Annotated in this window: 198 protein-coding genes, 6 pseudogenes and 1 riboswitch (2 of these 205 running past the window's edge); of the genes and pseudogenes, 67 read left to right on the top strand and 137 right to left on the bottom strand. The window is 54.0% G+C overall.

Features of this window, described 5'->3' with window-relative positions:
- The 8 genes and pseudogenes from MYS68_RS01915 to MYS68_RS01880 all read right to left on the bottom strand — a co-directional run.
- A protein-coding gene (locus tag MYS68_RS01915; RefSeq protein WP_248924200.1) for a LysR family transcriptional regulator crosses the window boundary here: on the bottom strand, window positions 1-377 show its 5' portion. The gene continues 487 nt to the left of window position 1, outside the view; 377 of the gene's 864 nt are visible here — the first part of the coding sequence; the start codon lies at window positions 375-377; the stop codon falls past the left edge of the window.
- Window positions 378-566: 189 nt separating this feature from the next.
- Window positions 567-1,625: an isocitrate/isopropylmalate dehydrogenase family protein gene (locus MYS68_RS01910; protein WP_248924199.1), complete on the bottom strand. Its 1,059-nt coding sequence runs from the start codon at window positions 1,623-1,625 to the stop codon at window positions 567-569.
- Window positions 1,626-1,741: 116 nt separating this feature from the next.
- Window positions 1,742-3,046, bottom strand: a complete 1,305-nt coding sequence (locus tag MYS68_RS01905) for a CitMHS family transporter (RefSeq protein WP_248924198.1) — start codon at window positions 3,044-3,046, stop codon at window positions 1,742-1,744.
- Between the two features lie 257 nt (window positions 3,047-3,303).
- Window positions 3,304-4,122, bottom strand: a pseudogene (ku, locus tag MYS68_RS01900) (non-homologous end joining protein Ku); the annotation flags it as partial.
- A gap of 181 nt (window positions 4,123-4,303) precedes the next feature.
- Complete coding sequence (fur, locus tag MYS68_RS01895) at window positions 4,304-4,780, bottom strand: ferric iron uptake transcriptional regulator (RefSeq protein WP_248924196.1); 477 nt, start codon at window positions 4,778-4,780, stop codon at window positions 4,304-4,306.
- Window positions 4,781-5,016: 236 nt separating this feature from the next.
- Window positions 5,017-5,895: an SDR family oxidoreductase gene (locus MYS68_RS01890; protein ID WP_248924195.1), complete on the bottom strand. Its 879-nt coding sequence runs from the start codon at window positions 5,893-5,895 to the stop codon at window positions 5,017-5,019.
- A gap of 38 nt (window positions 5,896-5,933) precedes the next feature.
- Window positions 5,934-6,914: an aldo/keto reductase gene (locus tag MYS68_RS01885; RefSeq protein ID WP_248924194.1), complete on the bottom strand. Its 981-nt coding sequence runs from the start codon at window positions 6,912-6,914 to the stop codon at window positions 5,934-5,936.
- Between the two features lie 84 nt (window positions 6,915-6,998).
- Window positions 6,999-7,457 carry a MarR family winged helix-turn-helix transcriptional regulator gene (locus tag MYS68_RS01880; RefSeq protein ID WP_248924193.1) on the bottom strand — a complete coding sequence of 153 codons (459 nt, stop codon included), beginning with the start codon at window positions 7,455-7,457 and terminating at the stop codon, window positions 6,999-7,001.
- Between the two features lie 204 nt (window positions 7,458-7,661).
- Here MYS68_RS01880 and MYS68_RS01875 point away from each other — a divergent pair, with 204 nt between their 5' ends.
- Window positions 7,662-8,108, top strand: coding sequence for a MarR family winged helix-turn-helix transcriptional regulator (locus MYS68_RS01875; protein WP_248924192.1), 447 nt, complete (start codon window positions 7,662-7,664; stop codon window positions 8,106-8,108).
- Window positions 8,109-8,207: 99 nt separating this feature from the next.
- Window positions 8,208-9,434, top strand: a complete 1,227-nt coding sequence (locus MYS68_RS01870) for an epoxide hydrolase family protein (protein ID WP_248924191.1) — start codon at window positions 8,208-8,210, stop codon at window positions 9,432-9,434.
- 357 nt (window positions 9,435-9,791) lie between these two features.
- Here MYS68_RS01870 and MYS68_RS39020 read toward each other — a convergent pair whose 3' ends face one another.
- Complete coding sequence (locus tag MYS68_RS39020; protein ID WP_420852198.1) at window positions 9,792-9,983, bottom strand: hypothetical protein; 192 nt, start codon at window positions 9,981-9,983, stop codon at window positions 9,792-9,794.
- A 234-nt stretch (window positions 9,984-10,217) separates the two neighbouring features.
- On the opposite strand from MYS68_RS39020, the gene MYS68_RS01865 reads away from it, so the two are divergent.
- Together MYS68_RS01865 and MYS68_RS01860 are read left to right on the top strand one after the other, a co-directional pair.
- Window positions 10,218-11,195 (top strand): alcohol dehydrogenase, encoded by a 978-nt coding sequence (locus tag MYS68_RS01865; RefSeq protein WP_248924190.1) that lies wholly within the window; start codon window positions 10,218-10,220, stop codon window positions 11,193-11,195.
- A gap of 42 nt (window positions 11,196-11,237) precedes the next feature.
- Window positions 11,238-11,873, top strand: a complete 636-nt coding sequence (locus tag MYS68_RS01860; protein ID WP_248924189.1) for an FMN-dependent NADH-azoreductase — start codon at window positions 11,238-11,240, stop codon at window positions 11,871-11,873.
- Between the two features lie 78 nt (window positions 11,874-11,951).
- Here MYS68_RS01860 and MYS68_RS01855 read toward each other — a convergent pair whose 3' ends face one another.
- Entirely contained in the window at window positions 11,952-12,188 is a 237-nt protein-coding gene (locus MYS68_RS01855) for an NUDIX hydrolase (protein WP_248924188.1), read from the bottom strand.
- Between the two features lie 274 nt (window positions 12,189-12,462).
- On the opposite strand from MYS68_RS01855, the gene MYS68_RS01850 reads away from it, so the two are divergent.
- From MYS68_RS01850 to clpP, 3 genes are read left to right on the top strand one after another with little or no spacing between them, the layout of a single operon-like run.
- Entirely contained in the window at window positions 12,463-13,083 is a 621-nt protein-coding gene (locus MYS68_RS01850) for an ArsR/SmtB family transcription factor (RefSeq protein WP_248930782.1), read from the top strand.
- Entirely contained in the window at window positions 13,083-13,415 is a 333-nt protein-coding gene (locus MYS68_RS01845) for a hypothetical protein (protein WP_248924187.1), read from the top strand. The genes MYS68_RS01850 and MYS68_RS01845 overlap by 1 nt, the downstream gene beginning before the upstream one ends.
- Window positions 13,416-13,455: 40 nt before the next feature.
- Window positions 13,456-14,040 carry an ATP-dependent Clp endopeptidase proteolytic subunit ClpP gene (gene clpP / locus MYS68_RS01840; protein ID WP_248924186.1) on the top strand — a complete coding sequence of 195 codons (585 nt, stop codon included), beginning with the start codon at window positions 13,456-13,458 and terminating at the stop codon, window positions 14,038-14,040.
- 366 nt (window positions 14,041-14,406) lie between these two features.
- Here clpP and MYS68_RS01835 read toward each other — a convergent pair whose 3' ends face one another.
- The 5 genes from MYS68_RS01835 to MYS68_RS01815 form a co-directional block, all read right to left on the bottom strand.
- Window positions 14,407-15,933, bottom strand: a complete 1,527-nt coding sequence (locus tag MYS68_RS01835; RefSeq protein WP_248924185.1) for an NAD(P)H-hydrate dehydratase — start codon at window positions 15,931-15,933, stop codon at window positions 14,407-14,409.
- Window positions 15,934-15,967: 34 nt separating this feature from the next.
- Window positions 15,968-17,026 (bottom strand): HAMP domain-containing sensor histidine kinase, encoded by a 1,059-nt coding sequence (locus MYS68_RS01830; RefSeq protein ID WP_248924184.1) that lies wholly within the window; start codon window positions 17,024-17,026, stop codon window positions 15,968-15,970.
- Window positions 17,019-17,651, bottom strand: coding sequence for a response regulator transcription factor (locus MYS68_RS01825; protein ID WP_248930781.1), 633 nt, complete (start codon window positions 17,649-17,651; stop codon window positions 17,019-17,021). Before MYS68_RS01825 ends, MYS68_RS01830 begins: the two co-directional genes overlap by 8 nt.
- Before the next feature lie 66 nt (window positions 17,652-17,717).
- Entirely contained in the window at window positions 17,718-18,287 is a 570-nt protein-coding gene (locus tag MYS68_RS01820) for a class I SAM-dependent methyltransferase (RefSeq protein WP_248924183.1), read from the bottom strand.
- A gap of 307 nt (window positions 18,288-18,594) precedes the next feature.
- Window positions 18,595-24,846, bottom strand: coding sequence for a DUF8202 domain-containing protein (locus MYS68_RS01815; RefSeq protein ID WP_248924182.1), 6,252 nt, complete (start codon window positions 24,844-24,846; stop codon window positions 18,595-18,597).
- A gap of 537 nt (window positions 24,847-25,383) precedes the next feature.
- Between MYS68_RS01815 and MYS68_RS01810 the strand changes: the two genes are divergently transcribed.
- A complete protein-coding gene (locus MYS68_RS01810; protein WP_248924181.1) occupies window positions 25,384-26,550 on the top strand; it encodes a response regulator in 1,167 nt (388 codons plus the stop codon).
- An 86-nt stretch (window positions 26,551-26,636) separates the two neighbouring features.
- Here the strand turns inward: MYS68_RS01810 and MYS68_RS01805 are convergent, their stop codons facing one another.
- The gene (locus tag MYS68_RS01805; protein WP_248924180.1) at window positions 26,637-26,870 is read right to left on the bottom strand and encodes a hypothetical protein; all 234 of its coding nucleotides are present in this window, start codon (window positions 26,868-26,870) and stop codon (window positions 26,637-26,639) included.
- A 133-nt stretch (window positions 26,871-27,003) separates the two neighbouring features.
- Here MYS68_RS01805 and MYS68_RS01800 point away from each other — a divergent pair, with 133 nt between their 5' ends.
- From MYS68_RS01800 to MYS68_RS01790, 3 genes are read left to right on the top strand one after another with little or no spacing between them, the layout of a single operon-like run.
- Window positions 27,004-28,341: a spore germination protein gene (locus MYS68_RS01800; protein ID WP_248924179.1), complete on the top strand. Its 1,338-nt coding sequence runs from the start codon at window positions 27,004-27,006 to the stop codon at window positions 28,339-28,341.
- A 29-nt stretch (window positions 28,342-28,370) separates the two neighbouring features.
- The gene (locus MYS68_RS01795) at window positions 28,371-29,465 is read left to right on the top strand and encodes a GerAB/ArcD/ProY family transporter (RefSeq protein ID WP_248924178.1); all 1,095 of its coding nucleotides are present in this window, start codon (window positions 28,371-28,373) and stop codon (window positions 29,463-29,465) included.
- Complete coding sequence (locus MYS68_RS01790; RefSeq protein WP_248924177.1) at window positions 29,446-30,555, top strand: Ger(x)C family spore germination protein; 1,110 nt, start codon at window positions 29,446-29,448, stop codon at window positions 30,553-30,555. Before MYS68_RS01795 ends, MYS68_RS01790 begins: the two co-directional genes overlap by 20 nt.
- Here MYS68_RS01790 and MYS68_RS01785 read toward each other — a convergent pair.
- The 4 genes from MYS68_RS01785 to MYS68_RS01770 all read right to left on the bottom strand — a co-directional run bounded on the left by MYS68_RS01785 (window position 30,545) and on the right by MYS68_RS01770 (window position 33,148).
- On the bottom strand, window positions 30,545-30,991 hold the full coding sequence (locus tag MYS68_RS01785; RefSeq protein ID WP_248924176.1) for a ferritin-like domain-containing protein: 447 nt from the start codon (window positions 30,989-30,991) through the stop codon (window positions 30,545-30,547). The two genes, MYS68_RS01790 and MYS68_RS01785, sit on opposite strands and share 11 nt — an antisense overlap.
- Before the next feature lie 156 nt (window positions 30,992-31,147).
- Complete coding sequence (locus tag MYS68_RS01780; protein ID WP_248924175.1) at window positions 31,148-32,077, bottom strand: NAD(P)/FAD-dependent oxidoreductase; 930 nt, start codon at window positions 32,075-32,077, stop codon at window positions 31,148-31,150.
- A gap of 85 nt (window positions 32,078-32,162) precedes the next feature.
- On the bottom strand, window positions 32,163-32,684 hold the full coding sequence (locus MYS68_RS01775; RefSeq protein WP_248924174.1) for a hypothetical protein: 522 nt from the start codon (window positions 32,682-32,684) through the stop codon (window positions 32,163-32,165).
- Window positions 32,681-33,148: a hypothetical protein gene (locus tag MYS68_RS01770; protein WP_248924173.1), complete on the bottom strand. Its 468-nt coding sequence runs from the start codon at window positions 33,146-33,148 to the stop codon at window positions 32,681-32,683. Before MYS68_RS01770 ends, MYS68_RS01775 begins: the two co-directional genes overlap by 4 nt.
- Window positions 33,149-33,298: 150 nt before the next feature.
- Between MYS68_RS01770 and MYS68_RS01765 the strand changes: the two genes are divergently transcribed.
- The 4 genes from MYS68_RS01765 (at window position 33,299) to MYS68_RS01755 (ending at window position 35,769) form a co-directional block, all read left to right on the top strand.
- Window positions 33,299-33,838, top strand: a complete 540-nt coding sequence (locus MYS68_RS01765) for a CBO0543 family protein (RefSeq protein ID WP_248924172.1) — start codon at window positions 33,299-33,301, stop codon at window positions 33,836-33,838.
- Between the two features lie 141 nt (window positions 33,839-33,979).
- A riboswitch (cyclic di-GMP riboswitch) is annotated at window positions 33,980-34,069 on the top strand.
- 68 nt (window positions 34,070-34,137) lie between these two features.
- Complete coding sequence (locus MYS68_RS01760; protein WP_248924171.1) at window positions 34,138-34,716, top strand: HD-GYP domain-containing protein; 579 nt, start codon at window positions 34,138-34,140, stop codon at window positions 34,714-34,716.
- A 74-nt stretch (window positions 34,717-34,790) separates the two neighbouring features.
- A complete protein-coding gene (locus MYS68_RS38445) occupies window positions 34,791-34,925 on the top strand; it encodes a hypothetical protein (protein WP_275983412.1) in 135 nt (44 codons plus the stop codon).
- A 118-nt stretch (window positions 34,926-35,043) separates the two neighbouring features.
- Complete coding sequence (locus MYS68_RS01755) at window positions 35,044-35,769, top strand: DsbA family oxidoreductase (protein ID WP_248924170.1); 726 nt, start codon at window positions 35,044-35,046, stop codon at window positions 35,767-35,769.
- 38 nt (window positions 35,770-35,807) lie between these two features.
- Here MYS68_RS01755 and MYS68_RS01750 read toward each other — a convergent pair whose 3' ends face one another.
- The 7 genes from MYS68_RS01750 to MYS68_RS01720 form a co-directional block, all read right to left on the bottom strand.
- On the bottom strand, window positions 35,808-36,428 hold the full coding sequence (locus tag MYS68_RS01750) for a DedA family protein (protein ID WP_248924169.1): 621 nt from the start codon (window positions 36,426-36,428) through the stop codon (window positions 35,808-35,810).
- A gap of 24 nt (window positions 36,429-36,452) precedes the next feature.
- Complete coding sequence (locus MYS68_RS01745) at window positions 36,453-36,602, bottom strand: hypothetical protein (protein WP_248924168.1); 150 nt, start codon at window positions 36,600-36,602, stop codon at window positions 36,453-36,455.
- 87 nt (window positions 36,603-36,689) lie between these two features.
- Entirely contained in the window at window positions 36,690-37,607 is a 918-nt protein-coding gene (locus MYS68_RS01740) for a metallophosphoesterase family protein (protein WP_248924167.1), read from the bottom strand.
- Window positions 37,608-37,639: 32 nt separating this feature from the next.
- Window positions 37,640-38,947 carry an ABC transporter substrate-binding protein gene (locus MYS68_RS01735; RefSeq protein ID WP_248924166.1) on the bottom strand — a complete coding sequence of 436 codons (1,308 nt, stop codon included), beginning with the start codon at window positions 38,945-38,947 and terminating at the stop codon, window positions 37,640-37,642.
- 25 nt (window positions 38,948-38,972) lie between these two features.
- Entirely contained in the window at window positions 38,973-39,806 is an 834-nt protein-coding gene (locus MYS68_RS01730) for a carbohydrate ABC transporter permease (RefSeq protein ID WP_248924165.1), read from the bottom strand.
- 19 nt (window positions 39,807-39,825) lie between these two features.
- Window positions 39,826-40,704 carry a carbohydrate ABC transporter permease gene (locus MYS68_RS01725; RefSeq protein WP_248924164.1) on the bottom strand — a complete coding sequence of 293 codons (879 nt, stop codon included), beginning with the start codon at window positions 40,702-40,704 and terminating at the stop codon, window positions 39,826-39,828.
- 31 nt (window positions 40,705-40,735) lie between these two features.
- The gene (locus MYS68_RS01720; protein ID WP_248924163.1) at window positions 40,736-41,617 is read right to left on the bottom strand and encodes a tyrosine-protein phosphatase; all 882 of its coding nucleotides are present in this window, start codon (window positions 41,615-41,617) and stop codon (window positions 40,736-40,738) included.
- A 281-nt stretch (window positions 41,618-41,898) separates the two neighbouring features.
- On the opposite strand from MYS68_RS01720, the gene MYS68_RS01715 reads away from it, so the two are divergent.
- Window positions 41,899-42,537, top strand: coding sequence for a GntR family transcriptional regulator (locus tag MYS68_RS01715; protein WP_248924162.1), 639 nt, complete (start codon window positions 41,899-41,901; stop codon window positions 42,535-42,537).
- Window positions 42,538-42,609: 72 nt separating this feature from the next.
- Here the strand turns inward: MYS68_RS01715 and MYS68_RS01710 are convergent, their stop codons facing one another.
- Window positions 42,610-43,404, bottom strand: coding sequence for an RDD family protein (locus MYS68_RS01710; RefSeq protein WP_248924161.1), 795 nt, complete (start codon window positions 43,402-43,404; stop codon window positions 42,610-42,612).
- A 57-nt stretch (window positions 43,405-43,461) separates the two neighbouring features.
- Between MYS68_RS01710 and MYS68_RS01705 the strand changes: the two genes are divergently transcribed.
- Window positions 43,462-44,451: a stage II sporulation protein M gene (locus MYS68_RS01705; protein WP_248924160.1), complete on the top strand. Its 990-nt coding sequence runs from the start codon at window positions 43,462-43,464 to the stop codon at window positions 44,449-44,451.
- Here the strand turns inward: MYS68_RS01705 and MYS68_RS38800 are convergent.
- The 11 genes from MYS68_RS38800 to MYS68_RS01650 form a co-directional block, all read right to left on the bottom strand.
- Entirely contained in the window at window positions 44,418-45,791 is a 1,374-nt protein-coding gene (locus MYS68_RS38800) for a DUF58 domain-containing protein (protein WP_248924159.1), read from the bottom strand. The two genes, MYS68_RS01705 and MYS68_RS38800, sit on opposite strands and share 34 nt — an antisense overlap.
- Window positions 45,742-46,692 carry an AAA family ATPase gene (locus MYS68_RS01695; RefSeq protein WP_248930780.1) on the bottom strand — a complete coding sequence of 317 codons (951 nt, stop codon included), beginning with the start codon at window positions 46,690-46,692 and terminating at the stop codon, window positions 45,742-45,744. Before MYS68_RS01695 ends, MYS68_RS38800 begins: the two co-directional genes overlap by 50 nt.
- 54 nt (window positions 46,693-46,746) lie before the next feature.
- Entirely contained in the window at window positions 46,747-47,934 is a 1,188-nt protein-coding gene (locus MYS68_RS01690; RefSeq protein ID WP_248924158.1) for a DUF4350 domain-containing protein, read from the bottom strand.
- A complete protein-coding gene (locus tag MYS68_RS01685; protein ID WP_248924157.1) occupies window positions 47,912-48,559 on the bottom strand; it encodes a DUF4129 domain-containing protein in 648 nt (215 codons plus the stop codon). Before MYS68_RS01685 ends, MYS68_RS01690 begins: the two co-directional genes overlap by 23 nt.
- Window positions 48,560-48,594: 35 nt before the next feature.
- Window positions 48,595-49,749 (bottom strand): hypothetical protein, encoded by a 1,155-nt coding sequence (locus MYS68_RS01680; RefSeq protein WP_248924156.1) that lies wholly within the window; start codon window positions 49,747-49,749, stop codon window positions 48,595-48,597.
- A 168-nt stretch (window positions 49,750-49,917) separates the two neighbouring features.
- A complete protein-coding gene (locus MYS68_RS01675) occupies window positions 49,918-50,667 on the bottom strand; it encodes an HD domain-containing protein (protein ID WP_248924155.1) in 750 nt (249 codons plus the stop codon).
- Between the two features lie 87 nt (window positions 50,668-50,754).
- Complete coding sequence (locus MYS68_RS01670; protein ID WP_248924154.1) at window positions 50,755-51,513, bottom strand: MBL fold metallo-hydrolase; 759 nt, start codon at window positions 51,511-51,513, stop codon at window positions 50,755-50,757.
- Window positions 51,510-53,315: an ABC transporter ATP-binding protein gene (locus tag MYS68_RS01665; protein WP_248924153.1), complete on the bottom strand. Its 1,806-nt coding sequence runs from the start codon at window positions 53,313-53,315 to the stop codon at window positions 51,510-51,512. Before MYS68_RS01665 ends, MYS68_RS01670 begins: the two co-directional genes overlap by 4 nt.
- A gap of 37 nt (window positions 53,316-53,352) precedes the next feature.
- Window positions 53,353-54,132: an energy-coupling factor transporter transmembrane component T family protein gene (locus tag MYS68_RS01660; protein WP_248924152.1), complete on the bottom strand. Its 780-nt coding sequence runs from the start codon at window positions 54,130-54,132 to the stop codon at window positions 53,353-53,355.
- 21 nt (window positions 54,133-54,153) lie between these two features.
- Window positions 54,154-54,759, bottom strand: coding sequence for a hypothetical protein (locus MYS68_RS01655; RefSeq protein WP_248924151.1), 606 nt, complete (start codon window positions 54,757-54,759; stop codon window positions 54,154-54,156).
- A gap of 46 nt (window positions 54,760-54,805) precedes the next feature.
- On the bottom strand, window positions 54,806-55,507 hold the full coding sequence (locus tag MYS68_RS01650) for a Crp/Fnr family transcriptional regulator (RefSeq protein ID WP_248924150.1): 702 nt from the start codon (window positions 55,505-55,507) through the stop codon (window positions 54,806-54,808).
- Window positions 55,508-55,810: 303 nt separating this feature from the next.
- Here MYS68_RS01650 and MYS68_RS01645 point away from each other — a divergent pair, with 303 nt between their 5' ends.
- The 5 genes and pseudogenes from MYS68_RS01645 (at window position 55,811) to MYS68_RS01620 (ending at window position 60,954) form a co-directional block, all read left to right on the top strand.
- On the top strand, window positions 55,811-56,524 hold the full coding sequence (locus MYS68_RS01645; protein WP_248924149.1) for a GntR family transcriptional regulator: 714 nt from the start codon (window positions 55,811-55,813) through the stop codon (window positions 56,522-56,524).
- 261 nt (window positions 56,525-56,785) lie between these two features.
- Entirely contained in the window at window positions 56,786-57,610 is an 825-nt protein-coding gene (locus MYS68_RS01640; protein WP_248924148.1) for an ABC transporter permease, read from the top strand.
- 43 nt (window positions 57,611-57,653) lie between these two features.
- A pseudogene (locus MYS68_RS01635) lies at window positions 57,654-58,490 on the top strand (ABC transporter ATP-binding protein); the annotation flags it as partial.
- A gap of 422 nt (window positions 58,491-58,912) precedes the next feature.
- Entirely contained in the window at window positions 58,913-60,109 is a 1,197-nt protein-coding gene (locus MYS68_RS01625) for an extracellular solute-binding protein (RefSeq protein WP_248924147.1), read from the top strand.
- Between the two features lie 8 nt (window positions 60,110-60,117).
- On the top strand, window positions 60,118-60,954 hold the full coding sequence (locus tag MYS68_RS01620) for an ABC transporter permease (protein WP_248924146.1): 837 nt from the start codon (window positions 60,118-60,120) through the stop codon (window positions 60,952-60,954).
- A gap of 19 nt (window positions 60,955-60,973) precedes the next feature.
- On the opposite strand, the gene speD is transcribed toward MYS68_RS01620, so the two are convergent.
- Window positions 60,974-61,780 carry an adenosylmethionine decarboxylase gene (speD, locus tag MYS68_RS01615; RefSeq protein ID WP_248924145.1) on the bottom strand — a complete coding sequence of 269 codons (807 nt, stop codon included), beginning with the start codon at window positions 61,778-61,780 and terminating at the stop codon, window positions 60,974-60,976.
- A 133-nt stretch (window positions 61,781-61,913) separates the two neighbouring features.
- Between speD and MYS68_RS01610 the strand changes: the two genes are divergently transcribed.
- Window positions 61,914-62,489 (top strand): DUF421 domain-containing protein, encoded by a 576-nt coding sequence (locus MYS68_RS01610; RefSeq protein ID WP_248924144.1) that lies wholly within the window; start codon window positions 61,914-61,916, stop codon window positions 62,487-62,489.
- 393 nt (window positions 62,490-62,882) lie between these two features.
- Here the strand turns inward: MYS68_RS01610 and MYS68_RS01605 are convergent, their stop codons facing one another.
- A complete protein-coding gene (locus MYS68_RS01605) occupies window positions 62,883-64,412 on the bottom strand; it encodes an extracellular solute-binding protein (protein WP_248924143.1) in 1,530 nt (509 codons plus the stop codon).
- 230 nt (window positions 64,413-64,642) lie between these two features.
- On the opposite strand from MYS68_RS01605, the gene MYS68_RS01600 reads away from it, so the two are divergent.
- Window positions 64,643-65,701, top strand: coding sequence for a bifunctional transcriptional activator/DNA repair enzyme AdaA (locus MYS68_RS01600; RefSeq protein WP_248924142.1), 1,059 nt, complete (start codon window positions 64,643-64,645; stop codon window positions 65,699-65,701).
- 141 nt (window positions 65,702-65,842) lie between these two features.
- On the top strand, window positions 65,843-66,688 hold the full coding sequence (locus tag MYS68_RS01595; RefSeq protein WP_248924141.1) for an MFS transporter: 846 nt from the start codon (window positions 65,843-65,845) through the stop codon (window positions 66,686-66,688).
- A 170-nt stretch (window positions 66,689-66,858) separates the two neighbouring features.
- On the opposite strand, the gene MYS68_RS01590 is transcribed toward MYS68_RS01595, so the two are convergent.
- Together MYS68_RS01590 and MYS68_RS01585 are read right to left on the bottom strand one after the other, a co-directional pair.
- Window positions 66,859-67,860, bottom strand: coding sequence for an SDR family oxidoreductase (locus tag MYS68_RS01590; protein ID WP_248924140.1), 1,002 nt, complete (start codon window positions 67,858-67,860; stop codon window positions 66,859-66,861).
- A gap of 53 nt (window positions 67,861-67,913) precedes the next feature.
- Complete coding sequence (locus MYS68_RS01585) at window positions 67,914-68,480, bottom strand: class I SAM-dependent methyltransferase (RefSeq protein WP_248924139.1); 567 nt, start codon at window positions 68,478-68,480, stop codon at window positions 67,914-67,916.
- A gap of 157 nt (window positions 68,481-68,637) precedes the next feature.
- Here MYS68_RS01585 and MYS68_RS01580 point away from each other — a divergent pair, with 157 nt between their 5' ends.
- Window positions 68,638-69,273 carry a TetR/AcrR family transcriptional regulator gene (locus MYS68_RS01580; RefSeq protein WP_248924138.1) on the top strand — a complete coding sequence of 212 codons (636 nt, stop codon included), beginning with the start codon at window positions 68,638-68,640 and terminating at the stop codon, window positions 69,271-69,273.
- A gap of 181 nt (window positions 69,274-69,454) precedes the next feature.
- Here the strand turns inward: MYS68_RS01580 and MYS68_RS01575 are convergent, their stop codons facing one another.
- Window positions 69,455-70,345 (bottom strand): AraC family transcriptional regulator, encoded by an 891-nt coding sequence (locus MYS68_RS01575; RefSeq protein ID WP_248924137.1) that lies wholly within the window; start codon window positions 70,343-70,345, stop codon window positions 69,455-69,457.
- Between the two features lie 144 nt (window positions 70,346-70,489).
- Between MYS68_RS01575 and MYS68_RS01570 the strand changes: the two genes are divergently transcribed.
- The 5 genes from MYS68_RS01570 (at window position 70,490) to MYS68_RS01550 (ending at window position 79,321) form a co-directional block, all read left to right on the top strand.
- Window positions 70,490-72,469, top strand: coding sequence for a glycoside hydrolase family 127 protein (locus MYS68_RS01570; protein WP_248924136.1), 1,980 nt, complete (start codon window positions 70,490-70,492; stop codon window positions 72,467-72,469).
- Window positions 72,470-72,472: 3 nt separating this feature from the next.
- A complete protein-coding gene (locus MYS68_RS01565; protein WP_248924135.1) occupies window positions 72,473-73,891 on the top strand; it encodes an ABC transporter substrate-binding protein in 1,419 nt (472 codons plus the stop codon).
- Window positions 73,892-73,977: 86 nt separating this feature from the next.
- Complete coding sequence (locus MYS68_RS01560) at window positions 73,978-74,901, top strand: carbohydrate ABC transporter permease (RefSeq protein WP_248924134.1); 924 nt, start codon at window positions 73,978-73,980, stop codon at window positions 74,899-74,901.
- Between the two features lie 26 nt (window positions 74,902-74,927).
- On the top strand, window positions 74,928-75,749 hold the full coding sequence (locus MYS68_RS01555) for a carbohydrate ABC transporter permease (RefSeq protein WP_248924133.1): 822 nt from the start codon (window positions 74,928-74,930) through the stop codon (window positions 75,747-75,749).
- 266 nt (window positions 75,750-76,015) lie between these two features.
- Window positions 76,016-79,321, top strand: coding sequence for a DUF5695 domain-containing protein (locus MYS68_RS01550; protein WP_420852197.1), 3,306 nt, complete (start codon window positions 76,016-76,018; stop codon window positions 79,319-79,321).
- A 402-nt stretch (window positions 79,322-79,723) separates the two neighbouring features.
- Here MYS68_RS01550 and MYS68_RS01545 read toward each other — a convergent pair whose 3' ends face one another.
- Window positions 79,724-80,059, bottom strand: coding sequence for a L,D-transpeptidase (locus MYS68_RS01545; RefSeq protein WP_248924132.1), 336 nt, complete (start codon window positions 80,057-80,059; stop codon window positions 79,724-79,726).
- 384 nt (window positions 80,060-80,443) lie between these two features.
- Between MYS68_RS01545 and MYS68_RS01540 the strand changes: the two genes are divergently transcribed.
- A complete protein-coding gene (locus MYS68_RS01540) occupies window positions 80,444-80,674 on the top strand; it encodes a hypothetical protein (protein WP_248924131.1) in 231 nt (76 codons plus the stop codon).
- Between the two features lie 181 nt (window positions 80,675-80,855).
- Here MYS68_RS01540 and MYS68_RS01535 read toward each other — a convergent pair whose 3' ends face one another.
- The 6 genes from MYS68_RS01535 to MYS68_RS01510 all read right to left on the bottom strand — a co-directional run bounded on the left by MYS68_RS01535 (window position 80,856) and on the right by MYS68_RS01510 (window position 87,856).
- Window positions 80,856-82,403: a choice-of-anchor Q domain-containing protein gene (locus MYS68_RS01535; RefSeq protein WP_248924130.1), complete on the bottom strand. Its 1,548-nt coding sequence runs from the start codon at window positions 82,401-82,403 to the stop codon at window positions 80,856-80,858.
- 112 nt (window positions 82,404-82,515) lie between these two features.
- The gene (locus tag MYS68_RS01530; RefSeq protein ID WP_248924129.1) at window positions 82,516-83,463 is read right to left on the bottom strand and encodes a carbohydrate kinase family protein; all 948 of its coding nucleotides are present in this window, start codon (window positions 83,461-83,463) and stop codon (window positions 82,516-82,518) included.
- Window positions 83,460-84,761 carry an alpha-galactosidase gene (gene melA / locus MYS68_RS01525; protein ID WP_248924128.1) on the bottom strand — a complete coding sequence of 434 codons (1,302 nt, stop codon included), beginning with the start codon at window positions 84,759-84,761 and terminating at the stop codon, window positions 83,460-83,462. Before melA ends, MYS68_RS01530 begins: the two co-directional genes overlap by 4 nt.
- A gap of 21 nt (window positions 84,762-84,782) precedes the next feature.
- Complete coding sequence (locus tag MYS68_RS01520; protein WP_248924127.1) at window positions 84,783-85,607, bottom strand: carbohydrate ABC transporter permease; 825 nt, start codon at window positions 85,605-85,607, stop codon at window positions 84,783-84,785.
- A 15-nt stretch (window positions 85,608-85,622) separates the two neighbouring features.
- Window positions 85,623-86,561 (bottom strand): carbohydrate ABC transporter permease, encoded by a 939-nt coding sequence (locus MYS68_RS01515; protein WP_248924126.1) that lies wholly within the window; start codon window positions 86,559-86,561, stop codon window positions 85,623-85,625.
- 14 nt (window positions 86,562-86,575) lie between these two features.
- Window positions 86,576-87,856, bottom strand: coding sequence for an ABC transporter substrate-binding protein (locus MYS68_RS01510; protein ID WP_275983410.1), 1,281 nt, complete (start codon window positions 87,854-87,856; stop codon window positions 86,576-86,578).
- Window positions 87,857-88,074: 218 nt separating this feature from the next.
- On the opposite strand from MYS68_RS01510, the gene MYS68_RS01505 reads away from it, so the two are divergent.
- Window positions 88,075-89,100 (top strand): LacI family DNA-binding transcriptional regulator, encoded by a 1,026-nt coding sequence (locus MYS68_RS01505; protein WP_248924124.1) that lies wholly within the window; start codon window positions 88,075-88,077, stop codon window positions 89,098-89,100.
- Window positions 89,101-89,253: 153 nt separating this feature from the next.
- Here MYS68_RS01505 and MYS68_RS01500 read toward each other — a convergent pair whose 3' ends face one another.
- From MYS68_RS01500 to MYS68_RS01450, 11 genes are all read right to left on the bottom strand, one after another.
- Window positions 89,254-90,168, bottom strand: a complete 915-nt coding sequence (locus tag MYS68_RS01500; protein WP_248924123.1) for a VOC family protein — start codon at window positions 90,166-90,168, stop codon at window positions 89,254-89,256.
- 183 nt (window positions 90,169-90,351) lie between these two features.
- On the bottom strand, window positions 90,352-90,966 hold the full coding sequence (locus MYS68_RS01495; protein ID WP_248924122.1) for a PH domain-containing protein: 615 nt from the start codon (window positions 90,964-90,966) through the stop codon (window positions 90,352-90,354).
- A gap of 124 nt (window positions 90,967-91,090) precedes the next feature.
- Entirely contained in the window at window positions 91,091-93,043 is a 1,953-nt protein-coding gene (locus MYS68_RS01490; RefSeq protein ID WP_248924121.1) for an FtsX-like permease family protein, read from the bottom strand.
- Complete coding sequence (locus MYS68_RS01485; RefSeq protein ID WP_248924120.1) at window positions 93,033-93,797, bottom strand: ABC transporter ATP-binding protein; 765 nt, start codon at window positions 93,795-93,797, stop codon at window positions 93,033-93,035. The genes MYS68_RS01490 and MYS68_RS01485 overlap by 11 nt, the downstream gene beginning before the upstream one ends.
- Before the next feature lie 102 nt (window positions 93,798-93,899).
- Window positions 93,900-94,904, bottom strand: coding sequence for a sensor histidine kinase (locus MYS68_RS01480; RefSeq protein WP_248924119.1), 1,005 nt, complete (start codon window positions 94,902-94,904; stop codon window positions 93,900-93,902).
- Entirely contained in the window at window positions 94,897-95,595 is a 699-nt protein-coding gene (locus MYS68_RS01475; protein WP_248924118.1) for a response regulator transcription factor, read from the bottom strand. The genes MYS68_RS01480 and MYS68_RS01475 overlap by 8 nt, the downstream gene beginning before the upstream one ends.
- Before the next feature lie 215 nt (window positions 95,596-95,810).
- Window positions 95,811-96,146 carry a cytochrome o ubiquinol oxidase subunit IV gene (gene cyoD, locus MYS68_RS01470; RefSeq protein WP_248924117.1) on the bottom strand — a complete coding sequence of 112 codons (336 nt, stop codon included), beginning with the start codon at window positions 96,144-96,146 and terminating at the stop codon, window positions 95,811-95,813.
- Between the two features lies 1 nt (window position 96,147).
- Window positions 96,148-96,768, bottom strand: coding sequence for a cytochrome o ubiquinol oxidase subunit III (cyoC, locus tag MYS68_RS01465; RefSeq protein WP_248924116.1), 621 nt, complete (start codon window positions 96,766-96,768; stop codon window positions 96,148-96,150).
- Entirely contained in the window at window positions 96,768-98,738 is a 1,971-nt protein-coding gene (locus MYS68_RS01460; protein WP_248924115.1) for a cbb3-type cytochrome c oxidase subunit I, read from the bottom strand. Before MYS68_RS01460 ends, cyoC begins: the two co-directional genes overlap by 1 nt.
- A gap of 22 nt (window positions 98,739-98,760) precedes the next feature.
- Window positions 98,761-99,774: a ubiquinol oxidase subunit II gene (gene cyoA, locus MYS68_RS01455; protein ID WP_248924114.1), complete on the bottom strand. Its 1,014-nt coding sequence runs from the start codon at window positions 99,772-99,774 to the stop codon at window positions 98,761-98,763.
- A 449-nt stretch (window positions 99,775-100,223) separates the two neighbouring features.
- Window positions 100,224-100,481 carry a hypothetical protein gene (locus tag MYS68_RS01450; RefSeq protein ID WP_248924113.1) on the bottom strand — a complete coding sequence of 86 codons (258 nt, stop codon included), beginning with the start codon at window positions 100,479-100,481 and terminating at the stop codon, window positions 100,224-100,226.
- 252 nt (window positions 100,482-100,733) lie between these two features.
- On the opposite strand from MYS68_RS01450, the gene greA reads away from it, so the two are divergent.
- The gene (gene greA, locus MYS68_RS01445) at window positions 100,734-101,213 is read left to right on the top strand and encodes a transcription elongation factor GreA (RefSeq protein WP_248924112.1); all 480 of its coding nucleotides are present in this window, start codon (window positions 100,734-100,736) and stop codon (window positions 101,211-101,213) included.
- Window positions 101,214-101,436: 223 nt separating this feature from the next.
- On the opposite strand, the gene MYS68_RS01440 is transcribed toward greA, so the two are convergent.
- Window positions 101,437-102,102 carry a GntR family transcriptional regulator gene (locus tag MYS68_RS01440; RefSeq protein ID WP_248924111.1) on the bottom strand — a complete coding sequence of 222 codons (666 nt, stop codon included), beginning with the start codon at window positions 102,100-102,102 and terminating at the stop codon, window positions 101,437-101,439.
- Window positions 102,103-102,279: 177 nt separating this feature from the next.
- On the opposite strand from MYS68_RS01440, the gene MYS68_RS01435 reads away from it, so the two are divergent.
- The gene (locus tag MYS68_RS01435) at window positions 102,280-102,813 is read left to right on the top strand and encodes a YbhB/YbcL family Raf kinase inhibitor-like protein (RefSeq protein ID WP_248924110.1); all 534 of its coding nucleotides are present in this window, start codon (window positions 102,280-102,282) and stop codon (window positions 102,811-102,813) included.
- Window positions 102,814-103,612: 799 nt separating this feature from the next.
- Here MYS68_RS01435 and MYS68_RS01430 read toward each other — a convergent pair.
- A complete protein-coding gene (locus tag MYS68_RS01430; protein WP_248924109.1) occupies window positions 103,613-104,455 on the bottom strand; it encodes a serine/threonine protein kinase in 843 nt (280 codons plus the stop codon).
- Window positions 104,456-104,646: 191 nt separating this feature from the next.
- On the opposite strand from MYS68_RS01430, the gene MYS68_RS01425 reads away from it, so the two are divergent.
- Window positions 104,647-104,982, top strand: a complete 336-nt coding sequence (locus tag MYS68_RS01425; protein ID WP_248924108.1) for a hypothetical protein — start codon at window positions 104,647-104,649, stop codon at window positions 104,980-104,982.
- A gap of 29 nt (window positions 104,983-105,011) precedes the next feature.
- Window positions 105,012-105,611: a DJ-1/PfpI family protein gene (locus MYS68_RS01420; RefSeq protein ID WP_248924107.1), complete on the top strand. Its 600-nt coding sequence runs from the start codon at window positions 105,012-105,014 to the stop codon at window positions 105,609-105,611.
- Between the two features lie 211 nt (window positions 105,612-105,822).
- Here the strand turns inward: MYS68_RS01420 and MYS68_RS01415 are convergent, their stop codons facing one another.
- Window positions 105,823-106,758 (bottom strand): helix-turn-helix transcriptional regulator, encoded by a 936-nt coding sequence (locus MYS68_RS01415; protein WP_248924106.1) that lies wholly within the window; start codon window positions 106,756-106,758, stop codon window positions 105,823-105,825.
- Window positions 106,759-106,791: 33 nt separating this feature from the next.
- On the opposite strand from MYS68_RS01415, the gene MYS68_RS01410 reads away from it, so the two are divergent.
- The 4 genes from MYS68_RS01410 (at window position 106,792) to MYS68_RS01400 (ending at window position 110,047) form a co-directional block, all read left to right on the top strand.
- Window positions 106,792-107,853, top strand: coding sequence for a zinc-binding dehydrogenase (locus MYS68_RS01410; protein ID WP_248924105.1), 1,062 nt, complete (start codon window positions 106,792-106,794; stop codon window positions 107,851-107,853).
- Window positions 107,854-107,871: 18 nt separating this feature from the next.
- Window positions 107,872-108,075 (top strand): SDR family NAD(P)-dependent oxidoreductase, encoded by a 204-nt coding sequence (locus MYS68_RS39010; protein WP_420852080.1) that lies wholly within the window; start codon window positions 107,872-107,874, stop codon window positions 108,073-108,075.
- 798 nt (window positions 108,076-108,873) lie between these two features.
- A complete protein-coding gene (locus MYS68_RS01405) occupies window positions 108,874-109,593 on the top strand; it encodes a sigma factor (protein WP_248924104.1) in 720 nt (239 codons plus the stop codon).
- Window positions 109,594-109,681: 88 nt separating this feature from the next.
- Complete coding sequence (locus MYS68_RS01400; protein WP_248924103.1) at window positions 109,682-110,047, top strand: winged helix-turn-helix transcriptional regulator; 366 nt, start codon at window positions 109,682-109,684, stop codon at window positions 110,045-110,047.
- Between the two features lie 82 nt (window positions 110,048-110,129).
- Here the strand turns inward: MYS68_RS01400 and MYS68_RS01395 are convergent, their stop codons facing one another.
- The 4 genes and pseudogenes from MYS68_RS01395 to MYS68_RS01380 all read right to left on the bottom strand — a co-directional run.
- Entirely contained in the window at window positions 110,130-110,693 is a 564-nt protein-coding gene (locus MYS68_RS01395; RefSeq protein ID WP_248924102.1) for an NAD(P)H-dependent oxidoreductase, read from the bottom strand.
- Window positions 110,694-110,936: 243 nt separating this feature from the next.
- Window positions 110,937-112,253, bottom strand: a complete 1,317-nt coding sequence (locus tag MYS68_RS01390) for an ABC transporter substrate-binding protein (protein ID WP_248924101.1) — start codon at window positions 112,251-112,253, stop codon at window positions 110,937-110,939.
- A 321-nt stretch (window positions 112,254-112,574) separates the two neighbouring features.
- On the bottom strand, window positions 112,575-112,775 hold the full coding sequence (locus tag MYS68_RS01385) for a YiaA/YiaB family inner membrane protein (protein WP_248930777.1): 201 nt from the start codon (window positions 112,773-112,775) through the stop codon (window positions 112,575-112,577).
- Window positions 112,776-112,817: 42 nt separating this feature from the next.
- A pseudogene (locus MYS68_RS01380) lies at window positions 112,818-113,015 on the bottom strand (YiaA/YiaB family inner membrane protein); the annotation flags it as partial.
- A 190-nt stretch (window positions 113,016-113,205) separates the two neighbouring features.
- Here MYS68_RS01380 and MYS68_RS01375 point away from each other — a divergent pair.
- Window positions 113,206-113,937, top strand: coding sequence for a gamma-glutamyl-gamma-aminobutyrate hydrolase family protein (locus tag MYS68_RS01375; RefSeq protein WP_248924100.1), 732 nt, complete (start codon window positions 113,206-113,208; stop codon window positions 113,935-113,937).
- A gap of 146 nt (window positions 113,938-114,083) precedes the next feature.
- Here MYS68_RS01375 and MYS68_RS01370 read toward each other — a convergent pair whose 3' ends face one another.
- The 13 genes from MYS68_RS01370 to MYS68_RS01310 all read right to left on the bottom strand — a co-directional run bounded on the left by MYS68_RS01370 (window position 114,084) and on the right by MYS68_RS01310 (window position 130,420).
- Complete coding sequence (locus MYS68_RS01370; protein WP_420852079.1) at window positions 114,084-115,088, bottom strand: SIS domain-containing protein; 1,005 nt, start codon at window positions 115,086-115,088, stop codon at window positions 114,084-114,086.
- A 181-nt stretch (window positions 115,089-115,269) separates the two neighbouring features.
- The gene (locus MYS68_RS01365; RefSeq protein ID WP_248924099.1) at window positions 115,270-116,094 is read right to left on the bottom strand and encodes a sugar phosphate isomerase/epimerase family protein; all 825 of its coding nucleotides are present in this window, start codon (window positions 116,092-116,094) and stop codon (window positions 115,270-115,272) included.
- Window positions 116,095-116,106: 12 nt separating this feature from the next.
- Window positions 116,107-116,535 (bottom strand): secondary thiamine-phosphate synthase enzyme YjbQ, encoded by a 429-nt coding sequence (locus MYS68_RS01360; RefSeq protein ID WP_248924098.1) that lies wholly within the window; start codon window positions 116,533-116,535, stop codon window positions 116,107-116,109.
- A gap of 10 nt (window positions 116,536-116,545) precedes the next feature.
- Complete coding sequence (locus MYS68_RS01355; protein ID WP_248924097.1) at window positions 116,546-117,397, bottom strand: amidohydrolase family protein; 852 nt, start codon at window positions 117,395-117,397, stop codon at window positions 116,546-116,548.
- Window positions 117,398-118,045: 648 nt separating this feature from the next.
- The gene (frlD, locus tag MYS68_RS01350) at window positions 118,046-118,825 is read right to left on the bottom strand and encodes a fructoselysine 6-kinase (protein WP_248924096.1); all 780 of its coding nucleotides are present in this window, start codon (window positions 118,823-118,825) and stop codon (window positions 118,046-118,048) included.
- Window positions 118,826-118,863: 38 nt separating this feature from the next.
- A complete protein-coding gene (locus tag MYS68_RS01345; protein ID WP_248924095.1) occupies window positions 118,864-120,591 on the bottom strand; it encodes a hydantoinase B/oxoprolinase family protein in 1,728 nt (575 codons plus the stop codon).
- Window positions 120,592-120,608: 17 nt separating this feature from the next.
- Window positions 120,609-122,654, bottom strand: a complete 2,046-nt coding sequence (locus MYS68_RS01340) for a hydantoinase/oxoprolinase family protein (protein ID WP_248924094.1) — start codon at window positions 122,652-122,654, stop codon at window positions 120,609-120,611.
- Between the two features lie 27 nt (window positions 122,655-122,681).
- Window positions 122,682-123,524: a carbohydrate ABC transporter permease gene (locus tag MYS68_RS01335; RefSeq protein WP_248924093.1), complete on the bottom strand. Its 843-nt coding sequence runs from the start codon at window positions 123,522-123,524 to the stop codon at window positions 122,682-122,684.
- A complete protein-coding gene (locus tag MYS68_RS01330) occupies window positions 123,521-124,456 on the bottom strand; it encodes a carbohydrate ABC transporter permease (protein WP_248924092.1) in 936 nt (311 codons plus the stop codon). The genes MYS68_RS01335 and MYS68_RS01330 overlap by 4 nt, the downstream gene beginning before the upstream one ends.
- Window positions 124,457-124,515: 59 nt before the next feature.
- The gene (locus MYS68_RS01325; RefSeq protein ID WP_248924091.1) at window positions 124,516-125,772 is read right to left on the bottom strand and encodes an ABC transporter substrate-binding protein; all 1,257 of its coding nucleotides are present in this window, start codon (window positions 125,770-125,772) and stop codon (window positions 124,516-124,518) included.
- 498 nt (window positions 125,773-126,270) lie between these two features.
- Window positions 126,271-128,127, bottom strand: coding sequence for a sensor histidine kinase (locus MYS68_RS01320; protein ID WP_248924090.1), 1,857 nt, complete (start codon window positions 128,125-128,127; stop codon window positions 126,271-126,273).
- Window positions 128,120-129,637: a response regulator gene (locus MYS68_RS01315; protein ID WP_248924089.1), complete on the bottom strand. Its 1,518-nt coding sequence runs from the start codon at window positions 129,635-129,637 to the stop codon at window positions 128,120-128,122. The genes MYS68_RS01320 and MYS68_RS01315 overlap by 8 nt, the downstream gene beginning before the upstream one ends.
- A 51-nt stretch (window positions 129,638-129,688) precedes the next feature.
- Complete coding sequence (locus MYS68_RS01310; RefSeq protein WP_248924088.1) at window positions 129,689-130,420, bottom strand: GntR family transcriptional regulator; 732 nt, start codon at window positions 130,418-130,420, stop codon at window positions 129,689-129,691.
- Window positions 130,421-130,840: 420 nt separating this feature from the next.
- Here MYS68_RS01310 and MYS68_RS01305 point away from each other — a divergent pair, with 420 nt between their 5' ends.
- From MYS68_RS01305 to MYS68_RS01280, 6 genes are all read left to right on the top strand, one after another.
- Window positions 130,841-131,653, top strand: coding sequence for an alpha/beta fold hydrolase (locus MYS68_RS01305; protein WP_248924087.1), 813 nt, complete (start codon window positions 130,841-130,843; stop codon window positions 131,651-131,653).
- An 86-nt stretch (window positions 131,654-131,739) separates the two neighbouring features.
- Window positions 131,740-132,105, top strand: coding sequence for an MmcQ/YjbR family DNA-binding protein (locus MYS68_RS01300; RefSeq protein WP_248924086.1), 366 nt, complete (start codon window positions 131,740-131,742; stop codon window positions 132,103-132,105).
- A 100-nt stretch (window positions 132,106-132,205) separates the two neighbouring features.
- Window positions 132,206-133,063, top strand: a complete 858-nt coding sequence (locus MYS68_RS01295) for an NAD-dependent epimerase/dehydratase family protein (RefSeq protein WP_248924085.1) — start codon at window positions 132,206-132,208, stop codon at window positions 133,061-133,063.
- Between the two features lie 216 nt (window positions 133,064-133,279).
- Window positions 133,280-133,885 carry an undecaprenyl-diphosphatase gene (locus MYS68_RS01290; protein ID WP_248924084.1) on the top strand — a complete coding sequence of 202 codons (606 nt, stop codon included), beginning with the start codon at window positions 133,280-133,282 and terminating at the stop codon, window positions 133,883-133,885.
- 305 nt (window positions 133,886-134,190) lie between these two features.
- Window positions 134,191-134,772 carry a cupin domain-containing protein gene (locus tag MYS68_RS01285; RefSeq protein WP_248924083.1) on the top strand — a complete coding sequence of 194 codons (582 nt, stop codon included), beginning with the start codon at window positions 134,191-134,193 and terminating at the stop codon, window positions 134,770-134,772.
- An 87-nt stretch (window positions 134,773-134,859) separates the two neighbouring features.
- A complete protein-coding gene (locus MYS68_RS01280; protein WP_248924082.1) occupies window positions 134,860-135,714 on the top strand; it encodes a hypothetical protein in 855 nt (284 codons plus the stop codon).
- On the opposite strand, the gene MYS68_RS01275 is transcribed toward MYS68_RS01280, so the two are convergent.
- From MYS68_RS01275 to MYS68_RS01255, 5 genes are all read right to left on the bottom strand, one after another.
- The gene (locus MYS68_RS01275; protein WP_248924081.1) at window positions 135,711-137,825 is read right to left on the bottom strand and encodes a glycosyl hydrolase 115 family protein; all 2,115 of its coding nucleotides are present in this window, start codon (window positions 137,823-137,825) and stop codon (window positions 135,711-135,713) included. The two genes, MYS68_RS01280 and MYS68_RS01275, sit on opposite strands and share 4 nt — an antisense overlap.
- A gap of 1 nt (window position 137,826) precedes the next feature.
- Entirely contained in the window at window positions 137,827-140,085 is a 2,259-nt protein-coding gene (locus MYS68_RS01270; protein WP_248924080.1) for a helix-turn-helix domain-containing protein, read from the bottom strand.
- A 100-nt stretch (window positions 140,086-140,185) separates the two neighbouring features.
- Window positions 140,186-141,775, bottom strand: coding sequence for an extracellular solute-binding protein (locus tag MYS68_RS01265; protein ID WP_248924079.1), 1,590 nt, complete (start codon window positions 141,773-141,775; stop codon window positions 140,186-140,188).
- A gap of 51 nt (window positions 141,776-141,826) precedes the next feature.
- The gene (locus MYS68_RS01260) at window positions 141,827-142,702 is read right to left on the bottom strand and encodes a carbohydrate ABC transporter permease (RefSeq protein ID WP_248924078.1); all 876 of its coding nucleotides are present in this window, start codon (window positions 142,700-142,702) and stop codon (window positions 141,827-141,829) included.
- Window positions 142,703-142,715: 13 nt separating this feature from the next.
- The gene (locus MYS68_RS01255) at window positions 142,716-143,675 is read right to left on the bottom strand and encodes an ABC transporter permease (RefSeq protein ID WP_248924077.1); all 960 of its coding nucleotides are present in this window, start codon (window positions 143,673-143,675) and stop codon (window positions 142,716-142,718) included.
- Between the two features lie 838 nt (window positions 143,676-144,513).
- Here MYS68_RS01255 and MYS68_RS01250 point away from each other — a divergent pair.
- Complete coding sequence (locus tag MYS68_RS01250; protein WP_248924076.1) at window positions 144,514-145,914, top strand: MFS transporter; 1,401 nt, start codon at window positions 144,514-144,516, stop codon at window positions 145,912-145,914.
- A 196-nt stretch (window positions 145,915-146,110) separates the two neighbouring features.
- On the opposite strand, the gene MYS68_RS01245 is transcribed toward MYS68_RS01250, so the two are convergent.
- Window positions 146,111-150,598, bottom strand: a complete 4,488-nt coding sequence (locus MYS68_RS01245) for a carboxypeptidase regulatory-like domain-containing protein (protein WP_248924075.1) — start codon at window positions 150,596-150,598, stop codon at window positions 146,111-146,113.
- A 290-nt stretch (window positions 150,599-150,888) separates the two neighbouring features.
- The gene (locus MYS68_RS01240; protein WP_248924074.1) at window positions 150,889-151,923 is read right to left on the bottom strand and encodes a zinc-binding alcohol dehydrogenase family protein; all 1,035 of its coding nucleotides are present in this window, start codon (window positions 151,921-151,923) and stop codon (window positions 150,889-150,891) included.
- A gap of 128 nt (window positions 151,924-152,051) precedes the next feature.
- On the opposite strand from MYS68_RS01240, the gene MYS68_RS01235 reads away from it, so the two are divergent.
- Window positions 152,052-152,435 (top strand): winged helix-turn-helix transcriptional regulator, encoded by a 384-nt coding sequence (locus tag MYS68_RS01235; protein ID WP_248924073.1) that lies wholly within the window; start codon window positions 152,052-152,054, stop codon window positions 152,433-152,435.
- Between the two features lie 404 nt (window positions 152,436-152,839).
- Here MYS68_RS01235 and MYS68_RS01230 read toward each other — a convergent pair whose 3' ends face one another.
- From MYS68_RS01230 to MYS68_RS01220, 3 genes are all read right to left on the bottom strand, one after another.
- Window positions 152,840-154,021, bottom strand: coding sequence for an MFS transporter (locus MYS68_RS01230; protein ID WP_248924072.1), 1,182 nt, complete (start codon window positions 154,019-154,021; stop codon window positions 152,840-152,842).
- Between the two features lie 102 nt (window positions 154,022-154,123).
- Entirely contained in the window at window positions 154,124-154,678 is a 555-nt protein-coding gene (locus MYS68_RS01225) for a MarR family winged helix-turn-helix transcriptional regulator (RefSeq protein ID WP_248924071.1), read from the bottom strand.
- 225 nt (window positions 154,679-154,903) lie between these two features.
- The gene (locus MYS68_RS01220; RefSeq protein WP_275983407.1) at window positions 154,904-156,439 is read right to left on the bottom strand and encodes a glycoside hydrolase family 28 protein; all 1,536 of its coding nucleotides are present in this window, start codon (window positions 156,437-156,439) and stop codon (window positions 154,904-154,906) included.
- Window positions 156,440-156,605: 166 nt separating this feature from the next.
- Between MYS68_RS01220 and MYS68_RS01210 the strand changes: the two genes are divergently transcribed.
- Complete coding sequence (locus MYS68_RS01210; protein ID WP_248924070.1) at window positions 156,606-157,562, top strand: ATP-binding protein; 957 nt, start codon at window positions 156,606-156,608, stop codon at window positions 157,560-157,562.
- A 25-nt stretch (window positions 157,563-157,587) separates the two neighbouring features.
- Window positions 157,588-158,454 carry a tetratricopeptide repeat protein gene (locus tag MYS68_RS01205; protein WP_248924069.1) on the top strand — a complete coding sequence of 289 codons (867 nt, stop codon included), beginning with the start codon at window positions 157,588-157,590 and terminating at the stop codon, window positions 158,452-158,454.
- A gap of 68 nt (window positions 158,455-158,522) precedes the next feature.
- On the opposite strand, the gene MYS68_RS01200 is transcribed toward MYS68_RS01205, so the two are convergent.
- Both MYS68_RS01200 and MYS68_RS01195 read right to left on the bottom strand, forming a co-directional pair.
- The gene (locus tag MYS68_RS01200) at window positions 158,523-158,678 is read right to left on the bottom strand and encodes a hypothetical protein (protein ID WP_248924068.1); all 156 of its coding nucleotides are present in this window, start codon (window positions 158,676-158,678) and stop codon (window positions 158,523-158,525) included.
- 104 nt (window positions 158,679-158,782) lie between these two features.
- Complete coding sequence (locus tag MYS68_RS01195; RefSeq protein WP_248924067.1) at window positions 158,783-159,199, bottom strand: DoxX family protein; 417 nt, start codon at window positions 159,197-159,199, stop codon at window positions 158,783-158,785.
- Between the two features lie 168 nt (window positions 159,200-159,367).
- On the opposite strand from MYS68_RS01195, the gene MYS68_RS01190 reads away from it, so the two are divergent.
- Complete coding sequence (locus MYS68_RS01190; RefSeq protein WP_248924066.1) at window positions 159,368-159,682, top strand: winged helix-turn-helix transcriptional regulator; 315 nt, start codon at window positions 159,368-159,370, stop codon at window positions 159,680-159,682.
- An 11-nt stretch (window positions 159,683-159,693) separates the two neighbouring features.
- Here MYS68_RS01190 and MYS68_RS01185 read toward each other — a convergent pair whose 3' ends face one another.
- The 3 genes from MYS68_RS01185 to MYS68_RS01175 form a co-directional block, all read right to left on the bottom strand.
- A complete protein-coding gene (locus tag MYS68_RS01185; protein ID WP_248924065.1) occupies window positions 159,694-161,220 on the bottom strand; it encodes an MDR family MFS transporter in 1,527 nt (508 codons plus the stop codon).
- 153 nt (window positions 161,221-161,373) lie between these two features.
- Window positions 161,374-161,826, bottom strand: coding sequence for a GNAT family N-acetyltransferase (locus tag MYS68_RS01180; protein WP_248924064.1), 453 nt, complete (start codon window positions 161,824-161,826; stop codon window positions 161,374-161,376).
- A 131-nt stretch (window positions 161,827-161,957) separates the two neighbouring features.
- Window positions 161,958-163,025, bottom strand: coding sequence for a WD40/YVTN/BNR-like repeat-containing protein (locus tag MYS68_RS01175; protein WP_248924063.1), 1,068 nt, complete (start codon window positions 163,023-163,025; stop codon window positions 161,958-161,960).
- Window positions 163,026-163,080: 55 nt separating this feature from the next.
- Here MYS68_RS01175 and MYS68_RS01170 point away from each other — a divergent pair, with 55 nt between their 5' ends.
- Window positions 163,081-163,296: a hypothetical protein gene (locus tag MYS68_RS01170; protein ID WP_248924062.1), complete on the top strand. Its 216-nt coding sequence runs from the start codon at window positions 163,081-163,083 to the stop codon at window positions 163,294-163,296.
- Between the two features lie 52 nt (window positions 163,297-163,348).
- On the opposite strand, the pseudogene MYS68_RS39235 reads toward MYS68_RS01170, so the two are convergent.
- The 5 genes and pseudogenes from MYS68_RS39235 to MYS68_RS01150 all read right to left on the bottom strand — a co-directional run.
- Window positions 163,349-163,435: pseudogene (locus MYS68_RS39235) on the bottom strand (kinase); the annotation flags it as partial.
- Between the two features lie 255 nt (window positions 163,436-163,690).
- On the bottom strand, window positions 163,691-164,182 hold the full coding sequence (locus tag MYS68_RS01165) for a hypothetical protein (protein ID WP_248924061.1): 492 nt from the start codon (window positions 164,180-164,182) through the stop codon (window positions 163,691-163,693).
- A gap of 51 nt (window positions 164,183-164,233) precedes the next feature.
- Window positions 164,234-165,748, bottom strand: a complete 1,515-nt coding sequence (locus MYS68_RS01160; protein WP_248924060.1) for a hypothetical protein — start codon at window positions 165,746-165,748, stop codon at window positions 164,234-164,236.
- A gap of 194 nt (window positions 165,749-165,942) precedes the next feature.
- Entirely contained in the window at window positions 165,943-167,286 is a 1,344-nt protein-coding gene (locus tag MYS68_RS01155; protein ID WP_248924059.1) for an ABC transporter substrate-binding protein, read from the bottom strand.
- A 31-nt stretch (window positions 167,287-167,317) separates the two neighbouring features.
- Window positions 167,318-169,720, bottom strand: coding sequence for a glycosyl hydrolase family 95 catalytic domain-containing protein (locus tag MYS68_RS01150; protein ID WP_248924058.1), 2,403 nt, complete (start codon window positions 169,718-169,720; stop codon window positions 167,318-167,320).
- Window positions 169,721-169,888: 168 nt separating this feature from the next.
- On the opposite strand from MYS68_RS01150, the gene MYS68_RS01145 reads away from it, so the two are divergent.
- A complete protein-coding gene (locus MYS68_RS01145) occupies window positions 169,889-170,791 on the top strand; it encodes an AraC family transcriptional regulator (RefSeq protein WP_248924057.1) in 903 nt (300 codons plus the stop codon).
- Between the two features lie 28 nt (window positions 170,792-170,819).
- Here the strand turns inward: MYS68_RS01145 and MYS68_RS01140 are convergent.
- From MYS68_RS01140 to MYS68_RS01125, 4 genes and pseudogenes are all read right to left on the bottom strand, one after another.
- Window positions 170,820-171,113, bottom strand: a pseudogene (locus tag MYS68_RS01140) (LysR substrate-binding domain-containing protein); the annotation flags it as partial.
- Window positions 171,114-171,294: 181 nt separating this feature from the next.
- Window positions 171,295-171,468 (bottom strand): DUF2281 domain-containing protein, encoded by a 174-nt coding sequence (locus MYS68_RS01135; RefSeq protein WP_248924055.1) that lies wholly within the window; start codon window positions 171,466-171,468, stop codon window positions 171,295-171,297.
- Window positions 171,469-171,703: 235 nt separating this feature from the next.
- Window positions 171,704-172,108 carry a DUF4259 domain-containing protein gene (locus MYS68_RS01130; RefSeq protein ID WP_248924054.1) on the bottom strand — a complete coding sequence of 135 codons (405 nt, stop codon included), beginning with the start codon at window positions 172,106-172,108 and terminating at the stop codon, window positions 171,704-171,706.
- Window positions 172,109-172,192: 84 nt separating this feature from the next.
- Window positions 172,193-172,627 carry a ribosomal-processing cysteine protease Prp gene (locus MYS68_RS01125; RefSeq protein WP_248924053.1) on the bottom strand — a complete coding sequence of 145 codons (435 nt, stop codon included), beginning with the start codon at window positions 172,625-172,627 and terminating at the stop codon, window positions 172,193-172,195.
- Window positions 172,628-172,924: 297 nt separating this feature from the next.
- Here MYS68_RS01125 and MYS68_RS01120 point away from each other — a divergent pair, with 297 nt between their 5' ends.
- Together MYS68_RS01120 and MYS68_RS01115 are read left to right on the top strand one after the other, a co-directional pair.
- The gene (locus MYS68_RS01120) at window positions 172,925-173,755 is read left to right on the top strand and encodes an immunoglobulin-like domain-containing protein (RefSeq protein WP_248924052.1); all 831 of its coding nucleotides are present in this window, start codon (window positions 172,925-172,927) and stop codon (window positions 173,753-173,755) included.
- Window positions 173,756-173,806: 51 nt separating this feature from the next.
- A complete protein-coding gene (locus MYS68_RS01115; RefSeq protein ID WP_248924051.1) occupies window positions 173,807-174,376 on the top strand; it encodes an HAD-IIIA family hydrolase in 570 nt (189 codons plus the stop codon).
- Here MYS68_RS01115 and MYS68_RS01110 read toward each other — a convergent pair.
- Both MYS68_RS01110 and MYS68_RS01105 read right to left on the bottom strand, forming a co-directional pair.
- Complete coding sequence (locus MYS68_RS01110; RefSeq protein ID WP_248924050.1) at window positions 174,342-174,638, bottom strand: hypothetical protein; 297 nt, start codon at window positions 174,636-174,638, stop codon at window positions 174,342-174,344. The two genes, MYS68_RS01115 and MYS68_RS01110, sit on opposite strands and share 35 nt — an antisense overlap.
- Window positions 174,639-174,813: 175 nt before the next feature.
- The gene (locus tag MYS68_RS01105) at window positions 174,814-176,163 is read right to left on the bottom strand and encodes an MFS transporter (RefSeq protein WP_248924049.1); all 1,350 of its coding nucleotides are present in this window, start codon (window positions 176,161-176,163) and stop codon (window positions 174,814-174,816) included.
- Between the two features lie 531 nt (window positions 176,164-176,694).
- Between MYS68_RS01105 and MYS68_RS01100 the strand changes: the two genes are divergently transcribed.
- From MYS68_RS01100 to epsC, 6 genes are all read left to right on the top strand, one after another.
- Window positions 176,695-178,470: an ABC transporter ATP-binding protein gene (locus tag MYS68_RS01100; protein ID WP_248924048.1), complete on the top strand. Its 1,776-nt coding sequence runs from the start codon at window positions 176,695-176,697 to the stop codon at window positions 178,468-178,470.
- Window positions 178,460-180,124 carry an ABC transporter ATP-binding protein gene (locus MYS68_RS01095; RefSeq protein ID WP_248924047.1) on the top strand — a complete coding sequence of 555 codons (1,665 nt, stop codon included), beginning with the start codon at window positions 178,460-178,462 and terminating at the stop codon, window positions 180,122-180,124. Before MYS68_RS01100 ends, MYS68_RS01095 begins: the two co-directional genes overlap by 11 nt.
- Before the next feature lie 660 nt (window positions 180,125-180,784).
- A complete protein-coding gene (locus MYS68_RS01090; RefSeq protein ID WP_248924046.1) occupies window positions 180,785-181,858 on the top strand; it encodes an LLM class flavin-dependent oxidoreductase in 1,074 nt (357 codons plus the stop codon).
- 25 nt (window positions 181,859-181,883) lie between these two features.
- Window positions 181,884-182,801: an aldo/keto reductase gene (locus MYS68_RS01085; protein ID WP_248924045.1), complete on the top strand. Its 918-nt coding sequence runs from the start codon at window positions 181,884-181,886 to the stop codon at window positions 182,799-182,801.
- A gap of 188 nt (window positions 182,802-182,989) precedes the next feature.
- Window positions 182,990-183,520 carry a GNAT family N-acetyltransferase gene (locus tag MYS68_RS01080; protein WP_248924044.1) on the top strand — a complete coding sequence of 177 codons (531 nt, stop codon included), beginning with the start codon at window positions 182,990-182,992 and terminating at the stop codon, window positions 183,518-183,520.
- Between the two features lie 88 nt (window positions 183,521-183,608).
- Window positions 183,609-184,118, top strand: a complete 510-nt coding sequence (gene epsC, locus MYS68_RS01075; protein WP_248924043.1) for a serine O-acetyltransferase EpsC — start codon at window positions 183,609-183,611, stop codon at window positions 184,116-184,118.
- A 68-nt stretch (window positions 184,119-184,186) separates the two neighbouring features.
- Here the strand turns inward: epsC and MYS68_RS01070 are convergent, their stop codons facing one another.
- The 8 genes from MYS68_RS01070 to MYS68_RS01035 form a co-directional block, all read right to left on the bottom strand.
- Complete coding sequence (locus tag MYS68_RS01070; protein WP_248924042.1) at window positions 184,187-185,131, bottom strand: hypothetical protein; 945 nt, start codon at window positions 185,129-185,131, stop codon at window positions 184,187-184,189.
- Window positions 185,132-185,359: 228 nt separating this feature from the next.
- Complete coding sequence (locus MYS68_RS01065) at window positions 185,360-187,027, bottom strand: DUF4091 domain-containing protein (protein ID WP_248924041.1); 1,668 nt, start codon at window positions 187,025-187,027, stop codon at window positions 185,360-185,362.
- Between the two features lie 77 nt (window positions 187,028-187,104).
- Window positions 187,105-187,941, bottom strand: coding sequence for an MBL fold metallo-hydrolase (locus MYS68_RS01060; RefSeq protein ID WP_248924040.1), 837 nt, complete (start codon window positions 187,939-187,941; stop codon window positions 187,105-187,107).
- A gap of 26 nt (window positions 187,942-187,967) precedes the next feature.
- A complete protein-coding gene (locus tag MYS68_RS01055) occupies window positions 187,968-188,768 on the bottom strand; it encodes an HAD family hydrolase (protein ID WP_248924039.1) in 801 nt (266 codons plus the stop codon).
- Between the two features lie 14 nt (window positions 188,769-188,782).
- Entirely contained in the window at window positions 188,783-190,390 is a 1,608-nt protein-coding gene (locus MYS68_RS01050) for an extracellular solute-binding protein (RefSeq protein WP_248924038.1), read from the bottom strand.
- 53 nt (window positions 190,391-190,443) lie between these two features.
- Entirely contained in the window at window positions 190,444-191,328 is an 885-nt protein-coding gene (locus MYS68_RS01045) for a carbohydrate ABC transporter permease (protein ID WP_248924037.1), read from the bottom strand.
- Between the two features lie 13 nt (window positions 191,329-191,341).
- Entirely contained in the window at window positions 191,342-192,301 is a 960-nt protein-coding gene (locus MYS68_RS01040) for an ABC transporter permease (RefSeq protein ID WP_248924036.1), read from the bottom strand.
- Between the two features lie 43 nt (window positions 192,302-192,344).
- A complete protein-coding gene (locus tag MYS68_RS01035) occupies window positions 192,345-194,084 on the bottom strand; it encodes an alpha-1,3-galactosidase-related protein (RefSeq protein WP_248924035.1) in 1,740 nt (579 codons plus the stop codon).
- A gap of 188 nt (window positions 194,085-194,272) precedes the next feature.
- On the opposite strand from MYS68_RS01035, the gene MYS68_RS01030 reads away from it, so the two are divergent.
- Entirely contained in the window at window positions 194,273-195,145 is an 873-nt protein-coding gene (locus MYS68_RS01030) for a helix-turn-helix transcriptional regulator (RefSeq protein ID WP_248924034.1), read from the top strand.
- Window positions 195,146-195,147: 2 nt separating this feature from the next.
- Here the strand turns inward: MYS68_RS01030 and MYS68_RS01025 are convergent, their stop codons facing one another.
- From MYS68_RS01025 to MYS68_RS00995, 7 genes are all read right to left on the bottom strand, one after another.
- Window positions 195,148-197,460, bottom strand: coding sequence for a glycoside hydrolase family 95 protein (locus tag MYS68_RS01025; RefSeq protein ID WP_248924033.1), 2,313 nt, complete (start codon window positions 197,458-197,460; stop codon window positions 195,148-195,150).
- Window positions 197,461-197,473: 13 nt separating this feature from the next.
- Window positions 197,474-199,738, bottom strand: a complete 2,265-nt coding sequence (locus MYS68_RS01020) for a helix-turn-helix domain-containing protein (protein ID WP_248924032.1) — start codon at window positions 199,736-199,738, stop codon at window positions 197,474-197,476.
- A gap of 75 nt (window positions 199,739-199,813) precedes the next feature.
- Complete coding sequence (locus MYS68_RS01015) at window positions 199,814-201,412, bottom strand: type 2 periplasmic-binding domain-containing protein (RefSeq protein WP_248924031.1); 1,599 nt, start codon at window positions 201,410-201,412, stop codon at window positions 199,814-199,816.
- 38 nt (window positions 201,413-201,450) lie between these two features.
- Window positions 201,451-202,323, bottom strand: coding sequence for a carbohydrate ABC transporter permease (locus MYS68_RS01010; protein ID WP_248924030.1), 873 nt, complete (start codon window positions 202,321-202,323; stop codon window positions 201,451-201,453).
- A 17-nt stretch (window positions 202,324-202,340) separates the two neighbouring features.
- Window positions 202,341-203,300, bottom strand: coding sequence for an ABC transporter permease (locus tag MYS68_RS01005; protein ID WP_420852078.1), 960 nt, complete (start codon window positions 203,298-203,300; stop codon window positions 202,341-202,343).
- Between the two features lie 947 nt (window positions 203,301-204,247).
- A complete protein-coding gene (locus tag MYS68_RS01000) occupies window positions 204,248-204,769 on the bottom strand; it encodes a hypothetical protein (protein WP_248924029.1) in 522 nt (173 codons plus the stop codon).
- A 46-nt stretch (window positions 204,770-204,815) separates the two neighbouring features.
- The gene (locus MYS68_RS00995) at window positions 204,816-205,226 is read right to left on the bottom strand and encodes a DUF6220 domain-containing protein (RefSeq protein WP_248924028.1); all 411 of its coding nucleotides are present in this window, start codon (window positions 205,224-205,226) and stop codon (window positions 204,816-204,818) included.
- 194 nt (window positions 205,227-205,420) lie between these two features.
- Between MYS68_RS00995 and MYS68_RS00990 the strand changes: the two genes are divergently transcribed.
- Window positions 205,421-206,107, top strand: a complete 687-nt coding sequence (locus tag MYS68_RS00990; RefSeq protein ID WP_248924027.1) for a response regulator — start codon at window positions 205,421-205,423, stop codon at window positions 206,105-206,107.
- 302 nt (window positions 206,108-206,409) lie between these two features.
- Window positions 206,410-207,477: a sensor histidine kinase gene (locus MYS68_RS00985; RefSeq protein ID WP_248924026.1), complete on the top strand. Its 1,068-nt coding sequence runs from the start codon at window positions 206,410-206,412 to the stop codon at window positions 207,475-207,477.
- A gap of 202 nt (window positions 207,478-207,679) precedes the next feature.
- On the opposite strand, the pseudogene thrS reads toward MYS68_RS00985, so the two are convergent.
- The 14 genes and pseudogenes from thrS to MYS68_RS00915 form a co-directional block, all read right to left on the bottom strand.
- Window positions 207,680-209,431 (bottom strand): annotated as a pseudogene (gene thrS / locus MYS68_RS00980) (threonine--tRNA ligase); the annotation flags it as partial.
- Between the two features lie 44 nt (window positions 209,432-209,475).
- A complete protein-coding gene (locus MYS68_RS00975) occupies window positions 209,476-210,189 on the bottom strand; it encodes a nucleotidyltransferase domain-containing protein (protein ID WP_248924025.1) in 714 nt (237 codons plus the stop codon).
- A gap of 636 nt (window positions 210,190-210,825) precedes the next feature.
- Entirely contained in the window at window positions 210,826-213,207 is a 2,382-nt protein-coding gene (locus MYS68_RS00970; protein WP_248924024.1) for a glycoside hydrolase family 95 protein, read from the bottom strand.
- A gap of 230 nt (window positions 213,208-213,437) precedes the next feature.
- Entirely contained in the window at window positions 213,438-214,910 is a 1,473-nt protein-coding gene (locus tag MYS68_RS00965) for an ABC transporter substrate-binding protein (RefSeq protein WP_248924023.1), read from the bottom strand.
- 984 nt (window positions 214,911-215,894) lie between these two features.
- Entirely contained in the window at window positions 215,895-216,719 is an 825-nt protein-coding gene (locus tag MYS68_RS00960; RefSeq protein ID WP_248924022.1) for a carbohydrate ABC transporter permease, read from the bottom strand.
- Between the two features lie 15 nt (window positions 216,720-216,734).
- Window positions 216,735-217,676: a carbohydrate ABC transporter permease gene (locus MYS68_RS00955; RefSeq protein WP_248924021.1), complete on the bottom strand. Its 942-nt coding sequence runs from the start codon at window positions 217,674-217,676 to the stop codon at window positions 216,735-216,737.
- A 242-nt stretch (window positions 217,677-217,918) separates the two neighbouring features.
- Window positions 217,919-219,964 carry an eCIS core domain-containing protein gene (locus MYS68_RS00950; RefSeq protein ID WP_248924020.1) on the bottom strand — a complete coding sequence of 682 codons (2,046 nt, stop codon included), beginning with the start codon at window positions 219,962-219,964 and terminating at the stop codon, window positions 217,919-217,921.
- Between the two features lie 159 nt (window positions 219,965-220,123).
- Complete coding sequence (locus MYS68_RS00945; protein ID WP_248924019.1) at window positions 220,124-221,260, bottom strand: glycoside hydrolase family 88 protein; 1,137 nt, start codon at window positions 221,258-221,260, stop codon at window positions 220,124-220,126.
- Window positions 221,261-221,334: 74 nt separating this feature from the next.
- Window positions 221,335-223,350 carry a beta-galactosidase gene (locus MYS68_RS00940; protein ID WP_248924018.1) on the bottom strand — a complete coding sequence of 672 codons (2,016 nt, stop codon included), beginning with the start codon at window positions 223,348-223,350 and terminating at the stop codon, window positions 221,335-221,337.
- An 85-nt stretch (window positions 223,351-223,435) separates the two neighbouring features.
- Window positions 223,436-224,809 (bottom strand): ABC transporter substrate-binding protein, encoded by a 1,374-nt coding sequence (locus MYS68_RS00935; RefSeq protein ID WP_420852077.1) that lies wholly within the window; start codon window positions 224,807-224,809, stop codon window positions 223,436-223,438.
- 206 nt (window positions 224,810-225,015) lie between these two features.
- A complete protein-coding gene (locus MYS68_RS00930) occupies window positions 225,016-226,638 on the bottom strand; it encodes a response regulator transcription factor (RefSeq protein ID WP_248924017.1) in 1,623 nt (540 codons plus the stop codon).
- Window positions 226,631-228,448 carry a sensor histidine kinase gene (locus MYS68_RS00925; RefSeq protein WP_248924016.1) on the bottom strand — a complete coding sequence of 606 codons (1,818 nt, stop codon included), beginning with the start codon at window positions 228,446-228,448 and terminating at the stop codon, window positions 226,631-226,633. Before MYS68_RS00925 ends, MYS68_RS00930 begins: the two co-directional genes overlap by 8 nt.
- A gap of 106 nt (window positions 228,449-228,554) precedes the next feature.
- Window positions 228,555-229,388, bottom strand: coding sequence for a carbohydrate ABC transporter permease (locus MYS68_RS00920; RefSeq protein ID WP_248924015.1), 834 nt, complete (start codon window positions 229,386-229,388; stop codon window positions 228,555-228,557).
- Window positions 229,389-229,399: 11 nt separating this feature from the next.
- On the bottom strand, window positions 229,400-230,341 hold the full coding sequence (locus MYS68_RS00915; RefSeq protein WP_248924014.1) for a carbohydrate ABC transporter permease: 942 nt from the start codon (window positions 230,339-230,341) through the stop codon (window positions 229,400-229,402).
- Between the two features lie 189 nt (window positions 230,342-230,530).
- Here MYS68_RS00915 and MYS68_RS00910 point away from each other — a divergent pair, with 189 nt between their 5' ends.
- On the top strand, window positions 230,531-230,686 hold the beginning of the coding sequence (locus tag MYS68_RS00910; protein WP_248924013.1) for a DUF2264 domain-containing protein. It continues 1,713 nt past the right edge of the window; 156 of the gene's 1,869 nt are visible here — the first part of the coding sequence; its start codon is at window positions 230,531-230,533; its stop codon lies beyond the right edge, outside the window.

Genomic DNA, 230,686 nt, shown 5'->3' with positions numbered 1-230,686 from the left:
CTTTTCACTTGAAATTCGACATTCGGGTACCGTTCTTTGTAGAGCTTGAGAATACGGGGTAATTTAAACCTTGTGAAGTAATTGGAGGCCCCCACCCGTAAAGTGCCGCTAACCGTCTTTTGCATGTTCGCAATCGTATCTTTTATTTGCCGGTAAAGAGTCAGGATATCCTCCGCACATAGAGCCAAGTATTCCCCTTCCGGAGTAAAATGGATACCTCGGCGTCCTCTTTGAACGAGTTGGACGCCGAATTCGCTTTCGAACTGCTGGATCCGTTTGGTGAGCGCCGGTTGTGACATGTACAGATTTTCTGCAGCTTTTGTGATGTTTTTTTCCTGGGCCAACAATTTGATGATTTTCCAATCGCGATTTTCCATCGTTTATCCCCCTAACGCAAAAAAGCGCGGAAGAGAATGATTCTTCTCTCCCGAACGCCTTATTCCCCTTTCGCGATACCGAATTGCCGAGACATCAGCCGACCGTCCATTTATCAACGCTCGGATACACTATACCAACTTCCTTATAAAAGGTAAAATTCACAGAAATAATGGCTGGCGATAACTTTTTTATATGGTTGCTTGAAGTTTTGTCTTGAGCGTTTGAACGATCGCGGAGGTTAACTCCGTTGTCGAAGCCGTACCGCCCAAATCGGGAGTCAGCGTTTTCCCTGAGCTTACGACTTCGTGGGTGGCCTCGACAATCGCCTTCCCCTCTTTTGGATAACCGAGATTGGAAAGCATCTCCGCGCCGGAAAGAACCAATGCAATCGGATTGGCAATCCCTTTCCCCGCAATATCGGGAGCCGCTCCGTGGGAAGCTTCATAAACCGCGTAGTTCTCACCTATATTGGCACCCGGAGCAAGACCAAGAGATCCCGCCAAACCGCCGGCTAAGTCCGAGAGAATATCCCCATACTGATTCGACGTTACGATTACATCAAATTTTGAAGGATCTTTAACCATAAAATAACAAGCCGCATCTACCATGAAATCGTCAAACGGGATATCCGGATACTCGAGCGCCACTTCACGGCAGCATTGCAAAAAAAGACCATCCGTATAACTTAGAGCATTGGCTTTGTGAACGCAAGTTACTTTCTTCCGTTTGTGTTTCCTGGCATATTCGAAAGAAAATCGGGCTACTCGCACGACCGCTTCACGGGTTGTGAGCTTGATCGCTTCAGCGGCGTAATCGCCGATCTTATGTTCCAAAGCGCTGTAGACATCTTCGGTAATCTCACGCATGATAACAACATCAAGCTTCTCGAATGGGCCGGAGATCCCTTTAAAGCCCCGAATGGGTCTGGGCGCGACGAACAGTTGAAGTTCCCGCCGGATGGCATTGTTGATCGACGGATAGGTGATTTCAGAACCATCCGGTTGTACACAATTGATTCGGCCGGCTTGCTTCTCCACGATCAATGGTCCTTTAATCGAGACTTTGACGTCTTTGATCAATTGAATGACTTCCGGAGCCAGCGGATGCCCGTATCGCTCCAGCGATTGCTGCGCGGTCGGGATCGGAATCCATTCAAAAGACAACCCCGTCGCTTCCAGCACATCCAAAGCAGCTTTCGTAACTTCCGGGCCGATGCCGTTTCCCTCAATTACACCGATTTTTAGCATTTCGTTAGACCTCCATGTGAAGTTGATGTTTTCATCTTAAGAGTAGAGCATCCGCGAAACGAAATAAAATACGGATACCGAATCGCTATTCATAGGATTTTTGCATACCTTGCCTTTTATAGAACCCCAGTAATTAAACAAATAATAAGCATGACGAGTGTTGTACCTATTGCCCATTTCATCGTAAAACGTTGATGATCTCCAAAGTTTACTCCTACAAGACCAACAAGCAAATAAGTGGAGGCAACAAGCGGACTCAGCAAGTGTACGGTCTGCCCGAGTAATGAGGCTCTGCCAATAACCTCCGCAGGAATTCCATATTTCGCAGCTGCCTCTGCAATAATAGGAAGTATTCCGAAATAAAATGCGTCATTGGACATAAAGAAGGTGAACGGCATGCTGGTAAGTGCTGTGATTATAGCTAAGTAATTTCCAAGAGAATCGGGTATGAGGGCAACCACGGCATGCCCCATAGCATCCACCATCTTGGTTCCGGATAAAATTCCTGTAAAGATGCCGGCTGCGAAAACCATGGATCCTACAGCAAGCGCATTACCTGCATGACTTGCGATACGTTTTTGCTGGTCTTTCAGATCAGGGTAATTGACTGTCAATGCAACGGCCGTAGCAATCATAAACATAACGTTAAGCGGCAATATATTGAAAATAAGACCAACCAAGAGTGTGAGGGTCAGGAGGAAATTAAACCATAGCAGCTTTGGACGTCGCAGCTCGAAAGGCTGCAATGCTGCTGAAAGTTCTGCGTTAAGCTGAGGCTCTGCGTCAAATGCACTGTCTAACTGGATAACCCCAAGACGTTTGCGCTCTTTTAACCCAAAGTGGTAGGCAACGAATAGTGTATATACAGCTGCCGCAATCATCGCGGGTATTAAAGGTGTGAACACCTGGGAGGATTCCAGGTGCAACGAACTCATGACCCTTGCGGTCGGTCCCCCCCACGGAAGAATATTCATTACGCCGTTACCCATCATCGCAATACAGGCTAAGATCAATGGATTCATGTTAAGCTTTTTATATAGAGGCAGCATGGCGGAGACGGTAATCATAAACGTCGTCGCTCCATCTCCGTCGAGAGAAACTACAAGGACCAGAATTGCAGTACCTACAGAGATTTTTAATGGATCTCCTTTAACAAACTTTAGAACCTGATTAACAACCGGGTCAAACAATCCTGTATCAATCATAATGCCAAAGTATAAAATACCGAATATTAATAAAACTCCCGTTGGGGCTATGTTTTTTATTCCGGTTGACATCAGATTAGCCAAGTCAGGGGCAAATCCTCCTATAAGAGCGAACACAACGGGTACAAGGATTAAAGCGACTAACGCTGAGAGCCTTTTGCTCATAATGAGATACATAAATACCGCAACCATGATGAAACCTAATATAGCCAGCATCGGTGATTCCCCCCTAATGAATTCGTTTTCAAAAAATAACCAAGAGACGGTATGGATAATTCCGTTTTAGACCAAGTGTAATTAAAGCGTTTTCAACTTTTTCAATAGACTCAAAATCATCCTCCCTTATTTGTCATTTTTTTTGAACATTTATCATGAATTAAATATAGCTGCGCCAGTATAAAAGTTAAAATTCGAATATGGCATAGGTAAACATAAAAAATTCGTATACTACCTCTTCTCTCGATCATAACTCACTATCTTCGGCGTCTCGATCTTCCTGTGGAAAGGGTTGCGGAAGCACTGTCAGGGACCTTAATTGCTGTCGAACCGGCAGGTGAAGTCTCAGGTGCCACTTTCGGGAACGCAGGCGTCGCTGTTTCCGGAGCCATTACATGAGGTTGGCCGATGGCAGCCAAGCTTCGTTGAAGTGCTTCCATCAGGTCAACTACCGGCGCCATTTGAGGCTGCTGAACGGGCCTGTTTTGTATCTTGGCATGAATCAGCTCCCGGAGGGCGGCTTCATAGTCGCTTCTGTAATCATTTCGAAAGCCCCCGCCGATTTGGTTAATCAGCTGCACGGCCATTTGGAGTTCGGACTCGGTAAAAGGCGCCCCGTCTTGAAGTCCGGGAACCTCCGTTACAGGCCGAATTTCCGAGGGGTAATAAATAAAGTTCAGCAGAAGACAGTTGCGATGCAAGCGAAGGACGGTGAGATGCTCGCTTGTTCGAAAAGCGATCTTCGCCACTGCGACCATTCCCGTTTGACTCATGGCTGCATGAAGAAGCCTGTAGGATCTGTCGCCGAATGCGCCCGGCCCCAAGTAATAAGCATTTTCAAAGTAAATGGGATCTATGTTATCCCGGTTCGTGAAGTGAAGTATTTCGATCGTTCTCAGCGTAGGGAGCGGCAGCTTGTCCATATCTTCTTCGGTAAGTGTGATGAAATTCCCCGGAGCATACTCGTAGCCTCGAACGATCTCATGCTGCTGAATCTCGCAGCGGCAGGAGGGACACCATTTTTTGTATTGTATCGGCTGCAGACAAGAAGTATGTAAGCTGTGCCTTTCCACATTGCGCGCATATGCTGCCTCCCTTCCATTTTCCTTATTTTCACCTCGGTCAGGACATTTTAACCAAAGTTTTCAATAAAAAAAGCCGACGGAAACTCCGTCAGCACGTTTCAAAATAATAAGTCGTAGATCAATTTGCTATCACCCGCGGATGCAGAAAACGGGTAAAGCTTGGAGCCTGCGCTCATGAGACAGCTTTGCGCGCCCGTTTGCAATCGCGGTTCGTGCAGGTATGATAAATGCCCGTGAAATCCAGCCGGTGGTCCAGTACGGTAAAACCGTACTCCCGCTCCAGACGCTTCTCCATTTCAAACAGCCAATCGTCCTTGATTTCTTGCAGCTTTCCGCAGACGGCGCATATCAAATGGTGATGCATATGTGCGTGATTGTCGTCGCGAAGATCGAACCGCGCAACACCGTCTCCGAAGTTCATTTTTTCCACGATATGCAGCTCGGCCAGAAGCTCCAGCGTCCGATAAACCGTAGCGAGACCGATATCCGGGTGTTTCTCCTTGACGCGCATATACACCTGCTCGGCGCCCAGATGGTCGGTTTCGTTTTCCAGCAGGACCCGAACCGTCGCTTCCCGTTGCGAAGTCAATTTATATCCGCCCGTCATCAATTGTCGTTTGATCTTGTCGAGTTGTTCTTCGAGGTTCATTCCGTTTCCCCCCAATCAAGCCGGCAGAACCGCTTAATTTAGAATAATTCTAATGTAACTCTTGCACGAGCTGTTGTCAACATGCAGCAAGCTTTGGGGAAATTTTACGCGCGCCCAGCAAGCACGTAAGGACAATTTTTCGCCGCCATTTATGGTGGCATTACTCAAGTGTGCTTGTACGGCAATTTTACAACAAAACAGCAACAGGGCATCCAAATTGGATGCCCTTAACGCAATCAGCCTTGTTGACGAGAAATCGACTCTTTCAGGACCTCTCTAAAACTCTTTGGGGGGCGACCGATCAAATTTGCCAGAGCAGGATCGACTTGCGCGAAATCGCCCTGACGGCTCGCTAGGAACATCCCCATCCGCATATTTACACTCGCTTCCGGCACGCCTTGAGACTTCATGCGGTCCCGAAACTCTTCGTCCGACACAACGATTCGACGGACGGTCCGCCCCAAGATCTCGGAAGCGATTGTCGCAATCCCTTCCATGTCAATTGCTTCGGATGCCGTTAGATTGGGGGTTATGCCATTTAATTCCTGCTCGCATATGATCGCCGCCGCAGCTTCGGCCAAGTCAGAGTGAGTTGTCCAGGCAACCGGACCGTCTTCAGGAGCGATCAATTCCCCTGTTTTTAATGCTCCGCCGATCAACATTAATGCCGATGCGGCGTAATAGCCATTACGGAGCGACGTGAAGGCCATACCTGAAGCTTTCAGCAGTTTTTCGGTAGCCGCATGGTGAATCATAGGAGCGAAGTGCGATGCCGGGGAAGAGCCCATGTGACTTGTGTACAGCACCCGACTGGCCCCTGCCTTCTTTGCCGCGTCAATCGCCGTTTGATGCTGCCGGATACCATGCGGGATACCGGCCTCACCCAGGATGCCGGTCGATACGATGAGAACCTGCGTCGCCCCCTCGAAGGCGTGGTGCAGACTCTCGGCATCGTCGAAATCGCCCCGACGAACACGAACTCCACGTTCCTGAAGCTCTTGTGCCTGATGCGGATCGCGGACGCTGACACCGATCTGCCCGGCAGGTACTCGCTTAAGTAACAGTTCTACCACAGCCCGGCCCAACTTCCCGTTAGCTCCGGTAACGATAATCATGACAACAACATCCTTTCATTTTGTTTTACAATGATGCTTCATCCAAGAACAATTTTTCCGTTTCTAAATTGCATATTGGGGAAAGAAGCGCCGGCGATCTCATTTTCGGGTATCGCTTCTTCAATTTTCTTAATCTCGTCTTCCGTCAGATGAATATCAAGCGACTGCAAAGCTTCTTGAATATGAGCCGGAGATACGGTTCCAATGAGCGGTATGATGTCTTCGCCCTTGGATAATATCCACGCAAGCGCCAGTTGGGATACCGTCATATGTTTTTTTGCGGCGATCTCACCCAGCTTCTTGGCCAGAGCAACATTTTTTTCGATATTTTCTTCGAAAAATAACGGGACGTAGCCGCCTTTGCTCTTCCGGATTCGCTCGTCTGTCCAAATGCCGGCAAGAAGTCCATGAGCCACCGCCCCAAAAGCGACAACGCCAATCCCCAATTCCCTTGCTATCGGCAAAATATCTTTTTCTATTCCTCGGTTAAAAAGCGAGTATTCGACTTCCACCAAGCTGATCGGATGCGTTGCATGCGCTCTTCTCAATGTCTCCGCATCGACCTGGCTGACTCCGACATGCTTTACATAGCCGGCTTGAACCAACTCGGAAATGGCACCGATCGTTTCTTCAACAGGGATACCCAGATCTATTCTTGCCGGCTGATAAAGATCAATATAATCAAGATGGAGTCGTTTGAGCGAATAGGTAAGATAGTTCTTAACATGATGGGGGGAGACATCCAGTCCGTACATGGAACCGTCCGGCGCACTCAACGCCCCAAACTTAAGCGATATAAAATATTCATCCCTTTTATACCCCTTCAAAGCTTCACCGATTAACATCTCGCTTCGGCCTGCACCATAAAAATCCCCAGTGTTGAGATGATTAATTCCGCTCTCTAAAGCGGTATGAATTGCGGCAATGCCAGCACCTTTAACGGCATCATCGGCATTAGACATACGATCGCAGCCGAGTCCGATTCTGGACAGATCCAGTCCGTTTTTTCGATCATTCATCAAGATAACCTCCCAAATTATATTCCGAAAAATATGTAGCCATCTACATAAATGTTCAAAAAAATAATAGAATACATAGCAATTTCACAGCTTTGAAAGTTGCTTTTCAACGTTTTCAAAAGCACGGGTCAGCAAAGAAGCGAACATGGCTTTTTCGGCATCCGACATACCTTGAGTGATCAGTTCTTCAGATTTCGATAAGGCACCATTCCTCTCGTTAAGAAATTGTTTGGCTTTGGCCGTAATATCAATGCTGAGGTTGCGTCCGTCGGCAGGGCTACTGCTGCGCGTGATAAATCCGGATTTCTCCAGACCGTTCAATAAATTTGTTACAGACGGACCACTTAAAGCCATTGATTTTTCAAGAAACTTTCGGTTGATCTCCATATGTTCTTCCAAGGATTGATGAATATGACACAGAAGAATCGCTTGCGAGGCATTCAAGCCATGATTCTTCAGAAGCTGGTCGAGTATTTCCCGAACTTTTTGCGCAATAAGTTTAATGTATAGGCTATAGGGGTACATGTCAAAAACACTTTGCATAGGTTTCTCCTCGAATTCGTGTAGATGTCTACACTATATACCCAATTTTTGGTTTTGTCAATGATAAGATTCAGATGTTGTCCGAAGAAAGAGACATGATTTCATTGAAATGGGCCGTTAACCTAACGTCTTTAAGCTGGTTTCGATTTTGGTAAAACGAAATTATATTAGATATTTATATAAATTATTGATATAATTTGATCCATGGAACCTAAAAATAACCTTACTGAGTTGAACGTTAGCGACTTTGCTCTGGTGTTCGAAGAATTAACGAGGATTTTCATTCGGTTGCCGTCCATTGAAAAACTTAGCTTCACTACGCTGTCCGTCCTGCACACATTGTCTCGCAAGAGCCCCATGCGGCTTACGGAGTTGACAGCTAATGAGCAAATTACGCAGCCGGCAATCACACAGCTCGTGACCCGGCTTGAACGAGACGGACTCGTCGAACGCCGATCGGATCCGAATGATGGCCGAGTGGTTCAAGTGCATATTACCGCACGAGGTGCAAATGTGATTGATTCTCGCCGATTGGATCGCATTGCGCAACTCTCGAAATTCATGGAAGGGCTCACTCCGGAAGAAAAACAAGCAATTGCATCCGCAATACCCGCATTGAGGCGTCTGGTCGAACTGGGAAATGATTCATAATCTCCGCCGAGGATGCCTTTTCCATTGCTCCTACCCGGGTGGTTGAACGAAACAAATGAATTCAAGGAAGTGCATTCCATTCGTACAGGAGGAACCTTTATGACAACAGCTCCTTTCGTGCTTGAACCGAGTCCGATCTACGTATCCGATGAGTCCCTTGCCGATCTTCAAAATCGTTTAAAGTCCACCAGATGGCCTCTCGATGCCGGTAATGATGACTGGTTTTACGGCGTTAGTCGGAAATACCTTGGGGAACTCGTCGACTACTGGATTAACGAGTTTGACTGGCGCAAATCCGAGAAGGCGATCAACGCCTACGAACATTATCAAGTAGATGTTGACGGAGTTCCTGTGCACTTTATGCGTAAACCTGGCGTAGGGCCGAACCCTGTACCGTTGATCCTGTCCCATGGCTGGCCATGGACTTTCTGGCATTGGTCCAAGGTCATTGATCCACTGGCGGACCCTGGCGCATTCGGGGGCGATCCGGCTGAAGCATTCGATGTCATCGTGCCGTCACTTCCCGGTTTTGGATTCTCGACGCCACTGCCAAACAACCCGGACATGAACTATTGGAAAATCGCCGATCTCTGGCATACGCTAATGACCGATACTCTCGGTTATGCGAAATACGCGGCAGGGGGATGCGATGTAGGTGCTCTCGTGACCGGTCAACTGGGGCACAAATATAGTAACGAGCTCTACGCAATCCATATCGGGTCTGCTCTAAAACTGAGCTTTTTTAATGGAGATCGCGCCTGGGATTTTGCCGGAGGCCGTCCCATTCCCGACAATATCCCCGAGAGTATCCGATCGAAGATTTTGGAGTTTGATCGCCGTTTCGCATCGCATCTCGCCGTTCACGTTCTTGACCCCGGCACACTCGCCTATGGCCTGAGCGACTCGCCGGTTGGAATGCTCGCATGGATCCTGGAACGATGGGCCAAGTGGAGTGATAATAACGGCAACATCGAGAATGTCTTTACAAAGGACGACATCCTTACGCACGCAACAATCTTCTGGGTAAACAACGCCATCGAAACATCGATGCGCGTCTATGCGAACAATAACCGTTATCCATGGACTCCCGCCCACGATCGCTGGCCCGTCATTGAGGCACCAACCGGTATAACCTTCGTGGGCTACGAAAATCCGCCGGGAATTACGACCGAAAATCGCGTACGGGATTTTCTCGACAGCGATCGCGCTCCTTGGTATAACCATGTCAACATCACAGCCCACGAACATGGTGGACATTTCATCCCCTGGGAAATTCCCGACAAGTGGGTAGAGGATTTGCGCCGTACCTTTCGAGGCCGTCGATAAGAGGTTCACAGGCTCAGGCCTTCAAAAGCGGATCGCTATCCTTCGCTCAACTCCAACGGGGAACGTTAGTACCAGTTAACAGCGGCAATCCAGGACGATATTTGCCTGTCCGAGAATGCCGCTGTTTGTTTTGTGATGGTCCAGTCCAATGTAGTGTAGAGCTTGTAAAAATTCAATTAGCCCATCACCGTAATTTGGAAGCTCCTTAATTTCCAATTTGCAGGTCAATGGGCTATTTATGTTCTATTTAAGGCAGTGTAAGATACTGTCGTTTATAAGACATCATCGTCAGCTAACTCATCTGCCTGACGTTCGTTCACATGGCGTGAAACATGCCTCCAAACGAACGAAAAAATGTTAATTTGGATTTACAATCCCACGGAGAACGATGTTACATACATTATTTACCTGATCTTTCATGAAGCTTGATTTCCAATCACGAAAATGAGCGGGATGATGAAACCGGGATGTTGCTATGAGAATCCCTGTAGCTATCTGTGTTGGATCTCCTGCTAAAAACTCTTTGGAATCAATTCCTGCTTCGACAATTTGCTAAATTTACCACTGAAGCAAATCAAACGAAAGGCCGGTGGCATCATGATTATATAACCGATTTTTGAATCTCCAGAGGAAATTTATGTGTTTTTATATTGATAATTAGGTAATGAGGATGTAAATTCCATATGAATCGTAAAATCCCTGCGCCCTATTAGAGTGGAGATGGTAGAGAATGCACACTATAATTGACCAAAATATGCTTTGTAAATTGGAGTTTATGTAGTTATGACTATGATGAAGGCGATTCAAATTTCGAAACGTGGCGGGCAGCTGGAGTTGGTTGAACGCCCTGTGCCTACTCCGGCTGAGGACCAAGTGTTGTTACGCGTTGAGGCTTGCGGGGTGTGCCATGGAGAGATGGTTGCCATAGAGGGGCACTTTCCTCAAATGCAGTATCCACGTATACCGGGTCATGAAGTAATCGGGGTAATCGAAGCGCTTGGTGGCGGCGTGAAGAACTGGACAATCGGCCAAAGAGTAGGTGTCGGCTGGAATGGAGGCCATAATCAGGTTACAGGGCTTTCGATTGACGGCGGCTACGCAGAATATATGGTCGCATACGAAGACGGCCTCGCACGTATTCCTGACGGACTTTCCGCACTGGAAGCGGCTCCTCTCATGTGTGCCGGCATTACGACGTTCGGCGCGTTAAAGAATAGTCTAGCGAAGCCTGGAGATCTGGTGGCGATTCAAGGTATTGGTGGGCTAGGTCATCTGGCTATTCAATATGCGAAGAAGGCAGGCTTTCATACTGTTGCGGTCTCGCGCGGCAGAGAGAAAGAAGAGTTGGCGCGACAACTTGGCGCTCACCACTACATCGACACGGCTAAAGAGGACGCAGCAAAGGCACTTCAGACAATGGGCGGTGCCAAAGTTATTCTCGCAACAGCACCGAACGGACAGGCAATTTCGTCACTTTTCGACGGACTCGGACCTAGCGGCGAGCTCATTATCGTAGCCGGATCAGGTGAACAGCTGGACATTTCTCCGATCAAGTTTTTGGACGGCCGCCGCACGATTCGCGGTTGGACGGCGGGGCATGCGAAGGACTCTGAGGAAACGATACGCTTCAGCGTACTGACTGATGTACATCCGATGATCGAGATATATCCGCTAGAGCGTGCTACAGAAGCGTTCGAAAGTATGTTGTCGGCATCAGCGCGTTTCCGCGCGGTGTTGCATATTTCCGGACACAGTTTGTGATTAACCTTATTAAGAAAAAACCGAAACGAAAGGAAGTTTCAAATGACAACAGTTTTGTATATTACGACACATCCGCTTGATCATCAGGTATCATACAGCCTCGCAGTAGGAAAGGAGTTTATTGAAGCCTATCAGAAAGCCAACCCTGGGGATGAAATTATCCATTTAGACCTGTACCAAATGCATCTCCCGCAAATCGATAATGATGTAATGACCGGCTGGGGTACATTAGCATCCGGCACAGCCTTCGATCAGCTATCTCCTGAACAGAACGCAAAGATTTCACGTCTAACTGAAATCGTCGATCAATTTGTGGCTGCCGATAAATACATATTCGTATCACCCATGTGGAACTTCTTGTTCCCACCTGTTCTTAAGACATATATAGATTCAATCTGCTATAAAGGTAAAACATTCAGATATACAGCGAACGGTGTTGTTGGTCTGCTCAAGAACAAGAAAGCTCTCCATATCCAAGCAAGCGGCGGCGTCTATTCCGAAGGACCTGCTGCAAGCATGGAAAGTGGCCATAGCTACCTCGGGAAGGTTTTAAATTTTATCGGCGTTACTTCCTTCGAGGGGATTTTCGTCGAAGGCATGAATTACGCGCCAGAAAAAGCTCAAGAGATTAAAGAAAAAGCCATTGAAAAAGCCAAAGAAGTTGCAGCCCGCTTCTAATGGAAATAAAGAGGATGTCCCGCTTATGGGATATCCCCTTTTTTTGTTTCTGAATTTTAAGAACTAACGTTCTCCCGTTTAGCTTAAAGAAGATCCATCCGCTGTATCGGATATAACATTAACTAAATGACTAACAGTCACGTCAATTCCACTTTCTTCTTTAATTTCACGAAGCACGCCATCAATTAGATTTTCTCCAACCTCAGTTATCCCCCTGGATACCCAACCATCGTCATGAGCTTTAACTAATAAAATATTTCCATGTCCATCTTCTACAATTCCGCCTGCTGAAACAATATGTGTTGGGAATGCCATTTATAGTACCTCCTTGTTAGGAGGAGATTGTATATTAATTCCATTTGATGCACGTACTTTCCTTCTTAGCGTGATCGGTACTCGATCGTAATTGCATAATCTTATATACTGGCACCACGTTAACTCCCGTTAGTTTCAATAAAAAGGACGCTCCCGCGCCTTCGCTTGGGCTACGTCCTCCTTCATTGTATTCGACGTGTGCAGCAGACCGAACCCGACAATCATTATTTGACAAATTAATTTTCACGTAATAAAATGTTTTTACGTGAATACAATGTATTATGTGGGGGTGATGCATCTGATCTTCGAAATCCAGGAAAGCCGTCTGGTCGAGTCGCCCGAGCAAGCGATGATGCTGATGAATCCGCTGCGCGCGGACATCGTTTCCCGGCTAGCCGAACCGGCTTCCGCGGCGGAATTGGCCCGCGCCATCGGCGAGGCTCCGCAGCGCATGAACTACCACCTGAAGGCGCTGGAAAAAGCCGGGCTCATTCACCGGGTCGGCACCCGCCAGGTGCGCAATCTCGTCGAGGTGCTGTATCAGGCTGTGGCAAAAACGTTTATTTTGGCCGAGTCGCTCAGCTTGTCGGCGGAAACGTTGGAGCGGCTGAAGCAGCACGGCTCGCTCGCCCAGCTCGTAACGACTGCGGAACAGCTCAAGAAAGATGCGGTGCTGCTGATGGAACAGGCGGACAAATCGACAGAGGTGCCGAGCGCATCGCTGCATTTTCAGATCGAACTCGGAAGTCCCGAGGAGCGGCAGGCGTTCGTCGACGATTACGTCGCCGCGGTGAAGCAATTGGTGGAAAAATACCATCGCGGAAAAAACGGGGCAAGTCCGTATCAAGTCGTGCTTGCCGCATACCCGAAACCGCAGCAAGGAGGAGATTCCTGATGAAAGAAACGGAAACGAAGCTGCTGACCGGCGTCACCCCGGCAAAGCAGGAAAAGCCGGAGCGGTCTAAGGAAACCGGCGACCTTCACGAGCAAACCGGTGCCGCCGCAGGAGCGGCGAAGCGGCCGGAGGGAGCAGGAAAGTCGAACGTTATCCCGTTCCGCAAAGATGCCGGGGCTGAGACCGGGGAATCGCTTGTTACCGTATGGGATATTCCGTCCGTCTCCCGCGAGGATGAAGACGGAGTCCGGATTATCATGGTTTCCTCCGGCTTCGGCAAGAAACACGCTGCAGAGCGCTTTGGGTCCGGTGTGCAGTGCATCGCCGCTTAAAGCGGGATGACCTACTTATATGTGAAAGGTGGAAAACGATATGAATTACGTGCCTATCGTGATAGAGCAAAGCGGGCGCGGCGAGCGCTCTTACGATATTTACTCGCGGCTTTTGAAGGACCGCATCGTCATTTTGGGCAGCGAAGTTAACGATCAGGTGGCGAATGCGATCATAGCCCAGCTGTTGTTTTTGGCGGCGGACGATCCGGAGAAGGATATCCACCTTTATATCAATTCCCCTGGCGGCTCGACGACGGCGGGCATGGCGATCTACGATACGATGCAGTTCATCAAGCCGGACGTCTCGACGATCTGCGTCGGCTTCGCGGCGTCGATGGGCTCCTTCCTGCTTGCCGGAGGGGCGAAAGGCAAGAGAATGGCGCTGCCGAACTCCGAAATCATGATTCACCAGCCATGGGGAGGCGCTCAAGGTCAGGCGTCCGATATTAAAATCCGTGCCGACCATATCATCAAAACCCGCGCGCTGATCAACCGCATCTATGCCGAGCGAACGGGCCAGCCGCTGGAAAAAATCGAGCGGGACACCGACCGCGATTACTACATGACCGCCGCGGAAGCGGTGGAATACGGCTTGATCGACAAGGTGGTCACAGCTACCGCGTAACGACGTTCGGGGTAGAGCGACTCGCGGGCGGCGCTTAGCCTGCAGCGGCTCACGTTGTCTGGGCACGGTAGCGGGTCGCGCTAAATAAACGCAAAAACGTGGCTTATTGCAGGTCAGGACGTGCCATTTTGAATAAATAAACGCAATGACTTGGTTTATCAGGACTCATATACGTTTTTTCAGACTTCGCTAAGCAAATTTATCCAAATTTTTGCGCTTATCGATGCTGGAAAAAGGAACTTTGGCCTGATAAAACAAGAAACTGCGTTTATTCTTTTTTCGGGCATGGAAGCAGGCCGACGGGGGCGGCGCGACCACGTGCCGCGCGGCACGCGAAGGCGGCGCGGCGCAGCCGGACATCGCCGGCTACAGCTCGGCGATGATGTCGCCGGCGATCAGCGAGCCGGCGGAGCGGCGTCCCGCCGCCGCCCGGTCGCCCGCGGCGCCGTGCGCGTAGACGCCGAGCGCGGCCGCCTGCACGGCGGACAGCCCTTGCGCGAGCAGCGCGCCGATCACGCCGGCGAGCACGTCGCCCGCGCCCGCGGTCGCCATCCCGGCGTTGCCCGTGGAGCCCACGTATGCCTCGCCGGACGGCGCGGCGCACACGGTGCGGGCGCCCTTCAGCACGAGCGTCACGCCGTGCTGCATCGCATAGCGGCGGGCGAGGCCGATGCGATCGCGCTGCACCTCGCGGGTGCCGATTCCGGCCAACCGGGCCATCTCGCCCGGATGCGGCGTCAGCACCGCCGGGGCACGCCTCGCCGGCCACGCGCCGAAATCGGCCGCATCCGCGATCATGTTCAGCGCGTCGGCATCGATTACGAGCGGCAGATCGGCGCCCTCCCAGATCGCCCGCAGCCAGGCGCTGTCGCCCGGCCACCGGCCCATGCCGGGGCCGATGACGAGCGCCTGCTTACCGGCGGCGAGCGCCAGCAGCGCCTGCGGGTCGCTCCGGCTCCAATCGCCGCTGCCGCCGTCCGCCACGCCGGCGAGCATCAGCTCGGGCCGGCGCCCGAGCAGCGCGGGCACGAGGCTGTCCGGCAGCGCCCAGGTCGCGAGCCCGCAGCCTCCGCGCAGCGCGGCCGTCGCGGCCAGCAGCCCCGCGCCGGACATCGCCCGGCTGCCGGCGGCGACGAGCACATGGCCGTAGCTGCCCTTGTGCGTATCGGCAGGTCGCACCCCGGCCGGATCCACCCTTAGCCGCGCCAAAAACGACTGCTCGCCGAGCTCCACGACGGCGACTCCGTGCTCCTCCGCCAACCGGCTCGGAATGCCGATGAAGCGGACGACGACGTCCCCGGCATAGTCGGCGCCCGGGTACTGCACAAGGCCGCGCTTCTTGAACGCAAGCGCGACCGTCTTCACCGCGCGGATGCACGGCCCGGGCACCTCGCCCGTATCGGCATCCAGCCCGCTCGGGATGTCGACGGCAACGATCGGCTTGCCGCTGGCGTTCGCCTCTTCGACCAGGCGCGCGTATATGCCGCGCGGCGGACCGCTCGTTCCCGTGCCGAGCAGTGCATCGACCACGCCGTCGCATTCGTGCCACGGGAGCGCAGCCCCGTCGTACTCCACACAAGGCACGCCAAGCTTTGCGGCGATGTCCCGCTGCACGGCCGCTTCCCCGGTCAGCGTCCGCGGGTCGGCGGCATACACCACCATCGGCTGCAGCCCGGCTTCCAGCAGATGCCGCGCGCAGACGAGGCCGTCGGCCCCGTTGTTGCCTTTCCCGGCCAAAATCAGCCAACGGCGCCCAACCACAGCCGCGATGCGCTCCACCTCCTCCGCCACGGCACGGCCGGCGTTTTCCATCAGCACCAGTGCCGGAATGCCGATCAGATCGATCGTATACCGGTCCAGCGCCCTCATTTCCTCAGCGGTCACTACGTACATCGCTTGTTCCCCTCCTCATTTCATCCAAAACGCATCAAGTCCGCGGAAGTTCGATATAAAAAACAAAGAGGCCTTCATGATGATGTAAGCCGATTCGTCCGCCGTGCAGCTCTACGATGTTTTTCGCGATCGAAAGCCCGAGCCCTCCCCCCGGCGGCATCCGGTTATCGCTTCGCGACGGCTCGGCTTTATAGAAGCGCTCGAAGAGCAGCTGCTCCTGCTCCTTCGTGATCGGCTTGCCGCGGTTTTCCACCTCGAGACGAATATGCTCCTCTCTCTCGGCCAGCCTGACGGCAATGTCACCGGTCTGCACCGAAAACTTCAGCGCATTGACGAGCAAATTATCGACAGCCCGCACGAATTTTTCGACGTCGACGCTTCCGAACACCCTTCCTTGCCCCAAGTCCGTACGGACCGTCAGCGAGTGTTCCTGCGCAATCGGCTCGAATTCGGCGATGATTTGCTCCAGCAAACCGCTCAAATCGACGGTGCGGAGATCAAGCTGCTCCGCTCCGCTCGTCAGTCGCGTATATTCGAACAGATCGTCAATCAGCTTTTTCAGCTGCTGCGTTTTGTTAAACGCATTGCCGATGTACCGTTTATGTTCGTCAAGATCTTGATAATCGTCGTTTTTCAGCAAATTCAAATAACCGATAATGCTGGTGAGCGGCGTGCGCAAATCGTGGGAGACGCTCGTGATCAGCTCCATTTTCGACATTTCGATCCGGCGTTCTTTTTCCATCATCTCTTGCAGCTGTTCCGCCATGTAATTGATGTTTTGCGCAACCTTTCCGAGCTCGTCCTGACTGGACAGCGGCACCCGGTAATCCAGATTTCCGCCAGCCAAAAACATCAGACCGTCGGCAAGCCTCTTCAGTTGACGAACGACGGGCCTCGTCAGAATATAAAACAGCAGGAAAAAAGAAACGATCATCACCGCGTAGCTGCCAAACGGATTGGTAATGATGCCGAGATCATTGCCCAAAAGTGACGTTAGATACACCGCGGCAGTGAAGCTCAAAAAAGCGGACCAAAACATCTTGCCCCGGATATTTCTTTTCCAGTTCAGCACGGACAAAGCATCTTTAATCAATTTTATATCCCACTCCCCAAACGGTTTTGAGATAACGCGGTTCTCTGGGGTTGTCTTCGATTTTTTCGCGGATTTTGCGGATGTGCACCATGATGGTGTTATCGGATAAAAACTTCTCCTCTTTCCATACGCTTTGATAGATGTTGTCGATGTTAAAGACGCGGCCGCGGTTGCTCGCCAGCAGCTCCAAAATCGAAAATTCGGTAGGGGTCAACGCCACGTCCTTGCCGCGGACTGAAACCTGATGGCGATCTTTGTTGATGATCAGATCGTCGATTTCAATAACGGCATCATCGGCCGCTTTCGCCGCACCGGAGCCGGCAAACGACTGCCTGCGCAGCTGCGCTCGAACCCGGGCGACCAGCTCGAGCGGATTGAACGGCTTCGCCACGTAGTCGTCGGCTCCCGTCGTGAGCCCGGCGATTTTATCGATATCCTCGCTTTTGGCGGAAAGCATGATAATCGGCACGTTCGATCGTTCCCTGATCTTGAAGCAGGCCTGAATGCCGTCCATCTCCGGCATCATTACGTCCAGAATGACGAGATCGACCGGTTCGCGGCGCAGCGCCTCCAACACCTGGACTCCGTTTTCCGCCTCAAGCACGCGGTAGCCTTCATTTTTCATATAAATGTGCACGACATCGCGAATTTCCGGATCGTCGTCCGCGACCAATACCGTCTTGCTCAAACGTCATTCCTCCTTCTTCTTGCAAACGTATACGAAAGCCGGTGGCACGTTCAGCGGAACGAAGCGGATGTGCTCGATATCGAACACCCCGCCGAGCTGCTCCTTCATTTGCAGGGAATACTGGAAAGCGATAAACAGGCCGCCGGGTTTCAAGGATGCCGCAATTTGCTCCATAAGGCGGTCGCGCACGGCTTGCGGAAAATTGAAAAACGGAAGACCGCTCCATATGCAGTCGAGTCCGTCGATGCCTTCTTCCTGCAGAGCGGACCGCAGCTCGCAAGCATCCGCGTAGCAAGCATAATCCGGAAAGTCCCGGGCAAGCCGGGTGCGCAAATACGGATCTTTTTCGAACAGCAGCACCTTCGTTTTCTTTGGCTTGGCCCGGTTCACGTAACGGGTGATCGCCCCCGTGCCGGCGCCGAGTTCGGCTGCATATTCCATTTTACCCCAAGTTACCGGTTCCATCATCTTTTTCGCGAGAAATCCGGAGCTTGGCGTCACGCTCCCGATTTGCCCCGGCGAACATATAAATTTATGCAGAAAAATCAGTTTTTCCCTGATCACTCTAACCATGATCCCGTCGCTCTCCCTTCGGTTTTCCATTATCTTCAGGGTAACCGACAATTCTGCAAAATAAGCGCAACAATTTCTGAATGTATTCTGAAGATATGCGTGCTGCCAGCCCCCCGGATATGATAAATCCTCGCCACAAGAGAACAAATCCCCCAACAGTGAAGTGAACCTTTGCAGCCTATTCCTAGTACTTTTGGGGGAATCCCCGGTTATCCACAAAAATTAGCCATGCATAATTTCCTAAACTAAAAAAAAAAACCGGCATCCTGTCGGATGCCGGCTTCCAAATCATTCATTATCGGAGCTGTCAATCGATCAAATTTGTGGATTTGAGCAATCTTCTAATTAATGCCGATGCTTCCGCGCGAGTCATGCTCTCTTGCGGTCTCAGCATTTGGCCTTCCCGGCCTTCGACGATTCCGGCCGCAATCATCCGGGCAACGGCTTCTTTCGCCCAGCCGGATACATTCGCCGCATCGCTGTAAGAGGAAAGGATCTTTTCGATCTCCGCCTCGCTCTTCGAGCTTTTCGTCTCAATCAGATCGTAAGCCCGCGAAATCATGGCAATGCCCTGCTCCCGCGTGATTTGCCGATCGCCGTGGAAAAGGCCGTCCTCGTAACCGAGCACGATGCCGAATTCACTAGCGACGGCAACCGCATCATGATACCAAGAGGATGGAGGAACATCGCCAAACGTGTTCCCGTCAATATTTTGACGCATGAGACCCATACCCGTTGCCGTAATTGCCGCAAACTCGGAACGAATTACATTCCGGTCAGGGGTAAACGTGTTGTTCCCGGTCCCCTCAAGAATCAGCCTTGCGACGACATCGTTAACGTCCTCTCTGGCCCAATGGTTTTTCACATCATCGAGATCCTGCGGATTCCAGATCACGGAATATGTGCCGCTGCTGCGCAGATCGTTGATCCGAGCGAAATAGCGGTTGTCGATTTTCGTAACGACCGTCGGCAGATGGAACACGGTTCCGTCCGGATTTACGTAAACGCCTGTTGTAATCCGGTTCGGATCGATACCTTCCGGCAATGCGATATATTTCGCCGCATATCCGCTCAATCGATTCGCTTGGGCCGTTTGTCCCCGGCTGGAGAAGCTGAGCTTCAGATCGACAGGCGAAACGAGCAGCTCATAACCTTGGGTCGACGCCTTATCCTTGGCAATCTCGTTCAAAGATGCGGAAGCGCGCTTGATCTCGACCTGGACCTCAATATCTCCCAGGGCGGCATCGTTTAATTTTTTTGCAATGTCGCTCAAGTTCAGTTGTTTGCCCGGAATCGGATAAATCGCCAGCAAGTTGCCGATTTCCAAACTCGAACCGGATTCCGTCAATCGCCGGACAAGCTCGGCCGTCAAACCTTTCGTTTCGATATCCCCATCGTTCGGAACACGAATGACGAACTTCTGTCCGGTGCCCTGATCGATCAGCTCCGCCAGCTTATCGGCATCGATGACAACGTTCGTTCGTGTCCGATCACCGGAATTGTCCACGGTTCCGGCGGCAAAGTCGGCATCCTTGTCGTTTACGCTCGAAATAATGTCTGTCGGGCTGGAAGTGCCTGTACCGCCTCCAGATCCGCCTCCCGAATTGCCTCCGCTCGAGGAGGAAGAGGATTTTCTGGTTACAGTAATCGTATACTGCGTAATTCCTCCGTCACGGTCCGTAACCTTGACGACGATCGTGTTAACGCCGCCCTGCAGCGGAAGAGCTTCGCTTGCCGTTCCGCTAGTCACTTTCGCGAAAGGTCCGCCGTTGATGCTGATCTCGATGACAGCCTGCGGATCAAGCGCAACCGGCGTCCATTGAAGCGCATATACGTTTTTGGATACGCTCAAGTTGTACGTTTTTTCGTCCGGATTGAAAGCCGGGACCATGCTGCCTTCGGATGGCGTGAGCGATACAAGCTTGCCGGTAACGCGCATCACCTCGATGGTGTAAACGTTCTTGCTGCCGTCCGGCCCCGTCGTTTCCACTTTAATTACGTTAAGACCTTCCTTGAGCGGCAAATTGCTCCAATCCGCCGCATTCACCGGTTGGCCGTTCAACGTCACGCTAACCGTACCGTTCGGATCAAACGTCTTCGGATTGATGCTGATTTTGTCAACAGCGTTCGGAACAACAGCTTCGTAATTCAGGTACAGCTTTCCGTCAAATTGCGGGTACAGTGCGATTGGGACCGGATTCCCGTCCCCGACCTTGTAAACCGCATCGAGTACATCGAGACTAGCTCTCGCTTTCACCAGGTTATTGCGTGCGGAAATCAGGACGGCTAACGCCGTATCGACTTCCTGTTGGGTTGCGTCCGGATCGCTCAGCACCGTCTCGGCCCGAACCAGCGCATTTTTCAGCGCCGCCCAACTTTCCGGCGTGAATTCCGATTCCGTCAAGCCTTCGCCGTTGATTGCGTCTTTTTTCTCCTGCAGCTTGGATTTATCGGCTACCGGAACCAGAGCGGTTCTCGCCTTTTCCAGCGCAGTCTTCGCCGCATCAACCTCGGCTTGCGTCGCATCCGGATCGGACAGCACGGCTTGTGCCTCGCTCAGCGCTTGCTGCAGCTCCTGCCAGCTGGTTGGCGTATATCTTGCCGGATTTAATTGTTCGCCGACAATCTCCGCTTCCTTGGCACGCAGCTTGCTCAAATCGACCAAAGTGCCCCGCGCCAGTTCCAGTGCGGACAATGCTTGTCCGAGCTCGACCGGAGTAGCTTGCGGCGTGCGGTTAAGCAGCGCTTTCGCGTCGTCCAGAGCCCTGGTCAGAACTCCCCAGCTGTCTGTCGTGTAATCGCCCGGTTTCAAGGTGCCGATTGTAATCTCATTTTGGACTTCGTCCATTTTGGTTTTCAGCTTGTCAGCCACGCTGCTCAAGTTGGCCCGGGCGGTTTCCAAAGCGGCCAAGACCGCATCGACTTGCTCCTGCGTAGAACCCGGATTGTTCAGCACGGCTTCGGCATCAGTCAGCGCAGTTTGCAGCGCCGTCCAGCTTTCCGGCGTGTAGCTCGCCTCCGTCAAACCTTTGATTCCGGTCAGCTTGCTCTGAAGAACGTTTTTGTACACTTTCGCGAAAGTGAATAAAGAACCGTTGCCGAGCTTGCTGCTGTCAAAAGTAGCCTGACCCGCCGCATCCAGCTTAATGCCCGAATTCACTCCGTCGATAATGAGATAGTACAGTACGGAAGGATTTTCGGCTGCCACATCCAACTTCAAGGTGATGTTCCGGTCCTGCCAATTCGACTTTTCCACCTTGAACATACGGTTCAACTGCTTGAGCGTATGTCCCGGAGCTTCCGGAACATTGGTTTCATATTTGGCAGTTGCGCCGTTGTCGCTGAAAACGAAAAACGAAGAATCGGCGTCAATCGTATTCGTATTGGCTGCATTGGACGCTTGAACGGAGTCGCCCAAGGCGATCGTCACCAGCGCGCCTTGCACTTGCGATTTGGACTGCTTTTGATACAAGTCGCTGCCGTCATCCCGGCCGATGCCGGTAATCCGGTTGCCGTAGCCCTGATTGTTGTCGGCCGTCCAAAACTTGCTGCCTTTGCTGGTCGTATAATCCGTTTTGCCGCCATTCAGCGTCAAGCCGTATTTCAAAGCCAGGTAGCTTTCGATCTGTTGTTTCTCTTGTACGGTATGGCTTGCCGGGTAAAGAACAACTTCGGCGAGCTCGCCTTTGAAATGGGACCAGTTGTTCGGATTCCCTCCGCCGAACGTGCCTCCGATGACCGGAGTAAAGTCGATTTGGCTAAACGAATTGTCGCCTGCAACGGTTTGAGGCGTTCCGTTCAATCGGCCTTGAGACTCTATCGAAGCGGCTGCATCAAAAGCGGCCAAATAATACCGGGAAGCGTCGTTAAAGGAAAATCCGCGATAAGTGCCGGTCGCTCCGTTGCCTATATACAATTTGCCCCACTTCGAAAAGATGCCGACTCCGTACCCGCCCGGACGCGGAGCTGCCGATCCGACGGCCGTGCCGTCCGTCTGCTTGAATACGACATATCCGTCCTTGTACGTAATTTGCTTGTCACCGATCAGATACTGGTTCGGATTTTGATTCGGCTTTGTCGTATTATCGAACGATACGGCAGGATTGAAGTTGGCTGCTTCGGACTTATAAGCCGGCGCACCTTTCACCTCGAATCGGTTCGTGCCCGTCTGATCGGTCCAGCCGGTAAGCTGCCCTGCCCCGTTAGCGGTGGCGTCTTTATCGCCCTTCAGCCACAAGGAGGCGCCGCTTACGCCGCCCGGAGCTTTTGATACGGCGACCACCTGCGCGAACGTAAAGTAGCTGCCGTCAGCCAAATCCGAGCTGTTCAAAGTGACCTTCCCCTCTGTCAACTGTGCGACTTTCAGCGTTCCGGTAAATCCGGAATCGCCTCCGATCACGACATAGGTCAGTTTGTCGGTTTGCGTGCCGTCAAGCTGCAATGTGACATTCCCGTCTTTCCAGTTCGTTTTGTCGACCTTGAACGCACGCGCCATCCGCTGCAGGTTCGAACTGCCGACAGCCGTGTTATAAGCCGTATCGCCGCCGTTGTCGCTAAACGTAAGGAACGAAAGATCGTTCTGAATGGTGCCTTCCGGATACGCTTCGTTGGAAGCTTTGATTTCATTGCCTGCGGCAATTGTCACGAGCGCCCCGTTTTCCTGGGACTTGGATTGCTTTTGCTCCAAACCGCTCGCGGAATCTTTGCCGATACCGGTAATGCGCTGGTCGAATCCGGCGTTATCCGCCGCCGACCACATTTTACTGCCGTTGCTGGCCACATAATCCGATTTGCCGTTATTCAGCGTCAAGCCGTATTTGAGCGCCAAGTAGCTTTCGATCCTGCTCCGCTCATCCGCTGTTGCCGCGCTGTTCAATACGATCACTTCTGCGATATTGCCTTTGAGATAGTTATTGTTGGTAGCATCGGCCTTGCGGCTGCCGATTTGAGGAATGTCCGTCATCGTTGCGCCTGTTGTCCCGGACCCTGCATTAATGCCGTTTTTCCTCAAAATGCTCGGGAACGAGGCCGTCCAGACTGCGTACTCCCCATTTTCGGGCGGGCTTGCCTGCAAATAACCTCCATCGCCGTTGCCGGCATACAGAACGCCTACCGAATCAAAGAAGTATCTCCCGTTGCCGAGTGGAGAAAGATCGACCGGCGCAACTACCGCTCCACGGGCGGCGTCTTTCGCTCCATTCCACGCCGTAACCGTGTACGCTTCCGCCATCGTAACGCTTTTGTCGCCGAGAAGGCGAGCGTTGCCGTTAAAAGCGACCACAGGGTTAAAGTTAACGCCTGCAGCCTGATAATTCGGCTTTCCGGCCAATGCTCCATCCACTTGGAATTTATTCTCGCCAGCCTGGTTCGTCCAGCCTGTCAAAGCGGAACCGTTCGCGGCAGGAACGGCATCCTCCGCTTTCAACCATACGACCGGCTTTCCGGTTACGCCGCCGGGTGCGCTTGCCGCACCTGCCGGCGAGATCTCGCCTGCCGTCAGCGTAATCATCTTGAAAGCTACGATTTTGCCCAGCGCATCAATCTCGTAAATGCCTACATACTTGTTCGTCGTCGCATCCACACTGCTAATGTCCGCGCCGGACGCATACGGGTTAATGACTCCCGTTCCCGTAGGCGCTGCTTCCCCGATATTCGGAACGGCAATCGCAGCGTCTGATACACGAACGGCCAATGTGTGTCCCGCTCCCGGGGTCGCTGTTAGTTTCGTCGTTCCAGGCGCAGTGCCTGCCGTCGCAGTCGCGCTTAAGGCCGGCGCGGGCGTATTCATAGCTCCCTGAGCCTGTTCTTGGGTAATTGGGCCGTCCCAAAATTTGATTGAGTACACTTTGCCGCCGGTCGTCTTCTCGCCGGCAGTAGCATAGTCGTCATGGAAGAAACCGAAACGTACTTTCCCATTCACGATTACCGGAACAGAATTGCTGCCCACAGTTTCAATTTGCTTGGCTAAAACGCCGTTTACTACCATATAGGCGATAAACTTTTGGGTCGTTCTATCTCTCGTAGCGATAATGTCCACTACTTGGTTGGCCGCTGTCGTCAGATTTCCAGTAGACGTGGGATAAAAATTAAGTTTGCCATTGTTAAAATAAAATCCGTCGTCCGAGGTTTTGTTTTTGTAGTCAATTATTTTTGCATACCCACCCGGTATTGAATCAAAAGAGAACCTCAAGCCGATGCTGTAATGGTCGCTGATATTGGGGTCCAGATCGATCGTGAACCCCCCGCCGTTCTGTGCGTTGGAGGTCCACCGCCAGTAGGTGGAATCGGTAACGGATAAATCGGTCCCAAATGCGGACGTCGAATTGCTGTAAGTTTTGCCCCCATAGGTGCCGGATACTACCGACAATTGGGAGTTACCGAGACTGTCCGAGAAATTCCCGTTAAAATCATAGCTCGCGACCAGATTCGCCGGACTTGCCGCCTCTGCCTCAAGCGGCGCAACGAGATTGGAGAAGCTTGCCGCCACCATGGCGATCAGAAGCAGCATAATGAGCTGCTTTTTCCAACGTTTGCGCAAATTCCGCAATGTCATTGCCATTCATACATCCTCCTGTTTCAAATTAATAGACGGTGATCCGATCCAACTCCAGACCCATATTCGGATGCGGTCAGGAACACGAGAAAACATTCAAATTTTCACGGGCATCCCCCCTCAGAATAAAAATATTGCTTTGTAACGTTTGCGGCAGCAACCGCCGCCATTCGATTTTTTTTGCAAACCAACGTGAGGGGACCCGTCCGAGCTTCAAAAATATACAAAACTCCCCCTGTTTCGACGTATTGGCAGCTTCAGTCACCTCTCTCTTTTTTGACGGGCTGTAATTTATAGCGCTATTCTTGCCGTTGCATGGTGCCTGTATTATTTATGTCGAAAGACAATAATAGCGGAAGACCCTAATCTCTGGATTATTATAGACAAAACCTCTAACCAAACTCTAACCACGGATAATAGAGTTTGTCGGTTTCATTCAACTGGTTGAATATAGGATTCAATCCGAAAAAATTCCTATAAAGATGGGAAACTGTATTACCGATAGTATATATACAAATGTCGACGGATGGAGGCATCTGCCATATGAAAGTCGTGTTGGTGGACGATGAGAAACTGGCGTTAGTCAGGTTGGAGAAAATGCTCAGGGAGTTCCGCGATTGCCAGGTCATCGGTTCCTTTTCGGAGGCTGAGCCGGCGATTGATCAAATTGGCCGGCTCAGGCCCCACGCCGTCTTTCTGGATATACACATGCCGGATTTGAACGGCTTGGAGGCGGCCGAACGAATACACGCCGTCGCGCCGGACACGAATATTGTCTATGTGACAGCCTATGGCAATTATGCGGTCGAGGCATTCGAACTGGAAGCGGCCGATTATTTAATGAAGCCGTTGGAACGCGACCGGTTGAGCCTAACCATACAGCGTCTGCGGAAGCGCGTTGCGCTTGAATCGGGGCCCCCGAAAAATCAAACTTTATTGTATCATTGCTTAGGAGCCATGCAGATCCGGAAGCCGGACGGCGAACCGGAATTTCTGAAGTGGAGAACAACGAAAGCGAAAGAGCTGTTTGCCTACTTGCTGCACCATCGAGGGAAAATGATTAACAAAAACACCTTGCTGGAGCTGCTTTGGCCGGAACTGGACGAATCCAAAGGGCTTGCCAACCTGCATACCAGCATTAATCGTATTCGCAACGCATGGAAAAATACGTTCGGGGACGATTATATTTCGATCCGATATTCCCAGTACGGATATATCCTTGAGTCGAAAGATCTGCGAATCGATGCTGAAGAATGGGAGCAGGAGCTTCGCCGGTTAACCCCCGTTTCGATCGAAAATACCGCCGAACACCAGCGATTGCTCGATATGTATCGCGGAAATTTTTATGAAGAGGATAACTATGCGTGGGCAGAGGGTGAACGCCAAAGACTCAAGGCCCTATGGTTACAGCATGCCCTGCAGCTGGGACAATTCTATCATTCTCTTGGCATGAACATGGAGGCGCTTGGTGTTTACCATCAAATTCAAGAGAGGGATCCTTTGTACGAAGATAGTTATTTCGCGCTGATGAATCTGTACGCTCGACTGGATGACACGGAATCTGTTGAGAAGCAATATGAATTTATGATCCGAACATTGGAGCAGGAAGCCGGAGTCGATCCTAGTCCCGGAATCATGGAATGGTACGCACAATGGAAGAGATCGGACAAAAGGATAAATAACAATCCCGGCATACCCATTCAGTGTTAGCACGTCTTGCCGCAAAAACAAGGGAGTTCCCTTGTTTTTGCCGAAATTAAGCGGATCTGCGATTCCGGATCTTAAGGAAATCGCGATTAACGGATGCGGAAACTTTCCGTACGGTTGTTAAAGTATAATGTCACTTCCCATTCAGCGGCTGTCGATTCCAATTCTATCGCCTGAAGCCCCTCCCACTTCTCGTTTTCGGGTGCATGCTCGAGCCGGATTTTCAACTTATCGGTCAGTTCCTCCACCAACGCTTCGGAATACTCCCCATTCGATAAATTCACCGGTATCCATCGGTTATGGATAAAAATGCGTAAAAACATGCTCTTACCCCTTTTTCTTCAACATTATAGACAGCCCGTCTAACCAAATTCTAACCGCCTCGCATATTTTTCCGGAAAATGCATCAAAATATGGCTTTGAAGCCATCCTAATGTCAAAAAAGAGGACCGGAGCATGACTTCACAAATACCGCAATTGCAAACATGGCTGCGGCAAAAGCTGTCCGATTCTACCGATTTCGTACAGCAGGAACTGAAATACGACGGACAAACGGCTGCGATTTATTACCTGAAAAGCGTTACCGACGTGGCGACTCTTCAGAAGCTGTATATCGTGCCGTTTTTTACGCAATTTCAAAATTTGCAGGACTATGTGCAGTACGTGCGCTCGCTTTCCCATATGCCAAACATCCCTGCGCCGGAAGCGCTTCTGCAGTCGGTATTGCGCGGGACAGCCGTCGTTTTTGTGAGCGGTGAAGCGATCCCGATCAACGTCCAGCACAACATCAGCACCCAGCTCAGCGAAGCGACGGTGGAGAACACCGTTCAAGGGCCGAAGCACGCCTTCAGCGAGGATGCGGACATCAACATCAACCTGGTTCGGATGAGATACGCCGAAGCTTCGCTGACGACGGAAAAAACGTCCGTCGGCAAGCTGTCGCATACTCCGGTAACGCTCGTTTACGACAAGCAGCTCGTCAATCCGCAGGTTCTGGAAGAATTAAAGAAGCGCCTGGCATGCATAGACAGCGATGTGCTTCAGGCCGCTTCCCAGCTGCAGGTTTTATTGAACAAAAAAAGGCGCAGCATCGTGCCCACCATGATGGTAACGGAGAGGCCCGACCGCGTCGTGTTTAATCTGGCGCGCGGAAAAATCGCCTTGATCGTGCACGGCTCGCCTTTCGTCCTTATTCTTCCGGCCGTCTTTTACGACTTCATGGCGGGAATCGACAACTTTTATCAGCATTATTGGGTGACCCAATTTTTGGTCGTCCTTCGTTATATCGGCCTGCTTTCCAGTCTGACGCTCGCTGCCTTCTACGTAGGCTTAACGTCGTATAACCCCGAGATACTGCGCGTGCAGCTGGCGCTTTCGATCGCGGGGAGCCGAGCCCCGGTCCCTTATCCTTCGTATTTCGAAGTATTGTTCATGCTGCTCATGATGGAGCTGCTGACGGAAGCAAGCGTCCGCCTGCCGAAAACGATCGGCTCGACGGCAACCACGGTCGGCGGTCTGATTCTGGGCCAGGCCGCCACACAGGCAGGGCTTGTCAGCAACATTATGATTATCGTCGTTGCCGCCGTGGCGATTTCCAATTTTGTCATCCCGATCACCGAGCTCGGATTCGGCATCCGTTTGTTCCGTTACATCATCTTGATGATGACGACCATCTTCGGATTGGTCGGGCTTGTCCTGAGCTTTATCGCAATCGTTACCTTTATTGCCGACCAGGACAGCTTCGGACAGCCGTATTTAAAAATTTTCTGGAAAAACTCCGGCAGGCGGGCCTAGGTAAGGAGCGTACTTAAAGGGGGCATCCGATGAACCGTTATTTTTATTACCTGGTTATCCTGAACATGCTGGTCAACGTCATCAGCTACGTCCCCCAAATCATGACCGAATACCGTTTCCAAGGAACGCCCGCCGCCATTGTACTCGCGGTTCCCATCGGGACGCTTCTTATGTATGCGTTTATGAAATCGTTGACCCGGTTTCCGAACAAAACGTTTCCGGAAATTCTCGACCTTACTTTCAGCAAAGTCATTACCGTTCCGTTCAAGTTATTTTCCGGCGGCATGTGGTATTTGGCCGGAGCGATTTCGATGTTCGCCATCGCCGACATCACCCTCCGATACATCAACCCGGATTCTCCGACATGGCAGGTTACTCTTTTGTATGTAGCGATCGTTATATACGGAGCGAGCAGGAAAGCGCGGACGATCCTGTATACGCTTGAAATGCTGCTGCTCCTGGGGCTGCCCCTCGTCTGCATCATTTTCGCCAAATCGTTTCTGAACCGGGCCATAAACTGGGATTCGATCATCGCCGCCGGCAGTCATATTAACACTCTTCCGAATTGGGTGACGCTTGCCGCCACAACATATATTTTTAGCGGATATTTGAATATGTCGCTCTTCGGCCGCGCCTTTCCCCAGCCGGTCAAAACGAAGTGGATCTGGCTGCTCGGCCTGCTCGGCTTCGGCATCCAGTTGACGACCTATTTCATTCCGGTCGGATTTCATGGGTTGGACGGGGTAGGAAGCTACACGTATCCTTGGGTCAGCACGGCGGATTCGATGCGCATCGAGCTCGGTTTCGTAGAGCGCGTCATGTACATATTTTTGCTTCTATATGCGGGCATTTCCGCAATCAGCATCATGGTTCATTGGCACACGGCCATTGAATTTATCAAAAGCGCTTTGCCCCGGTCGAAACAAAACAGCCCTTGGATCAAATGGACGATTTTCGGCCTGTTCGGAGCCATTGCGCTCATCATCAGCAATTACCTCGATCAGGAAACGATTTTCGAAGTCGGCAGAAACTGGTTAAGAATCCGTTTCGCCGGAGAGATGATGCACGTAGCTATGACTGTGTATGCCGCAAAAAGGAGTTCATATGACAAAAAAGGTATGTAAACTGATGGCCATGCTGCTGATGTCCTTGTCGCTTTGCGCATGCGGCGGCTTTAAAGATATCGACAAGCGTTTTTTCGTTGTCGCCATAGCGATAGACGAACCCGTCAATAAAGATAAAAAATACAGGGTCACCGTCCGTCTGGCGATTCCGAGTCCGGAGGAAAAATTCGGGGCCAACTCGTCCATATTCGTTACGGAAGAAAGGGATTCGATCGCGGAAGCGGTGAGGATCATCAAATCGAAAATCGATAAAGAGCTTGATTTTGGCCATGCCAAAGCGCTGATCATCGGCGAATCGATCGTCAAGTCAAGGAATATGAAAGAAGTGATGGACTGGTTCATCCGGCGTCGGGATATTCAGCAGGTCGGCTGGCTTGCCGTCGGCTCGCCGAATGCCTCCGACGTCATTCATGCCGAGCCGAAATCGGAGCGGCTGCCCTCCAATATGGTCTATTTGCTTTTCGGACAAACCGGCACGGAGACAGCTTACATCGTATCGGAGTATTTGTTCGATTTCTACAGAAGATTGACCGAACGCGGGCTCGATCCGATCATGCCGATCATCGAACCGCGCGGACAAAATCAATTATCCGTCAACAAGGTGGCGCTGTTCGACAAAACCAAGCAAGTGCTTGTCCTGCAACCCTCGGAAACGAAAATTCTCAATACCTTTTACCAAGGCATCGGCAAGTTCGACATTCGCGTCGAGCAGGATGACCACTACTTTGTCGTCTCGGCCGAGACGGTAAAAAGCCGGTTTACCATCAAGCGGACGGCTTACGGGAAACCGCTTATTTCCATCAAGATGAAAGTGGTCGGCTTCGTTGAAGAAACGGACATGACGGAGCTGACGAGAAAAAAGATTCCCGAACTGGAGAAAGCAGCCGGTCAGACCGTGACCGCTCAAGCGCTGCAATTGTTGAAAAAGCTGCAAAAAGCCCGCGTCGACCCGGTCGGCTTCGGACTTAGATACAGAGCCACCCATTTCGATACGGACGAGGCATGGAGGGAATGGCAGGAGCTTTACCCCGATGCCGAGTTCGAAGTCTTTCCCGACATCAACATCACAAGCACCGGCGTCATCGGCTGACCGGTTGCGTCAGCAAAAACAAAAACCATACCGCGTGGTTTTGCTCGTCCGCCGCCGCCCGGCGAAACTGTTCCTTGATATAAGGATGGTGGGCTTTGTCCGCGATCTCGTGATAAAAATCGACCGTTTCCTGCTCGTCCTTAAACGCGAACATGACGCCCGCCCTGTATTCGGACGGACAGCTTTCCGTCATTTGCGGCTCGTGGCGTTTGCCGGTCAGCATGTAATAAATTTCATTAAATACCCGGAAATGCCCGATTTCGTCCTGCCGGATTTCCAAAATCCGGTTCCGCTCCTCTTCCCCCGGCGCGAGGGCGGACAATCCCTCATAGCAGGCGATCGCGCTGTATTCTCCATTGATCGCCTTGACGATATCCGCCACAAGCCCCGCATCGGCCGCATAACGGAAGGGCGCAGGATATGGGTAAAGTGACATTGTGCTCCGTCTCCTTTTTTGCTCGATTCAACATTTTATCGTATGCGGCCGAATGGGCAGGTGTTCCTCTCGGGATTCCTCCGGCAGCTCCGCTTCCCTAAACTACAAAAAGCCGCTCCTTATACATAGGGAGCGGCTTTAACAACGTTCAGGAAATTAGGCGCGGCCATTTCCTTCCAAATAACGCTCGCAATCGAGCGCCGCCATGCAGCCGGAGCCGGCCGCCGTTACCGGCTGCCGGTATTTCGGGTCCTGCACGTCGCCGCAGGCGAATACTCCGGGAATGGACGTCTCCGTAGTTCCGGGCCCGACGAGCAGGTAGCCGGCCTCATCGACCGGAAGCTGGCCTTCCAAAAATTGCGTATTCGGCGTGACGCCGACGGCAGCAAATATCGCGTCGGCCGGTATCGTATCCGGTGTCGGCCGGCCATGCCGGTTTACGTTCAAGCCGGCGACCCCTCTGTCCCCACCGATGACTTCGACAGGCGTGCATTCCAGTTCGAACCGTATTTTGGAGTTGGCCCGGCTCCGTTCGAGCAAGCGCGGGTTTGCCTGAAATTCCGCAGCGGGGTTCACCAAAGTCACTTGCCGGGCAAACCTTGACAAGTAGCCGGCCTCCTCCAGCGCAGCGTTTCCGCTGCCTACAACAATAAGCTGCTTATCCTCAAAGAAAAAGCCGCTGCATGTCGCACACGAATAAACGCCGCGGCCGATGAACGGCTTTTCCCCGGGGATGCCGAGATAGTTCGGCGAAACTCCCGTGGAGACGATAACGGTTTCGCACTGCAGCGCCGCACCGCTCTCCAGCCAAACGGTATAGGGCCGCGAGGACAAATCGACTTTGCTGACCCGTCCGGAACGCAGCTCCGCTCCGAAGCGTTCGGCTTGCTTGCGCATGTTGTCCAGCAGCTCGGGCCCCTTCACTCCTTTGGGAAAGCCGGGGAAGCTGTCCAGCTCCATCGAAGCCTTAAGGTGGGTGCTGGTGCCGAGGCCGGTTATGACGAGAGGCTGCGTATTCGCTCTCGCCAAATAAATGGCTGCCGTTAGCCCGGCTGTGCCCGCTCCTATGATGATGCATTTATGCATGCCCATTCCTCCCCCTGTTTCCGATCGTTTCGCGGCGCAAACTTCGGCCGGTCGATAACCTTATTCTTCCTTTTCCGCTGAAATTTCATTCACGGCAAGACGGCGATATGCGGGCGTACTCCCGTCTGATCCAATGAAAATAAACGATCGTTAATGACAAAGCGAGCATGTAAAACAGAAACGAAAAAAACAAATTCCAGCCCTTGTAGGTAAACATGTGAACCCGAAGGCCGGCGTATTCCAAACCTGTACCTGCCAGCGAGCAGAAAACGATAAACAGGGAGGTTTGGAGCCGCCCGCGAATTCCCAGCCGGTCATAGATATAAACGAATAAATACCCGAAGGCGGCATACATAGGATATGTACATAAATCGGCCAGCTCCATTTTCGGGGAATCGTGGGTATCGTAGAAGTCGAACGCTCCGTTTGTGCCGAAAATATGATCGGCCCATCTCGCTAAAAATAACCCGAACAGAAACACAAAAACGCTGACCGCAGGCGGAAACCGTCTGGGCAGCAGCCACATCAATGAATATGCCGAAATCGATATGACAAGCACAAACCATTCGTTTGCGTCGAAGCTCTGGGGCAAAGGAGGAATGTTCATGTTCGCGCTTCTCCTTTTTTCACCAGCGTCCGAAACATCTTCCGCATGCCCAGCGCCAAAACGATCCATACCGGCCAACGAATCAAAGACGTCCACAGCTTCCACTGATCATAACGAAAAAACCCGTAAAAGGCGCAAACCGCCTCAAAACTCGTCAAAACGCCGATACAGATGACGAATGCCGCAGCTTTTTTCCCTGCCGTCGAAAACGTATGCCAGCGGTCCGCCAAGGCCAAAATGCAAATCGTAAAAACAAATTCCCCCGCCGTATAAATCAGAAAGGTTGCGGCCTGCTGCGAATGGGCGAGCAGCCCCCAATTCGTGAAAAGATCGAACACCGTCGTATAGGCATACATAAATAACAAAAATATGCCCATATGCTCCATAGCGGAAAGATTTTTTTCGCTCGTGAAATACAAGCCTGCGATCGAAATCAGAAATCCGAAAAATAAAATAAATCCCACAGGACAGCAACCCTTCCGTTCGATGATCCATTCTAAATGTTTGCGATTCGGATACTAAATATTCGTCCTATTAGGGATAATAATTTTAAAGCGGACGAACATTACATTTCAATGGCCATGCAAACTGCAAAGGCAGAGAGGTTGTTGATTGTGGAATTCATTTTTTTGCTCGGGCTGAGCGGGTGGATTTTTACATCATGGAAATGGGCGGACTGGAGCCGCTTTGTCGAGTTCAGGGCAAGCATTTACATAGTGATCGTCGGCGATTTTCTATACAACGTACTTACGGAAAGCCGTCATTTATGGACCTTCGAATCGCCGTTTCTCCATTTTAGCCACAATATTTGGGACATCATGATTGCTTTTTCCAGCTTCCCGTTTGTCGTCATGCTCTTTTTATCCCATTATCCCGAAGGCTCCTTGTTCAAGCAGGCAATGTATAACCTGTTTTGGGCCTGCATTTACAGCTCGCACGAACTGATCGCTTCCTGGGTGGATATTTTCGATTATCATCACGGTTGGAACATGGAATGGTCCTTTGTGCTTAATTTGATCATGTTTCCATATATCCGGCTTCACCAAACGAAACCGCTTATGGCCATCATCATATTTTTCATTTGCACGTTAATGCTCAGCATCATCTTTCAGCTGCCGATCGTCTTTGAGGCAAATCTTCCGGCGGACCGTTAAATCATGCCCATCTGCCGTTTGTCCGCGAAAACGGACGGATAATCGAACTTTTTGTATTTTTCTGTCGATCGGTGGGTGACAAATCATGGGAATGAGTATATAATTCTATTAGTCATATTTTCCCATTCCCTTCACAATTTCATAACGAAAAGGCACACTCATTGAAAAATGGGGCCGCAAAGCTACAGGGGCTAACGCGTTCCGGGAACGCCATGCCAGCCAGTTGCCGAAATAAGAGAATTTATTTAATAAATCCCCTATTTCGGGGATTTTTTTAATTTATGATAAGGAGCAATGAGATGGAAGTCGCCGATTTATTGCTTCGGTTGCTTGCCAAGGATCCCCTGACCTATGAGCACAGCATCCGTGTGGGGGCATTGGCAAAAACCATGATCTCCCATTACGTGCCTGGAATGGATGAAATGGAAAAACAGAGCATTATCGCGGGATGCACGGTCCATGATATCGGAAAAATCATGATACCGGATGACATTTTATGCAATCCTTCTCCACTGACCCCCTCAGAATGGCAAATCATGAAACGCCACCCGGAAATCGGAGCCAGACTTCTTTTAATCGAAGGGGAGCGGGACCCGTATATTCTGGATATCGTTAAATACCATCACGAAAGGTGGGACGGAGCAGGATATCCTTACGGACTGAAGGGCAACGAAATCCCTCCGGTGTCCCGAATGTGCTCGATTCTCGATGCATTTGACAGCATGATCTCGGATCGCCCTTATCGCAAGGGAATGTCGGTCGAAGAAGCCAAGCAGGAGCTCTGCAAGCAAAGCTGGAGCCAATTTGACGGATTTTACGTCAATCAATTTATTAATTTGCCGAACGAAGTCCTTCTCTCATGCAAGCGAACTCCATAGCCCGGCATAGACAGCGAAAGATTAGGGTAATCTACGGAGGTTCGCCGCGCTTGAGAAAGATAGGAGGGACTCCGATGAACATTATGGACGGAATGGACGCCGCACGGTTCACTTCGGCCAATCCGGACAACAAGGACAAGAAAAAGAAAGAGCAAAAAGACCGCAGCCGCATGCCGGCTACAGTGCTCCGCGATTTCAACAATAAATAGCTGGATATGCCCGCTGCTTACGGCAAGCGGGTTTTTTTACGGATAATCCTTTTTGACAAACCGAAGCGTTGTAATTATAATGGTTACATCTCAAGGATAAAATACGGAGGTGTCCTTTATGAATGTTGAAATATGGTCCGATTTTGTGTGCCCTTTCTGCTATATCGGGAAACGCCGTTTTGAGGAGGCGCTGCAGCAATTTTCCGGAAAAAGCGAAGTTAATATCGTCTTCCGCAGCTTTGAGCTGGACCCTGACGCGCCGCGGGATGCCGGTCATGACGTACATGATATGCTCGCTGCCAAATACGGTATGAGCCGCGAGCAGGCCAAGGCGATGAACGCGAATGTCGACGAGCAGGCGCGTTCGGTCGGGCTGACGTATCATACCGATACGAGAGTTTTGACGAATACGCTCGACGCTCATCGTTTGACGCATTTCGCCGCACGGCACGGCAAAGGCAGTGAAATGGCGGAGCGTCTGTTCCGCGCGCATTTTACCGAATCGAAGCATATCGGCGATCACGATACGTTAGCCGCACTTGCCGCGGAGGCCGGGCTCGACCGGAGTGGAGCGGCCGCTATGCTTGCCGGCGGAGAATACGCGCAGGAAGTGCGCGGCGACGAGCGCGAGGCGGCAAGTCTGGGCGTTCGCGGCGTGCCGTTTTTCGTCATCGACCGCAAATATGCGGTTTCCGGCGCGCAGCCGAGCGAAGTGTTCCTTAATGCACTGGAGAAGGCGTGGAGCGAACGCAGCACCTTGACGGTGCTGAACGAGTCGGCGGAAGATGCGGCAGAAGCGGCTTGCGAAGGCGGCGCTTGTGCGCCGTCCGAACGGAAGAGTTGATTTTTGCGGGGAACAGCCTGATCCTTAAGACCGGCTGCTTATTTGGCCGCCATTCGCTTGCCTCTGGCCTTCTTTAAATACCATATGGCGGCAGCCGCCGCGGCGAGCACGGCGAAGCCGAGCAAAAGATAGCGATGTATCGCCGTGGTAACGGCGTGCCAATGCTCGCCCAAATAAGTGCCGAGCGCGATGAAAGCGATGGCCCACAGCATGGCGCCGGGCACGGCATACAGGCAGAAGCTTCGGTACGGCCATTTGCTGATCCCGGCGCTGTAAGCCGTTAGATGGCGCAATCCCGGTACGAAATAGCCGACGGTGAGCGCAAACTTGCCGAATCGGCCGAACCAGATCTGCGTGCGTTCCAGCTTCTCTTTCGTGATATGAACCTTTTGCCCGTATTTCTCGACAAGCGGATACCCGAATTTATATCCTATTGCGTAGCTAAGGGACATTCCGGCAAAGCTGCCCAGCACGGAAACGATCACCGTCGGCACAAAGTGCATCTTGCCCTTGGAGACCAGATAACCGGAAAACGTCATCAAAAATTCGTCCGGCACGGGCGCCCCGATAATGCCCAGCATCAAAGCTCCGAAAATGCCTGCGTAACCGTAATGGGCAATGAAAACGAACAGATTATGCTGCATCTTGCTTGCGGTCATCTCCCCAGCCTGGTATGTTCTACATTATTTGCCGGGGACGATTAAAATATGTTCGAGAATGAACTGCTTCTCCCGTTCCGTCAAATTCGATTTCTCGATGAGCTGAAACACCTGCCGCTCGATCTTGTGAATATTATCGAGAAACAACTCAATCCCCTCAAGTTGTTCGTTCATAGAGATCCCCCTTCGTCAAATGTGGCGATTTATATACAGCATACAAGGAAAATATAAATCCCCACTGAAGGAACTCTTAATTATTTCTTAACAACCGTCCAGCCGGACGACTTCGCAGCGGGGCATGCCGTTTTCTATGGTTATCCATAAAATATGATGACCGTCGCGCAGATGCGCCCTATGCTTGCATGCGCCGGTTCGGCCGAGCTGGATCAGCATGCCGCCACTTCGGCCCTCCGTCATTTCCAGGTCATGAAGATGACCGGCGAACACGGTGTGTTTCCTGTCTTCCAGCAATTGCTCCAATCTGGCGTAGCCCGGATCGCTCGTTTTCCACAAGGGCCGGTGCATGATCACAAACGTCCAGGCCGCATCCCGGTTTTCCGCCAGCACATTCGCGGCAAAGACGAGCTGCTCCTCCCCAAGACGCGGGCTCGCACCGCCGGATTCGTGCTCCTCGTCCGGCGATTGATCCAGCCGGGCGAAAAACGACTGAAGCGCCGCCTCCCCGCTCGCCGGGTCTTGCCTGACCAAACGTTCCATCTCCCTCAGCACCGGGATATATTTCTCATGCAGCGGCACCGGAGGGTCCTCCGTATTCAGGATCAAAAACAGCGCATTCCCGCGCCGGAACGCATAATACTCCGCGCCGTACCGTTCTCTCCATACGTTCAGCATGAGCGCACTGCCGCAGTCATGGTTGCCGATCGCCTTGAAAAACGGCACCCCGATCTCCCGGGTCATCCCGTCGATTTCATCCCATTCTTCGTGCGCTTCCTGTGCCGAGGTCCGGTAGCCTTCGATTAAATCGCCGACAGAGAGGATAAAGTCGGGCTTCATCCGTTTCACCTTATCGAGCGCTTGTTCGAACACTCCGGGCAAAGCAAAGCCCGTGCGGTCGCCGAGAACGGCGAAGCGCAGCGCCCCTTCCGTATCCCCGTGCAGGTTTCCATGCCAGGGCCGCTTGTCCGTTCCGAACCTTTCCTTATCCACAAAAAACTTCATCTGCCGCAACTCCCTTCCATCAGCTGAAAAATTTACTTTTGCATATCGATAATTTGCTGCACCTGGCCCGCCATCGATTTGATCGCCTGCTCGGGAGCGATGGAAGGGTCCAACAGCGCTTTTTTGAACTCATCCTGCATCTTGTTGGCGATTTCCGTATACCCTCTCATGACCGGTCTCGCTTTGGCGTATTGGAGCTGCTCGTAGGCGACGCGGTACTGCGGCTGCTTCTCCCACAGCTGCTTGATCTGCTCTGAAGCGACCGCATCCTTCGTATTCGGGATATATCCGGTACCTACGCTCATTTGCGCCGCATTATCCTTCTGCAGCAAATATTTGATGAACTGAACAGCGGCTTTTTTCTGCTCCTCGGGCGCTTTGAGCAGCACGCACAGATTGTACCCGTTTGTCGAGGCGCCGTATTGGACGCCGGCAGGCAGCATCGCCGTGCCGAGCTCGAACTTGTCCTTGGTCGACTGAAGCATGGTTGCCGTCACCGCGGAGGTTGAGACCATCATCGCCAGCTTTTCGCTCAAAAAGTCATTGTGCATCGGGGTATAAGAAGCCGTCCCCGTGCCCGAAGGCACCTTCATGATGCCGTCCTTCGCCATTTGCTGATAAAATTGCACGACGTTTTTGCCGGCCTCGCTGTCGAACGCCACTTTTTTGCCGTCCTTGGAGAACATCGTCCCCCCTTGCTGCAGCAGGCTCGTTTCGAACAAGATAACGTCCATCGGCATTTCAAAACCGTACACGCCGCTGCTTTTATCGGTCAGCTTGGCTGCGAAGCTGCGCAGCTCGTCCCACGTTTTCGGGCCGTCTTCGCTTAAACCGGCCTTGCGCAGCATGTTTTTGTTGTAATACATGACCATCGTGCTGCGGTTGTACGGGATGCCTGCAAGCTGGGCGCCGATCAGCGCATTGCCGAACAGCCCTTCGTGGATTTGCTCCAGCTCGCTTTTCGCAACATATTTATGCAAATCCTCAAGCGCGCCTGCGAGCGCATATTCGCCCGTTTGCGTCGTGGCCTGCATCGCCAGAGGCGGCTGGTTGCCCGCGACCAAAGCGGCCTGCAGCTTCGTGGAAAGAGCGCCCGCGTCCGCAAGATTGACGCCGCTTACCTCAATGTCCGACTGGCTGCGGTTGAAGCCGTCGACCAGCTTTTGCAACTGGTCGCCGATGACCGTTTGCTGCGAGTACCAGAATTCGATTTTCACCTTTTGGCCCGGTTGGGCCGCCGTTTCCTTATTCGCGTTGGCGCCGCCTGCCGACCCGCCTTGACCGCAGCCGGCCGTCATCGCCATCGCTGCCGCCAGCAGCGCCCATGCTGTTTTTTTCATTTCCATTCCCTCCGTATCGTTTGTATTATTTCAGCCCGCCGTGCGTAAAGGCGGATTTGATCTGCTTGTCGGCCGCCATATAAAGCAGCAAAATCGGAGCGACGAGGATCACATTGCCGGCCATCAGCAAATTCCACTGCAGCCCGTCTGCGTCTTTCAGCTTGACGATGCCCGCGGTCAAGGTCTGAATGTTTTCGTTATTCGTCATGACAAGTACCCAAAACAGATCGTTCCAATGCGCGATATAAATAAGCAGCGCGATCGTCACCAAAGTCGGCTTCACTGCGGGAAGCATCACGTTCCATACGATCCGCCACTCCGGGGCCCGGTCGATTTTGGCCGCTTCCACCAGCTCATTCGGAACTTGCCGGAACGATTCCGTCAGCCAAAATACGGCCGTGGACGAAGACAGGAACGGAACGATCAGCGCCGCATACGTATTGATCCATCCCAGCTTGCTGAGCAGCAAATAGACGGGAATGACCACCACCTGCATCGGGATCATCATTCCGGATAAAATCAGCGCAAAGATCGCCCGCGAGCCGGAAAAGCTTTTTTTCGCGAGCACATAAGACGCCGGAACCGCCACGGTGAGCTCCATGAGGACGATGCCGGCGGAGACGAGCACGCTGTTCAGAAAATACCGCTCGAAGGGGCCTGTCCGCCATACGTCCGCGAAGTTTTCGAACATCCAGCGCCCGGGCAGCCAGGTCGGCGGAAATACGGCCGTTTCGGCGATCGACTTCAGCGAAGTGACAACCATCCAGTACAGCGGGAATATATAAACAAGGCCGACTGCCAGCAGGATGGTTCTCGTGCCCCATGCGGCCAACGCCTTGCGATTTGCTGCCAATACCATCTTCTTACCTCCCGCCGGTTTATTGATAATGAATTCGCGATTTCAAAATGCCGAAATTCAGCGCCGCGAGCAGAGAAACGAGCAGAAACAGAATGACCGCCCCCGCCGACGCATCCCCGAACCGAAAAAACTCGAAGCCTGTCTGGTAAATCCAGTGCACTAGCACGTTGGAGGCATTGCCGGGCCCCCCGCCGGTCATCACCTTGACCGAATCAAACACCTGAAACGACCCGATCATATTCACCGTAAGCGCAAAAAATAGCGTCGGCGACAGCAGCGGGATCACGATGCGCCGCATCAGCACCGCCGGGCCCGCGCCGTCCAAGCGCGCCGCCTCCAGCGTTTGACCGGGAATGGACTGCATGCCGGCCACGAACAGCACGACGTTAAACCCGAGGCTTTTCCAAACCGCCACCAGCATGAGGGACATCAAAGCGGTGTCCGGACTGTCGATCCACAGCAGCTTCGGCAGGCCGACACCTTGAAGAATGCCGTTCAGCAGCCCGGAGTCTTTCTCCATCAACCACTGCCATAGCAGCGATATGGAAACTAGCGGAATAATATGCGGAGAAAACACCGCCGTTTGAATGAACGCATGAAACTTCCCCGGACGGTTTACCATAACCGCGACAACCAGCGCCAGGCTGCAGGAAACCGCAACGGTAAGCAGCGTATAGACAAGCGTATTACCGAGCACCTGCAAAAAATCCGGCGTTCGAAGCAGCCGCATATAGTTTCCGAACGCCACGAATTTCGTTGTGCCGCTCAGCAGATCAACTTGGTGCACGCTCAGGTAGATCACATAAAAAACGGGATACACTGTAAATACGAGACTGCCGGTCAGCGCCGGCAGCAAACATATGTATATCCAGACGTTATGTTTGCGGACGGATGGCATGGAGTAAGGCTTCCCCTTTCTTCGGACCATGTTATTCGGTCAACAGCAATTCCTGCAGCCGTGTTCTTTTGTCCCGCGTGAGCCCAAGCGCGCTTTCCAAATACCGCCGAACGCTTCCGTAGCCGCTGCGCATTTCATCGAATGCCGCCTGCAAGTATTCGGGCCGGGCTTCCAGAATACCCGGCGTATCTTCGGCGGCCGATCCGGCCTCGCTGCCCTTCAGCAGCTTGCGGTAGAGCGCATCTTTGAAACTGGAGGTCAGCAGGTAATCCTCCATAACGGTTGCCTCCGGCACGCCCAAAGCCAGCAGAACGATCGCCGCACCGAAGCCCGTCCGGTCTTTGCCGGCAACGCAGTGCTGCAGCAGGGGAAACCCGTTTTCCTCCAGAAGCAAATGGAGCATGTGGGAAAATTCCTGCGCATGTCGGCTCACGTAGTTTTGGTTCGCACGGATCAATCTTTCGCCGGGCGGCGCCGTTTCGGTCGTCGTCACCGGAAGCCGCACGTGGCGGACGAACCCGATTTCCGCGTACGGCGCGAAGAAGGGATCGTTATCCGCCCGGTAATCGCAAATCAGCTTCAACCCGCAGCTTTGCAAATAAGCGCGGTCCGCTTCGGTGAGGTCCGAAAGCTGTTCGGACCTGTACAACTGCCCCCATTTGACGCTTCTTCCGTCCTCCGTATCATATCCTCCCAAATCGCGCAGATGGACGGCTCCTTCCAGAGGCAATCTCCGCTCCGCCACGATTCCGGCGGCACCATGTTCATGGCGAAGATGATAATAGGCTCTTCTTCCCGGATTCGGGTCCTCCAATATGACGGATATCCCCTCTTCCTCCGTTGCTTCCTCCTCGGTCAACAGGAAACGGTCACCGTTGGCGCTGTCCGGCGACGGGCTCCAATAAATTTTCACCTTTCCGCATCCCAAGCCATTGTTCCAGCTTAAACGAAGCTTTGTGCCGTCGAGGCGCCGGAGTTCGGGTTTTGTACTTGAAGTCATAATTGTAATCGCTCCTTTTGTTGTATACAACGTTGTATACAACCAGCTTACAAGCTTTTTGTCAGCGGAGTGTTAACCGGCTGTAGTCAATTTGTAAATTTGTGTCCCGTCCGCTGCGGCATTTGTTGCCAAGCTGTGGCCCCCGGTGTACAATCGGTTTTGTAGTACAGATGGAAGGAAAAAGGAGTTTCCCGATGACCAGCCGCTCGTTAGAAACGATTGCCTATACTTCGATACGCGAAAAAATTATTAGCTGCGAATATTTCCCGGGAACGATTTTATCGGAAAACGAACTCGCAAACGAGCTGAACATGAGCCGCACGCCGATCCGCTCCGCACTGTCGCATCTGGCCTCGGAAGGGTTCATCGTCTCCGTCCATAAACGCGGCATTCAGATCAGAGACCTTACATATAAAGAAATATTGGACATGTATGAAGCGATGCTGTCCATGCTGCTGTACGTGCTCGATTTTGCAGAGCGTTACGGCTCCGCCTTCGACGCTCCCATGCTGCGGGAGCTTTTGAACCGCCAACTGGAAGCCAGCAAGGTAAACGACTATCGCTCCTATATCGAGCATTCGCTGCTGTTCAGGCGCGCGGTCATTTCCGCGGCCCGCAACGAAACGATGCTGCAAATGACCGATTCGCTGCGGGACAAAATGATCATGAAATCGGTCGCGCATTGGAAACAAACCCCGCAGCAGCAACATTACTCCGCCAACGAGATCAACGAGGCCGCTTATCAGGCGATTGTCTCCGGAAATTTGGCGGAGGCGAAGCGGGTGTTCGTCGATGCATTCCACCATCTGCGCGGCAGAGTTATGCTGGAGTGAGCGAAAACGAAAACGGAGAGATAACGGAACAAACCGTTCCGCCATCTCTCCGTTTTCGCATGCCTCACATTTTCAATACTCCCACTCGTCGCGGACTTCACGGTGTACGCCCAGCACAAATTCCACCGCCGCTTTCCCGAGGTCCGGCGCGCCTTCCCGCCACTCCATGCGGGCGCGAAGATGGCCGGCCAGGCGGCCGGTAAGTTTCAGCGCTTCGCCTTCCGGCAGGTCGGGCAGCTGCTCGACGAATAGACTCAGCATTGCCCAGTCATCGCGGTTGAGCCTGCGTCTTGCGGCCTCGTCCAATCCTATTGCAGCCGGCGTCCAGCGGGACAGCACCCGCTCCAGCTTCCGTTTCTTGACGCTGCCCGAACGATCGTCGTCATACACGACGATCGTACCGGCGACCATGTCCCCGAGCCGTTTATCCTGCGGGTGAAAGAAGACGAACAATAAACCGACGACATACCCGACGGGGAGCAGATCGAGCACCCGAAAAAAGTTGCGCAGCGCCGACGACAAAAACGTGAGCGGCTGACCGTTGTCCTGAATGACGCGAAGCCCGACCGCCCGCTTCCCGACGGTCCGCCCTCCCCAAAAATATTCGCTTAACCAGAAATATGCATATTGTACGATGAACACGACCGCGATAACCGCAGCCGCGATGTATTGCCCCTGGTCCGGCTTCATACTTTCCATCGTCGCCGCTTCGACGGCCGCCCCTATCAGAAGAATATAAAAGAGGAGCAGCACGCCCCAATCGATCAGCTGCGCAGCGGCCCTGCTGCCGACTCCGGCGGTCCGAAAGTGCAGCTCCACCTGCTCGGGCGTAACGATTTTGACTTGCCGATCCAACGTTTCGTTCAATGAACTTCCCTACTTTCGATCAAATATGCTAACATGGTATGGAAAGGAGTGGCATAAATGGAGGTTCGTTCGTTCATACGCCGGCATCGCGCTTTATGGGATGAACTGGAAGAATTGCTCGGGCAATTCGCACGGCGTCCGAGGAGCGTCGGAGCTTCGCAGATCGACCGGTTGACCGAGTTGTACCGGAGCGTTTCGACTCACCTGAGCTACATGCGGTCCGAAAGCCCTTCCGACGAGATTGTGCCTTATTTGAACGCATTGACGACCCGGGCACATCACACGCTCTATCAGGAGCAATTCAAAAGCAGCCATCAGCTTCGGCATTACTTCCGCACCGTGCTGCCCTTGCTGCTGCTGAAGCGCCAATGGTTCGCCGCAGCCGCAGCACTGCTGTTCCTCTTCGGCGCATTATCCGGTTTCTTCGCCGTGCTGGCCGATCCGGCCAATTTGCATGCGGTGCTCCCCGAGGCGATCGCCAAGGGAATCGACGCCGAGCAAATCGGCGAAGGCGCCAAATCGGCTCCGCATGCACTGCTTTCGACCGCGATCATGACCAACAATATCCGCGTCGCGATTCTCGCTTTTGTAGGCGGCATCACGTTCGGCATCTGGACCGTTTACCTGCTCGTCTACAACGGGCTGATCATCGGCGCGCTCTCCGCCTTCTTCTGGCAGGCCGGCAAATCGTATACGTTCTGGGCCTACATCTTGCCGCACGGGGTCATCGAACTGACGGCGATCTTCATCGCCGGAGGAGCCGGATTGTACATGGGCTACGCCATGCTGGTACCCGGCCCGCACCCGAGGCGTTTCTCCCTGCTGCGTAATGCCAAGGAATCGGCGCAGCTGCTGCTCGCAACGGTTCCGATGTTCGTCGTAGCCGGCACGATCGAAGGGTACGTCACCCCTTCGGGACTTTCGCTCGAAATGAAGTACGGCGTCGCTGTTCTCACGCTTGCGTTGCTCGCGCTGTATTACTTCTATTGCCGGTTCCTCCGCGCTCAGAACGTTCAGAACGCTTCGCGGGATTTGATTTCCAAATAAGTGTTAACCGCGGCGAGCGCCAAACGGTCTGCCGGGACATCGAGCACATGGATGCCCATGCCGGCCAATTTTTTCGTATAGCCTCGCCGATCGAGCTCCCATTTCTGCGCCGTGCTGCGGATAAATGCCGTGTGCGTGTCTTTCCCTTCAGCCCTGGACCAGGCTCGCATCACCGGATTCTGCAGGGACATAACCAGCGGCACGTGCATCCGGCGAAGCCGCACCAGATAGGGCAGCAGCCGCTCCTCCAGAAGATGATGATCCATATCCGTAAATAGAACGGCCAAACTCCGCTTCTTCTGCACGTGCATGAGATGGAGAAGCGCCCGTTCGTAGCCGGCTTCTCCGGCGAAGCTCTGCAAATCGTAAACCGCGTCGAGTATCTTTTGCAGATGAGGCAATCCTTTCCCGGGAGGCACGTAGGTGCGAACCTCCCCGGCAAAAGCCAGCGCCCCCACCTGATCGCCTTGCCCCAGCGCCACCGCGGCAAGGGTCAATGCCGCTTCCAAAGTGCGGTCCAGCTTGGTCCGCCCGTCGAGCAGCGTCCCCATAATTCTCCCGCAATCGAGCAGAAGCATGACGATTTTGCCTTTTTCGGGCTGCCTCACGTTCGTCATGAGCCGCTGCTGACGCGCCGTGGCGGTCCAGTTGATCATACGCGGATCGTCGTCCGGCGAATACTCCCGAATATAATGGAATTCGGAACCGGCCGTCTGTTTTCGGTAGATGCGCGTGCCGTCGAGAATCAGACTCTCCCGGACAGAGCCCAGCACACCGCGGACAGCCGACAAATCAGGGATAACCCGGATCTCCTGACGCACCTCGACGCGAGTCATCTTCATCCATAACTTCAAGCCCCCCGAGTAGCGGATATCCAGCCATTCGAGGGGATACTTGCCGCGCTCGCGGGCAATACCCGTACCGGTGATGGTCAGACTGCGGCCCGCTTCGAGATAAGGCACCCGACTCGGCGCCGCTTCGATGGAAAGCGGCCAATCGCCGACGGCTTCAATCCGAATGGCGGTCGTTCCGCGGTTCGTAAACGTTGTTCGGACGTCGAACGGACGGCCTACGTCCACAGGGCCCGGCAGCTCGCGTTCCACTTCCAGCTCCCGTCTGCGGGGAAGCTGCATCAGATCCAATGCCGACAGCAGCAGCAATATCCCGTTATATCCCCAAAACAACAAATACCCGGTCTGAAACGCGAAGCCGACGGGGATGATCGCCGCTCCCGCGGCCGCCAGCGCAATCAGACGGGGCGTCGGCACAATCGCGCAGAGCGCCCAGGCTTCAGCGAGGAACCGGAACGGACGCGAGCGCTTCCTGGACGGCGTGGTCACCGTTCATCCCCTCCAGTTCAGCTTGCGGGGTCAGCAGCAGCCGGTGGCGCAAAGCCGGACGCGCGACGGTTTTGACGTCGTCGGGCGTGACAAAAGCGCGGCCTTCGAGAAAAGCCCATGCCTTGGCCGCGTTTAATACGGCGATACCGGAGCGGGGGCTTGCGCCGAGCTGGACGGAGCCCATTTCCCGCGTTTTGCGCACAAGCTCGGCGATATATCGGATGATCGTCTCCTCGACCGCCACTTCGGCGACACGCGCCCGGCAGCGCCGAATATCTTCAATGGTGCGAATCGGCGCGGACGGGCCGCCGCCGCTTGGCGAATCCGGCGTCCCCGCTGCCGCAGCCGCCGCTCCCTCCGCATGCAAACGCAGGATGTCTTCTTCCGCCTTTTTATCCGGATAACCGAGAATCAGCTTGAACATAAAACGATCCAGCTGCGCTTCCGGCAGCGGATACGTTCCCTCATGCTCGACCGGGTTTTGCGTCGCCACGACGTAGAACGGCTGCGGCAGCGGATGCGTCCGGCCGTGAATCGTCACCTGCCGTTCTTCCATCGCTTCCAGCAGCGCAGCTTGCGTCTTAGGCCCGGCCCGGTTAATCTCGTCGGCAAGCACTACATGGGCAAAAATCGGCCCCTGCACCGTTTCGAAGGCGTTCTCCTTCAGATTGAACACGACGTTGCCGGTAATATCGCTCGGCATCAGGTCGGGCGTAAACTGGATGCGGCGGTAAACACCGTCCGCCAGTCCGGCGAGCGTGCGGACCAGCTTCGTTTTCCCAAGCCCCGGCGCGCCCTCCAGCAAAACATGTCCGCCGGCGAGCCAAGCGGCGACCAGCATTCGAACGGTGTCCGTTTGTCCGACGATGGTTCGCTCCATCGAAGCGACGAGCTCTTCCATCATTCGGTATTCCTCAGTCGATCGATGCATAACGTCTTGTTGTTCCATCTTACATCAACACTCCTTATCCAGACGGCGTATGAGGCTCATCGCCAGTTCCGCGTCTTGCGCAAACTGGCGGGCCGAATATGTATGGGCCGGGGATGCGGCTTCTGCGCGAACTTCGGAGAACCGCAACAGCAGACGCTCCAGCTGGCGGACAGCGCCTTCGTCCCAGCGCCCTCCGGCCGCATGCAGCAGCTCCGCATCCGCAGCGGACAGCGGAACTCCCCACCTTTCAAGCAGCTGCTGCCTCAAGTACGATTCGTGAAAATGCAGCGCCTCCCGCCGGCATTTGCGGCGCTCGTACCAGGAGGCGACGGCAAGAAGCGTTTCGTCCCCGCGGCGCACGACCCATTCGCGCGGCACGTGTGCCGGTCCGAACCGCTTGCCCCGCAGCCACAGCCAGAGGGCGACAGCCAGCGCAATCTGCGCGAACGCCGCCAGCAGCGGGTGCGGGTAGACCGCGAGCATTCCCGGATTTTTACGAATGCCGTGATGATATTCGTCGATCCGGATCGCTCCTTGGATGCTGCGGACAAGCGGCCACACCATGACAAAATGATCCTGCTGCAAAATATGACGATTCGTCAGCCACCCCGGCTCGAGCACCAACGTCACCGTACCTTGCCCGAGACGGATGTCGGCGGCGACGGTCCCCCGCTCGTCGCCAAGCAGCGGGGTTACGTTCGCAGCTTGGCCGATCCGGACGTTTGCGGCAACCTCACCCTCGAACGTTTGTCCGTCTTGTACGGGCTGCCCGCCGCCTATTCCATAGGTTTGCGCTCCGGGCATCAGGCGGATGACGCCCCTCTTCTGTTCGGACGAATCCGCGGATACGACGGGAAGCCATGGGTATCGACCGGGATCGGAATCAAAAAGAACGAGCCGGCCTCCCGCCTCCACCCACGCGCGAAGCGCATCCGTCTCGTCCTTGTCCGGCGATTGCGGCTCGATAACGATCAACGAGTCCCCTTTCATCGAGGTTAACCGCCGCCAGGAATACGGCCACGTCTGCACGTGATGCCCTTTCTGTTCCAGAAGCGTGCGGATCGCCTTCGTACCGTCCGGACGGGCCGAGGTGGAGCGGTACGGTTCTTCTTGAGACGCTTTCGGCGGGTATGCGGCGACCAAAACGGCCAGAAACAAAATGATCGGCAGAGTCAGGCGCAGAGATGCTTTAAACCTGTTCGCGATATCCATCGGCACCTCCACTTTCCGTCAATCTAATCAGCTGCCCGAGCAAAGCGGAGCACTCCGCCGCAGAAGCATTTCTGCCGCCGTACCAGACCCGGTCAAACAAATCGGCCGCTTCGCGGAAGATCGGCAAAACCTCCGGCCGGCTTCTCCGCAATTCTCCGGCGTATTCGCCGTTCGTCTTCCAAGCCTCCGGCCGTATCCAGCGGCGATCCCCGGCATAAAGCAAAAATGTCAGCATCATGCTTCGCACCTGCTCGCGGACGTTCCCGTTCTGTGCATAACGTTTCGACTCCGACAGAAAATGACGGTACGAACGCCGCTTGTCCTGCTCCGCCGCTTGCAGCAGCTCGTTCCACCGGGCGCGGTAAACATACTGCCGGGTCACCCAAACGATCATAAACAGCAGCGCGGCCGCCGCAGCCAGGATGATGATCCACGATACGACATCCAGCGCCGCAGGTGAAATCGCCGCATCCGGGAACCATTCCCGGATGCGGGCCCACAGCTCTTTCAGCCATTTGGCAATCAAATTGTCGCTTCGCTGCACCTCTTCCGGCGGAACGCGGAATTCACTCCGCTCCAGTATTTCGGCGAGTTCCTCCCGATCTTGCTCAATATCCGTCGGCATGTCCAACTCCTCTCTGCCGGAGATGATTGCGGCGTCTATTCTCGATCATGTCCGTCCGGCCGGCCGGGACGTCCCGGCTCGTTCTCGGACGCGGGTGTCGTCTTTTCCAACGGTTCGGGAGAGGCAGCCTCCGTTCCCGAACGCTCGCTTGCAGCCGACTCCAATGAGGGAGCTTCGCTCGCGGGTTCTCCGTATGCATGCGAATTTGCCTCCGGCGATTCGGGGGCTGCGGCTGCCGCAGTGCCGAGAGCGGCCTCGGAACCTTCCGCCAAATCCAGCATCCGTTCCAATCCCGCACCTTTGCGGAGCTGCAGTTCCCCCCAGGCGACCGCATAAGCGACAAGATACAGAGGACCTAACGCAACATTCACCAGCGTTGCGACGACGAGCTGTACCGTATACCATGGGATGAGAAGCGGCAGCAGCGATACGACGGCCAAAATCACATACAGCACCAAATACACACCGAACAGCCGCCAAAAGCACCCTTTGGTCAACTGCCAGCTGCGCGCAAACCCGAGCCCCTGAGCCCGGGAATCGACAAAAGCGATAAAAAATCCCCAACGTATCGCGAAGAATCCTATAAATACGCCGAGCCCTAAAAGAAGCGCCAAATAAACGATAATGGCCACTACAGCCAAAGCTCCGAAGTGGCGAAAGTTGTCGAAGCCTCCCCCGAGCAGCCCGATGCTCGCGCCGAAAACAATAACGAGAATTGCGATCACAATGCCAATGACGAAGAGTGCACCCAATGCGATTCCGAAAATCATCAGTCCGTACAGCACCGTGCTTCCGGCAAGCGGGCCGATTCGCCCGAATGCCTGCCGGACAATACTGCCGATTCTGTATTCCTCCCGGCGCTCGACGGAACCGAGCAAACGCAGGACTGCAGCGGCCGAGACGGGAATGAGGACCAACGCGAAAACGAGCAAAATCACGAAATAGATGAGAAAAGAGAAAGGCCCCGTTTGCAATTCGGGATCCGTGAACGGCTTCGCTTTCGATTCGTTTATAAGATCCCAGATAGGGATCGCTGTTTGATGCGGAACAAGGATGGCCTGAAGCACATAGTACGGCCCATACAACAGCAGCGAGATTTGCAGCAATGGAACAAACAACTTCCGGTACATGCGAAAAATCCGGTCAAGCATCCTGGCGAAGCCGATCGGTTTGAATGATATGTCGCTCAAGGCGAGTCCTCCTTTTTGGGGGTTGCTAATTATTTCTAAATTATACACGAATCAGGGCTGGTAGGAACAGACAAAAATAGACAATTTTTGAGTCCCTATTTCTCCTAAAAACTTAAAAGCCCCGCCGAAGAGGTACTTTTCTCAAAGTACCCGTTCCGCGGGCCACATTCACATGTCGTTCATCTTCCTCATATCGTTTTCCCTGTCCAGCTCCTCTTCCCACTGCCGCAAAAATAGCAGCATGAAGCGGTGCCTCTCCAGCGCCATCCTTCGCGCCGGCTCGGTATGCATACAGCCGCAAAGCCTGAGCAGTTTCTCGTGAAAATGCCGGTACGTCGAGCCTTTCGGGCGTTCACCCGGGTCGAACAAGGCACTCGTCGCTCCCAACTCCTCGAACATCGGCAGCCCGTGGGCACCACTGAACATAAACGCCCGCGCGATACCCATCGCACCGATCGCTTCCAACCGATCCGTGTCCTGTAATATTTTTGCTTCCAGAGAATAGTCCGGCGAATTACCGGCGGGGACAGCGCCTGCGTCTTCGCCGCAAAAATCGTACCGCTCATGCAGTGAAATCGCCTCCAGCAGCCGCTCCAGGCGGATTTCACCGATAACACTGCCCAGCTCCGCCCCGAACTCATGCCGCATCTGCTGCATCGCTTCCGGCCCATAGTGCAGACGCCCGGTTTGTTTCTCCTCGATGCGGTAGTAATCGTGCAGCAGCCCGGCGGCAAGCAGCAGTTCCTCGTCCGCTCCGAGCCGGCGCGCCAAGTCCGCTCCAAACTCCATTACTCTCACCGCATGGTGAAAATCGTGCCCGGTCGCATCGTGCCGCATCTTTTCGTACACTCTCGCGACCAGAGGCACGATCCATTCCGGCAAATCTATACGAACAAACGGGTAACGCACCTGTGCCATAATCGTGCACCTCCTATTATTTTCGTATACGACAAATCGACGCCGACATGCTGTCGTACAATTCCCACGCCACCCGAACACGAATCGTTACCATTCCAGCCACTCGTGCTGGCGCAGCAGCTTCATTTCCTCGAGGTCCGACTGCAGCAGCCCTTCCGGCCGCCGTCCGTAGTGCATTAAAAGCATGCACCGCCTGATTTCCGCAGGGTACGCGCAAAGCTGATCGAACCCGGCGTGAACCGGCGACGTGCCGAAGTCGGCGTCGTGATAGAAGGTGCGGACCCCGTCCCTCGCCAGCCGCTGCACCAAAACGGTGTCCGCCACCATGTCGGCGCTGTAAAAAAATCTGCGGTCCAGCACAAGCGAAGAGCTGAATTTTCCGGGAACGTGCCGGGTGCGCAGCCAATAAGCAGGAAGCCCTGCCCTCACTTCGCCTCCCGGACCAAAGACGAACGGCTCCCCCTCGCTCACCCACTCCACGTCAAAATAGTCCGCAAGCCCAAGTTTTCCCTCCGCTTCGTTATGCAGAGTCCCTTTCAAGTAATGGTCCCAAATCGTATCGCGGAGCGGCTCGGGGAGCCAAAGCTTCATCTTCCTCCCTGCCGCATAGGCGCCATACAGAGCCGCCTCCTCCAAGCCGCCGCAATGGTCGTAATGCAGATGGCTAATGTAAATACCGGATATATCGTCAAAGCCAAACCCCAGCTCGTGCAAGCTGAGCCACGCCGTCGCCCCGCAATCGAGCAAATAAAGACGGTTTCCCGCTTCAAGCAGCGCATTGTTATGGTACGTCGACTTGCAAAATCCGTTCCCTACCCCCAGCATCGCAATCCGAAAAAATGTCATACCCCGGCTCCTCCCGCCACCACCGGCTCCGGAGACGGTTCCAGCATCATCCTGCGGTACCTGAGGACGAATTCCTCCGACGTGAGCGCCGGCTCGACCCATCCGAGCAAACGCGACAGCTCCACGACGGGCGGAACGGTGATGCGGCGGCGCAGAAGCTCGTCGCGGCAGGCAAATACGTCCCTCGTCATTCCGTCCAGCTCGATCCTCCCGCTGGCCATCACGATCGTTCGCGGGACGTAGTCGGCGACAACCCGCATGTCGTGAGTGAGCAAAATGACGGTATGCCCGGAGTCCCAGAGCGAACGGATATGCTCCATCATTTGCCGGCACCGGTAAGGATCGAGCCCCGTCGTCGGCTCGTCGAGGATCAAAATGTTCGGGCGCAGCGCCAACATCGAAGCGATCGCTACCCTCCTGCGCTCGCCCCGGCTGAGAAAATGCGGATGTTCCCGCAGATGCCGTTCGATATCGAGCAGCTGTGTCGCTTCCAGCACGCGCCGCTCGATTTCTCGGCGGGGCAGCTTTTGGATGCGCAGCCCGTAGGCCACTTCGTCATAGACCGTCCGCTGAAAAATTTGATAATCCGGGTTTTGAAACACGTACCCGACCTGCTTCACCAGCTCGCCGGCCCGATACGACGATACCATCTTGCCAAGAATGCGCACGCTCCCGCCGAGCGGCTTCAGAAGGCCGACCATCAGCTTGCACAAGGTTGATTTGCCCGCTCCGTTTTGCCCGATAACGGCAACAAATTCGCCTTGGCGAATGCGCAGCTGCAGCGGATGGATGGCCGGATCATTGTCCGTTTTACCGTAGGCAAAGTGCACATCCTCCAATTCGACAGCTGGCACTCCCGCAGGATCTGTCACCCGCCCGTTCGTCAAAATACCCGTCGCCCGCCTCGCATCCGCGTATACCGGCGCAAGATCAGGCTCGCGGATTGCACCCGGTTCATGCTGCGGCCGGACTCGCATCAGCAAGTCCGCCAGCTCCCGCGCGGTCAGCGGCACGCGGTCTCCCAGCCGGTGAACGCCCAGCATCACGGCGATTTCCACCGTCTGCGGCAAAGCAACGCGGCCCTCGCCGTCCTGCACACCGCCGCCGGCGAACACCTCCGCAGGCGTGCCGTCGGCGGCGATCCGTCCTTCCTCGACCTCGACAACCCGGTCGACATGGGGCAAGGTGACGTCCAGATTATGATCGACCAACACGATCGTATAACCCCAAACCCGGTTCAGCTCGCGGATCGTCTCGATGACCATCTCTTTGCCGAGCGGATCCAGTTCGGCCGTCGGCTCGTCGAGCACGATGATTTTCGGCCTCATCATGAGGCAAGCGGCGATCGCAACCCGCTGCTTTTGCCCGCCGGACAGCTCCAGCGGCGACCTCGGCAGCAGGTGCCGGATTTCGACCTGCTCCGTGACCTCCTTAAGCCGCCGGTCGATCTCCTCCGCTTCGACGCCCATATTTTCCAGCGGAAATACGAGCTCCTCCAGAACCGTACCGCGCACAAGCTGCCATTCCGGATCCTGCAGCACCGTGCCGACGATGCCGGCAAGATCGTGGGGCATCGTCTCCTGCACGCAAATGCCGTCTGCTTTGATGCTTCCCTCATAACGGGAGCCTTCGATTTCATTCGGAATCAGTCCATTGATGGAAAAGAGCAGGGTTGATTTTCCACCGCCGCTCGGCCCGATCACCGCGACGAACTCTCCAGCCCGGATATGCAGATTCACCCGATGCAGATGAGGTTTTGTTTTGCCGGCATAAGCGCATGAATATTGTTTGATCTCGATCAAGCTTCATCATCTCCTCCCTTACACTTCAGCCTCTGCGTTACAGGCGAAAATTCCAGCCCAGCGCCATCACGCTGCCGAAAATGAGCAGCGCTGCGGCAATGGCATACCCATCGATTGCCGTCAGAGCCGGATGATAGTAGGCGGTGCGGGCATTTTTACGGCCGACCCCTTTGAGGGACAAGGCGAAGCCGGTCGTACGGAACCTTTTCAAAAAAACGAAAATCACCGGAATCAGCAGGCTGGCAAACCTGCGTACCCTCGTCAGCGGATGCCCTTCCCGGAAATCGACTCCGCGGCAGTACTGCGCGTCCATAACCGTTTTCGTATCGGAGATCATCAGGCTCCAATAGCGCAAAGTGAGCGAGACCGCGAGCGTCATAAATTCCGGGAGTCCAAACCGCTTCAACCCGAACACCAGATCCTGCGGGGAAGTCGTGAACAGCAGCAGAAAGAAAAGCACGGACCAATTGAGCATCCGCAGTATAAAAATAAGCGCATAGGCCATATTCCCCGAAGAAACGCGGATTTCCCACCAGCCGAAGGCTGCGTGAAAATAAACGGTCCCTCCCATATCATCCAGCAAATACGCGGCACCCATCACGACGGCGAGCATCGTGGCCGGGATGAGCAGAAGCCAATGAATGCGGGTCGGGCGGATGTAAACGAACAGCGCCATACAGACAAGCAGCATCGCCAGCAAGCTTTCCGCCCGGTTCATCCAAAAAGGAATGAAGGAGAAGAGAAGGCCGAAGATCAATATTTTCGTAAATCCGTGCATGTAATGAAAAATCGAATTGGAAGGATAATACAGGTTCATTCGCTTCTCCCCTCTTTTTTCCTAACCGAGAAATCGCTTGAAAAACAGGCCCGACTTGCTTATATAGTCAGACAGCCAAGCGAACAGCAAAGGGCTGAACACAGCAGCCATCAGCGTATTGCTGAACTGCATCCACGGCCAAATCGTCCCCCATACCGCCTTGGCGGGTACGTGCTGGATCCACAGCAAATTGAGCGCGACCAAGGTACTGGAGACGACCTGGCCTGTGATGACCAGGGCAACGAAAAAAGCGACGCTGCCCGCACCTTCGAATTTCGTTTTGCGATAAGCCGCCCCGGGCAAGAATCCCATCATAAACTGCGCGAGCAGCGCGAGTGGGAACAAAGCGGGATTGAGCCCTACGGCCAGCATCGATAAAATGTTGCCGACGATAAGACCGGCCGAGCCCCATACACCGAACCATACGCCAAACAACGGGGCGACGATCGCGGCCGGATAAAACATTTGAATGGTTCCCATTTTGAACGGCAGAAACCGGGTGACATAAATGATCGCGCCGAAAATCAAGGCGCTGACGACGATCGCCACGATGTGTCTTGACGAGACCCCTTTGTGGTGCAGGCCGGTTTTCATCGAGTCGGTTGCGGGTACGGACGTTTCCGTCATAACTTCGAACACTCCTTTTGGAAATGATGAGAATATGTACGTTACTTTACTGTTCGCCTTTCTGCAGCTCGCGCTCCATCATATAACGGCTCCATTCGTTGAGAATGATCCGGTTTTTGCTGACAAAAATGATGCGTCGCTCCTTAAGCTCCTTCAAAATCCGGTTCACGCTGCGCACCGTAACGCCGAGCCGGCGGGCGATATCCTCGCGGGAAATCGCTGCGGTGTAGGCCATTTGCGCGTTGAAATCGCAATGCTCGATCAGCCCGTACAAATGGCGCAGCAGCATTTGCCGGGAAGACATGTAAGTATTTTCGATCGTTTTTTGCGAGGTGGCATGCAGCTTGGACGCCAAAATCCTGTTCAGTTCCGTTAAAAAGACGGCATCGCTCCGGGCCCATTTGCGGTATACGTCGGCCCGCAGAGCTAGAAGCTCACATTTGACGACAGCCGACACTCTCGAGACGTAGGGAACCTCCAGCGTCAGCTCCAGATCTCCGAGCAGTTGGCCCGGGTGCAGATGGGCGAGCGTATAAATATGACCGCCGGTCACCGCATGCTCGACCTTCAACTCCCCCTCCGTCAAAATGTGGAAGCAAGCGGGCTCCTCCCCCTGCTCGCACACGATGTCCTTCGGCTGATAGCGGCAAATCTCCCAGCAGCCGAGCAAATCGCCCGGCATGCCGCGCAAAAGCGCATAAAGCCAGCCGTGCTGTTCCATAAGCAGCTTGATCGCTGTTATGTCCATCCGTTCTTCACCTATCTTTCCTTTTCCTGCAGCGTCACCTCCATTGTAACAAGCCGTCGGGCCCAAGCTTCGCAGCACCGGCACGGTTTACAATCTTTTTAGAATCCGTCCCCGGCTGTCCTCTCCCCTGCGCAACTCCATTAAACGACAGCCGGGAAGTCCCTCGAAAGGACATGTGTCCTTTTTAACAAACCTTTAAAAGTGCGGCAGCAAGCCAAGCACTCGAATACTTTCCCTTGACAACGATTCCATCGATCGCTCAAAATGGACTCATTCCAGATGTCTAGAGGAGTCGATCCTGTCATGCCGGCAAAACACCTGACGATCAAGCAGAAGCTGGAGGTGATGATAGAAGAGGGGACGTACCGGATCGGGGACCGTCTCCCGTCCGAACTCGCGATGGCCCGTGAGCTCGGCGTCAGCCGCGAGACGTTCCGTTCCGCCGTGCGGCTGCTGGAGGAGGAGGGCAAGCTGCTCGTCAAGCACGGCGTCGGCACGTTCGTCATTCAGCCGCTGCCGACGATCCCGAGTTCGCTTGAAAAGCTTTCGAGCGTCGGCACCATGATCCGTTCGGCCGAGCTCGAGGAAGGCGAAAGCCGCGTCTCGCTGAAGCCCGGCGGCTGTCCGCCCGAAGCGGCGCAGGCGCTCGGCATCGCCCCCGGCGATCCGGTCATCGTGCTGGAGCGCATTCGCACGGCGAACGGCGAGCCGGTCGTCTATTCGATCAACACGATTCCGCGGCAGCTTGCCGGCGACGCTTTCGACCGCTACGATTTTCAAGGCTCGCTGCTCGGCTTCTTCGAAAGCCGGCTCGGCCGGAAAATCGCAACGGCGGACACGGAGATCGCCGTGCCGCTGCATATCGACCGCAACTGCCAGCGCCTGCTGCTGCACCCGCAAACGACCGTGCTGCTGCTGAAGCAGCTGCATTACGACGAAGCGAACCGGCCCGTGCTGTACTCGCTCGATTATATGCGCAACGACGTATTCACCTTCCGCATCCGGCGAACGGTTTGAGATTTTCGGGGGCTTACGCTTTGCCTATGTCCGCCGCACTTATACGCGTCTGCCATCTTCCGGCGTACCTCATATCGCCTTTTCGGGTCCGTTCCACATATCGGTGGTTCGGACCTTTTTGTTGTCCGCATTCGTCTTTACAAAATCTATAAATCCCGTTGACGGGCATTTAATAATCATCGGCTAATCTTGTCCATAAGAGGTCTATACCTCTTATTGAAAATTACCTTACATCGGATGATTCCCAAGGGGGGCTGCAAGGTGAGCCGGAGTGTCCAGCTTTCCAGCCGCAAAACATGGATCGAATGGATCGTACTGGCCGTATTCGCTTTCTTTTTCCTCGGTCCGCTGCTTAATTTGCTGATTCTCGCTTTCTCCGGAAAATGGCAGTATCCCGCCGTACTCCCGCAGGAATGGTCGTTTACGTGGTGGAAATACGTGCTGACGCAAAACGAAGTGATTCAGTCCATCTCGCTGTCGTTCGGGATCGCCGCCGTCGTTACCTTGATCTCAATCGTTACCTGCCTGCCCGCCGCGTACGCGTTTGCGCGCATCCGGTTCCGGCTGAGCAAGCTGCTGTTGTTTTCATTTCTGCTGACGCATGCTTTTCCGAAAATGGGGCTGTACGTCTCGATCGCCGTACTGTTCTATAAGCTCCACCTGATGAACACGTTCACCGGCGTCGTGCTGATCCATATGGTGAATACGCTCATGTACATGACCTGGATCCCCGCCGCCGCCTTCAAAAACGTCCAGCAAGCGCAGGAAGAATCGGCCCGCGATGCGGGAGCAGGCCCCTTCCGGGTGTTCTGGCACATCACGCTGCCGATGGCGCTGCCGGGTATCGTCGTCGCTTCGATTTTCACCTTCCTCGCCTCGCTCGACGAAGCGCAGGGAACGTTTATGGTCGGCATTCCCGACTTCAGGACGATGCCGCTCATCATGTATACGATTGTGCAAAATTACCCGACCACTGCGGGAGGCGTGTTTTCGATTTTGCTGACGCTGCCGACCGTCGTGCTGCTGCTCGCCGCGCGCCGCTTCATTAACGCGGACGTGCTGTCCAGCGGGTTCCAATTGAAATAGGAGGCCGACAGCGATGACATCGCAACCTCAGCAAATGCATGAAATGAAGCCACCCCAGCTTTCCGTGCAAAACTTCAGCAAGGTGTTCAAAACCGGCGACGGCGTCAAGGAGCTGTCCATCGACGTGCAGAAAGGCGAGCTCGTCACCCTGCTCGGCCCTTCGGGCTGCGGGAAAACGACGCTGCTTCGCGCCATCGGCGGCTTCCTCGAGCCGGATACCGGCGATATTCAAATCGAAGGCAGGAGCGTCCTTCACCTCCCTCCGGAAAAAAGACCGACGGCGATGGTGTTCCAAAGCTACAATTTGTGGCCGCATATGACCGTGTTCGACAACCTCGCCTTCGGGCTTAAAATCCGCGGCCGCAAAAAAGACGAGATCCGCGAGGCGGTCGGCAAGGCGCTCCAGCTCGTCCGGCTGCCCGGCTACGAGAAGAAGATGCCCGGCCAGCTGTCGGGCGGCCAGCAGCAGCGCGTGGCCGTCGCCCGCGCCCTGCTGCTCGAGCCGGCGGTGCTGCTGCTCGACGAGCCGTTCTCCGCGCTCGACGCGAAGCTGCGCCTGGAAATGCGCGAGGAGCTGCGCGACATACAGGCGAGCACCGGGCTGACGATGGTGTTCGTGACCCACGATCAGGAGGAGGCGCTGTCGATTTCCGACCGGATCGTCGTCATGAACGCCGGACGCGTCGAACAGATCGGCTCGCCGCAAAGCATCTACGATCATCCCGAAACGCTGTTCGTCGCCGGCTTCATCGGGCGGATGAATTTTGTTCAGGGCCACGCGGAGGGTGGCGCCGTCCATATTCAAGGCAAGCGGTTCCCGGTGGACCGCCCGCTCGAGGGTCCGGTAACGGCCGCCATCCGGCCCGAGGACGTGGCGATCATCGAACTGCCGAAGGAAGGCATCCTTACGAGCCTGCTCCCGGGCAGAGCCGCGGGCGGCGCAGCGGCAAGCGACGGGGCCGCCGGGCCGGCAGACGAAACGATGCGCGGCCATGCCGGCGATGCGCCCGTCGCGACGACGGAACGCCCGGCTGACACGGCGCAAAGTTCGACCGGCGACGCAGGCGAAACGCCAGGCGGGCTAACCATAGGCGGCGTGAACGCGCTGCCCGCCAGCGTGCGGCAGGTGATGGTGCTCGGCCATTACGCGGAAGTGACCGTGGATACCGCCGCCGGCCCGGTCAAGCTGTTCGTGCCGCGGGAACAGGCCGCCGCGCTTCGCCACGGGCAAACGATCCATATCGGTTTCACGCGGGTAACCGCTTTTGCACGACAAACGAATACATTTGGAGGGGACAATTGATGAAAACATGGTTGACAGGCAATGCGAAAGGTAAAATGCTGGCCGCAGCAGGTCTGGCATTCGCCGTGGCGCTTTCCGGCTGCGGCAAAGCGGAACCCGCGTCCGGAGGCAATGCAGCCGCCGGCACCCCGGCTCCGGCCGCCAAGAAAGAAGATGCGAAACCGGTCGAGCTCTCTTTCTACTTCTCCGGCTCCGCCAATGTGAAGGAAATGTGGGAAACGCTCGCTCCGCAGTTTGAGAAAGCGAATCCGGGCATCAAGGTCAAGCTCGTTCATTTGCCGGACGGCCAAGCCGAAGGCGCTGCGATCGACAAAGTGCTCGGCGCGAAAAAAGCGGGGCAAAAAAGCGTCGATGTGGACCTGTTCGAAACCGGCCTCAGCAACTTGACGAAAGGCGAAAAGGACGGTATTTGGGAGAAGCTGACCCAATCCTCCATTCCGAACCTGAGCAAGGTCGACGCCGCTTACATGAAAGACGTTCACGAGCTGGCCGTTCCTTACCGCGCATCGTCCGTCATTTTGGCCTACAACAGCAAAAACGTGCCGACGCCGCCGAAAACCGCCGACGAGCTGTACCAATGGATCAAGCAGCATCCGGGCAAATTCGCCTACAACGATCCGGCGACAGGCGGCTCCGGCTCCTCGTTCGTGCAAACGGCAATCTACAACTTCCTGCCGGCGGACGCGATCCACAATCAGGATCCGGCCATCATGAAGGAATGGGACAAAGGTTTCGCGCTCCTGAAAGAGCTCGGCCCGTACATGTATCAAAAAGGCGTTTACCCGAAGAAAAATCAAGGCACGCTCGACATTTTGGCCAGCGGCGAAGTCGACATCATTCCGGCCTGGTCCGACATGGCGCTCGAGCAGCTTAGCAAAAAAATGCTTCCCGACACGATCAAGCTGACGCAGATCGAGCCGGCCTTTACCGGCGGTCCCTCATACATCGCCATTCCGGCCATGTCCGAAAAGAAGGAAGCGGCGCAAAAGTTCATCAACTACGTGCTCACTCCGGACGCTCAGACGGTGATCATCAATAAAATGTTCGGCTACCCGGGCATCAAATGGTCCGAAATGCCGGCCGATTTGCAGAAAAAGTTCGAAAGCGTGGCGAAAGGCTACCGCACGTTCACCATCGGCGCGCTCGGCGACGAAATCAACAAACGCTGGCAGCGCGAAGTCGCCGGGGGGCAATAAGCGGCCGTATGGAGACGAAACAGCGTAACTTTTTGGGGATAGCGATGGTTATCCCCTCTTTTCTCATCCTGCTGCTCGTTGTCGTCATTCCGATCGTGTTGGCCGTGCAGGAAAGCTTCAAGGATGAGCAGACCGGCGCGTTTACATTCGGCAACTATGCGTTTTTGTTTGCCGACAAGTTCATGCGCCGCAACATTGGGTATACGCTCAATCTGACGATCGTTTCCGTCGTCCTTGTCATTTTCATCTCCTACGTGCTGGCGATGTATTTGCGGTTTAACCAGGGGCGGATTGCCGAATGGATAAGGCGGCTTTATTTTATCCCGATGTTCATTCCGTCCGTCATCGGCACGTACGGGATCATTTCGATGTACAGCAATCACGGCTGGCTCGCCCGCTTCGTCATGCTGCTCGGCGGCGAGCAGTTTCCGAAGATCATCTACAGCTACAGCGGCCTCGTGCTCGCGAACCTGTGGTTCAACATCCCGTTCACGACGATGATGCTCAGCTCGGCGCTCGCCAGCATCCCGAATTCGATCGTCGAAAGCGCGAAGGACGCCGGCGCGGGGCGGATGCAAATTTTGCTCCGCTTCATTATCCCTCTGTCGTACAAAACGATGCTCGTCGCCGTTACGTTTGTGTTCATGGGCATCATCGGCAGCTTCACCGCCCCGTTTCTGATCGGCCCGAATGCGCCCCAGGTGCTCGGCGTCGCGATGGAACAGCTGTTCGGCGTTTACAAGGAAATCGGCAAAACAAGCGCCACCGCCGTGTTTATGTTCGTGCTTTGCTCGTTTATGGGGTACTTTTATATACGGAGTATGATCAGCGAGGAGCGGCAGTAATCGCCTGCCGCCCCTCTTCTTACATTATATTTTTGCCGTAAAAGATTTCGTCCATCTCCCATTGCAAACTCTCGGTAATGAGCCGCTGCTCCTCCTCGGTTAACGCCTCCTTGGTGTACCCGAACAAATAATTGTTCAGATCGAATTTCCTGAGCCTGCATTTCGTATGAAAAATGTTCTCCTGATACACATTGACGTCGATCATGTCGTAAAGGCTTTTGATGTCATCCGGAATATAGTTTTGGATCGAGCTGATTTCGTGGTCTATAAACAGCTTGTGGCCTTTAATGTCTCTGGTGAAACCCCGAACCCGGTAATCCATCGTCATAATATCCGTATCAAACGAGCTGATCAGGAAATTCAGCGCTTTCAGCGGTGAGATCTCTCCGCAGGTGGACACGTCGATGTCCGCTCTGAACGTGCTGATCCCTTCGTCCGGATGATACTCCGGATAAGTGTGAACGGTAATATGGCTCTTGTCCATATGCGCTACAACCGATTGCATAACAGGTCCCGGCGATTCGTCGAAAGATTCCGAAGGGACGCCGGCGATCGGCCCTTCCGACACCAGCATGGTCACACTCGCGCCCTGGGGCTCGTAATCCTGCTTGGAAATGTTCAGCACATGGGCGCCGATAATATCGGACACATTTTTTAAAATGGAGGTTAACCTTTCCGCATTGTACTGCTCATCGATATATTCCAGATAAGCTTCCCGTTCTTCTTTCGTTTTCGTATAACAGATATCATACATATTGAAGCTTAACGTTTTGGTCAGGTTATTGAAGCCATGCAATGCGATCCGCTGTTCCATCGTCAGTTTCACTAGATTCGACCTCCTCGTTTTTCGGCTCGCCAACCGTATTTTATCCAATAACCCCCAACTTTACTTTAATGAATAAATCAGGAAAAGTTCGTTCACCCTAATCTTGGATCTTTATTCCAGCGGAGGATGAACTATGGAAACAGCATGGATTTGGAAGTCCAGCCTTTTGGTCATCGCAGGTATGGTGCTGCTGCGCATTGCCGGAAGAAAATCGATCTCGCAAATGAGTGTCGCCACGTCCGTTATCATGATCTCCATCGGAACGACCATCGTTCAACCGATCGCCAACAATCACATGTGGATAGCGATTGGCTCGGCGGCGATCTTCATCGTCGCGCTTTTATTGGTCGAATATTTGCAGTTAAAGATCAATTGGGTCGAAAAGCTTTTGGGAGGAAGATCCCAGGTCGTTATCGAGAACGGGCGTCTCGTCGAAAAAAATATGCGGAGCATGCGCCTTACCGTCGACCAACTGGAGATGAGGCTCAGAGAGAAGGGGATCGCGAATATCGGCGATGTCAAAACCGCTACGCTTGAGCCCAACGGTCAGTTGGGATACGAATTGATGCGGCACGCCAAGCCGGTTACCATCGGGGAATTGGAGCGCATTCTCGGCTTGACATCGCCAAAAACCGCAGAGCAAGGCGGTCTGTTCCAGGAAGTAAGCTTGCTCCACCACCCGAAGCCTGTCGATCCTCACCTGCATTAGTCCTCTCTTCCGTTAAGCGGTTAACAACGATATCGAACTTACCAACTTCCGGAGATAAAGTGAATGGGATGCGACAAAATTTTAACGGTTGCCACGGAGGTTATTGCAAGGAATTTGCTGAGTTTACAATTCTAATGGTTCTGGTTGAGGTTATTTGGGCAATATGGCGATCTCTTATCGGATCATTCTTCAAATAAGCTCATTGGCAACCATCAGAATTTGAAAATGACCATTTTCAGCTAAATAAGCTCTATCACAACCGTTATAGTTCATGAACAGCGTGCGGGCCGTGACTTCCGCGCTTAAGTGCGTTAATGAACTTAAACTTTCACTACAAAAAAAGCCCGAAACCGGGATTCCGTTTTCGGGCCTTTCTTCGCATATTACAGCGAATTACTTCGCTGCGTTTTTATACTCCGCATTGTACTCGTCGATGATCTTCTGCCCGCCGTCGCTCAGCCATTTTTGAATCGCCTTCTGGAAGCCCGCCTCGTCGAGCTTGCCTACCATGAACTGATAGGTGGCGTCTTTAATCGTATCCTGCAATCTGGCGCCTTTCTCGTTGTACGTTTTCGAATCGAGCGGCGCAGTCGGATCGGTAATCATAAATTTGACCGCATTGTTGGACAAAGTGTTGGCCTTCTCTGCAACCGGAACCGTGTAATAGGAAGGCGTTACATTGGTCGTTTCGGCGAGCGCGATGTTCAGATACGGTCTCGCTTCTTTTTCGATCAGCTTGCTGTCCGTCGACGGCAGCACTTTACCGTCCTTGAGCGTATAGTGCTCGCCCTCCACTCCGTATTTCAGCAGGTTGGCCACCTCGGGAGAGTAAAACTTGTCCATCACCGCCAAAATGGCCTTCAATTCCTTCTCCGTTTTCACGGAAGCTTTCGGGAACAGCACCACCGTGCCGTAGCCGGACTGGCCCCATGTGACCGTTTTGCCGTCGACGCCTTTAATATCGTTCGTCACATCATACTGCGCTCCCGGCACGTTGGCCGCCGTCTTCTCCTGCATCGTTTTCGCGTCGCCCATCGTGCCGATATACAATCCGGATTTGCCGGTGTACATCAGGTTCTGCTGGTCCGTCTTGCTTGTAACGGGGAAGTCCTGATTGATCAAACCTTCCTCGCGAAGCTTCCTGAAAAATTTCATCGTATCCATATACCCTTTGGTCATAAAATCGGGCACCAGCTTGCCGTCCTGAACTCCCCACCCGTTCGGCGTGCCGAATAAGGTCGCGATCGTTTTGAAAGCGCCGAACACCAAATCGTTGCGCTCCGCGAGCGGAATCGTTTTACCGCCGCCGGCGAGATCGGCTTCCTTGAACTTCTTCAGCATGTTGTAGATGTCGTCCACCGTTTTCGGCTCGGAAACGCCGACTTTATCCGCCCAGTCCTTGCGGTAAATGAGCCCGGAGCGGGCCGGCTGCCTCTCCTGGTACAGCGAATAAATTTTGCCTCCGACCGCGGTATTTTTCAAAATGTCCGGGTTCAAGTTTTTCAGGTTCGGGTAGTCCTTCAGGTAAGGGCCGATTTCCCAAAATTGGCCGTTTTTGATCGGGTCGCGCATTTGTACGAAGGAAGCCTGGTTTTTAAGATAGGAAACCTGCGGCAGCGTGCCCGTCGCGAAGGCAGCCTGAAAACGTTCGTCATAGGAGCCGTCGGGAACCCATTGAATCTCGATCTGCGCATTCGTTTTTTGCTCCAATATTTTCAGAACCTTATCCGAAGGAACCTCCGGCGTCTGCAAGTTGGCCATGATCGTTATTTTGACCGGCTGCTGGCTGCCGCTTTCGGAACCGGCGGACGGTGCGCCGCTCTCGCCTGCGCCTTTGCTGCTGCACCCGGCAACGACTGATCCCGCGAGCGCAAGCGCCAAGGAAGCGTATACAATTTTATTGCGGTTTTGTTTGCCGCTCATGTTGACCCCTCCTGCGATATTTTTTTATAAGAAATATTGTACCGCAAGATTATAGTCGTATTCTTCTTATATCATTGCTTATTTTTCCGTTTCTTTGCTTTTTTTGTCCGGTCCGACCCAAATTTACCGGCATGAAAAAAATTAATGCCCGATTTTCGGCGGAACTGTTTTTTCGGAAACGTTATAATCATAACTGTGTTCCGAACCTGCATCAGAAAAGGAGAAGCAGAATGATACCGACCGACAGGAAACTCTTGTATTATCAAGCGCTCATAGATAAAAAGTCGGAGTATGAAGGCATTTTCTATGTCGGAGTCAGAACGACCGGCGTGTTTTGCCGACCAACCTGTCCGGCGAGAAAACCTAAATTTGAAAACTGCGAATTTTTTGAGACTGCCAAGGAAGCGCTTCTGGCATCGTTTAGGCCCTGCCAACGCTGCCGTCCGCTGTCTCATCCGGGCCATGTCTCGGAGTTGGTTCGCAAGCTGGTCAACGCGGTGGAAGAAAATCCGGAACACCGCTGGACGGAAGAGGACTTCCGAAAATTATGCGTGGATGCCTCCACGGCACGTCGCCAGTTCAAGAAAAGATTCGGAATGACCTTTGTCGAATATGCGAGAGCCAGGCGAATGGGAACGGCCTTGAAGCATATCCGGGCAGGCGGCGCGGTCATCGAAGCGCAGTTGTCCGCAGGTTATGAATCCGGCAGCGGCTTCAGGGATGCGTTTTCGCGCATCATGGGTGCAGCGCCCGCCCACCTGGGCAATCAACAGATTTTAAAAGCATCGTGGTTGGATACGCGTCTCGGCCCGATGATCGCTATCGCTGATGAACAAGCGCTGTATTTACTCGAATTTATAGACCGCAGAGGCTTGGAGCGCGAGATCGAACGTCTGAGAAGGAAAACCAAATCCGCGGTCATTCCGGGCAGCACACCGCCGATCGATTCGATTGAAAAGGAGCTCCATGATTATTTCGAAGGCAAATTAGCGGAATTCAAAACGCCCGTGAAGTTGTTGGGCTCGCCTTTTCAGAAGAAGGTGTGGGATGAACTGCGGAAAATACCGCCGGGTCAGACGATTTCGTATGGCGAAATTGCCTCGGCGATCGGAAATCCGAATGGTTATCGCGCCGTAGCCCAGGCTAATGGAGCCAACCAGTTGGCGATTGTAATTCCATGCCACCGTGTTATCAACTTGAACGGCACCTTGGGCGGTTATGGAGGCGGTATATCCCGAAAACAATGGCTGCTTGAGCATGAGAAAAATGGGAGAGCAGAGGAGAGATAATATGGCGACACTCAGGCAGTCGGGCAAATGGTCCGTTTTATTCGTGGTCACGCTCGTATCATTTATTACTAATCTGGATGTATTTTAATTCTAAAGGAAGATTCGGCTCGCGAAAAAACAAAAACGGACTGGCCCGGCGTATTGACGTATGGAACAGGTTTAACCCTGCTGCTGATCTCTTTGTCCGAGGCGCAAAATTGGGGATGGGCATCGGGAAAAACGATCGGGCTGTTCGCAGCAGCGCTGCTGCTTTGGATTGCCTTCGTTTTCATTGAGAAGAAGGCAGCGCATCCTTTGTTTCATCTTGGTCTTCTCGCTTACCGGGATTACTCGATTGGGCTCGGAATCACAATGAGTTACTGTATAGGTTATTTCGCCGTCACCATTCTGCTCACGCTCTATTTGCAAGGAGCTCTGCACCTCAGTCCATTGGAGTCCGGGTTATTGCTGATTCCGCTTTCCGTGCCCCAGCTGTTCACAGCTCCGTTCGGAGGCAAGCTTGCCGATCGCGTCGGCCCCGCGAAAATGATTCTGCTCGGCTCATTTCTAATCGGTTTCGCGCTGCTGATGCTTGGGCAGCTCGACCCCGAGCTGTCGAACATGGCGGTCATCGTTCCGCTTTTGATCATTTCTGCGGCAACCGGGCTTTCCTGGCCGTCGCTTGCAAAAGCAGTGCTATCGGCCGCTCCGCAAGAGCAAGCCGGTTCCGCATCAGGCATGTTCTGGACCGTATACAACATGTGTCGGGCTATCAGCCAAGCGCTTGCGCTTGCAGTAGTTCAGTCGGCAGCCAAGACCGACGTTGCTTCACAATTGTTGTCCGGAGCGGAAGGTTATGAATGGGGCCAATCGAAGGATGCTCTGATCCATGCTTCTAACATCGGCTTCCGATTTTTCGCAATTTTTCTCGCGCTTGCAGTTGTGCTTGGACTATTTTTGCTGCAGCCGCAGCACAAGAACGCCAGGGAAGCGGCGAACATGAAGTAGCATGCTGCAATGTACCTAACCGGTTTGAGCGCCCCCGAATTTTCCGCAGCCGTCGCTTTTTCGCAGCCGCAACGGGTAACGGGCAGCTCGGCAAAGACGTGCGGCGCTGACGGCGATTGACGGCCCGCTTCTTTTCCGGCTTTCTCAATCGTCAGCGCAATTGCGGAATGTTAGTTCGACCGGTTTACACGCAACCATTCGGCGGTGTCGCGAAGCGTTTCCTCAATCGGGCGGAACGCGATTTTCAGCTCTTTTCTTGCTTTGCCCGAGTCGGTGCGAAGCTTGTGCGTCAGCACGCGCACGGAATCGACCGTCAGGTTGGTCTCTCCCTTAGTGAGCGAAGCGATTTGCTGGGATACCCAGGCCACCGTATACATCACCGCCGTCGGCATCGTGCGTTTCGGCGCGGGAATTCCGGTCGCCTGCTCAAGTGCGCGGCACAAATCGGCCAGGCTGACATGTGCGGCGGAAACGATGTACCGCTCACCGCCTCTCCCCTTCGTTACGGCGGCGAGCATCGCCCGGGCGACGTCGCGCGCATCCACGATATCGAAGCCGGAGTCGAACGTTCCGGGAATGCGCCGGTTCACGAAATCAAGCACAAACCTCCCGCTGCTGGTCGGTGCGGCATCGCCGGGCCCGAACATCCAGGCAGGCAGCACGGTGACGACCGGGAAACGATGCTCCTTTACGAGATCCGCTATCGCCTTATCGCCGAGCACCTTGCTTCGCGCATACGGGGTGAGCGCTTGTTCCGCCGGCAGCAGGTCGTCTTCGTCGCTTCGCTGCCCATTCGGGCGCCTCGCGATCGTTGCGTTGCTGCTCGTATGAATGATTTTGCCGACGCCGTGACGGCGCGCAAGCTCGAACAGCCGTACGGTGCCTGTAATGTTGACCTTCTCCAGCGCCGGCCAATGATCGCCCTGCGCCGAAAACGCCTCCCGGAAATAGGCGGCCGTATGAAACAGCACGTCGCATCCCGCCAGTTCCGGTGCGAACGCTTCGACATCGTTCATATCGCCGACCACGATGCTCGCTCCGGTATCCCCCAGAAGCTTCTTCGCTTTGCCCGCAGACCGCGCAAGCGCCTTTACCTCATAACCTTCCCGAACGAGCAGCCGGACCAGATTATTGCCGAGCAATCCGGTCGCCCCTGTCACAAATGCGCGCATACATATAAACCTCCCTTTTTTCACTGAAGTTCCACGGCCTACCGCTCTGCCCGCTATTTTTTGCGGCATACGTACACGAAAGCGGGCGGGACGTTCCAGGGAACGAACGAAATCGATTCGATTGCGAATTTGCGCTGCAGCGCCTTTTTCATTTGCAGCGTGTATTGAAATGCGACAAATTGGCCGCCCGGCTTCAGGCAGTAGTCGATTTCTTCCAGCAGCTGCTCCCTCGCCGTCTCTGCGAAATTAAAAAACGGCAATCCGCTGATGACGGCATCGAGCTGCCGTATGCCGGCCATTTCCATGTACCCCCTCATGCCAAAGGCGTCCGAACAGCAAATATATTCCGGATAACGGTGCATGAGCTCGTTTCGCAGCAGCGGGTCTTTTTCGAACAAGAGTACGGATGCATCGCCGCAATTCGCATTCCTGATGAATTTCGTGATCGCGCCGGTGCCGCAGCCCAGCTCGGCAATCGCCGAGGCCCGTTCCCAAGGGACGGCGGATACCATTTTTGCGGCAAGAAACCTCGAGCTTGGCACGACGCTCCCTATCGTCTTCGGCGAGCGCATAAATTTGCTGAAAAAAAGCCATTTGTCCTGAAGCATATTTTCGATCATCGGTCATTCTCCTTTCCGAGCTCTAACCAAAATATACACGAAAAAATAAACAAAGTAAACTATTTTATTATTATATAGTTCATTTAGTTTAATTCAGTTTACTTCGTCGCTGTTTATGTTATACTACTTGCATGACACACAACGGGAGGCAGCGGCGATGGAGAAGGCAATCGTCAAAAACAAATACTTCGACAAAATCAAACCTGTGCTCAGAAAGATCAGGTTCAGCCAGATCAATATGGATGATATGGCGAGACATATGGACATCAGCAAAGCGACGCTGTATAAATATTTTACGTCCAAGGACGAAATCATTACGATGTTCGTGGACCATTGCGCGGATTACCTGAAAATGGCCGATGCAGCGGTGGCAGACGAGGCGATTTCTTTCGCGCAGCGCTTTCGGCATTCGTACGAGCATTCGCTCAAAACCGTCATCTATATGCCCGACATCCTTTTGCATGACTTGCGGGAATTGTATCCCCACCTGTACGAAAAGCTGATGCTCGCGATGCAGGACCATATCCGAAGCATGCAGCGTTTTATCGACGCCGGCGCGGAAGCGGGAGTTTTTCGCCGGGTCAGCGCCTCGCTGTATGTCGTACAGGACGACGCGGTGCTCCGGCGCATATTCGAGCCGTCTTTTTCCATCCAATTCGATGTAACTTTAAAGCAGGCGCTCGTCGAGTTTTACTTGCTGAAAAAACACCAGCTGATAGTCCCTGAAATGCTGCACACGGTGGACGATGCGGAGGTGGAGCGGGATATCACACAAATTATTCAGAGAATATGAAACTTCCCTCTATCGCGGGATACTCACCTCCGCATACGCGAAAACGGAGCTTTAACGGAACAAAATCGTTCCGCCACAGCTCCGTTTTTTCCTTTTTTTACCGACGATAACGAAACAATCTGTTCCGCATCACAGACTATTATTGCCCGGGGAATATACGCCTCGGGGCCTCGCCCGAACGTTACCGGTGGCCGATGAACTTCTTGCGGAACGTTAACGGAGAAATTCCTTCCTGCTTGGAGAAGATGTAGGAAAAATACGAGCCGTGAGCGAATCCGGCCTCCTCGGCGATGCGCGTGATCGACCACTCCCTTTGAATGAGCAGTTTCTTCGCCTGCTCGATCCGGTATTTCGTCAAAAACTCCATCGGCGTCATGCCGTATACCTTCAGCATGCATTTCGCCAAATAATTCGGGTGATAGCTCAGCTCCTTCTGCAGCACGGCGTTCGTTATTTTCTTCCGGTAATTTTGACGGATGAAAATCTCCACCTTCTCGGCAAGCTGAACGGCCGCCGTATCGATAAGCGACGCCAAATCCCGGTCCAGATGCTGCAGCAAAAGCTGAAACACCGTTTGCCTTTTCCAGTTGCGCAGCGATTTGGGCTCGTTCCCGAGCTGATAAAACTGCTCCAAATCGTCGAGCGCTTTCGCGGACAGCTTCGTATGCTTCGGAATAAAAATCGAACACACCTCGCTGTGGTGCAGGTAAGCGTTCTTTTTGTGACTGTCGATGAGAGCGGACTGGTTCTCCAGACATGAATTCATCCCGTCGTATTCGTTCCACGCCCCGAACGTTTGAAAGTGTATCCACATGATTTCCGTTTCCCGCCGGCACGGTGCGGCCCCGTAATGGTTGCTGTCGGGCCTTAATATCAGAGCCTCCCCCTGCCCCACCTCCCACTGCGCCGAGCCCTCTCCCATAAACAAAGCCCCTTTGGTGACCACGATCAGATCGAACACGCCGATGCAGTTTCTGCGAATATGGCATTCTCCGGGAACATAATAGGCGCGGCCGCAGTCAACGAAATACGGAATCGGCGGGGAAATGAAATGCAGAACGGAACCGTTCATACCCGGCTTCCCCCTCTCTCAAGGTTGAAATTTCTAAAAAACAGGTTGCAAAATTGGATATTAATCCCATGATACACAATGTATGATAATAAATAAAGCGTTTACTTTTATAATGCGATTTTAAAAAAATGAAGGAGCTGTTATATGCGGATATCAACGGAATCTAAACCGCTGCCGCTGCGCCAAATCAGCATTCAAGACAACTTCTGGTCCGAATATATCCGGCTCGTTCGGGAGGTTGTCGTACCTTATCAATGGGAGGCGCTGAATGACCGCATAGAGGGGGTGGAGCCAAGCCATGCCATTCGAAATTTTAAAATCGCCGCCGGTCTGGAAAAAGGATCGTTTTACGGCATGGTGTTTCAGGACAGCGATGTCGCCAAATGGCTTGAAGCGGTGAGTTATTTGCTTGAAGCGGAAGCGAATCCGGAGCTGGGGCGCCTGGCCGACGAGGTGATTGAGATTATCGCCAAGGCGCAGCAGGCCGACGGGTATTTGAACACGTATTTCACGTTAAAGGAACCCGGCGGACGTTGGACCAATCTGGCGGAATGCCACGAGCTGTACTGCGCGGGCCACATGATCGAAGCGGCCGTCGCCTATTACAGCGCCACCGGAAAAAGCAAGCTCCTTGAGGTCGCCTGCCGGCTGGCGGATTGCATAGACGGAGCCTTCGGCCCGGAAGAAGGAAAAATCCGCGGATACGACGGGCACCCGGAGATCGAGCTGGCGCTCATCAAACTGGCCCGCACAACGAACAACGAAACATATGCGGAGCTTAGCCGGTTTTTCGTGGATGAGCGGGGTAAAGAACCGGGCTTCTACGAGCTCGAATTTCACCGCCGCGGCGGAACGGTCCATTTTCCGTCGCTCGATATGGTGCATGACCGCGCTTACAGCCAGGCGCATATGCCGGTCAGGCGGCAGGAAACCGCCGAAGGCCATGCGGTGCGCGCCGTGTACCTGATCGCCGGCATGGCGGACGTCGCCGCCGAAACCGGCGACCTCGAGCTTCTCGAAGCTTGCCGGAGGCTGTGGAGAAATATCGTGTCGAAGCGGATGTATGTGACGGGCGCCATCGGGTCGATGGCTCAAGGCGAATCGTTTTCCCTCGACTACGATCTTCCCGGCGATACCGCTTATGCCGAAACGTGCGCATCGATCGGACTGATTTTCCTTGCGCACCGGATGCTGCAGATCGAAGCGAAAAGCGAGTACGCCGACGTTATGGAACGGGCTTTGTTTAATACGGTCATCAGCGGCATGTCCCAGGACGGCAGGCATTTTTTCTACGTGAATCCGCTGGAGGTTTGGCCCGAGGCGTGCGGCAAAAATAAAAATCTCGATCATGTAAAGCCGCAGCGGCAGGGCTGGTTCGGCTGCGCATGCTGCCCGCCGAATATCGCCAGATTGCTTGCTTCTCTGGGGCAATATGTGTATACGGCCTCGGAAAATACGGTTTATGCCCACCTGTTTATCGGCAGCGAGGCGGAATTCTGTATGGCCGACGGCCATAAGGTAAAGCTCATCCAGCATTCACAGCTTCCATGGGAAGGGAAAGTGCAATTCGAGCTGGTTTTGGAAAATGCGGTCCCGTTTACGCTTGCTGTCCGGGTTCCGGACTGGTGTCCGGAAGCTCGTCTTCGCATTAACGGAGACGATTGGCCTTCCGATCCCACGGTAGACGGCTATGTGCGCATCGTGAGAAACTGGCAGCCGCAAGACGTGGTGGAGCTGGACCTGGCCATGCCCGTGCTGCGGATCAAGGGGCACCCGCTTCTTCGCGAAACGGCGGGCAAGGTTGCGCTGCAGCGCGGCCCGGTCGTCTATTGCCTGGAAGAGGCGGATAACGGACCGAACTTGCATCAATTTGCGCTGCCCGCCTCCTCCGAACCTTCGGCTCATTTTGACCGCGGCTTGCTTCGAGGACTTCAGATCATTCAAGCGGCGGCCGAACGGGCGGTAGCGGAGGAGTGGGACCAGCAGCTGTACAAGGCGAATGAAGCGGTCCGGACGGAGCCCGTTACGGCGACGTTCATCCCTTATTTCGCCTGGGCAAACAGAGGACTCGGCGAGATGACGGTTTGGGTCCGCGAAAGCTATGGAAATCCATTGGAGGGATAATCAATGAGATCGATGAAAAAAAGCTTGACGATCGCCGCAGCCGTCGTAAGCCTCGCGGTATCCGCGATCGGCTGCAGCTCAAACGAGCCTGCTTCCGGCACGGCGACGCCCGGGGCCAAGCCGGCCGATTCGCCGAAAGCGGGCACGTCCGGTTCCGGCGAAAAGATCACTCTCGTCTATACGGACTGGGCCAACAACGAGGAAGCCAAATCCTACCGCAAAGTGCTGGACAAATTCGAAGAAACGCATCCGAACATCAAGATCGATTACCAGAACATTCCTTACAACGATTACGGCGCCAAGCTGTCGGCTATGGCCGCCTCGAACACGCTTCCCGATATCGGCAACCTGCTTGAGGGACAGGCGCTGAAATGGGCGGAATCGGGCAAGCTGATGGACCTGTCGCCGTATTACAAGGACGGCACCGTCTCGCCGAAGCTGGAAAGCAACAAATTCGTCACCCCCGACGGCAAAACGGTCGGCTACAGCATCGCCAACGAAGTCATCCTGATCCATTACAACAAGGATATGTTCGACGAAGCGAAGGTTCCCTACCCTCCTGCCGAAACGGACAAAGCGTGGACCTGGGACCAGTTTGTCGATACGGCGAAGAAGCTGACCAAGGACAAAAACGGCAAGCACCCCGGCGAGGCCGGCTTCGATCCGAAAAACATCGTGCAGTACGGGGCTCAGGTGAATACGTCGGCGATGTTTTTCTGGATTCCGTTCGCCGTGAGCAACGGCGGCGGGCTCGTGTCCGCCGACGGCAAGCAGCTGCTCCTCGGGAATCCCGAAACCGTGGAGGCGGTGCAAAAAATCGCCGATCTCGCCCTCGTCGAGCACGTTTCCCCGACACCGGCCCAAAGCTCCGGCCTGCCGGGAGACATGGGCCAAAAGCTGCTGTCGAAGAAAGTGGCCATGGTCATCTCCGGTCAGTGGGAGCTCGTCAACATTAACCCGATCGTCGGCAAATTCAAAAACGGCGTAGGCGTGCTGCCGAAGTTCAAAACGCCGGTCACCGGCAATACGGGAACGCCGGTCGCCATCTTCAGCACGATGAAGCATCCGAAGGAAGCCGTCGAGCTGTACAAATACATCATGGACCCCAGCAACAGCCAGTCTAACTTCGACAGCGGCGTCTGGATGCCGACCGAGGTCAGCTGGTACAAGGATGACGCGCTGGTCAAAAAATGGACGGCATCGCCGGTGCATCCGCCGGAGTACAAAACCGCCGTCGTCGATTACGCGATGAAAGCGACCTCCCCTACGCCGTGGTTTTATCTTCCGACCTACAACCGGATCGACGAAGTCGTAAACCCCGCCATGGATGCGGTATGGTCCGGCTCGAAATCGGCCAAAGACGCGATCGCCGCGCTGCTGCCCAAAGTGAAGCCGATTTTCGACAGCGGCAAAGCCAATTAATCGCAGGAAATCGGCCTATCTGCAAGGCCGGGGGAGCGCACTGCGTTCTCTCCCGGCCCCTACAATGACATGGAGGGAGAGCCGCTGTGAGCGCCATCAAGCAAGCAAGCTATAAGAGCTATAAACGGCAGCGCATCTTGTTCGGGTACTTGAGCATACTGCCCGCCATTCTCGGCATTTTCATTTTTACGATAGGGCCGCTTCTGTACAGCCTGTATCTCAGCTTTACCGACTGGAGCATCCTGAAGAAAGCCGAATGGATCGGCTTTGACAATTACAAGCATATTTTCACGGAAGACTTGTTTTTCGTGAAATCGCTCAAAGCGACCGCTTATTATTCGGCCGGATCGGTTATCGCCTGCATCGTCTTCTGCTTTCTGGTCGCCTTCGTCCTGAACCTGGACATCAAGGGGCGGGCTTTCTTTCGGGCCGTGTTTTATCTGCCTTCCGTCATTCCGGTGCTGGCGACGTCGATTATTTTCCTGTGGCTGTTCGACGTCGATTTCGGCATCGTCAATTATATGCTCGGATGGTTCGGCATCGACAAGCAAATGTGGTTCAGTTCCCCGAAATCGTCGGTTCCGACCTTGATCATGATGGCGATGTGGGGAGCCGGCAATATCATCGTCATCTTCCTGGCCGGCATGCAGGATGTGCCGAAGCATTTGCTGGAGGCGGTGGAAATCGACGGCGGCAATGCGTGGACGAAGCTGACCTCGGTGACGATCCCGCTGATGTCCCCGATCATTTTTTATAACGTCATTCTTTGCTTCGTGAATTCGATCACTTCATTTACCCAGGCGTTCGCCGTAGGCGGACCCAATGGCGGAGGGGTCGAGGATTCGGCGCTGTTTTTTGCTTTTTTCATCTACCGGGAAGCGTTTAAGCATCAAAATATGGGCTACGCCTGCGCGCTGGCGATGGTGCTGTTCGTGATCGTTTCCATCTTGACTTACCTGCTGTTCAAAGCGGCATCCGGCTGGATTCATTATGAAGGGGGGAAAAAATAAAGATGCCCGCTCTCGGACGTTTTGCCTTGAAAACAGTCTCGTACGGTTTCCTTTCGCTGCTCGCAATGACCGTATTTTTGCCGATGTACTGGATTTTGCGCTCCTCGTTCATGGATTCGATGGAAATTTTCCAATTTCCGCCGCTTTGGTTTCCGCAAACGTTATCTTTTGAAAATTACAGGGAGGTGATGGAGCGCATTCATTTCGGTCGGCTGTTCCTCAATACGTTCATCATTTTGGTTCCCGTCCTGATCGGCGTCGGGTTCACGAGCAGCCTGGCTGCTTTCGGTTTTGCGAGAATCGATTTCCCGCTGAAAAACATGTGGTTTTCGCTTGTCATCATGACCATTCTGCTGCCCTCCATCATCACGCTCGTCCCCACCTACATCGGCTGGTCGAAGCTGAATGTGCTCGGCGATTGGAGGCAGTTTCTTCCGCTCATCGTGCCGGCGTTTTTTGGAGGCGGAGCGTTTAATATCTTTTTGCTGCGGCAGTTTTTGCTCACGATTCCGCGGGAGTTGGACGAATCGGCGATTATCGACGGAGCCGGGTATTTTACCATTTACCGGAGCATCATTATGCCTTTGGCCAAGCCGGCTGTCATCGTCGTCCTCTTGTTTACGTTCGTCGGCGTCTGGAACGATTTCCTCGGGCAGCTGATTTATTTGGGCAAGGAACAGTATCACACGGTCGCCTTGGGCCTTCAGTCGCTCCGCGGGAATCTTGATACCCGCTTCAACCTGCTGATGGCGTGCAGCGTCATTTTGGTCGCCCCCGCCGTCATCGTGTTCCTGATCGGTCAGCGCTATTTTATCGAGGGGATTGCAACGACAGGCATCAAGGGATAGGAGTCGGAGTGTGTAAGTCGGAACCCATTTGGCGAATGATTATTCGTGGATAAGGTGTTCATTCCGGCTAAGGGATGGCTTCGAAGCTCAAACATGTTTGGATTGGCTCAGTAAAGGAGGTGATGCCGCGCAAATGGCGCAGCGGCGAAAGAATGCCTGCGATCCAAGGCAGAATCCAAAAATCGATGGAGGTGGAAATGATGATGGACAACGATGCGCCAACCCGACAAGAGAAAGTCCCGGCCATATCGAGGTACATTTTGGGCATGGCAGCTTGCAGCTTGGCGATGACCCTGCTCCTTTGCCTAAGCCCCCTGAAAGCTTACGCCTACACGCTCTCGAACAGCTACTTCAACGTGCAGACCGGCTCGAACGGCGAGATTACGTCGCTTCAGCTGACCGGGGATACGTATCCGACCAACTACGTGATGAACGCTACGAACGCCCCGCAGCAGAACACTTCGGACCATGAATGGCTCGGAGAGCTCATGTTTACTTACCGGCTCGGCACCGGCGCCTGGCAGAAAGCGCTGACGCAAAGCTCGTCCGACGTCCGGACGCAAAGCCAGAGCGGCAACGCGGTCACCGTCTCGTACGAAAATTCGGCCAATGCGAACGGGATCAAAAACTTCAAGCTCGTCGAAACCTACTCGCTGGTCAACGACTATTTGATCTGGCAGATCAACCTGACGAACACAAGCGGGCAAACGCTGGAGTTCGGCGATATCGGTCTTCCCTTGCCTTTTAACGAATATTGGTCGGGCGGCAACAACGAGGAAATTTACGAAACCCGCACGATTTTTCATTCCTTCACGGGGAAAAACAGCTCCTTTATTACGATTCAAAGGCCGAGCGGCATCGGCCCGTATTTGCTGATGGTTCCGGATGCATCGACCGGAGCCGGCTTCGAGTACATGGATCACTGGAGAGACGCCGAGCATCCGGGCAGCAAATGGGCGCAGGACAACGGCGGCTGGGCCAACGGACTGAACGTGTTTTACATCAACTCCAATGTCATCAAGAGCACGAACCGGGGTTATCTTCCGAACACGAGCACCATTTTGGCCCCGAATCAAAGCAAGACGTACGCCTTCAAATTTTTCAAGGTAACGGGGCAAAGCGATGTCAGCAACCGGCTGTACAGCGAAGGGCTGATCGACGTGACGGTCGTGCCGGGCATGATTTTCGCGACGGACATGACGGCGAAGGTCGATCTGCACACCTCGAAGACAATCAATTCGATTACGGCGCAGTATCCAGCGGAAACGAGCATCACCTATTTGAACACGGTAGACACGGACCATAAGATTTACGAGCTGAAGCTGAGCCATCTCGGCCATAACAACATCACCGTGAACTACGGGAACGGCGAGACGACTACGCTGCAGTTTTACGCCATCGAGCCGATCGGCACGGCCCTGCAAAGACACGCCACCTTCATGGTGGAAAAAACGCAGTGGAACGTCCCCGGCGATATTCGGGATAAAGCGTTCGACGACTGGATGATGGATACGAAAGCAAAACGGAATTCGTTTTCCGGCTACTGGGGCTGGGGCGACGACTGGGGATACACGCATGCCGAGTTTTTGGCGGAGAAAAACGTGCAAAACCCGGTGGCCACGGAAGTTACGGCCTTGGACCAATATCTCAAAACGACCATATGGACGAATTTGATGGCCGGGCATCACAGCGACTACCTGATCTACGATTTTCTGATGCCGGCGCCGAATACGACGCCTACGTACCGCGGATACGCTTACCCGCACATCTACAACACCTACTTCAGCATGTACAAAATCGCGCAAAAGTACCCTTCCCTGATCTCCTATACGGAGACGAAATCGACTTATCTGCTGCGGGCGTACAACATTTTCAAGGCGCTGTACGACGGCGCGGGAGTGGCCTATAACTGGAACACCGGCCTGATGGGCGAATCGACGACCCCCGAGCTGATCAAGGCGCTGCAGGACGAAGGGTATACGACGCAGGCGAACGATGTCATTTCGAAGATGGCTACGAAGTACAACAATTTCAAAAACACGAAATATCCGTACGGTTCGGAGTACAACTATGACAATACGGGTGAAGAAGCGGTGTACACGCTCGCCAAGATGAACAACAACACGTCGATCATGAGCAAAATCAACACGAAAACCCGGGCCGTGCGCGGAACAGGGCCGGTCTGGTATTATTACGCCGATCCGGTCACGATTACCGGCGAAGCGTGGTGGAACTTCCAGTACACGACGTCGCTGGCCGGCTACGCGATGGACGATTATACGAGAAATTACTCGCCCGCGCCGGAAATCGACCAGCGGATGAGCTATGCGGCGAAAATCGCCAACGTCAGCGCCATCAACTCCGGGCAAATCGACTCGGATCCCGCCAACATCGGCACCGTCTCGTGGACTTACCAGTCGGAGAAAGGCAATTTGGGCGCCCAAGGCGTCGGCAACGGCACCTTGCACAACGGCTGGCGGGATATGGCAGGCGAAGCCGACCTCGGACTGTTCGGCGCGATCCGCATTCTCAGCGCCGACATTGCCGTCGATCCGATATTCGGCTTGTACGGATATGGCGCCGACGTAACGCAGAGCGGCTCGAACTATGTGATCACGCCGAAGGACGGCGTGTTCCAGAAGCTGAACCTGATTACCGAAAAGCTCGGCATGGCGCTCGACCGCGACCAATATTCCGCAGCGACGGTGGCCAAAACGAAGGATTACGTCAACATCACCTTGAAAAATTTGCTGCCGTCCGCCCCGCATACGACGAAAATCACATTTACCGGGCTGAAGCCGGGTACGTACAACGTCCTGGTCAACGGCTCGGCCGCAGGTTCGGTAAACGCCGTCAGCGGCACGCCCACCGTCGTCGGCATCAACGTCGGAACAGCCGCCTCCTACGACGTGAAGCTGCAGTTCGGCACGTCCACAGTCAACGACCTGGTGGCTCATTACAAATTCGACGAAACGAGCGGAACTTCCGCTGCGGATTCGTCGGGCGGCGGCAGAACGGCTACCTTGAACGGTTCCGGCGCGACATGGGCGGCAGGAAAGATCAGCAACGCCGTTAGTCTGAACGGCAGCAGCTCCTATGTCAGCATGCCTTCCGGCATCGTAAGCGGTCTGAACGACTTTACGATCAGCGCCTGGGTCAAAATTGGCAGTCTCGGCGATTGGGCCCGCATTTTCGACTTCGGCACGGGCACGGGCAGCTACATGTTCTTATCCCCGCAGCCCGGAGGGGCCGGACTCCGGTATGCCATTACGACAGGCGGCAACGGAGCGGAGCAGCAGCTGAGTTATACGCAGGCTACGCCGACGGGGACATGGCAGCACGTGGCGGTGACGCTTTCCGGCACGACCGGCACCTTGTACGTGAACGGCACGGCGGTAGCGACGAATACGTCGATGACCCTGAAGCCGTCCAGCCTGGGCAATACGACGCAAAACTACATCGGAAAATCCCAATATACGGGGGATGCGTATTTGAACGGGCTGGTCGATGATTTCCGCATTTACAACCGAGCGCTGAGCGCTTCGGAAATCGGCGCCCTTGCGGGAAGCTGATCCGGCAACGACGGCAAACCTCCGGGCGCGCGCCGAAAGGCGTTCCCCGGAGGTTTGTTTTTTTTCGCGGCCGGACTATTTTATGAGTAACGGACTGAATAATCCCTCTATCTGCGAATCTTATGGTGACGCCGTGTGCCAATCGGAAACCGGTTAACCAAATTCACTAGAGGCGGTGGCTGCATCATGTATTATTGTATCGGCTGCAGAACGACCCACAGTTCGGAAGTACCCGGAACCGTCTTTAAGACGGGCTTTTTTGCGTCAAAAACCGAACAAGCCCCTATTCGCGCCGGGTTTTGCAGGACCGAGCCGGTTACGGAGCCGCGGACCGCGGACCACAATCCGTTTTCGTGCGGCAACCGTCGTGCCGCATCCTAAGGCGGGCTCGCATCCCGGCCGTTACGGCCTGATCGTGACCCGCGTGCCGATAGGCACCCGCCGGGACAAGTCCAAAACGTCCTGATTATACATGCGGATGCATCCGTGGGAAACATTCCTGCCGATCGACGACGGATCGTTTGTCCCATGGATCCCGTAATGCGGCTTGGATAAACCCATCCACAGCACTCCGAAAGGTCCTCCCGGATGAAATTGCTTATTAATAATTCGATAATCGCCGGTTGGCGTGCGGGTGAGCATTTTTCCGACGCCGACCGGATATGACTTCACGACACGGCTGCCGTCCAGAAGATGCAGCTGATGGTCCGACAAATCCACAATGATGCGATATGCCAACGAAAGACACCCCCTTATGGCATTGTATGCCCGTTTGCCCCGGGTGGAACGGCAGCTTTTCTTGACCTAAGGGATCATTCGGATGAATAGATGCAGCATATGTCTGATTTGGCACTTGAATCTTGGCAGGGCTTCCCGTTTAACCCGCTGACCATCGAATTTCACCTTAATGCGGCCAGAGTGCGGCAAGCTTCGCCCACGGGTTACTACTGATTATTGTGGAACTGGCATACCACCTACAACCCTTCTTTTACTGAAGCCCGTTAAATCCATTGTTTGAAAATGTATGAAACTTCCATCTTGAGCAATCCTTCTATTAAACCCGTCACACAATTCTCTCTCCGAACATATAATGGACAATCATTATTGAGGAGGGGATGCAGAATGTCAGTCATTTCGAATTATCAAAAGTGTAAGAAATATCTTGGTCGAGTAGTTAAAATAAAAAATAAAAATGGTAACGTCTACCAAGGTAAGATTGTTAAAGTAGATGCCAAAAAGGTTTATTTACGAGTAAGCTCGGTTCATAATGGAAAAAAGGTCCATACTTCTTTTTTTCCTTTCATATTACCACTTGTTTTGTTTGATCTTCTGGCGATTACCTTATTGTTATAATTGAGAGAGGGCACACCCTCTCTTTTTAGTAGAACGAACCCGAGTTCCCCCCTTCATAGGCCCGTAATACTTCTAACGAAGTCATTCAAGAATGTGCGTAAGCAAAAAGGGGCGGATCCCTCAGCCGTTATGACTCCGGCTTCGGGACAGCCCCTTTGTTGTTCATTTGCTTGTAAAAAACTTACTCATCCGCTCCAATGTTGACCGCAGCGCCCGATACCCGTGCCTGGCCGTCAATGTCGAACGATCCGATGACCGCCGTGTCCGTCGAACCGGCATCGACAGCCGGGGAAGCCGTCTGCAGATGGTAATTGTCCGCGGATACGTTCACGAATTTGGGATCGGCAAACAAGGAATGCGCATCGTTGCCCGTTCCCGTTTTATAGGCGGAAAATCCGGTATACTCTACGTTTTTCCATGTCCAGGTTGCGCCGGAACTTCCGCCTGGCGCGTAGTAAAGATTATAGTCGACGACGTTCCCCGAATTTTTGGTATATTCATTATAGATCAGAACGTCCGCAGAACTCGCGACCATGATATTGTTTTTAATGATGTTGTTTCTGGTATCGTACTGCACGTACAGCTGGCCGCTGCCATCGCCCAACGTATCGTTTTTGTACAAGGTGTTGTTGACGACTTTGCAGTTCTCGGTAGAGCCGCGCTTCGTGTCGTATCCTCCCATCGCAATGCCTGTCAGCCTGTTTTTAAATACGATATTGCTGCGTACCGTGATGTTGCTCGTCGCTTTTCCGGCATGCTCGGAGGCGATCTCAATGCCGATATCGTTATTGTAGCTGTAATTCTGTTCAATCACGGTGTCTTTGCCTCCATCCACGTAGATGCCGTCAGCCGCATTGCTGTTGTTGGGGAGTGTCTTGCCGTAGGAAGGATTGTTGTTGGACGTGATATTGTAAACCTTGTTTCCTTTCACCAGCCCGTTTCTCGCCTGATCGTAGGAGGGGTCGGGCGATTTGCCCTCGAAGCCGATGATATCGATGCCGATGTTATCGTTGTCGTGAATGAGGTTGTTCGTCACGGAGAATGTGTCCACATTTCCGTTCAGGACAAGCGACTCGCTGGAACCGAGAACAAGATTATACAGTTCGTTTCCGTCGATCGTAATATTGCGAATAGGATCGGGCGCTTTCGTTCCGTACACTGCAATACCGTGCGCGTCCCGGCCAAGCAGATCGCTTCCCGAAGGCGTTGCCGTGTTTTTAATATCGTGTACTTTATTGCCCAGCAGTTGGATATTGCTTCCCGAACCATGGACATAAATACCTACGGGCATCTTATTGCTGGTCGCCGTAGTATAGTTGCGGATTTCGAAGCCTTTGACCGTGATGTAGCTCGAATCGGCGATATCCACGATCCCTTCGATCCCGCTGACGGCAAGTCCGGTTCCATCGATAACCGGTGTTTCCGATGCATAGTTGGAGAACGTAATCGGGCCTTGCTCCGGAGATCCGGAGCGGGTAATTTTCAACTTTTGGTTATAAACCCCGCCCCGAACATAGACCGTACTCCCCGGTACGGCAACGTCAGCGGCATGCTGGAGCGTTTTCCAGGGCGAACCGATCGTTCCTGCATTGGAGTCGCTGCCGCTCGCCGACACATAATACTCGACTCCTGCGGCGGAAGCAGGCACCGTAGAATAAGCCGTCCCGACCATCCAGCTAATTGCAGCAATCGCCATGCCTGCCATCAAACTTTTTCCGATTTTCAACACGAATCATCATCTCCCTGCTTTTTTTAATGAATTCGCTCAAGCTGCGGCTATCGAATGCAAGAGTCGTGAAACTTCCCGCATCACCTCCTTTCGCCATGCCGAATCTGACGAGCTAATCTTGTGCCAGCAAGCGGGCTGCTTCCTGAACTGTCGGCAGCTTCCCGGTTCCTCCCACCCCTTGGGTGGACAACGCGCCGCAGGCATTGCCGAAGCGAAGCAGCTGTTCGTCCGCATATCCGTGAAGATAACCGTAGATGATTCCGGCGTTAAAGCAATCCCCCGCTCCTGTCGTGTCTACGGGAGTTACCCGGCAAGGCTTTGCCGAAAGCACCTTCTTGTCCGGCTTCCTGAGCGCCGCCCCGCGCGAGCCTTGCTTGACCGCCACCGTGCATGCGGTTTCCGGCAACTTCGCAAAAGCCTCGCTTAACTGCGCCGAATCATAGATGTGAAGGATTTCCTCCTCACTTGGAATGAACAAATCGGTATGGGCGAGCAGCAATTCGATCCCTTGCCGATCCCACATCTTGCGGACGTCCCATCCCGTATCGAAGGACGTGCTGATTCCAAGTCCGTGCGCCTTGCCGAACAGCTGCGGCCAATGCGCTCTCATCCCATCCTGCAAATAATAAGAGCCGAAGTGGAGATGGCTCGCTTCGTTCAACAGCGTATCCGGAACATAAGACGGGCTCAGAAGAGGGATGCTGCCCGGATATGTGAGCAGCCCCCGATCCGAAGGTGTCGAGAACGATAAGGTAACGCCGGTTTGTACCCCGTTCAGGGAGACAACATGCTCCACGTTCACACCCATGCGCTTCAGCTCATCCTTGCAAAAGGCCCCAAAGTCGTCACCCCCTACTACGCTTACGAACCTGACGTCCAGACCGAGACACGAGAGCGCGCATGCCGTTATCGCGGAAGAGGAGCCAAGGACGACCTGAAATTGGTCGATCGTCTTCTCGCGGTTCCATTCCGGTACAACGTCTTCGCCGGATATGATGATATCTACGTTGAGTTCACCGACAACAACGACCGTATGTCCGCAATCGTTGGCCGCTCTCATCGCAACACCGGGACGAAATCCCGCTCCGCTTCATAAAGCTCCTCAAACATATCGCCGATTTCAGCCAGAGAACATACCGCTGCAGAAAGCGGGTCCACCATGAGCGCATGGCGCGCCATCTCTTTGTCACGATTGAGCACAGCGCCGACGGCAAGCTCGAAAAACGCCATATTCGCACGGCACAGCGCCGCCAAATGCTCCGGCAGGCTGCCGAAGCGGCATGGATGAACACCGTTTCGGTCTACCATGCAGGCCACTTCAACGATACCGTCGTACGGCAAGTTATGAATAAGTCCTTGATTAGGCACATTCCCGTAAATGACCTTAGGTTCGTTTTTCAACATGGCTTCAATGATAACCGCCGCATACTCATGACTGTTCTTCAGTTCTATCGGACGCGCGCCTTCCAGCTGCTGGACGATCTTCTCATCGTTTTCCCGGCGCCAGGTCGGCCAGTTATCGGCATAATAACCGGTTGCGCCGTTATAACCGGCGCTGCAGTGCAAATCTATCAGCTCCTGACGCTTGCGGTAATATGGGATGTACTCCGAAAAGTGGCCGCTTGATTCGGACACGAACGCCCCCAAATATTTCATTGCATCGAAGCGGACAGGGTCTTTCCGTAAAAGCTCGGGATCCTTGATCTTTTCGCGCAGTACGGGGTACAAATCCTTGCCTTGATGGGTCAGCTCCACGAACCACGACATATGGTTTATCCCGCCGGCCCTCCACTGCAGCTCTTCATACGGAACTCCGGCATATTTCGCCAACCTGCGGGACGTATTTTGAATCGAATGGCACAAACCTACGACAGGAATTTCGGTCACGCGCGAAGTCAGCAAAGTGACGGCCGACATCGGATTCGTATAATTCAAAATCACCGAGTCCGGACATAACTCCTCGACGTCGCGAATAATTTCCATCCAGCTCGGGAGCGTGCGCAGCGTTTTGAACAGCCCGCCCGGCCCCATCGTATCGCCGATACACTGGTTGACGCCGTATTTTAACGGAATTTCGTATTCGTATCGCACGTTTTCAAGCCCGCCTACTTCAATTTGGTTAATCACAAAGCGGGAGCCCGCGATAACTTCTCTTCGGTCTGTCGAGGCGATGACGTTCCAGTTCTTGCCCGTCATCTCCACGAGCTTCAGCACAAGTCTTCCGGCAATATCCAGACGCTTCTCATCGATCTCTACCAAAGCGATCGTGCCGCCGTCCAAACCTTCGATTGTCAAAATGTCCGTTGCAATATCCTGCGTAAACGCGCTGCCCGCGCCAATAATCGATATTTTAGTCATAGCCCTTCTCCTCATGTATGTTTATTTCATTCCGGTCATCGTCAAACCTTTAATAAATTGCTTCTGAAAAATAAGGAATACCGCAACAACCGGAATCGTGATCAACACGGCGGCCGACATCACCACGTTGTAATTGACGACATGCGTGCCGTTGAAGTAAACCAAAGCCAAGGGAACCGTCATTTTATTCATATCGTTGAGCACAATGAGCGGCCATAAATAATTGTTCCATGCGCTCATAAACGTGAAAATGCCGAGCGCCGAAAGCATCGGCAGGATGAGAGGCGCAATGATGCTCAGCATGAGCCTCAGCTCACCCGTACCGTCGATTCTTGCTGCATCCAGCAAATCCTGCGGAATGTCCTCAATGAACTGTTTGGCCAAGAAGACGCCGTAGGAGCTTACAAGATTGGGTAAAATAATGGCGAACAAATGATTGATGAGCCCCAGTTTGGCGGTAATCAAATAAGTCGGGATCATGATCACCTGAAAAGGAATCATCATCGTCGCCAAAATGAGAAGAAACAACACCTTCTTTCCTTTAAAATGATGCTTGGCGAACACGTATCCTGCGAGAGCGCTCGTAAACAATGTGGCTGCCGTGATGATCACCGACGATACCGCGCTGTTGAACAGCCATTTGCCGAACGGCGCATCCCGCAGAACCGTTTTATAACCGTCCAGACTCGGATGTTCGGGAAAAAATCCGCTTTTTCCCGAAATGATGTCCATGTTGCTTTTCAGAGAGGATAACACCATCCATCCATACGGCAGAAGCATGATACAGGCAGCCGCTGTGAGAAATATAAGCACGACGGAATCGATCCAGACATTCCTTCTATACATGTGCTCATCCCCCTGTCAATATTCCCACTGCGTGCGGCCCCACTTCAGTTGCAGCCAGGTAATAAATAAAATGATAACGAGGAATACGGCAGCCATCGCCGAAGCATAGCCCATATTCGAGTTGGAGAAAGCCTGATCGTAAATGTGCAGAGCAAGCACCCTTGTCTCGTTGTAGGGCTCCCCTTTGGTCATAATCTGGAATTGGGGAAATGCCTGGAAGTACGAAATGACGGTCGTCACGGTAACGAACAGTGTCGTTCTTCCGAGGAGCGGCCACGTTATGTGGCGGAACATATGCCAGCGGCTTGCCCCGTCCAGATAAGCGGCCTCGTAGTACATATCCGGAATGGAATCCAGTCCCGCCATGAACAGCACGATGTTGTAGCCGATATCCGCCCACAGCGTCATCATAATGACGGACAGCAGCGCATAATGCGGATCGCTCAGCCACTGGACGGGGGCGATATCCATCTTGGCCAGCATCATGTTGAACAAACCGTCCCGGTAATGAAACATCGTGCTCCAAACGATGGATGTGCCTGCCAGCGGAGCGATCGTCGGAAGGAAAAACATGGTACGAAACAAATCCTTCAGCGAGCGCGACCGGACCCGTTGAATCGCCATCGCGATCAGCAGCGTGATGATGATGTTGACGGCAACCGTAATAACGACAAATTTGCATGTAACCCAAAGCGACTTCAGAAATACCGCATCACCCAGCATTCGGACATAATTACCAGCGCCAACAAAGACGGCATGACCGCTTAGAGGGCTGTATGTATACACGGACAGAATCAAACTCCACGCAATCGGGAGAAAGGCGAATACTCCGAATAAGAGCAGTACCGGGGTAAGCGAAACGAATACAAAACGCCTTTCGCTCCGGTATTGTGCAGGCCCCGTTTGGGCTGCGGACGTTTGTTTGCTTCGGCTGGCTATCGTACTATTGGGCATCTCCTGCACTCCGATCACTTATGTTGATCCTGATTATCGTTAATCGCTTTCTCGATTTTCCTTAGCCCTTCTTCAACCGTTACCTGACCGGTCACCATCAGTTGAAAATGATCGTTGATCTGTTTGAAGAAGAAATCGCGATCCGCTATCGGTCCGATCCATTGACCGTACTGCAGCACGCCGAGAGATGTTTTCATGTGCGGATTTTCTTTGAGGAATTCGGGATCGGAGGCCACCTCTTTCTTTGACGGCACCGTAAAGGTGCTCAGATTGAAAGCGCGAAGTTTTTCTTTGGAACTCATGAATTGAATAAAGTCAAGCGCCTCTTTCTGCGCCTTGCTCTTTTGAGCCACAACCGCTCCCCATCCCGATTCTGCAGCGAAATACGGCTTTTCGGAGGTGAACGACGGTACGGGCACGTATTCGAAATCTTTAGCGTTGTAGTTGCTGAGCCCCGCTGCGATGGTCCAAGGTCCGCGGTATGTCATAGCGGAATTGCCGCGAAAAAAATAATCCGACGTATCAAGCTCGCCGCCGAAGGCGGTCAAATCCGTCACTTTATCGTCAACCACCAGGCTCTTCAACGCAGTCATCGCTTTCACCGCTTCGGACGTTTGGAAATTGACGTGGTTGCCCCCGTCCCAGATCTTGCCTTTTTGCTGCAATATGAAAGAGAGAAACGTAAACGTAATGTTATCGCCGGAAACAAAATCAAACCCTTTGATCTTAATCCCGTTGTTATCGCGAACGGTTAATTTCTTTGCCGCGTCCACGAGCTCGGCCCATGTTGCCGGCGGACCGGCGATCCCTTTATCCTTCAGCATCTGCGGATGAATCAGCATCCCACCGTTCTCAATATTGTACTCCAACGGCAAGCCGAACAGCTTGTTGTTCAGCGTATACCCGCCCAGCGGAGCATCATAATACTCTTTGCGCAGCGCTTCGTCGTCCGGCAGTTCTGCGAGCAAGCCGTTTTTGGCGTATTCGGGAACCCAGGTTCCGAACATCTCGGCAATATCGGGAGGTGTTTGCGCGGAGAAGGAGGCCTTCAACTTCTGGTTATACACTTCATAAGGAAAAGACTGATATTCGATCTGAACGTTGGGGTGAGAAGACTGGTAATCTTCAATCATTTTCTTATAAGCGCCAATAAAGGAATCCTCCTGATGACTCCAGAAGACAAGCTTGACTTTGCCCGGATCCGTCGAAGCAGGATCGGAGCCGCCTGAACACCCGCTTGTTGCAAAAACAATGCAAAAAAGTGAAAAAACTGAAAAACATCTCGAAAATCGCATGGACATTTCCCCTTTCGCTTTTATAGCGAGGACATTTTCCCTTTATTTACAAAAAATATAACGCATACATACGTATCAGTCAACTGATTTTTTGCCGCAAATTTCAACAAAATTAATGCAAGTTTTTCCGATCATTGACCTCGGCGCTATTTTTACATAACATAGAGAATGAGAATTTGCCGCAAAAAAACGTAACTCTAAAAAAGGCAGGTCATGATATGCCCACATTGAAAGATATCGCCGAACGTGTCGGCGTCTCCATCTCCACCGTGTCCCGCGTGCTTGCAAACGAGTCCAACCGTGCCGTCAACAGCGAGACCAAGCAAAAGATTTGGGACACCGCGCGCGACTTGGGCTACCATATTAAGCCGGTCGCCCATGAATCCCAAACGGCTGCCAAAGAGGTCGGATGTATCGTCTCGACGATGCAGAACCGGCACTATCACCCGTACTTTTCCGTCATACTCGATGGAATCGAGAAAGAACTGTCGCACAACGGATACAAACTTGCTTTCACTTATACACAAGAAAATTTGAAAAATCCGGAAATTTTGCGTCAAATTACAGAAGAAAACAATATTGAAGGCATGATTGTGATCGAGGGTATCGATGCGAAGATTTATAGTCATCTAAAAAAACATATCAAACTCATCGTCGGCATTGACGTATCGGACCCCGGCATCTCTACGATTTCTTACGACCGTGTCGAGGCTGCGCGCATCGCGGTGAAGCACCTCCTTGACCAAGGGCATCGCGATATCCTGTTTATTGGAGGCACAGGCTTGTCCGGCGATTTCGACCGTGAGAAAAGATATCGCGGCTACAAAACGGCGCTGGAGCAGGCCGGATTGTCCGTGAATCCGAAGCATGTCCTGAATGCGGAATGGGAACCGGATAACGCATACCGGCTCATGCTTAAATATTTGGACGATCATTCCGGCCGGCTGCCGACCGCCGTATTCGCCGCAAGCGATATTATGGCGATGGCCGCCATGCGTGCCATCGCAGAGAAAGGTTACCGCATGCCGCAGGACTTCGCCGTCGTCGGTTTTGACGACAACGAGCCTTCCCGTTACACCGTGCCGCCTTTGTCGACAATTCATATTCCCACGTTCGAGATCGGCATTGTCGCGGCGAAAACGATGCTGCAGTGCATTCAATCTCCGTTTCCTCTGCCGGTCAAGATTTTGCTTCCGTTCGAGCCGATTTTTCGGCAATCCAGCGAATGGCAAGTCCGGCAATAAGCGGAACAAAAGTGAAGTGAAACTTTCTGGCTTATTCCTGGTACCTTTGGAGAGCACCCGGTACCCCCAAAAATGAGCTGCGCATAATTTCATATACGGCAAAAAAATAGAGCCTCTAATCAGAAGCTCTATTTTCGCCATTATATAAGACTCTTATCCTTCGTATGCTTTTTGCAATTCCGCAATGTTAAACTTCTTCATCTCCAAGAACGCCTTCGTGACGCGATCGCGCTGTTCCGGCGTGCCTTTGGCCATCATCTCGTCCATTGCGGCAGGAACGATCTGCCACGAGAGTCCGTACCGGTCCTTGAGCCAGCCGCACTGTTCGGCTTCGGGTACAGCGGAGAGCTTTTCCCAGTAATGGTCAATCTCCTCCTGCGTCTCGCAAACGACCATGAGAGAAATCGCCTCGTTGAAGTTAAACAAGTGTTCATGCGCGCTGTCCATTGCCGCAAACCATGTATTCTCCAGCATGAAGTCGGTGAACATAACCGTTCCCTCTTTGTCCGGCTCTTGACCGGACCCATACCGGAAGAGAGTGCCAGGCTTGGAATTTCGGAAAACCGAAAGATAAAATTCGCGGGCTTCCTCCGCCTTGCCGCAGTTATTACCCACGAACATCAGGAAAGGTACAATTGCAGGCCGCCGCTCTCCCTCCGGATTCGTCAGCATGAGCTGCCATGAGACTCCATACTTGTCCTGGATCCAGCCAAACCGTTCGCTGAACGGGTACTTGTCCAGCGGCATAAGAGGGGTTCCGCCATCGGACAACTTATTCCACACCTCGTCCAATTTGGCTCTCGCGTCCTGTTCCCGGGACGGGTCGAAATTTACCATAAACGATACGGAAGGATTGAACTTAAAAAGCGGCCCGGCGGAGATGGACATAAAAGGATGTCCGAAGACAGTGAACGAAACAACGTCGCAATCCCCCGATGGCGTTTCGTGCAAAGTCGTCGCGCTCGAGATTCGGGAATCCGGGAACACGGAGCAATAATACTCCGCTGCTTCTTTGGCCTCCTTGTCGAACCACAGGTGCGGGGTAATTTGTTGGATCAGCGGCTTCATAAACGTTTCCTCCTTTTGCTTATAAGGTGACTCATTTATTTTCATTTTATCAAAAGGATTGATTTTACGTTTCTTTTCGATTGCTATGATCATTATATTTTCTGCCAAATACAGCAACAGGCCGCCGAATAGCCGGCAGCCTGCGGTTGCTCTCCCATTTTCTCAGGGAGTTTATCTTGCTCCTTACAGATTGATATATTTGTCGAATACGAAACCAAAGTCTTTAATCTTATGCTCGGCGTGTTTGGCCTTCATCCAATTGTATGCGGCTTCGTTGATAGCGTTGAATTGCTCCGCGGCGGAAGCGCCCTGGGCGGAAGTACGGCCGATGCTCTCCTTGGCTATTTGTACGCTTTCGATGGCATATTCGTAAAGGCGGTCGTTAGTCGCAACAATTTCCGAAATCTTGATTAATGCTTTATACAAATCTTTAATCTGCTCAATTTGCCTTTTATTCACGTCTATGGAGAAGCTTACGTCGCCAATATGAAACTTAATCTCAACGTCCAAATCAACCGTCCCTGCGGTTTCCAGGTAGACCTTCGAAATTTCATGGGAGGAGTAGCTGTAACGCTTCAGGATGCGCTTGCTGCTGATGGCGCTCTCCCCGTCAAGATGGATGAAAGCCAGATTGGTAAAGCAATACTCGTCTTTCTTCGATTTGATGATGAAGTAAATTTTCTCCCCGTCTTCATGCATGACATAATCGTCGGCATCGACTTTGTCGAAGTCTTTCCTCTCGATGACTTTACCGATATCGCTTAATCCCAACGCATCTGCCGCCAGCTTTTTAAACACAGCCTCATCCTCCCAAACGGAATAATCGCCAAATAGTTCCATTCACAGCTCTATTGTAACGGAGCTTCACCGGTGCTGGCAATAGCGCGGACTTATCATTATATTTGGATAGCTATCTTTACAATTACGTCAGCAGCGATTCCCGAATCACCTTCTTGTAATGCAGCACGGACAAGATGCCGAAGATCGAGTACAGTGCCGTGTAAAGCGCCATAATCACGGTCATCGGCGTCCACAGCTCCGTTCCGAACAAAAACCAGCCCGATTGAACCGCAAAGTAGCTGTGAACGAGGCCGACCGCCAAAGGGATGCCGAAGCTCAGCAGCTGCTTGGCCTGAATTCCTTGGATCAAATCGCTTTGGGTAAAGCCCAGCTTTCTTAAGATCGTATAAGACGGCTTTTCGTCCCCACTTTCATCCATCTGCTTGAAATATAAAATACAGCCGGACGTGATCAGGAAGGTTAGACCGAGGAACCCGACGATAAACATGATCAGTCCCATCATCTTTTTCTGTTGGCTGCTCACGTCCAGGCGGGAAGCGAAAAATTTGCCGGCTGCCAAATTCAATTCGTGGAAAACGTCGTTAGCCTGGCCGATTTTCGTTTCATCGTCGATGTCGATCCCGATATATTCGGACGACTTCTTTTGCAGGGAGGCGTCGGCATCCCGCTTCAGCCGCTCGAATACGTTCGCGTCCACAACCGCCACCGGGAGCCCGCCGTTCGTAAAGTACGCGGAAAGAATATAATCCTTTTTCAGTTCCAAATAGGTGAACGCCATCGTTTCATGTTGTCCGGCCAGCTTGATGTTTCCGGAAGGCTTCAGCGGCATGAATTTCTGCATAAGATCGTTATATCCGGAGAGATAAGCCTCGCCTTCGTTCAAATCCCCGACATTCGTCGACGTATCGGCGACCACGGAAAGCGTCATTGTGCCCGGATCCAGCTTATCTCCCTCGAAATCCACATCGATAATATCGCTCAAATCGGCGTGTGCCTGCAGCACCTCGATCCGGGTTTCACGATGCCCTATATGCCGGGCATCCAACGCCGCGGCAAACCTTTCCGCATCCGCGGAGTCGTTTATGGAGAAATCGGCGGGCACCGACTGCTCGGCGGTTTTTTCCGCGGAATAATACGCGATGTAGCTGAGCGACAGCAGGCCGATGGCCAGTGCGGATACGGTCGTAATGACGGTCAGCAGCAGCGCGTTCGACTTCATCCGGAACATGACCGAGGAGAGCGAAAGCACCTCCCGCACGTTTAAATAGCCGTTTTTCCTTTTGCGGATCAGATGGAAGATGAGGCGGACCGATCCTTTATAAAACAAATAAGTACCGATGATGACAAAAGCCAATATAAATACCATTGCGCCGAAAAGCTCCGTCATCGTCGTAAAATCGCCGCCGAACAGCCTTGAGGATACATAGTAGCCAAGCAAGATCATCGCCAGCCCGGCCACTCCCATCATCGCTTCGGGAAACGACATCCGGCTTACCTTGTCCTCCGTTTTTGCACGGAATTGAAACAGCGCCAAAATGCTCTGCCGCTTGATGAAGGCGTAATTTACCAGCATGACGAGCAGGTAGATGGCCGTAAACACAAGCACCGTTTGAATAAACGCCCGGGATGAGAAATGCAGGGTAGCTATGGCACCCACACCGGTAATTTTGAATAATATCATCAGGATCAGCTTGGATGCGGAAAAACCGATGAACGTTCCGACCGCAAGCGAACCGAAATAAAGCACGAAATTTTCGGCTCCTAAAATGCGGAAGATCGTATGTTTGGTCATCCCTATAAGCTGCAGCAGGCCGATTTCCTTGCTTCGCCGCTTGATGAAAATGCGGCTAGCGTACAGATTGAAAACCGCCACGATCGCCACAAGCAGAACGGATGCGGCCCGGACGGAGGCCCCGCCTTTGACGCTCCCCTTCGTCTCGTCCAATGCCGGGTCGTACTGCAGCGTGACGAAAGCGAAGTACAGCGCGGCGCTGAAGATGAGAGCAAATGCGTATAAATAATAATGCTTCAGATTGGATCTTATATTTTGAAAAATCAGCTGCTTAATGCTCATCCTGCACCCCGCCCAAAACGCCCTGCGTTTTCATAATATCCTGAAAAAACGTTCGCCGCGTTTCCTGCCCCCGGTACAGCTGCGTGTAGATTTGCCCGTCCTTGATAAAAACGACCCTGCCGCTGTAGCTTGCGGCGACCGGATCGTGCGTCACCATGACGATTGTCGCTCTCCGCTGCTGATTCAGGCCGCTCAGCTTGTTCAGCAAATCGGACGCCGACTTGGAATCGAGCGCACCGGTCGGCTCGTCGGCGAAGATGATGCTGGGCTCATGGATGAATGCACGGGCGGCGGAAGCGCGCTGCTTCTGGCCGCCGGAAATCTCGTTCGGATATTTGTCCCGCACCTCATAAATGCCAAGCTCGGTTGCCACCGTTTCGAATTTCCGCTCCGCTTCCTGCCTGGACACTTTGGCTACGGAAAGCGGCAGCATGACGTTTTCCTTTACCGTTAACGTGTCAAGCAAATGATACTCCTGAAAAATAAACCCCAAATGCCTTTTGCGAAATTCGGCCAGCTGTTTTTCTTTCAGTCCGGTAATCTCGTTTCCCCGAATTTGGATGGACCCTCCGCTGACGGTGTCGATGGAAGAAAGCACATTCAGCAAGGTCGTTTTCCCCGAGCCCGATGCGCCCATAATGCTGACGAATTCCCCTTCGGTTATCGTCAAGTCGATACCTTTCAGCACCTCTTGCTTGTTAAATTTATTTCCATAGCTTTTATGAATTTTGACTGCCTCCAGTATGCCCGGCATCTCGTCCACTCCTTTTTCTCTAGTCGGGTTTATTATAAGCAAGGCAGACGATCTTTTCCTGCGATCGGCCTAACAAAACGAGAAGGGCATGTGACAAAAACGTCACATGCCTGTCATTTGCACGAAATCGTTGCGCTTTGGGAACGTAAGGGTGAAAGCAGCCCCCGCTCCCGGCTCCGATCGGACGGAGATTCGGATATGCAGCTTGTCCGCAGCCTTCCTGGCCAAATACAGCCCCATGCCGGTCGCCGCCCCGTCGGCATGATGATTCGTGGAAGTAAATCCTTTGTCGAAAATACGCGGCAAATCCTTCGGATCGATGCCGCGGCCGCAATCTTTTATCTCTAGTTTCATATGCCCGTCCTGAACGCAGCTGCTTACGGCAATATCCGAGGAAGCGTCGCTGTATTTCACGGCGTTCGTCAGAAGCTGCCGCAAAATGAACGCCAGCCACTTCGCATCGCTGAGCACTTCCTTCACTTCGAGCTCCACGTCGAAGCCGATCCCTTTTTGAATGCACCAGATCTGCAGCGTCTTGAGCTCCATGTGCAGCAATTGCGCCAAATCGACCTGCTCCATGTACAAGTCATTCTCCAAAAAAGGGAGACGCCTCTGATGTAGCTGCCGGTCCAGAAGCAAATGGATGCGCAGCCATTCGTAGGTGAGCGGTCCTTTGAGCGGTTCGTTTTCCAGCCTGTCGATCATTAAACGCATGGCCGTCAGCGGCGTCTTCACCTCATGAATCCACGACAGCAGCTCATCCTTCTCCTGTTCGAGCAGCGTCTCGCTGTGCGAGGCAGCCAGCCCGAGCCGTTGCGCCTGGCCTTCCAGACAGGCTGCCACGACGCGTTCAAAGGGACTGCGCGCGGCGACTTCGCTTTCGCTGCCCGGCGGCTCTTCATTTTCCAGCAGTTTGTAAAATCGGGTCTCCCGGTGGTAACGTGCGACGGCAAAGCCCAGAAAGACAAGCGTCGACAGAAAAACGATATAAAGCATCGATTCGAACGGAAGGGCGGCGTCCACATAACCGATAAACAAAAGGAGCAGCTGAAGAAACGCGAAAAACAGCAGCCAGCTGCGCCTCTCCGCGATATATTTTCTAATCATGTGAATCCCCTGCCTCTTCCGCCGCTATGTATCCTTGTCCGACCTTCGTTTCGATAAACCGTCCGAGACCAAGCTCGTCCAGCTTCTTCCGCAGCCGGTTTACGTTGACCGTCAGCGTGTTGTCGCTGACAAAACGCTGATCGTCCCACAAGCTCGTAATGATGTCCTCCCGGCTGACGATCCGGTTTTTATTTTCGATCAAAATTCGTAAAATATGAAGCTCGTTTTTCGTCAGCTCCACCGATCCGGCTTCGTTTGTTACCGTATTTTTCTCAAAATCGACCGCGGCCCCGCACCATGTCTTCAGCTTGACCGGCTCGGCGCCGTAGTTATAGACCCGCCGCAGAATGGCCTGGATTTTGGCGATCAGCACATCGAAGTGAAACGGCTTCTGGATGAAATCGTCGGCTCCGAGCTGCATGGACATGACCATATCCGAAGGGTGGTCGCGCGAGGAGAGAAACAAGATCGGCACGTTGGAATGAGCGCGGATTTGGCGGCACCAGTGAAATCCGTCGAATTTGGGCAGCTGAATATCGATAATGACCAAATCCGGCTTCGTCGAGATGAACTGCTCGAGCACCTTGGCAAAGTCCGTTACCCCGTGAACCTCGTAAGCCCACTGGGACAAACGTTCCTTGATCTCGTGAAACAGAGTCGCGTCGTCTTCGATCAAAAGCAGCTTAAACAAGATGAGTTCACCACACTTTGAGCATCTGTATCCCATTATTGTAATGGAAAATATACAGACAAGCTACTGCGGGGCAGCCCGCGAGACCGTCCGTATCCGCCGGTATCGGCCCGAAGGAACAAATCCCCCGATTATCCGCAAAAATTAGTCATGCATTTCCTGAGCAACAAAAAAGCCGACCCCCGGTAATTCCGGAAGCCGGCTATATCGCCCGTTTAATACATCGGATTGTTCGCCATGATCCATAAGGAGCCGATGACGACCGTGATGACGACGATCAATCCGAGAATGAGCGTCATCAGGTTGTAACGCGGTCCCTTTTCTTCCCGCAGATGCATGAAAAACAGGAGCTGGACGGCGAACTGGAGCGCCGCCGTGCCGAGTAACACGATGATCGCCGCCGTTCCGTGCAGCCAGCCGTTCATGACGACCAGAAGCGGGATAATCGTCAAAATAATGGAGAGGGCGAACCCTATGACATATTCCTTCAGCGAACCATGCCCGCCGCCATGGCCGGAATGGCTGCCGTGCGTGCTGCCGTGCTGCGCCATCTCACATCACCCCCATCAGATAGACGATCGTGAACACGAAAATCCAGACCGCGTCCAGAAAGTGCCAGTACAAGCTCGTAATATGCACCTTGCGTTGGGTAACCGGCGTGATGCCGTGGCGGGAAAGCTGGATGATCAGCGCCGTGATCCAGAACAAACCGAGCGTAACGTGAAGCCCGTGGGTGCCTACAAGAGTAAAGAAAGCCGAAAGAAACGCGCTGGACGAAATATTATGACCTTCCTCCACCAGCTTTACGAATTCGGTGATCTCCAGCCCGATAAAGCAGGCGCCGAGCAAAACGGTGACGGCGAGCCATCCCATAAGTCCCTTGCGGCTTCCTGCGTTCATGGCGAGAACCGCCAAACCGCTGGTGAAGCTGCTCGTCAGCAGGATGAACGTTTCCGCGATGACGCCGGGCATCTCAAAAATCTCTTTCCCCGTGGGCCCTCCGGCCGTGCTGTCCTTAAGGACGAGATACGTGGCGAACAGCGCGGAAAACAAAATACAGTCGGTGATCAGAAAAATCCAAAAGCCGAATTTGCGAAGCTCCTCCAGGTCATGATGGCCGTCATGGCCGGCTTCATGGGCAGCATTCGAATGCATATGACTTGCATGTGCCATCAGACAGACCTCCTTGCCGCTTCTTCGGTGCGTATAATTTCATCCACAGGGATATAATAGTCCGTATCGTAATTAAACGAATGCGCCAGCATCGTTATGCCCACCCCGAGCAATCCGGGAATCGCGATCCACAGCCAGTGAAATACAAGGCCGAAGCCGACCGCAAACCAGCAAACCGACTGAATGAACGGGATCGCCGAGTTTTTCGGCATATGAATCGGCTCCAAAACCGGCTGCGGTTTCGGCGCTTTGCCTGCGGCGATGCGCTCCTTCTCTTCCCACCAATCGTCGCGCTCCGTGACCTGCGGTGTCGTTGCGAAGTTGTACAGCGGCGCCGGGGAAGGAATCGACCATTCGAGCGTGCGGCCGTTCCACGGATCGCCCGTCGTATCTTTTTCCATAAACTTGATGCTGTGTGCGATCTGCCATACCTGGAACAAGAAGCCGATCCCCATCAGGAAGCCGCCGATCGTCGAGGTGAAGTTGAGCCCCCACCAGCCGGTGTCCCAGCTGTACGTGCTGACGCGGCGGGTCATGCCGTCAAGGCCGACGAAATATTGCGGCATGAAGCAGACATAGAACCCGATGTTCCAAATCCAGAACGCCCATTTGCCGAGCGTTTCGTTCAGCTTGAAGCCGAACATTTTCGGCCACCAGTAATACAGTCCCGCGAAATAACCGAAGGCGACGCCGCCGATCAGCACCTGGTGGAAGTGCGCGATCAGGAAGTAGCTGTTATGGAACTGGAAGTCCGCCGGCGCTACCGAAAGCATAACTCCCGTCATGCCGCCGACGACGAAACACGGAATGAACGCGATCGACCAAAGCATCGGCGTGCTGAACGTAAGGCGGCCGCGGTACATGGTGAACAGCCAGTTGAAAATTTTCACGCCCGTCGGGATCGCAATGATCATCGTCGTTATGGCGAAGAACGTGTTGACGTTCGCTCCCGAGCCCATCGTAAAGAAGTGATGGAGCCAGGTGAAATACGACATGAGGCTGATGCTCATCATCGCAAACACCATGGAGCCGTACCCGAACAGCCGTTTTTTCGAAAACGTCGATACGATTTCGGAATAAATGCCGAATGCCGGCAGCACGACGATATACACTTCGGGGTGGCCCCACATCCAGATCAGGTTGACGTACATCATGGCGTTGCCGCCGCCGTCCATCGTGAAGAAATGCGCCCCGAGATAGCGGTCGAGGAACAGCAGCGCCAGCGTAACCGTCAGCACCGGGAACGCAATGATAATCGTGATACAGCTCGACAGCACCGACCAGGTGAACATCGGTATCTTCGACCAGGTCATGCCGGGAGCCCGCATTTTGACGATCGTGACGATAAAGTTGATGCCCGTCATCAAGGAGCCGATACCGGATATTTGAATGCCCCAAATATAGAAATCCTGCCCTACGCCGGGACTGCCCGTCATTTCCGACAGCGGCGGGTACGACAGCCAACCGGCATCCGCTGAACCGCCGATGACAAACGACATGTTGAATAACATCGCGCCCATGAAAAACAGCCAGAAGCTGAGTGAGTTCAGAAACGGAAACGCGACGTCGCGCGCGCCGATTTGCAGCGGTACGGCGATGTTGAACAAGCCGAACATGAGCGGCATCGCCATGAACAGGATCATGATGACGCCGTGTGTGGTGAATACCTGGTTATAGTGCTCCGGTGACAAAAATTGCATATCCGGAAACGCCAGCTGCGTCCGCATGAGCAGCGCATCGACCCCTCCGCGGAACAGCATGAGCAGGGATGCGATGATGTACATGATCCCGACGCGTTTATGATCGACCGTGGTGAGCCATTCCCGCCAGAGCCATTTCCACTTTTTGAAATACGTTAAAACAAAGATAATGGCTGCCGTTGTCAGGGCGATGGCGATATCCGCGCCGTAAATGAGCGGGTCGCCGGTAACGAAAAACCACGAAGCGAACTCTTTGATTTTATCCAGCATGGGAAGCTCCCCCCTCTCGCTACTAATGATTCATCTCTTTCATGTTGTGGCCGGAATGGCCTCCGCTGCTTGGGGCTGTCTTCGGTGGAAGCTCAGCCGGTGCAGACCCGGTTTCCCCGTCCTCTTTGGCATGCTGCTCGCTGAGCGTTTTGGCCTTCTGGCCGATGCCGGCCAGTGCGCCGCGGCTCATGGAATATTCGTGCACGATCCGCTTGAACAATCCGTCCGGAATCGAAGCGTACGTCATCTGCTCCGACGTGCCGGGCAATGCAAGCTTCAGGTAGCCTTCTTCGGTTAATTGCTTTCCGCTTGTCTTGGCTTCTTTCACCCACTTCTCAAAATCCCCTTGGGCAACAGCCTTGGCGGTAAAGCCCATTTTCGCGAAATCGCGGCCTGTAAAATTGGCCCCGCTTCCCATATACTCTCCCTGCTCATCGGCCTGCAGGTACAGCGTGGTCGACATGCCGGACATCGTGTAAATCATGCCGCCGAGCTGAGGAATCCAGAAGGAATTCATCGGACCGTCCGAAGTAAGCTCGAAGCGGATCGGCGTGTCTTCCGGAATCACCAAATAGTTGACGGTGGCAATGCCCTGATCGGGATACTGGAACAACCATTTCCAATCGAGCGACGTCACCTGAATCGTAACCGGTTTGGCGCTGGATTGGATCGGCTTGGCCGGATCGAGCGCATGGGTGTAGCGCGCCGTTGTGACGGCAAGCACAAGAATGATGATGATGGGAATCCCCCACCAGACGAGCTCCAGCTTGGTGCTGTGCGCCCATTTCGGCTGGTACGGCGCCTTGTTGTCCTTTTTGTCGCGGAACCGCCACACAATCCATGCCGTGAGCAGCAGCACCGGAACAAGAACTATAAGGCAAAGCAGCATCGTAAAATAAATCAGGTCGCGCTGCTGAGCGCCGATGGGTCCTTTCGGATCGAGGACGACCATCGATTCGCATCCGGAGGCGAGCAAGGAGATGCCCGCCAGCATGCCGAACGCGGTAAGACGTTGCATGATCTTCGCAATTGTCATATGAATCTCATCTCCCAAGTACACTATGCTAAATCTCTTTTCCGTTTGCATATGATATTTATCACAGTGTTCTATGCCTTTGGGAAAGACTATATCATGTTCGGCTTCCGTTGTGGGGTGTGTTAACAAATTGCTCATTATAATGCCTTATTTCCGTAAAAATTTGTTCAACGTTTCGACGCAATTGGACAAAAAGAGGGATATATGCCTGGCAACCGTTTAGAATCTGAATACGGTATTTTGAGCTAAATATGCTCTGTCACAACCGTTACAGCTTAAGATCAGCGTTCGGGCCGTGACTTAACCCGAGTCTCCTGGAACAGCCAGGGGGATGGTAAATTGTTGACTTACCTGTTGACAAAGCCTATGACGAGGCTTCAACAAAAAAAAGAAGCCGTTTCCTGTTGGAAACAGCTTCCTGTTGATCGTGCCGCCTTGGCGTATGGGCGTTACTCCGTTTCGGATGAACCCGCGTTCCGCTTATGCACCAGATCTATCGCGGTGCCGATCGTATAGATGAATACGCTGCCCACCATAAAGCCGATACCGGACATGAGCGATGCATTATGGTCGCTGAAGTCGTTGATATTAACGAGGCACAACGCCACGCCAATGCACAGGGCCGCCCATGCGCCGATCTTCATCGCCGAGAACAGCGATTTTCCTTCCCGTTCGGTTTGCAGTTTGGCTGTCGTCTTGGTTGCCATAAATGATTCACTTCCCCGCAAAATAATTAACCTGCTTCTTAGTATATTCAGTATACCACAAATAAAGCGTTTTCGTTCATAAAATTTTCAACTTTTGATCAATTTTTTGACACACATTTTTTTGTTGAAATAAAAACGATTCATATGGAGGATGGGCCCAGCCTGAAATTATGAATGCGCGAATCCCGGTTGCAACGCGGCCGATATTGGGTAAAATGTATATATAGGTCCAAAACTAGGAGTGGTAACGTCGTGAAAAATGAACAAACGATTTTGACGCCGGAAGGCTTGAAGAAAATTGAGGAAGAGCTGCAGGAGCTGAAAACCGTGAAGCGCAGAGAGCTGGCAGAGAGGCTCAAGGTCGCGATCAGCTACGGAGATTTGAAAGAGAACAGCGAATATCACTCGGCCAAAGAAGATCAGGCGTTCATGGAGACGCGAATCCAGACGTTGGAACGCATGCTGAAAAACGCACGCGTCGTCGAAGCCGGCAGCGTGAGTTCGAACGAAGTGAGCGTCGGATCCGTCGTCGTTTTGAACGACGTGGAATTCGCGGAGAAAATCGAATACCAGATCGTCGGCCCCGCGGAAGCCAACGTTAACGAGAACAAAATTTCCTATGAAAGTCCCCTCGGCAAAGAGCTTCTTGGTAAAAAAGCGGGAGACATCATCCGCGTGGACGCTCCCATGGGAGTCATTCAATACGAGCTGCTCGAGATCAAAGCCCTATAGAAGCAATCCCCGGAAATCCCGAAATTTTATTTAGTCCCCCCCGCAGCAACGCTATGAGGCTGCTGCAGGGGGATTTTTCTTGTTTTTAAACTGTTTTGAATTTCAGTTAAGAAACCTGAGTAAAAAAAAAGCAGTTGCCATAGCGCAAACTGCTTCTTTTTTTTATTTGCCGCTTGCCTGTCATTGTTTCGGCTAAAGGCGGGGGTTTGCAAACATAGTCCGCTTACCGGTTATCAAACAGGTTATCCGCGGTGAGTTTGATGTGCGTTCTAAAAATCTCGACGGCGCGAACACTGTCGCGGCTAAGAACGGCATCTGTCAATGCCTTATGTTCGGCGCGGCCATCGCGAGTCGGCTGCTGCTGGAATGACCAATGTCGATAAAATTCGCTCAAATCCCAAAGGCGTCTGCAGATATCGAGGAGAACCGGATTTGGACAAGCGGCGATAAGTTGGTAATGGAATTGACGGTGGATGTCGGACCACTCTTCGCGAACGGCAAGCTTTTGATTCACTTCCTCGTACTCGGCCGTTTGCGATAATTTGTGGTGAACGGCGATTACATGGGATTCCCACGTGAGATCGCCATGGGCGATGGACAGGCGTAATGCTGCGGATTCGTTGATCAACCGCGCCTCGACGATGCTATTCAGTTCTTCTTCCGACGCCGTCTTCACTGAAAATCCGTGATTCGGATTTTGTAAAACGAGGCCATGGGTCGCGAGCCGGGTCAGTGCTTCCCGTACGACGGCAACCGAGACATCGAACCCTTTGGCTAATTCCGAAACGATTAATGGAGAGCCCGGTTCATATTGTCCTGCCAGAATATCGGACTGCAGTTTCTTTGTGACATTTTCGCTTAATGTGGACGAACCGTTTCTTTTGGCCATGAAGCCGACACCATCCTTCATGCACATCGGGATTATACACGTTTAAATAATGTACACCGAAATCTATAAAAAAACAAGGAGATAATTCGATAATAAGTCAAATAAACGTTTTGTATTTACAAAATCGATTATTATGAATATAATCGAATTGTATCAGAAAAAAGGAGGTAATTTACAGTGAGCAACAATCCATTTGCCAAATTGCCGGAAGTCGCAGCCTTTCAGGTGACGAGTAATGACATTGCGGAGGGACTTCCTCTACCGCCCCAGCAATACTCGGGGATGTCAGGAGTGGAGGGGGGCAAAGATCTTTCGCCCCATTTGAAATGGTCGGGTGCGCCCGAAGGGACGAAGAGTTTCGCCGTAACCGCTTATGACCCGGATGCCCCGACCGGATCGGGCTTGTGGCACTGGGCCGTCATCAACATCCCTGCGGGCGTCACCGAACTGCCGACCGGTGCAGGCGACGAGCATGGCAGCGGCTTGCCGCAAGGCGCCTTGCAGCTGCCGAACGATTTGCGGCTCGGACGGTTTATCGGTGCGGCGCCTCCGGCGGGGCACGGTCCTCATCGGTATTATTTTGTCGTTCATGCGCTGGATGTCGAGAATATCGGCGTCGACCCTAACGCCACGCCGGCTCTCTTGGGATTCACCATGCTGAGCCATACGCTGGGGAGAGCCGTTCTCATGGCAACAGGGGAAATCAAGTAACCCAAGCCGTTTGGGGTCATAGGAGAAGATGGTATGAAAAAATGTTGGTTTTGGGATGCGTGCTTGCTTTGATGTCCGCATGCAGCGACGGAGCAGGGACATCCAATACTCCAGGCGGAGCGGCGTCGAGTAAGGAGGAAACGATGAAGCTGAACGATTCGCTTCATCAAAGTGTATGCCTTATGTGCCACCAGCCGATAAAAAATTTGAAACATACGATCATTTGCGGCTGTGGGAGCAAAATCAAAAACAAAATCAAATTTTAATAACTCAAAACCACTTAGGAGATGATTCCTGCATTGTACAGGGTCATCTTTTTTAACATCCAATGAGTATCTGTGATCGTCACGGTTCTTGAGTGATGTCCCGTTATCGACCGATTTACCCATCGTTCTATTCGGCAAGAGATGCAGGTGCAATATAATGAAATCGATGGTACCCGAGCGGGGGCGGCTTAACTCCAAGTACAAGATGTTCCCTAAGCTAACGAGGACAGAGCTCAGTAAAGCCGCTAGCCCCACTGGAATATGGCGCAAATTGAAATAACCGCTTGCATACTTCCCTCCAGCGAAACCGCAAAGCTTTTCATCCGTAGAAAATACTAACGTTTTATTTGGGAGGGATCGTATATGTTCAGGCATTTCCTAAAGAAATTCCTTCATTCCATCCAGCACTCCAAACACTCTTCGTATCGCCGCAGCAGCTCGGGCCACCGGCCCATGTATCCGAAGCATTCTTCCGACGCCGGTTACAGGCACAATCACCACGGACATTCCTACTATAAAAACAAGCGGCACAGCTACTCCAGCTGATTGCCTGCGAGCACGTTCCGCAAGTCGGCGGTGAGCTGCCGGACTTCCCCGTAAGGCGGATCGATCTGCAGCAGCTTTCGCAGGATTCGCCTTACCCCGGGTGTAAGCGTAAGCTCGTCCTGCCACCCGGACTCCCGCTTGCCGGCGTTATGCCGTCCGCTCCATCCACTCCGCTCACAAGGCCCGTCATACGACGAATACAGCATAAACAGCATAAAATGGCCGATATCGTACAAATCTTTCTCCGCATCCGCCGTTATCCGCAAGCCTTCCTGCCAAAACCGGCACAGCTCAGGCCCGATCTCTTCGCCCATCCTCCTCGCCAGCCCGAAATCGATCAATGCAAGCCGTTCTCCCCTTACGATCACATTCGGAATCCGAATGTCCAGGTGCGCATAACCTTTCTCATGAACGTGCCGAACAAGCTCCAGCAAGCGGAGCGTCCACTCAAGAACGTCCGATTCGTCAAACACCTTACCTTGTTCGAAAATCAACTGTTCCATCGTCAGCCCCTCGACATACTCCGAAACCAAATACCGTTTCTTGCCGGAGCGGATCATCTCGATGAAATGGGGAATTCCCGGATACCGCAGGCTACCCAGTACCTCCGCTTCCCGCGCCAGCAGCCGCTCTCCGAGGGCGCCTTTGCTGGGACGGGCCATCTTGACCGCCACCCGGATGCCCGACCGCACATCCCGGCACAAATACGTAATCCCGTAGCTGCCTTCGCCCAAAACATGTTCGACGACATACGTTCCGGCTATAAGCGCCCCTTCCCTTTGCGGGTAATCGATCCAGGCTTCGTACGTTTTTTGCAAAAATCGGAGCATCCGCTTCCCTCCATCCGTTGATTTGTTATGTATTCATACGGTGCGGCACTCGTCCGGTTGCCTTCAATACGGCTTCTCTCGAAATAGCTCTTCGGAGTCATAGCTTTTCGCCGCAAATTATGTTTAGATAAGAAAAGCAGTCGGCAAACGACATTTGGAATATTCGTAAATAGGAACAGGCAGGAAGCTTAATGACGAACACCGTACAACTCCGTATTCTCTTGGGCACCGCTATAGCGCTCTTTATCGTTCTTATCGCCATGTTCGCCGTACAGGTCGAGGTCAAACCGCCGAACAATACCCGGCTCATTTTGGATCGTTCCTTGCAGGCGTATATTTCCCCGCCCTGCTTCAATCAAGCGGACATTACGAACAACTTGACGGAATCGACCTTGCAGACCGCGAGGAAGCTCGGTTTCAAGCCGGATTCCCCTTGCACCGAGCGGTCGCTAAGCGGAGTCAAGAAATCGGCGATCGTCGCCTTATTCGAATACTTCGGCTGGAAAGACGGCTACTGGAGCTGGTAACATAACGAATCGATTGGGAGGAAACTTGAATGCATCAGCGGAAAGTGGGCATTTTTTTGTTCGATGATGTGGAGGTATTGGACTTTGCCGGTCCGTTCGAGGTGTTTGCGGTTACGGTACTGCACCGCGGCAAGCCGGAACAATTCCAGCCTTTTAAGGTCACTACCTTTTCCGAGTCCGGACAGGTGATTACGGCAAGAAACGGTCTGAAAGTCATTCCCGATTACAGCCTGGAAAACGCGCCGGACTACGACATTCTTGTTATCCCCGGCGGCCAGGGCACGCGTAGGGAGCTGCATAACGACAAGGTCATCTCCTGGATCCGCGGCCGGATGGAGCAGGTGGAGCTGATGACATCCGTCTGCACGGGAGCGTTCCTGCTGGCGAAGGCCGGGCTGCTGGACGGCAAGCAAGCAACGACGCACTGGGCAAGCATCCCTTGGATGAGGGAAAACTTTCAGGCGGTCACGATGCTGGACAACGTGAAATACGTCGATCAGGGGAACATCATCAGCTCGGCGGGCATTTCGGCCGGCATCCACATGGCGTTTCACGTGGTGCGCAGGCTGCTCGGAACGGAAGTTGCCCAAGCCACGGCGAAACATATGGAATACGACATTGAGTTTTAAAAACGGGGTTCGTCATAATTTTGAAGGGCCAATATTATGTGATAATCTGGACCAATTGAAAAAAGCAGACATCTCGGCTGAAAAAACGTATTTTGTTGCCGCTTAGTTTCCCTGTCGGGAAACGAGCGGTTTTTTCTTGCCAAGGTCGTCTCCGAGTTCAACTGATAAATAAATTAATGCATGATTTGATTATTAAGTACATCCCTAATGCTTAGCTCACTATGAATTTTTTTAACTTTTCTCCGGTATCTGTCTTAGGATCTGGAATAAATGTGGTGAGAATCCATTCCTGTTGTTCAACTAATGAAAAACTATGATATATAAAGGAAAGCAGGCCTGCTTTTGAATGAAAAATTTCTTTCTTTCCTGCAGGTATACCGAATACTTCATGTTGTTGCCACCATTCCGCAAACTCCGGACTATTTTGCTTTAATTTTCCCACCATTTCGTTATACCATTGGTCGTTCATATTTTTAGCAAAATAAATCCGGAACTGAGCCAGCAGCCTCTTCGCAATCGTTTCCCAATCCCCAAATAAACGACGATATTCAGGGACCATAAAGGTCCGCCATACCAGGTTTCTTTCGAGATCATTCATCTCAGGGAAGTTCCCGAAAATTTCGCATGCCAATCGATTCCAAGCGATTATATTGCACCTGTTATCAATGAGGTAAGCAGGGCAGGACTCCATTTCATCCATCATAAATTGCAATGAAGGAGGAACCCTGTTCTCTTCCGGGACAGCCGTGGCGGTCAGCAGCTGATTGGCCAATACAAACATATAGTTTCGCTCTTCGACATCAAGCTGCAAAGTTCTTGCTATGCTTTCCAAAACTTGTTCGGATACGCGAATCGGACGTCCTTGTTCCAAATAGGTGTACCAAGCCAAGGAAACGCCGGATAATGCGGCAACCTCTTCTCTGCGCAATCCTTTTGTACGTCGACTTCCAGCTCGAAACGGCAATCCTGCAGCTTGCGGAGTTAGTCGTAGACGTCGTGTTTTTAGAAAATCCGCAAGCTCCTTGTGTCTTTGGGACTCACTCATTGCTTCTCCTCCTCCAACAAAAAAACTGGTACTACCAATACCACTATTGACTGTATTGTTACAAACGCTCTCCTTCTTCTCGCAAAAAACATCGTTTACCATAGCATTGTAACCTAAATCGAAGGAGGAATACGAGTGCAAGCTGCTATTTTAAATCAAGCAGGATCGCTGCTGGAGGTGAAGGAAGTCCCAGCGCCCAAACTGCATGCTGCGAGTGTTCGAGTTCGCGTCTTATCGACGCATATCTTATCGTTTACAAACCTGGTTGTAGGAGGCCAGTTTCCGTTTCCGCTCCCGACTCCTTACATACCCGGATTAAGTGCAATCGGGATCGTCGAGGAAATTGCTGACGATGTTACCGGCATACAAGTTGGGCAGAAAGTTTTTTGCAGCCCGCTTATCGCTTCAAGAAACAATTCGGCATCTCCGGAACGTATTTTAAAGGGTTGGTTTGGGCTGACACCGAATTGTGAAAACTTGTTGAATCAATGGAAGGACGGGGCATTTGCGCAAAACGCCGTTTATCCGGTTGAATGCGTGACTCCAATTGATTTCATCGGAGAAAATGACCCTGCTCAGTTGGCATGCATGTATTATCTTTGCATTGCCTACGGAGCTTTTCTTCGCGGCGAATTCAAAACAGGGCAGTCCGTCGTGATCAATGGCGCAACAGGCAATTTAGGTACGGCTTCCGTTCTTGTCGCTCTCGCTATGGGTGCCTCCAAAATTTATGCAGTCGGACGAAACATATCTGTACTGCACGAATTAGAGGCATTGGACCCAAAACGTATTACAACAGTTTCTCTTCCAGATCAAATTGAGGATTACAGCTCCCTATTTTCCATACAAGTCGGTGAAGCGGATCTTCTTGTGGACGCAGTTGGCGTTATCGACAATTCCGCTCTCGTCGAGGCCGGACTATCCGTACTTCGACCACATGGAACTGCCGTTTTCCTCGGCGGCGTTATAACGAATGTTCCGGTGTCGTATTTAACAGCGCTTGTGAAGGAGCTGAACATCAAGGGTTCTTCCATGTACCCCGACTCGGCGCCTCGGGACATCGCCAAAATGATTGAGGCGGGCTTATTGAATCTAAAAGCGTTTGAACCTAAGGCTTATTCCTTGAACCAAATTAACGACGCCATTGCTGCAGCCTCTAAATCACGCGGATTGGAATACGTTGTCCTGAAACCATAACCAAAAAGCAGGACGTGAATGAAGCCGATTCATCAACAAGTTATTCTTATAACTGGAGCCACAGATGGTATTGGAAAACAAACGGCAATCGACTTGGCAGTACGAGGAGCGACTGTACTCCTGCATGGAAGAAGCGATGAACGAGGAAAAGCTTCGATGGTAGACATTAGCAGTTCAATCGGCAACGCAAAAGTCAAATTTTACAAAGCAGACTTTTCATAGCTTGCCGAAGTTCGGGGGTTAGCCGCTAATATACAAGCTGACTATCCTGGTTTGGATATACTCATCAATAATGCAGGTATAGGATTTGGAATTCTTCAAGATACGACACCTGCCTTAAGCAAAGATGGGTATGAGCTTCGTCTTGCCGTCAATTATTTGGCTCCATTCCTGTTGGAACGAAATTATTCGCCCATAACGGCATATAAACAAAGCAAGCTTGCTCTTGTTGCATTCACTTTTGAGTTGGCAGAGAGATACAAGAATTCCAGCATCACTTTCAATTGCTTGCATCCCGGAACTTACCTGGCTGCCAAGATGGGTTATCTCGTATACTAACATCGGTTGGCGTATGTCGTCTCATATTCACAGAGATTGGCTTACGCCCCTTCTATTGAATTTTTATTACTACTATGATTAATGAAATATCCTATACCGCCTTGATTCTGAGGTATTTCTTCTACTATTACCGCTATACCCACCACCTTCAACTTTCGTAGGACTAAACTGATATATTCCTTTCTCCAGTATCATTTCGACTATTACATGCAAGTATTCTTTATTGAACCTCGTACGATTTTTAAATCCCAGTAAATCAGAAACATTTCCAGCTATGTTCTTATGCCAATTTGGTTCTTCTCGACATACTTTAAATGCTTGTGAAATTAACTCACCAAGGTGGCAGTGGAATTTAAAACTATGTTTTTGGCTTTATCCATATAAGCACCAACTATAAAATAGACCATTTATAAACTCTCCTCCGAAATATTCCCCAAACAAGAGGAGGCTCCAGGGACAAGATTGAGTGCCGCCGAAAACGATGATGATACAATGACGATGGAACATCTGTACCGGACATATAAGCCGCTCGCATTCTCGATCGCTTACCGAATGCTTGGTTCGGCTGCCGAAGCGGAGGACGCAGTCCAGGAATTGTTTACGGAAATTCAGACTGCACACATCCCGGGAATCAAAAACATAAAGGCCTATTACGGAACGATTTCCGAGTTCATCGGCAAGTCCGAAGCGAATTGCCGCAAAATATTCAGCTGCGCCAAGATGAGCATGAACGCAAGCCCGCCGCCAGCTGAAGACGTTTTACATGTGCGTAAAACGTTGGCGGAGAGGTTTGTTTCGGCATTTTTGCACTGCGATATCCAACAACTGCTCGAGCTGCTCGCAGAGGATGCGATTCTGGTTACCGATGGCGGAGGGGAAGTTCATGCGGCCATTAACCCGATTCTGAGCAGCAGCCGTGTCGCAGCTTTATTAACATCGCGTTCTTTTCAAAGCGTTCGTTCGTGGAAAACCGAAATTACCGGGGTAAACGGGGAAACGAATATCGTCTTTACGCATAACGACAAAGTAAAAAGCGTGCTTTGTTTCGAATTGACTTCCGATTGCAGACGCATTCGGCATTTGTATATGGTCGTAAATCCGAAGAAATTATATCATGTACGCCCCCACGGATCGCGGCAAGTTAGATGCGACAGTTTATTAAAACTTGACTCAGTGATCTGACTTTACTTTTTTCCAATAAGATTGCATAATGTCCAATTAGGAAGTATATCGTTTATATCATGTACTTACCTAAAGGAGAGTGCAGCTTGTGCGCGAAACCTGCGTTCCGTCCGGCGTGAAATTAAAAGACACCGGCTTTGGATACACGCTGTCCTTAATAGACGGCAAATATAAAATGATCATTATATACTGGTTGTCTGAAAATAAGGTGATGCGGTTTAATGAACTGCAGCGAAGTATCGGTTCCATTTCTTTTAAAACGTTAAGCGTCATGTTAAAAGAGCTGGAGACAGACGGCCTGATCTTGCGCAAAGAATTTCCCCAAGTACCTCCAAAGGTTGAATATTCATTATCCGAACGCGGACTTTCTCTCCTTCCCCTGTTAAATATGATGTGCGAGTGGGGGGAGAAAAACAAAGCACCGGCTGTGGAGGCGGTACAGCGAGAAGCATAGCCGGCTTTGTTTCAAATTTAAAAAGAAGTATCTCCCGACAAGGAAATACTTCTTTTTTCTTATGGCGTTATGCAGTTGTCTTTTACAGGTTATCAATAAATTTCAAGTAATTGAGTGCGCTTTGTTCCAACTGGCTTGCGGGCGCCTCGTTTTCCGCACCGGGTACATTTTCGCCCGGCTCGTTTTCCGTGCCGTAAAAGGCAAAGAACGAACGATAATCCGCTTTGCAGTAAAGGAAGGTCGTTTCAAACGGAACCAATATTTGTTCGAGCGTGTAACGGTACCTCCCTGCCGCGCTATAATTCCCTTTTGTAATTCCGGCGGAAACGCCAAGCGCAACTTTGCGGTTCTTTAATTTGTCGCCTCCATTCGATCCGTAAGCCCAGCCGTACGTAAAAACTTCGTCAAGCCATTTTTTCAGAAGAGGCGGACAATTAAACCAAAATATAGGGAACTGCAGAACAAGATTGCCGTGCGCTTCGATCAATTTTTGTTCTTTTTCCACATCAATGATTCCATCAGGGTAAACCTTGTGCAATTCGTGAACCGTATATTTTTCCGGATATTTTCGGAGTTCTTCCGCCCACCGTTTGTTTATGACGGATGTTTCCATGCTTGGGTGCGTTACGATAACGAGAGTTTTCAAAGAGTGGTCCTCCTTTAACTTTGTTGATTTTTCTCGAGTATAAAGGAGGCGCTGTACATTTGTAAGTACGCACTTTTAGATCAGGTACTGTCGTAAAGGTAAGTATCTCCGCCGGAGTTTTCGTACCGTCATTGCTCGTGGTCGTGTCACGGAGGCGAAATGGAACTTCGACGACCCGATTACGATGGGGAGGCTTCTTGCCGCACTGCCGGACATGATCCGCCGGCTGCCAGCAATGAATCCTTAATTCGCTGCCGATATAACCTGATTGGCAATTTCTTCGGCCTTCCTGAGTCCGGAATTGACGTCAATCAACCCTTTGGCTATATCTCTTAGCTCGGTTTTCTCCAGCCCGTCTTCCACTACAACTTCGTCGTAAAGGGTGATCGGAGCGGTCGGAGCGATTTTATTGTAAAACACCGCATTCATGTTCAGCTTCTTGTCCTTGTACATCGTGCTGGTGGCATAAGCCTTCTTCACGGCCTCGCTTTGAAGCGAGGTCATAATCCCCAGCTTGGACATCTCCGTCTGGTATTCTTCGGAAGTCAACTGCTTGATCACTTCCATCGCCTGATCTTTCTTCTTGCTCATGGAAGTAATCCCCATATATGTGTACGAAGCCTGAACCCCCACATTGGGCTTTTCTTTAAAAGTCGGCATGGCGACTATATCAAAATTCAGTTTGCTAAGCGCCTCTTGAGCGGAGAATAACCAACTGGACTGCATCACATACATGGCCAGTTCCTGGCTGCCGCTAAACGCATCGTGGCTTAACCACCGTGTATTGACTCTGTCCCTGAATGCCGCGTTATCGGAAAAACGTTGAAAAATGGTGCTGAACACCAATTTCCATTCTTCGCTCGTGACCGAAGCCTTGTTCGTCTTGGGATCGACCAAGGCAAGCGATAGCTGATTCGTCCGCAGATAATGCTTGGGGGAGATCCAAAAGCCCAGGTACTGCTTCCCTCCATCATTCACGGTCAGTTTTTTGGCCAACTCATACGTTTCATCCCACGTCATGCCGTCCTTCGGATAAGGAACCGCGAATTTATCGAAAATATCCTTATTGTAATACATGACCATGGTGTAATTGGATACCGGCAAACCATACAGGCCTCCGGCCCCTTCCGGCGATTTCATCTGGTTGATCCCTTCGGGCTCGAATCCACTTAAATCGATCTTATGCGTTTTCACGAGATCGGACATGTCGAATGCCGCATTCGCGGGAAGGAACTTTTGTTTCACATCGCGTGCGTTGGTTATATACAAATCAATGTCGGTTCCCGAGGTTAACAAGTGCTCCAACCGGGAAGTTTCGGTTTGCGAGATATGAGTGATTTTATATTGCGGCAGCTTCTTTTTTAAATACTCGCCGTATTTCTGGTTCCATCCGTCGGGACTTTCCAGCGAAAATACCGTCAACTCCGCCGGTTCTTCCAGCTTTTTGTTCATTTCGTCCGCAGAAACTTGCGGGGCATTCACATTGTCTGTTCTGCAAGCTGCGGTTGAAACGGTCATAAGTGTCATTAATAGGGTGAAAGCGCTTTTTTTCAAATTCATGCTTGTACACCACCTACTAAATAAATTCGTGACCCCGACGCCGGTTGAATCCAACCTCTGTGAAAATCAGTCTGAACTACCGGTCATCTTCGTAACCGATATGCGTGGCCTCCGGTCACTTATTCAAGAATAATGAATTACCAAGGCTTAGGAATAGGGGGCAAAGCAACCTTTTTATAAGCGAATCATGTTCATCTGACCGGTATCTCCCTGCCGCGCTATAATTTCCTTTCGTAATTGGAACTGTGCATTTGTAAGTACGCACTTTTAGATCAGGTACTGTCGTAAAGGTGAGCATCTCCGGAGGAGCTTCCCGTACCGTCATTGCTCGTGGTCATGTGCCGGCGTTTCCGGCTCCTCGTCTTCTTTGTTGTCGCGAATCGTTTTTTGCAGGACGAACGCCGACATCGTGAGAAACAAGCCGGTCATCGCGTAGTACCCTTTCACCGAAAGCGGCTGCTCCAAATTGATGATGCCGATGAACATCGCGAGCAGCGACAGCGCGAACGAAGCCCAGGCCATAAAGGTGAAAGCCGATGTGTTCCGCTTTTGCCCGGTGAAAGCATCCTCGTGATTGTCGCGAACGACCTTCTGCAGCACGAAGGAGGCCATCGTCATATACAAGGCGGTCACCGCGTAATAACCTTTGACGGACAGCGTCTCTTCCAGCGTGTAAATGCCGATAAACATCCCGAGAAACGCGGCGGCGAAGGAACCCCAAGCGAGAAATGTAAAAGCGGCGGTATTGCGTTTCGTTTTCATCATGATCATGCACCCTTTCCGGTTATTGGTAATTCGTGGCTTATGCCCACGTCTTAGTACCTTATCTTAATTTTGATTGTAGCCGGATTTACAAAAAAAGGTAGTACTATTTTTTTGTAGTACCTTTTCCCGTTTGAATTATAATGATAATTAGACAATAGACAAACCATTTGCCGGGGAGGAACTGGAAATGAAGAAGCCTATGATAGGAGTTTTACCTTTATATGACAACGAGAAAGAAAGCTATTGGATGCTGCCGGGATATATGAAAGGAATCGAGGATGCCGGCGGAATTCCGGTTATGCTGCCGCTGACCTCGAATAAAGAAATTATTTTGACCATCGCCAATACGTTTGACGGTTTTCTGTTTACAGGCGGTCATGATGTGAATCCGGAAATGTATGGCGAAAAGGCGGAGGATGTTTGCGGCGAGCTGTGCCATGAAAGAGATGTTATGGAGGAAATCCTTTTTAGACAAGCGGTTGAACTGGATAAACCGGCGTTCGGAATTTGCCGGGGCTTGCAGTTGTTTAATGCTTTACTCGGAGGAACGCTGTATCAGGATTTGCCGACTCAGCTGCGGACGGAGACAACAGTCGCTCACAAGCAGCAGCCGCCTTATAATAAACCGGCTCATAAAGTATACATAGACAAGGAAAACGCCCTTTACCGTATCGTGAACGCCGAATCATTGGAAGTGAACAGCTATCACCATCAAGGTATAAAGAAATTGTCGGAGCAGCTGCTTGCCGTTGCGCAAGCGGAAGACGGTCTGATCGAAGCGGTTGTTATGCCGCAAAAGAGGTTTATCCTTGCCGTACAATGGCATCCGGAATTCAGCTACACGACGGACCGGCATAACTTTAGACTTTTCGAGGAATTTGTCGGAGCATGCGCTGACCGGCACGAAAGCGCGATGTAACCGGGGAAACGGCGGCATTGCCGGGCAGCCGGGCGGCCCCCGCGGAGCGTTTCCGGCCCCCCCCCTTTCGGCTGCACCGTGTGCACAAAAAATAGCCTCCCATTCCCGAATGACCCGGTATGAGAGGCTATTTCTTTATTTTCGGCTTAATAAGGAACTTTGAACATATACCGTCTCGTTTCCAGCGGGTGGCCGGTTGCTTTGGAAAGCGCCAAAGCGTAAATGCGGAGCGCGAAGTTGATCACGATCGGAGCCAGGTAGCCCTTCACTTCGTCGTCGATGCCGGTCAAGTCGAAGTGCTTCGCGTCGATGACAAGCAGCTTCTCGCCATACTGCTCGAGGAAGGTCAGTGCCCGTTCCTCCAACGGTCTAGTTTCGTCGAGACCCATCAGCAGGATGAACGGAACGTCCTTGTCGAGAATTTCAAACGGCCCGTGGAAAAACTCCCCGGCATGAATCGCGTGCGAATGCTTCCACTGCATTTCCATCAGAATGCAAATCGCAAACGAGTAAGCTACGCCGTAATTGGAACCGCTCGCCATCGTGTAGATGATTTTCTCGTCCTTAACCGATTCGGCGTACGCCTTGGCCGGCTCCGACACTTGCTTCATCACCCTTTCGAATACCGCCCCGAGGTTCTCCAGGCTGCTGAGCAGCTTCTCGTATTTCTTGTTGCCTTCCTTCACGTACAAAAGCCCCATCGACAACCGGTACAAAATCGCGTAGTTCATAATCTCCGGATGAGGCTCCATATTGCCTGCGGAAATCCAGCTGTAATTGACGATGAAATCCGAAGCATCGGCCAGCGGCGCCGTCTCCACGTACATGAGGGATACGGTCAGCGCCCCTTTGCTTTTGGCGAATTTGGCCGCTTCCGTCGTCTCCGGCGTCTTGCCTTTGTGCGACATGAGAATGACGAGCGATTCTTCGTTCAGCGATTGCGGGTTGCGGTGGATGAATTCGTTCGAGCTGAATATTTCCGAGGTGATCGTTTTCGATTCGCGGTCCAAAAAGTATTTGCTCGGATACATCAATGCGGAGGAACCGCCGCAGGCGACGAAAAACACCCGGCGGATCGTTCTGCTTTTAAAAGCCTCGAAAATGCTCTCCAATTGAGCCGGCGCCTTTTGATAAGCCAATGTTTCAGTCAATGAAATTACCTCCTGTCAAATTATGTTGTACTATAATGTCCTATAATAATTTATATCATATTTTCCGCTGCTGTCAACATGTTTTTCTGCTTCCAAAACCGTTCGACCCGGGAAAAAAACGCGCCTCTTTGCCGGCACGGAACCCGCGGATTCCGCCGATCCGACAAAGAGACGCACAGCATTACAGCAATTTCGAGCCGATGGTTGCCAGGCTTTGACGTACGGCAGCCTCCGGGTCCCAGTTGTACTTGGGGGCAATGTGCTCGAGCGTCAAATACCCGCCGTAGCTGATTTTTTTCAGGCCGTCCACAAACGCATCCAGCGAAAAAATCCCTTCCCCCCACGCCAAATGGGCGGTCGTCTTCCCGTCGCCGTCCAGGAAATGAACATGGACGAGGTCTTCGCCGAAGGCGGCCCCGTAATCTTCGATCGTTTCGCCCGCCAGCGCCATCGAAATCGTATCAAGCATCACCTTCATCGCCGGAGAGCCCACTTCGCCATGCATTCGGCGGAGCGTGTCCAGGTTGTAAATGACGTTGGAGCCGATGTTCGACATCGCCTCAAGCACAAGCGTAATGCCTGCCTTTTCCGCATCTTTGGCAAGAATATGCAGCGACTCCGCTGCCCGCTTCCACGCTTCCTCCGCCGGCTCGTTGTAAAAACCGAATCCGACGATGACCAGCATTTTCGAACACTCGAGCGCGTTTGTCACCCGGATGCATTTTTGAAAATATTCGACGCTTCTCTTCCGGCACGTATCGTCCTTCGCGGACAGATTGATCGGGTAAATCGCCTGCTCCGGCGTAAAACAGACGATCTCCAGGTTTCTTTGCCTGATCATTTTCAGCACTCCCGCCACTTCCAAAGCGGAAGCGTCATCGACATACAGATGCGGGGTGCCGGCCCACAGCTCGATTGCCTCAAGACCGCAGCGAACCGTCGAGTCGAGAAAATAGTCGAGCGGATACCGATGGTAATTTTGATTCATATTGGCGAGCTTCATCATGCGGATGTCCTCCTATTCCCCGATAACCTGGATATACACCTTGCGGGCTTTCGGGCCGTCGAATTCGGCCAAATAGACGTCCTGGGCGTCGCCCGTCACCATTTTGCCGTCCTGCACGACGAATAAACAGCTGTTGCCCGACAGCATCGACTTCAAATGCGAAGGCGAGTTGCTGCCGGTCGCCCCGTACGAGGGCAAAAAATGTGCATGCGCATAAGGAGCGTCCTTCGGAATGAGGCGCTCCAGCGTTTCCTCGATATCCGTTTCCACGCATTCGAGCCCTTCGTTGACCATGATGCCGGTCGTCGTATGGGCCGTAATGACGGCTGCAAGCCCGTTTGTCACGCCCGATTCCGCTACGAACGCCCGGACTTCCTCGGTGATTTTGATCATTTGAAATTCGGCCCGCGTGCGGATCACAATGCTCTTCAGCTTGACCATAGTCCCCCTCCTAATCTTCCAGCCCGATAAATTTCAGCGCATTCAAGCCGAGAATTTTTTGCAGCGTCTTCTCTCTGAAATTCAGCCCTTCGAGCGCAGGCAGCAGCCTCTTGGCCCGGAAACGGGGCGCGTTCGTGCCGAACATGACTTTATCGCCGAGATTGCGCTCGATCCAGAGCGGCCCCATATTGCGCGTAAACACCTGCTCGTAAAAATCTTTGGCGTTGTCCATGTGCAGCAAGGACGTGTCCGTGTACACGTTCGGATATTTCAGCAGCAGCATGACCGTCTCGTGAACCCATGGCCAGCCGAAATGGGCCAGGCACATGCGCAGCTCCGGATAAGCGATGGCCACGTCTTCGAAGTGCAGCGGATGGGAAAATTTCGCCGGAGCGTTCGGCTGCCAGCTCATCCCGGCGTGGAACATGACCGGTTTGTTGTATTTGAGACAAACCTCATAAATCGGCTTCAGCATCTCCTCGTACGGATAAAACTGCTGCTTCGACGGATGCAGCTTCAGCCCCATCAGGCCAAGCTCGGTAAAAGCGCGCTCCAGCACCTCCACCGCATCTTTGCGGCGGGGATCGACGCTGGCGAAGCCGATGAAGCGTTCCGGAGCGAGATCGACGATTGTTTTGATCTCTTCGTTGGTGATGATGCTGCCCCCGTACAGCGTCGAGATGTCCTCGGGAAGCAGCACCGTCTTGGCGACGTTCATGTAATCCATCTCGATAAGCGCCGATTCCAGCGGGTATGGAGACTGCTTGAAGATGCCGAACTGCTCTTTGCGGAAATTCAGCTTTTCCTTGTCGTCGCATATGTCTTTGTAAAAAATCGGATGCGAGTGTACGTCTATGATCATAGTTTTGTCCTTTCCTTTCGGGAGTAATCACCCCCTAAATCCCCCTCTAGGTGGACCCCAGGCGCTCGGGCGCCCTGGACCCGCCCGGTTTGTGGGGCTGCTCGCTGCTAGGTCGCGTCTGCCCGGCATGGATTTTTTTGCTTTCAGGCAAAAAAACCTATGCCGGGCACGCTTCACCTTTGGAGCGGTGCCGGGGGAGGAGGTGTGTGCCTCGGGCTCGCGGTTGTCCGTCTCGGTTTTGCTGACGCAAAACTGGAGCCGGACACGCTTTACGTTTGGGTCTAACGATACACCTCTATTTTTGTGTTAGAGCGATACCCCTGTCTACTATCGGGTGTTGCGATACATCTCCCCGGCAGACGATCCTGGATTAAAGCTACTATCCGGAGCTGCGGGGTCGTTAGCTAAGCAGCGAATACGACTGATTCACTGTAACGGACACCAGCGCCGCTATCGCCCGTCATATGCACGGATCGCGAATGTAACGGACATCAGTGCCGTTATTTGGCGAAAATACCGGCCGTTTACGCATTTTGCCGTCATTAGCGTCTTCTGGGTCCGTTACATTTTTAGAGCAACCTATTTTCGTCAAATAAAGGCTGCTTAGGTCCGTTAGCGATACGAACAGAAATTTTTGATCGTTCTGATTTAATAAGGCTCGAACTTGGCTACGACTTTCGAGGCTACCTCGGCACCGCCGAGGAGGCAGTCCTGGATGGACCGGCCTTGGAAGATGCCGTACATGAAGCCGGCGCAGAAGGAGTCGCCCGCCCCGACGGTGTTCACCACTTCGGCGGGGACGATACCCTCGCGGTAGAACCGGCTGCCGTCGTAGGCGAGGCTGCCGTTTTCGCCCAACGTTGCGATCACCACGCGGGGGCCGAGTCGCTGCGCCCAGGCTACGTATTCTTTGATGAAATCGTCCTCTTTCTCGTAGGAGAAAAACGCGTAATCGATATGCGGCAGCGCGGACTCGACCTCCTTATAGACGCGCGTCGAAAAGTCGAACGCCGTCATCAGGCCCCGCTGTTTAAACACCGGAAGGGAGCCGGTCACTCGCCCGGAAAAGTTCGTATGCACGCAGTCGTGACCGGCGATAAACTCGATATCTTCCTCGGTCAAGGCGAAGCGCGCCATGACGCCTTCGATTTTTTCCTTGTGAACCCGGTCGTTTCCGTTCAGATCCATCCGAAACATCGCCGTCCTGCCTTCGGCTACACGCAGATGAGAGACGTCGACGCCTTCCCTGCGCAAAACGTCGGCCATCTGCCTGCCGTAATCGTCGGTGCCGACGACGCTTACCATGGACGTTTCCACGCCGAGCCGGCTCAAATGGATGACGAAATCGACGCTGTTGCCCGTAGGATACGACCGGTTCAGGTTCTCGTACAAATCAATGCAGCTTAAGCCTACGCCTGCTACCCGCATGGCCCAACCTCCCGATTACATATTCACGCATGCGCGGATCATCTCCGGCGCAGCTCCGCCGTCCGCTCCGCGTCAATCTCCAGCGTGCCCGGGATGAAAGCGACGCCGTATTCGCGGGCCGCTTCGTCCGGCTTGACGTAGCCGAAGCGCGCGTCCTGCCGTACGAGCTCGGGATCCCGTTCGAGCGGGTCCATATAACCGCCTCCGCCCGGCGTACGGATGATGACGGTATCGCCTTTTTGAATCGTCAGCGTCGCCTTGGGCGGCAGGTGGTTCACTTCGCCCGCAGCCGTGATATGAATGCATTCCGATGCTGCGCCTTCCTTACCGCCGAACAGCCCCCACGGTCTCGTCCGCTGCCGTTCGGACGTGATCGTGACGATGACGTCGTCGGTCTCGGAAACGATTTCCCGAGTGATTCCCACTCCACCGCGGAATTTGCCGTAACCGCCGCCGTTTTCGACGAACGAGTATTTTTTGACGAGCAGCGGATAAGATTGTTCGATGACTTCGGTCGGAGTGTTGCGCGTGTTGGTCATATGCGTGTGCACGCCGTTCATGCCGTCGAGGCCGAGCACAGCACCCTGCCCGCCGCCGCACGTTTCGATGTAGCTGAAATATTCGCCCGTCTCTTCGTTAAAGCCGCCGAAGTTGAGGCCGTTCATCGAGCCGGAGCAGGCGGCGATCGCTTCCTCAGGCAGCACCGGCGCGAGTGCGCCGAGAATCGCATCGGTGATGCGCTGCGATGTGTTGCCGTTGGCGTTGGAGACGGCTGCCGGGAACTTCGCGTTGACGACGGTACCCTCCTCGGCATGCACGTGAACCGGCCGATACGCGCCGTCGTTCGGCGGCACCTCCGGATCGAGCATCGCTTTGACCGCATAATAAGCACATGCGCTCGTCACGCCGATCGTCGAGTTGATCGAGCCCTTCGCCTGCGGGGAAGTGCCGTCGAACGAAACGTGGATTTCGTCGTCCTTGACGCATACCTGCACCGCGATTTTGATCAAATCCTGCGTAAGCCCGTCGCCTTCCAAATAATCCTCGAACGTGTAAATGCCGTCCGGAACTTTGCGGATCGCCGCACGCAGCCGCCGTTCCGAGTAATTCATCAGCTCGTTCATGCACGTTTCCGTAAAATCGGCCGAATACCGCTCGAACAGCTCCTTCAGGCGCGTTTCGCCGATTTTGTTGGCGGCGAGCTGGGCGTAAATGTCGCCAAGCATCTCCTTGCCGGTCCGCGAGTTTTTCGTCAAGAGGCGCAGCACCTCCTCGTCCATCACGCCGGCTTTGCGGACGCGGATGCCCGGCAGCCGGAGTCCTTCCTGGAAAATCTCCGTCGTTTTCACCGAGCAGCTGCCGGGAGTCATGCCGCCGACGTCGATATGGTGCGCGATGTTCGCGGTCAATGCGACAAGCCGCCCCTCGTGAAACACCGGGGAGATCATAAAAATATCCGGAAGATGCGAGCCACTGATATACGGGTCGTTGATTAAAATCGCGTCGCCTTCCTTAAGCTCGCCCGGTTTGTATATTTTCAGCACCTCGCTGACGACGGAAGGCATGAGCCCGAGGTGCAGCGGAATATGCTCCGCCTGGGCCACCAGCTTGCCTTCTTTCGTATAAATCGCCGTCGAGCAGTCCATCCGGTCCTTGATGTTCGTGGACAACGCCGTCTTGATCAGAGCAACGCCCATTTCTTCGGCAATCGTATGAAACGCGTTTTTCATAACTTCTATCGTGATGGCATCTACTTTTCCACTCATGGTCCGTCCTCCTCGTCCTAGTTTTGCAAATGAATGATCAGATTGCCGAAATCGTCGGTGACCGCTCGCTGCCCCGGATGAATGACGATCGTGGAATCGAGCTGCTCCAAAATGGCCGGCCCTTCCACGGCGGCGCCTGCTCGCAGAGCGGAACGGTTGTACACCGGCGTATCCACAAATTGACCGTCAAAAAACACCTTGCGCGAAGGCGCTGCCTCCAGCTCACCGGATGCCTCAGCTTTTTTGTCGAACTGGATTTTCGGAATCGCGCCGATGGCGGTGAGGCGGATGTTGATCAGCTCGACGGTTTCGCCTTCCCGGCTGAAGCCGTACATTTTATGATGCAGCGCGTGGAAGTCGCGCACCGCCTGCTCCAGCAGCGCCGCATTCAAAGTGAGGCCCGCCACCGGCACGTCGATCTCGTACGCCTGGCGCAAATAACGCAGGTCAAGGGCGGCGTGCAGATGAATTTCCGCATCCGCAAAGCCTTCCTTGCGCAGCTGTCCGCGCGCCTCTTCCGCGAGATGAGCGATGACGGCGTTGGCTTCGTCCAGCTTCAGCTGCGCGACGCTGGACAGCACCGTCTGCACATAATCGTGGCGCACGTCGGCCATCAGCATGCCCATCGCACACGTGATGCCCGGGTTCGGCGGGATGATGATTTCCTGGCAGCCGAGCTCCTTGCCGATGTCGACGGCATGAACCGGCCCCGCTCCGCCGAAGGCGACGAGCGAGAAGTTGCGCGGATCATGGCCTTTTTCAATCGAAATGACGCGGATGCCGCGAATCATGTTGGCGTTGACGACCCGCAGAATGCCTTCGGCCGCCTCTTCTATCGTGATGCCGAGCGGGTCGGCGATTTTTTCCTTCATCATTTGGCGGGCAAGCTCGAGATTCATTTTCATTTTGCCGTTCAAAATATATCCCGGATTGATCCGCCCCAAAATGACGTTCGCATCGGTGACGGTCGGCTCCATGCCGCCTTTGTTGTAGCATACCGGCCCGGGCATCGCGCCGGCGCTCTGCGGCCCGACGCGCAGCGCGCCGCCTGCATCGATCCAGGCGATGCTGCCGCCCCCGGAGCCGATCGTGTGCATTTCGATCATCGGCAGCTTGATCGGGCTGCCTTCCACTTCGCTCATCGTCGTGTACTGCGGCTTGCCTTTTTCAATCAAAGCGGTGTCGAGGCTCGTGCCTCCCATGTCAATGGTGATCAGATCTTTGTATGGCGTCGTTTCCACAATGAACAATCCGGCCAAAATCCCCCCGGCAGGCCCCGACAGCACCGTTCTTGCCGGCGTATGCATCGCGCTGTCGGTGGTAATGATGCCGCCGTTCGACTGCATGATGTACAGCTCCGACGAGACGCCGGTTTCCTTCAGGCTGCCGACGAGGCGGTTCAGGTAGCCCTTCATTTTCGGCAGCACGTAAGCGTTTGCCGCCACCGTGCTCGTGCGCTCGTATTCCTTGAATTCGGGCAGCACCTCGCTCGATAAGGTGGTGTAAGCTTCCGGGTACTCTTCCTGCAGCGTTTGCCGGATCATTTTTTCATGCGTATCGTTGATGTAGGAATTGATCAGGCAGACGGCGATCGACTGCACGCCTTCGCTTTTCAGCCTGCGGGCGATCCCGCGGATTTCCTCCGTATCGAGAGGCTCCAGCACCTCTCCGTTCGCCCTGATCCGCTCGCTCACTTCGATGCGCAGGTCGCGCGGGACAAACGGCGGCTTTTTTCGCGCTTTGAAGTCGTACAGCTTCGGCCGGGACTGCCGGCCGATCTCCAGCACGTCGCGGAAGCCTTTGGTCGTCAGCAGCGCCGTTTTGGCGCCTTTTCGCTCCAGCAGCGCATTCGTCGCTACGGTCGAGCCGTGGATGAAAAACGAAATGCTTTCCACGTCGATCCCGGTTTGATTTACGATTTCATGCACGCCGTTAATGACGGCCTCGGACGGATCGTGAGGAGTCGATGGCACCTTGGCCACATGCACCTTGCCTGTTTGTTCGTGAATGAGAGCAATATCGGTAAACGTTCCGCCGGTATCGACACCAAGGCGATAACTCATGTTGAACACCTCTTTATATGGTTGGAATTAATCTTTCATAGAACCGCTGGCCAAGCCGCTGACGATATATTTTTGCAGCGAGGCGAAAATGACGATGATCGGCAGGGCGGCTATGGCGGCAACAGCCATCAGGTAGTTCCACTGCGTGCCGAATTCGCCGGTAAACTTGCTCAGCCCCATCGTGAGCGGCCGCACGGTCTCATCGGAAGTGAGCGTCAGCGCGAAGATGAAGTCGCCCCAGCCCCACAGGAAGCTGATCGCGCCGACCGTAAGCAGACCCGGCGTAACGAGCGGAAGCACGATTTTCCAAAACGCACCCGCTTTGTTGCACCCGTCGATCATTGCGGCCTCTTCCACCCCGCCGGGGATGCCCAGAAAGTAAGGGCGAAGCACCAGCACCGCAAACGGCAGCGTATGCGTCGTATTGGCGATAATAAGCGCCGTGTAGCTGTTAACCAGCTGCACCTTGGAGAACATGATAAACAGCGGCATCGCCACCATAATATTGGGCAGCATCTGCGTGGCGAGCAGCACGATCAGCACGGCGCCCTTTCCGCGGATCGGCAGCCTGGCGAGTCCGTAAGCGGCCGGCGCTGCCAGCAGCAGCGTAAGCAGCATCGTGCCGGCAGCGATGACGAAGCTGTTGCCGATGTAGCGGAAAATGCCCGTATTCGTCACGAAGTTGTGGACATACGCCTCCAGCGTCGGCGCCACCGGAATGTAATGCGGAGGATAAGCGAACAGCTCGTTCATCGGTTTGATGGACGTAACGAACAGCCAATAGATCGGAAACAGGTAGACGAGCGTGGCCGCAGCGGCAATGATGGCCGTAATGTAACTGCGGGCGCTGTATTTGCCGGGAGCGATCACAGCTTCTCCTCCTTCCTGGACATCCATAAGTACACCGATGCGAGAGCGATCAGGAACACGAACATGAGGCTTGCAACGGTCGAGCCCATGCTGATTTCGTAGTTGTTAAAAGCGAGCTTGTAGGCAAAAAGCGGCAGCACCGTTGTCACGTTCACCGGCCCTCCGCCGGTCATGACGTAAATCAGATCGAACACCTTGAACGTGTAAATGAGCACGAGCATCAGCACGATGAAGATGGTCGGCCGCATCAGCGGGATCGTGATTTGCGTGAACTGCCGCAGCCGGCCGGCGCCGTCGATTTTCGCCGCCTCGTACAGCTGCTCCGGAAGCGCCTGCAGCCCTGCCAGCAGGATGAGCATGTTAAACGGGATGCCGATCCAGATGTTGGCGATCGTCGTCGCCGTCAGCGCCGTGCTCTGATTCGTCAGCCAAAACACCGGCTTGTCGATCAATCCGAGCACCGTCAGCAAATGGTTGAACACGCCGGAGTCGCCCGATAAAATCCATTTGAACAGCGTGCCGGTAATGACGATCGGCATCATCCAGCCAAGCAGGATCAGCGAACGCATCAGGTCTCTGCCCGGAAACCGGCGGTGGAAAAAGAGCGCCAGCGCGAAGCCGAGCCCGAACTGGAATACGAGGCTGCCGGCGGTAAAATACAGCGAGTTGCTTACCGAGCTTTTAAAGAGCGGATCGGCAAACACCTTCGAGTAATTTTGCCATCCGACAAACCGGTGCCCGCCTTTCAAATTCATTAAGGTGACATCCTGAAAACTGATCCATATGTTATACAATATAGGGAATATAAGGAATACAAGTACAAAAAGACCTCCGGGCAGAACGAACATATAGTTGGTCCAGCCCGTCCGCATCCGCCGAGGAGCCGATTTGGAGACAGCTCTCTCCGCTTTGGGCAACGCCTGATCCGTCATGGAGCTTCTCCCTCCCATGTTTCGATCGGGGAGGAGGCTCCTCCCCTTTTTATGCCGCCTCATTGCAGCAACGGCTTGATTTTTTCCGTCGCTTCCTTCACCGCATCCTCCGGAGATTTCACGCCGGTGACGGTTTGCTGCACCATATCTTGAACGGCCTCGGAAATTTTCGGGTAGTTCGGGCCGTAGGCGCGCGCTTTGGCATATTGATGCTGATCGGCGAAAATTTTCATATATTTATCCGTCTGCCAGTAAGGGTCGTTGATCAAATCTTTGCGGCTCGGAATTCTCGCGCCGCCGATCAGCAGCGGCTTCAAATATTCCGGCTTTTGCGAAAATTTGATGATGTCCCAGGCGACGTCCTTATACTTCGAAGTGGCCGTGATCGCCCAGTCGTCGCCGCCGAGAATCGTCGCTTTTTCCTTGCCGGACGGCAGATCGACGAGTCCCCAGTTGAACTTCGCGTCTTTCAAGGCCGGCAGCTGCCACGGACCGCTTAATACCATCGCCACTTTTCCCGCCATGAACTGGAGGAACGTCGCTTGCTGATCCTGCGTCAAAACCTCCTTCGACATCGAGCCGCTGTCCACCAGCTCCTTATACAGCTTGAGCGTGTCCACCGTTCCCGGATTGTCGATCTTCGTGAGGTCCGAGCCTGCCTGCCAGAGGAACGGAAGGTATTGGAACGTGAGCTGCTCGCTTTTCGGTGCCGCTATCGCGAGGCCATAGACGCCGTTTTTGCTCAGCTTCTTGGCCACCGTCTTCAGCTCGTCCCACGTTTTGGGCGGCTCGACTCCGGCTTCCTTCAGCATATCGGCATTGTAAAACAATCCGAGGTTGTTGTTGCTGACCGGAACTCCGTAGTTTTTGCCTTTGTACATCGTTGCGTTCCACGGAGCTTCGAAATATTTATCCGCCTCGCCCCATGCTTTAACCTGCTCCGTAATGTCGGCGAGCACTCCGGCGGAAGCAAACGCCTGATGATCCGGACCGTCGATCATGACGATGTCGGGAAGCTGTCCGGCCGCCGAGCCGAGCAGCAGCTTGTTTTTGATATCGGCGAAGGGAACGAACGTTCTTTCGATTTTCACGTTCGGATGCTCTTTCTCGTAGGCGGCAATCAAAGTGTTCAGAGCATCGATCATCGCCTGGTTCGGCTGAAAATCCCACCATGTGATCTTGATCTGCTCATTTGATTTGTTCGCCGGCGTTCCTGCACCTTCTTTCGGAGCCGGCGTGCTGCCCGTTTGGGACGAACAGGCGGTGGCGAAAGCGAAAACCAGAGTAAGTGAAGCGAGCAACCATTTTTTGTTCATTGTTCGACTTGCCTCCTTTGTGGATATTCACCGTTTGGGATGAGGATGTACTGGCTTTTCCCTCTTGGCTTCATTATAAGGCAGGCCGCCTTCACGAAATATTAACAATCTTAAGAGGATGATATGCAGAAAATTAATGTGGTTGGGGTGAGGCACGCAGGATGGGCTGAGAGCGGATTTTGCCGCTCTCAGACCCCGGCATTGCCGGGACGTGAGGCTGAGAGGCGGTTTTTCCGGCTCTCCGCCTCCTTTGCCGCCCGAAATGTCCCCCAAGATGGGCTGAGAGCGGATTTTGCCGCTCTCAGACCTCGGCATTGCCGGGACGTGAGGCTGAGAGGCGGTTTTTCCGGCTCTCCGCCGACCTTTCCCGCCCGAAATAGCCCCCAAGATGGGCCGAGAGCGGATTTTGCCGCTCTCAGACCCCGGCATTGCCGGGACGTGAGGCTGAGAGCGGCTTTTTCCATTCTCGGGATCCTCTCAAACCGCCCCCGCACGCCCTCATCCGTCCACGCGAATGCGGATCGTCACGCGCGTTCCCGGAACTTCGCCGCCGGACTCGATGTCCATCCGGTAGCGCTCGCCGAACATCAGCTTCAGCCGGGAGTCGACGTTTTTCATGCCGTAGCCCGAGCCGCCCATCGCCTCCTCGCTCCACACGTCCGAGTCGATCAAACGCCGCTGCCTGTCGAGCTTTTCCTCCGGCATGCCCATTCCGTTATCGGCCACCGTCAGCACGATGTAATCCCCGTCCATTTCGCCCGAGACGGTGATCAGCCCTTTCGTACGCAGTCTGCGGATGCCGTGCAGCAGCGCATTTTCGACAAGCGGCTGAAGCACGATCTTGCTGATCTTGTGCTCCTGCGCTTCGGGCTGAAGGCGCAGCTCGTAATCGAAGCGGTCCTCCAGGCGGATTTTATGGATGTCCAAATAAATCCGCACCATCTCGAACTCCTCGCGCAGCGCGATCGTTTCGTTCCCCTTGCTCAAAATGATCCTGAACAGCTTGGACAGCCCTTCGACCATCCGGCTGATTTGCGGCCGCTCGCTGTCCAGGGCGAGCCAATGGATCGTGTCCAGCGTGTTGTAAAGAAAATGCGGGTTGATCTGATACTCCAGCACCCTCAGCTCGAACAGCCGCTTCAGGTTTTGCTCGGCGGCCACGTCGCGCAGCAGCTCTTCGATATGGGAGGCCATCGAATTAAACGTGTTGCCCATGATGCTGATTTCATCGGAGCCCTTGAGCACAATTCGCGTCCCCCACTGTTCCTGGCCGAATTGCCGCATCGCTTTGAGCACGCGCCCGATCCGGCGCGACATGACCGTCGCTCCCCACAAGGAAATGCCGAGCGCCATCGCGAGGAAAACCGCATAGCCGTATTTGAGGCTGTCGCTGATCGCTTTCGTCTGCTCCCGTATATACCGGTCGTCCAGCCCGACGAACAAATAGTTGCGGGCCCCGAGCGCGGACGGCCCTTCCATCTGCCTAACGATCATATTCCAGGAGGCGTTTCGAAACGGCACGCCCTGCTGTATCTCCCCGCTTTCGGCGAAAAGAGGCACGTTCTCCTCCTCCGCGGAAAACCGGCGGCCGTCGTAAACCATCCTGCCGTTGCCGGACGCGTTATACATGCCGAATACCATTTTTCCAAAATAGTTGTACGTATCGAACGAATTTTGAATCTCGTTTAACGAAAGATTGATGATAACGTGCCCGATCACCTGCTGCGGCATCGTCGTCCCGTATATTTTCCGGGAGATGGTGATCATGTTTTCGTTTTTGGTCAGGGCGTCGTCGATGCTCCACGGCAGCGGGTCGTTCGAAGCCGCCTTCAGCAATCGGGAGGCTGCGAGATCCTGCGGATAAATTTGATAGTTTTGCGCCGTGCTTAAATAAATGTTGCCTTGGGTGTCGACGATCGCCAGCGAATAAATGTTCGTCCAGACGAGGCGGTACCGGGACAGCAGCGACAGCATCGCCGCCTGGTTGTCGTAGAGCATTTGCAGCTTCCTCAGCTCGGCGTCCGGAGTAGGGGTTGCGCCCGGATGGCTCCCTCTGCCCTCCCGCCAGCTGTACAGCAAAATTCGCTGCACCTCGGGTTCGATGATCAGTTGGTTGGTCAGCGTGGTGACGACGCCGAAAAGCGAGCTGACCTCGCGGTTTACGGCGTGCTCCAGACCGACCAGCGTGTTTTGAATTTCACTCGCTTTTTGCTCGACCTGCCTGTCGGTCAACTGCTGAATGACGAAGACGAGAAGCAGGTTCGGAATAAGCAGCAGCAGAAGCAGTTTGACAAAAATCGTTCGCGACAGCGTATTATACGAGCGGTTCAGAAAATGGCGGAGGCGTTCAATCATGGGAGGAAAGTCCTTCCTTGTAGCCGGACGGACTTTTGCCGATCCACTTTTTGAAATAGCTGCTGAAATACAAGTGGTTGTCGTAGCCGACCTTTTCGGCAATTTCGGAGATTTTCAAATCGGATTCGTGCAAAAGCTTTTTCGCCTGCTCCATGCGGAGCTTCGCCAAATATTGCATGCACGACAAGCCGGTCATTTTGCGAAAAATTTGCGTCAAATAGTTGGGATGCACATACACGAGATCGGCCAAACGCTGCAAATTCAAGCCGCCGTCGGCGTAATGCTCCTGCATGTGCGCAATCACTCTGGCCACAATGTCGTTATGCTGGCCTTGCCTATGCGGTCCGATCCCGGCGATGCCGGCGTGCAGCCATTCGAGCATCGTTTCGGCGAGTTCGGTTCGAGTGAGCCCGGCGAGCCGGGGAGGCGCCACCTGTCGATCCAGCTCGCGGAACAGCGCTTCCAGCGATTCGGCCAGCTTGTAAAAGGAACGCAAAACAAAATCGGAATTCGCATCGCTTGAGGCAATCGCATCGACGACGGCGCGCGCATCGGCCAGCGCACCTTCGCGATCCCCTGCGCGAACGGAAACGCGCAGCTTCTGCTCCAGCTCCGAAGGGTAGTAACGCTGCTCCTCGCGGGAGCGCTCCATATGTTCGTTAGCTTCGGCGACCGCCCGGCGAAACTGCAGCAAAGTGGCCGGCCGGGAGCTGACGCCAAATACGACCGGCACGCCCAGCATGCTTGCGGACATATCCGCGAACCGGGCGGCCGCTTCATGCACCCGCTCCGGCTCCGGCTCATCCACGCCGAAAACGAGCGTACACGAATCTTTGAGCAGCACGAAGCCGTGATAGTCGGAGAGCATCGTCTCGGTGAACAAATGCTTGACTGCCACGGAATAAAGCAAGGAATCCCTCTGCGACACGGGACTGCCGGACGATTGCAGGCGGATGACGCCGCCGGAGAGCAAAGTCGCCTCCAGATCGAAATCGAAGCAATCGGCATGATGCAAAATGTCCCGGGGCGAAACAAGGCGCGCCTCAAGCAAATCGGACAGCAGCTTGTCCCTGATGTACAGAGCGCTGCTGGCGCTGCGCTGCTCCCACTTGAGCAAATCCATCCTGCGCAGCTTGTCCCGCTCGACTTCGACCCGGATTTCGCCCAAAGCGGCACCCAGCTCATCCCGGTTGATCGGCTTGGTCAAATAGCGGCATACCTTCAGGCTGATCGCCTGCTGGGCAAGCCGGAAATCGTCATGTCCGGACAGCAGGGCGCATTTGACGCCCGGATAAGACGCATTGACTTTCCCGACCAACTCCAGGCCGTCCACGTATTTCATGAAAATATCGGTGATGATCAGGTCGGGTGGCGCGGAGCGGCCTTCGAGCCACTGCATCGCAGTCTCTCCGTCATCCGCCGTCCCCGCGACCCGGTAGCCGAGCTCCCCGATCATCCGTTCCAAACCTTTCCGAATCAACGTTTCGTCTTCGACAATAAGAATCTCCATATTCCGGGCTCCTCTCATCGTGTCATATTAATGAAGATTCACACTTCCCCTTTAATGAACCTGAAAACGAAACCGGTCTCCGCGGAACAACGTTTTGACGTACTCCATCACCTGATTGTCCTCCGAATAAACGACGGCGGTCAACAAAAACAGCGGAGTACCGGTTTTGACGCCGAGCAGCTTGGCTTCCTTCGTCATCGCACGGGCGAGCTCCAACGTCTTGCTTGAATGTGCTGGGCGAATGCCATATTTGCTGTCAAGCAAATGGTACAGCGATTGCTCCACCAAATCTTCCTTCTCGACGCCGGGACAGCGCTCCGCAGACAGGCACGACGTTTCCAGAGCGACCGGTACGCCGTCGCTCAAGCGGAGCCGTACGATTTCGACGATCGCCGCCCCTTCCTCCACACCGAGCAGCCTCGCCTGCTTGCCTGTCGCCTTGACGGTTCTTACGCTGACCAGGCGCGAGCCGGCGCGAATGCCCCGCGAGTTCATGCGGTCGGTGAAGCTCGCCACGCTGACGAGCTCGCGGTCGATTTTTTGCTCCGCCACGAAGGTGCCCTTGCCTTGATGCCGCACGAGCAGCCCGTCCTGCACAAGCTCCGCGATCGCGCTTCGGACCGTAATCCGGGCCACGCCGTACCGCTTCGCCAGCTCCAGCTCGGCGGGAAAACGTTCTCCCGACTGCATCTCCCCGGTTTCGATCATGTTCCGGAACTTTTCGATCAGCTGCACATAAAGCGGGGTTTCCGTATCCTGATCAATCGATTGATGGTTATCCATCCGCTCACCCCCCAAAGAAAATCCCCCTTCAAAAACTACGCTTCATCGCGAAGACGAAGGATGTGTAATGTTTATGTTATAAATAATAACATAAACGAAATTATATTACATTCATGTTATAATTCAATACAAATAATGTCAATATTCATTTGGCTTTAATTGAATTATAATGTTCCATCATAGAACGTTATTTGTGATACCGTTTTCAATCGTGCCTATTTTGTCCTATAAAGCCGATCGGCAAGCTTCGAACCCCTAAACTCTCCATATATGTCCTATAATGTACTAATCCTAATTATATGTCCGCAGATTGAAAGCGTCAACAAATTATCCCTTGAACGTAAAGATGTATTTCGGTTCTGAAACTTTATCCGGCGAATATGCTGCAAATAGCATGGCAATACGGTTACGGAAGGCGGGATGCAAATGTATATTGCGGTCGAAAAAGGAGTGCGCATCTTCGTGCACGATCTGAACCCCGGCGCGGGCAGCCATCCGGCCGTGTTCATTCACGGTTGGCCGGTCAATCACCGCATGTTTGAGTATCAATTGAACGTGCTGCCGCATTACGGGCTCCGCTGCATCGCTCTCGATCTTCGCGGTTTCGGCCGGTCCGACAAACCTTGGCACGGCTATTCGTACGACCGGCTGGCCGATGACGTGCACGCGGTCCTCGAGTCGCTGCAGGTGGAGAATGCGGCGTTGGTCGGCTTTTCCATCGGCGGGGCTGTCGCCATCCGGTATATGGCCCGCTATGGCGGCAGCCGGGTCGCAAAGCTCGCGCTGGCGGCAGCGGCGGCCCCCGTTTTTACAAGCCGTCCCGATTATCCTTACGGGCTGCCCGCCTCACAGGTCGATGACCTGATCCGCCAAACGTACCGGGATCGGCCGAAGATGCTGGCCGGCTTCGGCGAAATGTTTTTTCACCGGAGCGTCAGCCGCGATTTTTTCAATTGGTTTCAGGGTCTTGGGTTCGAAGCGTCCTCCCATGGGATCATACAAGGTCTGATTTCGCTGAGGGATGAAGATTTGCGCGGAGATCTGGAACAAATCCGCGTGCCGACGGTTATTTTTCACGGGGTGCATGATCGGGTCGTCCCTTTTCCGTCCGGTCAGGCTCTTCAGCAGGGAATTGCCGGATCGCGCCTGTTCCCTTTCGCGGACAGCGGCCACGGGCTGTTTTATGACGAGATGGATACGTTCAATGCCGCTTTGCTCGGTTTCCTCAAGTAAGGCTGCGCAAAGGAAGTTGGCATCTTCCCCGTTTGACGGTATGATAATGTTATCCTGCAAAATCAAACGGGGGCGAAACATCGGCCATGAACCATCAGCAAATTATCGAATTAGGCTTGAACTACAGAGGCACCAGCCTGCGGTATCCGTTCGATCCCGCCATGCCGGTGCTGTTCGTTCGCGACAAAATGTTCGCCTTGCTGAGCCATCGGCATGGCGTCGAAAGCGTCAACCTGAAGACGTCGCCGGACGAAGCGTGGCTGCAGCGCGAAACTTATCCCGGCGCCGTACTGCCCGGCTACCATATGAACAAACGGCACTGGAACACCGTGCTGCTAAGCGGCGCTGTGCCGGACGAGGTCGTCGCCGTCATGCTCGAAGAGTCGTACCGGCTTGTCGTCGCCAAGCTGCCGAAGGCGGACCGCGAAACGCTGCTCATGTTCATGAGATGATCCGGCTTCGGAAGACGTCACAAATTTGCGTTGTTTCCTGTCTTAATAGAGAGCAGGCTCCACTGCCTGCCATTTCCGCATCTGAAGAGGAGGAACAACGATGAAAATATTCGTCGCGGGAGCAACCGGCGTCGTCGGACGCTTGCTGCTGCCTTTGTTGGTACAAGCCGGTCACGAGGTCGTCGGTATGACCGGGAACGCTTCGCGCAAAAGCATCATACAAGCTCTGGGGGCGAAGCCCGTAGTGGCGGATGCCTTCGACAAAGACGCTGTCGCCGCCGCGCTTCTGGAGGCGCGGCCCGATGCGGTCATCCATCAGCTTACTTCGCTGAGCGCCTGGGATTTGGCCGAAAATGCAAAAATAAGGACCGAAGGCACGCGCAATCTGGTCGACGCCTCTCTTAGGGCCGGGGTGAGACGCATGATCGCGCAAAGCATCTCGTGGGCGTATGAGCCGGGGGACTCGCCCGCTGCGGAGGAGGTTCCGCTCGATACGGACGCCCCGATGCCGCGCAAAACGACGATTGACGGTGTTGTCTCGCTTGAGAAAGCCGCGGCCGAAATGCCGGAGCATGTTATTCTCCGCTACGGCCTGTTTTACGGCCCGGGGACCTGGTATCACGCCGAGGGTCTGATCGCGGAGAAGGCGCGCCGCAAGGAACTGCCGGCCGGTGAAGGAATCGCCTCGTTTCTCCATGTCGAGGATGCGGCCAGAGCCGCGCTGCTTGCGCTGGAGTGGCCGACGGGGATCGTGAACGTGACCGACGATGAGCCGGCGGCAGGGACCGACTGGCTCCCGGCCTTCGCCGCCGCCGTCGGAGCGCCCGCGCCGGAGCAAAGGGCCGCTGCGGGCCGCGGCGAGCGCGGAGCCTCCAATGCGAAAGCCCGCAAAAGCTGCGGCTGGGAGCCGCTGCACCCGACATGGCGGGAAGGCTTTAAGACAAGCCTGACCCGCTGAGAATCGGCCCGCCGCAAATCGCAGCGACGGGCCGTACAAAAAAAATGAACGATAGAATAGGCAATCCGAGCCCCTCTATAGTAACGCGGCATATGCACCCGTGCGCCTCCGCTCCAGTTAACCGCATGGAGTGGCCCTTTTTTAATGTAATTTTCAGCTAAACCTATTATAATTTCCTTCATTGACTGCCAAGTACGACGAAGGGAAGCTGAACAGATGAACTTATTGGCACAATTTGACTACGAATGGTTTAAAAGCATTAACGATTTGGCGATTTCGAAGTCCTTCTTAAACCCCTTGATGGATTTTCTTGCCGAGGGCGGGGAATACGTTTTTTACATGGCCGTGATTCTATATTGGTTCATAAGGACGCCTCAAAACAGACGCATGGTTGGCCACGCCTTGTTATCGGCTTGTCTGGCATTGGGGACTAACGTTTTGCTGGGTACGTTTCTTTACAGAGACAGACCGTTTGTAACGCATCATGTCGTTCAACTTATACCACATGCGGCGAATGCCTCTTTTCCGAGCGATCATGCGGCGGGTGCTTTTGCCATCGCGGTATCCGTTTGGCTTTGGAGGAAAAAAGCCGGTTTACCGCTGATCTTACTTGCCGCGGGTATTGCCTTCTCGAGAATTTGGACAGGTGTCCATTACCCATCCGATGTGGTAACCGGAATGACGATAGGAACCTTCTCTGCCATAGCCGTCTACAAACTCATCTGTCACGATGGAAAAACAAGCCATGTAATGAACTTTTTTATTGAACAGTATGAAAAACTGGAACATAAATTCTGGAAGCCGAAAACGTCGCGAAAATAACGGCAGCCTTCGCGACAAAATTTACGGCGAGCAGTGCGCAAAGGGGCAGTCCCCCAGCCATGATGATGGCTGAGGGAACTGCCTCTTCAAGTTTAGCAAGTGCACGCGCTTGCAGAAGCAATCGTCCCGAGCGGCAGAACGACCGCCTCCGGGCAAAACGAAGTTCGCCAAGCGATCCCTGCGGTTCCCGCAGTTCGTCGGATTCGTCATTGACATCTATATAATCATGATTTACGATTCCCCGAATATACTCTTGTGTGCCTGATGTTTCATTCCTGATCATCCTGTTAGGAAAGGCGTGAATCATGAGAATGACCACCGCTAACGATCAAACCTCCTACAGCTCGTCTTCATTAAATTTGTCCTTCGACTTAAGGTCTTCCCCCTACTTCGTGAAGGACGACCGAAACTTTATTCTTTACCAAACCGCGAAACAGCTGCCCGTCATACAAGGCTTAAGTTTGGTCGACGTGTTTTTGAGCAAGGGACACAGCATCGAACCTCACTGGCACCCCAATGCAAACGAACTCCTCTATATGATACAAGGAGAGATCGTCGAATCCATTCTGAATCCTTTTACCCTTCAAGTGCTGAGCTACCGCGTCGGGCCGCTGCAGTCGGTGTATATTCCGACGGGCTGGTGGCACTGGACGATTGCGGTCACGGATCAAACCCGCTTCGTGGTCAGCTTCGACAATAAAGACTTTCAGATCATTTACGGGTCCGACGTCCTGAGGAAAACGCCTCCCGAGGTATTACAGATCGTATACGGCATCCATGCCCCTCAGTGGACCGAGGCGGTCAAGCCGGTCGATCAGACCGTTATCATAGGTCCGCCCGATCCCGGAGAGATACGATGGAGAATAGGAGCAAACAGGTCGCCCTAAGGGCGGCCTGATCTTGTATGTCCGCGTATGAAAAACCCTGGAATTTGGAAATCATAGGAAATATGCCGTTTCCAAGGGAAGGGACTTATGCCGAATATGATATGGTACTACGGATTGATCATCATCGGAGCGATCATTTCCGGCTACACGGTGTATCGAATGGGCAACGCGGCGGATTGGTTCACTTATTTTTTGTTCACGACGGCCTGGACGTGGGTAGGCGAAGCTGTCGTACTCTTCGTATTTAACGCTTACGCCTATAAACCCGGACTATACCCCGATCCGTTTCAAGAAAATATTATCGGACATATCATTGCCAATTCGGCATTATGGGCTTCGACCGCCGTTTTGGTCATGGTTGTTCAGCCGTCTTACCTTTGGCTCGGTCTGATTTCCGTCTTGTTCATGTTGACCGAGGTGGTGTTTGTCAAAACCGGCGTTTACACTCACTATTGGTGGCAGACTTACATGACCGGCATCATTACATTCGGTTTCCTGGTTGTCATGAGGCTGTGGTACGTCATTTTGCATGAAACCAAGCGTTCATCCCCGCGGATTACCGTTTTTTGGACGATTGCATGGGTCATTTTGCAAACTCCGACCAGCGTGCTGATGCTCTTTGACAAACAGTTTTTTCGCGTGCATTGGGTCGAGAACATTTACAGGGACAGCACGTTGTTCAGCGGATTTTTATACCACGTAGCGATGGCTTTTATCGTCATCTTTTTTATGTACGTGCCCAAGAATAAAATCTGGAACGTGGTCCCCTTTTTTCTGCTCGTATTCACCGATGTTATTCTCTTGAACACCGGTATATTGATTTTCCACGCCGGCTGGAAATTAATTTACTTGGTCTGCATTCGCGCGGCGAGTCTACTGATCATTTACATGCTGGAAAAGTATACGTTAAATCGGGTTCGTGTTGAAATAAGCCCGGCTTAGGGAAGCAAACTCCCTGCGGAATCAAACTTCATCTTTAACCGGGCCGCCAGGTCGTCGTCCGACAGCGGCTTGCGGTGCGTGTTTTCCAGGTAGATGTGCTTCTCCGTTTCCGGCATGAGGTATTCCTTGTACCAGAGGAAAAAGTCCGGGCTGTCTCCGTGCATCCGCAAAAACCGCCTGAGCGTATCCACGTTGTTCACGGTGCTTTCGATGTTGGTCAGCCAGTCCGCGCTGTAGAAGCGCTCCCACTTGCCGTGCTCCGCCTCGCGCAAAGCTTGAAGCCCTTCCCGGTAGCCCCATAACGCCTGGGAGGCGAACACGAACGCTTGCGGATAATGACCGGCCGTATAAGCTTTGTATGCGCGGCACAGCCGCATAAAGCCTTCGCAGCCGGAACGGTGCAGGACGCCGTGAAACCGCAGATGATCGGAGACGCGCTGCCGGTCCTGCGGATCGTTCAGCTTGTCAATCAGCCTGTCGCAGCGCTCCAGCCACTCCGACCAGCGCTCCAGCCCCTCGGCGCACCGCTGCTCGAAGTAGCGGACCTGCTCCGCAAACGGCACGTCGCCGGCCGCCCAGATCAGCCCGCGGTGCGGCTGATCGCCCTTGCCCTGAAGCCAGTGGCTGATGATTTTGCGGGCAGGGTGGTGGTAAAATTCGTCGCCGGCCAAATCGTCCTCATGAGGACCATAAGGAATCGCCGCTTCGGAGTACGTTCTGTACAGCCCGGCAATCTCCGATTGGAGATCGCCGCTGCCGCCATAATACGTATCGACGAATTCGTCCAAGTGTTTGCCCGTGTCCGCCATCCCCTCGTTCCACAATTCGCGCAGCAAATCGAGCGTATATACATGCGGACGGATGTTGCCGCAGTTCACGAGCACGTATTCCCCGGCACCTGCCGCAAACGCACTCTCCACCTCCCGCCGGATAAAATCGGCGGAACCCGGAAACAGCGTCAAATGATTCGACGCCTGCAAATCGTGAAACGTCACGTGGTAATAGATACCGTGTTTTCCCGTATCGCCCGGCTCCGGCAGGGACGGCACGCGCAGGTTGGTGCTGCCGTGGCGGCGCGACACCATTTTGCCGTATCCGTTGTCGGCCCATATTTTGATCACGTCGTCCGGCAGGTCGATGTAACCGCCCTTGTACAGCTCGGCGATTTCGCCGTACAGCGCGACGCAGCAGACCGGATGCTCCACCGCCTCGGCGACCATGTCGTATTGCCTGCGCACGACCTTGCCGATCATCGCGCCGCGTTTTTCCGGCGTATCAAACGAAGGGTCGTTTTCCCAAAACGGCTTGTCGCCCTGCCCGCGGAACGAAAGCACCCACAGCACGCTGCGCCCCTTCTGCTTCTCGATCGCCTCCCGCCACAGCGCCTCGAACAGCTCCGGCTCTTCCCGGTAGCTGGCCGCCTTCCCCGGATAGGCGCGGAGAAACATCTCGGCTCCGAGCGGCTCGGCGTGATGATGCGTCACCCACAGCCCCATCTCGGAGGCGACGTCAAAATGAACGCCGGTTTTCGGCAGATCGGTGCCGGGAATGACCATGTTGCCGCCGCAGCGCAGCAGCGCTTCGAACACGGGCAGCCAAACCTCCCGCGACGGCGGATACGGCTCCTTCCAGCCGATCAGGCATACCTCGTCGTTGACGAACCATCCGCGAAACCGGGTTTTCGGCGCGGGTGCATCATAGGGCACGCACGGAACTGCGATCTCGCTCCGCCTCTCCACGCGCTGGTCCATCCAAAACCAGAACGGTTCGATGCCCAAAAACCTCCGGCTGAATTCCAATATGCCGTAAACGAGACCCAGGTCGTCGCGTCCCACAATTTCCATACGCGGACGCTGTCCCGCCGCAGCGCCAAACCGGAAGCCGAACGCTTCCGGACGCTCTGCAATCCCGTCTTCATCGACCGCATAACGGATTCCCAGATCCGCTTCTTCGTACGGCTCCGCCGACATCACCGGCGCTTCTCCGAGCACCGCCTGCCAATCTCTCGACAGCATGCGCAGCGCGTGCTCCACCGGAGAAGCCGGCAATGCCGGAATGCGGATGCGGATCGCGCCGCCAAACCGCAGCTCCTTTTGCCCTGTCAAAATCATTTTATCCCCCATCCTTCGCATCAGATCCATATTCTTCCATTTGCCCCGTTGTTTGAACGGACTCCCGGTATTGGCCCGGCGACACGCCCACCACTTTTTTGAATATACGGTTGAACGAAATCGCCGTGGCGTATCCGGTTTTCGCAGAAATGTCCTGCACCGTATCGCTTGTTTCCCTGAGCAGCCTTTTCGCAAACTCGACGCGCAGCGCGATGACGAAATCGCTGAAATTTTCCCCGATTTCCTCTTTAAACAATTGACTCAAATATTTCGGATTCACTTGAAAACGGTCGCTGAGCAGCGTCAGCGAAAGGTTCGGATCGGTGAAGTGCTCGGCCACGTAATCCCGGATTTCCTTCATCAGGCTGTTGTGCTTGCGGCTCTGGCCGAGCTCGGCAATCAGCTCCGACAGCTGCATAAAAGCGCTGCGGAAGCCGCTTTCCAGCTCGCCGAGCGTATCCCTTTTCCCCAGCACCTCCAGAAGCTCGGGTTTCGTCCGCGCCTCCCAGGCATTGACGATTTCGGGCAGCCACCCGTCCAGCTCCCTCTCCGTCTGAAAAATCAAATAATGCAGCAGCCGCTCCACATCGTCCTTCGGCAGCCGGTGGACGGCCATTTCCCGGAACAGCCGCCCGAAAACACCCGTCCATTCCGGCTCCGACAAGCGGAAATGACGCACGGCTGCCTGGATCATTTGCAAATAAACAAACCATTCGCCCGCCGGCTTTTCCTTGACCTCCACCGCGTCGATGATCTGGTTGATGCCGAGCGTCACCTTGTGGCCGACCGCCTCCTCCGCAGCCTCGAACGAGCGGCAAATATCGCCCGCATCGTCCGACGCCGTGCCGATGCCGATCGTCACGGTAAATTCCAGATGCTCTTCGATCCAGGAGCGGATCTGCTCGGACAGCTGCAGCATCCGGTGCTCCAGATCGACCGCGCTGCCGGAAATGAGCAGCAGCACGAGCTGATTTTTCGCAATCCACTCGACCACCACACGCATTTGGCGCTGCTCGGCAATCTCCGACGCCACGCTGCTGACGACGAACTTAAACAGCGACTGATCCTTCTGGTTATACTTCAGCGCAAACTGCACGTAGTGGTCGATCTCCAGCAGTGCCGCAATAAAATGCCCGTCCGAGAGGCCGAAATGCTGCCGCTCCGGCTCCCACATGCCGCCGTCCGCTTCGTAATCCCCGCTGAGCAGGCTTTGCAAAAACTGCTGGCGGCGTATGACCATATGCTCCTGCTGCTTTTCCTGAAACGCCATGTTGTTCGTGATCAGCTTCTCGATCGCCTGATCGATGAAGGCGAACTCGTTTTTGTTCTCCTTCAGGTCGCTTGCTTTAACCGCCGACGAGAACCGGTCGATCCGGTGCAAAATCGCTTCGATCGGCTTGTAGCTGCGGCGTGTCACATAGAAGGTGGAGCCGATGGCGAACGCAATCGCGCCGAGCCCCAGCATCACCCACATGACGCCCCCCTGAAGCAGAAAGCTGAACAGCCGGCCTCCCTTGATGCCCGTTCGGTACGTCCACCCCGTATAATCCGATACGGTGTCCGCATTCATCCCCTGCTCAAGCTTCTCCTCCTGGAAAAAAGGCCGGCCCGCCGCATCGTAAATTTGCGCCTGCGTTACTTTACGGTCGATCAGCTGGTCAATGAATTTATCGAGCGCGGATACGCGAACGTTGATGATGATGCAGCCGAGACTTCCGGAATCGAGCGGAATTTTCCGCACGAGGGAAATCACCTTCGCTTCGGCATCGGGGTTCCGCTCTCCCCCTTTGCTGCGGGGAGCCGTCCAGTTGCCCGCGATCGGTTTCTCCAGCGATTCCAGCACGAACCCACGGTCCGGAAACTCTTCAAGCGGACGGATCGTGCTTTGATCGAGCACCTTGCCGTCTTTCGCCTGGTACAAGTAGACCGAATCGATAAAGCTGTATTGAACCATAAGCCCGCTCAGCACGTTGGATACCTCGTATTCCAGCGTCCGGTCGGGCGCACTGTCGAGAAAATGCAGCAGCTCCGCGCTGTTCTGTATCATTTTGCGCGAATCCATATCGATGCTCTTGAGCGAGCTGTCGATCATATTGGCCGTATATTCGGTCGTCACCTTGTTGGCCTGCAGCGCATTGCGCACGTTCAATTCATTGATGATCGCGAAAAAAATAAAAACCAGAACGCTGACCGTCAGAAACAGGATCGGAAGATACGACAGCAGCATGCGGGTGATGTAGTTATTATTGGTCTTCTTCACGTTTCTTCATCTCCTGCCTCCGAAAGTCCTCCAAACATTTCACATGTGAAACATGCAGACAAACCCCTCGCCGCGCCAAGGGGTTTGCCTTACGGCTTTTTTACTTTTTCTTCATATCCTTGTAGGCGGCTCTTTTCTCATCGATTACGGCTTGTCCGCCGATTTTCAAATACTCCGCCACGCCGTCGTCAAAAATTTTATTGAAATCCGCAGGCTTCGCAAGGATGCTCTTGACGACGGTTTCCTGCGCCTTTTCGCCGGTTATTTTGCCGTATTTGATGTCCGCATCGATCGGCCGGTCGAATCGCGGCGGCGTGTAGCCGTCGGTCAGCGCATTGACGATGTTTTGCTTCGCCAGCTCCTTGTAATTCGGATAAGTGATAGCCGCGCCTTCGATGTTTTTCTCCTTGCTGCCGAAATCTTTGCCGTTGATCACGATCGCGATATCCGCGTTGTTGTAAAACGTCTTCTTCGCCTCATCCGTCGCGATCGGCTTCGGAAAGCCGTTTTCCATCGTATAATGCTGACCCTCCAGTCCGTTGGTGAGAGTAAACAGCACATCGTTTTTGGACATCCAGTCCAAATATTTGATCGCTTCCACCGCTCGCTTGCTCGATTTCGGGATCATCATGTGGAGCCCGGTCGGCTCGTAAATGGCCTTCGGACGTTTGCCCTCCTCGTTCGTAAAAGCGTCCATCGACACGTATTCGGCACCGGGAACGTTCTTCTTCATGGTATCGAACACGTTGCCGGGAAGCATCAGGTTTTGATGTGCGGCAATCGCGGTGAAGGCGCCGACATATCCGTTCGCTACGTCGCTTTCGAATTTCTTCATGTCTTTATCCAGTGCAAAATCGGGGCTGATGAGGCCTTCCTGATTCATTTTGTTCAGGAACTGGACGCCGTCCTTGTAGCCCGGCTTCAGGAAATCGGGCAAGGCGTAGAAATCCTCCTCCGATGTCTTCTTGACGAAACTGCTGATAAGCATATTCGCGGAAACATAGTTGCTGCCGTTCATAGCCGCAAACCCGTAAGGAATCACCTTGCCGCCGGTATTCCCCGGATCTTTTTCCTTAAACGCTTTCATCGCCGCGTAAAATTCGTCTTTCGTTTTCGGCACCGGCAGTCCGAGCTTGTCCAGCCAATCCTTGCGAATCATCGAGGCGTGGGCGTACTGCAGCGTGCGTTTGGCCGGAATCGTATACTGCTTGCCGCCGAATACGCCGTAGGCCAGCGTTTCCGGTCCGAGGAACTTTTTCAAATTTGGGCCGTGCTCGTCGATCAGCTTGCCGAGGTCGGTCAAGCCGCCGCTTTTGACATAGTTGAAAATCGTATTCATGTCGTAAGTAAACACGATGTCGGGCGCATCCCCGGTCGACATCAGCACGTTCAGCTTGTCGACCTCCTGGTTGCGCGGCACGGGAATAAACTGCAGCTTGATGTTGTTCGGATCGCCGAAGTTTTTCTGAATCCACTGCGTCCAAAAATTGTTGTCGACCGGCCCGGCTCCGGGCGGCGTATTGCCTCTGTCAAACATTTCGACCTTGAGCGTTACGGTTTCCTTCGGAGCGCCGCTCCCGCCGGACGCGGCCGGCGCACCGTCCTTCGCCGGGCTTGAGCAGGCGGCGAGCGACCCGGTCAGCAGCAAGGCGGCCGCCGACAAGTTGATCGTTTTTGCGTAATTTTTCATCTGGAACACCCCTGTTTGTATTATTATATAGTTCTCCGGGGAGAACGGCTATCATCCTTTGACGGCTCCGATCATGATGCCGGACACGAAATACCGCTGCAGCCACGGATAGACGATCAGAATCGGCGTCGTCGCGAACATGATGCTCGCCGCCTTCAGTCCTTCGGGCACAACCTCCGTCTGAGCGGCTCCTTCCTGCGCGGTCAAATCCGTGGTCATGCTGTTCATGATGATTTGATACAGCTTGAGCTGGATCGGGAACAATTGGGAATCCGTGATGTAAAACAGCGCATCCATAAATCCGTTCCAACGGGAGACGGCGTAAAACAAGCTGAGCGTTGCGAGCACCGGCAGCGACAACGGCAGCACGATGCGGGTCAAAATGCCGATATGCGAGCAGCCGTCCAGATAAGCCGATTCCTCCAGACTCGCCGGAATGGAGGAAAAGAACGTTTTCAGGATAATCAGGTTAAATGCGCTGATCATGCCGGGCACGATGAGCGCCAGCAGGCTGTTGAGCAGCCCGAGCTCCTTCACCAGCAAATATTCGGGGATCAGCCCGCCGCTAAAAAACATCGTAAATACGATCAGCAGCATGAAAAAGGATTTTCCTTTCAGCCGGTCCTTCGTCAAAGGATAGGCGGCGCAAATGCTCATGATCATGCTGACCGCCGTGAACGTAACCGTCAGGAAGATGGTGACGCCCATCGCTCTCAGCATCGCGGCGTCACGGAACACGATGCGGTACGCCTCCGGATCGAATTCGCGGGGAAAAATCGTCACGATATTCGATAGTACCGCTTGTTTTGAACTCAGCGAGATCGACAGGATATGCAGAAACGGCACGAGGCATACGATCAGGGCGATGCCTACGATCAGCATGATGACGGCGTCGGCGATCCGCTGCGGCGCTATTTTTGTGGTCATTTGATTCGCCCCCTTACCATATGCCTTGCTCCCCGAACTTTTTGGCGACCGCATTGGCGCTGATGACAAAGATCATGCCGATGAACGCCTGGAACAGACCCATCGCCGTCGCGATCGAAAACTGTGCCGACTGAAGACCGGCTTTGTACACAAACGTGCTGATGACCTCCGCATAGTCCATCACCAGCGGGTTGCTCATCACGTAAGGCCGCTCGAAGCCGATCGACATGATATGGCCGAGCTGCATGATCAACATGACGACGATGGTCGAGCGGATGCCCGGCAAGGTGATGTGCCATATTTTTTTCAATCTGCCCGCTCCGTCCACCTCCGCCGCTTCGTACAGCTCCTTGTTCACGCCGGTCAGCGCCGCCAAATAAATGATCGTTCCCCAACCGGCGCTCTGCCAGATGCCTGTGCCGAGATAGACGAGCACCCAGTTGTTTTTGTCCGTCAGAAACGGAATGGGCTGGAGGCCGAGCGCCTGAATCAGATTATTTACAAGCCCGCCGTTGTTAGCGAACATTTGGTAAACGAGCCCTCCGATGATGACCCACGAAATAAAATGCGGCAGGTACAAAATCGTCTGCGCCGCTTTCTTGAACCACACTACCCGCAGCTCGTTCAGCAGTATCGCCAGCACGATCGGCGCCGGAAACGAAAACAGCAAATCGAGCACATTGAGCAGCAGCGTATTGCGGACGACCTGGTAAAACTGGCTCATCGCAAACAACTGGCGGAAATTGTCGAATCCGACCCATTCGCTGCCGAGCACGCCTTGAAAAATGTTGTAGTCCTTAAACGCAATCGCCGCTCCGTACATCGGAACGTACTTGAACAGCAGAAAATAAACGATCGGCAGCCCGATCAGCAAATACAGCTGGTAATCCTGCAAAAAAACGGCCCGTCGGCGCCGCCCCGTCAGTACGGGAACCGACGGCTTTATCGTCACTTGAGCCGGATGCTTCTCCATTGCCATCCCTTCCTTCTGTATCTCTGTGTCTTTCCCGGGTGATCGCTGCAGCTTCCTTCCCTCTCGCCCTATGGTCCGGGCTGAACAATTTACACTATATCCGGGGGCCTTGAGTCCGGCAATAAACTCATTTCCGCCGCCCTATCCGATTTCCGTTTCCTTGATACGGCGGGGGTTTTCGACCGTTCGGCGGGTCTTTAACGTCGGCTATTGGCGATAAAGTGAAGGGTTAAGTCACGGCCCGAACGCCGTTCGTAAACTGTAACGGTTGTGGTGGAGCTTATTTGGCTCAAAATGATCATTTTCAATTTCTAACGGTCTCCAGCGAGCTTATTTAAAGGATTATCCGTTAAGAGATCACCCTATTTCCCAAATAACCTCAACCAGAACCGTTAGCATTTTAAAATCCGCAATTTGCCTGCAATAACCTCTGTGGCAACCGTTAAAATTTTCGCGAGCTGCGGCATTGCACGGCGGGTGACCGGCCCCGTGCTGCCAGGGGGGATGTTGAATCGATGTCCCTCAAGGATGAACCGACCGCTGCTCCGCCACGCAAAGTGAAGATAAGCTTCGCAGCAAATTCCGTAGCAACTGGTCCGCTCGCACCAAACGCCTCAATATAACCACGAATGCGCATCTTCGAGTTACTTCGCCAGGAGAGTTTGGCGGTACCTTTTGGTATCTATATCACCATTTAGTATTAATGGCACAATAAAGTGCGTACTTCTCCAAATTGACTATATGATGCATAATCTCCTTATGCCGGGACGACAACCGGCGCTCCAATTTCACCGTTTCGCCGGCGGCCGGATTACATTACTGAGGGGGCGAACACCCAATGAGGGAAAAAACTCAAAGCAACTTAAATACAAGCAAAGTATCATGGGGTTTATTATTCGTACTGTGCGGCGCCATTTTTCTGGAGGGGATCGACGTATCGATGATTGGCGTAGCCCTGCCGTCGATACGCTCCGAACTCGGCATGTCCACCGGCTCGCTGCAGTGGGTAGTGAGCGCATACGTGCTCGGCTACGGCGGCTTCATGCTGCTCGGAGGAAGGGCGGCGGATCTGTTTGGACGAAGGAAAATGTTTCTGACCTGGCTCGGCATATTTTTGGTATTTTCCGGCTTGGGCGGGCTGTCGAGCGAAGGCTGGATGCTGATCGTTGCCAGGTTCGTTACTGGCGTAAGCGCGGCGTTTATGACACCCGCCGGCTTATCCATCATCACGACAAGCTTCGCCGAAGGTCCTGCCCGCAACAAAGCTCTGCTCGTTTATGCCGGGACTGCGGCAGCCGGTTTCTCCCTCGGACTCGTCGTCGGAGGCCTGTTAAGCGAAATCAGCTGGCGATGGGTATTTTACGGCCCGGTTGTTCTGGCGCTTGTAATCTTCCTCGCCGCCATCCGTCTCATTCCGAATTCGGGCCGGCCGGCGCCTTCCGCGCGAGGCTTCGACCTTGCGGGAGCGATCACTGTGACGGGAGCGATGCTTCTCCTTGTCTACGGCGTGGTTGAGGCGCCCAACATGGGATGGGGCTGGACGATCGCCATATTTGCCGGCAGTATCGTGCTTCTGGCGGCCTTCACGGCGATCGAGCGGCGTTCCGCCTCACCGCTGATGCGTCTCGGCATTCTTTCCACAAGCTCGCTGGTTCGGGCCAACCTTGGCGCGATGGCGTTTGCCGGCTCATTTTTCGGTTTCCAATTCGTAGCCGTCTTGTACCTGCAGGAGCTGCGCGGCTGGTCGTCGCTCGAAACCGGTCTCGCGCTGCTCGCAGTCGGCATAGATTCCGTGCTTGCCCCGACGCTGACGCCGCGGCTCGTGAACCGCTTCGGCAACATACCGGTTATTTTCGGCGGCTTTTGCCTTGCCGCCGCAGCTTATGCCCTGTTCCTGCCGATCGGCCTCGACTGGACCTACGCAGCTATGTTTCCGACCATGATTCTAACCGGCCTCGCCTTTTCCCTGACCTACGGTCCGCTCACCATCGCCGCTACGGACGGAATTTCGGAAGAAGAGCAAGGGCTTGCCGGCGGTCTTCTGAACACATCCTTCCAGTTCGGCGCGGCGCTCGGTCTTGCCGTCGTGACCGCCGTAAACATCGCCGCCACCGTTCCCGATGGAACGACGCAGTCGCTGCTTGACGGCTACCGTACGGCTCTGCTCGTGCCGATTGCCGCGTCCGTCCTCGGCCTGGCCGTCACGGCTTTTGGCCTGCGCAGGCGCACCGCGGCTTAAAGCGGCAGGCAATCGGGTGGCAAAAAAGGATGCCATGCATGACCGGATCAAATCCCCCAGAAGTGAAGTAATCCTCTGTAGCCTATTCCGATTACTTCTGGGGGAGCCCCCGGTTATCCACAAAAATTGGCCTCGCATAATTTCCTATACAACGAAAAAATGCCCGAGCTCCGGCTCGGGCATTTTTCATTTTAACTTACGGCTTTGCGCCCGAAGGCACTGCGTTGTAACCGGCCGGCTCCGCCGCATTGCCTGCCAGATCGCGGGCCATGGCCTCGATCCGGTTCATACCCGGCCTCAGCTCGATGGTGGCCGTAAACGTCAGATCGGGCCGCACTTCCGCCTTCACACCGTTCACATATACCTCACCCGGTTCGCTCAACCGGCCGGTGACCGTTAATGCGGTTTTATCGACGTTGTAATGGTTGCCCGTTTTTCTCCCCGGTTCGTTTAATCTTATGACGGGCGCCGTCGTGTCCAGCACCAAGTGAATGGTTGCCGGTGCGGAATCGTTGCCGGCAGTGTCGACCGCTTGGAACACAAACGTATTATCCCCTTCCTTAAGCGTAACGCTGGCGTTGAAGCTCAGTCCGTCCGCAAGCGGAAGCCGCGCACCGTTTACCGTAACGGAGGCCGGTTCGCTTACAGTGCCGGAAAGGACGTAGACCGCCTCTCGCACCGTTCCGCCGCTCTGATTCAGCTTAATAACAGGAGCGATCGAATCTACGAAATAATCCAGCGTTACCGGAACGGCCTTTTTGCCGGAGGCGGCAATCGCCTCGATGACGATACGGTTGCTGCCCTGCTGCAGCTGAATCGTCTTGGCAAACTTCAAATCCGCCGTTACGGGTATGGGACTGCCGTTGATCGTAACGACGGCAGGCCTATCGAGCAGTCCGGTGATGTCCACCGAAGCCGTACGAATCGTTCCGCCCGTTTGGTGAACCTTCAAAACCGGAGGCGGGCCGGCCAGCGACAACACGCTCACATTCGTCGTCTGCCCCCGTGCCACCGTCACGCCGCTAACCGCCGCGCTGTCATATCCGGCCTTGGAAGCCGTGACCGTGTAATTCGATCCGGGTGTTACGTCCTTAAACGAATAGGCGCCGCTGGCGTCTGTAACCGTTTTGCGGTCGCCGCTTCCTTCCGCGGTCAAGACGACTTCCGCTTCGGCCAACAGGCCGCCGTCCGTATCTTTGACGATACCGGCGATCTGCCCGTAAGGCGCCGCTTCCCGCTTGACGATCACCGTATACGTCGTGTTTGCGGTGCCGTCCGCAGAAACGACCGAGATCTCAATCGGGTTATCCCCTTCGGCGAGCGGGATTGGAGCGGACGGTTTGCCGCTGACGACCGTGCGGCCTCTGATCGTGATGTCCGCAAGCTCGTAACCGGCGGTCGGGGTGATCGTTATATTTTGCACATCAAAAGGAACCGCCGCCGAATACAAGGTGATGTCCTTGTTAAATTCGGGCATAAGCGTCCCTACGCTGATCGCCAGCTGCTTTAACGAGGAATCCATCGCCGGAGAAAACCGGTTGACCGTTACGGTGTAGGTTCGCTGCGTTATCCCATCCTCCGCTGTGACGACGACGGGAATGACCGTTTGATCCCCTGTCAACCGGACGTCCGCCGACGCCGTTCCGCTTGCGGTCGGGATTCCGTTCACAAGAATCGCCTTGACGAAAGGGCTGCCCGCCGTCGGCGTAAGCGAAATGCTTTCCCGGTCGCCGGGGACATCGATCGCAAAACGCGTCTCGTCCAGACGGCTGAGCGCTCCGGCGCTGCTCGTCAGGCCGATCAACAAGGCGTCGTTTTTCCCGTACCCGATGCCTTGGGTAATTCGGATGTTGTCGACATGAACGCTGCCGTAGTTCGAGCTGTTCGCATAAAAGTCGATTTTGCCGATATCCGGCATATCCCTGCGGAATGCGGCATCGTCGATGATAAGCGCGCCGTCGATGTACAAATCGAACGTTTGGTTTACCGTATTCACAACCATCCGCAGGTTGTACCATCGGCCCAACATATAATCCATAAGCTCCGTGTCGGCGGTTCCTTTATAGGCTCTGATCTTGTTTTTGCTGAAAGCCACGCTGACGCCGGGGCTCGTATTTGCGCTGCCGTACACGTACGGTACGCCGAACCAGTTGTTGCCGGAAACGTACGGATCGTTTCTCATTATATCCGCTTCAATCGTCACTATCCCTTTGAGCGGGGCAGGGAATGTTTGCGACAAACTCGTGCTGCCGCTGTTCGCCGAGCGGGTGAGCTTCACGCTTTTATCTTCCGCGCCCGGCAATTCGACCACCTCGACTTTCCCCCCGCTGGAGCTTACGGTGAGTCCGCCTCCTGAGCTTATTCCCCCTGTTGCCAGCGAGTTAAACCGGTGGAAAAATTCCACTTCAGCCGTGCGGCCTGCCACAACCAGCTGCTTCAGATCCGTTACGCCGCCGGGCGAAACGGTCACATTGCCGCGCTCCGCGTTCCGGTATCCCTCCTTCGATGCTGTTACCGTATAGCCTTCGCCGATCGGCACTTGGGCCAGGTTGAAGATGCCGCTGCCGTCGGACGTTCCCGAAGCGACCGCTTCCGATCCGTACATGACGGCGATCGATGCGCCCGCCAGCGGGTCGGCGCGCTCGTCGAGGATCTGGCCGGTTACGCTTCCGAACGGACTGTTCGATGTGATCGTCAGGTCCTGCGTCACCGTGTTCGGCGGCTGCACGGAAACAGCAGCCGTTCCCGCGTCATAACCCGCTTTTTCCGCGGTTAACGTCACATTTTCGGCAAAAGGAACATCTGCAATCGAATAGTATCCTTTCGCATCGCTCAATGCCGTGTAGGATGTGCCGCCGGACATCAGAGTCACTTTGGCTCCCGGCACCGGCCTGCCGGTGCCGTCTTTGACCCGTCCGTTCACGGATTCCGTAAGCTTTCCCTCCGCCGTATAATATTCAAACGCTCCGATATCCGGCAAGCCGTTGTATAAAGCGCGGCCCGCGTAATCCACGCCCCCGTTCTCCGGCACGGCCTTGCCCGTATTCACCGTCAGCGCGCCCGATTGAGAGCGAAAGCCAAGCGCCGAGTCGAGCCTCGGGCCGGATTCGGCCGTGCCGGAAGGGCCTGTCAAAGGCCCGGCGAATTTCGGGTCGACCTGGAGCGCGAGCGCATCGCCCGGCGGTATTTGCAGCGCAGCGCCGTAGTAGTTGTTGTTTTCGTATACAATCGTACTGCTTGTCGTTAAGACGGCACCGGCCTGCGTCGAGTAAATATTGTTATTACGGATGTTGTATTTGGCGTTAAGCGAGCTGCCGTAGCCGTAGATCAAATAATTGCTTTTGTCGTTGTAAATCGTATTGTTGTACACTTCCGCCACCGCCGCCGCATCCGAATGCAAATAAATCGGGTAGCGGGTGTTGCTCTTGATCACGTTATAGCGGATGACCGTATTGCCGAAGGAAAACTGGCAGATGAGAATGCCGTCCCCGTTATCGTGGACGTAGTTGTATTGGATCAGGATTTTCGTTGTCCCCTTATCCGGGTCGATCCCGTTCGAGTCGGCGCCTCCCGCCTTCTGCTGCGTTTCGTACACTTCGTTGTGCTGGATGACGATGTCGTCGGCGTAATACGTTTCGATGCCGGAAGTACCGGCGCGGTAGACGACATTTCGCTCCACAAGGCCGCCGCGAATGTTGGTCAAATACATCCCGTTGCAGCCGTAAGCGGTGCCTTCCTGCGTGATGAAATTGTCGCGGATGACGATATTCGTATGCGGCGTAAATTTCGGATCGGATGCATTCGCGCGGGTGCCCCATCCGGTCGCCGTCGCAATGGTTTCTCCATTTTCGTTTTTACCGTCCCCGGTATACTGCTTAAATGTAATGCCGGCAAAAGAAGTATTGCGGATCGTCGATTTCTCGACGACCACGTCATTGATCACCGTAGCCTGGTTCGGCGGGTTAAAAATGTCTGGCACGGTCGTATCGAACACGATGCCGCCCGTTTTTTTCGAACCGTCCCAGCCGGTTTTGAAACGGATGCCCGGCTCCGGCGGATCCGGCTGCGTGCCGCTGATCCAGTTGATTTCCCCGGTCACGTCATGCACGTCGACTCCGCTGATGCGGAAATAACTGAGCTGCCGGCTGTTGTCTCCGGAAATATGAATCCCGCGGTAATCGCCCAAATTTTCGCCCGGAGTGGAGGTGGCCGGCTTCGCATTGGAGATATCCAGATTGCGGATCTCCCAATACTCCTGGTTGAACAGGCGCACCGCATCGTTCACCAGTCCATTACCGCCGATTTTCGGTTTGTCTCCCGTCCCGTAACGGTCGATCACGATCGGGCTGCCCGCGCTGCCTGAGCCCTTCGGCCACAGCTGGCCTTCCCAGCTTTCCCCGGACTTAAGCAGTATGCGGTCGCCCGGCTGAAATACGGTGGAGTTGACCTTCCCCAGCGTCTTCCACGCCGAACTCTCGCTTATGCCGGAATTGTTGTCGCTGCCTGCGGTTGCATCGACGTAATAGGTTGTTCCTGCAGTCCCTGCTGTCCCGGTCGTCCCCGCAGCTTCCAAGCCCGTACCGGCCGCTTCAGCGGGAATGACCGCTGCCTGAAGCCAGCCGCCCAGCAAAAGCAGTGCTGCGACGAATGCGGAAGTCCACCTCGTTCCCCAGCATTTCATCATCATCTTACCTCCTTTTTATTGTTTACGCTTTCATAATCGCTCGCTGCAAAGTGCAGCTTCGTCCGGCTGCTATCCTTTAGCGAGTCTTATGAAAGTGCCGGTCCGGGCGACACGATATCCGCACGCGGACTGATTCGAATCCACTATACCGGCGATGGGCTTCAAGCTCAATAAACTCATTTCAGCCGCTTATCCGAATTCTGCCGATGCGAGCCAATTGTCTCCAGGCAGGCGGAAACGCCGAAAAGGAGCCCCCTCTTCGGGTTAGCTCCATTCGTTTGCAGCACGGTTTAAAAGCCTTCCAAAACCAGCTTGCCGATCATGTCGCCGGCGAGCAATTTTTCATGCGCCAATTTCAGGTTCGCTGCGTTGATCGGCTCAAGCCGCCGCGTCATCGTCTCTTTCAACCTTCCGGCGTCGATCAAATCGGCCGCCGCATTCAGCACACGATGCTGCTCCGTCATATCGCCGGTCTGAAACTTCGGCCGGGTAAACATCAGCTCCCAATGGAACGAAACGCTTTTGAAAAAAATCGCGTCCATATTAACCGGCTTCCCCGCCGGAACGATGGAGCAAATTTTCCCCTGTGGCCTTATCGCTTCGGCCATGTTATCCCAATGCAAAACCGTATCGTTCAGGCAGACAATATAATCGACGGCGTCAAAGCCAAGCGACGCAAGCTGCGGACCGAATGCTTCTCTGTGATTGATGATGTGATCCGCTCCGTGTTCCCGGGCCCAGCGGGACGACTCTTCCCGCGAAGCCGTGCCGATAACGGTCAGCCCTGCGAGCTTCGCTAGCTGGGTCGCTACCGATCCTACGCCGCCGGCAGCGCCGATAATCAGGATCGATTGACCCTGGTTTTCCTGTTCGTTCCGGCTTATCCCCAAGCGGTGATGCAGCGCTTCCCACGCGGTCAACGTCGTTAACGGCATGGACGCGGCCTGCGCGTAGCTTAGCGACGCCGGCTTTCTCCCGACAATCCGCTCGTCGACAAGCTGGTATTCGCTGTTGCTTCCCGGGCGGTCCACATCGCCGGCATAATATACTTCATCGCCCGGCTTGAACATCGTGCAGTCGGGCCCGACCTGCTCCACGACTCCCGCCGCGTCCCAGCCGATGATCTTGGGCGTGTTGGGGTCGTTGTAGCCTCCGGCCCGGGTTTTCACATCGGCAGGATTGACGGAGATCGCATTGATTTTCACCAATATGTCCTTCCCCGTTGGGACCGGCTTATCTACGATGAGATCGACAAGGTATTCCGGATCGGATATCGGCAGCGTGCGGTAATACCCTACGGCTTTCATGGTTTGGGAACGGTTCATTTGTATTCATCCTTTCAAAGGGGGTGTCTATTACAAACTCATCTTATGATGTATACTTGGTTTTGAAAAGTACGCAGAATTTTATTATATAGTATTAAAAATCAAACTATTGGGAGGATAAAGGGGTTATGAGCGTTCGAAGAAGCCGATATGCGGACCTTGCGGACAGGGAAGGTTGTCCGGTTGAAACGACCCTCGATGTGATCGGAGGCAAATGGAAAGGAATCATCCTGTATCACCTGATCGACGGCCCGAAAAGATTCAACGAATTCCGGCGCATTCACCCGGGGATTACGCAATTTATGCTCACACTGCAGCTTCGCGAACTGGAGCGCGACGGCATCGTTCATCGCGAAGTGTATAAGGAGGTGCCGCCCAAAGTCGAATATTCGCTGACGGAATTCGGCAGGACGCTGGAGCCCATCATCCTCGCCATGAGAACTTGGGGAGAGCAGTTCAGGATCAAGCTGGCCGATATCAGGGAACAGGCGGAGCAGGAGAGCGAAGCTTGAACAAGCTCGTTATCCAAAAAATTAGCTCCGCATTATTTCCTAAGCAAAAACAGGACCGGAACCCATGCTGCACAAGGGATTCCGGTCTAGTCGAATATAGCAACAAAAATTCCTGCTTCGTATTTGGTTTTAACGACGATTCTACTCGTTGATTCTGTATGAAAAATCGCATAAAAGTTACTCTAGGATCATAAATCAGACCAATATACATGAAAAATCATATACATACATGCCCTACCACGGTAAAATCGAGCAATATGTATGAAAAATCAGATATAATTTTTCTTTTTGCGCCAGATCCAACTATCGTATTCGAAAAATCACACAAAATAACGAATGGATTGGCGTATTCGACAGCCCGCCAATCAACCGGGGCGGAAAACGCAGAAGAACCTGCGGCTTTTTCAGCCTGCCGTCGTTTTTTCCGACGCATCCCCCCGAATCAAACAAGCGGCCAGCAATCCGGCACCGAGGATGAGCGCCAGCAAGGCAAATGTAAGCGAATAGCTGCCCATTTGCATCAAACGAACCGATAAGACCGGCCCCACACTCGTGCCCGCGAACAAAATGAATGTGTAAACCGAAACGGCAATCCCTCGTGCTTTGCCGCCCCATTGTCCGACGAGGGCAATAAGCGACGGCACGGAGAGCGCGATTCCTGCCACAAACACCAGGCTCACGCACACGAGAAAGGACAAATCGGGGGTGACGCCCATCGCTGCGAGACTCGCTGCCGCGACAAGCAGCCCGCCTCGCAATACCGTACGGACCCCGAAGCGTCTCGCCAGCCTTCCTGCGAAAGGAGAAACAAGCATTCCCAAAACGCCCGCAGAACGAATGTAAAGAACCTGCCGGCTGTTCAATCCGAATTCGGGTCCGGTCAAATAACTTCCCAATACTGTGTACATGCTGACAAATGTCATGAGCAGCACTAACGCAACGATATAACAAAAGACGAGCTGTTTCTGTCCGAACACTTTTCCGATTTGCGCGAGCGGCTCCGATATCCGGGCGCTTGCATTCTGAATCTCGCCTTTGGGCAGCAGCCTGAGCACGAGCATCACGGTGGCCGCGTAAACGGCGGCCAGCAAATAAAATACCGCATTCCAGCCGTATAACTCGCTGATCAAACTGCTGACGACCTGACCGACGATGCCGGCAACCAGAAAACCCGTGCTGATAAAACCGATCGCCGTCACACGCTTCTCCGGAGGGTACATCTCTACCGCATAAGCCAAAGCGACAGGAGAAAATGTCGCCGCCGCCGCACCTTGCAAGCACCTAAGCGCAATAATCGATGAAAAGCTGTCGGCCGTTCCAAGCAGAAGCGAGACGAAGGTCAACGCGATAAGTCCGATAACGATGACCTTCCTCCTCCCGTACTTGTCGGATACGGCACCGTAAACGAGACATCCGGCCGCGAATCCGAGCGAGTACACGCTGCCGGCAGCCGCAGCTTGCGTCATGGTGACGCCAAAATGCCCGGCAAACAACGCGGTAAGCGGAATCGTAACGTACAGACTCGACATGACCGCCAGGCCGGACCAGCATAAGACGGCGGTCATCAAGGAATAATTTCTTGCCATTCATAACACCTCTTTCTGAACTTTTTCGAAGCTTTGAGCGAGAATATATGCCCTTATGCAGCGATTATAATTAGATAATCTAACTATTATCCGAAAAAAAATTTATCGCCCCACTCCCAGCCTTTTCTCTATTTTTTCGTTCAGCTTTGCGGCAATTCTCTCGAGCGCCGCCCGCTCCTCAGGCTCCAGCTCGCCTGCCAGGGAAGCGCAAGCCGACCAGAATGCCGGCATAACTTTGCCCACTAGTTCCCGGCCTTCCGCGGTGATGGCGACATGAACCATGCGGCGATCTTTGGCGCTTTGCCCGCGGGCAATCCAGCCCCGCTTCTCCAACCAATCGAGCAAAGCCGTCGCCGAAGCCCGCCGGATGCCAAGCCGGTCCGCAATCGCCGAAGGCGTGACCAGCTCCCTGCCTTCATGCAGCGTGAGCAGCAGCAGCAGGTCGAGCTTGCTCTCGGTAATGCCGAACGGTGCCAGCTCCTCGTCCATCAGGTCCAGTATGTTATCGCCGAGCCACAGCATCATCAATCCGAGCCGTGCCGATGTCCGGTCCGTATCTTTTCCGGCCGTTCTGTCCATCAAGTCTACATAAGGCCGGATCCCCAGCTTGGGCAGTTGTCCGTCTGCCGACAAATCTTTGGCGGGTTTTCCTTTCATAATCATCAGCTCCGGATAACTAATTAGATTATCTAACTATATACACCAATATAATCAATAATCGTCGAAAACGCAATAGTTCCCTCACCAATTCCATATTAACCGGTCGTCCGCAAAAAACGAGCCGCCTCGGCAGCCAATCAAACGGCCGAGAGGCAGACTCATCTATTCGGATATATCGAATGTCGATGAAATACGCAGCGGACCGGACCTGTGCCCGACCGCTTATTTACCTAACAGCTTGCCGTTGTAGCTCACGTTCCGGCTGCTGCCTTCGGCGAGCACATAGCCGTCCGCTCCGGCGGGACCGGCGACGCTCACATCGGCTGCGTCCCGCAGCCTCACCACCGGGGTACCGGGATGCTGAAGGTGCATTTTCAGGCCGGCGATGTCGAAGCCTTCGACGTTTTCGAGCAGCAGCGCCGGTCCTTGCCGCGTCTCGACGCGCACGCCCTGGACATCCATGTGCTTCACATGCTTGCACAAAATGCCCTCCCCGGCCATAATGCGCTCCGGATTCACCATATCCGGCTCTCCACCCTTCTCATCCGGGTCGGCGACCATCTCGAAGACGACGTTTCGCAGCGACACGTCTTCGATCGGCCGCTCCGGAAGCCCGTAGATGAAGCCGGCCGCGGCGCGGCAATTTTTCGCAGTCACGTCGCTGATGTGCAGATGCCTGATGACCGACGTGCCTTCCGTGATCGGCACCGCCTCGGAGCTCGTCATGAGCGGATTGGACTCGTCCACTCCGTATCGGTAAAAGGCGTTGATCGCCAGCGGGCACAGCACGTCCTTCATGAAAATATTGCTGATCCGCACATTTTCCACACCGCCTCCGCGGGCGCGGTTCGTTTTGAGCCGGATGCCGCGGTCGGTGCCGATGAACACGCAGTTCGAGATGACGATATCGCGGATGCCTCCGGCGCATTCGCTGCCGAACACGACGCCGCCGTGGCCGTGCAGCATCGTGCAGTTCGTCACCGTCACATGCTCGGTCGGTCTGCCGACGCGGCGTCCGTCCTCGTCGATGCCCGATTTGAAGCAGAGGCAGTCGTCGCCTACGTCGAAATGGCAGTCGGAAATGCGCACGTTGCTGCAAGAATCGACGTCGAAGCCGTCGCCGTTCGGCGTGTCCGACGGATTTTTAAAATGAACCCCACGCACGCTGACATTGCTGCAATAGACGAGATGCGTATTCCAGAACGGCGAGTTTTGCAGCGTGATCCCCTCCAGCACCACCTGCTCGCAATCGAGCAGCTGCAGCAGCGCCGGACGGAAAAAGCCGGATTCCCACTCCGCGATATTGCTTTTGGTCGACGTCAGCAGCCCGCGGTTCAGCTCCAGAAGCTGCTCTCGAACGGCCGATTCCGGGAAAATTCCCTTCTTCACTTCACGATAGGCGTTCCACCACGCTTGTCCTTGCCCTTCGATCACGCCTTCGCCTTTGATCGCCACCTGCGTCAGTCCGCAGCCGTACACGAGCGGATGGTAGCCGTAGCATTCGTAACCGGACCAGCGCGTCTTCGCCGCCGGGTAATCGTCGAACCGGTCGGAAAATTTCAGCGTCGCTCCTGCTTCGATGTACAGCGTCATGCGGCTTTTCAGCGCAATCGGCCCGGTCAAATAAGTGCCGGCCGGCACATATACCGTACCTCCGCCGCCCGCCTCGCAAGCTTCGATCGCCTCAGCGATCGCCGCCGTATTGTCGGCTTGCCCGTCGCCGCGGGCGCCGTACTGCGTAATGTCGTAGATGGCCATAAAATAAGCTCCCCTTTAACAAATGGTGTACACATATTTATTTTTTTACCATACACCATCCGGGTTTGCCAGGCAAACATCCGCATACCCATTGGAGCCGCTGCATATGGAAAACGCGGTCTTCCGATGTTACACTGATCTTACAAGACGGAGGGGAGATGAAAACATGTCCGATCATGACGAGCTGGCCGAGAGACGGCGCAAAAATTTAAAAGTGATCCAATTCGATAAAGACGAGCACTCGCTGGTCGAATCGGAAAAACCGAAGGAGACTTTTGCCGATGTCGGCGGCATGGAAGATGTGAAGAAGAAAATCAGGATGAACTTTATTCTGCCGCTGAAACAGCCGGAGGTTTTCGCCGCTTACGGGAAGGAAGCAGGAGGCAGCTTGCTGCTGTTCGGGCCGCCGGGCTGCGGCAAAACGTTTCTGGCACGCGCCGTGGCGGGAGAGATCGACGCCAACTTCATACATATCGAACTGCAGGCGATATTATCCATGTACGTGGGGCAAAGCGAGCATAATCTGCATGACATCTTCGAGAAAGCCAGGGAAAATAAACCGTGCGTCATTTTCATTGACGAGCTGGACGCCATGGGCGGCAACCGCCATCAGATGAGGCAGCACCACGACCGGATGCTTGTCAACCAGCTGCTTCTCGAGCTGGACGGGCTGCAGGAGCGAAACGATAACGTATTTGTCATAGGCGCAACCAATACTCCATGGTATCTCGATTCGGCATTGCGGCGTCCGGGCCGCTTCAACCATCTTGTGTTCGTTCCGCCTCCGGAAGAGGCTGAACGCCAGACGATTCTCGGGCTGAAGCTTGCCGGAAAGCCGGCGGAAACGCTGAATTTGTCCAAAATTGCCGCAGAGACCAAATTTTTCTCCGGAGCCGACCTGGAGCAGATCGTCAAGGATGCGGTCGAATCCGCGATGGAGCGGACGTTCGAAACCGGCGAAATTCAGCCGATCACGCAGGACGATCTGCGGAAAGCGGCCAAATCCAGAAAGGCAACGACGCTGGACTGGTTTGCGACGGCGAAAAATTACGCCACCTTCAGCGATGTAAACGGCGATTACCAAATCGTTCTGGATTACGTCAAGAAGCACGGCATCAAGTAACCGGCAAAACGCGGAGGACATGGGCATGGAGAAACAATCGATTCAATCGGCCTTTGCCGCGGCACATCAGCTCATCGAGTGGAAACGGTATAAGGAAGCGCTCAAGGAAGCGGAGCAGGCGCTTCGTCTGGACCCGGAGGACCCGGATGCATTTGCGCTAATCGCCCGAATCCATCTGCTTATGGACAATAATGAGCAAGCGCTGCATTGGGCGGGTGAAGCGCTCGCCCGGGATCCGGAGCACCGGCTGGCCTGGTATGTGCGCGTGGCGGTTTATTACGAGAACGGAGACGATCCGAAATTCGAAGCGGCGCTCCGCGAAGCGCTGCGCATCGACCCGTATGAAGCTCATTATTATTTTTTGAAAGCAAATCGGCTAAACAAAAAAGGAAAATTCAAGGAATCGAAGGAGCAGCTGCAGCACGCTTTGGAAATCGAACCGGAATCTTCGCTTTATTTGGCGACTTTAAGTTATACCGAGGCGCTTCTGGGAAACACGGCCGAATCCAAAGACCTCGACCGTCAAGCAGTCCAACGCGATGCGGAGGAACCGCACACGCTCCTGTATTTGGCCTGGGCGGCGTCGCACCGCGGAGATTACGGGCTGCAGGAGACTTACATGCGAAATGCCGTCCGGCTGAACCCGGAAAGCAAGCAGTTTCAGGATGAATATTTGGAGGCGCTGCAGATCAGTAACCGGGTGTACCGTTTTGTTCTATGGCCTACGAAAATGTTGCGAAAAATGAAGCCCTGGCAAGTCTTCGTTACATGGGCTGCCGCATGGCTTTTGTTTAAACCGCTTATGATCCTTTTTATCATATTATATGTACTCACGCATTGGGTGACGAAAGGGATCGTCCACGTTCGTGTGTTCGGATGGAGACGCCGGTAAATGAAAGAAGGAAAAGCCAGAATCCCCGATAAACTCGGTGACTCTGGCTTTGCACTTTCTTCCGCCGACTACGGCTGGTCCGCCACACCGGCCGTCTCCTGCGAGGACATTTGCTTCTGCGCGGAGGCGACCTCGTTGCGCTCATGCTGAAGCTCTTCGGTTTCGCTGAACTGCGTAGGTCCGTTTGGCTTCGATGGCTCTTTCTCTGCGTATTCAGGCTTCATATGAAAAGTTCCTCCCGGAAGGTCTGTGAGCACATATACAGTGCCCAATTTCTCCGTAGGATATGTATGTACTCCATCATCATCCCCCGCGGCCCCGGCTTACATTACGCCGCCTCGCTGATCCCGCTCTGGCTGTCTCTTTTTAAAAATCCGTCTAACGAGAACATGTAGCTGCCGCCGATCAAAAGATGTACCGCTACGGCGAGCAGAGCCAGGTCAAGCTCCCAACCGGCCATCTGGCCGTTCCCCAAAAATCCCGCCGACAATTTTACCTTCACAATCGCACCGACCATGATAGCGGCGATAAACAAAGAGATGATCCGCGTGCCAAAACCGATGATCAAGCCGATCCCGCCCAGTATTTCAATACCGGTTACGGCGTAAGCCATAAACGACGGCAATCCGATGCTTTGGAACCATCCGGAGATCCCGTCAATCGTTTGAAATTTTTGCAAACCGTGGACCAAAAACGTTATCCCCAATACGACTCTTAACACAAGCGTTCCGACTTCATTTCTCATGCCCGTTCCTCCTCGTTTAAAGCGAAGCTTGTCCGGCCAAGCCAAAAAAGCTTCCTTCAGCTCATATACTTACTTATGTTTAGCAAATTACTTTATGTTAAAATTATATTGTGTTATACTTACTATTGTCAAGTAACTATTTAAACGAAATTGGAGGAGGGTTAAACTATGAACGGCGACTACACATTGTGCCCGAAATTCGAGGCCGCTTTCGAGCTGCTCGGCAAGCGCTGGACCGGACTTATCATCCGGATTCTTTTGAGCGGACCCAAACGATTCAAAGATATTTCGGGCATCGTTCCCCATATGAGCGACCGCATGCTTTCGGAGCGGTTTAAAGAGCTGGAGGCCGAGGGCATTCTGATCCGGCACGTTTTTGACGAAATCCCTGTAAGGATTGAATATGAACTGACCGAAAAAGGAAAAGCACTCGCTCCGATGATGAGCGAGTGCGAAAAGTGGGCGGAACGCTGGATGGCTTAAGCGCTGCAGCGTCACTGTACGTTGGGAACGTCAACCGCGGCCGGGATGGCAGCCGGCTCCTCTTTGGCCGTGAGGCGCTCTTTTCTCATGAACCAGCAGGCGATAAAGGCGGCGACGGCAAATCCGATGCCAATGGCGAAAATGTTTTGGAACGCTTCGGCGAATACCGTCTTGATCTGCAGGATCAAATCGGCCGGCAGTCCTGCGGGAATGCCGCCGTTCATGATTGTCTCCCCGGTTCCCGCAGGGAATTGCCCGGACAGTCCGGCAATCCCGCCGGTAATATTTCGGGAAAGCAGGCTGCCGAAGATGCTGAACCCAAGCGTAGCTCCGATCGATTGGAACAGCTGCACGGTGGCCACCCCGACTCCGGTATGCTCCTTCTCGACGGACTCCTGCACGATCAGGTTGTCCCCGCCGAACAGAACGCCTATGCCGAGCCCCATGATGAAAAACGATGCAACGATGTACATGGCCGTTGTTCCGACATGAATTTGCGCCAGCAGCACGTAGCTGACGATCGGAAAAAGAAACGATACAAGGAAAAGATACTTGTAGGCGATCTTCGTAATAAGATTGCCGCAGACAATGCTCGCCGGGATCGCCCCCGCCATAAACGCCAGGGACAAATAGCCGGATGCGGTGGGCGTCATCCCCATGACGTTTTGCGCGAAGAACGGAAACCCGGACATGCCTCCCATAATCCCCAGCATCGTCAGAAACACGATGCAGGACAAGACGACGACGGAGCGGTTTCTGAACAGCGCAAGCGGAATGATCGGCTCGACGGCCCTCGCTTCGATTCGGATGAAAATCGCGATAAGCAGCGCGGATGCGGCGAGCAGTCCGATGATGACCGGGGAGCCCCAGGTATAACCTTTGATGTCGATCAATACCGGCGCCATCAGCAGCGCCAGCATGGACAACACGAGCGTAAACGCCCCTGCCCAGTCGATCGCTTTCTTCTCGCTGCTCACCGTTTCGCGCAAGCCTTTGGAAACGATGAAGGCGGAGACCAGTCCGATCGGAATGTTGATCAGAAAAATCCAGTGCCAGCTCACATGGCTGACGAAAAATCCACCTACCGTAGGCCCGAGCAGCTGCGGCAAAATAAGGAGCGGTCCGATCATGCTCTGCACCTTCGCCCGCTGTTCCAGCGGAAACGTATCGCCGATGATGATCATCCCGAGCGGCATAAGCCCGCCTGCGCCGATTCCCTGGATGCCTCTGCCGATCAGCAGCACGGTCATCGAATCCGCCAGCCCGCAAATAACGGAACCGGCCATGAAAAGCGCGACGCAGCTCAAATAAATTTTTTTGCGGCCGTAAAGATCGGCCAGTTTGCCGAAAATCGGCATGAACATCGTAATCGAAAGCATGTAAATTCCCGCCACCCATCCGTACAGCGACAAGCCGTGCAAATCGCGGATGATGGTCGGCAAAGCGGTCGAGACGACCGTTTGGTCCAGCTCCGAGAAAATAACTCCGAGCAGCAGACCGATAAGGATTAACGTTTTGTTGTTTTCTTGCTTGATCATGTTGGCACCTCTGTTTCTCTTTTTCGTGCGGAATGAAACGCGCTTCTATTTTCCTCCATTAGCATAAATCAACTTGGCATGCCGTTCATCGTGCGCGGGATGTAATCCGGCTCCGTCCTGAGATGGATATTCGAGTTGTTTTGGTCGTCCCTCTTATATATCCTGAGACAGCCGGATCATGTCGCGGCAGTGAATGCCGTTTTCGACGATGTCCTCCTCATAGTGTCTGACGAAGAAATCGCGATCTATGCCGGTGATTCTGAAACCGCATTTTTGATATAAAGCCAATTGGCCGACACTCGAATTTCCTGTGCCCACCTCGATCGTTTTAAACCCCAGCGATCGGGCAATTTCCACGGCATGGGCCACCATCCGCTTCCCTATGCCCTTGCCCTGGTGTTCCTCGCTGACCGCGATGTTGACCAGCTCCACCGTCTTTGGCCTTGTCGGCACAAGCACGTATACCGCTGCGATGCCGCCGTTCCATTCAGCCACATAACACCGGCCTCGTCTTACATAATCTTCAACCATCTGCGCGGAGGGGTCCGCGAGCAGCAGCAAGTCCATCGGCGGCGCCTCGTCCGGCGCCAATCTGCGTATTTGCATAGATGCTCCTTTATTCATCGTTTTTAATTTATTGTAAGGTATATGATTTTTCGATAAAGGGATTAATCCGTTATATCCGTTTTTTCAGTTAAAATACAAACTGCTGTAAAAGCTGGAACAAGCTTTGCGATCTACATAACGGCCCAACTCGCGCCCCCATCTTGCGTGCCGAGCAGCAGCGAATGCCGCCCATCCTCGGAGCCGAGGAGAAGCCAGCCGATTTGCGGTGTAAGAAACTGCATTTCGAGAGGGCGGGGGTAATCTTGCCCGGCATCGGCCAAAACTCCGCTCCAGGCGAGAACTTCCCATGTTTTTCCGGAATCCGGGGTATGGACGAACGTTCCATCTTTCCATCCCCAGATGTTGGCGGAATCCAGAATAAACACGATCCCTTCCAATCCTAACGGGGTTAATGTCCAATGCTCTCCCCCGTCTGCAGTGGTGTATGCATCAATCAGCCAACGGTCGTCGCTTATTTTGGTGCCAACCTGCAGCCAGCCGCGGCCTTTTTCTTGCGAACAAAAGACCGGGGCTCCGATCAAATTCATCAGGCTGCCCTTGCGGTCGTCCGGAACGGGCAATTCGACTTGGGCCCACGTCTTTCCGCCGTCTTTAGTGCGGTACAGGGTAGGAACGTAGTCATAATTCGTAAGGGGAAGCCATCCGATTCGAGGGTCCGTAAAAATGAGCCCACCGTCTGCGAATCCCCGCAGAGGAAGGGCTCCCGCCCGGCTCGGATCATCGTTATATTCCGTCTGCGTCACCAAGTTCCATGCCGCTCCTCCGTCCTGGGTCGAATAAAGCGCTTTTTCCGAGCTTCCCATGGCCGCGTCGGTGGATGTGAGCAACCAGCCGATCTTAGGGGTGATGAAAGAAGCAGCCAGCGGATAAGTGGCTTTGTCCAAAGGGGTATTCACCCACCCGCGGCCGCCGTTCACAGTGCTTAATATCATGGCCGGCCGTTCTTCCATCGACGCCCCGATCCAGCCATGTTCCGAATCCGTAAAAACGACGCCGCGGCCTTTTTGAAAAACACCTTGCGATATTTTATAGCCGTCCGGCGTGATGCTGCTCCAGTTGGCGCCGCCATCGTCGGTTCGGAACACCTTAAGCCCGTCGCTTTGAGCACCCCAAACGAAGCCGGTTTTAGCGTTAATCCACCAAAAATCGGTTAAAGCAGTCCGAGTTTGTTTATTCACTATTGAAGCAGCCGATATCGCCTTACTGTCCTTTTTTTCCGAAACGGAAGATTGCATGCCGGTTATATCGGCCGGTACGGTAGATGGGTTGGGACTCGGACCGGGTGACGGAGTTTCAACTGTCGAGGTGATCGGAGGGGATGAGGGTTCGGACGTACATCCGGTTAAAGCGGCGAATATCAACAGGGATAAAGTATGGACGATTTTGGTATTTGTAGGTGCCATTCTCGGTTCTCCTTGGTCGCTTTGCTCGGATTATTGTTTTATATAAGCAAAGACGGCTGATGCAAGAGTAAAGTTACACCGATCCTCTTTTCGCAACGTTAGTTGATCAGAACCAAATCGGCGCGCATGGCCGGAGTTTCCGTTAATAAATAATAATCCTCGGCTTTCCAATATCTGTTCCTGAACCTATCCGGCCGCCGCTGTGTCCCACTTCTGAACGATCCGGAATTGCTGTCCGTATTGCTAACGGACCGGGCAGCCTTTATTTGAACAAAATAGAGTGATTTGAAAATATAACGGACCCAGGAGACGCTAAGGGCCAAAAAAACGTGTAAATGGCTAATCTTTTCGCCCCATAGCGGCGCTGGTGTCCGTTACATTCGCGATCCGCGCATATGGCGGGAAATAGCGGCGCTGATGTCCGCTAGAGCTGTTCCCCCTTATTTTTGAAGCAAAAACGAAGCGGATTTCGTCACGAAGCGTTTGTCCTCAGATTTGATTTCAAAGTGCAGCTTTTCCTTCGCTCCGGTAAACATTCGGATCGGATTGAGCATGGAGACGTACAGCTCACCTTCGGAATTGGGTTTGAACAAGGTGTCTCCCTCGAGCGAGCCCACTCTTATTTTCACATTTTCCTCCGGTCCCCACATGACCCCCGGTGAGCTGCCGTCATCTGCCCATAATGAAATGGTGTATTTTTCCTTTGGATTCAGCCCGCTTGCATAAACGATACAATCGACTCCGGGTCCTTCGAAAATAACAACCGCCCGGCCGTTCCCGTTATCAAAGGCGAGCTCCTGCATCTCCTGACTCTTTTTCACGGTCAGGATGCCCATCTTCGGCGGCGGCTCCGGATTGGCGCAGCCGCCGGCAGCGGTCACGCATACTGCCGCCAGAATCAGCCGCCGCGTCATTTTATAAGGTAATCTCATCGGACCGTTCCTCTCCCGTTTATCCCGCACCGCAAACAATCGGCGTACAGGTTATTTCGTAACAAGCAGCTGATCGTCGTACCACATGGCGGAAACGTTGTCCGTATAATTGACGAGCTCGTTGTTTTTGCGGATCAAATAAAGCTTGCCGTCGATTCCCCGATATACCGGCCATCCATCACGATAACTCGGCAAATAAGGGGTCTCCTGCGCGAGCGGGTCCAGGGCGTCCAGCTTCGTCGTTTGAAAGCTTGTATCGATCAAGTAGTAGCCTCTTTTCGCAGTGCTCCCCGGATCGGTGATATTAACTTGATGGGCATAGATCAGCAGTTTCCCGCCTTCATCCAAAAAATTCGTATACCGCGGATTGTCCGCCCCAGGCACGACGATATCGAAATCGCCAAGCGCCGCGTTGGCGATGCGGATTTCCCCTTCGGGAGTCACCAGCGCCAGCTTGCGGCTTCCGTGAATAATGCGGCCGCGCATCATCGTGTCGCCGTTCGAGGTCAGCCAGTAGCTGCCGTCCGGATTCGGGATGATGCGGTCCGGGCCTTGGCTGAACTCCTTGACGTTCTTCGCCTGCCCGTTTTCAATGAGATATGAATAATGGTTCGTCATGCGGTTGCCGTAGTTGTAGTTCGTCACCTTCGTTACGGTCAGAAACGACCGCTTCGGTCCGAGCGGAAACAAAGCTCCTGTCAGTTGACCGATCGTGGGATTGCCGGCTTCTGCCGAATCGACGGTGATCTCTTCCTTCGGCAGAAGCTTCATGTTGTCGTAATAAAGGCCGTCGTCCTTCTGCGTCAAGGTAACCTGCTCGCCGGCAATCCTGCTTTGCTCCTGCTGCAGCCGTTCGCGCAGCGTTTCGAATTCTTCCGTCGTCATCCATACGGGCGGCTCATCCAGCGATTTTTTCACCTTCAGTCCGCCCTGCCATTTCTCTGTCACAAGCGTCGGAGCTACGTACAAATAGTCGGTATCGTCGTAAAAAATACGCTCCAGCACCTGCTGCTGCCCGCCGACGATTTCCAGGCTCTGCCTGTCCTTCCATCGGAGCTCAAGCTCCAAAAAGTCATGCGCGAATTTCCAGGTCAGCGGCATGTAAGTGACATCGTTCCAAACAAGGAACGGATACGGCTCTTGCCCGTTATCGATATAGCTGTCGTTGATCGTGAGCGCAAAGCCGGGCATCGCCGCCTTGAACGCCATCTTGGGGTCGTTCGAGCCGGATAAATCCAGCGGGAAACGCTCCTTCTTCCAGCCGATCCAGCCGCCGCCGCGCTGTCCGCCCCCCTTCAGGACGGTCAGCCCTCCTTCGCTGAACACGAGATTGATGCCGAGCGTTTGCGTCACCTCCCACGTTAACGGCAAATAAGTAACGTCGTTATACACTAAAAAAGGGTACTTCAGCCGCGTATTATCGACAGGCTGCCCATTGATTTGAATCGAAAAAGCGGGCAATGCCGCGGTCTTTTGAGACGCTGCAGCTCCCGCATGCGCGAAAGGGAAACCGGCGAACAACGAGCAGATCAGGGTAAGGCAGATGAGGCGGTTTTTCCAGGCCACTGTATGCACATCCTTGCTTTCGTATTTATCGGATATTGGATTAGACGCGGAAAACTTGTCAAAAGTTACCGCCCAAGCCGCCCCATCGGCTAAAAATGTTGTAAGGCGCGCTGCGCGCAGCACAAAAAGAACCCCTTGCCGGCTAATTCGCCGCCAGGGGTTCTTCCGTAAGCATGTTCGTCTTCTCTGCGAGGTTATTTCTTCTTCGCTTCCTCGATCCGCTTCTCGGCGAGCTCCGAAGCTTCGCGCAAAGCGGAGTTGATGTCCTTGCTCCCGTTTTCGACACCTGCAAACGCCTTGTTGTACTCGCTCGATACGATCGAGTCGAACTTGTGCATCGGGCCTTTCGGGGCCGGGGTCGAGTTAAAGACCGGCTTCAAGTTTTTCCCTTTGAGGGTCGGCATCGCCTCCCCGAAATGCTTGTTAATCTCCTGATCCGTGGAGGAGGTCAAGAAGCCGTTTTTGACAAGCTCCAGCTGCGGCCCCTCGGACAGCAAATACATGATGACCTGGAACGCGGCTTCCTTGTTTTTGCTGCTGCTTGTCACATGCAGGTTGTGCGAATCGACGGCCAGCGACACGCCGGGCGCCTCCTTCAGGGCCGGAATTTGCACCATGTCCCAGTTGAATTTCTCGCCCTTCGCTTCGAGCTCGGCGATCCACGACGGGACGTCCGCGTACATCGGCCACATGGCGAGCGTTTTTTCTTTGAGGAATGCGTCTTTGGGAGCCGTTTTTCTATCCTGGTTGCCGGGAATTTTGTACAGGCTGAGCAGCAGCTCGTAGGAGCGCTTGAAGCCTTCGGCCTGCAGCAGCGCCGGTTTTTCCGTTGCTGCATCCACGAAGCCGAGTGACATCTGGCCTGCGAAACCGTTAAGCGAATGATCAAGCCCTCTGTAGCTCGTGCCGTTGTCCGTTTTGGTGAGCCGCTTGGAGAGCTCGATCGTTTCCTCCCAGGTCATGCCGTCTTTCGGATACGGTTCGCCGAACTTGTCGAAAATATCCTTGTTGTAGTACAGCGCCGACCAGTTCACCCAAAACGGCAGGCCGACAATTTGGCCTTTATCCGCCAATTGTTTGATCGTCTCCATCGCCGGCTGGTTCAGTTTGCTCAGGTCGACGTTGTATTTTTTGATCAGCTCGCTCATGTCGTACAGCAGCCCCAGCTCCTTGTATTCGTTCAGCCTCGGCGGGCTGTTGTACAAAATATCCGGGAACGCGTCCGCCACGACAAGCTCGCTTGGCGTAACCCCTTTGGCCCTTCGCACAAGCTCCAGCTTGACGTTCGGAAACTTCTTCATCACCGGATCGATGATAAATTTCTTATACCACTCGTCCGGCAAGCTGATGTCCACATACATCGATAAATTCGCAGTCAAATTCGTATCGAACTTGCCCGATGCTGCCGTTTCCCCGGGTGAAGCGGCGGGTTGCCCCGTATTTCCGCTCCCTCCCGTACACCCCGTCGCCGCCGCGAGCAGCAGCGATCCGGAAACGATCAGCGATACTTTTCCTCTCCAACCCGCCGTAACTGCCATCCAAAGCCCCTCCTTGAATGTCGGTGAAAAATTATTTCGATGCCGCGATCAGCTGCGACTCCCCGGCTTTCATCTTCAGCTCGTAGCAGCCCTTGCCAACCGGCGACGGTACGACGGATACTCCGTCGCCTTCGCGCGTCAGCGTATAATTGTTGAACCATTCCGGCAGCTTTACGGTGATGCACGTATACCGGCCGGCGGTCAGGCGCGCCCGGAAAGTGCCGGCCGTTTTGTCCCACGACAGCGAAACGGTGCCTGTGCAGAAGCGCAGTCCCGCAAACTCGCCTTTGCTCCATTTGTCCGGTACGGCAGGCAGCAGCTTCACAAGCGACGGCGACACGTACAGCAGCATCTCCTGCACCGCGTTGACCCAGCCCATCGCCGCATCGAGCTGCACCGGCGCTTCCGGCATGTTCATGCATATGCCCATGTTCCGCCAGTCGTTGTGCAGCGTGAAAAAATTGTTCAAGAGGCACGAGCGCGCCAGCATGTCGAGGCATTCGAGCGCTTTGTTCCCGTCGCCGAGCCGCGCGTAAATGCTCGCCATATGAGCCAGCGACCAGCCGCTTTGCGCGCCGATCACCCGTTTCTTCACGGCGGTTTCCGCCGCCCGGAACCATTCCGGCTCCGACTCTCCCGTAAACTCTTGCCCCGGGAAAACCGGGTAAATGTGCGACAGATGGCGGTGCTCGTAGCGGTCGTCGAAGCTCGGGTGCATCCATTCGCGCAGCGCACCGTCCCCGTTCACCTGATAAGGCGGAATCCGCTTCAGCATATCCTCCCATTTGCCGATGTCTTCAGCATAAAGATCGGCTTCCCGGCTGCCTTCGATCAGATGCGTAAGCAGCTCCTTCAGGATAGCGAGGTCCATCGTCGCGTTGATCGTCGTCGGCATCGGATGGGCGAGCGGCCTGCCGTCCGTCGGCATGAAATTTTCCGGCGTATTTTCCGGAGACACGGACGGGTAATACCGGATCAAGCCTTTTTCATCCAGCTCGATAAAATCTTCATAAAATTGGGCGACCTCCTTCATGAAGGGCAGCGCCTTTTCCGTCAAAAACCCCCTGTCCCCGGTGTACAGGTAATAGTCGTAATAATGTCTGGCGAGCCAGCCTGCCGCTCCGGTCCAATTCATAATGACCGGCACGATCTGGTTCGGCACCCCGATGCCGGGAGTCGAGCCTGCGGGGATGTAGATGCCGCGGCATCCGTACAGCTTCCGCGCGTTGTCGCGGAAATCGTCCATCATGCTGTCGTAGTAGCGGACCAGCGCCGGCATGAGCTCGCTGAGGCCGCCGACCGGCGCATGCCAATACATCATCTGTACATTTTCATTGGCCATGTTATGGCACCAGACGAGCCGGTAATCCCCCGGCCAAAGCCCGTACATGCCAAGCGGCATCCCGTCCGCTGCCGTGCCGGAAATAAACAGGTACCGGCCGTAAGCCCACATCTTCTCGACCAGGTTGGTCGGCGCTTCTCCGTCATATGCCGCGAGCAGCAGCTCTTCGTTCGAGCGGTCGTCTTCGCCGCCGCACAGGTCCAGGGCAGCGGACCGGAACAGCCTGCGATGCTCGGCGGCATGTGCGGCGAGCAGCCGCTCATAGGTCGTGTCCATGTGCTCCAGCTCGCGACGCAGGCGGGCCCATTCTTTCTCGCGCTCGCTTTTGACAAAAACCTTCGCGATCGCCAGCACTTTAGGCGCCCCCGCAAACCGGACGGCTCCGTTCCCGGATTCTAGGCTCCCGCCGAAGGACACGATGCGCATCACGGCGCCGAAGTCGGTCCCTTCATCGCTCGTCGCCGAATAAAACAAATACGGGCCTTCCGCCTCGACCCGGACCGATTCCTCCAGCGCCACGTATTCGTCGGCCGGAGGAACTCTGTCCGTTTTATGCAGGCTCAAGCGAAACTCGCCTTCGGCCGCGCCTCCTTCGCAGCCGATCTCGTACACGATCGCATCGTCGGTGCGGGAAACGAACAGCTTTCTTTCGAACGCGGCACCTGCATCTTCCCACCGGACGGTTACCTCCCCCGTTTCCATATCGACGCTGCGCATATAATGCCGGAACGCCTGCGAGCAGGACATCGTCAGCCGGATATCGCCAAGCGGAAGCTTGGAGGCAAGCCTCGTCGCATACCCTGACTCTTTGACCGCATTCGTCAAGTTCCAGCTCGCTTCCAAATATTTTCCTTCCCGCATCAGCCTTCTCGTCTCCGCAAGCGTATGGCCCACGTCCGGCAGCGGGTCCTTGCGCCCCCCATGCCATAAATCTTTATGGTTGAGAAGGATGGTCTCCTCCTTCACGGCCCCGTACACGGCAGCGCCGATCGTTCCGTTTCCGGAAGGCAGCGCCTCTCTCCACATATTTTTCCACCAGGAGGCGGGAGTTTTCAGAAAAAGCTTGTTTTTGCCGCGGCTGGTCTTGTTCATCGGTTTTATGTCTCTCCCTCTATCGCTCTGTTTCTTTTATGATACTTGGGGAGGAAACCGCCGTCTTTGTGAAAAACAGCCGACATTTGTCTTTTTTTCCGATTGTAATGAAGCGGTTGCAGGCATTATTCTAAAGAGAGAACTATGGATCGTGAGGACGGTGCCGCCATGAGAGTCCCAGTCTACCGTTTAAAAGTCGATTATTTGACCTGTTATTCGGACTTCAACCCGCTGCTCTTGTTTGCGCAAAAGTACGAATTTTCCCCGAGGGAGCAGTGTCCGCTCAGAGTGTGCTACGCCAATGCCATTGTCTTGGTGGAGCAAGGCCGCGGCACGCTGCTGCTGGACGGGGAGGAACATCCGCTGCAGCCGGGATCTCTTGTGTACATAGGTGCAGGGCGCATCCATCAGTGGATTTCCGATCAAAACGACCTGATGGTGCACCGCTGCGCTTATTTCGATTGGAAGTATGTCGACAGGCCGGAGTTTCACTACCAGAGGGACTATTTCAAGGGGATCGATCGGCCGTTTATGGAGGAAAGGGCCAGCTTTTTGCCCGGACTGCAGCTGCATCAGGCAATGAAGGTGAACAACCTCGGACTTTGGCTGTCTTATTTCAACGCTTTCACGCAGCCTCCGTCGGTACTGGGAGTTCGCAGTCCGATCGAATCTTTGCGGTACAACGCCGCCTTTCAGACGTTTCTGTACCATTTCTTGTCGCTCGCGGCAAGGGAGGACAGCTGGGGAGATCCGAGGATCGCGCAGATTTTGAAAAAAATCGAAGGTTCGCCTCCGGAGAAGCCGGAGCCGGATCTGTATTTATGGGCGAAGGAGCTGGGTCTGGGGAGAAGCCGGTTTCATGAGCTTTTCAAGAAGGAAACCGGCTTTACTCCGAACGAATACATCCAGCGGCGCAGGCTTCAGCAGGCGGCCGACGAGCTGTGCAGGGCCGATATGAGCGTGACGGAGATTGCGCGGAAATACGGCTATTCCTCGATCCATTATTTCTCCAAGGCGTTCCGCAGCGCGCTGGGCGCATCGCCGACCGAGTTCAGGCTTAAGTACCGGTGACACCATTTGCTCCGAACGATTTTTGCCATTAGCTCGGCTCCTTTGGGACGGGGTACCTCTCCCGAACGAAATCGAGAAATACTCGCGAGACGGGCGGCAGCTGTCTATCCTTCTTCCAAATAACCCCGACGGCAAGCTCGCATTCGGGCTCGGCCACTTTGACCCAAGCCAGCGGATGGTTCAGCAGCCCCAGTGTCTTGGGCAGCAAACCGACTCCGAATCCGGCGGAAACCAGGCCGGCTACCGTATCCAGCTCGTCCGCCTGAAATACGGTATGCGGACGGACCTGGTTCCGTTCGAACAATCGATCGATCGTACGGCTTAGACCGCAGGATAGGACTCCGACTCGTGAACACGGTGTTAGGTGAAGTAACGGACTTCATCAAGCCCTCCTGTAAAAATATAATAAAATAAAAAAACATCAAGTTCTAATTAACCTGATGCTCTAAAATCCAGCGTTCTATATGTTCTTCCTTGTACCTGACTTGGCTCAAGGGATTTCATTATTTAGCCAACTCCTCAAGAGCTTCACGATTTTCAATAATAATATCATCCATTAAGTTTTCTAATTTTGTCTGACTTTTTGCCTTAAGAAATTCAACAAAATCAATCACTTCTATTTTCTTATCATCGGGCAAAGCTAAAAAATCCTTTAAAAGCTTCTCTTCCAGACTCACTTCCTGCACCCCCACAATTTATTTTACTTCTCAGTATACACCAAAGAAATTAATGTTTAACATCTTCTTTAAAACATTATTACCGTTATTTCATCCAGACGATGTTACGTTCACAAGCCCATGAGCTTTAACCAAGCATATTTGGCGGGTCGAGGACTTAGGTTTGACGGAGATTTGGCCGCGAAATCATTGGGTTGTGGTGACTATGGGATGCCAAAAATAACTAGAGCTTGAATCATATAAAACCTATCACTCTGTTTTTCAATTCTTCTATAGTACTTACCCAGTCCTGATAATGCTCAGATTCCTCCCATAACTCTCTAAGTTCGGATTCTGCAAGTATTTTTTCCAAAGCCATTCGCACCTTTTCTATTAGATCTGCTCCTTGACCTTTATGTTGGTTTATCCAATTTTCAAGTTCATCGTTATCATATATTTCTTTTCCCGGCCTATTTTGTAACGCTGCCAATACCTCGGCCGCTCCAATGGCAATACAAGCCGTATCTGCATCCAAATAACTGTCTTCAAGAACCGTTTCAATGGATTCCGTTAATAAATCCATATCCTCAGATTCTAAAAGTTCTTCAATCCAATCTAATACAGTATCATTTTCGAAATTTCCCTGTCCCCAAGCTCCCATGAATCAATACCTCCACATTCTCTTAGTTTTTGGATTTTATTCACGAACCCGCCCTCCCTTAAGGGACGAGATCCCGGTCGTGTTTCAAGGTAACTTGAAAATATTAAAAATACTTCCCTTATTCTCTTCCCTTAACTCTTCGATTAATACATATTTTTCTCCATAGTTTTCCTGAATGCTCTCAATTCCCATCTTCAATGATTTCAGAAGAATATGTGCTTCCTTGCTGAGCTTATTGTTTCTCAAGTTCGGCAAAATACATTTAGCATAATTTCGTTTTATTTCCGCTTCGACCGGCTCATTCGTTAATAGACGGAGACTATTTATTGTATTAATTATAAGTGTCGAAACCCCCGCTGCGACAATATCGAGGCCGTATTGACTAAAGCCTGTTTCGCCGTGCGCATTAAATCCAAATAATACATTTTTGCCGTTATAATAAAATACGATCTTAAAAGGTTCATATCCCTCATCACTAATAATTCTTCTTTGAAAATCAATTTCCCTTATGTCGTCCATGAGGCTTCCCCTTTTTAGGTAAATAATTTTTTGGCAAGAGTTTTCCGCGTAATGTTTATTCATGAAACCGAGAGGCTTTGGGCCGCACCGATATTATTCATTTATAATATGAAATCTACCATAATTTATATGATTTTTAAAATAGCCTGATCGATTGTGTGTCCGGCGATATAACCCCAAGGCAGCTTTCCCCAGGGCGACCGATCTATTCTCCGAATACCGATTCCTCACTTATCCATTTCATGGAACTTTTTCCTTCTTCCCGAGTCTAACTATGTATCAGGAAGGAGGGCGATCATGCACCAGATCATTTTACTTCTATTACTGTGCTCCGCTTTGACCCATGCAGATATTTCCCGTTCGGAGGAAACCGAGATCATTCAACAAACCGATCAACCATTTATTTTGCCCTATAATTATGTAGAAAATCTGGATACCAAGACGGGTTATGGTCCCAAGACCGGCAAATGGTTTACGAACGACAAAGGGGGACATATCGATTCCTCGATTACAGGGGGATACAAGAAACCGGGAAGCAACATATCTGCGGTATTATCAGACCCCATCCCGGATAAAAACGTTCGGTTCAGATTGACCAAGTTGGACAAAACCTACAAACCCATCGCCGTTCTGGACGAAAAAATCAATTCAAAGGACGCCGTCGACCGCCCCGGTTATTCGGGCCGGCTGCCGCAGGATCAGGATGCATTATATTTGCTCAGCGTTGAAATTTTAAGCGCAAGCGGCGAGGTAGAGGATACCATGTTGACGGTCGTTTACGTTCCGATACAGGAAATAAACCCGGTGATGTCATTGGATAAGCGGCAATACACGAATCAAGAAACCGTTACATTAAAAATTAGAAACAACGGTCCAGCTGTCATTACGCTTGGTCACCGATATAAAGTTCAAAAGTATAATTTGAACGATTGGGAAGATTATCCCATCGGCATATTTTTTACAATGGAAGGCATTCTACTTGAACCTGGAAAAGATTACGAACAGAAAGTAAGCATCACCGATTGGGCTCCGGGGAAATACCGGATCATCAAAGAGGTTTCCATGTGGGACATTTACGATATAAAAGAGACATTGACAGCAGAGTTTGAAGTTGTTTCAAGAGGCTGAGGCAGGATGTAAAGAAACACGAGAACAACATCTGCTCGGGAGGCGGAAAAATTGCAAACGCTCCAAGCTGTTTTTGTGGACCGCGACGGTACCATCGGCGGGACCGGCCGATTTATTCATCCGCGGGATTTCGAACTGTACCCCTTTTCGCTCGAAGCGTTACGACTGCTAAAATCCCATGGTATTAAAGTATTTGCCTTTACCAACCAGCACAACGTCGCAAAAGGCCTTGCCACTGAAACGGAGTTTGCCCGGCAATTCGAATCCTACGGGTTCGATGCCTCGTATATTTGCCCGCATGAGCCGGAGGAAGGATGCGAGTGCCACAAACCAAGAACCGGTTTGCTGCTTGGAGCCGCCGCCGAGCATGGGCTGGACCTGTCCCGCTGCGCCGTCATCGGCGATGTCGGGTCCACGGACATGCTGGCGGCGGCAGCCGTCGGAGCCGTAAAGGTGCTTGTCATGACTGGCTGGGGGAAATCGTCGCTCGAAACGTACCGTCACAAGTGGTACGATCAGGCGCCGCCGGATTTTGTTGCGGCCGACTTCCTGGATGCGGCAACGTGGCTCGTTGCCGGGCAGGCGCTCACAAATCTTCAAACCCCGCCACACAAAAAATAAGCAAAGCGATGACGCCGATATGAGCCGCGGAAACGGCGGCATGCAGAGACCATTTCCATTTCAGACCGGACAGCCCGCGGCTTTTCAGCAGCCGATGCAGCAAGTAACCGGTTAAATTGGCGGCGAGCAGCGTTTGCAGCAGCCAAATGGAAACCATCACAAACGCAGGGGTGTTGTTAACGTTCGGTATCAATATCCGGCCGATCGTCCCGGAAGCCCATAAAAATACAAGAATGACCCACGCCGCATACTGAATCGGCACTGCCCATAACAGGTTGTTCCGGATAATGTTCTCCTCCCTTACTCGGGCTTACATATGCAAAAACGCCGGAATCCGGGGAGAAGTTGCAATTTCTGTAAATATGGCAAAAAAACGCACTGCATCCGGTGTAACGGATGGTGCGTTTTTTTTGCGGCAGCTTGCGTAGCAACGGGATTTATCGGCCGGCCCGGGAAAATACGATTTTGCCAACGAGCAAAGCCGCGGCAAAAAGCAGCGTCACATTGCTGTAAAGAAATGCGGCGGGCTCATTCACGGTCGGAAGCAGCTGGACGTTCAGCCAATTCTTCGCCAACAATCCTCCGACTGCGGCGACTCCGATCCCTTCCGCCATAAAGCAGGCGAAATTGAGAAATCCCATGCCGGAACCGGCTTCCTCGGAATTCAGCGCTGCGGAAGATCTCGTTGAAATGACCGTTTTGACAAACGAAAGCCCGCCGAAAGCCAGCACTACAGCACAGGAGATCAGCCACGGAGCCTGGTCCGCGAGCAGCGACGCCAGCGCAAAGCTTGCGCCCATCAGACATAATCCGGCGTTCAGGGTGAAAGCCGTTCCCCGCTTGTCCGCCAACGTACCGCCGAGGATGCCGAAGACAAACACGGCGGCCGTCCCCGGAAACAAAATGCCGCTTCCTATGAGGCCGGTCGGCATGTGGTATACGTTTTTCATCAAGTATGGAACCATCGCGATAAATCCGGCGGCGGTTCCAAGCCATATGGCTCCTGCGAGCACGACGCAAATATAGTTTTTCCTTGCAAGCAAGGCAGGCTCCACGAAAGGCTGTTCGGCGCGTCGAATGCGCAGGGCAAATCCGGCAAGCAGCAGCGCGCTCGCGATCAGTATCATCCATTGATACGTTGTGGTGAATAACGTGAAGGCCAATATCCCCAAGGACAGCAGCGAAGCTCCGAGCGCATCCGGTTTTCCCGCTTTCGATGGTTCTCTGGGAAGTGTCCGCAAAAAAAACGGCAGCGACAGAAGCGTCATCATCGGCACTAAAAACAGATAGGACCAATGAATATGCTCCGCGACCGCTCCGCCAATGACCGGTCCGATCCCTTCTCCCAAAGCCACAATCGACCCGATCGTGCCGAACGCTTTTCCCTGATGTTTCGGTTCGATATAACGGGTTACGATGACCATGATCAGGCCGGGGACGGCCGATGCTCCGGCTCCCTGGATGAATCGCGCAACGACCAGTAGCGGAAACCGGTAATGAAATGCAAACCCGAGAAGAGAACCTCCGCCGTAGGTCAGCAAACCGATCAATAGCAGCTTTTTCACGCCGACATGATCGGATATTTTGCCATAAACGGCCGTTCCGACGGCAAAGGAGAGCATAAACCCCGTATTCGCCCAATTTGCTGCGGACGGAGCGATAGAAAATTCGGCGGCAATATCCGGCAACGCTACGTTAAACAGAGTTTCATTCAGCACGCTGAAAAAAGCAAGAATACCAAGCCATACAAACGATTTTCGGATGCCGCTTAAACCCGATTGGTTCATTCGAAAGATGCCCCTTCAAAATAAGGGGAATCGCGCAGTTTACAGGGCCAATGATGCGTGTTCCCCTTTATTTTGTGCCCTCATCTGCATAGCGTACCTCATAGTAACGCCTCCCTGATTTCATTCGTGCCTGGAACACGTAACGAATTTATCATACCGAACTTTTCCGAACTTTAGGAGCGGACATAATGAGTAAAACGGAAAATTCCGCCGAACCGCGGCGTGATGGACCCATTTTATGCCATATTTCACCCGACTTCCAAAACCGAATTTAGAACATTACGTTCTCAATTAGAGAGCATTAATTATATAACCAATGCCAATTATAGATGGTTTTGCGAACAAAAATTAGAAAAATGAAGCCTGAAGGAGCAAACAAGAGTTCCCGTTTTCTGAAAAAGCCGAGAGACATTTCGTTGCGGCGCATTGCCTGTCTGAGCCGATTGGCGAACGCTTGTTTTTACGGTTTGACCCTTTTTGGCCGGGACTGTTACGATGATTTCGTTTCCATCTTACAGGGTTGGTGATCGGATGCTTAAGTTCCCGGATTGGTTTCTTTTTTTGCTGAAACAGCTTTTTCGCGACAAAAAGGCGATGCTGTTCATCTGCGCGCTGACCGCCATCATCACTTTATGCGGGGCCGTCATTCCCGTTTATATCGGGAGGCTGATCGACGAGGTTTCGCTCTCCAAGGGGGAGGACCTGGCCGGACTGGCCGCGTTGCTGCTTGGGGCGATGCTTTTGACCGAGCTTTGTACCGTTCTTAGAAAATATGTATCCGGCAAAACGACGCTGCAGCTCACGTATCAGTTGATGGAGGAGTCGCTTTCTTCCGTGCTGCGGACATCTGCTGATTTTTTCAGCAAAACCCCGAGGGGGGAGCTTCTGCAAAGATGCACGCGGGATACGCGGGCGATCCAGCAATTCGGGTTGTATACAATCCCGTCTTTGCTGCACGAACTCGTGCTCGCCTGTACGGCGGTTGCGGTTATTTGCGGCATCTATTGGCCGGTTGCGGTGATGATCGTGCTGTCCTATGTGATTCTCTTCATCCCGGTGCATGTTTATGGAAAAAAACGCGGAGACGCCAGGCGCCGGCTGAACCGTCACAACGCCCTGCTGCGCCACAGCTTGCTGGAAAAGCTGGAATCGGTCAAGCAGATCAAGCTGTTCGGGACGGAGCGTCGGGAATACGAACAATTTCGCCGGGAGCAAAGCGAATGGGCCGACCTCGAATACAAGGAAACGCTGCTGACTTCGGTGTACAAAGGGTTTCCGCGCATCCCCGATTCACTCGCTCCGGCACTGGCATTTTTGTTCGCAGGGTGGCAGGTCGTGGCCGGACGGGTGACAATCGGGCAACTGATGACGATCATTGCCTTCATTCCGGCGATCAACGCTCCGGTTCGCTCGTTTTTTTCCCAATACGCCGTCGTGGCCGATATTCGCGTCAAAATCGAGGGGATCCTGGAGTATCTTCGCCTGCCCGCCGAACCGGGACAAGCCCCGGGTCTGGAGCGGATCGCGAATGTCGGGGAGCTGCCTGTTGCTTTTCACGAGGTCAGCGTGGCCGGCGGAGATCGCGGATATTTGCTGAAAAAAGTATCGTTCACGGTCGCTCCCGGCGAACATATCGCCATCGTTGGCCCGAGCGGGGCGGGCAAAAGCACGCTGCTTAAGCTGATCGCCCGGCTGCTGGAACCGGACGAAGGCGAAATCCGGCTCGGCGGCCTGCCGCTTCGCGCCGTAGATGCAGTCTCGCTCAGGCAGCACATCGGCTATTTGACGCAGGAAGGTTTTTTGTTTCGCGATACGCTGCGCGGCAATTTGACGTACTTCCGGGATGCGGACGAGCGCACGCTTGATTTCTGGATGGATGCGTTCGGCGCGGCGGACATCAAGTCGGCGCTGAAAGGCGGATATGACGCCGGGATCGGGGGCAAAGGCTCGCGGCTTTCCGGCGGACAGCGGCAGCTGATCGCGCTCATTCGCACGATGCTGAAACGGCCCGGGCTGCTGCTTCTCGATGAAGCGGCCGCATCGCTCGATCCGGCCAGCGAAGAGCTGGTGATGTCCGCTTTAGCGAAGCATGCGAAGGGCATTACCCGCTTAAGCGTCACCCATCGGCTTCACGCGGCGCGGCATGCGGACCGGATTTTTGTGCTTGACCGGGGGGAGCTTGCCGAGCAGGGGACGCACGAGGAACTGCTGGCGATCCCGGGCGGGCTTTACGCCAAGCTATGGTTAAACGAGCGAAGCCGGCCCGAAGAAGCTGTGCGCAAGGAGGAGTTAACAGTTGCTCATTGAATCCGCAAACTGGTCGAAAGCGATGTCGTTTATCCGCAGCCGGACACTCCCTTACCGCGGCAAGATCGGGGTCAACGTCGTCTGCAAAATGATGGGCAGCGTGCTGTTTATGATTCCGCCGTTTATGACCAAATACATCCTGGAGACGGTGCTGCCGCAAAAAAACTGGAGCCTGCTGCTCGCCATCAGCACCTGCATCGTCATCGCCCCGATTGTCGGCAGCGCGGTGATCATGCTGGAGACGGTGCTGTTCCGCTTTATTCCGCAGGTGGCCGGGCAAGGTCGGGCCGATTTGTACGACGGGCTGCAGCACCAGCCGCTCGACTGGCTGCAGCGGGCCGGAATCGGCGACCTGATAACACGGACGTTGGACGATACGGAAGCGATCACGCAGTTTACGAACGGCAAGGTGTTGTGGGCGGTCTGGCTTATCACGACGATCGGTATCGGCGCCGCCGCACTGATTTCCTTTCATGCCGGGCTTGCGGCCGTTGTCCTTGTCCTTTGGGGTGCGCACGCGCTGCTCGTCCCCAGGCTCGGGCAGCGTGTGAAGCGGCGCGCGGCCGAAATGTCACAGCGCACGTCGCGCGTGACCGATGCGGTGGCGGAAATCGTCACCGGAGCGCCTTTTATCAAGGCGTCGGGGATGGAAGCCAAGGCGGTTTCGCAAATCCGCGCCTGTTTGCTCGAGGAATGGGATTACACGAAACGGGGAGCGGCTACGGATCGATTCGTCGAGTTCGTCAATGCTGCCTGCCACGTCCTCTTTCTTGCCCTTATGTACTACGCCGGAGGACGATTCGTCCTGGCCGGGAGCATGACGATAGGCTCTCTGGTCGCATTTGTTGCCGTTTATAATTGGCTGCGCCCGTTCGGCGTCTACTTATACGAAGTGTTTCTCGAAGCGAAAAAGCTTTCTTCCTCCGCAGACCGGGTGGCGGAGGTAGCCTTTTCGGCGGCTGAGGATGCCGGCATTTCGCCTGTGCCCGGCCCGTGCGGATTGTCCGCAGAGCGGCTTTCGTTCCATTACGACGGCGAGGACATTTTGCGGGATGCCCGGTTCCGGATTCCGGCCGGCTCGGTTGTCTCGATCGTCGGCAAGCGCGGCTCCGGCAAATCGACGCTCGCCGACTTGCTCCTCGGGCTGCGCCGGCCTTCCTCGGGAGCCGTGACGATCAACGGCATCCCGGTGCATGAAATCAGCCCATCGTGGCTGCGCGCCCATGTGCTTTGCATCACTCAGGACGTGCTGCTGAGAAACGGCACCGTCCTGGACAATATCGTCTACGGCTTCGAGGCGGCCGATCCGGAGCGCATCCGCGAAGCCGTGCGGATGGCGGAGCTGGAGCCTTGGCTCGCTTCGCTGCCGCAAGGGCTCCTGACGCCGGTCGGCGAGCAGGGCCTCGCGATCTCCGGCGGGGAGCGACAGCGCATCAGCATTGCCCGGGCGCTTCTGCGCAAGCCGGCCGTCCTGCTGCTCGACGAAGCGACCTCCGCTCTCGATCCGGTGACGGAGCTCAGGCTGCTCACGAACCTGATCGAAGGGCTGCCGGATACTACGCTGGTGTTCATCACCCATCGCATGGCGGTCACCCATTATTCCGACCAAGTGCTTATGCTGCGGGACGGCGTGCTGGTTGACGCGGATCATTGACGCGGATGGTCAAGGCGAACGGTTGAGGCAGACGTTTCATGGCGGGAGGCTTTTGCCTACTAGCAGGACGATCCGGAATTTCCGCTCGTATAGCTAACACCCGGTGTATAGCTAACGGACCCAGCGGCCTTTATCTGAAGAAAATAAGCTGTTTTGAAAATGTAACGGACACTGGAGACGCTATGGGCCGAAAAATCGCGAAAATGCTGATCTTTTTGCCAAATAACGGCTCAGGTGTCCCTTACGATCCGCAATCCGGGCATTTGGCCGGAAATAGCGGCACTGAAGTCCGTTAGAGTGAATTAGGCGGATTCTCCTCCTTGAGCGCAAAAAGGACCGCGCCAGGTCACCAGTTCCCAACCTGTCACGGTCCAAGCCCGAGTCCGATACGGCTTGTTTGAATATCCAGACCACTTAGCATTTCGTCAGCAAAATATCCATCCACTTGTTCCACTCGGCGCCGTCTTCCGCAAGCTCCCAAACGCCCGCCAAGGTCCGTCCGTCTTCCCCGAAGCCACCCCGGAAACGGTTCGGTCGATCCGATTATGGTCCATTCGCGTTCATGCAGCTGCGCCTTGTAGTTTGCGACAGTTCCTTACAGCTTTGATGTTGGGAGAAAAATAAAGTAAACTTGAGACAATGAAGGAGGGTGCAGGACAAATGGCCGATCCGGCAATCAACATGGAAATTGGTATCAGTACGTTTTTGGAAACGACTCCGGACCCGGAGACCGGAAAAGCCATCAGCCAGGCCGAGCGGCTGCGCGAAGCGGTCGAAGAGATGGAACTGGCCGATCAAGTCGGCCTGGACGTTTACGGAATCGGCGAGCATCACCGGCCCGATTACGCAGGCAGCTCGCCCGCCGTCGTCTTGGCCGCGGGGGCGGCCGTAACGAAGAGAATCCGTCTCACGAGCGCCGTAACCGTATTATCTTCTGATGATCCGGTGCGCGTGTATCAACAGTTTTCCACCTTGGACGGCATCTCGAACGGTCGTGCGGAAATTATGGCCGGCCGCGGATCGTTCATCGAATCGTTCCCGCTGTTCGGTTACAGCTTGGACGACTACGACGAGCTGTTCGATGAAAAGCTCGAGCTGCTTCTCGCAATCCGGGACTCGGAGAAGGTGACCTGGCGCGGGGGCCACCGTCCCGCAATCGACAACCTGGGCGTTTATCCGCGCTCCGTGCAAAATCCGCTGCCGGTATGGATCGCGAGCGGCGGTAACCCGCAGTCCGCCATCCGGGCGGGACTGCTCGGCCTGCCGATCGCTTTCGCCATCATCGGCGGAATGCCGGAGAGGTTCGCTCCGCTCGTTGAGCTATACAAGAGAGCAGCAGCGCAGGCCGGGCACGATCCGGACAAGCTGCAAATTGCGACGCATTCGCACGGCTTCGTAGCCGATACGACCGAGCAGGCGGCCGAGCTGTTTTACCTTCCTACACAAGCGCAAATGAACGTCATCGGGCGCGAACGCGGCTGGGGGCAGCCGTACACCCGCGCGACTTACGATGAAGCGCGCAGTCTTCGCGGAGCTCTCTACGTCGGCGATCCCGAATTCGTGGCGGAGAAAATTATTTTACTGCGCAAAAACCTGGGAGTAACCCGCTTTTTCCTGCATGTGAACGTAGGTACGATGCCTCATCGCGAAGTGCTGCGGGCTATCGAGCTGCTCGGCACAAAAGTGGCGCCGATCGTTCGCAAGGAGTTGGCCCGAACCGAGGGCAAAGCATAATATTTTTTAAGGAGGAGAAACCGAAATGAAAACGATCAAACTGGGCACCAGCACATTGGAAGTTCCTGTTATTGCGGTCGGCTGCATGCGAATCAAATCGCTGGACAAAAAGGAAGCGGAGCGTTTTGTCAGGACGGCGCTGGAGGAAGGGGCAAATTTCTTCGATCACGCGGACATTTACGGCGGCGGCACGTGCGAGGAAATATTTGCGGATGCTATCCAAATGAACGACGACATTCGCGAGAACATCATCCTGCAATCGAAATGCGGCATTCGCAAGGGGATGTTCGATTTCTCCAAAGAGCACATTCTGGATTCGGTGGACGGCATTTTGCAGCGGCTGAAAACGGATTACCTCGACGTTCTGCTCCTGCACCGCCCCGATGCGCTGGTGGAGCCGGAAGAGGTGGCCGAGGCGTTCGATCATCTGGAGAGCTCGGGCAAAGTGCGCCACTTCGGCGTATCCAACCAAAATCCGATGCAGATCGAGCTGCTGAAGAAATTCGTGAAGCAGCCGATCGTAGCGAACCAGCTGCAGCTGAGCATCACCAATTCCACGATGATCAAAAGCGGCCTGAACGTGAACATGGAAAATGAAGCCGCGGTGAACCGGGACGGCAGCGTGCTGGATTACTGCAGGCTGCACGATATCACGATTCAGCCGTGGTCGCCTTTCCAATACGGCTTCTTCGAAGGCGTCTTTCTTGGAAGCGACAAGTTCCCTGAGCTGAACCGGAAGATCGATGAACTCGCCGAAAAATACGGGGTGAGCGCCACCACGATCGCCCTCGCCTGGATTTTGCGCCATCCCGCACGGATGCAGCCGGTGACCGGTACGATGAACATCGAACGCTTAAAAGATTGCTGCAAAGCGAGCGATATTTATTTGACGCGCCAGGAATGGTATGAGATTTACCGCGCGGCAGGCAACGTGCTTCCGTAAACGACGGCGACCAGCCCGCCCGCATCGGAAACCAAAAGCAACCTCGGCTCCGAGACGGGCGGAGGTTGCTTTTTATTTGCCGGCGGGCCTTAATAAGCTTCGCTTCGAATCCAACGGTGGGAAACGCCTTGTTCATTTGCAGTGAGGTATCGGTAAGATGGTTAGAAGTCGGGAAAGGAGGCGTAATCATGTCAAAAATAGAACTGACGAACCTGAAATTCCGGCGTTTGGGCCATGAGGAAGTGCCGGACATAAGGACACTCATGGTTGACGTGGTATCCCGGCTCCCTTCTCAGGAGCATTTTGCTATGGATGATGAAGATTACCTGCACGCTCACGTCGAAGTTCAAGGCGAAATATACGGCGTGTATCTGGGCGAAAAGCTCGTTGCGTATTCGGTGCTGGCTTTCCCGGGAGCCGGTGATAGCAATCTCGGCAGGGAATTCGGGGTGCCGGAGCATGAACTCCCTTATGTTGCGACTTTGGATGCAACCGTCGTTCATGAGTCCGTACGTGGGCTCGGGCTGCAGCTGCATTTTCACCGTTTGCGGGAGCAGCGTGCTATAGAGCTGGGATTCCGCTGGCTTTACTCGACCGTTCATCCCGACAACCACACCAGTCGCCGAAATTTGGAGGCTGCCGGTTTTTCGCTTCAGTTTACCCGTCCGATGTACGGCGGGAAGCTGCGGCATTGCTATGCAAAACGGCTGCCGGTGTAAATCATGCCCCAACAAAAAAAAGATTGACAACCCCGATGCTATTGATACAAAATGTATCTAAAATGCTATTCACAAAGGGCGGATTAACATGTCATTTGTTGGCGAAATTTTCCGTTGTTTGACCGATCCGGGGAAACAAGCTATTTCCATCCATAAAATCACCAATTGGTTCCATCATCGAAACATGTGGAGATGCGCAAAATTCACCTCGTCTGTAGGGCGGTTTATTTCCGGAATCGAGATTGAGCCGGGCGCAAAAATCGGGAAAAATTTTCGCATCGTGCACGGTATGGGCGTTGTTATAGGAGCAACCGCCGAAATAGGCGACAATGTAACGATACTGCACGGGGTTACGCTTGGTATCAAAGATATTACCAATTTGAGTGGATCCAGACTCCACCCTAGAATAGAGGACAATGTTTTGATTTACGCGCATGCCGTTTTGGCCGGGCCTATCGTTATTGGGAGAAATTCGACGATCGGCGCCAACAGCTTTGTAGGCAAAGATGTGCCGCCGAACTCGATCGTCGCCGGATGCCCGGCCAAGGTCATAAAATCCAAAAGCATCGAGGCCGTTCCGGCGGCGACTAATTTATGACGTACGCAATACTTTGCGCGTTGCTGCGCCGCACGGCGGTTGGTCAGACTCAATAGGTACTGCCGGCCTCAACGGCCATTCCCTTCGATCCATGCGGTCCGTTTCGCGGTCATGCTCTGCAAAGCGGCTTCGGCGGCAGAGTGCTCGGCCTGCAGCTGCCCGACGACGTCGCCGACACGGCGGATCGCCTCCAGCGTCCGCTCCTGGGCGTTTTTGATGCGCCCTTGGACGACCCAATCCGCGATTAAGCCGTCGAACCAATAATCCGCCATTTTCAGCATACCGCCGATGTCCATTTCGATATGGATGCTGCGTTTCAGGTCGGCCAGCTCGTCGCGGAAGCGGAGCAGCTGGCGGTTGGCGCTGTGAATGAACCGTTTCGCGTCGTCGACGTGGTTATGCTTCACATGAGTGCTGATCATCCCGCCGCCGCCCCACAAATCCCATTTGCCCCAATTCTCCGCTTTTTCCAGGCTGGACGAGGCACTTACAAGGTTAGCAAGCACACCTTTGCCCGCACTCCACGCTTCGTTTATTTCTTTGAGCAAAATGGTTTGGTCGGCGATCCGGGCGTCCATTTCCGCCAGTTCGGCCGAGGAGGAAGCCGAGCTGCGCAAAAAGGTTTCCCTCTCCTTCATTAACTGCTCATATTCCCGCTCCGCCTCCCGGCAATCCGCGAGCTCGTCTCCGACCCGGATGATTTCATCCTGGATGTCCGCCAGCGCCTGCTTCGCTTCCATCAGCTTAAGTGTTGCCGCCAATACCTGCTGGCGTTCCATTTCAAGCTGCTCCTCTTTGCTGCGCAGGATCGTGTGGAACAAGTTCGTAAGCGACAGTCCGGTCAGTTTATCGACATCGGCCTGCTCCGCCTCCAGCTCCATTTCGAGCTGCACGATGAGCCGTTCCTGCTCCCGCTGCCGCTTCAGCAGCTCCTCCCGCCTGCGTTCCGCTTTGTTGAATCGAAGCTTCCGTTCCTTCGCTTTCATTAACTTATCGGAAAAAACATCCGGCATAAGGCGACCTCCGTCTTATGGTTTGAGGCATATTATTGCCGCTGCCATTATTGACGCAATAGCGGACGCAAAGGTTACACGCACGTTTCCCGCAGACCCTGCAAAAAAACTGCAGGACCGCGGCCCGTCCATCATCAGCACTTTCCGTCCGCCTCCAATGAAGAGGGGCAGATTGACGCCGGAGCATCAAGAACCAGTGTATCGACCGGCCCCCATTCTGTCCTTCCTCTACCTCGCGCAGGACCGATAAATGGCTTGATTGATCCGCTCCCGACAGTCGAGAAGCCACTCCGCGTCGGCGGGATAATCGGTAAAGGTGATCGGGCGCTCCAGTCCTTCTTCCAGCAGCTCGACCGTCGCGGCACGGCCAATCCGGCTTTCAAGCAGCTCGAGAGCCCGCAAATCCTGCAGCGCATCATACAGCACCTCCAGACGGAGCGACTCAATCGGCTTGCCGTCCGCCCCGGGGTATACGAGAAAACCGTCTCCTGCCGGAAAAGCGAAGCCCGAATCCGTATTTTGAAACGGATTGACGGCGTATTTGGAATACTGGGTGAACCAGAAATTGAAGCCCCAATGTAAAAATCCGGCGATGTTATGCTTGTAAAGCTGTACGCCCAATATGCGGTTTCGCGCCGACGGAAAACAAATAAATCGGTTCGCTACCCGTTTATACTGCGAGCAGCAGTAGTAGGCCCAAAGTTCCGGCACTTCATTCTCCAGGAAAACGCCGATCCGGTCGGTAGGGGCCACCGGTTTTCTGACCAGCCCCCTCTCGTAATAGTCGAAATCGGATAACGCATCGATGATGGGGAAATCGCCTACATGCCGGTCCATCAAGGAACTCGCGCTTTCGTACCAGGCCAGATGCTCCTTGTGCGGCTCGTCGGAAACATGAAAGTAGCTGCGGCCCGCGAGACCGTGCCGCTTTATAAATTGTACGAGCTCCGGCAAAAACTGCGCGAGAAACCCGGCATATTCTTCCCCGGTTGCGTCCGTCTCCCAACCGAAAATCCGCTTCGGCTCGCCATTTTCCAAGGCAACGATTTTCGGGGCATGCTTTGCGCCCCATTGCGTGAAGAGATGGGAAAATTCAAAATAACGGATGCCGCATCCGTCGCAGAGCTCCACCCACCGCTGCAGTTTATCGAAGCCGAAGCGGTAGGTTTGTCCGCTTTTCTCCACATCGACGAGCTGCAAAGTGGGGCGTTCGCCGCCGACCTCCGTATCAAGAGGCAGCGTGAAGAGCGGCGTCAAAATCATATTCATGCCGTGGCGGACGCAGCATTCCACGTAATTTTCGATCAACTCCCAATGTCTCTCGCTAAACGCGTCCTCCCTGTAACAGGTCGACAAACAGTCCGCATGAAACCATTCCGTATGAATAAGACGCTGCCGGGGAAGCTGCGCCGGCAGAACGGTCAGCTCGAACGTCTCCTCTCCGATGCGCCCTTCATCACTGCTGAAGGTGCAGCGGATCGGGTAAACCGACGGCTCTGCCATCCCGTCCAGCCTGACGGTGATCCAGATGGAGCGCCATTGATAAGGTAAAGCGGCGGCAGGCTGCCCTGGCCCGATTGGGTACAGCGGATCGGGATACAACCCCGGGGTTGAACGAAGCACGTTTTCGTCATGATCCCCGTAAATCGGCAGCTCGACGGGAACCAGTCCGACGCGGCGGAACGTAATATACCGCTTCAGCGGTGACTCCACCTCCACGGTTAACGATTTCAACAGCCGGCTTGAGCGGTACGCCACTTGAAAAGAGTACGTTTCGTTCGCAAGCGCTGAAGCTTTCCGGAACGGCCGCTCCCGAAGCTCTTCGTCGGCAAATACTTTGGCCAGCGAGCTGATGCAGCGGGTTTCAAACTGCTGTTTGACATTGGCTATCGGCATATTCTCACCTCCTGAGCGAAATGGAAGGGACGCCGGCTTTCGGCGCCCCGAGAAGCAATTTTGGGCGTACCGCCGGTTTACGGGTTCGGAGCCCCTAGAATCTCCAGCACCAGCCCGTCATAGGCGCATATCGCTCCTAACTCTTTCACGATAGCTTCCGTTTCCTCAAACGAATTCACGCCTTGATGAGAGAAATGGGTGGCCGCAATTACCGAGCTGTCGTCGATCGCGCCAATTCCGCGCAGCTTGGCAAGCATCAGACCGAAATCGTCCCTGTTCAAATGCTCGCGCCCCGAAGATCTGGTTAAAATCGTCCCTTCCATAACCACGGCGTCAAAATAATGCCCCTTCAGCTTCTCCCACACGTGCTCCGCATACAGTCCGGTATCCGATGCGTACAGCAGTGCGGCATCGCCGGCTTTGACGATATAATTCATCGCATCGCCGACCCGCATATTGTGCGACGCTTCGATTGCTTCGATCGAATATGACGGCAGCCTCACCGTACGGCCCGGCAAAATCGGCATCCGGCGTATTCCTGCTCCATGGTCGCTGCCGCCGCCGGCGTCCCACGCAGCCCAGACGGACGGTCCTGCCACCACGGCGATGTCCGGCAGCTCGGTCGCCAGACGGAACGGCTTCGCCCGTAACGTGAGATTGGCCGGGGCAAAATGGTCCAGATGGTTGTGAGTCACCAGCACGCCTTCGAGCGAAAGCAGCGTTACCCCAAGCTGGGCACAGGAGACGAACAGATCGGGCCCGATGTCAACGAGCAAATTATCGTTGATCAAGACGCTCTGCCGCCTTCGGATGTTTTTCCCTCCATATATTCTGGCAAAGATGCAGGTCGGGCAATCGCAGAACGGGGACGGAACGCCCTCCGCCGCGCCGGTTCCGAGAAAAGTCAATTTCATAGCTGCGGATTTCCTTTCTTTCTTATTCATAAAATGGTCCAGCCTCGCCGTTCGACGAGTTCACGGAAAGCCTGCACGACGCCCGCGCCGTATGGTTCCCGGCCGACAACGCCTCCCATTTGCAATACCCGCTCCTTCACAATCGGGTGCGCGTTGGAAGGGCAAATAACATGCGCGGCTAACTCCGGCCTCATCATGTCGAGATCCATAGTCTCATCCCCGGCGACGACGATGTCCTCCGGACCGAAACCGGAGATGTCCAGAATTGCCTCGAGTCCTGCGCCCTTGCGCATGAAAGCGGGATGAGCGTAGAAACGCCGTTCCTGCGGCACGCACACGATCGTAAGACCCGGCGCTTGAGTCGCCTTTTGCTCAAGCAGCTTCATCAGTTGATCCGCCTCTTCCTCGGCGGCCTTCATCGCAAACCAAAACCCGTTGAAGCTCATCGTCTTCGCTGAGAACGTCCCGCATATCGCGCGGATGAGAGGCTGCAGCTCCGTCCGTACCACCTGCTCCAAAAGCGCCTTCATCTTGCTTGAATAAGGCTCGACGGGATGAATGTCGTCCGCCGATACCTTGCAAAGCTGCAGTCCCGCCCCGCCGATCAGGTAGGCGGGACGGCTCGTTACGGCGCTTGCATAGACAAGCTGCATCTGCGGCTTTACGTCCCAAGTCGAATTCGTCGCCCACGAGCAGCCGCGCCGGTCCAGCTCGTCCAGCAGCCCGGACAGCTCATCCGGGAACCGGGAATAGGGCCGGGTCCCGCCGAGCGCCGTTCCATCCAGATCGGTGACAAATAATTTCGGAAAGCCGGAAGCGAAACCCATGCTCATCCTCCTTGTCAATTCGCCTGGTATCGCTTATAAGCGGCTTCGTAGATGCTCATATACCGGTCCAAGCCCATCTTCTTCAGCGTAGCGACATACGAATCCCATTGGCTGAACGGAGCGTCTCCGGTGATGAACTTCGTGTTCATTTCGTCGACATATTTCAAAATATCCGTCTCCAGCGCCTTGAATTCGGCCACCTCAGCGTTCGAATACGTAAATTCCGGCCATACTTCCTTCGGATAAAACGGTTTGATTTTTTCCGATACCTTCAGGTTTTCCGGTTCGTTCTCCGAGGCCAGCACGTACTTTTGCCTATCCATACTCGGGTACCAGCCTCCCGCCCATGTCACATATTTACCGATCTGGCTCTGATCCTTCTTAAGCGGTTCGGCCCATTCGACCTTGCCGTCCTTTTCGACATAGCTGACGTCTTTGACACCGAGCCGGAACAGCTTGTTGCCCTCATCGCTATAGAAATAGTCGATCCACCGCACGGTGGCCTCCGGATGTTTGTTCGACCTGCTGATAGCGAACCCTCCGGGCAGGATCATAAACGATCTGGCACGGGAAAATAGCCGGTCTCCTCGCGGTCCTTTCAAAGCCCCGACGCCTGCATACCCGGATACGCCGGAGATCGTCGCGTTCGGATTGAGACCGATGGCTGCGCCGACAATGCCTTGCGGGTAAATCGCATTCACGTCGTTGCCGTTCACCGTCAGGGGATCCTTGTAAAACAGCCCTTCTTTGTAAAGGCGGTTTACATACTGCAGCACTTCTTTATGCCGCGGATCGGCCGGTATGAATCGCAGCTTGTTCGAAGCCGGATCGACGTCGACCCTCGGATGCATATTGCCGCGGTTGCCGAGCCCCCAAGCTCCTTTTAGCTGATCGTAGATCGTTGTCAGGCCGACCGCGGCGAACGGCGCCTCATCCGCTTTACCGTTTCCGTTCGGATCCTTCGTCTTGACCGCCACCAAGTAGTTATACAAATCCTCCGTCGTTTCCGGCTCTTTCATGCCCAGCTTGTCGAGAAACTTTTGGTTGATCCACATTTGCGAGCCGATAATGCCGGATAAAAACTCAGGGTCCTGCAGCGTCGGAAACGAATAAATTTTACCGTCGGGCATGGTCAGCGCTTTTTTCACTTCGGGATATTTGCTCATGATTTGCTTCAAATTCGGCGCATATTTGTCGATCAGGCTATTAAGCGGGATGAGCAGCCCCTGGCTTCCGTAATTGGCCAAATCGACCGAAGATAACCTGGCCGTATGAAACGCATCCGGCAGCGTGCCGCCGGCAAAAGCCAGATTGCGCTTCTCGGCCAGCGCCTCAACCGGAACGAGCTGGAAGTCGACATCGATGTTCGTCATCTTCTTATACTCCTGCCAAACCAAAGCCTCGTTCCAGTTCCCGAGATTCGATGCGGACTTGCTGGCGAAAAACGTCAGCTTGACCGGCTCCTTGACGATCGGAAAGCCCGATGCGTTGACATTGCCTTCCGCCGAAGCCGCGGTTCCGGTCGAATCTTGTTTCGACGGGGATTTGCTGCAGGCGGCGGCAACCAGCGACAGCGAGAGCATGCCGACCATAATCAGCGTCATGTTTCTGCGATGTACCATTTCATTGACCTCCTCGTAAAGTTGCCCATTGGGGGGATTCGTTATTGAAGGCCTCAGCCTTTAATAGCGCCGACAAGCATGCCTTTGGCAAAATACTTTTGCAGAAAAGGATACAGCAGCAGCACCGGCAAATTCGCGACAATGACCGCCGCATATTTGATCGCTTCCGCCTCCATCATCCGCTTCGTCAAATCTTCATTAAAGTAAGCGATCGTCTCCAGCGTCTGATTTTGCACAAGAAGCTCGCGCAAAAACAGCTGGAGCGGGTACATGCCGCGGTCGGACAAATAGATGAGCGCGCTGAAGTACGAATTCCAGTGGCCTACGCTGTACAGCAGAACCATAACCGCGATAATCGGCATCGACAGCGGCAGCACGATTTTCCGCAGCAGCTGGAAATCGTTGCAGCCGTCCATATGGGCCGCTTCCTGCACTTCCTTCGGGATGCCCGTTTGGAAGAAAGTGCGCATAATGATGATATTGTAGACGGATACCGCCCCGGGGATGATCATCGCCCAGATCGTATCGACCATGCCGAGCTGCTTCACCAGCAAATACGTCGGAATGAGCCCGCCGCTGAAAAACATCGTAAACACCATAAACGCCGTGATGACTCCCCGTCCGGCGAACCGGCCGAGCGATAGCGGGTATGCGGCAAGCACCGTCATCAATATATTGACCGCCGTCCCGGTAATCGTGTAAACGATGGTATTCCAGTAGCCGTTCATCACTTCGTCCTGCTTCAATATCCGCTCGTAAGCGGTAAAATGCACGCCTTTCGGATACAGCCATACCTCGCCGTTCAGAACGGCGGCCGGATCGCTGACGGAGGCGATCAGGACGAAAAACAGCGGGTAAATGACAACGAACGTAATCAGCGTAAGGAAAACGATATTGGCCGCCCCGAACAGACGGTCCCCGAATGTCTCGTATTTCATCCAAGGCTCCTCCTCACCACAAGCTCGTTTCGTTCACCCGGCGGGCAACGGCGTTGACCCCGACGAGCAGGACGAAGTTGATGACCGAATTGAATAACGAGATCGCCGCAGCGTAACTGTACTGCGAGCCAAGAATACCGGTCTGATATACATAAGTCGAAATGACGTCCGACGCCTCGATGTTTTTGGGGTTCTGCATCAGGTACACCTTCTCGAAGCCGACGCTCATGACCGACCCCATGTTCAGGATCAGCAGGATGACGACCGTCGGCAAAATCGCCGGAATATTGACGTGAAGCACGCGCTGCATGCGGCTGGCGCCGTCCATGATCGCCGCTTCATGCTGCTGCGGGTCGACGCCGGACAAGGCGGCCAAATAAATGATCGAGCCCCACCCCATCTGCTGCCAGACGCCGGACCATACGAAAATCGATTTGAACCATCCCGGCTCGGTCATGAAACTGATCGGAGCGATGCCGAACCATTGCAGCACATGATTGACAAGCCCACCGCCGGGCGAGAGGAAAAGCCCCATCATGCCGACGATGACCACGGTCGATAGAAAGTGGGGAGCGTACGTAACCGTCTGGATGAACCGCTTGAACAGCTCGCGCCTCAACTCGTTCAGCATAAGCGCCAAGATGATCGGAACCGGAAACGATACGGCCAGCTCGTACAGGCTGATGCCGAGCGTATTGCGCAGCAGCCTCCAGAAGTAATAGCTGTTGAAGAAACGCCTGAAATGGTCGAAGCCCGCCCACGGGCTTCCGGTGATGCCTTCGACAGCAATAAAATGTTTGAACGCGATTTGAATGCCGTACATCGGCACATAATGAAAAACGATAAAATAAACGATTACCGGAGAAATGAGCACGTACAGCCGCCAGTCCTGCCTAAGCCTTCTCAGCGCACGGTTTGAGCGGCTTTTTTTCAAAGGAATGGCTCTCTTCCCTTCTTCCGCAAGCTGTTGCATCGTCCGGCCCCCACTTCTAAAGGAATTTTGTTCCCTGACGCTCTTACACCGTTTTCGCTTTCTTCAAGCCGTTCAGGATGTCTGTCCCGACCAAAGCCATAAAAGATCCGCCTTCGGCAACGTTATCGGAAATGTCCGCGTTGCGGCTTGCTGCGAGTTCGATAGCATATATCCGGTCGGCATTGGGCGGGAACGAACCGCTGCGGCGAATCCGGTTATGCCGGAATACGAATCCGTCCACCGAATGTCCGGAGACGATCCCGGAATCGAACGTATGAAACTCGTTATGCTCAATTCGGATATTTCGGTGGTAGCATATAGAAAAACGTTCGGGGTGTTCGATCTCCGGATCGATATCGATGACCGCATTCCCCCAGTCGGGATAACAGTAGTTGCAGTCGAGAAACGTATTGTTGCGGATGACGACGTCCCTCACCGCCCCCGACTCGTACCAGCTGTTCGCGTCCCCCGATATTTTGATACCCGCCCCCGGCGCACTGATCACGTTATGTTCGACGAGCACCTTGCCCGGAGTCGTGATCAGCAGCCCTCTTGCGCGATTCGATCGGAATGTGCAATGACGAATGGTCAGATCGGGGCTCCACGTTGCATTTTCGAGTACATTGCCGACCTTGACCATGTCCGGCAGCGGGCGATCGAAGCTTATGACGGTGTAGCGGGCATTCATTTTTTCGACGGATGTTACGGTCGCCTCGGCATACGCGAGCAGCGATTCGTTGTCGACAAACCGAACATCGTCTCCCGGATCGGCGATCTCGACGCCGACCTGCATGTCATGAATCAATTGGACAAGCAGCGTGTCGTCGGACAAGCGTTCCGCGATCCGGGCATAAATGCCGTGGACATTTAGCGGGTCGTCGAGCTGGTTTTCGAACAAGCAATGCTCGAGTTCGATTCGGCCGCGGCAATACGTAAAATGCACTGCGTCCGCCGTAGCCGTAACCCAGCGGCCCGCCCCAGGCCTGCGCATAACATTGAAGCCACGCAAAGAAATGTCGGCGCATCTTTGGGCGACAAGCCCCATCCCCGGAGCATGATGAACGGTAACGTCTTCGATGCGGCAGTCGCTGGAGTCTTTAAGAAAAATGCCCGGATGCTCTCGGCGGCCCAGCCTCATCAGAGCGCCGCTTCCCGGCTTCGGAACGTGTCTTGGCTTTCCGGAAAACCGGATGATGCCCTTTCCGACTTCTTCCAGCGTCAATTTTTTGAAGCTGCTCCAGCTTAGCCGGTCACCGCTGCCATAGGCGTGCGCTCCCGTCTCCGGGTCAACCTCGTGAATTCCCCAGATCGCTTCCTCCCTTCCATCATATTCCACGGTCAACCGGTTGCCGTTCAATTCGTAGCGCGGGCCCGACAGCCGAATGTCGAACGATTCGGGTGTCGCTCGAACGAATTCGCCCTGTTCGAACATCGGACGCTCCCAATCGATCGTCATATTGCGGAGCCGGACGTTCCGGCTGTTTTCGATGAGGAACGGAATGATCGAGCCGTAGAAAACAAATTCGGAGCCTTGTCCGTCGATCGTCAGATCATCCATCCCTACCAGCGGAAAAGCGATTTTGTGAAGTCCCCTTTGATCGTGATTGGTAATGAACAGCTGCTTCTCGAACGCTTTTTCCGGCTTGAAACGATATGTACCTTTCGGAAAAACGAGCGTCGGCCGTTCGATTCCCCTGCATTGCTTGATAGCCCGGTACACGGCAAGCGTGGCATCCTCCGGGGAATCCGGAACGACGCCGAAATCTTCGACGCGGATCAACATGTTGTCGCCTATCTCCTTTTTGATATAATGTGATTAAAATACACTTTATTGTCTTCTCCATGCAATTCAAAAGGCAACCGCTTTCTCTTTTATTATATGGGCTTGAAAAAAGGCGAACAATGAACGAAGTTGTTCCAAAAAGGTAATATGTTGCTTTACAAATATTCAATATGAGAGGATTTCGCCGCTTGAAGGGAATCAATGAAAAATCGAGCTTCATCTTCCGGTTTCAGGAAGCGGTTATTCCGCTGGCCGTTTCCGTCCATTCCATCGGCCTCGAGACCAAGTCTTCCGATTACAGTTTTAAAGGGCTTACGAGAGATGACGTCGGCGGCGCCTATTTATTTCAATACACGGTTTCCGGATATGCCGAAATTCGCATCGGGGACCGGATATTTCCGCTGGATCCGGGCAAAGCTTTCCTCGTGCCGTTTACATCGGACTATCACTACTACATGCCGGAGGAGAGCGATCACTACGAGTGTTTGTTTATTTCCTTCGACGGTCCCGAAGCCGAAAAATGCTGGGATTATATCGTCGGTACGCTGGGGCCGGTTCTGATCTTCTCCGAGCACTCCCATCCGATTCGCCATCTGCGGCATATGTTTCAGGAGGCCAAAACGAAAAAAATCACCGACCCGTACAGGCTGTCGATGATGGCGTACCAATTTTTGATGGAATTGTACCGGTTTTGCAAAGGCTGCAGCACAACCGTCGTATGGCCCGAGATCATCGCAAAAGCCGCTCGCCTGTTGGACGAGCGGTACTGCGAAATCTCCCATCTGGACGAATTGGCCGAAACACTCGGCATCTCGAAATATTATTTAATCCGTCTGTTTCACCGTACGGTCGGCAAGACGCCGATCGAATATCTCACCCGCAAACGAATGGAGAAGGCGGTCGAGCTGCTCAGCAACACGGATCGTTCTCTTGACGATATCGCCCAGAGCATCGGCTACATGAACGTGAATTATTTCAGCAAAGTATTTCGGAAATATTTCGACATTCCCCCGGGCAAGTTCCGTAAAAAATACGACCGGTTCGATTTCATGTTCGATTGAATCTAAACTGCTGCGATCCGAATATTCGTCACTCCCGTTCCGGCCGCACCGACATGTACGGCGACAACTCCATTTCCCTGCTTTTCCAATGGAAGCGGATTGCCTTCCGCATCTTCGATGCTTACGCTGCAGCCGGTTCGCAGCCGAATCACGCCTTCGCCGTATGCCCGGATCGTCGCTTCCCGAAGCGCCCCGTTATTCCATACGATGCCGACCTCATGACCGCCGCGGGCCTTCAGGCCGGTAACCTCACCGCTCGGCCAATCCGCGGGGAGCGCCGGAAGCAGGTGGATAACCCCGTCGTGGCTTTGCAGCAGCATTTCGGCGATTCCCGCCGTACCGCCGAAGTTGCCGTCGATCTGGAAGGGCGGATGATTGTCCAGCAGGTTGGGCAGCGTTGATTTGCGAAGCAGCTCCTTGACATTAAACGACGCCTTCTCTCCGTCCCTGAGTCTCGCCCAGAAATTGATGATCCACGCCCGGCTCCAGCCGGTATGCCCGCCGCCGTTAGCGAGACGCCGTTCCAGCGTCACGCGGGCCGCCGCAGCCAGCTCCGGAGTGGTTTCCGGACTGATTTGCGTCCCCGGATGAAGTGCGAACAGATGGGAAATATGACGATGCCCCGGGTCTTTTTCATCATAGTCCTCCAGCCACTCCTGGATTTGCCCGTGCTTGCCGATACGATTGTCCGGCAGCCTGGAAAGAGCCTCCGACAGCTCGGAGCGGAACGTTTCATCCGCTTCGAGTAGTTGCGAAGCTTGCACACAGGCCGCAAAAAGCTCGCGCAAAATTTGGCTGTCCATCGCCGGGCCGTAGCAGAGCGTGCCGGATTCCCCGCTCGGCAGCACATAAGTGTTTTCCGGAGATACGGACGGTGAGGTGACAAGACGCCCTTGCGGATCGGCAATAAGGAAGTCGAGGAAAAACAGCGCCGATTCCTTCATCGTCTCATAGGCCCGATGCAAAAACTCCCTATCCTGCGTGAACCGGTAATGCTCCCACAAATGCAGGCAAAGCCACGCCGCTCCCAACGTCCAGTATGTTGCAGGCAAATAAATATCCTGCGGGGCCGTATCCGCCCATATATCGGTGTTGTGGTGGGCGACAAAGCCGCGGCAGCCGTACATGACGGCGGCCGTTCGCCGGCCCGGCTCGCGCAACCGCTCGATCAATTCGAACAAGGGCTCGTGACATTCGGACAGGTTGCACGTTTCCGCATGCCAATAGTTCATTTGCGTGTTGATATTGATCGTAAATTTGCTGTCCCACGGCGGCAGCATGTGATCGTTCCATATGCCCTGCAGGTTGGCGGGAAGCGATCCGGGCCGGCTGCTGGCAATCAGCAAATACCTGCCGTACTGGAAATACAGCGGGACCAGCCCGTGGTCCTCCCGCCCGTCTTTCAACCGCTCCAGACGCTCCGCAGTAGACAGCTCCTTGACAGCCGACAGCTCTTCGCCGGACGCCGTCAAACGGAAGGATACCCTGCCGAATAACGAGGCGTAGTCGGCAATGTGGCGCTCCCGCAGCTCTGAGTAAGCGCGGCCGGCGGCGCGTTCCAGCAGCTCCTTGCACGCTTCCTCCGGATCGGCGTAACGAAAGGTGGTCGCTCCGGTCACAAGAAGCGTAACGGCCCGCGCGCCGCGCACCTCGATATGTTCGCCGACCGTACGCGTCGTTCCGCCCTCGGCGACCGCCCGGAGCATAAGAACATAATCTTTGCCTCCTTCGCCGTAACAGCAGTTAGCCATCATGATCATTTCCCCGGAAATACCCGCGGTGCGGTCGACATATTTTCCTTTCTTTCTGTCGAACCTGCCGTAAAACGAGATCCCGTCCGGACAATCGGTTTCCATACGGATCACCAGCACCCCGTCCGGATAACTGGCAAACGTTTCGCGTTTATATTGAAAGCCGCCGAGCCGATACTCCGTCGAAGCGATGGCCGTCTCAAGGTCCAGCTCCCGCCGGTACCCCGTCGTCTCCCCCCGGTGGTTGTCCATGAAGAGCAGCAAATCCCCGGCCGTCATGTAGTGCCGCTGGCTGCAGGGCGTTCCCGAAAACGCCATTTCCGCGAGCCGGTGCGCCTCCCTCAGCTTTCCTTCCCACAGCAGCCGGCGCATTTCCGGCAAATGACGCAGCGCGTCCGGGTTGTTCCGATCCTGCGGCCCTCCGTACCAGACCGTATCCTCATTCAGCTGGATGCATTCCTTCTCGACCCGCCCGAACACCATGCCGCCCAGGCGGCCGTTCCCGACAGGAAGCGCTTCGTTCCAATCGGCGGCAGGCCGTTTAAACCAAATGTTCGAATCCATGTTTTTGCTCCTCTCACGTTTTTCTAATATTCGCCCGGAACTCTCCCGGTGTGACGCCGACAAGCTGCTTGAACCGCCGGATAAAGCTGGATACGTTGTAATACCCGACCTGCTCGGCGACCGTCTTCAGCGGCATGTCTTCGCCCGCCAGCAGCTTTTTGGCGGTTTCCATCCGCAAATTCGTCGTATAGTCCAGTAAAGTGACACCCGTCTGGTCCTTGAAAAATTGGCTCAAATTCGGCAAAGCCATGTTAAAATGGCGCGCCATATTTTGAAACGAAAACGCGCAATCCCGGTAATGTAGCTGAATATATTCGAGCAGCGGCTCTACCGACCTTGCCGCCCCGCCTTCTCCCTGCGCATTCCGGAACATATCCCCCAGGTCGGTGCAGACCGATTTGATCAGCTGCTCGAATTCATCCAGCGTCTCAAAACGCTCGAGGGTAAAAATGTCCGGATAATGATACGAGCTCCGATCGTCCATCTCCACATCGTTCCACGCCCGGTCGATCGTGCGAAGCATCTCGAAGCATAAGCTGCGGGCAACGATCAGCGGAGGCTGATTCTGCCGGATAAACGCAAGCATCGAGGTGAGGCAGCTTACGGCCTTGGCCGCATTGCCGGAACGGATGGACGATAGCAGTTCCTCCATTTCCCGGTGAGGGTAACGCTCCTGAAGCGAACGGCTCGCCGGAATGTCTTCGTAATAAATGATCCGGCCGTTGCCCTGGATGAACCGGTAGTCCAAAGCCGTATTCGCTTCCAGGTACGAGCGGGGAATTTCGCCGGGCCCTGCGGCGCGCCCCGTTCCGACCGTGACGGCTCTTCCGGCAGCCGCCGAGCTCCCGTCCCGGAACCGCTCCAACGCCGACCGGAGAGAACTCATCTCTTTGCCATCCATGGAAATCAAAAAAATCGTTTTCGACGGGTCCAGATGCTGGAGACCGTACGCCTGCCACCCTTCCGGCCAGCACGCTTCCAGCGCGGACAAGGACGGATACAAGCTTTGGCCGGTTCCGGCCGCCGGGAATTCGGCAATGATCACGCAAAAAAGCGAGCCTTCGATAGGAACGAGCGTTTCTTCGCCGTACAGCTTCAAATCTTCCGCGGTGGCCACATCGCCCCTGAGCATGGAGATCAGCATCTGCTTGTGCGCCACCGCCGAATGATTTTTCACGCGCTGATCCAGCCAGCGGTTTTGGTGAACGAGCGAATTGAGCGCAAACCGGACCGTTTCGATTTCGTTTAGCTTCGGCTCCTGCGAAGGCAGCAGCCGTTCGGTTTCCAGCCGCAAGCGCCGAATCGGATAATAATTCCAACGCATGCCGAGAAAAATGAGGACGCCCCCGACCAGGATAATCGCGCTCACCCCGTAAAGAAACATCAGCTTGGAGCGCTCCACCTTGTCCAGCACCTGCCCGACCGGCAGCAGCGTCACATATTTCCAGCGGTTTTGTTTTGAAGGGACGGTAAACATATAATGCTGCTCCGAGCCGATCGTAACAATCCGGTACGGCTCCGCCGTCGGCGTCCCGGCCAAGGCCGCGACATCGGCGGGAACCGTCCCGGCCCCGGCCCCGAATCCGGTAATAACCCGATTATCTTGACCGATAATCCACGTCGATCCGCCCGTGCGGACATGGCTGGACAAAAACTGCTGAATCGTCGATTCCTTGATCAAATAAACGACGGTCGCATAAGGCCGGTTCTGGTTCGGAAAAATCGGCACGATGATCCGCATGAACGATTCGCTGCCGTTCAAATCCCGGGACGGGGGCCGGATTTCCGGACCGGGCAGCGAATCGAGATCGCGGGCGATTTGCTCCTCGGTCCAATCGCCGAACGAATAAGCCTGGTTCGCTAGCATCGGCAAGCTGTAAACGCTTTTACTAGTATATACGGAAGATTCCCCGCGATAATACAACCATATTTCATGAATAAACGGATTGATCTTGGCATAACGTCTCAGCTCGCCTACGATGCCCCACGCCTTGTAGCCCGGATCGTCCGAGATGCGGTATTGGGAAAACCGGTTGTCCTCCAGCATCATCTGGTATGTCGTATCTTCAATTCGCTTCAATTGATCGTCCATCGCAAACCGCACTTTGTCGAGCGTGTTCAAATTGCCGGCGATCATCTCGTCCTGCAGGCTGCCCACGAAAACATTGTACACGACCAGCGTGATCAGCGTGATAGGCAAAAGCAGCAGGATGACATAGGAAAGCAGGTATCGGATAAACACACGGTAAATTTTCGCGTAACTCCTCGCATGCTTCATCGGCTCATCGGTTCCCTCCTTTCCGCCTAAAAAGATCATAAGGGCTGGACACATGCCGTGTCCAACCCGAGCGGGTTACTTGCGATTTTGGAAGCGGTCGTAGGCGGCTTGCTCGATTTGGATCGCCTTGTCGATGCCCATTTTCTTCAGCGTGTCGACAAACTTCCCGTAGTTATCGATCGGCTCGTTGCCCATGATAAACTTGATCCACATTTCCTTGACGTACGTGTTTACCTCGCTCATGATGCTGCCGATCTCCTGGCTCTCGTTGCCTTTGAACGACAAGGCGGGCAGCAGCAGCGAACGGTCTGCGTCGAACCATACTTTATTCGCTTCTTCTGCCTCCGGATAACGGAGCTCGAAGGCGGCCCAAGCGTTATAGTCCATCACCTTGACCATGCCGGTTGTCGGCAGGGCGTACTTTTTAACCGCCTCGGAAGGCACGAAGCCTTCGGGGCTTTTCATGACGGCGTCGGTGAACTTCTTTTTCCCGCCTTCGGTCGTATAGCTCTTGCCCTCGACGCCCCAGTTTTGCAGGTCGCTGCCCTCCGGCCCGATCATGAAGTCGAGCAGCTTGACCGCCGCCACCGGATCCTTCGCCTGGGAGCTGATAAACGCTCCGTCCAGCGGTACGTTTTGCACCATTTGCGTGTGCGCGCTGTAGGCTTTCCCGGCCGGTCCGAGAGGCGGGCTCACCCCGATCAGCTTGAAATCCGGAACCTTATCCTTAAACAAATCCTTAAACGAGTTGATCCCCGAAATGACCCCGCCGTACGCGCCGATCGTATTGTTCGCGAATTTCGCCTCGAACGCCTTCTTGTCCGTCGCCGCGAATTCCGCGTCGAGCAAGCCTTCCTTATACCATTTGTTCATCGTGGCCAAATAGTCCTTATATCCGGGCAAAAGCGGTCCGAACGTCACTTTGCCGGTTTTCGGGTCCAACTGAAATTTGTCGGCCAGCACCCCCCAGCTCGTCGCAAACGCATTCAAAGAGCCGAGGCCGTCGCCGCGTTCGCCCAGCGGAATTTCATCCGCTTTTCCGTTGCCGTTCGGATCCTTCTCCTTAAACGCTTTCAGAACGGCGTACCATTCGTCGATCGTCGTTGGAGGTTTCATGCCCACCTTATCCAGCCAATCCTTGCGGATCATATGCCCACTGTACGACATCCGGTGCATGTCGATATCGATTTGCGGGAATTTGGCGATCGTCCCGTCATCAAGTACGATCTGCTTGCGGATGTCCGGATGCTCGGACAAAATCTTCTTGTAGTTCGGCGCATATTTGTCGATCAGGTCGTTGAGCTTGATCGCTACGCCGTCCTCGACCAGCTTGGCGATGCCGCCGGGATAATTGTTCGGAGCGTAAGCGATGTCCGGATAAGTGCCGGAGGCGAGCATGATGTTGAACTGCGAGCCGTCGCCGGGCAGTTGAAATTTGATCGTCGTCCCGGTCCGTTTTTGTATCTCTTTGAAGCCTTCGATGTCTTCAAAGCCTTTGACCGCTTTCGAGTCCATATTGATGTTCATAAAAAAAGTCAATTCCGCCGGCTTCGTACCGGCCGCCGCCGAAGGATCTCCCGCCGGCGGATTTCCGCCGCCTCCCGAACAGCCCGCTACGGTTCCGATCCCCATCGCGAGAGTGACCGCAACTCCCGTTACTTGTTTTTTGTTCATCGACATATACCCCTCTCTTGGTTTTGCATAGACCGCGTTTATCCTTTAAGAGCGCCGACCATAACTCCCTTCGTAAAGTGCCTCTGGATCAGCGGATACAATATCAAAATCGGCACCGTCGCCACGACGATGGTGGCATGTTTGACAACCTCGCCGAGAAACGGATCGCTGTCCGAGGACAGGTTGGTCGATCCGCTCGTATCGTTTTGGATCAAAATTTGTCTCAGCACCAGCTGCAGCGGAAACAGATCGCGATTCCGCAAATAGATGAGCGCATTCGCCCAGGCGTTCCAGTGGGCTACGCCGTAGAACAGCACCATGACGGCGATCAGCGGCACGGAAAGCGGCAAAATCACTCTCCAAAACACGGTCCAGTCGGACGCCCCGTCCATTTTCGCCGCTTCCTCGAGCTCGTACGGAATCGATTGAAACGAGGTGCGCATGATGATCAAATTCCACGTTGCAATAAGCCCCGGCAAAATCAGCGACCACCGCGTATCGAGCAGGCCGAGGTTTTTCACGAGAATATATTCCGGGATGAGCCCGCCGCCGAAAAACATCGTAAACACGACGAGCATCATCATATGGTTTTTCCAGTATAAATCCCGGCGCGACAGCACATAAGCGAACAATGAGGTAAAAAACACGTTCAGCGCCGTGCCGGCCGCAACGTAGATCAGCGTGTTTTGATAGCCGACGGAGATCATCGGATTTTTCAAAACGAGCTTGTAGCCTTCCAAATAAAACCCGAGCGGCTTCCATAAAATCCCGCTGTGCTTCACCAGCTCCGAAGGAGTGCTCAGCGAAGAGAACAGGACGAACAAAAACGGATACAGGGTGATCAGCGTCAGCCCCGACAGGATGATGATATTGCATACGTCGAACATTTTATCGCCTAAACTTCGGTGCATCGCTTCCGCTCTCCTTTCTACCAGAGGCTGGTTTCGTTTATTTTGCGGCTGAGCCGGTTGGCGACGATCAGCAGCATGAAATTGACCGCAGAGTTGAACAATCCGACGGCGGTGCTGAAGCTGTAGTTCGCTTCGAGAATGCCGCGGCGGTATACGAAGCTGGAAATGACGTCGGCCGTTTCGTACGTCTGCGGGTTATAGAGCAAAATGATTTTTTCGAACCCGACATTCATCATGCCGCCGATTTGCAAAATTAGCAAGATCACGATCGTCGGCATCATGCCGGGAATCGTCACATGGCGCATCTGCTGCCACCGGTTCGCCCCGTCCACCGTCGCGGCGTCGTACAGCTGCGGGTCGATCGAGGAAAGCGCCGCCAAATAAATGATCGAGCCCCAGCCGACCCCCTGCCATATGCCCGAGCCGATAAAGATCGGCCGAAACAAATCCGGATTCAGCAGCAGGTTTTCTTTTTCCCCGCCGAACCAGGCAATGATTGTGTTAAGCAGCCCCGCCTTTTGCGAAAAATCGACGATCATCCCGCAAATGACCACCATCGAGACGAAATGCGGCAAATAAGTAACCGTTTGCACAAGCCTTTTGAAAAAAGTGAGACGAATCTCATTCAGCAGCAAAGCCAAAATGATCGGCGCAGGAAACGCGAACAGCAGCTCATACAGGTTGATCAGCAGCGTGTTTCTCAGCACCCGGATGAAATAATAGCTGTTGAAGAAGTCGATGAAATGCTTGAAGCCGACCCATGGACTGCCCATGATCCCCTTGGTCGGTATGTAGTTTTTGAAGGCGATGAGCGCCCCGTACATCGGAACGTACTTGAAAATGACGTAATACGCAATGCCGGCGAGGCCCATCAAGTAGATGAATTTGTTTTTGCGAAAATCTTTCTTGAGCACTGCCGCATAGCTGAGCCGGCTTGCCGCGTTTATGCCCGCTCTTTGCTGTTGATACATAGCCATGACGAAATATGATCCCTCCTCGGCGGAGTGTTACCGGTAACGCCGCTCACTTACTATACCTCGCCCGGGAGCGCTTTCACAATTCACAAAAATTATGTGCAGAATTTATAAGTGGCGGCGCCCCCCCTAAATCCCCCCACCGGGGGGACCCCAGGCGCTCAGGCACCCTGGACCCGCCAGCCGGGAGTTCATTTTGGGTGGCGCCCCCCTAAATCCCCCCACCGGGGGGACCCCAGGCGCTCGGGCACCCTGGACCCGCCAGCCGGGAGTTCATGCTCACTGCTAGTCCGCGTTTGTCCGGCATCGATTTTTTTGCCTTCGGGCAAAAAATCGGATGCCGGACACGCTTTACCTTTGGAGCCACGATGTAGGGTGGGGGTGCGTGCCTCGAACCCGCGGTTGTCTGCCTTCGTTTTGCTCACGCAAAACTTTTGGCAGACACGCTTTACCTTTGGAGCCGGGATGAGGGTGGGGGGGAAGTGCCTCGAGCCTGCGTTTGCCCGCCCTGGTTTTGCTGACGCAAACCTACGGCGGACACGCATTACTTTGGGAGCGAGGCTGGGTGGGCATACGTGCCCCATGCGAGATCATAGCGGAACTATAGTTCGCTAAGTCGGTCAAATTTGGTTATTTTTGAAAATTAGCGGAACTCAGATGTGTTATTTGTCTGTTTTCCCACCCCTCAAGCCATTTCTCGCCGATTTAGCGCATCTCAGTTCCTCTATTTTTTCGACGCGCTCATTTATTCGAGAATAGCGAACGTGAGTTCCGCTATAATTTTAAACTGTTATTTTAGCGGGATAACAGTTCCTACGTCGTTCTGACAGTCAGGCTAATCCATGCGACAGCATTGGGGGGGTGTGCCTCCGACTCGCGTTTGCCCGGCACGTTCGGCTTGGTGAGGAACAACTTGAGGGCTGATCTTTTTCGTTAGACGGGGAGATCAATCAGCTTTTGGTTTTAGCAGCTTTTCGTATTTTGCCAAACGGCTTAAAGTAAGTAATGACGACCATGAAGGCATAAGCCGCGCTGTTAAACACGGCAGCCCACACGTTGGCGAGCCATGTCGATTGAAAATCTTGGCTTTGCATGGCGGCAAAACCGTGAGCCTTCGCCATATTGAGCAGAAACGAGAACCAATCGTTAATAAAGAAAATTCCAAGCAGGATCGTAACTACGGTCAGGACCAATTTGATCACGACCCAATAATATTTTACCAAGCCCCACTGGGTCCACAACGATAACAAAATCCCCGTGAACAAGGTGGTCAGGGCTGGGAATTTAATGAGTTTGTCATCGAGAATGTGCATGCTTTCGAGAAAGTAATACAACTGTTCCCCATTCTGTGCTTTCTTCACATAGAACAGCAGCAATAACATGCATAAAGTGGCGCCAAACCAGGCCGCAACGGAAATCACATGAAGCGCAACCAATATGTTTTTTTGTTTTATGTTCAGCTTGTAAGCCATCCTGATGAACCCCTCCGTAAACTGAATCTTTTATGCATAGCCGGGGTCACTCGCTTTGCTTTTCCCGTGCTTCGGAAGATATGCTTCTCCTGGCCCTTGCGACTGCACTAAGGGACACCCAGAACAATACGGCGGCAATGACCGGATGAAAAGCGCCCGCTCCCGGAAAATGTGCGGTAAAGTATTGTGCGTAAATCAAAACGAATATAGCGACACACATCCAACGCAATGCTTTGGACATTTTACCGGCAAAAGCGCAAACCAGCATGAGTATGGGAAATAACTCAAACATGCGGACAAACACCAAATGATACTGCCAATATGACGGAGAGGTGAAAACCGCCATTCCGGCAAAGAAGATCTGGACAACAACGCAGACAAAAAATACGGCTGCCAATCCCTGGTAAAGGATTCTCCACAATTTATAGCGTGAATCATTTCTCGCCTCTTTATTCATAACCGTTCCCTCCCGGACGCTTCGTATAACATGGACTCGACGGCTCATCCATTATCACTATATTATCCGTTAGATGTTGTGAACTTATTGCGATCGTTTTCGCATGTGATGAAATTAAAACAGTACCGCCAAAACGAGCCGCATTCCCTATATAATGAAAGGAAATAAACGATAGCGAAGGGAAGTTGCACAAAATGCCGCATAAATTGCTTCTGGTGGACGATGAGGAACAAGTGCTTGAATTTATGGAACCTTTCCTGCAGCAGGAGGGATACCTTACTGTGACGGCAAGAACGGGAAGCGAAGCGCTGGTCAAAGCTAGGGAAACGAGACCCTCTCTGATTATTCTCGACTGGATGCTTCCCGGGATGAACGGTCTCGACGTCTGCCGGGAGCTGCGTAAAATGGGTCCGGCCGGGATCATCATGGTGACCGCGCGAGCGGATGAAACGGATAAAATCGTCGGGCTGGAGGTGGGCGCTGACGATTTTATCACGAAGCCGTTTTCGCTCCGGGAGCTGGCAGCCCGAATTCGTTCCGTACTGCGGAGAATAAACGGACACGAATCCGCGGCCAAGGTCTTTCAATATCGGGAGCTTTCGATTTCGGAAGCCGAATGCCGGGTATGGAAACATGGCGAAGAAATAACTCTTACACCCACAGAATTCAAACTTCTGCTCACTCTTTCCGGCAGGCCGGGCATTGTGTACAGCCGTCTTCAGCTTCTGCAGGCGGCTTTGGCCGACGATATCCTGAATGACGAGCGGACGGTGGATGCCCATATCAGCCGCATTCGCAAAAAAATCGAAGATGATCCCGCCCATCCCGTATTTGTTCAGACGGTATACGGATTCGGCTACCGGTTCGGTGACCGTCCATGAAAGTAAGACGCAAAATATTTCTTGCGGTGACTTTTTTTATCGTTGCTTTATGCATCGTTTTTGGTCTGATCACGCAGCTGATCGTCCAGAAATCGTTAAATGCAGCGGTTGACTCCGTACGGGGCGAAGAAATTGCACGGTTATCCGGGCAGTTCGTACGATATTATGAAAATAACCATCAATCGTGGGAAGGAATTCGGCAGCCCGGTAACAGCTGGAACGACTCAAAAGCCGGAACGCAAGCGAGTTTTCTGCTCGTATCACCCCGGGATCAAATCCTTTTTCAAAAAGGGGAGGAACCTATGTCTTTGATTAAACGGCTGGGGATCCGAAAACCTGTGGAACGACAAGGGGAAACGATAGCCGTTTTATATTATTACGATCCGGAAGTGGCCATGCTGTCCAAGCTGCGGATCGGCATCCCGATTTCCATTCTTTTTTTGCTCGTCCCGAGCGCGATTCTGTTTATCGGGATATCCGTTGGCGTGGCCTGGTGGCTGTCCCATCGACTCACCGCACCGCTAAGCCAATTGCTCACGGCGATTGACCGGCTGGGGAGGGGAGAGTTCGGAGTACAGGCTACGGTTTCAGCTCGGGACGAATACGGTCAGGTAGCCCGGGCGTTTAATGAGATGTCCCGTTTAATACAAAACCTGGAAGACCACCGGCGAAATTTGGTGGCCGACGTGGCGCACGAGCTCAGAACACCGATCACGATCATACGCGGCAAACTGGATCTGGTCCAGCAAAGCGGTCGCCGAATCGATCCGGAACATTTGCTTCCCTTACAGGACGAATTTATTCGCCTCACCCGATTGGTCGACGATCTTCACCTTCTTTCCTTGGCCGAAGCAAAAAAACTGCCTATGAATCGGGAAACAACGGACTTGCCGAAGCTGCTGCGGCGAATTGTCGAACGGGCGGCTTACGATGCCGATCAAAAGCGTATTCGCATCCATGTATCCTGCGAAGGCGAGGTTCCGTTGATTGACATTGATCCGAATCGGATGACGCAAGTTTTTCTCAACCTGATCGTCAATGCCGTTCACCATACGCCCCCGGACGGCCTCATCACGATTACGATTCGGGAAGAATGGCCAGGACAAGATGAGACCGGATATGTACGGATTGCCATAGCTGACACGGGCCCCGGAATCGATCCGAAGCATCTGCCGTACATCTTCGACCGATTTTACCGTACGGACGAGGCGCGAGCGCGAAACATCGGCGGAATGGGGCTCGGACTGGCCATTGCCAAAGGCTTCATAACGGCCCATAACGGTACAATCGACATAGAAAGCACGCTCGGTCAAGGAACCGTCTTTACCATCCGGCTTCCCGTCATCAAAGAAAGATCCGGCATCGATTGAGATACAACTTGCTCCTTCAAAAGCCGGAAAAATGCAAAAACGGGGGATAACGGAACCGATTGTTCCGTTAACTCCCCGTTTTGCGTGTACGACCGACCTGGCCTTCATGGATACAGCGAAAGGAACTCTTCCGCTATCCCATCAAAAGTGTAAGAAGTCGAACCCGTGGCGCTCCGATCCTTAAGCCCCCCGCCCCGCCCGGTCAGCCGGGCAACCCGCGATGCTTGATCTCAGCTGTTACGCCGGCAATAAATTCGCCGAGATCAGAAGCTGCGCTGTCCGCGTCTCCGTATTTGCGGACCGTTACGGCGCGGTACTCCCGCTCCTTGTCGCCGACGACGAGCGTATACGGAATTTTGTGCATTTGAGCGTCGCGGATTTTGTACCCCATCTTCTCGCCCCGGTTGTCGATCTCCGCCCTGATTCCCGCCTGCCGCAGCTCCTGAAGCACTTCCCGCGCATAATCGGCATGCTTCTCGGACACGGGCACGATTTTCGCCTGAACCGGCGCCAGCCATGCCGGGAACGCCCCGGCATAATGCTCGATCAGGATGCCGAAAAACCGGTCGAGTGAGCCGTAAATGGCGCGGTGAATGACGATCGGATGAACCTTCTCGTTGTTTTCGTCCACATAATAAAGCTCGAACTTCATCGGCATTTGAAAATCGAGCTGAATCGTCGCGCACTGATGACTGCGGTTTAACGCATCCTTGATGTGAAAATCGATCTTCGGCCCATAAAACGCACCGTCTCCGGGGTTGAGCCTATAATCGATGTCCGACTGCTGCAATACGCGTCTGAGCGCGTTTTCCGCCTGCTCCCACATCTCGTCGCTGCCCATCGATTTCTCCGGTCTCGTAGACAGCTCCACGGAGTACTCGAAGCCGAACACCGCGTACATCTCGTCGATCTGCCGGATGATCATCTTGATCTCCTCTTCGATCTGGTCCGGCGTCACGAAAATATGGGCATCATCCTGACAAAAAGTGCGCACGCGCAGCATGCCGTTCAAAGCGCCGCTGAATTCGTGGCGATGCACCTGACCGAATTCCGCCATGCGGATCGGCAGATCGCGGTAGGAGCGCAGCTGATTTTTATAGATCAGCATATGGCCCGGACAGTTCATCGGCTTCAGCGCAAAGCTGCGGTCGTCGATCTCCGTAAAGTACATATTTTCGTGATAATGGTCCCAGTGGCCGGATTCCTCCCAGAGCCGCTGGTTCATCATCAGCGGAGTTCGCACTTCCTCATAGCCGTACCGCTGCAGCAGCTCCCGCGACAGGGACTCCAGCTCGTTTCGGATGATCTGCCCCTTGGGCAAATAAAACGGCATGCCCGGAGCCTCCTCCGAAAACATAAACAGCTCCAGCTGCTTTCCGAGCTTCCGGTGATCCCGCTTCTGTGCCTCTTCGAGAACAGCCAGGTACTCTTCCAGCTCCGACTGATCGGCAAACGCAGTTCCGTAAATCCGCGTCAGCATCTTGTTCTTGCTGTCGCCCCGCCAATAGGCGCCGGCTACGCTGAGCAGCTTGAATGCGGAAAGCTCCCCTGTCGATTCCACATGAGGCCCTCTGCACAGATCGACGAATTCTCCCTGCTCGTACAGCGTCACCTGCTCGCCGGGCGGGATGTCTCCGATCAGCTCCAGCTTCAATTCGTCGCCGATTTGCTCAAAAAAGCGGATCGCTTCCTCCCTCGTTACGGGCTTGCGCAGGACCGGATGATTTTCCGCGGCGATCTTTCTCATTTCCTCTTCGATACGCGGAAGATCGCTGCTGGAAATCACGGCAGTTGTGTCCACGTCGTAGTAAAAGCCGTTTTCGATGACAGGCCCCACTCCCAGCTTCACGTCCGGATAAAGCCTCTTGAGCGCCTGCGCCATCAAATGAGCCGCGCTGTGGCGAATCAGATTCAGGTCGATCTTTCCGTTTTCCGCGGATGCATGTTCGCTTAATATATGTTGGTTTTTTTCCATTTTTCATCGCTCCTTTGATCGTTTCATGACTTTGGCTTTCCCATCGAAAAACCTTCAAATAGCCGCCCGCCGTAAGGCTCCAGCACTTCGTCGACGAAACGGACAAACGGCCGTTTATCCTCCGTTCGGGAAAACGTGCTGATCGCCTGTATATATTGGCCGCAAAGCGGCTCGTCGAATTGCCTGAGCGCTCTTGCGAGCGCTTTGCCCCGGCCGATCCAGCGCCCGTTAGCGCGTAAAACAAACTCGGCGACCTGAATCGAGAGTGTGTTCATTGTAACGAGCGCCTCGTCGTACCGCTCCGCATCGATAAAATCGTCCAGCAAATCGGTCAGAAAATATCTCGAGGCCAGGATTTCGTCCGGTGTCAGCGGATCCGGTCCTTCATCGAGCAGCTTTTGCGCCGCCAGCCTTAATGACGTCGCCGTGCCGTCGTCCTTGAGAATCGTTCCGGCAGCACACATGCTCGGCAGCGTGGGCCGGGCTCTTTTTCTATCGCTGACAAAATATTCTCTGATTGTTTCCGAGGTATGAAGGAACGCCTCTATTCTCCAGCCGAACTCGTAAAAGCTTTCCCGATAAGCATGCGGCAGCGTATCGTCAATAATGACGATGTCCAAATCGGAGCTTATCTTGTGCTCCCCCCGGGACGCACTGCCCGCCAGCCAAACCGCCCGGCTGCCGGGAAATCGCGTTTCCGCGAAGCGGCGCGCCGCCTCTAATGGCGATAACTTCATATCGATCCCTACTTTTTTCATTGAGTTATATGCAAAAAAAACGCACCCATCCCGGAAAAGGGACGAGTGCGTTCGTGGTTCCACCCTAATTCGATTCGCAAAATGCAGATCATATTGCGAACCCTCTCAGCTCTGTAACGGGAGCGCCCGGCGGCATATACTCTCATGGGTACCTCATGATTTCCATACCGCGGCTGCAAGGTGGTAAATTCTTAGGATCGCCGAAGGGGCTCTCAGCCGGTGGCCCCTTTCTCTGTACGGTATCGTTTAAGATTTCATGTCCTTGATCATCGCCTGTACATTATTTCATTTATGCAAAAAAAGCGCATCATCCCCGGAAAGGGACGAGTGCGCTCGTGGTTCCACCCTTATTTGACCCGCAAAAACAAGATGCGAATCCTCTAAGTCTCTGTAACGGGAGTGCCCGGCGAAGTATACTCTCATGACTGGTTCATGATTTCCATATCGCAGCTGCAAGGCGGTAAATGCCTTATGATCGCCGAAGGGGTTTTCAGCCGGTGGCCCCTCTCTCTGTTCGGTATCGTTTAAGGATTCGTGTCCTTGGTGATCGCTTTTAATTTTCCCCAATTATATGCGCAGTTTCTTGCCGATGTCAAGCAGGTTTTCGTGGATCGATTAGACGGCAGCCAGTTTGTACACGGCTCCGGCGTCCGTTTGAAATGTCACAATTCCCGGCGCCGATTGCCCGTTGCCGACCGAAGAGCCGCTTTCCGCATCCTCCAAACGGACCGGCGTCCGTACATAAACACTGCAAGGCCCGCCGAAAGCCGAAACGATTTCCGCCGACACCAGAGCGCCTTCTTCCCACGTCAAGCTGACCGTAAATCCGCCGCGTGCGCGGAGTCCGCTGATGCTGCCCGAACTCCAGGCATCCGGCAGCGCCGGAAGCAAATCCAGGAAGCCCCGCTCGGATTGCAGCAGCATCTCGGCAATGCCGGCCGTGGCCGCAAAATTGCCGTCGATTTGGAAAGGCGGATGGGCATCGAACATGTTGGCGTAAACTCCCCCTTTGCCGGAGTTCGGTTCATCGGGCTTAACCAGCCGCAGCAAATTCGAAATGAAACCGAGCGCCCGGTTTCCGTTATGAAACCGCGCCCACAGGCAAATCTTCCAACCCAGGCTCCAGCCCGTTCCTCCGTCGCCGCGGCGTTCGAGCGAGGTGCGCGCGGCTTCGTACAGCTCCGGCGTCTCGTCCGCATGAAACTGCCGGCCTGGAAAAACGCCGAACAAGTGGGACACATGGCGGTGATGTACGTCCTCGTCTTCGAAGTCCTCGGACCACTCCTGAAGCTGACCGTAGCGTCCGATTTGCAGCGGAAGCAGCCGATTCTTGGCCGCTTTGAGCTCATCCGCGAACGGTTCGTCGATACCAAGGGTTTGCGCCGCTTCGCAGCAATTGGTAAACAAATCCCAAATTAATTCCAAATCCATCGCAGAAGCGGCACTAACGGAAGCCAGTCCGCCATCGACCTTGAACTTATGCTCGGGCGAGGTGGACGGCATCGTTACGAGATAACCGTCCTTATTTGGAGTGAGCCAGTCCAGGCAAAAGAGGGCCGCCTCCTTCATGATCGGATAAGCTTTGTCGCGGAGAAACCGCCGATCCCGCCCGAACGCATAGTGCTCCCAAAGATGCTGACTGAGCCACGGGCCGGCCATCGGCCAAAAAGCCCATACCGGGTCGCCATGCCCGTAATCTCCCACCGGGGCGCTCTGCGCCCATATATCCGAATTGTGGTGTGCAGTCCATCCGCGGGCTCCGTAGTTGACTGCCGCCGTCCGGCTGCCGTTTACGGCCAAGCTGCCGATAAATTCGAGCAGAGGCTCGTGGCATTCCGGAAGATTGCACGTTTCCGCCGGCCAGTAGTTCATTTGCGTATTAATATTCAGCGTATAATTGCTGCTCCATGGAGGCCGGGTCTCCCGGTTCCAAATCCCCTGCAAATTGGCCGGCTGCGTACCCTGACGGGAGCTGGCGATCATCAGGTACCTCCCGTATTGGAACAACAGCTCGATAAGCGCGGGATCCTTCGCTCCGTATTCCGCGATCCTGGCATCCGTCGGCATATCCGCCGGGCTCAGCCCCTCTCCCAGCCGGATTGCCACCCGGCCCATCAAGCGGCGATAATCCTCGACATGCCGCCTGAGGAGCTCTTCGTATGAAATCTTCATAGCCGAAGCAAGGTACGATTCCGCCAATGCGCCGGCATGCCGGCCTTGTTTGCCCGGAGAGCGGTCATATCCGTTAAAGCTCGTGGCCGCACTGACATACAGGGTAACGCGGGTAGCTCCTCTGACATGCAGGCCGTCGTGATCCAGATGCAGCGTGCCGTCTTCCAACACTGCAGCCAATCTGCCTTCAAACGTCATCGAATCGCCGTCTTCCCCGTCGCTGTAGCGGATCGGCGAGCTCGCGGCACGATAATAACTCGGGTCGACGTGCTCGGGGGCTCTTCCCCTCATGATCCACCTTCCCTCTTCCGCCGCCGACCGCACCCTAAGCTTGCTGTCCAGCTTCGCCGTAAAGCTCAGCATCCCCGGCTTGCTGCAGGCGAGCTGCACGACCAACACCTGATCGGGGTAACTTGCGAACATTTCCCTGGTGTAGCTGACATCGCCTATTCGATATTCCACCCGCGATACGGCATCCTCAAGGCTCAGCTCTCTGCGATACGACGTTGCCACGTCGCCGTGCTCGAATGAAATCCGCAAAGCTCCGAAAGGGAGATACGATTGTGTGTACGGTCCCATCATGTGCCGGCAGGCTTTGTCCGCTTCCGCATAAAGACCTTCGTTCAGAAGTCTCCGAACCTCGGTCAGCCAAGATTTGGCTTCCGGGTTGTTCCACTCCTTCGGGCTGCCGGACCATAACGTATCCTCGTTAAGTTCGACCGCCTCCTGCTCCACCTTGCCGAAAATCATTGCCCCTAACCGGCCGTTGCCGATCGGAAGCGCTTCGGTCCATTCGTTTGCGGGTTGGTTGTATTGCAGCTTCATAAACCTATGCACCCTCATTCTAACCGAGACTTGGTCTGCCTCACTTTGGAAAAGTCAATTCATCAGGTGATTTCGACGGCATCGCCGGAAATCCTGCTTGGCGTCCCATCGGCAAACGCGTACAAAAAAACGCACTGCATCCGGAAAAGCGACGAGTGCGTTTGCCGTTTATTCAATCGGTATCGGATGGGTCTGGCTTTAAAAATGGGGCAACGTGAACGTTTCCCGGCTTATTTGCCGATGCCGTAGTTATTTTCGGCGTTCCACTTGTTGTCTTCCTTTTTCTGCTTGACGCCGTCCAGCATGACCTTCTTCAGCTCGCTGAGATACTTATCCAGCGGCATGGAGCCTTCCAAATACAGCTGGCCGAGCTTCTGGTTGTTTTCCGTCACGTTTTTGTCAACCTCTCCGCCGTAAATGTTCAGCTTCATCGGGTCGCCGACGAACATGAAGCCTTTCAGGTTGTCGGGGACGTCTGCGGTGGACGTCGCCGGAGTGCGGTACAGCTTTTCCGCGTGGAGACCCTGAATTTTGGCTGAGGTGACGAACGCAATAAAGTCGATAGCCGCATCCAGCTTCTCCGGTTTGATCGACTTCGGGATGGCCAGGTTGCCGGCCGGCACGCCGCCGATTTCCATCAGCTTGCCCACGGCGTCGGGATGGTTTTCCTTGGTCAAATAAGGCAGCGGAAACGCGGCCATTTCAAATTTGCGGGCGCTCGATTCGTAGAGGGCCTTGCTTTGCCCGGACGTTCTCATCACCATCGCCACTTCTCCTCGCAGGAACATGTCGGTGGATGTGGCCAAATCGATGCCGTTGTAGCCTTTCGGCCAATATTGGCTCCAGTTTTTGATGATCGGGAATACGTCCTTGTACGGCGACTGCGTAATATCGACCAACCCTTGATCCACCGCGCGCACGTATTCGTTCACCTCGATGAATCCGTTTTTGCTTACGTCCATCTTGTCATACCCGCCGGCGATCAGCTCCTCGGTGAGGATGCGGACGGACCAGCTGTAGTTGTAATCGCCCGGCTTCGTGTTGGGGAAACCGAACGGGACGACGCCGGATTTCTTGAGCTTCTCCTGAACGTCGAGAAATTCGTTCCATGTTTTCGGAACACTCTGAATGCCCGCTTTGGCGAACAGGTCTTTGTTGTACAAAATCCGTACGGAGTCGATGCTTGTGGGCACGCTGGCGTACGTTTTGTTTTCGCCGAGCAGCCGCTGCAGCACGGGCTTCGGAAACACTTCCTCCCAAGACTTGTCGCCTAGAAAAGCATTTTTCTTGGCGTAATACGGAGTCAGATCGACCAACAGCTCTTTTTTCAAATCCTCCTGATCCCAGATGTATCGGGTCGTGAACACATCGGGCGCGCTGCCGCCGATGAGCTGCGTCGTCACCCAGGCCCGGTGCTGCTCGACGCCGCCGAAGTTTTGCAGCTGCAGGTTGATCTTCACGTTCGGATTTTTCTCCGCGTAAGATTTGAGAGTGTCGTCCCATACTTGCTGCTCCGCCTGATCGCCGCTCGCCTCGCTCATGATCATCACGTTCAGCTCCGTTTTCCCGCCGGCCGCCGCGGCATCCGCTCCGCCGCCGGTTTCGGCGGTCCCGCCGCCGCAGCCGGCCGCGAGCAGCGATGCCGATAACATCGTTGCGCCTATTTGTGCGAATCCGCGCCCCTTGCCCCACGTCTTTTTCATTGCCCAAACACCTTCCTCGTGAATGACTGTTTAACACGTGCCTCTCCAAATGCGGCCGCCGTCGCGTGCGCCCATTCATGCCTTGGGGCGGCGCACCTGCTCGGCGCCTGCTGCTTGGCGCCTGCCGCGGCGCAGCCTGCTGCTCGGCGCCCTACGGCGCAGCCTGCGGATGGCTGGCCCCGCCACGCGTGGCCCGCGCTGCCTCGGAGCCGCTTGGCGCCCTACGGCGCAGCTTGCTGCTCGGTGCCCCACGGCGCAGCTTGAGGACGGCTGGCCCGCCACTGCATTCTGAACGCGGTCGGTTTCCCCTGCCCCCTGTTATGTTCTTTTAACAAGCGTAGTCCCTTTCCCCGATCAGATAGCGGAACTGACGTTCGCTATTTCATCCATTTGTCGCCATTTTCTAAAATTAGCGGAACTGAGATGCGTTAAATACCCGTTGTAACGGTCTCCAGGTCATTTTGAGCCAAATTAGCGCACCGTAGTTCCTCTATCCGCTCCAGACCTCCGCTCCCCGGTCCAATAGCGCACCACAGTTCCTCTATCGCCCGGTGCCTCGCTATCGCCCCAGTCCAGGCCCCCTCCTTCAACCCGTTTGCGCACCGTAGTTCCTCTATCCGCGCCGGACCTCCGCTCCCCGGTCCAATAGCGCACCACAGTTCCTCTATCGCCCGGAGCCTCGCTATCGCCCCAGTCCAGGCCCCCTCCTTCAACCCGTTTGCGCACCGTAGTTCCTCTATCCGCTCCAGACCTCCGCTCCCCGGTCCAATAGCGCACCACAGTTCCTCTATCGCCCGGTGCCTCGCTATCGCCCCGGTCCTATCCCCCGTCCTTCAGCCCGTTTGCGCACCGTAGTTCCTCTATCCGCTCCAGACCTCCGCTCCTCCGCTCCCCGGTCCGATAGCGCACCGAAGTTCCTCCGGAGCTTCCGCCTGCGACTCGCCGGCGGAAAGAGCCCCTTCCCGCCGCAAAACCTCGCGTCTGTTACCCCTTGACCGCTCCCGCCGTAATGCCGCTGATGAAGGAGCGGGTCGCGAACATAAACAGGATCAGCATCGGCAGTGCGGCTATCACATACCCGGCGAACTGCAGCCCCTGCACCTGATCGAGGGGCCCCTTGATGTTGCTTAACGCGAGGATGATCGGCTTCACTTTGTCCCCCGACGTCGCCACGAGCGGCCAGATGTAGTTGTTCCACCCGGTCAGCGCGTTGATCACGGCCACGGTGGAGATGACCGGCTTGGACAGCGGAAGCACGATGCTCCAGAACACGCGAAGCTCGCCGGCTCCCTCCGCCTCCGCCGCCTCCAGCAGGCTGCCCGATATGCCCTCGAAAAATGTCCGCATCAGCATCGTCGCGAGCGCGGAGGCGCCGGCCATCGGGCCGAAAATTTGCGCCGAGTACGTATTGAGCAGCCCCAGATGCTTGAACAAAATAAACTGCGGGATGAGCAGCAGAAATCCCGGCACCATCATGAGCATAATGATCAGCGAATACAGCGCCGGCTTGCCGAAAAACTGAAAACGCGCAAACGAATATCCCGCCAGCGTGGAATTTACGAGCACGCAAACGATGATGCCGGCCGTAATCAGAATGGAGTTCCAGATGAACGGCCACGTTTGCCGGAAAGCCCCTATATAGTTTTCAAAATGCAGCGGAAACGCCGGAATCCAGAAATGATGCACGATCTGATCCTGAAATTTCAGCGAAGTGATCAGCAGCATGTAAAAAGGGAACAGCGTCAAAAGCAGCAGCAGCAGCAAAAACAGCTGATTGACGGCAGCCCCGATAACACCGGATTTGCGCATTCGGCCTCCCCCCTTCTAGTCCGGATTTTCCGCGGGCCTGATGAACTTGTTCGCCGCCAGCGTAAACAGGATGAGGATGACGAAAATAAGCACACCGATGGCGGAGGCGTAGCCGAGCTCGTTGTATTCGAACCCTTTTTTATACAAATATAGCGCCGGCGTCAAAGTCGAGAAGCCGGGGCCACCGTTTGTCAGCACGAGCACGTTCTCAAAGCTCTGATACTGGTGGATGAACGCCAGGATCACGACGAGACGGATTTGGTTTTTGATGAGCGGAAGCTCGATATGGATAAAACGCCGCCAAGCCGACATGCCGTCCAGCTTGCCGACCTCGAACAGTTCCTGCGGGATGGTAACCAGCCCGGCCAAATAGATCAAAAAGTAAATGCCGCCGATCCACGGAAAACCGACGAAAACGATCGCCCCCAAGGCGGTCGCGCTTTCCCCCAGCCATGCATGGGTCCAGGCATCGAGGCCGGCGGCCTTGAGAAACGAATTGAGCACGCCGTTTGACATATAGATCCATTTCCAGATCAGAAAAATGATGATATACGGCACGACCATCGGCACGAGAAACAGCATCCGGTACGCAGGCTGCAGCTTTTTACCCGAATGAAAAACACCGACGGCCGCAAACAGCGGAAACGTAAGCTGGATGAGCACAAAGCTGAGCGTCAGGATGGTGACGTTTTTCAGCGAAACGTAAAAGGTCGGGTCCTTCAGCAGCCGGATAAAATTGTCCGCACCGACAAATTTATCGATATTCGCGCCGTTCCACTGGTAAAACGATTTCAGGATAGCCGTAAAAAAGGGATAATATTTAAACAGCCCCATGGATAGAAAAATCGGCAGCAAAAACGAATACGCCAGCAAATGTTTCTCCAGCTTCTTTTTCCTCCGGAAAGCCGCGGGCGCGGTCACCCTGGCGGCAGACGAAGCGGGATCATTTTGCGCCATTGCTTCTCCTCCCTTCGCACGTAACCGCTTGAACAAGCTTTATGATAAGGTGCGCCGCTACCTCTATCTTAGCTCGCCGCAGCAAGGGAAGCATTGCCGATTCCGCCATGTTTGGCGCCGATTGCGCTTAAGTTGACTCCGGCCAAAGGCCCCGCAGGGCAAAGCAAAAAAGCCCTGAGCTAGAATCCATTCAGCTGAGGGCTTACTTCAGCCTTATCAGATTCTGCAGTCAGGGCTTCGTGTTACAGCGTCGCATTATAATGGTTCAATGTATGGATGATATCGTATTGGGGGGCGCCGCTCCCGACCACGACCTGCAGCGGCTGCTGGATATTGTTGTACGTATTGTGAATCACGAAGGTGCCGTTCGTTATTCCCAATTGGATGGCGATCGTTTGTACCTGCCGGATGCCCGCTTCGATATATCCTTGCGGGGCTGCCAAATCGTTTTGGACGAGCACGGTCCGAAGCGCAGCGGCGGCGTCAGCGTCCATCGGCACGCCTGCCGAGATAGCCATCGCGTAAATCAAACAATTCAGCCCTTGACTCGGCGTCGAAACCACCTTTTTATTTAACGTTTTTTCCAAATCGACGGCTCTCACCTGAGCCATCCGGAGAGTGGCCAGATCGATGCTCTCACGCTCCTTGCTCAGCTCGCTCAGACTCAGCGGCGACGATTCGGGCAAATCTCCGCTGAGCATATGCGTATCCCTGCCGGAATTTTCCTCCCGGAACGCGTTATCGTCGCTGATGTACAGCGTCGTAATCGCGTAGTCGTCACTGCCGACATCGGCGATCGCGAAAATCCAAGCTTTCTCCGCGCGCGGCGTCACTTCCTCCGTACCGTTGTTCAGCGCATCCTTGACGTCCTTGACGGTTTTGCTCTTGACTTGGCCACTCCGGGCAGTACGTTCGACCGAGTACCAAATCGATGCGATAGGAGTCGATCCGAACACCTCGAGGAACGGAATGAGAATGATGAATCGCTCCCCTGCATCCATTTCCTTCGTGACGCTCTTCGAGCCCCCGGCAAATTTGATGACGGCGTTCGGAAACAGCTGAACGACCAGCTTGTGCCTTTCTTGAATGCTGCCTGCTTTTTTCAACCGTTCAAGCCGTTCGCTGACATAAAGAACCGCAAGGCTGGCGGTTTTCTTGCTTAGAAATCCGCCTGACACAGGGGCGAAATGCCCCTTTTCCCCCGTGCTCGGGTTCATGCCGTATAACGTGCGCAGCTTAAGCCGGACCTTCTTGCGCTCTTCTTCGCTGGGACCGGCCAAATCGTCGCCGCCCAGACTGTCATTGACTTCATGGGCAGTCACCATCTTATCCGACGGCAAATGCATCGAAAACGCATGTCCGCGCTTGTCGCTTTTTACTTTCGTATAAGTGTCGCCCGCGACCTGCTCCGCCTCGTTCACGATCTCGGAGAACCGCGGAGGAATCGAGCTGTAGTTTCTCGGCGCGTAGACCATCTCCTGCGACAATCTCAAAATATCGGACCATAACTCGGCTGTCCTCAGCCTTTCAAACAACGCGATGATATCGGAAAACTCCATCCGGAGAATGTCAATGTCCGTACCGTCCGACAGCTTTATCGTGCGGAGCTGGGCGACATTGTCCGAACTTTGCGGCAGCGGCGTCCTGAGCGTGCCGGACGGGGCGCCGGTGCCGAACCCGGAGTACTTCTCGGCTTTTGCCCCCATGGCATCCGCTTCCGCTTCCAGCGCGGGATCATCGTTAACGGCCGCCCCCTTGGCCTGGTAACCGGGCTGCACGCGGCCCTGACGCTGCTGCACGACGTGCCAGCCTTCGTGCGGCAAATGCCGCTCCTGGCCCGGTCCGAGATGAATCTCGCCGCCCTGCGCGTAGGCCAGCGCCCCCAACTTGGCCGGCTTGGCAGAATTATAATGCACCTTCACATCGGACAAATCGTAGCCGGAAAGCGACTCGAGGCCTCTTTTCAAACGGTCGGGCATGCCGGTGCGGTTAGGCCTCTCCGAAGCTTCCTGCGGCTCCGCCGTTTTGGGTGCATCCGAAGCCGCCGGATCGTTCACCCGCTGAACCGGTGCGTTGTGCGGGCCCTCCGTCAATAACCGGATCGTAGCCGCGTTGCCGAGCATCCGCTGCAGATGCGCAAAATCCGAGTGGACAAGCGGTGCCGCCGGATCCCCCATCCGCTGCAAGGCGGCGGTGTCTGCATGCGTTACACCGGCCGGCTGCGGGTCCGAAATTTTCCGAACGGGCGTTGCTTTACTCTTATTAGAGCCTTGTTTCGACTGAAACATCATGAACCCCCGTTCGAACTGTTTACCCTCAGTATATCATCAACATCCATTTATTGGGGTAATTTTCGCGTGAATCGTTTGGATCCGCAAAAAATAATCCCCGGCCATGCAGGCCGAGGATCGGAATGAATTTGCTCATGAAGTATGCCGGCCGGCGGCTTACCAGAAAAGCTCGCGGCTGCCGTTTAGTCGGGCGATGCCTTCGGCAAAATAATAATCGCCGTAAATAAGCGGAACGTCGATGTTTTTTTGCTCGGGGAAATGGCTCGTTCCGTGAAGGATAAGCCCTTCCTCCGCTTCCGTTTCCCATGCGCCGTAGTTCGCGTACAGCGAATGCAGGATGTTCTCGCCCGCCCGGCGGTACAGCGCCGCTTCCCGTCCGCCGACCTGATCGGCAAGCAGCAGCAGGCCGCAGGCCGCGCAGGCTCCCGCGGACGAATCGCGGTATGCCGGCACGTCCTCGGGCAGCCGGAAGTCCCAATGCGGCACGTGATCTTCCGGCAAATTCGCGATAAAGAAATGCGCCACGCGCTTCGCTGCATTCAGATACGCTTCGCTTCCCGTATGCATATGGCTGAGGCTCATGCCGTACAAAGCCCACGCGGTTCCGCGGGACCAGGCCGACTCGGGCGCATAGCCTTGTCCGCCGTTCACGCCCACCTTCTCGCCGGTTTCCGGATCGAAGATGACGATATGGTTCACCGAGCCGTCCGGCCGGATGAAGTGCTCGAGCACCGTGTCTGCGTGTCGGACCGCGATATGCTTGTAGCGCGGATCGCCGGTCGTTTTGGCGGCCCAATGCAGCAGCGGCAGGTTCATCATGCAGTCGATGATCGCCCAGCCTTCGTTTCGCTCTCCTTCCCGCCACGGGTTCCAGGCGCGAATGTATCCTCCTTGCACGTTGAAGCGCGCGGCCAGCAAATTCGCCGCAAGCAGCGCGCGGCGCTTCGAATCGTCCGCTCCGAGCAGCTTGTAGCGGGCCACGCTCGTCAGCGTCCACATGAAGCCGATATCGTGATCGAGCTTGTAATAATCCATAATCACCTGATCGAGCTGCCGTTCGCACGATTCCGCAAGCAGCCGCAGCGATTCATCCTTCGTATCCCGGTATATGAGCCAAAGCAGCCCCGGCCAAAAGCCCGCCGTCCACCAGGACGCCGGTTCGAGCTTGTACTGTCCGTTTACGCTGGCATGCGGAAACCCGTCGCCGATGCGCTTGCTCGTTCTCGCCACTTTGTTTACAATGCTGCCCCAAGCTTCCCGAGCCCAGTCCGCCTGTCCTGTCCATTCCGTCATTTTTTCTCCGCTCCTCGCCTATAAATCAATTTATGGACATGTAAAAAAAGTCCGCGCCACAAAATGTATGGGGATCATCCCTCAAGAATCGCTACGCCATATGCATCAAGTTCCAAGACGGCTTCGTGCACCAGGCCGGTCAGCAGATCGGTATACGGACCGTCCAGGCGGACAGCCGCCTTCCCTCGATTATGGTTCAGCACGAACGTATACCGCCGGTCATCCTTGTATCGGCGCGTCAGCTCGATCCCCGGATCGGCGTCCAGCGGCGCGCGAAGACCGGCCCGCTCGCACAGCGTGGCGCACAAATCCGCGATAAACCGCTGCTCGGCATCGGCGGCGACGTAATAAGCCAGGCCTTGGCCGAAGCCGTTTTCCGTCAACACGGGCATGCCCGCATAGAAGTCGTCGCCATATACGGCAAGCGCCTTCGCCCCTTCCAGGTGGAGCAGATCGCAGAGCAAGCCGCATTCATACTCGTCCTGGACGCGGCCGAAGCGGCCCTCGACCTGCATGACGATGCGGTTTTTCATCTCCGGCGGCAGGCTGTCGATCTCCTCGACCCAAATGCCGAGCAAATCGCGCAGCTCGCCCGGGTAGCCGCCGAGCGTCACCAGATCGTTTTCGTTCACGATGCCGCTGAAAAAAGTCGTCACAAATACGCCGCCCTGGCGGACAAACTCCTTGATCCGCTCGGCCACTCCCGGCTTCAGCATATAAAGCACCGGTGCGACGATCAGCTTATAGGACGACAAATCGCTTAAAGGACTGATCACGTCCATGCCAATGTTTTGGTCGTAAAACGCCTTATAATACTTCTGCGCTTGCTTCAAATAATCGAGGTCGACGCTCGGGCCGCTCGTGATTTCCACCGCATTCCACGTATCGATGTCGAACAGCATCGCGGCCTGATGATCCAGCCGCGAATCGAGCAGCGTATCCCCGAGCGCCTTAAGCTCGCGGCCGAGCTCGGCGCACTCGCGGAATACGCGCGTATTTTCGTGGCCGACATGCTCGATCATCGCGCCGTGATATTTCTCGCAGGCGCCGAACGACCTTCGCAGCTGGAAAAACATCACCGTATCCGCACCGCGCGCCACCGCCTGATAGCTCCACAGCCGCATAACGCCGGGCCGCTTCAAGCTGTTGTACGGCTGCCAGTTTTGCTGGCTCGGCGTCTGCTCCATCAGCATAAACGGCTTGCCGTCCTTTAAGCCCCGCATATAGTCGTGGCGCATCGCCACATTGGACATCGGCTCGTTCATCTGCGGATAGCTGTCCCAGGAGACGACGTCCATCCGGTCCGCCCACTTTTTCAGATCGAGGCCGTTAAACAGCCCCCAAATATTCGTCGTCACCGGCACGTCCGGCGTAATCCGCTTCACCGCGTCATATTCGCCCTGATAGCAGGCCAAAATCGAATCCGACATAAACCGCTTGTAGTCGAGCATCATGCTCTGGAAGCAGCGGTTGTCGCCGCTCAGATTCGACGGCGGCACGATGTCGTCCCAGTCGTACGCCGTATGTCCCCAGAAGCTCATGTTCCACCGGCGGTTCAGCTCCTCTACGGTGCCGTATTTCGCCCGCAGCCATACGCGGAACTGGGCCGCGCAGTTGCTGCAGTAGCAGTGCGGGCCGTATTCGTTGCCGATGTGCCAGATCAGCAGGGCCGGATGATCCTTGTACCGTTCCGCCAGCTTTGCGGCGAGACGTACCGAATACAGCCTGTACGTCGGACTGTTCGGGCAAAAATTGACGCGGGAGCCGTGGGTCCGCTTCCTCCCGTCGACATCGACCGGAAGCACGTCCGGGTACTTCCTCGACATCCAGGCGGGCTGCGCCGCCGTGGATGTGGCAAGGCACGCATAGATGCCGTTCTCCGCGGCCAAATTCAAAATCCGGTCCAGCCACTCGAACGTATAAACGTCCTCGGACGGCTGCAGCTTCGCCCAACTGAACACCGGCAGCGTCACGATATTGATGCCGGCCTTGCGGAACAGCCGCATGTCTTGGGGCCATATCTCTTCCGGCCATTGGTCCGGATTATAATCCCCGCCGTACCAAACGGACGGCAGCTTGGAATTGATCATCTGCGCTCACGCTCTCTTTCCGACTCATAACCGTTAAAAATAGAGAGAACCCGAAGTTCTCTCTATTCCGATGCAAATCCATATATTATTTCTTGTTGGAATCAATAATTTTTTGCGTTCGCTCCTGCGTGTTTTTGATCATCGTATCGAGATTTTGCTTTTCCAAAATCAGCTTCTCGTATTCTTCGTTGATCACTTTGTACACGTCGGCCTGATAAGAGGTCGGAGGCACAAGCTTGGAAGCGCGGGCATTCATCAGCACCGCTTTCAGCGATTCTTTGTCGACTTTGTCCGGGCTCTTCGTTCCGGCCAGAATCGTATCGATGATCGTGCCGAGCTCTTCGTTTTTCACTTTCGTCCAGGATGGTACGTATTTGCCTTGAACGAGCACGCCTTCCGTGGTCAGGTAGCGGATGAATTGGAAAGCTTCCGCTTTGTGCTTCGATTTTTCAGCTACCGCCATGAAGTCCGTCGTTACCATCGAGTAGCCGCCCGGATCGGAAGCGTTGTTTTTCGGGAACGGCGCTACCGCAACGTTAAAGTTCAGCGGGAATTGCTCCGTTCCGCCAAGCTCGGAGTTCATCCAGCTGCCGATCACGACCATGCTCGCCGACTGGTTGAAAAATTGCGGGCGGTAATGCAGCTTCTGGGAAATCATATCCGTATACGGAGTCGCCGATTTGTCGACCTTCTCCATCTGGTAACGCATTTCGATCGATTTGCGGAACAGCGGGTTAGCGAGGTTCGATGTGCCGTCCGCCTTCAAATAGTCGGAGTTGTCCGGCTGATTGGCAAGCGCCAGTCTCGTAAACTCCAGCCAGCCGCCGCCCTGCGGCCCGTGGAAATACGTGCCGTACCGTTTGGACGTGCCTTCGCCTTTGGTCAGCTTTTTGGCATAATCCATAAACTGATCCCAAGTCCAATCCTTCGGCACTTCGAGACCCGCTTCTTTCAAATGGTCCTTGTTGAGCATGACGTACCAAGGGTTGAACTTGCCCGGAAGCGCGTAATATTTGCCGTTCAGCTGCGTATCGACCTTGTATTCCTCGGTTACCTTGAAGCCTTCCTTCTGGATGAACTCATCCAGCGGCGCAGCCATGCCGAGCGCGACGCGCTGGGCGTACATGCCGGGTTCGCTGAACATCATGACGTCCATCTCTTCGCCGGAAGCGGCGGCAAGATCAAGCTTTTTCGCGTATTCCTGCGTGTCGCCCTTTTCGCTCAGGTTGACCATGTCCACTTTGATGTTAGGATATTTTTTCTCGAATCCGGCCAAAACTTTGCTCCACGCCTGCTGCTCTTCGCTGCCGAAGCTGTGGAATTTGATCGTAACCGGTCCTCCGCTGCCGCCGGTGCTGCCGCCCGCTTGGTCGCCTCCGGATGCGCAGCCGGCCAGCATGCTGACCGCAACGGCGCCGACTGCCGCGCTTGTCCAAGTTTTTGCTTTTCTGCTCTTCATAGTGCCCCTCCATTATCTGTATTCGGTCTTGCCCTCGATGTTTTCGTTTACAAGCCCATTATAGCAACTCGTTCCGGCGGCAGGATGACGCGATATTGACTTCTCTCGACGTTATTTTTACTATTCTGGTCCCCCAAAAGTGAAGTGATCCTCTGTAGCCGATTCCGAGTACTTTTGGGAGAGCCCCGTAAAAATCCAGTGAAGAGCTACACTCTCGAAGAGGCGGATTCCCCCCGATATTCCAGAGGGGTGACTCCGGCGACCGACTTGAACATTTTGATAAAATAGCTGTGGTTGTCATAACCGAGCGCCTCGCCGATCTTGGCGACGGACAGGTTGGTTTGATCGAGCAGCTCCTTGGCCCGGTCCACCTTCATCCGATTGACGTATTCGATAAACGTTTCCCCGGTTTCCTTTTTGAACAGGCGGCTGAAGTAGCTCGGGTTCATATAAAGATGCTCGGCCACTTCGTCCAGGCTGATTTTCCGGTTCAGGTGCAGCGACACGTACTGGCACGCATCGAGCACCTCCGTGCGTTTGCTCAGCACTTTGACGCCTTCGACGACGGCCAGCGAAGATTCGAAGAAATGGATCATCCAATCCTCGATCTCCTCGAGCGTATCCATCTCCAGCAGTTCCCGGTGCAATACCTCCACCGAAGACGAATTCCGGAACAGCTGCATCGACTGCAGCTTCAGCTTCAAATCGAGCACAAGCTTGAGCACCCAGTCCTTGACCGTATCCGGACGGAAGCGCTCCTTGCGCAAATATTTCATCCAATGGGAAACCATCGGCTGCACCGCTGCGGCGTTTCCTCCGATCAGCGCCTCGCGGAAGCCGCTGACCGCTTCATCGTAAGATTCGAACAAATCGGCTTTGGAGAAAAACGGCTGCTCCTTCTTCTCCACCGACCTGCTGCGCATATAAAACCGCTGGCCGGACGAGCCGAGCAGCTCGGCAAGTTCGCGCCTCAGCTCGAGCGGTTCGCCGCATGTTTTGCCGATGATAAACGAAAGCTTGATCTTCACCGTCGCCTCAACCGTCGACTGCAGCTTGCTTAAAAACGTCACGGCCTCATCGTAAGGATTCGTTTTCAATCCGCCCTGCGAAGGAATGAGGATGTAGGAGCGCAGCACATCATAGGTAAAATTGACCGTGCCGTTCTGCTCGTTCCGGAAAATTTCTTCGAGAATATTGTTGACCGCAAAACGCAGCACATCATCCGTGACGAAGCGCTGCCGCGCCGATCTTTGGCCGTCGATGTAGCAGGCGACCGGCAGGCATATTCGTCCCTTAAGCTGCAGGCCGAACGATTCGGCCTCGGCAAGCCACGATTCCACACTGAGAATCGGTTCGTGAACCGTGCTGCGGATGAAGCTTTCCTTATGCCGCTCGCGGTTGCGGTTGACCATGTGGCGCAGCTCGTTTTGCTGCTCAAAGCGGCCCTGCTCCTCGTCCAGGCTCGCTTTGAACTGCTCCAGCAGCTTCAGCAAATCGTCCGGGTCGAGCGTGTCCTTCAGCAAATAGTCCTGGACGTTCAGCTTGAGCGCCTGCTGCGCATAATGAAATTCGCTGTGGCACGATAATATCGCAAAACGTATGCCCGGCTTCAGCTCCTTAAGCGCGCGGATCAGCTCGAGCCCGTTCATCCGCGGCATCCCGATGTCGGTTACGACGATGTCGGGCATTTGGGCCTGCGCCGCTTCCAGTGCGACCGCACCGTTCTCATATTGTCCGATCAAGGTCATGCCCAGCTTGTCCCACGGAATCGATTCGGACAAAAACTCGAGCACCGGATAATCGTCATCCACGAGCATGACTTTATACATGTTCGCTCTCCTCCTTATGCTTCGGAATATACATCGTCACGCAGGTGCCTCTGCCCGGTTCGCTGTCGATCTCCATCCGGAATGCGTCGCCGAACGTCATACGCATCCGTTCGTACACGTTGGCCAGACCGATGCTGGAGAAGCCTTTCCTCTCCGGCTCCCCCGCTTCCTCCGCGCTCAAGGTCAACCGGCTGCGTATTCGGGCGAGCTGCGCTTCATCCATTCCTTGCCCGTCGTCTTCGACCTCAATGCGCACGCACTCCTGGTCCGCCGTCGCCTGCAGCCGGATCGTTCCGGCACGCTGGCTCAGCCCGTGAATCAGCGCATTTTCGATCATCGGCTGCAAAAACAACCGGGGTACGCGCTCCAGAAATACATCTGTGGCGATGTCGACCTCAAGCTGCACCTTCTGCTTCTGCCTCATATTCATCAGCTTCATGTAATCGATGGCGGTTTCCACCTCTTCATGCAGCGAAATGTAACCGTCGTCCTGGATCGTCATCCTCAGCAGCTTGGACAGCGAGCTGATCATCTCCGCGCTTTCCCGGTCGCCTCGGCCGAACACCTTCATACGGATCGAGTTAAGCACGTTAAACAAAAAATGCGGATTGATCTGCGCCTGCAGCATCTTAAGCTCCGCTTTGCGCTTGCGGACCTGGGTGAGCGTGATTTCGTCGATCATCGCCGAGATGCGGTCGAGCATCAAGTCGAACGATTTGCCGAGCCGGCCGATTTCATCGTGGCCGCGGATGTAGGAGCGCACGCTCAGATCGCCCTTTTGCACCAAACCGGCGACTTTATCCAGCTTGAGCAGCGGCTTCGTAAAAGCGCGCAGCGCGATCATCAGCAAAATAAAAAACAACGCAAAAGAAACGAGCTGAAGCAAAAATACGTTTTCGAAAATCGAGTTGATCTTCGAGACGGCGGTCCGGTACGGGATAAGCGACACGAGCCTCCAGCCGTTAAATACGAGATCCCGCCTGGAAATTAAATAGTCCGTCCCGTCAATGCGCACGATATTGGTGTCGTGATTGGCTTCCGCCTGCTTCAGATAAGGAAAACCTTGGCCGATCCGGGCCGGATCCGTATGGGACAAAATCCGGTTGTTCCCGTCCAGCAGCATCACCTCGAGGCCGGACGGCAGCTCCTGAAAATACCTGTGGATTTGGCTTTCCATGATCGTCACGACAACATAGCCGTATATCGTCATATCCGGAAGCCTCAAAGGGCGAACGACCGTAAGCTGGTAAGGATTGTTGCTTAACCGCTCGCTGGCGAATGCAGTAGGCAAAGTTCCTACCCAATAGGAATTATAACCGTATACGTTTTTGGCGTTTTCGAGCCACGGCTCCTTCAGCAAGCTTTCCGGAGCAAAATCGTGAGTCGGATAATTGGTAAAGTAAAGGCCGTTCCGCAGAATAATCGTCAAGTAGCTCTTTTCCCCTGCAAAAGTCAACCCGTCAATCTTGTAATACACCTCACGGCCCGTGATGAACTGTTCGTTGGTCATTCTTTCTTTGTCGTAGGCAGTGGCATTTAGCTGCTGCAATGCCATGCTTATTCCCGTGTCAAACTCAAAGTAGTTGAGCAGATAAGTCATGTATTGGAGCACGTTTGTGACGTGCCCATCCACCAGCTTCAGCGTCTCCTGCGCGTTCGATACCGCCTGATCCTTCACCGCATCGCGCGTCAAATAGTTGTAAACGGTGAGAGTCGCGAGCGCAGGCAGCATAATGCAGATGACGGACACGAGCGTCAGCTTGGTGCGGAACGATTTGATGGAAAATAAACGCAGCCAGCGCCTGTACATCCGGAATCCCCCTCTTGGTCGTAAAAGCAAAAGAGGAAGAATCGAGATCTTCCTCTCTAACATTATATTCTATTCAATCATGATCCCAAAGAGGAATGGATTTCCATCAGCCCTTGACTCCGCCGACTGCAATGCCTTCGATGACGCTCTTCTGTCCGAGCATAAAGATGATGAGCAGCGGGATGATCGCGGAAACCGCAGCGGCCATGATCAGCGAGTAAAATTCGCCGTTGATCGAAGCGAATTTTTGCATCGCCAGCTGAATCGTGTACAGTTTGTCCGAGCGGATAAAGATCAGCGGATACTGGTAATCGTTCCACGTCCAAATAAAACGCAGGATCGCATACGTGGCGACGGCCGGCCGCACGAGCGGAAACGCAATTTGCCAGAAGATGCGCCAATGTCCGGCTCCGTCGATTTTCGCCGATTCGATAAATTCGTTGTGCAGTCCCATGAAAAACTGGCGCAGCATAAACGTTCCCAGCACGCTGAAGCAGCCAAGCAGGATGAGCCCGAAGTGGCTGTCGAACAAGCCGATGTTGCGGTACAAAATAAACTGCGGAATTTGGATCGCCTGGCCGGGAACCATGTAGGTGGCCAGCACGATCAGAAACAGCCATTTCCCCGCGGGAAAGTCGATTTTCGAGAAGCCGTAAGCGGCCATCGCCGAAACGGTGCACGAAATGAGCGTCGTCAGCACGGATACTTTAATCGAATTCCAGTAATACTTATAGAAAGGATATTTGCCCATCCATACTTCGCTGTAGTTCTGGATCGCGTGCCAGCTGTGCGGAATCCATTCGATCGGATATTTGAAAACGTCCGTCTCCAGCTTGAACGATGCCGAAAGCATCCAGAAGAACGGCATCAGGAACAGCAGGCTGACGGCAAATAACACGACGGTTGCGATGATTTTACTTAACTTTACGCGTTCCTCCACGGTGCCACCTCCTAGTAATTAACCCATTTCTTTTGCCCGATCCACTGCAGACCGGTAATGATCAGCACGAAGCCGAACAAAATAACGGCCATCGAAGAAGCATACCCTACGCGAAGATTGACGAACGCCGTATCGTACAAATACCAGACGAGCAGGCTCGTCGACTGCATCGGGCCGCCTTTGGTCAGCACGGCGACAAGGTCGAACACCTTGAACGTGGAGATGATGCCCGTCACCAGCAAAAAGAACGTCGTCGGCGACAGCATCGGCAGCGTGATCCGGCGGAACTGCACCCATGCGTTCGCCCCGTCGATATCCGCCGCCTCGTACAAATCTTTCGGAATGGACTGAAGTCCGGCCAAATACACGATCATGTTGTAGCCGATCGAGACCCATACGGAAATCATCATCACGGAAGGCAGCGCGTAAGCCGGGTCGGCGATCCATTTCGGCGGGTTCGCGATGCCCAGCGACATCAGAAACTGGTTGACCGGCCCGGCCGACGGGTGAAACAGCACCTGCCATACGATCGCCACGGCCACAACGCTCGAAATATAAGGCATGAAGTAAGCGACTTTAAAAAAGCTTTTCCAATACACGTGTTTGTTGATCAGTATTGCCAAAAGCAGCGATACGGCCAAATAGATCGGCACCGTGAACATAAAAATGAAGTTGTTTTTCAGCGAAATGATGAAGCTCTCGTCTTCGAACAATTTGCTGAAGTTGGCCGCGCCGACCCATTTGAGCCCCTTCATGCCGGCGACGAAATTCCAGTCGGCGAAGCTCAGCACGAACGTGGCGATGATCGGCAGCAGCGTCAAAATCGTCACCCCGATCAGCATCGGGCTTACGAACAACAGCCCCGCCCACGTTTCCCGGCGGCGGAGCCCGCTTTTTTTATGTCGGATTTGCTTCGTTTCCGTCAGTGATTTGCTTGTTACGGTCGAACTCACTTTATCTTCACCTCTCGCTTGATGTTGTTCAGCATGTGTACATTATAGAAAAACGGCGGGTGTCGACCATAACGCTATTTTGATTTCTTGAACGCCTATTTTGACTTGTTGCGGCGATTTTGATTTTTTTCATCCGATCTGCTTTATAATCGGGTTCGTGGCACGACAAGACGAGGGGGCGTTTTTATCATGGAAAAAAATAAGCTGCCGATCTCGCAGAACCCGCTGCGGACCAAGGAGGATCTGCGCCTCGCTTTCGCGCAGCTCACCGGTCCGCTGAAGATTTATTACAGCGCAGGTTCGGCGCAGCTTCAGCTGGGACATACGGGCGCGAGCTATGCGAGC

Source organism: Paenibacillus hamazuiensis (assembly GCF_023276405.1).
GTDB lineage: Bacteria > Bacillota > Bacilli > Paenibacillales > NBRC-103111 > Paenibacillus_AF > Paenibacillus_AF hamazuiensis.
The sequence above is the reverse complement of the archived record's forward strand: the minus strand, read 5'-3'. Positions and strand labels throughout refer to the sequence as shown.

Bases quoted from the DNA above. Each gene is read 5' to 3' on its own strand.
- MYS68_RS01910 (WP_248924199.1), bottom strand. From the start codon at position 1,625: ATGCTAAAAATCGGTGTAATTGAGGGAAACGGCATCGGCCCGGAAGTT.
- MYS68_RS01905 (WP_248924198.1), bottom strand. From the start codon at position 3,046: ATGCTGGCTATATTAGGTTTCATCATGGTTGCGGTATTTATGTATCTC.
- fur (WP_248924196.1), bottom strand. From the start codon at position 4,780: ATGAACCTCGAAGAACAACTCGACAAGATCAAACGACAATTGATGACG.
- MYS68_RS01890 (WP_248924195.1), bottom strand. From the start codon at position 5,895: ATGATTATCGTTACCGGAGCTAACGGGAAGTTGGGCCGGGCTGTGGTA.
- MYS68_RS01885 (WP_248924194.1), bottom strand. From the start codon at position 6,914: ATGAATGATCGAAAAAACGGACTGGATCTGTCCAGAATCGGACTCGGC.
- MYS68_RS01880 (WP_248924193.1), bottom strand. From the start codon at position 7,457: ATGCAAAGTGTTTTTGACATGTACCCCTATAGCCTATACATTAAACTT.
- MYS68_RS01875 (WP_248924192.1), top strand. From the start codon at position 7,662: ATGGAACCTAAAAATAACCTTACTGAGTTGAACGTTAGCGACTTTGCT.
- MYS68_RS01870 (WP_248924191.1), top strand. From the start codon at position 8,208: ATGACAACAGCTCCTTTCGTGCTTGAACCGAGTCCGATCTACGTATCC.
- MYS68_RS01865 (WP_248924190.1), top strand. From the start codon at position 10,218: ATGACTATGATGAAGGCGATTCAAATTTCGAAACGTGGCGGGCAGCTG.
- MYS68_RS01860 (WP_248924189.1), top strand. From the start codon at position 11,238: ATGACAACAGTTTTGTATATTACGACACATCCGCTTGATCATCAGGTA.
- MYS68_RS01855 (WP_248924188.1), bottom strand. From the start codon at position 12,188: ATGGCATTCCCAACACATATTGTTTCAGCAGGCGGAATTGTAGAAGAT.
- MYS68_RS01850 (WP_248930782.1), top strand. From the start codon at position 12,463: ATGTATTATGTGGGGGTGATGCATCTGATCTTCGAAATCCAGGAAAGC.
- MYS68_RS01845 (WP_248924187.1), top strand. From the start codon at position 13,083: ATGAAAGAAACGGAAACGAAGCTGCTGACCGGCGTCACCCCGGCAAAG.
- clpP (WP_248924186.1), top strand. From the start codon at position 13,456: ATGAATTACGTGCCTATCGTGATAGAGCAAAGCGGGCGCGGCGAGCGC.
- MYS68_RS01835 (WP_248924185.1), bottom strand. From the start codon at position 15,933: ATGTACGTAGTGACCGCTGAGGAAATGAGGGCGCTGGACCGGTATACG.
- MYS68_RS01825 (WP_248930781.1), bottom strand. From the start codon at position 17,651: ATGAAAAATGAAGGCTACCGCGTGCTTGAGGCGGAAAACGGAGTCCAG.
- MYS68_RS01820 (WP_248924183.1), bottom strand. From the start codon at position 18,287: ATGGTTAGAGTGATCAGGGAAAAACTGATTTTTCTGCATAAATTTATA.
- MYS68_RS01815 (WP_248924182.1), bottom strand. From the start codon at position 24,846: ATGGCAATGACATTGCGGAATTTGCGCAAACGTTGGAAAAAGCAGCTC.
- MYS68_RS01810 (WP_248924181.1), top strand. From the start codon at position 25,384: ATGAAAGTCGTGTTGGTGGACGATGAGAAACTGGCGTTAGTCAGGTTG.
- MYS68_RS01805 (WP_248924180.1), bottom strand. From the start codon at position 26,870: ATGTTTTTACGCATTTTTATCCATAACCGATGGATACCGGTGAATTTA.
- MYS68_RS01800 (WP_248924179.1), top strand. From the start codon at position 27,004: ATGACTTCACAAATACCGCAATTGCAAACATGGCTGCGGCAAAAGCTG.
- MYS68_RS01795 (WP_248924178.1), top strand. From the start codon at position 28,371: ATGAACCGTTATTTTTATTACCTGGTTATCCTGAACATGCTGGTCAAC.
- MYS68_RS01790 (WP_248924177.1), top strand. From the start codon at position 29,446: ATGACAAAAAAGGTATGTAAACTGATGGCCATGCTGCTGATGTCCTTG.
- MYS68_RS01785 (WP_248924176.1), bottom strand. From the start codon at position 30,991: ATGTCACTTTACCCATATCCTGCGCCCTTCCGTTATGCGGCCGATGCG.
- MYS68_RS01780 (WP_248924175.1), bottom strand. From the start codon at position 32,077: ATGCATAAATGCATCATCATAGGAGCGGGCACAGCCGGGCTAACGGCA.
- MYS68_RS01775 (WP_248924174.1), bottom strand. From the start codon at position 32,684: ATGAACATTCCTCCTTTGCCCCAGAGCTTCGACGCAAACGAATGGTTT.
- MYS68_RS01760 (WP_248924171.1), top strand. From the start codon at position 34,138: ATGGAAGTCGCCGATTTATTGCTTCGGTTGCTTGCCAAGGATCCCCTG.
- MYS68_RS38445 (WP_275983412.1), top strand. From the start codon at position 34,791: ATGAACATTATGGACGGAATGGACGCCGCACGGTTCACTTCGGCCAAT.
- MYS68_RS01755 (WP_248924170.1), top strand. From the start codon at position 35,044: ATGAATGTTGAAATATGGTCCGATTTTGTGTGCCCTTTCTGCTATATC.
- MYS68_RS01750 (WP_248924169.1), bottom strand. From the start codon at position 36,428: ATGACCGCAAGCAAGATGCAGCATAATCTGTTCGTTTTCATTGCCCAT.
- MYS68_RS01745 (WP_248924168.1), bottom strand. From the start codon at position 36,602: ATGAACGAACAACTTGAGGGGATTGAGTTGTTTCTCGATAATATTCAC.
- MYS68_RS01740 (WP_248924167.1), bottom strand. From the start codon at position 37,607: ATGAAGTTTTTTGTGGATAAGGAAAGGTTCGGAACGGACAAGCGGCCC.
- MYS68_RS01735 (WP_248924166.1), bottom strand. From the start codon at position 38,947: ATGAAAAAAACAGCATGGGCGCTGCTGGCGGCAGCGATGGCGATGACG.
- MYS68_RS01730 (WP_248924165.1), bottom strand. From the start codon at position 39,806: ATGGTATTGGCAGCAAATCGCAAGGCGTTGGCCGCATGGGGCACGAGA.
- MYS68_RS01725 (WP_248924164.1), bottom strand. From the start codon at position 40,704: ATGCCATCCGTCCGCAAACATAACGTCTGGATATACATATGTTTGCTG.
- MYS68_RS01715 (WP_248924162.1), top strand. From the start codon at position 41,899: ATGACCAGCCGCTCGTTAGAAACGATTGCCTATACTTCGATACGCGAA.
- MYS68_RS01705 (WP_248924160.1), top strand. From the start codon at position 43,462: ATGGAGGTTCGTTCGTTCATACGCCGGCATCGCGCTTTATGGGATGAA.
- MYS68_RS01695 (WP_248930780.1), bottom strand. From the start codon at position 46,692: ATGGAAGAGCTCGTCGCTTCGATGGAGCGAACCATCGTCGGACAAACG.
- MYS68_RS01690 (WP_248924158.1), bottom strand. From the start codon at position 47,934: ATGGATATCGCGAACAGGTTTAAAGCATCTCTGCGCCTGACTCTGCCG.
- MYS68_RS01685 (WP_248924157.1), bottom strand. From the start codon at position 48,559: ATGCCGACGGATATTGAGCAAGATCGGGAGGAACTCGCCGAAATACTG.
- MYS68_RS01675 (WP_248924155.1), bottom strand. From the start codon at position 50,667: ATGGCACAGGTGCGTTACCCGTTTGTTCGTATAGATTTGCCGGAATGG.
- MYS68_RS01670 (WP_248924154.1), bottom strand. From the start codon at position 51,513: ATGACATTTTTTCGGATTGCGATGCTGGGGGTAGGGAACGGATTTTGC.
- MYS68_RS01660 (WP_248924152.1), bottom strand. From the start codon at position 54,132: ATGAACCTGTATTATCCTTCCAATTCGATTTTTCATTACATGCACGGA.
- MYS68_RS01655 (WP_248924151.1), bottom strand. From the start codon at position 54,759: ATGACGGAAACGTCCGTACCCGCAACCGACTCGATGAAAACCGGCCTG.
- MYS68_RS01650 (WP_248924150.1), bottom strand. From the start codon at position 55,507: ATGGACATAACAGCGATCAAGCTGCTTATGGAACAGCACGGCTGGCTT.
- MYS68_RS01645 (WP_248924149.1), top strand. From the start codon at position 55,811: ATGCCGGCAAAACACCTGACGATCAAGCAGAAGCTGGAGGTGATGATA.
- MYS68_RS01625 (WP_248924147.1), top strand. From the start codon at position 58,913: ATGAAAACATGGTTGACAGGCAATGCGAAAGGTAAAATGCTGGCCGCA.
- MYS68_RS01620 (WP_248924146.1), top strand. From the start codon at position 60,118: ATGGAGACGAAACAGCGTAACTTTTTGGGGATAGCGATGGTTATCCCC.
- MYS68_RS01610 (WP_248924144.1), top strand. From the start codon at position 61,914: ATGGAAACAGCATGGATTTGGAAGTCCAGCCTTTTGGTCATCGCAGGT.
- MYS68_RS01605 (WP_248924143.1), bottom strand. From the start codon at position 64,412: ATGAGCGGCAAACAAAACCGCAATAAAATTGTATACGCTTCCTTGGCG.
- MYS68_RS01600 (WP_248924142.1), top strand. From the start codon at position 64,643: ATGATACCGACCGACAGGAAACTCTTGTATTATCAAGCGCTCATAGAT.
- MYS68_RS01590 (WP_248924140.1), bottom strand. From the start codon at position 67,860: ATGCGCGCATTTGTGACAGGGGCGACCGGATTGCTCGGCAATAATCTG.
- MYS68_RS01585 (WP_248924139.1), bottom strand. From the start codon at position 68,480: ATGATCGAAAATATGCTTCAGGACAAATGGCTTTTTTTCAGCAAATTT.
- MYS68_RS01580 (WP_248924138.1), top strand. From the start codon at position 68,638: ATGGAGAAGGCAATCGTCAAAAACAAATACTTCGACAAAATCAAACCT.
- MYS68_RS01575 (WP_248924137.1), bottom strand. From the start codon at position 70,345: ATGAACGGTTCCGTTCTGCATTTCATTTCCCCGCCGATTCCGTATTTC.
- MYS68_RS01570 (WP_248924136.1), top strand. From the start codon at position 70,490: ATGCGGATATCAACGGAATCTAAACCGCTGCCGCTGCGCCAAATCAGC.
- MYS68_RS01565 (WP_248924135.1), top strand. From the start codon at position 72,473: ATGAGATCGATGAAAAAAAGCTTGACGATCGCCGCAGCCGTCGTAAGC.
- MYS68_RS01550 (WP_420852197.1), top strand. From the start codon at position 76,016: ATGGCAGCTTGCAGCTTGGCGATGACCCTGCTCCTTTGCCTAAGCCCC.
- MYS68_RS01540 (WP_248924131.1), top strand. From the start codon at position 80,444: ATGTCAGTCATTTCGAATTATCAAAAGTGTAAGAAATATCTTGGTCGA.
- MYS68_RS01530 (WP_248924129.1), bottom strand. From the start codon at position 83,463: ATGAGAGCGGCCAACGATTGCGGACATACGGTCGTTGTTGTCGGTGAA.
- melA (WP_248924128.1), bottom strand. From the start codon at position 84,761: ATGACTAAAATATCGATTATTGGCGCGGGCAGCGCGTTTACGCAGGAT.
- MYS68_RS01520 (WP_248924127.1), bottom strand. From the start codon at position 85,607: ATGTATAGAAGGAATGTCTGGATCGATTCCGTCGTGCTTATATTTCTC.
- MYS68_RS01515 (WP_248924126.1), bottom strand. From the start codon at position 86,561: ATGCCCAATAGTACGATAGCCAGCCGAAGCAAACAAACGTCCGCAGCC.
- MYS68_RS01510 (WP_275983410.1), bottom strand. From the start codon at position 87,856: ATGCGATTTTCGAGATGTTTTTCAGTTTTTTCACTTTTTTGCATTGTT.
- MYS68_RS01505 (WP_248924124.1), top strand. From the start codon at position 88,075: ATGCCCACATTGAAAGATATCGCCGAACGTGTCGGCGTCTCCATCTCC.
- MYS68_RS01500 (WP_248924123.1), bottom strand. From the start codon at position 90,168: ATGAAGCCGCTGATCCAACAAATTACCCCGCACCTGTGGTTCGACAAG.
- MYS68_RS01490 (WP_248924121.1), bottom strand. From the start codon at position 93,043: ATGAGCATTAAGCAGCTGATTTTTCAAAATATAAGATCCAATCTGAAG.
- MYS68_RS01485 (WP_248924120.1), bottom strand. From the start codon at position 93,797: ATGCCGGGCATACTGGAGGCAGTCAAAATTCATAAAAGCTATGGAAAT.
- MYS68_RS01480 (WP_248924119.1), bottom strand. From the start codon at position 94,904: ATGATTAGAAAATATATCGCGGAGAGGCGCAGCTGGCTGCTGTTTTTC.
- cyoD (WP_248924117.1), bottom strand. From the start codon at position 96,146: ATGGCGCAGCACGGCAGCACGCACGGCAGCCATTCCGGCCATGGCGGC.
- cyoC (WP_248924116.1), bottom strand. From the start codon at position 96,768: ATGGCACATGCAAGTCATATGCATTCGAATGCTGCCCATGAAGCCGGC.
- MYS68_RS01460 (WP_248924115.1), bottom strand. From the start codon at position 98,738: ATGCTGGATAAAATCAAAGAGTTCGCTTCGTGGTTTTTCGTTACCGGC.
- cyoA (WP_248924114.1), bottom strand. From the start codon at position 99,774: ATGACAATTGCGAAGATCATGCAACGTCTTACCGCGTTCGGCATGCTG.
- MYS68_RS01450 (WP_248924113.1), bottom strand. From the start codon at position 100,481: ATGGCAACCAAGACGACAGCCAAACTGCAAACCGAACGGGAAGGAAAA.
- MYS68_RS01440 (WP_248924111.1), bottom strand. From the start codon at position 102,102: ATGGCCAAAAGAAACGGTTCGTCCACATTAAGCGAAAATGTCACAAAG.
- MYS68_RS01430 (WP_248924109.1), bottom strand. From the start codon at position 104,455: ATGCTCCGATTTTTGCAAAAAACGTACGAAGCCTGGATCGATTACCCG.
- MYS68_RS01425 (WP_248924108.1), top strand. From the start codon at position 104,647: ATGACGAACACCGTACAACTCCGTATTCTCTTGGGCACCGCTATAGCG.
- MYS68_RS01420 (WP_248924107.1), top strand. From the start codon at position 105,012: ATGCATCAGCGGAAAGTGGGCATTTTTTTGTTCGATGATGTGGAGGTA.
- MYS68_RS01415 (WP_248924106.1), bottom strand. From the start codon at position 106,758: ATGGTAAACGATGTTTTTTGCGAGAAGAAGGAGAGCGTTTGTAACAAT.
- MYS68_RS39010 (WP_420852080.1), top strand. From the start codon at position 107,872: ATGAAGCCGATTCATCAACAAGTTATTCTTATAACTGGAGCCACAGAT.
- MYS68_RS01390 (WP_248924101.1), bottom strand. From the start codon at position 112,253: ATGAATTTGAAAAAAAGCGCTTTCACCCTATTAATGACACTTATGACC.
- MYS68_RS01385 (WP_248930777.1), bottom strand. From the start codon at position 112,775: ATGGCCTGGGCTTCGTTCGCGCTGTCGCTGCTCGCGATGTTCATCGGC.
- MYS68_RS01375 (WP_248924100.1), top strand. From the start codon at position 113,206: ATGAAGAAGCCTATGATAGGAGTTTTACCTTTATATGACAACGAGAAA.
- MYS68_RS01365 (WP_248924099.1), bottom strand. From the start codon at position 116,094: ATGATGAAGCTCGCCAATATGAATCAAAATTACCATCGGTATCCGCTC.
- MYS68_RS01360 (WP_248924098.1), bottom strand. From the start codon at position 116,535: ATGGTCAAGCTGAAGAGCATTGTGATCCGCACGCGGGCCGAATTTCAA.
- MYS68_RS01355 (WP_248924097.1), bottom strand. From the start codon at position 117,397: ATGATCATAGACGTACACTCGCATCCGATTTTTTACAAAGACATATGC.
- frlD (WP_248924096.1), bottom strand. From the start codon at position 118,825: ATGCGGGTAGCAGGCGTAGGCTTAAGCTGCATTGATTTGTACGAGAAC.
- MYS68_RS01345 (WP_248924095.1), bottom strand. From the start codon at position 120,591: ATGAGTGGAAAAGTAGATGCCATCACGATAGAAGTTATGAAAAACGCG.
- MYS68_RS01340 (WP_248924094.1), bottom strand. From the start codon at position 122,654: ATGAGTTATCGCCTTGGTGTCGATACCGGCGGAACGTTTACCGATATT.
- MYS68_RS01330 (WP_248924092.1), bottom strand. From the start codon at position 124,456: ATGACGGATCAGGCGTTGCCCAAAGCGGAGAGAGCTGTCTCCAAATCG.
- MYS68_RS01325 (WP_248924091.1), bottom strand. From the start codon at position 125,772: ATGAACAAAAAATGGTTGCTCGCTTCACTTACTCTGGTTTTCGCTTTC.
- MYS68_RS01320 (WP_248924090.1), bottom strand. From the start codon at position 128,127: ATGATTGAACGCCTCCGCCATTTTCTGAACCGCTCGTATAATACGCTG.
- MYS68_RS01315 (WP_248924089.1), bottom strand. From the start codon at position 129,637: ATGGAGATTCTTATTGTCGAAGACGAAACGTTGATTCGGAAAGGTTTG.
- MYS68_RS01310 (WP_248924088.1), bottom strand. From the start codon at position 130,420: ATGGATAACCATCAATCGATTGATCAGGATACGGAAACCCCGCTTTAT.
- MYS68_RS01305 (WP_248924087.1), top strand. From the start codon at position 130,841: ATGCAAATGTATATTGCGGTCGAAAAAGGAGTGCGCATCTTCGTGCAC.
- MYS68_RS01300 (WP_248924086.1), top strand. From the start codon at position 131,740: ATGAACCATCAGCAAATTATCGAATTAGGCTTGAACTACAGAGGCACC.
- MYS68_RS01295 (WP_248924085.1), top strand. From the start codon at position 132,206: ATGAAAATATTCGTCGCGGGAGCAACCGGCGTCGTCGGACGCTTGCTG.
- MYS68_RS01290 (WP_248924084.1), top strand. From the start codon at position 133,280: ATGAACTTATTGGCACAATTTGACTACGAATGGTTTAAAAGCATTAAC.
- MYS68_RS01285 (WP_248924083.1), top strand. From the start codon at position 134,191: ATGAGAATGACCACCGCTAACGATCAAACCTCCTACAGCTCGTCTTCA.
- MYS68_RS01280 (WP_248924082.1), top strand. From the start codon at position 134,860: ATGCCGAATATGATATGGTACTACGGATTGATCATCATCGGAGCGATC.
- MYS68_RS01275 (WP_248924081.1), bottom strand. From the start codon at position 137,825: ATGATTTTGACAGGGCAAAAGGAGCTGCGGTTTGGCGGCGCGATCCGC.
- MYS68_RS01265 (WP_248924079.1), bottom strand. From the start codon at position 141,775: ATGAAAAATTACGCAAAAACGATCAACTTGTCGGCGGCCGCCTTGCTG.
- MYS68_RS01260 (WP_248924078.1), bottom strand. From the start codon at position 142,702: ATGACCACAAAAATAGCGCCGCAGCGGATCGCCGACGCCGTCATCATG.
- MYS68_RS01255 (WP_248924077.1), bottom strand. From the start codon at position 143,675: ATGGAGAAGCATCCGGCTCAAGTGACGATAAAGCCGTCGGTTCCCGTA.
- MYS68_RS01250 (WP_248924076.1), top strand. From the start codon at position 144,514: ATGAGGGAAAAAACTCAAAGCAACTTAAATACAAGCAAAGTATCATGG.
- MYS68_RS01245 (WP_248924075.1), bottom strand. From the start codon at position 150,598: ATGATGAAATGCTGGGGAACGAGGTGGACTTCCGCATTCGTCGCAGCA.
- MYS68_RS01240 (WP_248924074.1), bottom strand. From the start codon at position 151,923: ATGAACCGTTCCCAAACCATGAAAGCCGTAGGGTATTACCGCACGCTG.
- MYS68_RS01235 (WP_248924073.1), top strand. From the start codon at position 152,052: ATGAGCGTTCGAAGAAGCCGATATGCGGACCTTGCGGACAGGGAAGGT.
- MYS68_RS01230 (WP_248924072.1), bottom strand. From the start codon at position 154,021: ATGGCAAGAAATTATTCCTTGATGACCGCCGTCTTATGCTGGTCCGGC.
- MYS68_RS01225 (WP_248924071.1), bottom strand. From the start codon at position 154,678: ATGAAAGGAAAACCCGCCAAAGATTTGTCGGCAGACGGACAACTGCCC.
- MYS68_RS01220 (WP_275983407.1), bottom strand. From the start codon at position 156,439: ATGGCCATCTACGACATTACGCAGTACGGCGCCCGCGGCGACGGGCAA.
- MYS68_RS01210 (WP_248924070.1), top strand. From the start codon at position 156,606: ATGTCCGATCATGACGAGCTGGCCGAGAGACGGCGCAAAAATTTAAAA.
- MYS68_RS01205 (WP_248924069.1), top strand. From the start codon at position 157,588: ATGGAGAAACAATCGATTCAATCGGCCTTTGCCGCGGCACATCAGCTC.
- MYS68_RS01200 (WP_248924068.1), bottom strand. From the start codon at position 158,678: ATGAAGCCTGAATACGCAGAGAAAGAGCCATCGAAGCCAAACGGACCT.
- MYS68_RS01195 (WP_248924067.1), bottom strand. From the start codon at position 159,199: ATGAGAAATGAAGTCGGAACGCTTGTGTTAAGAGTCGTATTGGGGATA.
- MYS68_RS01190 (WP_248924066.1), top strand. From the start codon at position 159,368: ATGAACGGCGACTACACATTGTGCCCGAAATTCGAGGCCGCTTTCGAG.
- MYS68_RS01185 (WP_248924065.1), bottom strand. From the start codon at position 161,220: ATGATCAAGCAAGAAAACAACAAAACGTTAATCCTTATCGGTCTGCTG.
- MYS68_RS01180 (WP_248924064.1), bottom strand. From the start codon at position 161,826: ATGCAAATACGCAGATTGGCGCCGGACGAGGCGCCGCCGATGGACTTG.
- MYS68_RS01170 (WP_248924062.1), top strand. From the start codon at position 163,081: ATGCCGGTTATATCGGCCGGTACGGTAGATGGGTTGGGACTCGGACCG.
- MYS68_RS01165 (WP_248924061.1), bottom strand. From the start codon at position 164,182: ATGAGATTACCTTATAAAATGACGCGGCGGCTGATTCTGGCGGCAGTA.
- MYS68_RS01155 (WP_248924059.1), bottom strand. From the start codon at position 167,286: ATGGCAGTTACGGCGGGTTGGAGAGGAAAAGTATCGCTGATCGTTTCC.
- MYS68_RS01150 (WP_248924058.1), bottom strand. From the start codon at position 169,720: ATGAACAAGACCAGCCGCGGCAAAAACAAGCTTTTTCTGAAAACTCCC.
- MYS68_RS01145 (WP_248924057.1), top strand. From the start codon at position 169,889: ATGAGAGTCCCAGTCTACCGTTTAAAAGTCGATTATTTGACCTGTTAT.
- MYS68_RS01130 (WP_248924054.1), bottom strand. From the start codon at position 172,108: ATGGGAGCTTGGGGACAGGGAAATTTCGAAAATGATACTGTATTAGAT.
- MYS68_RS01125 (WP_248924053.1), bottom strand. From the start codon at position 172,627: ATGGACGACATAAGGGAAATTGATTTTCAAAGAAGAATTATTAGTGAT.
- MYS68_RS01120 (WP_248924052.1), top strand. From the start codon at position 172,925: ATGCACCAGATCATTTTACTTCTATTACTGTGCTCCGCTTTGACCCAT.
- MYS68_RS01105 (WP_248924049.1), bottom strand. From the start codon at position 176,163: ATGAACCAATCGGGTTTAAGCGGCATCCGAAAATCGTTTGTATGGCTT.
- MYS68_RS01100 (WP_248924048.1), top strand. From the start codon at position 176,695: ATGCTTAAGTTCCCGGATTGGTTTCTTTTTTTGCTGAAACAGCTTTTT.
- MYS68_RS01090 (WP_248924046.1), top strand. From the start codon at position 180,785: ATGGCCGATCCGGCAATCAACATGGAAATTGGTATCAGTACGTTTTTG.
- MYS68_RS01085 (WP_248924045.1), top strand. From the start codon at position 181,884: ATGAAAACGATCAAACTGGGCACCAGCACATTGGAAGTTCCTGTTATT.
- MYS68_RS01080 (WP_248924044.1), top strand. From the start codon at position 182,990: ATGTCAAAAATAGAACTGACGAACCTGAAATTCCGGCGTTTGGGCCAT.
- epsC (WP_248924043.1), top strand. From the start codon at position 183,609: ATGTCATTTGTTGGCGAAATTTTCCGTTGTTTGACCGATCCGGGGAAA.
- MYS68_RS01070 (WP_248924042.1), bottom strand. From the start codon at position 185,131: ATGCCGGATGTTTTTTCCGATAAGTTAATGAAAGCGAAGGAACGGAAG.
- MYS68_RS01065 (WP_248924041.1), bottom strand. From the start codon at position 187,027: ATGCCGATAGCCAATGTCAAACAGCAGTTTGAAACCCGCTGCATCAGC.
- MYS68_RS01060 (WP_248924040.1), bottom strand. From the start codon at position 187,941: ATGAAATTGACTTTTCTCGGAACCGGCGCGGCGGAGGGCGTTCCGTCC.
- MYS68_RS01055 (WP_248924039.1), bottom strand. From the start codon at position 188,768: ATGGGTTTCGCTTCCGGCTTTCCGAAATTATTTGTCACCGATCTGGAT.
- MYS68_RS01050 (WP_248924038.1), bottom strand. From the start codon at position 190,390: ATGGTACATCGCAGAAACATGACGCTGATTATGGTCGGCATGCTCTCG.
- MYS68_RS01045 (WP_248924037.1), bottom strand. From the start codon at position 191,328: ATGAAATACGAGACATTCGGGGACCGTCTGTTCGGGGCGGCCAATATC.
- MYS68_RS01040 (WP_248924036.1), bottom strand. From the start codon at position 192,301: ATGCAACAGCTTGCGGAAGAAGGGAAGAGAGCCATTCCTTTGAAAAAA.
- MYS68_RS01035 (WP_248924035.1), bottom strand. From the start codon at position 194,084: ATGTTGATCCGCGTCGAAGATTTCGGCGTCGTTCCGGATTCCCCGGAG.
- MYS68_RS01025 (WP_248924033.1), bottom strand. From the start codon at position 197,460: ATGGATTCGAACATTTGGTTTAAACGGCCTGCCGCCGATTGGAACGAA.
- MYS68_RS01020 (WP_248924032.1), bottom strand. From the start codon at position 199,738: ATGAAGCATGCGAGGAGTTACGCGAAAATTTACCGTGTGTTTATCCGA.
- MYS68_RS01015 (WP_248924031.1), bottom strand. From the start codon at position 201,412: ATGAACAAAAAACAAGTAACGGGAGTTGCGGTCACTCTCGCGATGGGG.
- MYS68_RS01010 (WP_248924030.1), bottom strand. From the start codon at position 202,323: ATGCACCGAAGTTTAGGCGATAAAATGTTCGACGTATGCAATATCATC.
- MYS68_RS01005 (WP_420852078.1), bottom strand. From the start codon at position 203,300: ATGGCTATGTATCAACAGCAAAGAGCGGGCATAAACGCGGCAAGCCGG.
- MYS68_RS01000 (WP_248924029.1), bottom strand. From the start codon at position 204,769: ATGGCTTACAAGCTGAACATAAAACAAAAAAACATATTGGTTGCGCTT.
- MYS68_RS00995 (WP_248924028.1), bottom strand. From the start codon at position 205,226: ATGAATAAAGAGGCGAGAAATGATTCACGCTATAAATTGTGGAGAATC.
- MYS68_RS00990 (WP_248924027.1), top strand. From the start codon at position 205,421: ATGCCGCATAAATTGCTTCTGGTGGACGATGAGGAACAAGTGCTTGAA.
- MYS68_RS00985 (WP_248924026.1), top strand. From the start codon at position 206,410: ATGTCTTTGATTAAACGGCTGGGGATCCGAAAACCTGTGGAACGACAA.
- MYS68_RS00975 (WP_248924025.1), bottom strand. From the start codon at position 210,189: ATGAAGTTATCGCCATTAGAGGCGGCGCGCCGCTTCGCGGAAACGCGA.
- MYS68_RS00970 (WP_248924024.1), bottom strand. From the start codon at position 213,207: ATGAAGCTGCAATACAACCAACCCGCAAACGAATGGACCGAAGCGCTT.
- MYS68_RS00965 (WP_248924023.1), bottom strand. From the start codon at position 214,910: ATGAAAAAGACGTGGGGCAAGGGGCGCGGATTCGCACAAATAGGCGCA.
- MYS68_RS00960 (WP_248924022.1), bottom strand. From the start codon at position 216,719: ATGCGCAAATCCGGTGTTATCGGGGCTGCCGTCAATCAGCTGTTTTTG.
- MYS68_RS00955 (WP_248924021.1), bottom strand. From the start codon at position 217,676: ATGGCGCAAAATGATCCCGCTTCGTCTGCCGCCAGGGTGACCGCGCCC.
- MYS68_RS00950 (WP_248924020.1), bottom strand. From the start codon at position 219,964: ATGTTTCAGTCGAAACAAGGCTCTAATAAGAGTAAAGCAACGCCCGTT.
- MYS68_RS00945 (WP_248924019.1), bottom strand. From the start codon at position 221,260: ATGACGGAATGGACAGGACAGGCGGACTGGGCTCGGGAAGCTTGGGGC.
- MYS68_RS00940 (WP_248924018.1), bottom strand. From the start codon at position 223,350: ATGATCAATTCCAAGCTGCCGTCCGTTTGGTACGGCGGGGATTATAAT.
- MYS68_RS00935 (WP_420852077.1), bottom strand. From the start codon at position 224,809: ATGAAGAGCAGAAAAGCAAAAACTTGGACAAGCGCGGCAGTCGGCGCC.
- MYS68_RS00930 (WP_248924017.1), bottom strand. From the start codon at position 226,638: ATGTATAAAGTCATGCTCGTGGATGACGATTATCCGGTGCTCGAGTTT.
- MYS68_RS00925 (WP_248924016.1), bottom strand. From the start codon at position 228,448: ATGTACAGGCGCTGGCTGCGTTTATTTTCCATCAAATCGTTCCGCACC.